The organism is Arthrobacter sp. Bz4 (genome assembly GCF_003075455.1).
Taxonomy (GTDB): Bacteria; Actinomycetota; Actinomycetes; order Actinomycetales; family Micrococcaceae; genus Arthrobacter_D.
This window is the reverse complement of record NZ_QDAE01000003.1, coordinates 1-230,686: the sequence shown is the minus strand read 5'-3', so window position 1 is coordinate 230,686 and position 230,686 is coordinate 1. Positions and strand designations below refer to the sequence as shown.

Annotated in this window: 197 protein-coding genes, 2 tRNA genes, 3 pseudogenes and 2 riboswitches (1 of these 204 cut by a window edge); of the genes and pseudogenes, 133 read left to right on the top strand and 69 right to left on the bottom strand. The window is 63.4% G+C overall.

The window, feature by feature from the left end; all coding sequences use genetic code 11:
* Together hisD and nrdR are read left to right on the top strand one after the other, a co-directional pair.
* Nucleotides 1-1,357, top strand: the 3' portion of a protein-coding gene (gene hisD, locus DDA93_RS04260) for a histidinol dehydrogenase (protein ID WP_116778125.1). The gene continues 5 nt to the left of window position 1, outside the view; only the last 1,357 of its 1,362 coding nucleotides appear in the window; the start codon falls outside the window, past its left edge; it ends in the stop codon at nt 1,355-1,357.
* A gap of 112 nt (nt 1,358-1,469) precedes the next feature.
* The gene (gene nrdR / locus DDA93_RS04255) at nt 1,470-1,967 is read left to right on the top strand and encodes a transcriptional regulator NrdR (protein WP_019481308.1); all 498 of its coding nucleotides are present in this window, start codon (nt 1,470-1,472) and stop codon (nt 1,965-1,967) included.
* 110 nt (nt 1,968-2,077) lie between these two features.
* Here nrdR and ppgK read toward each other — a convergent pair whose 3' ends face one another.
* A complete protein-coding gene (gene ppgK / locus DDA93_RS04250; protein ID WP_019481307.1) occupies nt 2,078-2,917 on the bottom strand; it encodes a polyphosphate--glucose phosphotransferase in 840 nt (279 codons plus the stop codon).
* Nucleotides 2,918-2,977: 60 nt separating this feature from the next.
* The gene (gene map / locus DDA93_RS04245) at nt 2,978-3,856 is read right to left on the bottom strand and encodes a type I methionyl aminopeptidase (protein WP_024477357.1); all 879 of its coding nucleotides are present in this window, start codon (nt 3,854-3,856) and stop codon (nt 2,978-2,980) included.
* 60 nt (nt 3,857-3,916) lie between these two features.
* Here map (DDA93_RS04245) and DDA93_RS04240 point away from each other — a divergent pair, with 60 nt between their 5' ends.
* On the top strand, nt 3,917-4,081 hold the full coding sequence (locus tag DDA93_RS04240) for an SPOR domain-containing protein (RefSeq protein WP_019481305.1): 165 nt from the start codon (nt 3,917-3,919) through the stop codon (nt 4,079-4,081).
* A gap of 3 nt (nt 4,082-4,084) precedes the next feature.
* On the opposite strand, the gene panB is transcribed toward DDA93_RS04240, so the two are convergent.
* On the bottom strand, nt 4,085-4,969 hold the full coding sequence (gene panB, locus DDA93_RS04235; protein ID WP_116778124.1) for a 3-methyl-2-oxobutanoate hydroxymethyltransferase: 885 nt from the start codon (nt 4,967-4,969) through the stop codon (nt 4,085-4,087).
* 132 nt (nt 4,970-5,101) lie between these two features.
* On the opposite strand from panB, the gene glnA (DDA93_RS04230) reads away from it, so the two are divergent.
* From glnA (DDA93_RS04230) to DDA93_RS16970, 4 genes are all read left to right on the top strand, one after another.
* Nucleotides 5,102-6,442, top strand: a complete 1,341-nt coding sequence (gene glnA / locus DDA93_RS04230) for a type I glutamate--ammonia ligase (RefSeq protein ID WP_024477355.1) — start codon at nt 5,102-5,104, stop codon at nt 6,440-6,442.
* A 13-nt stretch (nt 6,443-6,455) separates the two neighbouring features.
* Nucleotides 6,456-9,467 carry a bifunctional [glutamine synthetase] adenylyltransferase/[glutamine synthetase]-adenylyl-L-tyrosine phosphorylase gene (locus DDA93_RS04225; protein ID WP_116778123.1) on the top strand — a complete coding sequence of 1,004 codons (3,012 nt, stop codon included), beginning with the start codon at nt 6,456-6,458 and terminating at the stop codon, nt 9,465-9,467.
* Between the two features lie 118 nt (nt 9,468-9,585).
* Nucleotides 9,586-9,786: an AsnC family protein gene (locus tag DDA93_RS04220; protein WP_237742172.1), complete on the top strand. Its 201-nt coding sequence runs from the start codon at nt 9,586-9,588 to the stop codon at nt 9,784-9,786.
* A 131-nt stretch (nt 9,787-9,917) separates the two neighbouring features.
* Entirely contained in the window at nt 9,918-10,049 is a 132-nt protein-coding gene (locus DDA93_RS16970; protein WP_279325259.1) for a hypothetical protein, read from the top strand.
* A gap of 69 nt (nt 10,050-10,118) precedes the next feature.
* Here the strand turns inward: DDA93_RS16970 and glnA (DDA93_RS04215) are convergent, their stop codons facing one another.
* A complete protein-coding gene (gene glnA / locus DDA93_RS04215) occupies nt 10,119-11,543 on the bottom strand; it encodes a type I glutamate--ammonia ligase (protein WP_019483252.1) in 1,425 nt (474 codons plus the stop codon).
* A gap of 263 nt (nt 11,544-11,806) precedes the next feature.
* Here glnA (DDA93_RS04215) and DDA93_RS04210 point away from each other — a divergent pair, with 263 nt between their 5' ends.
* Both DDA93_RS04210 and map (DDA93_RS04205) read left to right on the top strand, forming a co-directional pair.
* Nucleotides 11,807-12,244 (top strand): RDD family protein, encoded by a 438-nt coding sequence (locus DDA93_RS04210; RefSeq protein ID WP_019483251.1) that lies wholly within the window; start codon nt 11,807-11,809, stop codon nt 12,242-12,244.
* Nucleotides 12,245-12,327: 83 nt separating this feature from the next.
* Nucleotides 12,328-13,098: a type I methionyl aminopeptidase gene (map, locus tag DDA93_RS04205; protein ID WP_024477352.1), complete on the top strand. Its 771-nt coding sequence runs from the start codon at nt 12,328-12,330 to the stop codon at nt 13,096-13,098.
* Nucleotides 13,099-13,177: 79 nt separating this feature from the next.
* On the opposite strand, the gene DDA93_RS04200 is transcribed toward map (DDA93_RS04205), so the two are convergent.
* From DDA93_RS04200 to lipB, 3 genes are all read right to left on the bottom strand, one after another.
* Nucleotides 13,178-13,930 carry a DUF4191 domain-containing protein gene (locus tag DDA93_RS04200; RefSeq protein ID WP_019483249.1) on the bottom strand — a complete coding sequence of 251 codons (753 nt, stop codon included), beginning with the start codon at nt 13,928-13,930 and terminating at the stop codon, nt 13,178-13,180.
* 89 nt (nt 13,931-14,019) lie between these two features.
* A complete protein-coding gene (gene lipA / locus DDA93_RS04195; protein ID WP_019483248.1) occupies nt 14,020-15,024 on the bottom strand; it encodes a lipoyl synthase in 1,005 nt (334 codons plus the stop codon).
* A gap of 3 nt (nt 15,025-15,027) precedes the next feature.
* Nucleotides 15,028-15,744, bottom strand: coding sequence for a lipoyl(octanoyl) transferase LipB (gene lipB / locus DDA93_RS04190; protein WP_019483247.1), 717 nt, complete (start codon nt 15,742-15,744; stop codon nt 15,028-15,030).
* A 107-nt stretch (nt 15,745-15,851) separates the two neighbouring features.
* Here lipB and DDA93_RS04185 point away from each other — a divergent pair, with 107 nt between their 5' ends.
* Nucleotides 15,852-17,528 (top strand): serine/threonine-protein kinase, encoded by a 1,677-nt coding sequence (locus tag DDA93_RS04185; RefSeq protein WP_024477351.1) that lies wholly within the window; start codon nt 15,852-15,854, stop codon nt 17,526-17,528.
* A gap of 45 nt (nt 17,529-17,573) precedes the next feature.
* On the opposite strand, the gene DDA93_RS04180 is transcribed toward DDA93_RS04185, so the two are convergent.
* Nucleotides 17,574-18,467, bottom strand: coding sequence for a TIGR01777 family oxidoreductase (locus DDA93_RS04180; RefSeq protein ID WP_116778122.1), 894 nt, complete (start codon nt 18,465-18,467; stop codon nt 17,574-17,576).
* 118 nt (nt 18,468-18,585) lie between these two features.
* Between DDA93_RS04180 and DDA93_RS04175 the strand changes: the two are divergent.
* Nucleotides 18,586-22,160: pseudogene (locus DDA93_RS04175) on the top strand (S41 family peptidase).
* Between the two features lie 65 nt (nt 22,161-22,225).
* Here DDA93_RS04175 and DDA93_RS04170 read toward each other — a convergent pair.
* The 4 genes and pseudogenes from DDA93_RS04170 to DDA93_RS04155 all read right to left on the bottom strand — a co-directional run bounded on the left by DDA93_RS04170 (nt 22,226) and on the right by DDA93_RS04155 (nt 27,760).
* Nucleotides 22,226-22,657, bottom strand: coding sequence for an OsmC family peroxiredoxin (locus DDA93_RS04170; RefSeq protein WP_019483243.1), 432 nt, complete (start codon nt 22,655-22,657; stop codon nt 22,226-22,228).
* A 47-nt stretch (nt 22,658-22,704) separates the two neighbouring features.
* Nucleotides 22,705-24,525 (bottom strand): 2-oxoglutarate dehydrogenase, E2 component, dihydrolipoamide succinyltransferase, encoded by a 1,821-nt coding sequence (sucB, locus tag DDA93_RS04165; protein WP_024477348.1) that lies wholly within the window; start codon nt 24,523-24,525, stop codon nt 22,705-22,707.
* Between the two features lie 125 nt (nt 24,526-24,650).
* Nucleotides 24,651-26,032 (bottom strand): annotated as a pseudogene (gene lpdA / locus DDA93_RS04160) (dihydrolipoyl dehydrogenase).
* Between the two features lie 189 nt (nt 26,033-26,221).
* Entirely contained in the window at nt 26,222-27,760 is a 1,539-nt protein-coding gene (locus DDA93_RS04155; RefSeq protein ID WP_019483240.1) for a leucyl aminopeptidase, read from the bottom strand.
* Nucleotides 27,761-27,934: 174 nt separating this feature from the next.
* On the opposite strand from DDA93_RS04155, the gene DDA93_RS04150 reads away from it, so the two are divergent.
* The 3 genes from DDA93_RS04150 (at nt 27,935) to DDA93_RS04140 (ending at nt 31,833) form a co-directional block, all read left to right on the top strand.
* Nucleotides 27,935-28,942: a PAC2 family protein gene (locus DDA93_RS04150; RefSeq protein ID WP_019483239.1), complete on the top strand. Its 1,008-nt coding sequence runs from the start codon at nt 27,935-27,937 to the stop codon at nt 28,940-28,942.
* Between the two features lie 107 nt (nt 28,943-29,049).
* The gene (locus DDA93_RS04145) at nt 29,050-30,297 is read left to right on the top strand and encodes a DUF4192 domain-containing protein (protein WP_019483238.1); all 1,248 of its coding nucleotides are present in this window, start codon (nt 29,050-29,052) and stop codon (nt 30,295-30,297) included.
* A 249-nt stretch (nt 30,298-30,546) separates the two neighbouring features.
* On the top strand, nt 30,547-31,833 hold the full coding sequence (locus tag DDA93_RS04140; RefSeq protein ID WP_050994968.1) for an RNA polymerase sigma factor: 1,287 nt from the start codon (nt 30,547-30,549) through the stop codon (nt 31,831-31,833).
* Nucleotides 31,834-31,945: 112 nt separating this feature from the next.
* Here the strand turns inward: DDA93_RS04140 and DDA93_RS04135 are convergent, their stop codons facing one another.
* Nucleotides 31,946-32,170 carry a hypothetical protein gene (locus DDA93_RS04135; protein WP_019483236.1) on the bottom strand — a complete coding sequence of 75 codons (225 nt, stop codon included), beginning with the start codon at nt 32,168-32,170 and terminating at the stop codon, nt 31,946-31,948.
* 258 nt (nt 32,171-32,428) lie between these two features.
* Here DDA93_RS04135 and DDA93_RS04130 point away from each other — a divergent pair, with 258 nt between their 5' ends.
* Nucleotides 32,429-34,537 (top strand): DNA topoisomerase IV subunit B, encoded by a 2,109-nt coding sequence (locus DDA93_RS04130; RefSeq protein ID WP_019483235.1) that lies wholly within the window; start codon nt 32,429-32,431, stop codon nt 34,535-34,537.
* Between the two features lie 65 nt (nt 34,538-34,602).
* Here DDA93_RS04130 and DDA93_RS04125 read toward each other — a convergent pair whose 3' ends face one another.
* Both DDA93_RS04125 and DDA93_RS04120 read right to left on the bottom strand, forming a co-directional pair.
* Nucleotides 34,603-36,072, bottom strand: a complete 1,470-nt coding sequence (locus DDA93_RS04125; protein WP_243400503.1) for a multicopper oxidase family protein — start codon at nt 36,070-36,072, stop codon at nt 34,603-34,605.
* The gene (locus DDA93_RS04120; RefSeq protein ID WP_019483233.1) at nt 36,059-36,328 is read right to left on the bottom strand and encodes an SHOCT domain-containing protein; all 270 of its coding nucleotides are present in this window, start codon (nt 36,326-36,328) and stop codon (nt 36,059-36,061) included. The genes DDA93_RS04125 and DDA93_RS04120 overlap by 14 nt, the downstream gene beginning before the upstream one ends.
* 302 nt (nt 36,329-36,630) lie before the next feature.
* Here DDA93_RS04120 and DDA93_RS04115 point away from each other — a divergent pair, with 302 nt between their 5' ends.
* Nucleotides 36,631-36,954, top strand: a complete 324-nt coding sequence (locus DDA93_RS04115) for a heavy metal-associated domain-containing protein (RefSeq protein ID WP_116778121.1) — start codon at nt 36,631-36,633, stop codon at nt 36,952-36,954.
* Between the two features lie 233 nt (nt 36,955-37,187).
* Here DDA93_RS04115 and DDA93_RS04110 read toward each other — a convergent pair whose 3' ends face one another.
* Nucleotides 37,188-37,481: a metal-sensitive transcriptional regulator gene (locus tag DDA93_RS04110; protein ID WP_237715301.1), complete on the bottom strand. Its 294-nt coding sequence runs from the start codon at nt 37,479-37,481 to the stop codon at nt 37,188-37,190.
* Nucleotides 37,482-37,865: 384 nt separating this feature from the next.
* Nucleotides 37,866-38,114: riboswitch (cyclic di-AMP (ydaO/yuaA leader) on the top strand.
* 3 nt (nt 38,115-38,117) lie between these two features.
* On the opposite strand from DDA93_RS04110, the gene DDA93_RS04105 reads away from it, so the two are divergent.
* Nucleotides 38,118-39,011: a LysM peptidoglycan-binding domain-containing protein gene (locus DDA93_RS04105; RefSeq protein ID WP_019483229.1), complete on the top strand. Its 894-nt coding sequence runs from the start codon at nt 38,118-38,120 to the stop codon at nt 39,009-39,011.
* 344 nt (nt 39,012-39,355) lie between these two features.
* On the opposite strand, the gene DDA93_RS04100 is transcribed toward DDA93_RS04105, so the two are convergent.
* Together DDA93_RS04100 and DDA93_RS04095 are read right to left on the bottom strand one after the other, a co-directional pair.
* Nucleotides 39,356-40,336 (bottom strand): M56 family metallopeptidase, encoded by a 981-nt coding sequence (locus DDA93_RS04100; protein ID WP_019483228.1) that lies wholly within the window; start codon nt 40,334-40,336, stop codon nt 39,356-39,358.
* A 4-nt stretch (nt 40,337-40,340) separates the two neighbouring features.
* Nucleotides 40,341-40,706, bottom strand: a complete 366-nt coding sequence (locus tag DDA93_RS04095) for a BlaI/MecI/CopY family transcriptional regulator (protein WP_019483227.1) — start codon at nt 40,704-40,706, stop codon at nt 40,341-40,343.
* A gap of 133 nt (nt 40,707-40,839) precedes the next feature.
* Between DDA93_RS04095 and DDA93_RS04090 the strand changes: the two genes are divergently transcribed.
* Complete coding sequence (locus DDA93_RS04090; RefSeq protein ID WP_026041144.1) at nt 40,840-41,826, top strand: GNAT family N-acetyltransferase; 987 nt, start codon at nt 40,840-40,842, stop codon at nt 41,824-41,826.
* Nucleotides 41,827-41,904: 78 nt separating this feature from the next.
* Here the strand turns inward: DDA93_RS04090 and DDA93_RS04085 are convergent, their stop codons facing one another.
* Nucleotides 41,905-44,385, bottom strand: a complete 2,481-nt coding sequence (locus DDA93_RS04085) for a DNA topoisomerase (ATP-hydrolyzing) (protein WP_019483225.1) — start codon at nt 44,383-44,385, stop codon at nt 41,905-41,907.
* A gap of 85 nt (nt 44,386-44,470) precedes the next feature.
* On the opposite strand from DDA93_RS04085, the gene DDA93_RS04080 reads away from it, so the two are divergent.
* The 4 genes from DDA93_RS04080 to DDA93_RS04065 all read left to right on the top strand — a co-directional run bounded on the left by DDA93_RS04080 (nt 44,471) and on the right by DDA93_RS04065 (nt 49,865).
* Entirely contained in the window at nt 44,471-47,191 is a 2,721-nt protein-coding gene (locus tag DDA93_RS04080) for a bifunctional GNAT family N-acetyltransferase/acetate--CoA ligase family protein (RefSeq protein ID WP_116778120.1), read from the top strand.
* A gap of 90 nt (nt 47,192-47,281) precedes the next feature.
* On the top strand, nt 47,282-47,956 hold the full coding sequence (locus DDA93_RS04075) for a DUF5998 family protein (RefSeq protein ID WP_019481102.1): 675 nt from the start codon (nt 47,282-47,284) through the stop codon (nt 47,954-47,956).
* 15 nt (nt 47,957-47,971) lie between these two features.
* Complete coding sequence (locus DDA93_RS04070; protein WP_116778146.1) at nt 47,972-49,159, top strand: nucleotide pyrophosphatase/phosphodiesterase family protein; 1,188 nt, start codon at nt 47,972-47,974, stop codon at nt 49,157-49,159.
* On the top strand, nt 49,152-49,865 hold the full coding sequence (locus tag DDA93_RS04065; protein ID WP_019481100.1) for a thymidine kinase: 714 nt from the start codon (nt 49,152-49,154) through the stop codon (nt 49,863-49,865). Before DDA93_RS04070 ends, DDA93_RS04065 begins: the two co-directional genes overlap by 8 nt.
* Before the next feature lie 49 nt (nt 49,866-49,914).
* Here the strand turns inward: DDA93_RS04065 and sepH are convergent, their stop codons facing one another.
* Nucleotides 49,915-51,207, bottom strand: coding sequence for a septation protein SepH (gene sepH, locus DDA93_RS04060; protein ID WP_019481099.1), 1,293 nt, complete (start codon nt 51,205-51,207; stop codon nt 49,915-49,917).
* 60 nt (nt 51,208-51,267) lie between these two features.
* Between sepH and DDA93_RS16435 the strand changes: the two genes are divergently transcribed.
* Nucleotides 51,268-51,408, top strand: a complete 141-nt coding sequence (locus DDA93_RS16435; protein WP_162148071.1) for a hypothetical protein — start codon at nt 51,268-51,270, stop codon at nt 51,406-51,408.
* 37 nt (nt 51,409-51,445) lie between these two features.
* On the top strand, nt 51,446-51,754 hold the full coding sequence (locus tag DDA93_RS04055; protein ID WP_024477340.1) for a DUF4193 domain-containing protein: 309 nt from the start codon (nt 51,446-51,448) through the stop codon (nt 51,752-51,754).
* 23 nt (nt 51,755-51,777) lie between these two features.
* On the opposite strand, the gene DDA93_RS04050 is transcribed toward DDA93_RS04055, so the two are convergent.
* Entirely contained in the window at nt 51,778-52,242 is a 465-nt protein-coding gene (locus DDA93_RS04050) for a DUF3093 domain-containing protein (RefSeq protein ID WP_019481097.1), read from the bottom strand.
* A gap of 128 nt (nt 52,243-52,370) precedes the next feature.
* On the opposite strand from DDA93_RS04050, the gene dut reads away from it, so the two are divergent.
* The 4 genes from dut (at nt 52,371) to DDA93_RS04030 (ending at nt 54,928) form a co-directional block, all read left to right on the top strand.
* Entirely contained in the window at nt 52,371-52,865 is a 495-nt protein-coding gene (gene dut, locus DDA93_RS04045) for a dUTP diphosphatase (RefSeq protein ID WP_024477339.1), read from the top strand.
* A gap of 68 nt (nt 52,866-52,933) precedes the next feature.
* On the top strand, nt 52,934-53,818 hold the full coding sequence (locus DDA93_RS04040) for a DUF3710 domain-containing protein (protein ID WP_116778119.1): 885 nt from the start codon (nt 52,934-52,936) through the stop codon (nt 53,816-53,818).
* The gene (locus DDA93_RS04035) at nt 53,811-54,191 is read left to right on the top strand and encodes an OB-fold nucleic acid binding domain-containing protein (protein ID WP_024477337.1); all 381 of its coding nucleotides are present in this window, start codon (nt 53,811-53,813) and stop codon (nt 54,189-54,191) included. The genes DDA93_RS04040 and DDA93_RS04035 overlap by 8 nt, the downstream gene beginning before the upstream one ends.
* Nucleotides 54,188-54,928, top strand: coding sequence for a DUF3159 domain-containing protein (locus tag DDA93_RS04030; protein ID WP_024477336.1), 741 nt, complete (start codon nt 54,188-54,190; stop codon nt 54,926-54,928). Before DDA93_RS04035 ends, DDA93_RS04030 begins: the two co-directional genes overlap by 4 nt.
* Here the strand turns inward: DDA93_RS04030 and DDA93_RS04025 are convergent.
* Both DDA93_RS04025 and DDA93_RS04020 read right to left on the bottom strand, forming a co-directional pair.
* Entirely contained in the window at nt 54,925-55,641 is a 717-nt protein-coding gene (locus tag DDA93_RS04025; protein ID WP_019483774.1) for a TrkA family potassium uptake protein, read from the bottom strand. The two genes, DDA93_RS04030 and DDA93_RS04025, sit on opposite strands and share 4 nt — an antisense overlap.
* Nucleotides 55,638-56,312, bottom strand: a complete 675-nt coding sequence (locus DDA93_RS04020) for a TrkA family potassium uptake protein (RefSeq protein ID WP_024477335.1) — start codon at nt 56,310-56,312, stop codon at nt 55,638-55,640. The genes DDA93_RS04025 and DDA93_RS04020 overlap by 4 nt, the downstream gene beginning before the upstream one ends.
* Nucleotides 56,313-56,439: 127 nt before the next feature.
* Here DDA93_RS04020 and DDA93_RS04015 point away from each other — a divergent pair, with 127 nt between their 5' ends.
* The 17 genes from DDA93_RS04015 to DDA93_RS16170 all read left to right on the top strand — a co-directional run bounded on the left by DDA93_RS04015 (nt 56,440) and on the right by DDA93_RS16170 (nt 77,083).
* Entirely contained in the window at nt 56,440-58,416 is a 1,977-nt protein-coding gene (locus DDA93_RS04015) for an APC family permease (protein ID WP_019483772.1), read from the top strand.
* Nucleotides 58,413-59,726, top strand: a complete 1,314-nt coding sequence (locus DDA93_RS04010) for a TRAM domain-containing protein (RefSeq protein WP_024477334.1) — start codon at nt 58,413-58,415, stop codon at nt 59,724-59,726. The genes DDA93_RS04015 and DDA93_RS04010 overlap by 4 nt, the downstream gene beginning before the upstream one ends.
* A gap of 56 nt (nt 59,727-59,782) precedes the next feature.
* Nucleotides 59,783-62,593 carry an aconitate hydratase AcnA gene (gene acnA / locus DDA93_RS04005; protein ID WP_116778118.1) on the top strand — a complete coding sequence of 937 codons (2,811 nt, stop codon included), beginning with the start codon at nt 59,783-59,785 and terminating at the stop codon, nt 62,591-62,593.
* 56 nt (nt 62,594-62,649) lie between these two features.
* Complete coding sequence (gene dxs / locus DDA93_RS04000; RefSeq protein WP_024477327.1) at nt 62,650-64,623, top strand: 1-deoxy-D-xylulose-5-phosphate synthase; 1,974 nt, start codon at nt 62,650-62,652, stop codon at nt 64,621-64,623.
* Between the two features lie 393 nt (nt 64,624-65,016).
* Nucleotides 65,017-68,163 (top strand): Rne/Rng family ribonuclease, encoded by a 3,147-nt coding sequence (locus DDA93_RS03995; protein ID WP_116778117.1) that lies wholly within the window; start codon nt 65,017-65,019, stop codon nt 68,161-68,163.
* 217 nt (nt 68,164-68,380) lie between these two features.
* Nucleotides 68,381-68,689, top strand: coding sequence for a 50S ribosomal protein L21 (gene rplU, locus DDA93_RS03990; protein ID WP_019482657.1), 309 nt, complete (start codon nt 68,381-68,383; stop codon nt 68,687-68,689).
* Nucleotides 68,690-68,724: 35 nt separating this feature from the next.
* Nucleotides 68,725-68,985 carry a 50S ribosomal protein L27 gene (rpmA, locus tag DDA93_RS03985; protein ID WP_081743419.1) on the top strand — a complete coding sequence of 87 codons (261 nt, stop codon included), beginning with the start codon at nt 68,725-68,727 and terminating at the stop codon, nt 68,983-68,985.
* A gap of 116 nt (nt 68,986-69,101) precedes the next feature.
* Entirely contained in the window at nt 69,102-70,757 is a 1,656-nt protein-coding gene (gene obgE, locus DDA93_RS03980; RefSeq protein WP_024477331.1) for a GTPase ObgE, read from the top strand.
* A 1-nt stretch (nt 70,758) separates the two neighbouring features.
* Nucleotides 70,759-71,898 (top strand): glutamate 5-kinase, encoded by a 1,140-nt coding sequence (gene proB, locus DDA93_RS03975; RefSeq protein WP_024477332.1) that lies wholly within the window; start codon nt 70,759-70,761, stop codon nt 71,896-71,898.
* Between the two features lie 9 nt (nt 71,899-71,907).
* Complete coding sequence (locus DDA93_RS03970; protein WP_019482653.1) at nt 71,908-73,191, top strand: glutamate-5-semialdehyde dehydrogenase; 1,284 nt, start codon at nt 71,908-71,910, stop codon at nt 73,189-73,191.
* 93 nt (nt 73,192-73,284) lie between these two features.
* Nucleotides 73,285-73,533 (top strand): hypothetical protein, encoded by a 249-nt coding sequence (locus DDA93_RS03965; protein WP_019482652.1) that lies wholly within the window; start codon nt 73,285-73,287, stop codon nt 73,531-73,533.
* Nucleotides 73,534-73,567: 34 nt separating this feature from the next.
* A complete protein-coding gene (gene nadD / locus DDA93_RS03960; protein WP_272942571.1) occupies nt 73,568-74,242 on the top strand; it encodes a nicotinate-nucleotide adenylyltransferase in 675 nt (224 codons plus the stop codon).
* Nucleotides 74,243-74,249: 7 nt separating this feature from the next.
* Nucleotides 74,250-75,356, top strand: a complete 1,107-nt coding sequence (locus tag DDA93_RS03955; protein WP_116778116.1) for a hypothetical protein — start codon at nt 74,250-74,252, stop codon at nt 75,354-75,356.
* A gap of 31 nt (nt 75,357-75,387) precedes the next feature.
* Entirely contained in the window at nt 75,388-75,789 is a 402-nt protein-coding gene (gene rsfS, locus DDA93_RS03950; RefSeq protein WP_019482649.1) for a ribosome silencing factor, read from the top strand.
* On the top strand, nt 75,786-76,466 hold the full coding sequence (locus DDA93_RS03945) for a histidine phosphatase family protein (protein ID WP_024477433.1): 681 nt from the start codon (nt 75,786-75,788) through the stop codon (nt 76,464-76,466). The genes rsfS and DDA93_RS03945 overlap by 4 nt, the downstream gene beginning before the upstream one ends.
* A 108-nt stretch (nt 76,467-76,574) precedes the next feature.
* Nucleotides 76,575-76,650: transfer RNA gene (locus DDA93_RS03940), tRNA-Ala, on the top strand.
* A gap of 190 nt (nt 76,651-76,840) precedes the next feature.
* Nucleotides 76,841-77,083 (top strand): hypothetical protein, encoded by a 243-nt coding sequence (locus DDA93_RS16170; RefSeq protein WP_133185422.1) that lies wholly within the window; start codon nt 76,841-76,843, stop codon nt 77,081-77,083.
* Between the two features lie 45 nt (nt 77,084-77,128).
* Here DDA93_RS16170 and DDA93_RS03935 read toward each other — a convergent pair whose 3' ends face one another.
* Both DDA93_RS03935 and DDA93_RS03930 read right to left on the bottom strand, forming a co-directional pair.
* A complete protein-coding gene (locus DDA93_RS03935) occupies nt 77,129-78,151 on the bottom strand; it encodes a DUF808 domain-containing protein (protein WP_024477432.1) in 1,023 nt (340 codons plus the stop codon).
* A 134-nt stretch (nt 78,152-78,285) separates the two neighbouring features.
* Nucleotides 78,286-79,326, bottom strand: a complete 1,041-nt coding sequence (locus DDA93_RS03930; RefSeq protein ID WP_084442934.1) for a GGDEF domain-containing protein — start codon at nt 79,324-79,326, stop codon at nt 78,286-78,288.
* A gap of 210 nt (nt 79,327-79,536) precedes the next feature.
* Between DDA93_RS03930 and DDA93_RS03920 the strand changes: the two genes are divergently transcribed.
* Both DDA93_RS03920 and DDA93_RS03915 read left to right on the top strand, forming a co-directional pair.
* A complete protein-coding gene (locus DDA93_RS03920; RefSeq protein ID WP_024477430.1) occupies nt 79,537-79,926 on the top strand; it encodes a membrane protein in 390 nt (129 codons plus the stop codon).
* A 63-nt stretch (nt 79,927-79,989) separates the two neighbouring features.
* Nucleotides 79,990-80,379 (top strand): SHOCT domain-containing protein, encoded by a 390-nt coding sequence (locus DDA93_RS03915; protein ID WP_024477429.1) that lies wholly within the window; start codon nt 79,990-79,992, stop codon nt 80,377-80,379.
* 32 nt (nt 80,380-80,411) lie between these two features.
* Here DDA93_RS03915 and DDA93_RS16645 read toward each other — a convergent pair whose 3' ends face one another.
* The gene (locus tag DDA93_RS16645; protein WP_243400502.1) at nt 80,412-82,238 is read right to left on the bottom strand and encodes a S8 family peptidase; all 1,827 of its coding nucleotides are present in this window, start codon (nt 82,236-82,238) and stop codon (nt 80,412-80,414) included.
* 289 nt (nt 82,239-82,527) lie between these two features.
* Between DDA93_RS16645 and DDA93_RS03905 the strand changes: the two genes are divergently transcribed.
* The 5 genes from DDA93_RS03905 (at nt 82,528) to DDA93_RS16635 (ending at nt 86,792) form a co-directional block, all read left to right on the top strand.
* A complete protein-coding gene (locus DDA93_RS03905) occupies nt 82,528-83,874 on the top strand; it encodes a histidine kinase (RefSeq protein WP_019482511.1) in 1,347 nt (448 codons plus the stop codon).
* Between the two features lie 16 nt (nt 83,875-83,890).
* The gene (locus DDA93_RS03900) at nt 83,891-84,580 is read left to right on the top strand and encodes a response regulator transcription factor (protein WP_019482510.1); all 690 of its coding nucleotides are present in this window, start codon (nt 83,891-83,893) and stop codon (nt 84,578-84,580) included.
* 81 nt (nt 84,581-84,661) lie between these two features.
* The gene (locus DDA93_RS03895; RefSeq protein ID WP_019482509.1) at nt 84,662-85,543 is read left to right on the top strand and encodes an ATP-binding cassette domain-containing protein; all 882 of its coding nucleotides are present in this window, start codon (nt 84,662-84,664) and stop codon (nt 85,541-85,543) included.
* Nucleotides 85,540-86,325 (top strand): ABC transporter permease, encoded by a 786-nt coding sequence (locus DDA93_RS16640; protein ID WP_243400501.1) that lies wholly within the window; start codon nt 85,540-85,542, stop codon nt 86,323-86,325. Before DDA93_RS03895 ends, DDA93_RS16640 begins: the two co-directional genes overlap by 4 nt.
* Nucleotides 86,211-86,792: an ABC transporter permease gene (locus DDA93_RS16635; RefSeq protein WP_243400507.1), complete on the top strand. Its 582-nt coding sequence runs from the start codon at nt 86,211-86,213 to the stop codon at nt 86,790-86,792. The genes DDA93_RS16640 and DDA93_RS16635 overlap by 115 nt, the downstream gene beginning before the upstream one ends.
* A 39-nt stretch (nt 86,793-86,831) precedes the next feature.
* Here the strand turns inward: DDA93_RS16635 and DDA93_RS03885 are convergent, their stop codons facing one another.
* The 3 genes from DDA93_RS03885 to DDA93_RS03875 form a co-directional block, all read right to left on the bottom strand.
* Nucleotides 86,832-87,497 carry a hypothetical protein gene (locus DDA93_RS03885; RefSeq protein ID WP_024477427.1) on the bottom strand — a complete coding sequence of 222 codons (666 nt, stop codon included), beginning with the start codon at nt 87,495-87,497 and terminating at the stop codon, nt 86,832-86,834.
* Between the two features lie 203 nt (nt 87,498-87,700).
* The gene (locus DDA93_RS03880; RefSeq protein WP_019482507.1) at nt 87,701-88,060 is read right to left on the bottom strand and encodes a VOC family protein; all 360 of its coding nucleotides are present in this window, start codon (nt 88,058-88,060) and stop codon (nt 87,701-87,703) included.
* A gap of 117 nt (nt 88,061-88,177) precedes the next feature.
* A complete protein-coding gene (locus tag DDA93_RS03875; RefSeq protein ID WP_024477426.1) occupies nt 88,178-89,104 on the bottom strand; it encodes a 5'-3' exonuclease in 927 nt (308 codons plus the stop codon).
* Between the two features lie 150 nt (nt 89,105-89,254).
* Here DDA93_RS03875 and DDA93_RS03870 point away from each other — a divergent pair, with 150 nt between their 5' ends.
* Nucleotides 89,255-90,271 carry an NAD(P)-dependent alcohol dehydrogenase gene (locus DDA93_RS03870; protein ID WP_237715258.1) on the top strand — a complete coding sequence of 339 codons (1,017 nt, stop codon included), beginning with the start codon at nt 89,255-89,257 and terminating at the stop codon, nt 90,269-90,271.
* Nucleotides 90,272-90,280: 9 nt separating this feature from the next.
* Here the strand turns inward: DDA93_RS03870 and DDA93_RS03865 are convergent, their stop codons facing one another.
* The gene (locus tag DDA93_RS03865; RefSeq protein ID WP_019482503.1) at nt 90,281-90,556 is read right to left on the bottom strand and encodes a hypothetical protein; all 276 of its coding nucleotides are present in this window, start codon (nt 90,554-90,556) and stop codon (nt 90,281-90,283) included.
* Between the two features lie 160 nt (nt 90,557-90,716).
* Between DDA93_RS03865 and DDA93_RS03860 the strand changes: the two genes are divergently transcribed.
* Nucleotides 90,717-92,327, top strand: coding sequence for a cellulase family glycosylhydrolase (locus tag DDA93_RS03860; RefSeq protein WP_116778114.1), 1,611 nt, complete (start codon nt 90,717-90,719; stop codon nt 92,325-92,327).
* Here DDA93_RS03860 and DDA93_RS03855 read toward each other — a convergent pair.
* Nucleotides 92,320-93,720: a GGDEF domain-containing protein gene (locus tag DDA93_RS03855; protein WP_019482501.1), complete on the bottom strand. Its 1,401-nt coding sequence runs from the start codon at nt 93,718-93,720 to the stop codon at nt 92,320-92,322. The two genes, DDA93_RS03860 and DDA93_RS03855, sit on opposite strands and share 8 nt — an antisense overlap.
* 284 nt (nt 93,721-94,004) lie before the next feature.
* On the bottom strand, nt 94,005-94,742 hold the full coding sequence (locus DDA93_RS03850; RefSeq protein WP_024477423.1) for a M50 family metallopeptidase: 738 nt from the start codon (nt 94,740-94,742) through the stop codon (nt 94,005-94,007).
* Nucleotides 94,743-94,794: 52 nt separating this feature from the next.
* On the opposite strand from DDA93_RS03850, the gene DDA93_RS03845 reads away from it, so the two are divergent.
* A complete protein-coding gene (locus DDA93_RS03845; RefSeq protein WP_024477422.1) occupies nt 94,795-95,901 on the top strand; it encodes a phosphatase domain-containing protein in 1,107 nt (368 codons plus the stop codon).
* Here the strand turns inward: DDA93_RS03845 and DDA93_RS03840 are convergent.
* Nucleotides 95,867-96,985 carry an FUSC family protein gene (locus tag DDA93_RS03840; protein ID WP_084442932.1) on the bottom strand — a complete coding sequence of 373 codons (1,119 nt, stop codon included), beginning with the start codon at nt 96,983-96,985 and terminating at the stop codon, nt 95,867-95,869. The genes DDA93_RS03845 and DDA93_RS03840 overlap by 35 nt on opposite strands.
* A 289-nt stretch (nt 96,986-97,274) precedes the next feature.
* Between DDA93_RS03840 and DDA93_RS03835 the strand changes: the two genes are divergently transcribed.
* Nucleotides 97,275-98,192, top strand: a complete 918-nt coding sequence (locus tag DDA93_RS03835; protein WP_116778113.1) for a methylenetetrahydrofolate reductase — start codon at nt 97,275-97,277, stop codon at nt 98,190-98,192.
* 28 nt (nt 98,193-98,220) lie between these two features.
* On the top strand, nt 98,221-100,536 hold the full coding sequence (gene metE / locus DDA93_RS03830) for a 5-methyltetrahydropteroyltriglutamate--homocysteine S-methyltransferase (RefSeq protein ID WP_024477420.1): 2,316 nt from the start codon (nt 98,221-98,223) through the stop codon (nt 100,534-100,536).
* On the opposite strand, the gene DDA93_RS03825 is transcribed toward metE, so the two are convergent.
* A complete protein-coding gene (locus DDA93_RS03825) occupies nt 100,533-101,456 on the bottom strand; it encodes a LysR family transcriptional regulator (RefSeq protein WP_024477419.1) in 924 nt (307 codons plus the stop codon). The two genes, metE and DDA93_RS03825, sit on opposite strands and share 4 nt — an antisense overlap.
* Nucleotides 101,457-101,654: 198 nt before the next feature.
* On the opposite strand from DDA93_RS03825, the gene DDA93_RS03820 reads away from it, so the two are divergent.
* The 8 genes from DDA93_RS03820 to nrdF all read left to right on the top strand — a co-directional run bounded on the left by DDA93_RS03820 (nt 101,655) and on the right by nrdF (nt 110,878).
* A complete protein-coding gene (locus DDA93_RS03820; protein ID WP_207771304.1) occupies nt 101,655-103,064 on the top strand; it encodes an FAD-dependent oxidoreductase in 1,410 nt (469 codons plus the stop codon).
* Complete coding sequence (locus DDA93_RS03815; protein WP_116778112.1) at nt 103,061-103,786, top strand: DUF1365 domain-containing protein; 726 nt, start codon at nt 103,061-103,063, stop codon at nt 103,784-103,786. The genes DDA93_RS03820 and DDA93_RS03815 overlap by 4 nt, the downstream gene beginning before the upstream one ends.
* Complete coding sequence (locus DDA93_RS03810; RefSeq protein WP_116778111.1) at nt 103,783-105,060, top strand: cyclopropane-fatty-acyl-phospholipid synthase family protein; 1,278 nt, start codon at nt 103,783-103,785, stop codon at nt 105,058-105,060. Before DDA93_RS03815 ends, DDA93_RS03810 begins: the two co-directional genes overlap by 4 nt.
* Nucleotides 105,061-105,077: 17 nt before the next feature.
* A complete protein-coding gene (locus DDA93_RS03805; protein WP_243400500.1) occupies nt 105,078-106,352 on the top strand; it encodes a cyclopropane-fatty-acyl-phospholipid synthase family protein in 1,275 nt (424 codons plus the stop codon).
* Nucleotides 106,353-106,850: 498 nt separating this feature from the next.
* Entirely contained in the window at nt 106,851-107,105 is a 255-nt protein-coding gene (gene nrdH / locus DDA93_RS03800) for a glutaredoxin-like protein NrdH (protein ID WP_019482491.1), read from the top strand.
* 82 nt (nt 107,106-107,187) lie between these two features.
* Nucleotides 107,188-107,646, top strand: a complete 459-nt coding sequence (gene nrdI, locus DDA93_RS03795) for a class Ib ribonucleoside-diphosphate reductase assembly flavoprotein NrdI (RefSeq protein ID WP_026041031.1) — start codon at nt 107,188-107,190, stop codon at nt 107,644-107,646.
* 68 nt (nt 107,647-107,714) lie between these two features.
* The gene (gene nrdE / locus DDA93_RS03790; protein ID WP_026041030.1) at nt 107,715-109,814 is read left to right on the top strand and encodes a class 1b ribonucleoside-diphosphate reductase subunit alpha; all 2,100 of its coding nucleotides are present in this window, start codon (nt 107,715-107,717) and stop codon (nt 109,812-109,814) included.
* A gap of 89 nt (nt 109,815-109,903) precedes the next feature.
* Nucleotides 109,904-110,878 carry a class 1b ribonucleoside-diphosphate reductase subunit beta gene (nrdF, locus tag DDA93_RS03785; RefSeq protein ID WP_019482488.1) on the top strand — a complete coding sequence of 325 codons (975 nt, stop codon included), beginning with the start codon at nt 109,904-109,906 and terminating at the stop codon, nt 110,876-110,878.
* A gap of 237 nt (nt 110,879-111,115) precedes the next feature.
* Here the strand turns inward: nrdF and DDA93_RS03780 are convergent, their stop codons facing one another.
* Nucleotides 111,116-111,856 carry an NAD(P)-dependent alcohol dehydrogenase gene (locus DDA93_RS03780; protein WP_202802713.1) on the bottom strand — a complete coding sequence of 247 codons (741 nt, stop codon included), beginning with the start codon at nt 111,854-111,856 and terminating at the stop codon, nt 111,116-111,118.
* A 336-nt stretch (nt 111,857-112,192) separates the two neighbouring features.
* Nucleotides 112,193-112,894, bottom strand: a complete 702-nt coding sequence (locus DDA93_RS03775; RefSeq protein WP_019482486.1) for a DUF4386 domain-containing protein — start codon at nt 112,892-112,894, stop codon at nt 112,193-112,195.
* 85 nt (nt 112,895-112,979) lie between these two features.
* On the opposite strand from DDA93_RS03775, the gene DDA93_RS03770 reads away from it, so the two are divergent.
* A complete protein-coding gene (locus DDA93_RS03770; RefSeq protein WP_019482485.1) occupies nt 112,980-113,699 on the top strand; it encodes a TetR/AcrR family transcriptional regulator C-terminal domain-containing protein in 720 nt (239 codons plus the stop codon).
* Nucleotides 113,700-113,948: 249 nt separating this feature from the next.
* Here the strand turns inward: DDA93_RS03770 and DDA93_RS03765 are convergent, their stop codons facing one another.
* The 4 genes from DDA93_RS03765 to DDA93_RS03750 form a co-directional block, all read right to left on the bottom strand.
* On the bottom strand, nt 113,949-115,193 hold the full coding sequence (locus DDA93_RS03765) for a nucleotide disphospho-sugar-binding domain-containing protein (RefSeq protein WP_019482484.1): 1,245 nt from the start codon (nt 115,191-115,193) through the stop codon (nt 113,949-113,951).
* A 149-nt stretch (nt 115,194-115,342) separates the two neighbouring features.
* Entirely contained in the window at nt 115,343-115,849 is a 507-nt protein-coding gene (locus tag DDA93_RS03760; protein WP_019482483.1) for a flavodoxin domain-containing protein, read from the bottom strand.
* A gap of 297 nt (nt 115,850-116,146) precedes the next feature.
* Nucleotides 116,147-116,827, bottom strand: a complete 681-nt coding sequence (locus DDA93_RS03755) for a DNA alkylation repair protein (protein WP_019482482.1) — start codon at nt 116,825-116,827, stop codon at nt 116,147-116,149.
* Between the two features lie 48 nt (nt 116,828-116,875).
* A complete protein-coding gene (locus tag DDA93_RS03750) occupies nt 116,876-118,129 on the bottom strand; it encodes an HNH endonuclease signature motif containing protein (RefSeq protein ID WP_243400506.1) in 1,254 nt (417 codons plus the stop codon).
* A 455-nt stretch (nt 118,130-118,584) separates the two neighbouring features.
* Between DDA93_RS03750 and DDA93_RS03745 the strand changes: the two genes are divergently transcribed.
* Entirely contained in the window at nt 118,585-119,529 is a 945-nt protein-coding gene (locus DDA93_RS03745) for a 1-phosphofructokinase family hexose kinase (protein ID WP_272942570.1), read from the top strand.
* Here DDA93_RS03745 and DDA93_RS03740 read toward each other — a convergent pair.
* A complete protein-coding gene (locus tag DDA93_RS03740; RefSeq protein WP_024477452.1) occupies nt 119,526-119,879 on the bottom strand; it encodes a hypothetical protein in 354 nt (117 codons plus the stop codon). The two genes, DDA93_RS03745 and DDA93_RS03740, sit on opposite strands and share 4 nt — an antisense overlap.
* A 101-nt stretch (nt 119,880-119,980) precedes the next feature.
* Between DDA93_RS03740 and DDA93_RS03735 the strand changes: the two genes are divergently transcribed.
* A complete protein-coding gene (locus tag DDA93_RS03735) occupies nt 119,981-120,334 on the top strand; it encodes a hypothetical protein (RefSeq protein WP_019482478.1) in 354 nt (117 codons plus the stop codon).
* Here the strand turns inward: DDA93_RS03735 and DDA93_RS03730 are convergent.
* The 4 genes from DDA93_RS03730 to DDA93_RS03715 all read right to left on the bottom strand — a co-directional run bounded on the left by DDA93_RS03730 (nt 120,331) and on the right by DDA93_RS03715 (nt 124,238).
* A complete protein-coding gene (locus DDA93_RS03730) occupies nt 120,331-121,485 on the bottom strand; it encodes an ABC transporter permease (RefSeq protein ID WP_116778108.1) in 1,155 nt (384 codons plus the stop codon). The two genes, DDA93_RS03735 and DDA93_RS03730, sit on opposite strands and share 4 nt — an antisense overlap.
* Before the next feature lie 8 nt (nt 121,486-121,493).
* Nucleotides 121,494-122,648, bottom strand: coding sequence for an ABC transporter permease (locus tag DDA93_RS03725; RefSeq protein WP_019482476.1), 1,155 nt, complete (start codon nt 122,646-122,648; stop codon nt 121,494-121,496).
* 19 nt (nt 122,649-122,667) lie between these two features.
* Complete coding sequence (locus DDA93_RS03720; RefSeq protein ID WP_019482475.1) at nt 122,668-123,630, bottom strand: ABC transporter ATP-binding protein; 963 nt, start codon at nt 123,628-123,630, stop codon at nt 122,668-122,670.
* 137 nt (nt 123,631-123,767) lie between these two features.
* A complete protein-coding gene (locus DDA93_RS03715) occupies nt 123,768-124,238 on the bottom strand; it encodes a GyrI-like domain-containing protein (RefSeq protein ID WP_026041028.1) in 471 nt (156 codons plus the stop codon).
* Between the two features lie 119 nt (nt 124,239-124,357).
* On the opposite strand from DDA93_RS03715, the gene ppsA reads away from it, so the two are divergent.
* Entirely contained in the window at nt 124,358-126,799 is a 2,442-nt protein-coding gene (gene ppsA, locus DDA93_RS03710; RefSeq protein WP_116778107.1) for a phosphoenolpyruvate synthase, read from the top strand.
* Nucleotides 126,800-126,841: 42 nt separating this feature from the next.
* On the opposite strand, the gene DDA93_RS03705 is transcribed toward ppsA, so the two are convergent.
* From DDA93_RS03705 to DDA93_RS03695, 3 genes are all read right to left on the bottom strand, one after another.
* On the bottom strand, nt 126,842-127,309 hold the full coding sequence (locus tag DDA93_RS03705; RefSeq protein ID WP_019482473.1) for a pyridoxamine 5'-phosphate oxidase family protein: 468 nt from the start codon (nt 127,307-127,309) through the stop codon (nt 126,842-126,844).
* Between the two features lie 81 nt (nt 127,310-127,390).
* Entirely contained in the window at nt 127,391-128,254 is an 864-nt protein-coding gene (locus tag DDA93_RS03700) for a universal stress protein (protein WP_019482472.1), read from the bottom strand.
* 108 nt (nt 128,255-128,362) lie between these two features.
* Entirely contained in the window at nt 128,363-129,064 is a 702-nt protein-coding gene (locus DDA93_RS03695; RefSeq protein ID WP_019482471.1) for an FCD domain-containing protein, read from the bottom strand.
* A gap of 147 nt (nt 129,065-129,211) precedes the next feature.
* Between DDA93_RS03695 and DDA93_RS03690 the strand changes: the two genes are divergently transcribed.
* The 6 genes from DDA93_RS03690 to DDA93_RS03665 all read left to right on the top strand — a co-directional run bounded on the left by DDA93_RS03690 (nt 129,212) and on the right by DDA93_RS03665 (nt 135,348).
* Nucleotides 129,212-130,588: an SLC13 family permease gene (locus DDA93_RS03690; protein WP_019482470.1), complete on the top strand. Its 1,377-nt coding sequence runs from the start codon at nt 129,212-129,214 to the stop codon at nt 130,586-130,588.
* Between the two features lie 48 nt (nt 130,589-130,636).
* On the top strand, nt 130,637-131,851 hold the full coding sequence (locus DDA93_RS03685) for a CoA transferase (RefSeq protein WP_019482469.1): 1,215 nt from the start codon (nt 130,637-130,639) through the stop codon (nt 131,849-131,851).
* 1 nt (nt 131,852) lies between these two features.
* On the top strand, nt 131,853-133,379 hold the full coding sequence (locus DDA93_RS03680; protein ID WP_116778106.1) for a carboxyl transferase domain-containing protein: 1,527 nt from the start codon (nt 131,853-131,855) through the stop codon (nt 133,377-133,379).
* 86 nt (nt 133,380-133,465) lie between these two features.
* Nucleotides 133,466-133,723 carry a metal-sensitive transcriptional regulator gene (locus DDA93_RS03675; protein ID WP_019482467.1) on the top strand — a complete coding sequence of 86 codons (258 nt, stop codon included), beginning with the start codon at nt 133,466-133,468 and terminating at the stop codon, nt 133,721-133,723.
* Between the two features lie 147 nt (nt 133,724-133,870).
* Nucleotides 133,871-134,506, top strand: coding sequence for an ECF RNA polymerase sigma factor SigK (sigK, locus tag DDA93_RS03670; protein ID WP_116778105.1), 636 nt, complete (start codon nt 133,871-133,873; stop codon nt 134,504-134,506).
* A gap of 20 nt (nt 134,507-134,526) precedes the next feature.
* Entirely contained in the window at nt 134,527-135,348 is an 822-nt protein-coding gene (locus DDA93_RS03665; RefSeq protein ID WP_019482465.1) for a GAF domain-containing protein, read from the top strand.
* Nucleotides 135,349-135,376: 28 nt separating this feature from the next.
* Here DDA93_RS03665 and DDA93_RS03660 read toward each other — a convergent pair whose 3' ends face one another.
* Both DDA93_RS03660 and DDA93_RS03655 read right to left on the bottom strand, forming a co-directional pair.
* Nucleotides 135,377-136,387: a hemolysin family protein gene (locus tag DDA93_RS03660; protein ID WP_116778104.1), complete on the bottom strand. Its 1,011-nt coding sequence runs from the start codon at nt 136,385-136,387 to the stop codon at nt 135,377-135,379.
* The gene (locus tag DDA93_RS03655; protein ID WP_116778103.1) at nt 136,384-137,811 is read right to left on the bottom strand and encodes a hemolysin family protein; all 1,428 of its coding nucleotides are present in this window, start codon (nt 137,809-137,811) and stop codon (nt 136,384-136,386) included. The genes DDA93_RS03660 and DDA93_RS03655 overlap by 4 nt, the downstream gene beginning before the upstream one ends.
* 246 nt (nt 137,812-138,057) lie before the next feature.
* Between DDA93_RS03655 and DDA93_RS03650 the strand changes: the two genes are divergently transcribed.
* From DDA93_RS03650 to DDA93_RS03640, 3 genes are all read left to right on the top strand, one after another.
* Complete coding sequence (locus tag DDA93_RS03650) at nt 138,058-138,696, top strand: DNA alkylation repair protein (protein ID WP_116778102.1); 639 nt, start codon at nt 138,058-138,060, stop codon at nt 138,694-138,696.
* A 101-nt stretch (nt 138,697-138,797) separates the two neighbouring features.
* Nucleotides 138,798-139,574, top strand: a complete 777-nt coding sequence (locus DDA93_RS03645; RefSeq protein WP_024477465.1) for a thioesterase family protein — start codon at nt 138,798-138,800, stop codon at nt 139,572-139,574.
* 74 nt (nt 139,575-139,648) lie between these two features.
* Nucleotides 139,649-140,680: an aldo/keto reductase gene (locus DDA93_RS03640; RefSeq protein ID WP_116778101.1), complete on the top strand. Its 1,032-nt coding sequence runs from the start codon at nt 139,649-139,651 to the stop codon at nt 140,678-140,680.
* Nucleotides 140,681-140,730: 50 nt separating this feature from the next.
* On the opposite strand, the gene DDA93_RS03635 is transcribed toward DDA93_RS03640, so the two are convergent.
* From DDA93_RS03635 to DDA93_RS03625, 3 genes are all read right to left on the bottom strand, one after another.
* Entirely contained in the window at nt 140,731-142,086 is a 1,356-nt protein-coding gene (locus tag DDA93_RS03635; RefSeq protein WP_116778100.1) for a M1 family metallopeptidase, read from the bottom strand.
* Nucleotides 142,083-145,958, bottom strand: a complete 3,876-nt coding sequence (locus DDA93_RS03630) for a Pls/PosA family non-ribosomal peptide synthetase (protein ID WP_116778099.1) — start codon at nt 145,956-145,958, stop codon at nt 142,083-142,085. The genes DDA93_RS03635 and DDA93_RS03630 overlap by 4 nt, the downstream gene beginning before the upstream one ends.
* Before the next feature lie 67 nt (nt 145,959-146,025).
* Nucleotides 146,026-146,409, bottom strand: coding sequence for a DUF2177 family protein (locus DDA93_RS03625; protein WP_019482457.1), 384 nt, complete (start codon nt 146,407-146,409; stop codon nt 146,026-146,028).
* Between DDA93_RS03625 and DDA93_RS03620 the strand changes: the two genes are divergently transcribed.
* Nucleotides 146,408-147,172: a lipoate--protein ligase family protein gene (locus DDA93_RS03620; protein ID WP_116778098.1), complete on the top strand. Its 765-nt coding sequence runs from the start codon at nt 146,408-146,410 to the stop codon at nt 147,170-147,172. The genes DDA93_RS03625 and DDA93_RS03620 overlap by 2 nt on opposite strands.
* Nucleotides 147,173-147,314: 142 nt before the next feature.
* Here DDA93_RS03620 and DDA93_RS03615 read toward each other — a convergent pair whose 3' ends face one another.
* The gene (locus tag DDA93_RS03615; RefSeq protein WP_116778097.1) at nt 147,315-147,944 is read right to left on the bottom strand and encodes an MBL fold metallo-hydrolase; all 630 of its coding nucleotides are present in this window, start codon (nt 147,942-147,944) and stop codon (nt 147,315-147,317) included.
* Complete coding sequence (locus DDA93_RS03610; protein WP_024477471.1) at nt 147,944-149,029, bottom strand: S-(hydroxymethyl)mycothiol dehydrogenase; 1,086 nt, start codon at nt 149,027-149,029, stop codon at nt 147,944-147,946. The genes DDA93_RS03615 and DDA93_RS03610 overlap by 1 nt, the downstream gene beginning before the upstream one ends.
* Before the next feature lie 508 nt (nt 149,030-149,537).
* Here DDA93_RS03610 and DDA93_RS03605 point away from each other — a divergent pair.
* Nucleotides 149,538-151,175 carry an HNH endonuclease signature motif containing protein gene (locus DDA93_RS03605; RefSeq protein ID WP_116778096.1) on the top strand — a complete coding sequence of 546 codons (1,638 nt, stop codon included), beginning with the start codon at nt 149,538-149,540 and terminating at the stop codon, nt 151,173-151,175.
* A gap of 115 nt (nt 151,176-151,290) precedes the next feature.
* Here the strand turns inward: DDA93_RS03605 and DDA93_RS03600 are convergent, their stop codons facing one another.
* Nucleotides 151,291-151,548, bottom strand: a complete 258-nt coding sequence (locus tag DDA93_RS03600) for a mycoredoxin (protein WP_024477474.1) — start codon at nt 151,546-151,548, stop codon at nt 151,291-151,293.
* 158 nt (nt 151,549-151,706) lie between these two features.
* A complete protein-coding gene (locus tag DDA93_RS03595; protein WP_019482451.1) occupies nt 151,707-152,144 on the bottom strand; it encodes a VOC family protein in 438 nt (145 codons plus the stop codon).
* Between the two features lie 127 nt (nt 152,145-152,271).
* Between DDA93_RS03595 and thrS the strand changes: the two genes are divergently transcribed.
* The 4 genes from thrS to pdxS all read left to right on the top strand — a co-directional run bounded on the left by thrS (nt 152,272) and on the right by pdxS (nt 156,508).
* The gene (thrS, locus tag DDA93_RS03590; protein WP_019482450.1) at nt 152,272-154,287 is read left to right on the top strand and encodes a threonine--tRNA ligase; all 2,016 of its coding nucleotides are present in this window, start codon (nt 152,272-152,274) and stop codon (nt 154,285-154,287) included.
* A gap of 5 nt (nt 154,288-154,292) precedes the next feature.
* Nucleotides 154,293-154,916, top strand: a complete 624-nt coding sequence (locus tag DDA93_RS03585) for an HIT domain-containing protein (protein ID WP_019482449.1) — start codon at nt 154,293-154,295, stop codon at nt 154,914-154,916.
* Nucleotides 154,906-155,526: a phosphatidylinositol phosphate synthase gene (gene pgsA / locus DDA93_RS03580; RefSeq protein WP_116778144.1), complete on the top strand. Its 621-nt coding sequence runs from the start codon at nt 154,906-154,908 to the stop codon at nt 155,524-155,526. Before DDA93_RS03585 ends, pgsA begins: the two co-directional genes overlap by 11 nt.
* Before the next feature lie 67 nt (nt 155,527-155,593).
* Entirely contained in the window at nt 155,594-156,508 is a 915-nt protein-coding gene (gene pdxS / locus DDA93_RS03575) for a pyridoxal 5'-phosphate synthase lyase subunit PdxS (protein ID WP_024477477.1), read from the top strand.
* A 64-nt stretch (nt 156,509-156,572) separates the two neighbouring features.
* Here pdxS and DDA93_RS03570 read toward each other — a convergent pair whose 3' ends face one another.
* Together DDA93_RS03570 and DDA93_RS03565 are read right to left on the bottom strand one after the other, a co-directional pair.
* The gene (locus tag DDA93_RS03570; RefSeq protein ID WP_116778095.1) at nt 156,573-157,283 is read right to left on the bottom strand and encodes a GNAT family N-acetyltransferase; all 711 of its coding nucleotides are present in this window, start codon (nt 157,281-157,283) and stop codon (nt 156,573-156,575) included.
* Nucleotides 157,284-157,289: 6 nt separating this feature from the next.
* A pseudogene (locus DDA93_RS03565) lies at nt 157,290-159,297 on the bottom strand (M3 family metallopeptidase).
* 127 nt (nt 159,298-159,424) lie between these two features.
* Here DDA93_RS03565 and DDA93_RS03560 point away from each other — a divergent pair.
* Complete coding sequence (locus DDA93_RS03560; RefSeq protein WP_116778094.1) at nt 159,425-160,708, top strand: CapA family protein; 1,284 nt, start codon at nt 159,425-159,427, stop codon at nt 160,706-160,708.
* A 15-nt stretch (nt 160,709-160,723) separates the two neighbouring features.
* On the opposite strand, the gene DDA93_RS03555 is transcribed toward DDA93_RS03560, so the two are convergent.
* Nucleotides 160,724-161,446, bottom strand: coding sequence for a hypothetical protein (locus DDA93_RS03555; RefSeq protein WP_019482443.1), 723 nt, complete (start codon nt 161,444-161,446; stop codon nt 160,724-160,726).
* Nucleotides 161,446-162,717 (bottom strand): Mur ligase family protein, encoded by a 1,272-nt coding sequence (locus tag DDA93_RS03550; RefSeq protein WP_116778093.1) that lies wholly within the window; start codon nt 162,715-162,717, stop codon nt 161,446-161,448. The genes DDA93_RS03555 and DDA93_RS03550 overlap by 1 nt, the downstream gene beginning before the upstream one ends.
* A gap of 69 nt (nt 162,718-162,786) precedes the next feature.
* Between DDA93_RS03550 and pdxT the strand changes: the two genes are divergently transcribed.
* The 9 genes from pdxT (at nt 162,787) to DDA93_RS03505 (ending at nt 172,858) form a co-directional block, all read left to right on the top strand.
* The gene (pdxT, locus tag DDA93_RS03545) at nt 162,787-163,503 is read left to right on the top strand and encodes a pyridoxal 5'-phosphate synthase glutaminase subunit PdxT (protein ID WP_019482441.1); all 717 of its coding nucleotides are present in this window, start codon (nt 162,787-162,789) and stop codon (nt 163,501-163,503) included.
* Nucleotides 163,487-164,245 carry a YebC/PmpR family DNA-binding transcriptional regulator gene (locus DDA93_RS03540; protein WP_019482440.1) on the top strand — a complete coding sequence of 253 codons (759 nt, stop codon included), beginning with the start codon at nt 163,487-163,489 and terminating at the stop codon, nt 164,243-164,245. Before pdxT ends, DDA93_RS03540 begins: the two co-directional genes overlap by 17 nt.
* A gap of 49 nt (nt 164,246-164,294) precedes the next feature.
* Nucleotides 164,295-164,867: a crossover junction endodeoxyribonuclease RuvC gene (gene ruvC / locus DDA93_RS03535; RefSeq protein WP_019482439.1), complete on the top strand. Its 573-nt coding sequence runs from the start codon at nt 164,295-164,297 to the stop codon at nt 164,865-164,867.
* Between the two features lie 88 nt (nt 164,868-164,955).
* On the top strand, nt 164,956-165,582 hold the full coding sequence (gene ruvA, locus DDA93_RS03530; protein ID WP_024475681.1) for a Holliday junction branch migration protein RuvA: 627 nt from the start codon (nt 164,956-164,958) through the stop codon (nt 165,580-165,582).
* Nucleotides 165,582-166,721 carry a Holliday junction branch migration DNA helicase RuvB gene (gene ruvB, locus DDA93_RS03525; RefSeq protein ID WP_019482437.1) on the top strand — a complete coding sequence of 380 codons (1,140 nt, stop codon included), beginning with the start codon at nt 165,582-165,584 and terminating at the stop codon, nt 166,719-166,721. The genes ruvA and ruvB overlap by 1 nt, the downstream gene beginning before the upstream one ends.
* A gap of 103 nt (nt 166,722-166,824) precedes the next feature.
* The gene (locus DDA93_RS03520) at nt 166,825-167,361 is read left to right on the top strand and encodes a preprotein translocase subunit YajC (RefSeq protein ID WP_243400499.1); all 537 of its coding nucleotides are present in this window, start codon (nt 166,825-166,827) and stop codon (nt 167,359-167,361) included.
* Between the two features lie 89 nt (nt 167,362-167,450).
* Nucleotides 167,451-169,187 (top strand): protein translocase subunit SecD, encoded by a 1,737-nt coding sequence (gene secD, locus DDA93_RS03515; RefSeq protein WP_116778092.1) that lies wholly within the window; start codon nt 167,451-167,453, stop codon nt 169,185-169,187.
* Nucleotides 169,188-170,198, top strand: a complete 1,011-nt coding sequence (gene secF, locus DDA93_RS03510; RefSeq protein ID WP_019482434.1) for a protein translocase subunit SecF — start codon at nt 169,188-169,190, stop codon at nt 170,196-170,198.
* 359 nt (nt 170,199-170,557) lie between these two features.
* Nucleotides 170,558-172,858, top strand: coding sequence for a bifunctional (p)ppGpp synthetase/guanosine-3',5'-bis(diphosphate) 3'-pyrophosphohydrolase (locus tag DDA93_RS03505; RefSeq protein ID WP_279325256.1), 2,301 nt, complete (start codon nt 170,558-170,560; stop codon nt 172,856-172,858).
* A gap of 35 nt (nt 172,859-172,893) precedes the next feature.
* Here DDA93_RS03505 and DDA93_RS03500 read toward each other — a convergent pair whose 3' ends face one another.
* Together DDA93_RS03500 and DDA93_RS03495 are read right to left on the bottom strand one after the other, a co-directional pair.
* Nucleotides 172,894-173,517 carry a hypothetical protein gene (locus DDA93_RS03500; protein ID WP_116778090.1) on the bottom strand — a complete coding sequence of 208 codons (624 nt, stop codon included), beginning with the start codon at nt 173,515-173,517 and terminating at the stop codon, nt 172,894-172,896.
* A gap of 125 nt (nt 173,518-173,642) precedes the next feature.
* Entirely contained in the window at nt 173,643-175,232 is a 1,590-nt protein-coding gene (locus DDA93_RS03495; RefSeq protein ID WP_116778089.1) for a DUF349 domain-containing protein, read from the bottom strand.
* A gap of 321 nt (nt 175,233-175,553) precedes the next feature.
* Here DDA93_RS03495 and hisS point away from each other — a divergent pair, with 321 nt between their 5' ends.
* A complete protein-coding gene (gene hisS / locus DDA93_RS03490) occupies nt 175,554-176,909 on the top strand; it encodes a histidine--tRNA ligase (RefSeq protein WP_116778088.1) in 1,356 nt (451 codons plus the stop codon).
* 21 nt (nt 176,910-176,930) lie between these two features.
* Here hisS and DDA93_RS03485 read toward each other — a convergent pair whose 3' ends face one another.
* Nucleotides 176,931-177,797: an APC family permease gene (locus DDA93_RS03485; RefSeq protein WP_347693139.1), complete on the bottom strand. Its 867-nt coding sequence runs from the start codon at nt 177,795-177,797 to the stop codon at nt 176,931-176,933.
* Nucleotides 177,785-178,195, bottom strand: coding sequence for an amino acid permease (locus DDA93_RS17055; protein WP_347693138.1), 411 nt, complete (start codon nt 178,193-178,195; stop codon nt 177,785-177,787). Before DDA93_RS17055 ends, DDA93_RS03485 begins: the two co-directional genes overlap by 13 nt.
* 116 nt (nt 178,196-178,311) lie before the next feature.
* Here DDA93_RS17055 and aspS point away from each other — a divergent pair, with 116 nt between their 5' ends.
* The 10 genes from aspS (at nt 178,312) to hisF (ending at nt 186,828) form a co-directional block, all read left to right on the top strand.
* On the top strand, nt 178,312-180,078 hold the full coding sequence (gene aspS, locus DDA93_RS03480) for an aspartate--tRNA ligase (RefSeq protein WP_116778087.1): 1,767 nt from the start codon (nt 178,312-178,314) through the stop codon (nt 180,076-180,078).
* A 114-nt stretch (nt 180,079-180,192) separates the two neighbouring features.
* A riboswitch (FMN riboswitch) is annotated at nt 180,193-180,338 on the top strand.
* A gap of 102 nt (nt 180,339-180,440) precedes the next feature.
* Complete coding sequence (gene pnuC, locus DDA93_RS03475) at nt 180,441-181,124, top strand: nicotinamide riboside transporter PnuC (protein ID WP_024475689.1); 684 nt, start codon at nt 180,441-180,443, stop codon at nt 181,122-181,124.
* A 5-nt stretch (nt 181,125-181,129) separates the two neighbouring features.
* Nucleotides 181,130-182,242: a bifunctional diaminohydroxyphosphoribosylaminopyrimidine deaminase/5-amino-6-(5-phosphoribosylamino)uracil reductase RibD gene (ribD, locus tag DDA93_RS03470; RefSeq protein WP_116778086.1), complete on the top strand. Its 1,113-nt coding sequence runs from the start codon at nt 181,130-181,132 to the stop codon at nt 182,240-182,242.
* Nucleotides 182,227-182,937, top strand: a complete 711-nt coding sequence (locus tag DDA93_RS03465; protein WP_019482425.1) for a riboflavin synthase — start codon at nt 182,227-182,229, stop codon at nt 182,935-182,937. Before ribD ends, DDA93_RS03465 begins: the two co-directional genes overlap by 16 nt.
* Entirely contained in the window at nt 182,934-183,602 is a 669-nt protein-coding gene (gene ribB, locus DDA93_RS03460) for a 3,4-dihydroxy-2-butanone-4-phosphate synthase (RefSeq protein WP_116778085.1), read from the top strand. The genes DDA93_RS03465 and ribB overlap by 4 nt, the downstream gene beginning before the upstream one ends.
* Nucleotides 183,599-184,255, top strand: a complete 657-nt coding sequence (locus DDA93_RS03455) for a GTP cyclohydrolase II (protein WP_116778084.1) — start codon at nt 183,599-183,601, stop codon at nt 184,253-184,255. The genes ribB and DDA93_RS03455 overlap by 4 nt, the downstream gene beginning before the upstream one ends.
* A 61-nt stretch (nt 184,256-184,316) precedes the next feature.
* Entirely contained in the window at nt 184,317-184,796 is a 480-nt protein-coding gene (ribH, locus tag DDA93_RS03450; RefSeq protein WP_019482422.1) for a 6,7-dimethyl-8-ribityllumazine synthase, read from the top strand.
* A 63-nt stretch (nt 184,797-184,859) separates the two neighbouring features.
* The gene (locus DDA93_RS03445; RefSeq protein WP_019482421.1) at nt 184,860-185,123 is read left to right on the top strand and encodes a phosphoribosyl-ATP diphosphatase; all 264 of its coding nucleotides are present in this window, start codon (nt 184,860-184,862) and stop codon (nt 185,121-185,123) included.
* 81 nt (nt 185,124-185,204) lie between these two features.
* Nucleotides 185,205-186,047, top strand: a complete 843-nt coding sequence (gene hisG, locus DDA93_RS03440; RefSeq protein WP_116778083.1) for an ATP phosphoribosyltransferase — start codon at nt 185,205-185,207, stop codon at nt 186,045-186,047.
* A 10-nt stretch (nt 186,048-186,057) separates the two neighbouring features.
* The gene (gene hisF / locus DDA93_RS03435) at nt 186,058-186,828 is read left to right on the top strand and encodes an imidazole glycerol phosphate synthase subunit HisF (RefSeq protein WP_019482419.1); all 771 of its coding nucleotides are present in this window, start codon (nt 186,058-186,060) and stop codon (nt 186,826-186,828) included.
* A 26-nt stretch (nt 186,829-186,854) separates the two neighbouring features.
* Here hisF and DDA93_RS03430 read toward each other — a convergent pair whose 3' ends face one another.
* Nucleotides 186,855-187,502: a TIGR03085 family metal-binding protein gene (locus DDA93_RS03430; RefSeq protein ID WP_116778142.1), complete on the bottom strand. Its 648-nt coding sequence runs from the start codon at nt 187,500-187,502 to the stop codon at nt 186,855-186,857.
* A gap of 120 nt (nt 187,503-187,622) precedes the next feature.
* Here DDA93_RS03430 and hisI point away from each other — a divergent pair, with 120 nt between their 5' ends.
* From hisI to pyk, 11 genes are all read left to right on the top strand, one after another.
* The gene (hisI, locus tag DDA93_RS03425) at nt 187,623-188,054 is read left to right on the top strand and encodes a phosphoribosyl-AMP cyclohydrolase (RefSeq protein ID WP_116778082.1); all 432 of its coding nucleotides are present in this window, start codon (nt 187,623-187,625) and stop codon (nt 188,052-188,054) included.
* A gap of 16 nt (nt 188,055-188,070) precedes the next feature.
* Complete coding sequence (locus tag DDA93_RS03420) at nt 188,071-189,642, top strand: anthranilate synthase component I (RefSeq protein ID WP_024475696.1); 1,572 nt, start codon at nt 188,071-188,073, stop codon at nt 189,640-189,642.
* Entirely contained in the window at nt 189,639-190,286 is a 648-nt protein-coding gene (locus DDA93_RS03415) for a Trp biosynthesis-associated membrane protein (RefSeq protein ID WP_116778081.1), read from the top strand. Before DDA93_RS03420 ends, DDA93_RS03415 begins: the two co-directional genes overlap by 4 nt.
* A 75-nt stretch (nt 190,287-190,361) precedes the next feature.
* Complete coding sequence (locus DDA93_RS03410; protein ID WP_019482415.1) at nt 190,362-190,694, top strand: HGxxPAAW family protein; 333 nt, start codon at nt 190,362-190,364, stop codon at nt 190,692-190,694.
* Complete coding sequence (gene trpC, locus DDA93_RS03405; RefSeq protein WP_024475697.1) at nt 190,695-191,519, top strand: indole-3-glycerol phosphate synthase TrpC; 825 nt, start codon at nt 190,695-190,697, stop codon at nt 191,517-191,519.
* A gap of 43 nt (nt 191,520-191,562) precedes the next feature.
* Nucleotides 191,563-192,897, top strand: coding sequence for a tryptophan synthase subunit beta (trpB, locus tag DDA93_RS03400; RefSeq protein ID WP_019482413.1), 1,335 nt, complete (start codon nt 191,563-191,565; stop codon nt 192,895-192,897).
* The gene (trpA, locus tag DDA93_RS03395; RefSeq protein WP_019482412.1) at nt 192,894-193,694 is read left to right on the top strand and encodes a tryptophan synthase subunit alpha; all 801 of its coding nucleotides are present in this window, start codon (nt 192,894-192,896) and stop codon (nt 193,692-193,694) included. Before trpB ends, trpA begins: the two co-directional genes overlap by 4 nt.
* A gap of 3 nt (nt 193,695-193,697) precedes the next feature.
* Nucleotides 193,698-194,756 (top strand): prolipoprotein diacylglyceryl transferase, encoded by a 1,059-nt coding sequence (lgt, locus tag DDA93_RS03390; RefSeq protein ID WP_024475698.1) that lies wholly within the window; start codon nt 193,698-193,700, stop codon nt 194,754-194,756.
* 266 nt (nt 194,757-195,022) lie between these two features.
* Nucleotides 195,023-199,732: a glutamate synthase large subunit gene (gene gltB, locus DDA93_RS03385; protein WP_024475699.1), complete on the top strand. Its 4,710-nt coding sequence runs from the start codon at nt 195,023-195,025 to the stop codon at nt 199,730-199,732.
* Nucleotides 199,725-201,182 (top strand): glutamate synthase subunit beta, encoded by a 1,458-nt coding sequence (locus tag DDA93_RS03380; protein ID WP_019482409.1) that lies wholly within the window; start codon nt 199,725-199,727, stop codon nt 201,180-201,182. The genes gltB and DDA93_RS03380 overlap by 8 nt, the downstream gene beginning before the upstream one ends.
* A gap of 70 nt (nt 201,183-201,252) precedes the next feature.
* Entirely contained in the window at nt 201,253-202,746 is a 1,494-nt protein-coding gene (gene pyk, locus DDA93_RS03375) for a pyruvate kinase (protein WP_024475700.1), read from the top strand.
* Between the two features lie 113 nt (nt 202,747-202,859).
* Here pyk and DDA93_RS03370 read toward each other — a convergent pair whose 3' ends face one another.
* Nucleotides 202,860-203,462: a response regulator gene (locus tag DDA93_RS03370; protein WP_019482407.1), complete on the bottom strand. Its 603-nt coding sequence runs from the start codon at nt 203,460-203,462 to the stop codon at nt 202,860-202,862.
* A gap of 146 nt (nt 203,463-203,608) precedes the next feature.
* Between DDA93_RS03370 and DDA93_RS03365 the strand changes: the two genes are divergently transcribed.
* The 3 genes from DDA93_RS03365 to DDA93_RS03340 all read left to right on the top strand — a co-directional run bounded on the left by DDA93_RS03365 (nt 203,609) and on the right by DDA93_RS03340 (nt 206,781).
* Nucleotides 203,609-203,690, top strand: a tRNA-Leu gene (locus tag DDA93_RS03365).
* Nucleotides 203,691-203,778: 88 nt separating this feature from the next.
* Nucleotides 203,779-204,927: a site-specific integrase gene (locus tag DDA93_RS03360; RefSeq protein WP_116778080.1), complete on the top strand. Its 1,149-nt coding sequence runs from the start codon at nt 203,779-203,781 to the stop codon at nt 204,925-204,927.
* A 1,356-nt stretch (nt 204,928-206,283) separates the two neighbouring features.
* Nucleotides 206,284-206,781, top strand: coding sequence for a hypothetical protein (locus DDA93_RS03340; protein WP_207771303.1), 498 nt, complete (start codon nt 206,284-206,286; stop codon nt 206,779-206,781).
* Here DDA93_RS03340 and DDA93_RS03335 read toward each other — a convergent pair.
* Nucleotides 206,735-207,058 (bottom strand): helix-turn-helix transcriptional regulator, encoded by a 324-nt coding sequence (locus DDA93_RS03335; RefSeq protein WP_116778076.1) that lies wholly within the window; start codon nt 207,056-207,058, stop codon nt 206,735-206,737. The genes DDA93_RS03340 and DDA93_RS03335 overlap by 47 nt on opposite strands.
* A gap of 311 nt (nt 207,059-207,369) precedes the next feature.
* Here DDA93_RS03335 and DDA93_RS03330 point away from each other — a divergent pair, with 311 nt between their 5' ends.
* The 12 genes from DDA93_RS03330 to DDA93_RS03275 all read left to right on the top strand — a co-directional run bounded on the left by DDA93_RS03330 (nt 207,370) and on the right by DDA93_RS03275 (nt 226,759).
* Entirely contained in the window at nt 207,370-208,152 is a 783-nt protein-coding gene (locus tag DDA93_RS03330) for a sigma factor (RefSeq protein ID WP_165802562.1), read from the top strand.
* Nucleotides 208,153-208,420: 268 nt separating this feature from the next.
* Nucleotides 208,421-208,930 (top strand): hypothetical protein, encoded by a 510-nt coding sequence (locus DDA93_RS03325; protein ID WP_165802561.1) that lies wholly within the window; start codon nt 208,421-208,423, stop codon nt 208,928-208,930.
* Nucleotides 208,930-210,072 carry an NlpC/P60 family protein gene (locus tag DDA93_RS03320; protein WP_116778073.1) on the top strand — a complete coding sequence of 381 codons (1,143 nt, stop codon included), beginning with the start codon at nt 208,930-208,932 and terminating at the stop codon, nt 210,070-210,072. The genes DDA93_RS03325 and DDA93_RS03320 overlap by 1 nt, the downstream gene beginning before the upstream one ends.
* Nucleotides 210,073-210,759: 687 nt before the next feature.
* On the top strand, nt 210,760-214,722 hold the full coding sequence (locus DDA93_RS03315) for a helix-turn-helix domain-containing protein (RefSeq protein WP_116778072.1): 3,963 nt from the start codon (nt 210,760-210,762) through the stop codon (nt 214,720-214,722).
* 360 nt (nt 214,723-215,082) lie between these two features.
* Entirely contained in the window at nt 215,083-215,859 is a 777-nt protein-coding gene (locus DDA93_RS03310; protein WP_116778071.1) for a hypothetical protein, read from the top strand.
* Nucleotides 215,849-219,373, top strand: coding sequence for a DEAD/DEAH box helicase (locus DDA93_RS03305; protein ID WP_116778070.1), 3,525 nt, complete (start codon nt 215,849-215,851; stop codon nt 219,371-219,373). Before DDA93_RS03310 ends, DDA93_RS03305 begins: the two co-directional genes overlap by 11 nt.
* Before the next feature lie 352 nt (nt 219,374-219,725).
* The gene (locus DDA93_RS03300; RefSeq protein ID WP_116778069.1) at nt 219,726-220,013 is read left to right on the top strand and encodes a hypothetical protein; all 288 of its coding nucleotides are present in this window, start codon (nt 219,726-219,728) and stop codon (nt 220,011-220,013) included.
* 180 nt (nt 220,014-220,193) lie between these two features.
* A complete protein-coding gene (locus DDA93_RS03295) occupies nt 220,194-221,483 on the top strand; it encodes a type IV secretion system protein (protein WP_165802560.1) in 1,290 nt (429 codons plus the stop codon).
* On the top strand, nt 221,476-223,170 hold the full coding sequence (locus DDA93_RS03290; RefSeq protein ID WP_116778067.1) for an SCO6880 family protein: 1,695 nt from the start codon (nt 221,476-221,478) through the stop codon (nt 223,168-223,170). Before DDA93_RS03295 ends, DDA93_RS03290 begins: the two co-directional genes overlap by 8 nt.
* Nucleotides 223,106-224,443, top strand: coding sequence for an ATP-binding protein (locus DDA93_RS03285; RefSeq protein WP_133185419.1), 1,338 nt, complete (start codon nt 223,106-223,108; stop codon nt 224,441-224,443). The genes DDA93_RS03290 and DDA93_RS03285 overlap by 65 nt, the downstream gene beginning before the upstream one ends.
* A gap of 8 nt (nt 224,444-224,451) precedes the next feature.
* The gene (locus tag DDA93_RS03280) at nt 224,452-226,266 is read left to right on the top strand and encodes a type IV secretory system conjugative DNA transfer family protein (protein ID WP_116778065.1); all 1,815 of its coding nucleotides are present in this window, start codon (nt 224,452-224,454) and stop codon (nt 226,264-226,266) included.
* Nucleotides 226,253-226,759, top strand: a complete 507-nt coding sequence (locus DDA93_RS03275) for a hypothetical protein (protein WP_116778064.1) — start codon at nt 226,253-226,255, stop codon at nt 226,757-226,759. Before DDA93_RS03280 ends, DDA93_RS03275 begins: the two co-directional genes overlap by 14 nt.
* Before the next feature lie 33 nt (nt 226,760-226,792).
* Here the strand turns inward: DDA93_RS03275 and DDA93_RS03270 are convergent, their stop codons facing one another.
* On the bottom strand, nt 226,793-228,436 hold the full coding sequence (locus tag DDA93_RS03270; RefSeq protein ID WP_165802559.1) for a DUF6119 family protein: 1,644 nt from the start codon (nt 228,434-228,436) through the stop codon (nt 226,793-226,795).
* 294 nt (nt 228,437-228,730) lie between these two features.
* Between DDA93_RS03270 and DDA93_RS03265 the strand changes: the two genes are divergently transcribed.
* A complete protein-coding gene (locus DDA93_RS03265) occupies nt 228,731-229,882 on the top strand; it encodes an ArdC-like ssDNA-binding domain-containing protein (protein WP_133185417.1) in 1,152 nt (383 codons plus the stop codon).
* Nucleotides 229,883-229,944: 62 nt separating this feature from the next.
* Nucleotides 229,945-230,457 (top strand): single-stranded DNA-binding protein, encoded by a 513-nt coding sequence (locus DDA93_RS03260; RefSeq protein WP_116778061.1) that lies wholly within the window; start codon nt 229,945-229,947, stop codon nt 230,455-230,457.
* The last annotated feature ends 229 nt before the right edge of the window (nt 230,458-230,686 follow it).

The following is a 230,686-nucleotide window of genomic DNA, read 5'->3' as shown; positions in this document are numbered from 1 at the left end:
TATTTCGCTCGCCCAACAGCCCTCCGCCGACTCTTTCGCTGACTTCCGGACCATCGATCTGCGAGGCAGTGCCCTTACCGGCGTGGCTCTCAGCGCAGTGATGCCACGACCGGAAATGGGAGGCTCCGGCGTTGAGGCCCCGGTCGCAGCGATCCTCGCCGATGTGCGGGAACGCGGCCTGGTCGCGCTGACCGAGCTAGCGCTGAGGTTCGACGGGGTCGAGCAGGCCTCTCCGCGGGTTCCGCGGGAGGCCCTGACCAAGGCCCTGGCCGAACTCGCTCCGGATGTACGGCTGGCCCTGGCCGAGTCGATCGATCGTGCCCGCCGCTTCGCCGCCGCGCAGGTTCCCGACGACGTCGAGGTGGAAATCTCCCCGGGCGCCGTCGTGACGCACAAGTGGATAGCGGTCCGCCGCGTGGGCCTCTATGTTCCGGGCGGATTGGCTGTCTACCCGTCCTCTGTAGTGATGAATGTGGTGCCGGCACAGGCGGCCGGAGTCGAATCGATTGCTCTCGCCTCCCCGCCACAGAAGGAATTCGGAGGGCTCCCGCACCCGGTCATTCTCGCGGCGGCCGAGATGTTGGGCATTACCGAGGTGTACGCCATCGGCGGCGCGCAGGCCATCGCAGCATTTGCCTATGGGGTGGACGGCGGCGAGGGCGACGACGCTATCGACCGGGTGGACGTGGTGACGGGTCCGGGCAACATTTATGTCGCGACCGCCAAGCGGCTGCTCAAGGGGACCGTCGGGATTGATTCCGAGGCTGGCACCACTGAGATCGCCATACTGGCTGACAACACCGCGGATCCGCGGCTGATTGCTGCAGACCTGATCAGCCAGGCCGAACACGACCCCAACGCTGCGTCGGTTCTGATCACCGACTCCGAAGACCTTGCCGCTCGTGTCCGGGGCCACCTGTCGGCGCAGATTGCGACCACAAAACACGCCGACCGGGTGCGCGAGGCTCTCGCAGGTCAGCAGTCGGGCACCATCCTGGTGGACGACGTCGAGCACGGCATCGCTGTCTGCGACGCGTATGCGGCAGAGCACCTGGAGATTCAGACCGCCGACGCCGCACTGGTGGCCAGCCGGATTCGTAACGCCGGTGCCGTGTTTGTGGGGGACTACAGCCCGGTGAGCCTGGGCGACTACTGCGCCGGGTCGAACCACGTCCTGCCCACCGGCGGGACCGCATCCTTCGCTTCAGGCCTGAACGTCACTACCTTCCTGAAGGCGGTGCAGCTGATCAACTACAACCGGTCGGCTCTCGAGGAAGTGAGCCAGCACATCACCAGCCTGGCCACCGCGGAGGACCTACCAGCCCACGGTGATGCCGTCACCGCCCGGTTCCACTGAAACCACTACATGTAGTAATGACACTGTTGTAGTTTTCCCATATCTAGTTCTAGAATGGTGGTGTTCCACACGGTAGCCCGGCTGCCTGTCCCCACTGATCGAAAGGCGCGGCATGTTTTGTCCCTTCTGCCGTAACGCCGATTCACGGGTGGTCGACAGTCGCCTGGCCGACGATGGTTCGGCAATCCGCCGGCGTCGTCAATGTCCGGAGTGCGGACGGCGATTCACCACCGTTGAGACGACAAGCCTCAGCGTGATCAAACGCTCGGGCGTCGGGGAGCCCTTCAGCCGCAGCAAGGTGATCAACGGTGCACGGAAAGCCTGTCAGGGACGTCCGGTGACCGAAGACGACCTCGCGCTGCTCGCGCAGGAAGTCGAAGAATCGATCCGGGCCAGTGGGGCCGCGGAAATCGATGCCCACGAGGTGGGTCTGGCAATCCTGGGTCCGCTGCAGAAGCTGGATCAGGTCGCCTACCTCCGGTTCGCCAGCGTGTACCGGGGATTCGATTCCCTCGAGGACTTCGAGACGGCTATCGCGAAACTGCGCCGCGAAGCGGGCGAAGCGCCAACTGCGCCGACGGGCACCCAAAGGCCGTTGACCGCGCAGTAACACAAGCTCCGGTGGTGGCTGCGGAGGGGAAGCCGACGCCACCACCGGCACCAACCACTCACAGACCATCGCGCGTCGTCGACGGTCGCCCGACGACGACGCCGCGATGGTTACGCGTCGGGGACTGCTGCGGCCAGTTTCGCCAGGCGCTTGAAGTGCAGTGCTGCCTGCAGTGCGGCGCCCACGATGCCCGCCTGGTTCCTCAGCTGGGCCGGGATGATGCGGGTGCGCAGGTTCAGTCCGGGCAGGTACTCCTTGCTGCGCTTGGAAATGCCGCCACCGACAATAAACAGCTCCGGTGAGAAGAGGAACTCGACATGCGAAAAGTACCGTTGCAGGCGGACCGAGTACTCGTCCCAGTCAATGCCGTCACGTTCGCGGGCGACTGCTGAGGCCCGGGTTTCGGCGTCGTACCCGTCAATCTCCAGGTGCCCGAGCTCGGCGTTAGGTACCAGCTTCCCGTCAAAGATGAACGCCGAACCGATCCCGGTCCCCAGGGTAATGACCAGAACAGTGCCGTCCACCCCCTTGCCAGCCCCGTACCGCACCTCGGCGAGACCGGCTGCGTCGGCGTCGTTGATGACGTGCACATCGCGGTCCAGCACTTTGCTGAAGAGGCCGTCGACGTCGGTGTCGACCCAGCTCTGGTCCACGTTGGCTGCGGAACGGGCGATACCGTGCTGGATGATGGCCGGGAAGGTGACACCGACCGGCACCTCTGGGCCGGGTGCGCTGGGCCGGGTCGACAACTCAGCGACAATCTGCGCCACGACTTCGGCGACGGCCTCAGGAGTGGAGGGCTGCGGGGTGGGCACGCGGAAGCGCTCCCCAACGATCTCACCTTCGACCAGATCGACGATGCCACCCTTGATGCCGGTGCCGCCGATATCGATGCCGATCACTGTGTTCGGCAGGGACTTGCCGTGCTTCTTCTCGCTGCTCTTGCCCATGGTTCTCCAGGTGTAGGTGGGGGGTCGCCGGCGCGGCGGAGCGCCGCGGGAACCCGGTGGTTAGGGGACGGTAAGGATCTCGGCGCCGCTGTCGGTCACCAAAAGGGTGTGCTCAAACTGGGCGGTGCGCTGGCGGTCCTTGGTCAGGACCGTCCACTCGTCCGGCCACATGTCCCACTCGATGGTTCCGAGGGTGAGCATGGGTTCAATGGTGAAGGTCATGCCCGGTTCGATAATCCGGTTATAGGCCGGGGCGGCATCGTAGTGGGGAATGATCAGCCCGGTGTGGAAGGCTTCGCCGACGCCGTGGCCGGTGAAGTCGCGCACCACTCCATAGCCGAACCGGCGGGCATAGGACTCGATGGTCCGGCCAATGACATTGATTTCCCGGCCTGGAGCCACCGCCCTGATGGCACGGTTCAGCGATTCCTTGGTGCGCTCGACCAGGAGGCGGGATTCGTCGTCGACGTCGCCCACCAGGAACGTGTAGTTGGTGTCGCCGTGGACGCCGTCAAGGTAGGCGGTGATGTCAATGTTCAGGATGTCGCCGTCGCGCAGCACGGTGGTGTCGGGGATGCCGTGACAGATCACTTCATTGAGGGAGGAGCAAAGCGATTTCGGGAATCCGCGGTAGCCCAGGGTCGAGGGGTAGGCGCCGTGGTCCACGAGAAACTGGTGGCCTACCCGATCCAGCTGGTCGGTGGTCACCCCGGGCTCGATGTGGCGGCCAACCTCGACGATGGCCTGTGCGGCCAGCCGGCTCGCACGGCGGATCTTTTCGATGGTTTCGGGAGTCTTGACCTCGGACCCGGTGAAGGGGGCAGGTCCGCTGCGCCCAACATACTCGGGGCGCGGAATACTCACCGGGACCGGTAGTTGGGGACTGACGGTTCCTGGTTCGAGTGTTCCAACGGGTGCACTGACGGATTGCTGAGGCATACTCTTGATCTTATAGGCGCCACGGCGTCCCGCCGAAAGTCACCATCAAGGAGGACCCTCATGGCCGAGTTCTGGTACAACGTGCAAACCCACGAGATCGAGGAGGACGCGCAGTCAGATTGGCGGAAACTGATTGGGCCCTACCCCACACGTGCGGAGGCCGAGCGTGCCCTGGAAAAAGTAGCCCAGCGAAACCAGGCGTGGGATGCCGAGGACGAGCAGTAGCTCCTAGAAGCTGTGCTCCGGCCCGGGGAACGTCCCGTTCCGGACCTCCTCGCCGTACGTCGTCGCAGCCGCTGCGAGCACTGAGCGGACGTCGGCAAACTGTTTGACGAACTTGGGTTGGCGGCCCGTACGAACCCCGGCCATGTCCTGCCATACCAGGACCTGGCCGGTGGTCGAGTTGCCTGCGCCAATCCCAATGGTCGGTACGCGAACGGCGCGGTCGACGGCGGCAGCCACCTCGGCGGGCACCATCTCCATGAGCACACAGAACGCTCCGGCTTCGGCGAGGGCGACGGCGTCGTCAATCAGTTCCTGTGCAGCGTCCCCACGGCCCTGGACCCGGTACCCGCCCAAGGCATGCTCGCTCTGAGGGGTGAACCCGATATGGGCCATGACGGGGATACCGGCGGTCGTCAGGGCACGGACGGTGTCGGCGTAGTGGCGGCCGCCCTCCATCTTGACGGCATGAACCCCTCCCTCTTTCATCAGGCGGACCGACGATTCGATGGCCTGCGCGGGGGAGATTTCGTAGCTGCCGAAGGGCAGGTCACAGACCACCAACGCCCGGGAGGCACCGTTGATGACGGCACGCGAGAAGATGATCATCTCATCGACGGTGATCGGCAGGGTGGTGGTGTAGCCCAACACGTTGTTGGCGGCAGAGTCGCCGACGAGCAGCACCTCGATGCCGGCGTCGTCGAAGATCTCCGCGGCGTACTGGTCATAGGCAGTGAGCATGGCGAAGCGGCGTCCATCATTTTTCGCCTGCTGCAGGTGATGAGTGCGGATCCGGGCCGGAGTCCGCGGCTGCGACGCGGCCGGTGCGGCCCCGGCGTCGGCATCGCGGGCACCCGTGCCGTAGGGCGCTGGAATCTCTGCTGAAGTCATATGTCGAGCCTACTTCAGAAGCCCGGGTGGCACGCGGGCTTAACAATGCGTGAGTATCAGTAGAGTGAACTGGTGGACCGACACTCATGATGACACCCGGGACACACACCGACAGCATGAAAGAGGGTAGCTATGGACCGGCAGCAGGAATTTGTACTGCGTACCATCGAGGAACGCGATGTGCGGTTTGTGCGGCTGTGGTTCACCGACGTTGTGGGTTCCCTGAAGTCGGTGGCATTGGCTCCGGCCGAGGTGGAGGGCGCATTCGAGGAGGGCCTGGGGTTCGACGGTTCGTCCATTGAAGGGCTGGCCCGCGTCTTCGAGTCCGACATGCTGGCACAGCCTGATCCTTCGACCTTCCAGATCCTGCCGTGGCGTGGAGAGAAAGAACCCACATCGCGGATGTTTTGCGACATTCTCACCCCCGATGGCATGCCGTCCACCGCCGATCCGCGCGGCGTCCTGAAAAGGACGCTCGCGAAAGCCGCCGACATGGGTTTCACCTGCTACACCCACCCCGAGATTGAGTTCTACCTGCTCAAATCCGATGAGCTGGGACCCGATGGACAGCCTGTGCCCGTGGACCAGGCCGGCTACTTCGACCATGTTCCCGGTGGCGTGGCGCAGGACTTCCGGCGCACCGCCGTCGCGATGCTCGAATCGGTGGGCATCTCGGTGGAGTTCAGTCACCACGAGGCCGGTCCCGGCCAGAACGAAATCGATCTGCGCTACGCCGACGCGCTGCAGACCGCCGACAACATCATGACCTTCAGAACCATCATCAAGGAGGTGGCGCTGACCCAGGACAGCTATGCCACCTTCATGCCGAAGCCGTTCTCCGACCACCCCGGCTCCGGGATGCACACCCACTTCTCCCTGTTCGAGGGCGACGCCAACGCGTTCTACGAAGCGGGCGCCGAGTTTCAGCTGTCCAAGACAGCACGCCAGTTCATTGCCGGCATCCTCAAGCATGCACCGGAATTCACTGCCGTCACCAACCAGTTCGTGAACTCCTACAAGCGCCTCTGGGGCGGGGGAGAGGCCCCAAGCTACCTCTCCTGGGGCCACAACAACCGGTCAGCCCTGGTCCGCGTTCCCCTGTACAAGCCCAACAAGGGCCAGTCAGCCCGCATCGAATATCGCGGCATCGATTCGGCCAGCAATCCGTACCTCGCCTACTCGGTGCTGCTCGGTGCGGGTCTGAAGGGTATCGAGGAAGGTTACGAGCTGCCACCGGGTGCCGAGGACGACGTCTGGAGTCTGACCGCCACCGAACGGCGCGCCATGGGCCACGACCCGTTGCCAGCGAGCCTGCATGACGCCATCCGGGTCATGGAGGACTCGGAACTCGTGGCGGGAATCCTGGGCGAGCAGGTCTACGAGAACTTCCTGCGGAACAAGCGGGCCGAATGGCATGATTACCGCATCCAGGTCACGCCATACGAGCTGCGCCGTAACCTCGGGATCCTCTAAACTGGCGCCCGCCATGAGCCTCAACCGCCAACTCATCAGCCGGGGTTTCACCGACCTCGAAAAAAGCTCCCGCTTTCTGGACGCGCCCGAATTGCGGGACATTCCGGAGGCAGCGCTGTTCGGCGGGTTGGCGCGCTCAGCCAACCCCGATCTGGCGCTGCAATCCCTGGTCCGGCTCCTGGCGGTACAACCTGATCTTGCGGCCGTGGTGGCCGACGGCGGTGTGGGCAGCGAACCGCTGTTCAGGTTGCTCGGCGCCTCGGAGGCCCTTGCCGAATTCCTGATGCGGCGACCCGAGCACCTGGACACCGTCAAGGTCAGCCCTAGCCGGAATCCCGGCGGGGTGTCAGCGGAACGGTTGCGGTCTTCGCTGCTCGAGTCGGTCGGCGCCGATCCGTCGTCGGGCACCCCCGTCGCGGCCGGGGGTGGCAAGGAATCGTACGCGCTGCTGCGGGCACGCTACCGCCGTCACCTGGTGGAACTGGCGGTCAGGGACCTGTGCTCGGCGTCGCCGGTGGACTATCTGCCGACCGTCGGCAAGGAGCTGGCCGATCTGGCAGCCGCCGCGGTTGAGGCAGCGCTGGCTGTTGCACGGGCGGAACTGGCTGACAGCTTCTCGGCCGCTGACATAGCATCGGTGCGCCTCGCGGTAATGGGGATGGGCAAGTGTGGTGCGGGAGAGCTGAACTACATTTCCGACGTCGACGTCATCTACGTGATTGAGGCACCAGACCTCGCCGAGGAGCTTGCCGTCCGGATTGGGACGTCGCTGGCCTCCGGAATTTCCCGGGCTATTACGTCAAGCGGGATTGAGCCCGGGCTGTGGGAGGTGGACGCCAACCTGCGGCCCGAGGGGCGCGAAGGCCCACTGGTGAGGACCCTCGATTCCCACCTGTCCTACTACGCCCGGTGGGCCCAGAGTTGGGAGTTCCAGGCACTGCTGAAGGCCCGGACCATCGCTGGCGACGCCGATCTGGGGCGTCGCTACGAGGAGTCAGTCGCGCCGCTGGTCTGGAACTCCTCGGAGCGTGAAGGCTTCGTCGACTCGGTGCAGGCCATGCGCCGCCGGGTCACCGACAACATCCCGTCCCATGAGGCGGAGCGTCAGCTCAAGCTCGGCCCCGGCGGCCTCCGGGACGTCGAATTCACCGTCCAGCTGCTCCAGCTGGTGCATGGCAAGGCCGACGAGTCGATCCGGATCCGTGACACGACCTCGGCCATCGCCGCGCTCAGCGCCGCAGGCTATATCGGTAGGACCTACGCCAGGGCGTTCGACGAGTCGTACCGCTACCTGCGGGTGCTCGAGCACCGGATCCAGCTCGTCAATATGCGCCGCACGCACCTGATGCCCGAGGACGACGCGTCGCGACGGGCCCTCGCCATGTCATCCCAGGGCGCCCAAAGCACCACCCGCCCGGCCGCGGCAGCCCTGATTGAACAGTGGCAGCAGACCAAGCGCCTCGTGCGGGGCCTGCACGAGAACATCTTTTACCGTCCGCTGCTGAACACTGCCGCGAATCTCAGCATCGACGAGGTCAAGCTGACCCCCGAGGCAGCCCGGGCGCGGCTCGCCGCCCTGGGCTACCTGGACCCCAAAGTCGCGATGCGTCACATCGAGGCACTCACCTCGGGTCTGAGCCGGCGGTCGGCGCTGCAACGCAACCTGCTGCCGGTCCTCCTCGGCTGGCTGGCCGATGGGGTGGACCCCGACGCGGGCCTGCTGGCCTTCCGGCGGCTCAGCGAGGGCCTCGGCCAGACCCACTGGTACCTTGGCATGCTCCGTGATTCCAAGGCGGCTGCTGAACGGCTATGCCACATCCTCTCCAGTAGCCGGTTCATCGCCGACCTGCTGGAAGTGTCACCGGAATCCACCAAGTGGCTCGGCAACGACAAGGACCTGATCCCGGTCGGGTTTGAAGCCCAGTGGACAGAAATCCAGTCAAAAATGTCCCGGCACCCCGAACCCCGCGAAGCGATGCGGCTGATCCGGTTGATCCGCCGCCGGGAACTGCTTCGCATCGCCATCGCCGACAGCTCAGGGCTGCTGGATCAGGCCGCGGTAGGGGCCGCCTTGTCCGCGACTGACCGGGCAGCGATCCTCGGCGCGCTGCATGTCGCAGAGGGTGCTGTCTTAGCGAACGAGGAGCCGCTGACCGACGTCGTCGTCGTGGCAATGGGGCGGCAGGGTGGCCGTGAGATCACCTACGGGTCGGACGCCGACGTGATGTACGTGCACCGTGCCCGTCAGGGGGCGAGCGAGGCGGCGGCTCAGGGGCAGGCGGAGCGGATCGTCAGCCAACTGTCGGCGCTGCTGCAGCAGCCCTGCTCTCCGGCAATCCAGGCGGAGCGGGTCCTGGAAATCGACGCCGACCTGCGCCCCGAGGGGAAACAGGGTCCGATGGTGCGGTCGCTCGAGTCCTTCCGCGAGTATTACCGGCGGTGGTCGCTGGTCTGGGAGTCGCAGGCCCTGCTGCGTGCCCTGCCCATCGCAGGAAGCGATGACCTCGCCGCAGCATTCACCGGACTGATCGACCCCATCCGCTACCCGGAGACCATCTCGGGCCAGGGGGTGCGGGAGATTCGCCGGATCAAGGCCCGGATGGAATCGGAGCGGCTGCCGCGGGGAGCCGACCCGTCGCGGCACCTGAAGCTCGGTAGGGGAGGGCTGAGCGACGTCGAGTGGCTGGTGCAGCTGCTGCAACTTCAGCACGCTCACGCGAATGATGCCCTGAAGACCACCTCGACCCTTGCGGCAATGGACGCGATCGAGGCTGCCGAGCTACTGTCCGCTTCCGACGTGCTCACGCTGCGTCAAAGCTGGTGCCTCTCGAGCCGGGTGCGGGCCGCGAACGTGATCTGGAGCGGCAAGGCATCAGACCTGTTGCCGTCGTCGCGCCGTGACCTGGAGGCGGTGGCCCGCTGGTGTGGTTACGGCCCCGGGATGGGTGCGTTACTGGAAGAGGACTACCTGCGGCTCACCCGTCGCAGCCGGGCCATCTTCGAGCGGTCCTTCTACGGCTACTGAGGCACTTTTCTGGTCCGGTTCCGGGTCCTGCCGACGGGAGTTACCCATCCAGCCGACGGAGTTCACTAGAAATTCAAGCCAGTTGTCAACTATGGTTGACATCATGGAGGTGGAACGCATGAAAACGCTCGTCGGATCGCTCGACGACGGCGGACCGGTCAACCGGTTGCAAGCCGTCAGCGAACTGCGTCAGGAAGTTGGCCGGGCCGAGACAGTGGCCGTTCGGCAGGCACGTCAGGCGGGGCTGTCCTGGGAGGCTATCGCCCAGGCACTCGGGGTCACCCGTCAGGCCGTGCACAAGAGGTACGGGAAGCGCTAGACCTTCGTACCCACGACACGGTCCAGGATTCACGGCGGCAGCTTGCGCAGTTCCATCAGCATCAGCCGGTACCTTTTGGTATCAGGAAAGAACCTTCAGGAAGGATGCTCGTGATGATGGACCACAGTGCAATGACGCAATCTGGTGTTCGATCACTGCTCGCCGCAGTCGGAGCAATCGGTATCGAAGCTGCCACGAAGGTCAGCACAGCGGTGCGGGACGCCGTCATGGTGCTCACATCTCTCGATGAAGCGTCCTACTGAATCGCCGCAGCTTTAGCGCAAAAAGAAGACCCGCACGGTGATCCGTGCGGGTCTTCTGCCATCTAGAGACTAGACGCCGTAGTAGAGCTCGAACTCGTAAGGGTTCGGGCGCAGTGACAGCGGGATGATCTCGAATTCGCGCTTGTACTCGATCCAGGTGTCGATGAGGTCCTGGGTGAAGACGCCGCCGGCCTGCAGGAACTCGTTGTCGGCCTCAAGGGCGAGCAGAGCTTCCTCCAGTGAACCCGGAGCCTTCTGGATGTCCTTGGCTTCCTCAGCGGGGAGCTCGTACAGGTCCTTGTCGATCGGATCAGCAGGCTCGATCCGGTTCTTGATGCCGTCAAGGCCAGCCATCAGCTGGGCTGCGAAGGCCAGGTACGGGTTGGACGAGGGGTCCGGCGCACGGAACTCGATGCGCTTTGCCTTCGGGTTGGAGCCCGTGATCGGGATTCGGATACCAGCCGAGCGGTTGCCCTGCGAGTACACCATGTTCACCGGTGCTTCGAAGCCCTTGACCAGGCGACGGTAGGAGTTCACCGTCGGGTTGGTGAATGCCAGTACCGCCGAGGCGTGCTTCAGCAGGCCGCCAATGTACCAGCGGGCCATGTCGGAGAGTCCCGCGTAGCCGCGCTCGTCGTAGAACAATGGCTCGCCGGCGCTCCACAGCGACTGGTGGCAGTGCATGCCCGAACCGTTGTCACCGAAGACAGGCTTCGGCATGAACGTTGCCGATTTGCCCCACGCATCGGAAACGTTCTTGACGATGTACTTGAACTTCTGCAGGTCATCAGCAGCATGCGTCATGGTGGTGAACTTGTAGTTGATCTCAGCCTGGCCCGCGCCACCTACCTCGTGGTGGGACCGCTCAACCTCGAGGCCGGCGTTGTCCAGTTCGACGCAGATCGCGTCGCGGAGGTCAGCCTGCTTGTCGACAGGAGAGACAGGGAAGTAGCCGCCCTTGAACGGGGTCTTGTTGCCAAGGTTCCCGCCCTCTTCCTCGCGGCCGCTGTTCCAGGGAGCCTCAATCGAGTCAACCTTGTAGAAGCTGCCCTGGGGCAGGGACTCGTACTGCACGTTGTCAAAGATGTAGAACTCGGCTTCCGGGGCGAAGAACGCGGTGTCCGCAATGCCGGTTGAGCTCAGATAAGCCTCAGCGCGTTCTGCCACGCCGCGAGGGTCACGGTGGTAAGGATCGCCGGTCCGAGGGTTCACAATCGAGAAGCTCAGCGCGAGCGTCTTCTCCATCCGGAAGGGATCAATGAACGCAGTCGTGGGGTCCGGTATCAGCTGCATGTCCGACTCGGCGATTCCCTGGAAGCCGCGGATCGATGACCCGTCAAACAGCTGCCCGTTCACAAAGAAGTCTGCATCGACTGTCTTCGCAGGAACGTTGAAGTGCTGCTGCACTCCGGGAAGGTCGGTGAATCGGACGTCGACAAACTTCACGTCTTCGTCAGCGATGAACTTGAGGACTTCGTCCGCATTCTTGAACATCGTTTATGCTCCTAACGCATGTGGGGGATAACGACCGGGCGCAGATCAGTGGCATTGAGCGCCGCCGCCGCAATGATTACAACTGTACGAGTTGGCAGTTTCCCACTGGTGTCGCAATTGTTTCCGGCACGTTACTTAATGGCTGGTCTGGACTAAAGGCTCTTTCAGCCTAGCCTGATTTGGCGCTGCGGGTCCGATGAGGCGTCTGGATGACGACGACGGCGACGCGCAGCCCCGCGGTGTGAACGCGTTAAGATTAAGGGGTGGTAGACAGAAACGACATCGGCTCATGGCTCGGCGGAACCCCCTCCGACAGTTCCACCGACTGGCCGGGCAAGGGGATGGGGCGTCCCAAAACCGGTCCCGCATCAATCGCCCGTCCCGGCCGCAGGGTCGGCGCACTGCTCATTGACTGGGCGCTGGCGTCGCTGATCTCCTACGGTTTCTTCGACTACAACAGTTTTGCCACCCTGGGAATTTTCGCCCTCACCCAGGTCCTGCTCGTAGGGTTCTTTGGCTACAGCATCGGGCATCGAATCATGGGCATGCAGGTTCAGACGCTCACGGGACGCCCGGCCGGGTACGGCAAGGCGCTGGTCCGGACCCTCCTGATCTGCCTGGTGATCCCGGCCGTCATCGTGGACCGCGACCAGCGCGGAGTCCACGACCGTGCAGTCCAAACAGTTCTGGTCAGGATCTGACCAGAACTCCTCACCGCATCAGGGGACAGCGCGGCTTCCTAGGCTGACCCGGATAAACACTGACTTCAAACGAAGGACACCGAATGATCGAGATCCTGAACAAGGCCGAACTGAGCCGGGCGAAAGACGCCGGAGCGTTGGTCGCCAACATCCTGCAGACGATGAAGAGCCGGGCGAGAGTCGGCACCAACCTGTTGGACATCGACAACTGGGCGAAGACGATGATTGCCGACGCCGGTGCCGAATCCTGCTATGTGGACTACGCGCCGTCGTTCGGACGCGGGCCGTTTGGTCACTACATCTGCACCGCGGTCAACGACGCTGTGCTTCACGGATTGCCCCACGATTACGCTCTCGCGGACGGGGACCTGCTGACCCTCGACCTCGCCGTATCAAAGAACGGCATTGCCGCTGATTCGGCGATCAGCTTCATCGTCGGCGAGGCTCAGCCCACGGAGAGCGTGGAGATGATCAGGGCCACCGAACGTGCCCTGAAGGCAGGCATAGCCGCAGCGGGTCCCGGTGTGAAGATTGGCGACATTTCCTACGCAATAGGTCGGGTCCTTACCGATGCGGGGTATCCGATCAACACCGAATTTGGTGGACACGGCATCGGTTCGACGATGCACCAGGATCCACATGTACCCAATATGGGTCGGCCAGGACGTGGCTATGTGCTCCGGCCCGGGCTGCTGCTCGCGTTGGAGCCGTGGGTCATGGTGGACACTGCGACCCTCGTCACCGACCCTGATGGATGGACGCTGCGGAGCGCCACCGGCTGCCGGACGGCCCACAGCGAACACACCATCGCCATCACTGACGACGGCGCCGAAATCCTTACGCTACCCAACTAAAAGGGCCGACCTCGCTTCGGTGAGAAACACTCTCCGATAGCGAGGTCGACCCTCAAACCAATCCTGCGTTCGTGCGGACCTAGCGCCCCCGCATGGCCTTGCGGTCCGGACGAGCCTTGAACGGATCAACGCCCTTGGGGATCGGCAGCTTGGTGCCCAGGGCGGTCAGCCGCTTGTTGACCGCCTGAACTTCCTGCTTGGTCAGATTCTTCTTGAGTTTCTGCGCCTTCTTGGCGACCTGGGCCAAGGGCACCTGGCCCTCGCCGCGACCGGCTTCGATGACGTGAACCTTCACGTTGGGGACGATCCGCGCCATCTTGCGCTTCTCAGCATCAGCGAGCGGTTTGACCCGAGCCGTCGGACCTTCGGTAACCAGCACGATGCCAGGCCGGCCGATAGCGCGGAAGACCGCATCCTGCGACCGCGGGTTCATCGCGACGGGCTGATCCTGCAGGATCCAGCCTCGCCGAAGCACACTGAGTGCGGCGCCGGCAGCCCCGGGCTGTCCTTCGATCTGCGAGAACGCGGCACGCTCGGCACGACGGGACAAGATGAACACTGCGGCGAGGAAGCCCAGCGGGATGGCGATGATCAGCATGGTGATCCAGTTTTGGATCAGGAAACCGATGACCAGACCGACGGCGACGATCGACAGGAACGCCAGCAGCATGATCCACACCACGTTGGGATCATTCCGCCGGGTCATCTTGAAGACCTCGGAGATTTGCTTCATCCGCCCGGTCTTCTTCGGTCCCTTTTCGGGCTTCGGCTTCCGGGAAAAGAGGCGTCGCTTAGGGGTGGATGATCCGTCTGATTCAGTGCTGTTGGCCATAATGCTTCAATTCTACGTGATCCAGGTCGCTGATTGGACGCGTCGAAACCACCCCGGCCCAATGCCTTGGGTGGCGGCTCGCTGTCGGGCTAGCCCGTGGGCGCGAGGCTTGACGCCTCCTGCAACGTCGATCCGGAATCCTCTATGTGCGCCAGCGCTGCGGGCAGTTCCAGGCCCTTCTTGCGCATGGCGCGCGCCCAGAGTCGGCCGGCACGGTAGGAGGACCGGACTAACGGTCCGCTCATGACGCCAAGGAAACCGATCTCTTCGGCCTCCTCACGGAGTTCGACAAATTCCTGGGGCTTCACCCAGCGGTCCACGGGGAGGTGGCGTTCGCTGGGCCGCAGGTACTGGTTGATCGTGATCAGGTCGCAGCCGGCGTCGTGCAGGTCCTGCATGGCTCCAGAAATTTCCTGCCGGGTTTCGCCCATGCCAAGGATCAGGTTGGATTTGGTGACCATGCCCAGGTCCCTGCCCTGGGTGATGACGTCCAATGACCGCTCGTAGCGGAACGCGGGCCTGATGCGCTTGAAGATCCGGGGGACCGTCTCGACGTTGTGCGCGAACACCTCGGGTGCAGCATCGCAGATCGCCTGAATGTGCTCAGGTTTGCCCGAGAAATCTGGAATGAGGATCTCGACGCCGGTGCCGGGGTTCATGCTGTGGATCTGGCGAATAGTCTCGGCGTAAAGCCAGACACCCTCGTCCTCAAGATCATCGCGGGCGACGCCGGTCACGGTGGCGTAGCGCAGATTCATTGACTGAACGGACTGGGCCACCTTGAACGGCTCGCTCCGGTCCAGCGGTTGCGGCTTGCCGGTATCGATCTGGCAGAAGTCACAGCGACGGGTACACTCCGAACCGCCGATCAGGAAGGTGGCTTCGCGGTCTTCCCAGCATTCGAAGATGTTGGGACAGCCCGCCTCCTCGCACACGGTGTGGAGGCCTTCCTTCTTCACCAGGTTCTTCATCGCCACAAACTCGGGGCCGATGTTCACCTTCGCTTTGATCCAGTCGGGTTTACGCTCCACCGGGGTCTCGGCGTTTCTCGCCTCAATGCGGAGAAGGCGGCGTCCTTCGGGGGCCAGACTCACGGGTCATGCTCCTTCCGGCCGGATCAGACCGGCTGGGTTGGCTGTGCTTGACGGGCGGAAATCTTCTGCCGCCTCGGCAACCAGTAATAGTTCATTCTTGCGCAGTTCGTCTTCAATCCGCGAAACGATGTCCGCTGGGGTCACCCTGTAGCCGGTTTCAGCGGAGATTGTGGTCACGCCAGCGTCGGAAATTCCGCACGGCACAATCTGGGCGAAGGGTGCGAGGTCGTTGCTGCAGTTCACCGCGAACCCATGCATGGTGACCCGGCGGTTAATGCGAATCCCGATGGCGGCAATCTTGCGGTCCGGACGGGTGTCATCGGCGGCGACCCACACTCCTGACCTGCCGTCGATGCGGATCCCGTTGATCCCGAAATCTTTCAGGACCGCGATGATCACGTCTTCAAGAATGGCCACGTAGCCGGTCACCCTGGTGGGTTCCGGCAAAGCCAGGATGGGATAGCCCACCAGTTGGCCGGGGCCATGCCAGGTGAGTTTCCCGCCTCGATCGACCGGTACCACCGGCGTCCCATCAAACGGTCGCTCCTGGTCCTCGGTGCGCCGCCCTGCCGTATACACAGCACTGTGTTCCAGCAAGAGGACTGTGCTCGGTGCTGTTCCTGCCACCACACCGGCGTGGAGCTTCCGCTGCAAATCCCAGCCAGCCTCATAGTCAACGAATTCCGGATCCAGTCCAACACGCGAATATTGAAGTGTCATGGGGTTAAGGGTAGACCTGCGCGGGGACATCGCTGACATTGATGCATGCCACGGGGCTGCTGTGGATAACTTCTGCGAGGTTTTCCGGGATCCGCTACAACTGGTGCATGGACAGCAGCCGCACCGGCAGGGGTGGCGGGGAGGAACCGATTTCCACCCCGCCGCTGCTTACGGGTTACCAGTGTGAGCGTCTGCTGGGTCGCGGCGGCAGCGCGAACGTCTGGCTGATTCGGAACGACTCCGGAGAGTTCTTCGCGTTGAAGGTTCTTGGCCCGGCCTGCGCTGATCCCCTGCGATCCGATGCTGTGAGTGGCGAGGAGCGGTTCCTTGCCCGGTTCCCGCATGAGCATTTGGTGACCCTCCATGAAGTGATCCACACTGACCAGGGGATGGGCCTCCGGATGGAATACGCCGCCGGAGGGTCGTTGCTGAACCTCGTCTCCGTGAGAGGCCCTCTTCCTCCGGGGGAGGTTGTCACGGTGCTGACCCCGCTGGCGCAGGTGCTGGCGTTCCTGCACGGCCTGGGAGCCGTCCATGGGGACGTAGCGCCCGGCAACATCCTGTTTACGGAAGTGGGCAAACCGCTGTTGGCTGACTTCGGGGTCGGTCGGCTGCTGGGGGAAGCCAGACATCGTGCGGGCGGCACACCAGGCTTCCAGGAGACGCCTCAGGACCCTGACGGGCTGAATACCGAGGCTGACATCTATGCGCTTGCCGCTGTCGGCTGGTTCGCCCTGACTGGGCGGGTTCCGGGGCCGGCGATCCAACGGCCGCCGCTTTCCCTGCTGGTGCCGGAAGCGCCCGAGGACCTCATGGACCTCATCAACTGGGGCCTGGAAGGAGAACCGGGGGAGAGACCCACCGCCAGCGAATTTGCCCGGGCCGTGCAGCGCACGGCGCAGGCCGAGCCGCTTGATCTGGTGGCAGCCGTCCACCCGGATGTGTTGCCGCATCTCAGGACGCGCAGGTCCACTACTGGTTCAGCCAACCCGCCAACGGGACGGCGCCGGTCGGCAGGCAAACACCGGCCCGCAAAACGTCGGCCTGGCGATCACCAGTCGGGCGAACATCAGCCCTCCGATCGCCGGCCAGCAACCCATCGGACCCGCCGTCCGGGCCGGCTAGTCGGACTGGCGGTTACCGCCCTGAGCATGATTGTGCTCTCCGTCTGCGGTGCACTGTTCGCAGGCACGCTGCTGGGAATCGGGGGAGAGGCCCCGGGCGCGCTGGATGGCAGCGGCCCTTCCAGCACTCCGCCTGCCCAGGGTGAGACAGCCGCCACGGCAGAGATCCCACCATCGCAGGAGACAACCCGCTCCACCGCGGCGGCCCCCACCGCGGCCGTTGCGTCCACTACACTCGCCGACGCCGATCCCCTGACGGTCCTGCCTCTCCTGTCCCGGCTCAGGGAACAAGCCTTTGAGACTGCCGACGCCGAACTCCTGAAGCTGGTCAATGTGCCCTCATCGCCAGCCATGGCCGCCGACGAGGAAGCAGTGCTGGAACTGAGGGACCGCGGACACACCCTGTCCGGGCTCACGATTGAACTGACAGACCTCACACCGGTCGAACTGTCATCGGGCGCCGCCGTGGCGACTGACAGTGCCGGTCCTGGCGGCCAGGTTGTTGCGGTCGCCGCCACGGCCACCACCTCTGGCTTCGACGAGGTCACCCCCAGTGGAGATGTGCACCGGACCGAGACCTCGCCAGTGACCCAGCAACTGGTCTTCGTTCTTCAGCGAGGACCCGATCACTGGCGGATTTCCGCCGTCCACGAGCCCTAGAACCCGGGGCGCCGCCCGTTGTTTGTTGGTGTTGTTCCGGCTCGGTTATCGGGACTCGCGAACCCATCGGGCCAGGTCGTCCAATGAACTGTGCCGGAATTTGAATCCCGCATTCTTGAGCACTGTGGGGTCAAGCCGTGCGCTTGGCAGTAACAACTCCTTGGCCAGCTGGCCAAGGACCGCGGTCAGGACCCACTCAGGAACCCTGAAGCGGGTGGGCCGGTTCAACGCAGCACCGAGAGCCTCGGTCAGGTCGGTCAGCGTCGCGGGGGAAGGCGAGGAGATGTTGACCGGTCCGCTGACCTCAGCCTCAAGGAGGAACGCCATCGCTCGAACCTGATCATCAAGGGTCACCCACGGCCACCACTGGTTTCCCGATCCCAACGGCCCGCCCACAAAAAATCGCAGCGGGACCAGCAACTTGGGCAGCGCGCCGCCGCTGGTGGACATCACCACACCGGTTCGCATGAGGACAGTACGTACCGACGAGGGCGCCCGGAGTGCCTCAGCTTCCCACCGCCGACAGATGTCAGAGAGCAGCAAATCACCCGAGGCTGCGCTCTCCGGCAAAACCTCGGACCCCCGGTTGCCGTAGTAGCCAGACGCCGACTGGCTGAGGAATACTGTCGGCGGTGAATCTGCCCGACGCATGCTCTCGACCAGGGTGCGGGTCGCGGTCAGCCGTGAGGAGTACAGCGTTTCCTTGTAACTCCTCGTCCACGGCGCCCCGGCGATGCCCGCGCCCGATAGGTTGACCACTGCATCGGTGGCATCCATGATCGCCGGATCGAGGCCTCCGGCCACAGGATCCCACTGGACTTCGTCAGGCCCCGACGGGGCCCGGCGGACGAGCCGTTTCACCTGATGTTTTCCCGGTTCCAGCTGTTTGATGAAGGCCTTGCCAATGGTTCCGGATGCACCGGAAATCAGAATTCTCATACCCCTATCCCACCACCCCGACGGTCCCAATGGGAACCACAGGCTCCGGCCGTGAGGACGGGCTTCCCCGCGGCCCCTCGACGCCACTGCCAACAAGGTTCGTGGCTATGATCGTCGGATGGGTTCCTCACACTATTTGCGCTTTCCACATGTCCACGGTGACCTGCTCACTTTCGTAGCAGAAAACGATGTCTGGGTCGCACCATTGTCGGGGGGACGCGCCTGGCGGATCTCAGCAATGCAGCTGCCTGCCCGCGGGCCCCGATTCTCTCCCGACGGAGCAACCATCGCCTGGACCGTCACCCAGGCGGGTGCACCCGAGGTTGTCGCCGCCGACACCGAGGGCGGAAACTTCCGCAGACTGACCTATTGGGGCCACCAGAGCACGAAGGTTCGAGGCTTCACGGCCGACGGGGAGGTCATCGCCACCAGCGCGTTCCGACACGAGGACCCGCGCCACGCCTGGGGCTACCGGGTCCCGCTGGACGGCTCCGCCCAAACCGCGTTCCCCTACGGACCACTCGATGCGATAGTGCCCGGCCCGGCTGTCGGCGACGAGCGTCCCCTCGTCATTTCCAGCGTTCTGACCCGCGAGCCCGCCTGGTGGAAGCGATACCGCGGCGGAACAGCCGGCAAACTCTGGATGGATGCGGACGGGTCGGGGGACTTCGCCCGGTTCCTCCCCGAGCTCGACGGCAACCTGGCCGATCCGATGTGGATCAATAACCGGCTGGCTTTCCTGTCTGACCACGAAGGCTACGGCAACCTGTACTCCGTGACACCCCAGGGTGAGGACCTGCAACGCCACACCGACCACGAGGAGTTCTACGTACGGCATGCCACCTCCGATGGCACCCGGATTGTGTTTGAGTCCGCGGGATCGATCTGGCTGCTGCAGTCGCTCGATGCTGAACCGGTCAAACTTGATATCTCACTCGGCTCAGCCACCACCGGACGGCGCCCCCAGCCGCTGAACGTGGTCAGACACCTCGCGGCAGCCACCCCGGTAGCGACGGGGTCTGCCAGCGTCGTCGAGAGCCACGGCACCCTGCACTGGCTGACGCACCGGGATGGACCGTCACGCGTGGTGGAGGCCACCGCGGGTGTTCGCGCGCGGCTGGGGCGGCCCCTCGGCGTCGACCGTGTGGCCTACATCGCCGACCACGATGGTGAAGAAGCGCTGTATATCCGCAACGTCTTTGACGCGGGCCTTTCCGCCGGCACCGACAGTCCTGCGTCAGAATCCACCTCATCGGCCGCCGCCGGTCCCTCAACACACGCAGCGCAGGAGCCGGATCTGCCGGCCCCCGTTCCCGCGGTCAGAACGTCCGACGGCGCAGGCCGCCCCGGCGCTGACGTCCCCTCGGGTTCCGGGCACCAGCCCGGGGCGAAGCCCCAGCCCGGTGATGAAACCCAGTCCGAAGGGGGCGCGCCCGACTCGGACATTGTCACCGCACAGGACATAGCAGCAGCGGCAGGCCTGTCGCGGTGGGCATTCGATGGACCGTTCCGGGCCAGCAACCTGGTCACCAGTCCCGACGGAACCCGCGTGGCTGTGGCCGGCGAGATGGGACAAATCCTGCTCCTCCAGATCTCCACCGGCGAACTCTTCACCCTGGGCTCAACCACCCACGGCGCGGTCGATGACCTGGCGTTTTCCCCTGACTCGCAGTGGCTCACCTGGGCGGAACCGGTAACGGGTGAAGGTGCCAGGACCCGGGTCCGGCTGGCCCGGGCGGAGCCCGGTGCCGAGATCCTCAATGTGACCGATGGCCGGTTCCGGGATCACTCACCCGTGTTTACCCGCGACTGCCGGTACCTGGCCTTCCTTTCAGACCGCAGCTTTGACCCGGTGTATGACACCCACCGTTTTGACCTGAGCTTCCCGGTGTCCACGAAACCCTTCCTGGTGGCCCTCGCCGCTGACACGCCGTCACCGTTTGGGCCGTCGGTGCATTCCACAGAAGCCTTGGGGGCCGCCGGATCCCAGCGGTCCGCGGGCGGCAGGGACGACGACGGCGAACCGGACCTGTGCGTCGTCGTCGATCCTGATCGACTGGCAGAGCGGATCGTTGCGGTACCCGTGCCCCAGGGCGGCTATGAGGGACTTCGCGCGGTGGATGGCGCGTTGCTGTGGACGGCAACCGAGCGCTTCGGTGTGACCGGTGACGGTCGGGCCACCACCACGGCCAAAGATCCGGCGAAACGGTTGGAGCGCTTCGACCTCGCGAAACGCGACGCGGAGCCACTGGCAGCCGAGGTCGACAGTTTCGAAGTTAGCGCCGACGGCGGCAGGGTTGTGCTCATCCACGCCGGGAAGGTGACTGCTGTCCCAACCAAGGGCAAGGTGGAGAAGGACTCACCCGACCACGTCGAGGTGGACCTGGGCCGGATCCGGGTGCTCCTCGACCCGGTCAGCGTGTGGCGTCAGGCATTCGACGAGACCTGGCGGTTGCAGCGTGACTTCTTCTGGGCCGAAGATATGGGCGGCGTGGACTGGCCAGCCATCCGGGACCGGTATCGTCCCCTGGTGGAGCGGCTCGGGTCGCACGACGACCTGGTGGACGTCCTGTGGGAGGTTCACGGGGAGCTGGGGACATCCCACGCCTATGTCACTCCGCTGCTGTTCGGGGACCGGGAACCGGCGCACAGGGTTTCCTCGGCGCCGAGTTGGCCCCATCAGCCCACGGCTGGGTGGTGCAACGCATCTTCGCCGGGGAGTCCTCCGATCCGCAGGCGGTCTCCCCTCTGACTGCGCCAGGGGTGGCAGTCGCCGAGGGAGATATCATCGCAGCGGTGGACGGTGTCCCAGTACCGTTGGCCCACGGCCCGGCCGTGCTCCTTACCGGTGCCGCCGGCCGAACGGTCGAACTCACAGTTCTCCGGCCCTCAAGACAAGACGCAGGGGAGGACACGGAGGAAAGCGCAGGGGATGAAACCCACGCCGCATCAGTCCGGCGCGTTGCAGTAGTTCCGCTTCGCAGTGAGGAACGCCTGCGCTACCAGAATTGGGTCAACGCCAACCGGGCAATCGTCCACCAGGCCTCGGGCGGCAGCTTCGGCTACCTTCACATCCCGGACATGGTGGCGCGCGGCTGGGCGCAATTGCACCGTGATCTTGACCGTGAAACCGCACGCGACGGCCTGGTGGTCGACGTGCGACGCAACCGTGGCGGCCACACCTCGCAACTCGTGGCCGAACTCATTGGCAGGAAGGTCACCGCCTGGTCCTTCCCCCGTGGTGAGCAACCAGGTACCTATCCCGCGCATGCCCCGCGCGGACCCGTGGTCATCCTCACGGATGAGTTCGCGGGATCCGACGGCGACATCATCACCCAGGTAGCCAAACTCAGGGGCATCGGGCCCGTCATCGGCACGCGCACCTGGGGTGGCGTCGTCGGAATCGATGGCCGGTTCGCGCTGGCCGACGGCACCGCCGTCACACAGCCGCGATACGCATTCTGGATGACCGGCGGCGTCGGGTGGGGTGTGGAGAACTACGGAGTGGACCCCGATATCGAGGTCCCGTTCCCGCCGCACGCCTATGCGGCTGGGGAAGATCCTCAGCTGGAGCAGGGTGTCGCAATCCTGCGGGAGATGATCTCCGAGCTACCCACCGATGTACCGCCAGTGCGGACCAACCACCCCCAGCTCAACCCGGGCCCGTTACCGCCACGGCCGACGAAGAGCTAACCCTCCGGGGAAAACAAAAGAGGCGGTCAACCGGATATCCGGTTGGCCGCCTCTTTTGCGTGGAACTAGGACTGCAGGGTTGCCTCAACAGTGATGCTTTTGACCCCGGCCAAGGCCTGGGACACAGGGCAGCCGGTCTTGGCGGACTCGGCGATCCGCTGGAAATCAGCGTCCTCAATGTCCGGGATCGCAGCGTTCAGGATCAGCCGGATGGCGGTGATTCCTTCACCGGGCACAAAATCAACCTCGGCTTTGGTCTCAATCCGGTCGGCCGTCTTGCCTTCCTCGCTGAGCGCCAGGCTGAACGCCATGGAGAAGCATGAGGAGTGGGCGGCAGCAATCAGCTCTTCAGGGCTGGTCTTGCCGCCTGCTTCCTCCGAACGGGCTTTCCAGGTGACGTCGTAGGTGCCAAGTCCCGAACTGTCGAGGCTGACCTGGCCGCTTCCGGCCTGCAGGTTGCCGCTCCAGACGGTGTGGGCGTTACGTACTGTAGCCATAACTGTTCTCCTTCATGGTTGATTACTGACCTCGGGGATGGTGCGTGTTACAGGCCGAGATCCGATTCGAATGCGCCGGCTTCAAGGCGTGCCTTCAATGACTGCAGGAAGCGGCCAGCGTCGGCACCATCGACCAGGCGGTGGTCGTAGGTCAAGCTGAGGTACATCATGGACCGGATGGCGATGGTGTCCTCGCCGTCGGCGGTCACCACCACGGGACGCTTGACGATCGCACCGGTGCCCAGGATTCCCACCTGAGGCTGGTTGATGATCGGGGTGTCGAACAGTGCGCCGACCGACCCGATGTTCGTGATCGTGAAGGTACCGCCCGACAGCTCATCCGGACCGATCTTCCCGCTCTTGGTCCGGGAGCCGACGTCGGCAATCTTCTTCGCCAGGCCAGCCAGGTTGAGGTTACCGGCATCGTTGATGACGGGAACCAGCAGACCCTTTTCCGTGTCCACGGCGATCGCCAGGTGCTCGGCGTCGTGGTACGTGATTTCCTTGGCTTCTTCATCGAAGGATGCGTTCAGCTTTGGGTGCTGCTTGAGCGCCTCGGTGACGGCCTTGGAGATGAACGGGAGGAAGGTCAGCTTCGCGCCGTTCTGGGCCTGGAAACTGTCCTTCGCTGAGGTACGCAGTCGCGCCACCCTGCTCATATCCACTTCGATGACCTGGGTCAGCTGGGCGGACACCTCAAGCGATTCACGCATCCGCCGGGCAATGGTCTGGCGGATGCGTGGCGCCTTCTCGACGGTGCCACGCAGCTTCGAGGCCTCAGGCGACGGCGCTGCCGGTGCTGGAGCTGCTGGTGCAGCGGGAGCTGCAGCTGGCTCGGGTGCTTTCTTGGCTGCCTCAGCGGCTTCCAGCACGTCCTGCTTGCGGATGCGACCGCCCACTCCAGTGCCCTTCACGGACTGCAGATCGACGTTCTGCTGGTTCGCGAGCTTACGCACCAGGGGAGTCACGTAGGCTGCATCGGAACCGCCCGACTTGTCCTCGGAGGATTTGTCCGCCGCGGGCTTCTTCTCGGCGGGCTTCACTTCGGCCGCCTTGGGTGCAGCCGGCTTGGCCTCTTCCTTCGGTGCGGGAGCCTCTTCCTTCGGGGCGTCCTCCGTCTTGGCAGGCTCTGCTACTGGCTCTTCACGCTCTTCCGACGACGCAGCAGCGACCGGCTCAGCGCCAGCTTCTGCCTTGGCCGGAGCAGATCCGCCGGAGCCGATGACGGCGAGCACTGCGCCAACCTCGACGGTCTCGTCCTCACCAACCCGGATTTCCTGCAGCTTCCCTGCGACTGGCGACGGAATTTCGGTATCGACCTTGTCGGTGGAGACTTCAAGCAGGGGCTCGTCCACCTCGACGTCGTCGCCAACTTCCTTGAGCCACCGGGTGACGGTTCCTTCGGTGACGCTTTCGCCGAGGGCGGGAAGGGTCACCTCGGTGCTCTCGCCGCCTGACGAGTCGTCAGCGGAGTCAGCGGAGTCAGCGGAGGACTCGGCAGCGGCGGGCTCGGGGGCTTTCTCCTCGGGCTCGGGCTCGGCGGCTGGTTCTTCAGCTGCGGGCTCTTCGGCCTCTGCGGCAGGCTCCTCGGCCGCGTCCCCCGACGCAGCGGAGTCGTCCGAGCCGCCCGACCCGTCGCCGATGCGCACCAGCGGCGCTCCGACTTCAGCGGTCTCGTCCTCGGCTACAAGGATTTCCTCGATGACCCCGGCAATTGGCGACGGGATCTCAGTGTCGACCTTGTCGGTGGACACCTCGAGTAGGGGTTCGTCAACCTCCACGCGGTCGCCGACCGCCTTGAGCCAGCGTGTAACGGTGCCTTCGGTAACGCTTTCGCCGAGGGCGGGTAAGTTGACGGATTCAGACATAGTGTCCCCGTTTCTCCTGAATAGTTTTTGCCCTGCGGTGCTGGCCCCGTGGAGGGGGCCGGCACCGCAGCGCCAAGGTTGCGAGTAATGCTGGTGGAACGCTTAGTTGCGAGCTTAGTGCACGGTTATCCGTGCAGCGCCTTACCTGCAAGGGCGAGGTGTGCTTCGCCCAGCGCTTCGTTCTGGGTGGGGTGGGCGTGGATCAGCTGCGCCACGTCCTCTGGGTAGCTTCCCAGTTCACGATGAGCTGTGCTTCACCGATCTGTTCGCCCATCCGGGTGCCGATCATGTGCACCCCGACTACTGGCCCGTCCTTCTCGCTGACGAGTTTCACCAGGCCAGCCGACCCCAGGATGGAGGTCTTGCCGTTGCCAGCAAGGTTGTATTCCTGGGTGAGGACCTTGTCCTCGCCGAGCTTTTCTTTGGCGGCCTTCTCGGTGAGACCCACCGACGCGATTTCGGGTTCGCTGTACGTGACCTTGGGGATGTTGACGTCTTCGACGATGACCGGTTTCAGGCCGGCGATCTCCTCGGCGACGAAAATGCCCTGCTGGAACCCACGGTGCGCGAGTTGAAGGCCGGGAACGATGTCGCCAACGGCGTAGATGTTCTCGACGCCGGTGTGCAGACGCTCATCGGTGATCACGAAGCCGCGATCAATGGTGACGCCGGCCTCTTCGTAGCCGAGTCCTTCAGTGACGGGACCACGGCCGACGGCGACCAGCATCAGGTCTGCTTCGAAGGTCTTCCCGTCGGCCAGCGTGACGACGACGCCGTCGTCGTTCTGCTCGACCTTTTCGAAGAAGGTTCCGGTGTTGAAGTTGATGCCGCGCTTCTTGAAGGCCCGTTCGAACGCCTTGACGATGGTGGCGTCCTCATTGGCAACCAGTGACGGGAGGCCCTCGATGATGGTGACGTCGACGCCGAAGGACTTCCACACGGAAGCGAATTCGCAACCGATGACGCCGCCGCCGAGCACGATGGCCTTCTTGGGGAGCGTTTCCATTTTCAGGGCATGATCAGAATTGATGACCTTCCCGCCAATTTCGAGACCCGGGAGGGTGCGGGAGTAGGAACCGGTAGCCAGGATGATGTTCTTGCCGGTGTAGGAAGTGCCATCCACTTCAACCGTGTTGGTGGCGGTGAGCTTGCCTGCGCCCTCGATGACCGTGATGCCCTTGGACTTGATCAATCCCTGCAGGCCCTTGTACTTACCGGCAATGATGCCGTCCTTGTAGGCGTTGACCGCAGGCATGTCGATCGACTCGAATGTCGCCTTGATACCGTATTTCTCGGAGGAGCGCGCCGTATCGGCGACCTCGGCCGAGTGCAGCAGTGCCTTGGTAGGGATACACCCGTTGTGTAGGCAGGTGCCACCGAGTTTGCCCTTCTCGATGAGTCCCACGGTGAATCCCAGCTGGACGGCTCGGAGTGCGGCGGCATAGCCACCGCTGCCTCCGCCCAGAATCAGGATGTCGAATTCTTGCGCAGCTGCCGTATCGGCCACTTGGACGCTCCCTCGCGTAATCTGTGACGGGCTAGTGCGCCCGTCGGTTGATGATTTTGGCGGAATACTTGGTGTGATCAGGACTTACCCTATCCCCAGATCCGGCCAGCATCTACTTGATGAAGGGCGATCTCCGCCCTGATGTGGGCAGTCTCACCCCTGTTGCGGGGATGAAACTGCCCAGCAGGCTTACTTGGCGGTGGTGGCCATGTCTTCGGCGTATGCCAGCAGGGTGCGGACACCGACTCCGGTGGCTTCCTTCGGCGTGTAGCCGTGTGCGGCGCCTTCGTTGAACGCAGGCCCGGCAATGTCCAGGTGCGCCCAGGGGATCTTCCGACCGTTGACTTCGCCGACAAACTCGCGCAGGAAGACCGCCGCGGTCATCATGCCGCCGAATTTCTCGCCAATGTTGGCAATGTCAGCCACCTGGGAGTCGAGGCTCGGGCGGAGCTCCTCAGGCAGGGGCATCGGCCAGAACAGCTCGCCGGACCGGTCCGCCGCACCCTTGACTGCATCAACCACGTCATCGTCGCCCATGACACCCGAGACGCGGCGCCCCAAAGCGATCATCTGGGCGCCGGTGAGGGTGGCAATATCGATGAGGGCATCCGGTGCCTCTTCGCTGGCAGCGGCCAGCGCGTCGGCCATTACCAGCCGGCCTTCGGCATCGGTGTTGAGGACCTCGACGGTGCGGCCACCGTAGGTGGTCATCACATCTGAGGGGCGCTGCGCGCTTCCCGATGGCATGTTCTCGGCGAGGCACAGCCAGCCGGTCACCTTGATGGGCAGGCCCAACTCGGCAATGGCGAGGACAGCGCTCAGCACGACGGCGGCGCCCGCCATGTCGAGCTTCATGGTCTGCATGCCAGCAGCAGGCTTCAGGGACAGTCCGCCCGAGTCGAAGGTGATGCCCTTGCCAACAAAGGCAAGGCTTTTGCTGGCCGAGCTGGGGGAGTACTCAATCTTGACCAACCGGGGCTGGCGGGACGAGCCCTTCCCGACGCCGAGAATTCCGCCATAGCCTTCTTTTTCCAGGCGCTTCTCATCCAGCACCGTGACCTTGATCGGCAGACCCTTGGTCAGATCCTTGGCGGCCTGCGCGAAAGTTTCCGGGTACAGGTGGCTGGGTGGCTGGTTGACCAGCGAGCGGGTGATGTTGACGCCGCGGCCCAGGATGGCTGCACGGTTGAGGGCGGCCTTCAAGGACTTGTCTTGCGCGGCGGGAGTCACGATGGTGACGCTGCTGACCGGTTCCTTGGCGGGCGATCCGTTCTTTGCTGCCTGGGCGGAGCGGTGTTCAGTGTAGGAGTAGGCACCCATTGCTGCGCCCTCGGCCACTGCTGCGGCGTCGGCGACTGTCGGTGCGGGCAGCGCGATGGTCACCGAATCAAGTCCGATGAGCTGACGGATTGCAGCGCCTGCGGCACGGCGCAGTGCCTCGGGGGTGATCGCTCCGTCAGCTGGGAGACGGCCGACGCCGGTCAGCACCAGAATCTCCGCAGCGCTGCCCTCCAGGCCGGGCAGCCTGCGAACCTCGTCAGCGCCGCCGGTAATGCCGAGCATTGGGAGGGAGTCGGCAAGGGCAGCCGCGTCCTTCGCCGAGAGCGGGGAGTCGAGCAGGACTGGTCCGCCGGACTGTTGGCCGACGCCGATTACCAGGGCGTCACCGGCGGTCTTCTTGGAGTCCTTGGTGACAGCTGTCAGCTTGAGTTCGCTGGCGATATTCACTGGGTGTGTTCCTCACTTCCATGTGCTGGACAGATAGGTAGGTGAGCGCGTCATACCGCGCCTTTCCTCCATCGATCGTAGTCTGTAAAGGAACCTGGTGTCGGGCGGAATGAATGTACGTCCCCCTGACGTTGTAACGGGTACTGAAAGCCGAGAACCTTGTTAGGAGGGGAAATGCTTAATCCAGAGACTCTGTTCAACGCAAACGCTGACCTGATCGACGGGCAGCAGCTGCGAGGACTTCCTCTTCTTGCTGGATTCACCGGATTTGTCGACGCGGGCCACGTGGTGTCCCAGGTCATCGAGGAAATGCTCACCACCCTGGATCACGAGCTGGTGGCGGTCTTCGACGCCGACCAGTTGATCGATTACCGCAGCAGGCGGCCTCGCATCACCTTCGCCGAGGATCACCTCGCGGACTATCACCCTCCCCGGCTTGAACTCCACCGGGTCTATGACGGGATGGGCGTTCCGTTCCTGCTGCTCGCCGGATTTGAGCCGGATCTGCAGTGGGAGCGGTTTATTAGTGCGGTCACCGGTCTTGTGGACCGGTTCGAGGTTCCCCTGGTGTCCTGGATCAATTCGATTCCCATGCCGGTACCGCATACCCGTCCCCTCGGAGTGACGGTTCACGGCAACCGTCCGGACCTGATCGAGGGGATGAACACGTGGCGTCCCACAGCAGAGCTACAGGCATCGGTGGGGCATCTGCTGGAGTTGCGTCTGATCGAATCGGGACACGACGTCGTGGGTTACGTCGTACACGTCCCCCACTACCTTGCCGAGGCTGAGTACCCTCCTGCAGCTGTCACGGCCCTGGAATACCTGGGTGCTTCGGCGTCCCTGGTGCTTCCCACCGACCGGTTGCGTGAGGCAGGCCGGGATGTTGAACGGCAGATCGCCCGTCAGGTTGACGGGTCTGCCGAGGTCAGTGGAGTAGTCAGCACGCTGGAGAAGCGCTTCGACGAGCGCGCCGGAAGCGCCGAGCGCCGGTCGCTGCTGGTGAAGGACAATAGCGAGCTCGCTGACGCTGACGAGATTGGTGCGGCGGTCGAGGCATACCTGGCGAGTCCACAGGCCGCAGACGAGTCGGAGCAGCTACTCGAAGAGGACCGCAAAGCCGGGGACCTCGCTGACCCCGCCGGCGGCGACACCGAGGGTGACGACAACCCGTCACGGTGAGCCCGCATCGGCACCGACTAGTCCTCGACAGCGCCGGATCAGGTGCAGTTATTCACATGGCGGTGAGACCGGACCCGTAGCGGGGTGACAACAGCCATGCTCATGCCATGACTTCAACATCCCCACCGCCGGAGCAGCCCTTCAAGGTCACGTCTGCTGCTGACATTCTCAGCTACATCCTCCACACCTTGGGTTTTCAGCCGGAAGAAAGCCTCGTGCTCCTGACCATGTGTGGGAAGCGGGTCGGGGCAACGCTGCGCGTGGACCTTCCGGCGAATAATCTGGATCCGGACGGCTACGCCGCAGGTGTCTGTTCAATCCTCGCCTCGGATACCACCGCTGACGGTTCACTGCTGGCCGTCTATACCAGGGAACCGTTGACCCGCACCGGAGCGCCACCCCGCAGGGACCTGGTGCGAAGCCTCACCCGATGCCTCGACGGCGTGGGGCTGCAATTGCGCGACGGTTGGTTGGTCACCGACACCATGTGGCGGGACTACTTCTGCGCTGACCCGAGTTGCTGTCCACCGTCGGGGCATTCGATCGAGAGCGTCCTGACGAGCCCGTTGAACGCTGAGCTGACTTTCCGCGGCAGCAGCTTTGCTGACTCTCTGGGCGCCGCAGTTGAATCGGACCTTCCCGCGGCGTGGACTGATCCAGCGGACCTGGCAAAGCTCTGTCGAGGCGAGCAGGCGAAACTTGGGCATCGTTGGACAACTCCAAACCAGGCCGCCGCCACCCTCCGGCTATGGGACTGCCTGCTGGCCCGCACCGCATCCACGGTGCCGATCACCGAGGTCGGGGTAGCCGCCCATCTCCTCGCCTCACTGGTTTCCCGTCCCATCCGTGACGCCGTTCTGGTCCTTGCAGCGCTGGGCTGGGAGGCCGCAGCGAACGGTCTGGAAGGCAACACCGTGCGCCCTACCGGCACCGGCCCCGCCCACCTGCCGGCATCGGCGCGGACGCTGCTCGGCCTCGACCCGGACCAGCAGCTGCCCGTCGAGCCAATGGAGTCCGCACAGGCTCACGCGCGGGACTTCTGCGATGTTCTGATCGGGCAATACAGAGGGCAACTGCAGTGGGGGCAGGTTGATGCTGCCCACACCCTGTTCAGTCGGCTGTCAGCTGTTGCGGTGGGCGAACCACGCGCCGCACTGCTCACCATGCTGGGCTGGATCGAGTGGGCCAGGGGTCGGGGGTCCCGGGCGCATGTCTATCTGGGTGAAGCCATGGCGGAAATACCGGGGTATTCACTTGCTGAACTTCTCGAGGAGGTGGTGGCTCGCGGCATGCTCGCCGAATGGTCACGCGACAGGGATCTGGCGTGGCGCAATGGTGCGCCACACGCTGCGTAACCGGTTGCGAAGGAGCCGATTTGGGTGGGTCGCTGATTTATCGAAGCCCATGAATCGTGCGACAATAGGAACCGAGACCCGGTCGGGTTCGTGTATCAAGTAGTGTTTTACTCTGTCAGATCGGCCATTCTTCGCAGGATGGTTGGGAATAGGGCAGAGGGCGGGACGGTTCCACTTCAATGAGGAACGCCCCGTTTAGCCGCTTGAATTCATTCACGGACTTGACAGGGTCATAGTGGTGTTGCCCCCTTGGTAACATCACAGACGCCGTATGAAAGGTTCTCTGTGTCGGCCAAGAAGACAACTGCACCGGATGTAACAGAACCCGGAGCAACGACCACCAAACGCCGGGCCGCCCCCAAGAAGGCGGCACCGAAGACCGCTGCTGCCAAGCCGCTATCAGCGCGGGCAGCCAAAGCCGCTGCCGCCCAGAACGCCGCGGCCGCCGAGGTCGAAGACGATAGCCCCGAGCTTGACGCCGCCGGTAACCCGGTCGAGCCTGCCGAAACCACCGAACGGGCCGCAGCCGAGGCTGAGACCAAGGCCGGATCTGGCTTCGTCTATTCAGACGCCGACGACGACGACGCCCCTGCCCAGCAGGTCATCTCAGCGGGTGCCACCGCTGACCCCGTCAAGGACTACCTGAAGCAGATCGGCAAGGTGGCCCTCCTGAATGCGGAGCAGGAAGTTGATCTTGCTTTGCGCATCGAGGCTGGCCTCTTCGCCGAGGAGAAGCTGGCGGCCGATAAGGATGCGGCCAAGCCGCTCGATCCGAAACTACGCCGCGAACTCGAATGGGTCATCCATGACGGCAAGCGGGCGAAAAACCACCTGCTGGAAGCCAACCTTCGTCTGGTTGTCTCCCTGGCCAAGCGTTACACCGGCCGCGGCATGCTGTTCCTCGACCTCATTCAGGAGGGTAACCTCGGTCTGATCCGTGCCGTCGAGAAATTCGACTACACCAAGGGCTTCAAGTTCTCCACCTACGCCACCTGGTGGATCCGTCAGGCGATCACCCGCGCCATGGCCGACCAGGCGCGGACCATTCGTATTCCGGTTCACATGGTCGAGGTCATCAACAAGCTGGCCCGTGTGCAGCGCCAGATGCTCCAGGATCTCGGCCGCGAACCGACGCCTGAAGAGCTGGCCCTTGAACTGGATATGACTCCCGAGAAGGTTGTCGAGGTCCAGAAGTATGGCCGCGAACCCATTTCGTTGCACACGCCGCTGGGCGAAGACGGTGATTCTGAATTCGGTGACCTCATTGAGGACTCCGAGGCAGTGGTGCCCGCGGATGCGGTCAGCTTCACCCTGTTGCAGGAACAGTTGCACTCGGTTCTTGACACCCTGTCAGAACGCGAAGCAGGGGTCGTGGCGATGCGCTTCGGCCTGACTGATGGTCAGCCGAAGACGTTAGACGAAATCGGGAAGGTCTACGGGGTGACGCGGGAGCGGATCCGCCAGATCGAATCGAAGACCATGTCGAAGCTGCGCCACCCATCGCGGTCCCAGGTGCTGCGCGACTACCTGGACTAGGACTCGCTATGGGGTTGGGAAACCAGCCCCATAGCAAAAAGTACCCCCACACATCAGTGTGGGGGTACTTTCGATTTAACGGGTCCGGATTGCCGGCCCGTCGGTGGTGCTCTTAGTCTTCGCTTACCGGTCCGGGTGCTGCATTCAGACGGTTGGTCTCATCCTGCCACTCGGACGTCAGCGGACGCAGATTCGACTCGACGGAACGTGCGTGGTGGCCACAGAAAAGCAGCTCACCACCGGAGGACTGAAGAACTGCGCGCACATAGGCCTGGGCTCCGCAGCGGTCACAGCGGTCCAGCGCGGACATCTCGCGGGTTGCTACTGCTGTTGTCATGATTGCCTCCTTAGTGGTTCCTGTAGTTCATATAACCACTATTCGTTGCCGTTCTATTGCAGGCTGGGTGGTCTTTCGCTGAGCGCGTAGCATAGACCGACGTCGTCACACCTTTGCCGCTTGATCTGCGGCCCGCCTAAGCCGAACGACCCGGGTGGGGGAATATGCTTAAGCCATGCGTCCGGAGGCCCCCGGCGCGGCGCCCGAAGACCGGTGTCGCCTCTCACCTGTACCCCCTGCCAAGGAGTCTCACCCAACGTGGCGCCACCAAGCACCGAATACAACGCCCGGCACCTATCCGTCCTGGAAGGCCTTGAAGCCGTCCGTAAACGGCCCGGCATGTATATCGGGTCAACTGATTCCCGCGGATTGATGCACTGTCTCTGGGAGATCATCGACAACTCGGTGGATGAGGCACTCGCCGGACACGGCCAAAGCATCAAGGTGATACTCCACCCGGACGGTTCGGTCGAGATTCACGACGACGGGCGGGGCATTCCGGTGGACGCGGAACCCAAGACCGGTCTGAGCGGCGTCGAGGTGGTCTTCACAAAACTGCATGCCGGCGGAAAATTCGGTGGCGGTTCGTACACGGCCTCCGGCGGCCTCCACGGTGTCGGCGCCAGCGTGGTCAACGCCCTGTCAGCCCGGCTGGATGTCCAGGTTGACCGCGGCAGCAAGACCTACCAGATGTCGTTCAGGCGTGGCGAACCTGGCCGTTTCCTGGACGCGAAGTCACCGTCACCGACCGCCAAGTTCGAACCGTTCCTCGAAAGCTCCCGGCTCGAGGTGGTCGGCACCACCAAACGGGGTGTGACAGGTACCCGGATCCGGTACTGGGCTGACCGGCAAATCTTCACCCCGGACGCAAAATTCTCCTACGAGGAACTCCAGGCACGGGCCCGCCAAACCTCCTTCCTGGTCCCAGGGCTGAGGATCACCCTCCGTGACGAGCGGCGCCTCCCTGGCACCGCAGCCGAGGCGGGAGCGTTGGAGGAAGTCTTCCAGCACGACGGCGGAATCTCGGAGTTCACCACCTTCCTCGCAGCGGACAGCGCGGTGACCGATGTGTGGCGCCTGCACGGCTCAGGCCGGTTCAAGGAGTCGGTGCCGGTGCTGGGCGAGAACGGGCATAGCGAGATCGCCGAGGTGGAACGCGATTGCGAGGTGGACATCGCGTTGCGCTGGGGGATCGGCTACGACACCACGGTGAAGAGCTTCGTGAACATCATTGCCACTCCCAAGGGCGGCACCCACCAGAGCGGTTTCGAACAGTCCCTCCTGAAGTCCTTCCGCAAAGTGATCGAGGCCAACTCTCGAAAGCTCAAAGCCGGCAACGACAAGATCGAGAAGGATGACGTCTTCGCCGGACTGACAGCGGTCCTGACCGTGCGCCTGGCAGAGCCCCAATTTGAAGGCCAGACCAAGGAAATCCTGGGCACTTCCGCGGTGCGGGCAATCGTCGCGAAAGTGGTCGAAAAGGAGATTCTGGCCAAGCTCAACTCCACGGCCCGGGGCGACAAGGCCCAGAGCGCGCTCCTGCTGGAAAAAGTTGTTGCCGAGATGAAATCCCGGATCTCCGCGCGGGTACACAAGGAAACCCAGCGGCGAAAAAACGCCCTGGAAACGTCCTCAATGCCATCGAAGCTGGCCGACTGTCGGATTGACGACGTCGAACGGTCCGAACTGTTCATCGTCGAGGGTGACAGTGCGCTGGGCACCGCCAAGCTCGCCCGCTCCTCCGACTATCAGGCGTTGCTACCCATCCGGGGCAAGATCCTGAACGTACAGAAGGCATCGGTGGGGGACATGCTCGCCAACGCCGAGTGTGGGGCGCTGATCCAGGTGGTGGGCGCCGGATCGGGCCGCAGCTTCCAGCTGGACGCAGCGCGGTATGGGAAAGTGATCCTGATGACCGACGCCGACGTTGACGGCGCCCACATCCGCACCCTGCTCCTCACCCTTTTCTTCCGGTACATGCGGCCGCTCGTAGACGCCGGCCGGGTGTATGCGGCGGTCCCGCCGCTGCACCGGGTCGAGGTGGTCAACCACGGGTCAAAAACGAACGACACCATCTACACCTACTCCGAGCAGGAACTCTCCCGGCTGCTGGCAGAGTTGGAAAAGCAGGGCAAGCGTTACAAGGAACCCATCCAGCGGTACAAGGGGCTCGGTGAGATGGACGCCGAGCAGCTGGCGGAAACCACCATGGACCCGAGGCACCGGACTCTTCGGCGGGTGCGGATCCAGGAAGCCGAATCGGCTGAGCGGGTGTTCGATCTGTTGATGGGCAGCGACGTCGCCCCGCGCAAGGATTTCATCGTGGCTGGCGCCGCCTCCCTGGACCGGGAGCGGATTGACGCCTGACCCCTCGTGGGGTCAAGTCCCGCCAAGGGCACAAGGTCAGTCGGATAAGTCTTGCTACGGATTTGTCAGCGGACTTCGATGGTCCCCATCATGCCGAGGTCTTCGTGATCCAGGATGTGGCAGTGGTAGACGGAGCGTCCGCGGAAATCGTTGAAAGCCACCCGAACTTTGACACTTCCGTTGGCGGGCACGTTCACCACGTCCCGCCATATCGTTGTGTTCGCTACCTGGCCGTTTTCTTCAATAATTTGCATCGGCCAGACGTGCAGGTGGAACGGGTGGTCCATGGGGCTCGTGTTGGTCAGCGTCCATTCCTCCACATTCCCGGCCGCTACCGTTGTGTCTGTTCTGTCCCGGTTAAATTCGTTGCCGTTAATGGTGAAACGCATCATGCCCATGCCCCCGCCGGCCATGACGATTTCCCGGCGTGCCGCGATGGGGGCTGACCTCAGGTCTCCCAGTCCCTTTTGCGTGGTCGGGGCTGTCAGGGATGCGACCGGTTCGCCGGACACGTGGAGGGTGGCCAGCGCGAAGCCGTCGGGGCGGTCGGCCGGGTTGTTGCGTGCTCCGGATTCCCGTCCCGTCATTCCCGGCGCCCTTCCCCGGCGCTGGTAGAACGCTCGGAGCACGGAATCACCGGCCGGGATGGAGATGAGAAGATCGGCCCGGTTTCCGGGCAGCAGGAGAAGTCGATCCACGTTCTCGGGTGTTGGTAGGCGCCCGGAGTCAATGCCGAGAAGCTGCAGTTGCCCCTCGTCGACCTGTAGGCGGAGGTAACGGGACACGCACGTGTTGATGATGCGCCACCGTTCCCGTTGCCTGGGGCGGGCACTGAATTGCGGGTTGCTTTGCCCGTTGACCAGGATCAGTTCACCTTCCCGGCCCATCATCCGTTCCATCGCCGGGACTGCGACGATGTTTCCCAGTCCGTCCAGGGTGGTGTCCGAAATGACCAGTACCCGTTCCGTACTCACCTCGATGGGTTCCACATTCTCAACGATGATTGCTCCAAAGAGCCCGGCGAAGATCTGATCGGCGACCATGCCGTGGTGGTGTGGGTGGTACCAGTACACGCCAGGTGGATGATCCTCTGGGAGTTTGTATTCGTAGTCGAAGGTGTTGCCGGGGTCGACTGAGATGAAGACATTGTCCCCATTGTCTTCGGGAGAAACGTGAAGCCCGTGAACGTGCAGGTTGGTGGGCTGGTCCAGGTTGTTGACGAGTCTGATCTTGAGGACATCGCCAGCTTGTACGCGGAGTGTCGGGCCGGGGATACCCCCGTTGTAACCGAGGGCTGCGGCCTGTCGGCCGGCCAGCAATATTTGTCCCGGTGCGGCTTCCAGCCGTACCTGTAGCTGACCGTTGTTGCTTCGTAACTCTGGAGGTTGGATTAGTTCGCTTCCCGTGACGGGTGGCTCCCGCGTTGTTAGCGTCCAGATCAGGCCTGCACCTCCAGTCGCCGTCCCCGCGATGCCGAGTCCCCCCAGTAGCAGCGCTTGGCGGCGGCTGATGGGGGGTTTGCTACGGGCCCTCACCGAGAACTTCGAGCTGTTCGCGGTACTCGTCGGCGGTGAGTTCTCCCTTCGCGAAGCGCTCGTCCAGGATCTGGTGGGCGGTGCTCCGGCCGTGGGGCGGGCCGCCCACCCCTGAGGCATCCCGTGACGCGTATCCGACACGGCCTCCGTTGCCAAGGACCCTGACTGCGAGCAGTACCAACAGCACAATCCCGATGATCAGGAGGACGCCCCAAAGCCACATCCACGCTGATCCCTGCCCATAACCCCACATCATGCCGGATACCTTTCACCTCGAGATGATTTCCAGTCTCCGCCTAGCGTCGGCCCAAAAGTAGAGTCTTAGGTCCCAATCGGTCCCAGGGTGACTTCAGTCGCTGCGGGATCCGGGTACCCGGATCAACCCTTGACATATACCCCTAGGGGGTATACCTTATGAGTACCCAAGTGGGAAGTCCGGCCCTAAATGGGCCGCTTACTCCCAGAAGGTCCCTCAAGCAGCTGTAGCCAACGTGAATGACCCGGATGGCTACACCCGCTGATTCTCGAACAACCATTCCTCACTTTTTGGAGACCCTCATGTGCGGCACTTCTTCCGAACTGACCCTGACCGACACATCATCTTCCGGATGTGCCTGCTGCGCCCCCCAGGACAGCAAAGCCAAAACGGTTCCCCAAGCTGGCAGCATCAGCGCCAGTTTCGGTGTCGCTGGCCTGACCTGTGGGTCGTGCGCGTCCCGGGTTAGCTCTGCAGTCGGCGGGATTGATGACGTCACCGACGTCCAGATTGATTTCGTGTCCGGCGGGACCTCCACGGTCACCGTTTACAGTAACGAGGCGGTTCCCTCAGCAGCAGTACGCTCGGCGGTCGAGCAGGCCGGGTACCAGCTTTTGAGTGCCTGACTTTTTCCCTGGTCCGGCCGGATTTCCCGGGCGCGAGGTGGATCTCACCGATTCTGGGTACGGATGAACACCCTCGGGTGTGCTTCTGCCCGATGAGGCAGATAAAGTCACCGACGCGGGAATCGAAACCGTCTTCGTGGCCGTTCCCGAAGCTCATCCGGCCGGGCTAACCAATTGAAGCCACTCACGCCAACCTGATGAAGCCTGGGAGCGCATATGCGCCGACGGAAGGCTCAGCGCAGTAGTCTGCTGATTGCCTGTGTTGCTTCCTTGACCTTCGCGTCGACGGCTTCGGAGGACCCAGTGGTTTTGGCTTCTTGGGCTGCGGTGACGACGCAGTGTTGCAAGTGGTTTTGCAGCAGGCCCAAACTCACGGCGTGCATGGCACTGTTGACCGCCGCGACCTGGGTGAGAATGTCGATGCAGTACTGATCTTCGTCGACCATCCGTGCTATCCCACGGACCTGTCCTTCAATGCGCTTCAGACGCCGCAAATAGGCCGCCTTGTCCGGGGAATAACCGTGCACCGCACCGGCGGTAACCGGCTGATCCGCGACGGTGGACTCCGGCGCGGGGACTTCCGTGGCAGCTGCCCCAGGGGTGTCATCGGTACTGTTCCGAGGTCCGGCTCCGGCGTTCACGGCGCTATCCTTTCAATGCTCCGACCTGTTCTGGTCGGACCCAGATGAGGCCGTTGGTACGTCCTCGACCATGCGCTCTGCGCGGCCTTTATAAGTATCATCGACGATCCACCCCGCCGTGAACGCTCGATAGATGAAATAGGTTCCCTGGAGGGTCGGCGGCCCGCGGGTGCGGTGATCCTTGAAAATCCCGTTACCTTAACGTGACTTCGATACCACGGTGGGGTATTCTCATTCGAGTGATCCCGGCACCCCGCCGAGATCACATTCCCGCGCAGAATGCCGAGCCCTGCCGCTGCACCGGGACCCGTTCGCACAATCCAGATGGCAGGGACGGGGGAACCACGTTTCCACCGGGCCACCGCACGCGGTGACCCTCGGGGTTAAGTCGATCTGACTATCCAGTGCTAGACCTGCAGCATCGTTCGCGATGGCAGGCGTAGCCCATAGGTAGAGGACGGCCGGGTGACTCCCATCCGAACCCGACAGCTCACCCCGCAGGCATGGGAGAGGCAAACAATCATGTCACGTCAGTCCATTTCGGCACGCCACCGCGCCGCCACCACCCACTCCATCGCCCTCGAGGGTCTGACCCAGTCGGCCAGGACCAAGGCCGTAGCACTGGGCAAGCCAGCCATCATCGCCGTCGCGACCGGCAGCCTCGTCTTCTCCGTCGGAGCGACCGCCCACGCAGGAACCTACACCCAGGGCGCAGCAACCACCGCTCCGGCAGTCTCAGCACCCGCAACAGGAGTCCACACTGTCGCAGCCGGAGACACGCTGGGAGCGATCGCCGCATTGCACGGTATTAACCTCGACACCCTGTTGGCGCAAAACGGCCTATCCTACGCTTCAATCATCTACCCAGGTCAGCAGATCCAGCTCACCGGCGGCGCAGCCGTCAGTGCAGCCGTCAGTGCAGCCGCCGTTCCAGCAGCAACTGCAAGCCAGGCGTTCTACTCAACACCTGCACCAGCACCCGCCGCACCGGCAGTAGTTCCAGCACCGGCCGCACCCGCTGCCGATGCGGCACCAGCAATGATGACACTGGCCTCCGGTGCCATCACCCCGATCGCACCCGCAGCCAAGGCAGCTCCGGCCAGCGGAGTTGGCGCAGCACTGGTCGCCTCGGCCTATGGGCAGCTCGGTTCCATCCAGGACTGCACCATCCTCGTCGAACGCGCTCTGCGCTCCATCGGCCTGAACGTCGGCGACCTTGGACCCCTGCAGTTCGACCAGTACGGAACCCGGGTCTCCAGCCCCGCGCCCGGCGATCTCGTCGTCCGCCCCGGCCACATTGCCATCTACGTCGGCAACGGCAAGGTCATCAGCAGCGGCATGAACGGATCAAACCTCACCATCGAGCACCCACTGTCCGACCTCGGCGGTTCATACTTCGTACGAGTCAACGGCTAATACCCTGACTCACGGAGTTTCTTTGTGAACTGAATTGAAAGTGGCGGGTGTCCTGGACGGAGGGCACCTGCCACTTTCGTATCTCCGGAAAGCAGATAGTGCCACACGATCCGCTCCCATGACTGCTCGTCATGGCACCTGCCACGAGCCAACTCATTAGCTCGCCGAGCTAACACTCCCGGTTTGGGGCGCGGATTATTTCCACAGTTTCCTGTACCAGCCGCGCCGGATGCCGCGACTAAGTGTCCCAACGATCACCGACGGTCACTGAGAGTATCTAGACAATCCCAGTGACCGTGCCCGATCAGTGGGAGCATTGCTCATAAAACCAGCGCCAGGCAGCGCTAACCCAGCACCCAGGGGGCAATCAGCAGTAGCGTCGGCGCCCCCAGTAGCAGTCCCGAGGCACCGAGGGCGGCCGCCTGCTGGGGCAGCGACAAGGGCGGCTGCGGAGTGAGTAGCCGGTGAATCCGGTTAAGGGTGGCACCAGCATCCTGGTCAGGGGTCGCGCCGGGAGCAAGCGCCGTCACCGCAAACGAGTCACCGTGGGCGAAGCCGCCCTGCTGGTCGGGCAGCGACCCGGAGGCGACGATAGCGATCGCCCGGGCCAGGACTGGCTCCCGGACCTGCTTCAGAGCCTCGTCGTCGGCGAGCATCTCGATCAACTCGTTGACGGCCCGCTGCGCCAGTTGTGACGTGGGCAGCCACGGGAGGGCCGCGCGCCAGGCCGCAAACGCCCACAGGAGTAGGTGATGTCGCTGGTGCAGGTGTGCCAGCTCGTGCACAAGTACGGCGTCGAGTTCGGCGGGGGTCAGCAGGTCGAGGAGCCCGTCGGAGAGCACGGTCACTGATCTGGCACCACCCGGAAGGCAATAGGCCACAGGGGTGGGATGGTTGATCACCAGCGTTGCCGGCCGGTTTGCTGCCGGGGAGCTGAGCAGGTTCAGCATGTCCCGGTGTCGCTTACGCTGCCCACGAATCTTGGCGTAGGTCAGCAGCAGGGTAAAGATCAGGTGGGCGCTGAGCAGCCCAGCGGCGCTCAGGGCGAAGACGTGGACCAGGCCGAGCGTGTCGACCGGCTGGTTGGCAAACGCCATGTCGCCGAAGCGGCCAAGGGCTTCCACCAGGTTGTCGCCGAGCGGGTCGAGACCCCAGACCAGCATCGCGCCAATCATTGACAGTCCGCCCGCGAGGGCGATCGCCTGCCACAGAATCATCGCCGTAAACGGTGAACGGGTGGGCCACTTTGCCCGAGACAGGGCTACCGGCGCAGGCCAGGCGAGGACGACGGCGAGCCCGGCCAAAAAATGGGCGGCCCAAAACATCCGTTCAGCTGCCGAGCAGTTTGCGCAGAGCCTGTGCCTCGCTGTCGGAAACGCTTCCGATGAACCGTGCCAGGACTGCTTCCCGGTCTGGGGCGGTGACGAGGACTTCGTGCATCAACTCGGCGGTGTGTTCCTCCCGGCTGGTGATCGCACGGTAGCGGTGCGGGCGGGTTTCCCGCTCCCGTTCCACGAGCCCCTTCTTCTCCAGCCGTGAGAGGACAGTCAGGACTGTCGTGACGGCGAGCTCCTTGCCCACGGCTTCCTTCGTCGCCAACGCCAGCATGTCGCGCAGTGCGTTCGCGGTCAGTGCCCCGGGGGTGCCCCACAGCAAATCCATCACTGTGCGTTCGAGTTCTCCGAGGGTGGCCATGCAAGTCCTTCGCTAAAATTGTGGATGAGTACTTCAAATCTACTCTCTTTTTCGCCAAGGTTCTACATGCGGTAGAACAAGATGTCGGTTGCTCAGCCGATGGTTGACCGTCCCGGTGATTTAGGCTTTTGCCATGACAAAGCCAGAATCGGACTTCTTTCCCTCCGGCACGCCGCTGCATTGGCGTGCCATCACGCCTAAGGATCTGGGTAGTTGGCATGAGCTGCTGCACCGGATGGCCAAGGAAGACCAGCCGGACTGGGTGGAGGAGCGGGCCGACCTGGAGCAGATACTGGGCTCATCGAAAACCGACCCGGCAAAGGACACCATCCTGGGTCTCGACGATGCGGGTGTGCCCCGCGCCGTTGGGGTAATCCAGCGGAATCCCGGGTCCACTGTGGTTCACAGTATGGGTGGGGTGGACCCCGCCAGGCGCCGGCAGGGGATCGGTACCGCACTCTACTCCTGGCAGGCGGGGCGCGCGCGTCGCCGGTTGGACGACGACGGCGCCGGGGCAGGAGTGCTGCGTACCTACGCGGAGGAACGGGTGCCATCCCAGCTGGCGCTGATGGAAGCTACCGGCAACGCCGTCGTCAGGTATTTCACGGAGATGACCCGTCCGCTGCAGACGGAGATCCCCGAAGTCGATATTGCAGCCGGACTGCAGATTGTCACGTTCTCGGACGATCTGTCCGAGGCGGTACGGCTCGCCCACAACGAGGCGTTCCAGGACCACTGGGGGAGTGAACCACGCGACGAGGAGTCCTGGCGGTTCACCGTGACGCACCCCGAGTTTAAACCCGAATGGAGCCTCGCGGTGGTGGACGAGGCGTCCGGCGAAGTGGCTGCCTACCAGCTGGCCAGTTACGATCCCGCGTCCGGGGAACTGCTGGGCCACACCGAGGGCTACACCGACCTGCTGGGAGTGCGGCGGAAATGGCGGGGCCTGCGGCTCGCCCCGGCCCTGCTGGTCGAGGCGATGCGCCGCTTCAAAGCTGACGGCATCGAGCACGCTGGCCTGGGCGTCGATACCGAGAACCCGTCGGGTGCCCTTGGCCTGTACGAACGTCTGGGTTACGAAGCCACCCACCGGGTCAGGGTGTACGAACTGCGCATCTAAACCATGGACGCGGTTGGCCCCGGCCAACCCTAGCCGGGGCCAACCCTAGCCGGGGCCAACCCTAGACCGGGGCCAACCCTAGACGAGGCTGGGTCCGATCGAGTCGACTGACTGGCTCAGGGTGACACCAGAACCGTCACGGCGCCCGTGTTCGGTGGGGAGGGCCCTGGATACACCGGAAGCTGACGCGGCTTTTGCCGGACCGTGTCCGGCCCAGGCGAGCAGCAGGATGTCCTCATCCTTGAGGAACCGGTGGGCCCGGACCCCCGCTGTAGCCCTACCCTTGGTCGGATACTCCGCGAAATCGGTCACCTTGACCGATCCAGCCGAGGTGCCCGGCAGCGCTCCGCTCGCGGCGGCAATCGTCACGACGACGGCGGCCGAATCCTCGGCACCCACAGCGCCGAAGTGGATGACCGAGTCACCGGATCCCAGTTTGATGCCTGCCATACCACCGGCGGTGCGGCCCTGCGGACGGACGGTCGATGCGGGGAAACGCAGCAGCTGCGCCTGGGCCGTGATGAAGACCAGCAGGTCCTGGTCACTGGCCGCGGCCAGGCCCACCACCTTGTCTTTGGGCTTGAGGGAAATGATCTCCCATTCGTCGCGGTTCAGAGGATACTCGGGGGCAACCCGTTTCACCACGCCCTGCGCACTGCCCAGGGCGATTACCGCGTCGAGCGGTGCCAACCCCACCAGGGATTCCCCGGGCAGCAGGGTCATGAACTCCTGCGCCGGTACGCCGCCCGCCAGATTGGGAATCCCGGCGGTTGGTGCGAGAGCAGGCATATCCATCACCTGAAGGCGCAGCATTCGCCCGGCCGAGGTGACCGCTCCAACCTCCGCCCTCGCCGTTGAACGAATCACCGAACTGAACACGTCGTGCTTGACCCGTTGCCCGCCCTCACCGAACGGTTCCTGGTCGGCGGTGCGTGCCAGCTGTCCCGACGTCGACAGGATCACCCAGCAGGGATCGTCAGCAATTTCCAGGGGTAACGGCGTCGTTTTCCCGCCGGGCGATATTGCCGCGGGCATCACCGTGCCCTTCAGTGGTGCACTGGACTCGGACTCCAGCAACACCGTGCGACGGGAGGTGGCGAACTTCGCCGCCACCTCTGCAAGTTCCTCCGACAGGAGGGCCCGCAGCTTCACTTCCGAGCCGAGTAGTTCCTCCAGCAGGGCAATCTCCCGGCGCAGTTCGTCCTGCTCCTTCTCCAACTCGATGCGTGAGTACTTGGTCAGCTGACGCAGCCGAAGCTCAAGAATGTAGTTCGCCTGCAGCTCGGTCAGATCATAGATCGACATCAGCCGTTCCCGGGCCTGGGCCGACTCATCCGAAGAGCGAATGATCTGGATGACCTCGTCAATATCGACGATCGCGATCAGCAGACCCTCGACCAGGTGAAGCCTGTCCTTCTTGCGTCCCAGCCGGTAGGCGGTGCGGCGGCGGACCACCGACAGTCGGTGCTTGATGTAGACCTGCAGCAACTCCACCAGGCCGAGTGTCCGGGGCTGACCGTCAACAAGGGTCACATTGTTGATGCCGAACGAGTCCTCCATCGGCGTGTACCGGTACAGCTGGGCCAGCACGGCGTTGGGGTTGAAGCCGTTCTTCAGCTCGATCACCAGGCGCAGCCCGTGACGCCGGTCGGTCAGGTCCACAATGTCGGAGATGCCCTGGAGCTTCTTCGATGTGACGGCGTCTTTGATCTTCTCGATGATCTTTTCGGGGCCCACCGTGTAGGGCAGCTCAGTCACCACGAGGCCGGTGCGCCGGGCGGAAAGCTGCTCGATTCCCACGGTGGCCCTGGTTTTGAAGGACCCCCGGCCGGTCGCATAGGCGTCCCGCACACCCTCAAGCCCCACGATTTTACCGCCACTGGGAAGGTCCGGTCCGGGGATGAAACGCATCAGGTCATCGAGCCCGGCGTCAGGGTTGGCGATCAGGTGCCGGGCTGCCGCGATTACCTCGCCCAGGTTGTGGGGGGCCATGTTCGTCGCCATACCGACGGCGATGCCGGTCGCCCCATTAACCAGCAGGTTGGGGAAGGCGGCGGGGAGCACCTCCGGCTGCATGAGCTGGTTGTCGTAGTTCGGGACGAAGTCCACCACGTCTTCGTCGAGGTGGTCGGTCATGGTGAGGGCCGCCGCGGCGAGGCGGGCCTCAGTGTAGCGGGGGGCGGCCGGGCCGTCATCGAGTGACCCGAAGTTGCCGTGCCCATCGATCAGGGGCAGGCGCAGCGAAAAGTCCTGTGCCATGCGGACCATTGCGTCGTAAATCGCGGCGTCGCCGTGCGGGTGGAGCTTACCCATCACTTCGCCCACGACCCGGGCGGACTTCACATGGCCACGGTCCGGGCGCAGCCCCATATCGGTCATCATGTACAGGATGCGCCGCTGCACGGGTTTCAGCCCGTCCCTGGCATCGGGTAGGGCCCTGGAGTAAATCACCGAGTACGCATACTCAAGGAAAGAGCCTTCCATTTCGGAAGTGACGTCAATGTCGATGATGTTCTCGGTGTAATCCACCGGGGCTGCTGTGCTTTGGCGCCTGGCCATGATCGGATGGTCCTCGGGTTGTGAAAAAGGGTAGGTGCTGCCAAGGGTAATGACGTGAACGCCGAACGCCCACTAGGGTGAGTCTATGGCGGCTGACGGACATTACCCGGAATATTGGGAGGCCGACGTCGTGTTGCGGGACGGCGCCACTGCACATTTGCGGCCGATTTCGCCCGATGATGCGCCAGCAATGCAGCACTTCCACATGCAACAGTCCGAGAACTCGATCTACCTGAGGTTCTTCACCTACAAGTCCTCGCTGAGCAACAAAGAGCTCAAACGATTCACTGAGGTGGACCACCGGGACCGCGTGGCGTTCGTCGTCACCCGCGGTACGGACATTCTGGGTATTGGGCGGTACGACCGGCTCGATGACCCCACCGAAGCCGAGGTCGCCTTCAACGTCTCTGATGCCCACCAGGGCAGGGGGTTGGGGTCGATCCTGCTCGAACACCTCGCCGCGGCTGCCCGGGAGAACGGCATCAGCCGGTTCTCCGCAGAGGTCCTGCCGGAAAACCGCAAGATGATCACCGTCTTCGCTGAGGCCGGCTACGAGGTGCAACGGCGCTTCGACGACGGCGTGGTGATGCTGGAGTTCAACATCGACCCCACCGAGAAGTCACGCGCCGTGATGGAGTCCCGGGAACACCGCGCCGAGGCACGCAGTGTCGCCGGACTGCTCTCGCCGTCGTCGGTCGCTGTAATCGGTGCCAGCCGCGAGTGGGGGACCGTCGGGTATTCCTTCCTGGAACACATCATCGATGGCGGCTACACCGGTGACGTGTATGCGGTGAATCCCGAGGCTTTCGAACTGGCGGGCATGATTTCGTTCGCCTCCATCGGCGAAGTCCCGGGGCCGGTCGAACTAGCCGTGATCGCCGTCCCCTATGACCAGGTGGCGTCGGTCGTGGATCAGTGCGGCGTGGCCGGGGTGAAGGGCCTCCTCGTGGCGACCGCCGGGTTCGCCGACGACGGCGCCGAAGGGCTGGCCCGGCAGCGGGCCCTGGTGCATCGTGCGAGGGCCTACGGCATGCGGGTGGTCGGCCCGGCATCTCTGGGCCTGGTCAACACGCACCCGGAGGTCAGGCTCAATGCCTCGATGGCCCCCGCGCTGCCGGCCGCCGGTGCACTGGGTTTGTTCAGCCAGTCAGCGGCGATCGGAGTGCTGTTGTATGCGGCGGCAGGACGCCGCGGACTGGGCCTGAGCTCCTTCGTGTCTGCCGGCAACCGGGCCGATATCTCGGGCAATGACGCAATGCAGTACTGGGAGGATGACCCGTCCACCCGCGCTGTGGGGCTCTACCTGGAGTCGGTGGGCAACCCACGCAAGTTTTCCCGGATTGCCCGCCGGCTGGCGAAGACCAAACCGGTCATCGTCGCGAAGTCCGATGTGATGGGCCTGCAACTACCGCCCGGCCACGCCGTCCGCACCACCCAAGCGCCCTCGGGGGCGCTCGACGCAATGCTGAGGCAATCGGGGGTCATCCGGGTGGAAACGACTGCCCAGTTGGTGGACATTGCCCAGATTCTCGTCAGCCAACCCCTCCCGGCCGGTCCAGCGCTCGCCGTTTTCAGCAATTCGCTGGCTCTCGGCAAGGTGGTCGCCGACGCCGCCGCTGCCCAGTCCCTCGACGTGCGGCGGCTGGTGACGGACATTGATCTGGACACCGGGCAGTCCATTGCGCTGCCAGTCCTGCGCGCGGCAGTTCTCGACGCGCTGTCCGACGACGAAGTGCACTCGGCCGTTGTCGCCCTGCTCCCGGCGCCCGGGCTGACAGTCGAGGCCATTGCCGACTGCCTGCGGGACTGCGCCGAGACAGCCAACAAGCCTCTTGTCGCCTCCTTTGCGGGCATCCTGGACCCGGCTGTGCAATCAGATGGGTTATTGGCTTCACCCCGAAACCCGCTGGCGGCAGCCGACGGGGACGCCGCGGTGCCAAGCCAGCGTGGGGTGCCCTGCTACGCGGGACCGGGGGCCGCCGTCGCCGCCCTCGGCGCAGTGGTGACCTATGCCCGATGGCGCTCCCGGGACAGCGGCGGCTTCCACGAACCGGCTGACATCGACTCCGATGCCGCGTCTGCGGTGTTGCAGCAGGCGCTGCTCCGGGTCGACGGCGATGGCCTGACCCGGCTGGACGGCGCCGAGTCGGCCACCCTGCTCGGCCACTACGGCATCTCCCTGCTACCCGCCGTCCGCTTCGCGACAGCCGATGAGGCTGTCGAAGCCGCTGACCGGCTCGGGTGGCCGGTGGTCATCAAAACCGTCGACGAACATCTACGGCACCGCCTCGACCTTGGGGGCGTCCGGTTGAACATCGAGGACGCAGAATCCCTCCGCCAGAACATTTCGCAGATGGAGAAGGTCCTAGCACCCTTCGGAGTCAGCGGAATGGAGGTGCAGTCCATGGCGCCCTCCGGACAGGCCTGTACGCTCCGCGCAATTGAAGATCCCCTGCTGGGGCCGGTGCTGTCCTTCGGACTGGCAGGCGACGCCGTCGACCTTCTCGATGACTGGGCGCACAGCATCCCGCCGCTATCCGCCGTCGACGTTTCCGATCTGGTCCGCGGCCCGCGCGCATCCCGCAAACTGTTTGGCTACCAGGGCCTGCCGGCGACCGACATCGCCGCGATCGAAAACCTGATCAGCCGGGTGGCTGTCCTCAAGGACCACCACCCGGAGATCGCTTTGCTTGAGTTCAACCCGGTGCTGGTCTCGGCCACCGGACTGGTCATCCTCAGCACCGACATTATGGTCGGCAACCCGCAGCGTCGCACCGACAGTGCACGACGGGCCATGCGGGACTAACGACGACGCCGGCCGCCGTCCTGGGTGAACGGCGCGCCCTACCGGTCGCCGGGTTAGGTGGCGGGTGCCCGGGTGGGGGAAACTGGAGGTATGACATCGCTTTCCGCTGAACGCCGCAGCCTCGACGCCTCCCTGGAACGGGCAGGATTTTATCCGCGCCTGGTGGCAGACACGGTGCACGACGCCCTTGACGGTCGGGAACCGCTCTCCCATGTGGTGCACCTCGAAACCCACTTCGAACGCAACGAGGTTCACCGCCATATCACCGTGCTGGTTCTCACCGAGGACATGCTGGTGATCACCCACGTCGACGACCAGCAGCTGGACGAGGACGGGCAGCAGATGATGGCCCAGGTTTCCACCGAGTCCGTCCCGGTCAGCCAGATCCGCTCAGTGGTCCTCAGCTACCTCTACGCCCAGCCCCAGGACTACAAGCCTTCCGACCAGGCTCGGGAGCTGACCCTCGCCATTGCCTGGTCCGGCGGGCAGCGCCTGGACATGGGTCCGGCCGGGTGCAGCGACCCCCAGTGCGACGCCGACCACGGGTACACCGGCACCATTTCCCAGGAAGACATCGTGCTGCGCGTCAGCGCTGAGGCCGACGGTATGCAGGCGGTCCAGAACGCGAAATCATTCGCCAGGGCCCTGCGGAAGGTAAACACAGCCAACCCGGTGATGCCGGGTGCCGGCAGCACCGTCAGCCCGACGCCGCGCAGGCAGCCCGGCCTCGGCGCCCGCTTCAGCCGAACCCACCACCAGGGCTAGCCGCTGGTGGAATCTCTGACCGAACACCGGGAGCCTCTTCCGGCGGCGCCGCCCTATGGGCGCAGCACCGTCGCCGAGGTCTTCACCAGCGCGGCGGCGGCCCTGGGACTGGACTCAGCGTCCGGCCCCTTCCTCAACGCCCTGGGCTTGCCCACGGCCTCACGAGTGTGTGTGGTGGTGGTCGACGGGCTCGGCTCCTCATTGCTGAAGAAACGCGGCGGTCACGCACCGTTCCTGCGCCGTCATCTGGACGGCGCACGAACCCTCAACTCGGCTTTCCCCTCAACAACAGCCGCATCCCTCGGGAGCCTGGGCACCGGCCTGCCGCCGGGCAAGCACGGGCTGGTTGGCTACGATGTACTGGACCCGGAGCAGGGGAAAGTCGTCAACATGTTGGGCGGGTGGGACCCGGGAGTCGATCCGCTGCAGTGGCAACCGTATCCCTCAGTCTTTGAACAGGCGGCCGGGCAGCTCCCGGTGGTCAGCGTGTCCCTCCCCAAATTCGCCGACTCTGCAATGACCAGGGCGGCGTTGCGGGGCGGCAGTTATGTGGCGGCGGGAACACTCCAGGCCCGGGTGCGCGGCGCCCATGAGCAACTCTCTGCCTCCGACCGGGCGCTGGTCTACCTGTATCTCAACGAGATGGATAAGGCCGGCCACCGCTACGGCTGCGGCTCGGCCGAATGGGGCAACCAGTTGGAGGATGTTGACTCAGCGATCAGGACCCTCGCGGCACGCGTACCGTCCGATACGCTGTTGCTGCTCACCGCCGATCACGGGATGGTCGACGTCGACGTCGACCACCGCCACGATTTCTCCACCCAACCGCAACTCATCGACGGGGTGGCCCACACCGCTGGCGAGCCGCGGATGCTCCACTTGTACTTTGAACCGGACCTGTCCCCCCGAGGGCAGGAACGACTCCTGGCGGCGTGGCGGGACGCCTACGGCCGGCTCGCATGGATCTTCACCCGCGACCAGGCCGTTGACGCGGGCCTGTTTGGCGAGGTCGATCAGCGAGTGCTGCCCCGCATCGGAGACCTCATGATCGCGGCGCGGGAGCCCATCGCGTTATACGATCGCCGTCGGACCTCCGCGTCGGCCATGGAAGTGGTCGGCCAGCATGGCTCGCTCACCCGGGCCGAGCGGGAAGTCCCACTCCTGACCCTGAACCGCCCGGGAGGGAAGGGCACCCGTGGCTGAGCTGATCTTTTTCTCCGGCACCATGGACTGCGGGAAGTCCACCCTGGCGCTGCAGATGGACCACAACCACCGCGCCCGCGGCCGGGCCGGTCTGCTCTTCAGCTCCCATGACCGGGCGGGGGAGGCAATGATTTCCAGCCGGCTCGGGTTACAGACCCCAGCGGTGGAAGTCACCGACACCACCGACTTCTGGGCCGAAATTGTCAGGCGCCGGACGTCAGCTGAACGGGTGGACTACCTCATCTGCGACGAGGCCCAGTTTTATCTGGGCGAGCAGATCGATCAGCTGGCCCGTATCGTCGACGAGATGGACGTGGACGTGTTCGCGTTCGGTATCACCTCCGATTTCCGCACCAGGCTCTTTCCCGGTTCGCAGCGGCTCATCGAACTCGCCGACCGGATCCAGGTCCTTCAGGTGGAGGCGCTTTGCTGGTGCGGGCGCCGGGCAACCCATAACGCGAGGACCGTCGACGGCGTCATGGTAGTTGAGGGCGACCAGATGGTGGTCGGCGACGTTGAGCTGGCCTCGGAGCCGCGGGATCCGCTCCAGCCGGAACTACCGCTCACCGGCGGCTCGGTTGCCGAGTCCCCGCACGCACCAGTGACAGGCTATGAAACACTCTGCCGGCGCCATCACACGCGGAGGGTCACCCTGAGGACCGCTACGGCGATGAAAAGCAACGAGATGTTGCTGCCGTTCGCCTAAGAGCAAGCGGCAACCAGGAAATCCCCGGCGACCTACTCGTTCACTGCGACTAGTCGCTTTTGGTGCCGAAGACGATTTCGTCCCAGCTGGGGACGCTGGAACGCTTCGGCCGGATCTTGCGATCCGATGCTTCCTCAACCGGTTTCGCTGATCGATCGGACGCTGATCGATCGGATGCTGATCGATCGGACGCTGAGGCGTGCTCGGGAGCGGGACCGCGATCCTCGCGTGGTTCGGTGGCTTCCGGCCCGGGCTGTGCTGGCCGATTCGGGCGGGCAAAAATGCTGATTTCCCGGGTTTCGGTGCTGACCGATTCGAAGAGTCTTGGTGTGCCGTCGCTGTAGGTCGCTTTGCCCTCAATGCCGGACTCGACGTCGTCGGCAACTGACGGGGCCAGACTCAGGCCAGCGAACTTGCGTGGCTCGACGTCGTCGTCATCAGTTGAGGCGGGGGTTTCCGTCCCATCGTCCTCCGTGGGGCGGGGATGGGCTGCCGGAATCGCCCCCTTGGCCAGCAGATGAGCCAGGGCGTCATCGCCGTCCTCGTCCACGCCGAGACGCTGGCCACGGCGGGACCGGAGGACGTCGAGCAGGTTGTCTGAGGCTTCTTCCTCTTCGGGTGCAGCCTCAGGGGTTTTCTGCGCTTCAAAGTCGAAGACATGATCAGCAACGGCGCTGAGCCGCCGTGTGGGCAGGGGGCCGTCGAGCGGTTCCAGTTCGCTGAGCAACTGGGCCCACCGGTTGGTGTTCAGGACGGTTTTCCGGCTGGGGTTGAACGTCCACTGAGCGGGAGGTTCCTCCCCGACGGTGACCCTGGTGTCTGGTGCCAGATCAAAACGTGCCACCACGTTCCAGAGTCCATCCTGGCGTCGCCAGGCGTCCCACTCAACAGCGTTGGCATCGACCCCATACGCCTGCAACCGGTATGCGACCATGTCGCCGAGTTGGGCGGGGTTTTCCCCGAAGGCTGACCGGTAGCCGTCGTTCGAAGGCACGGCAGAGGAAACCTCCACCCGCTGGGCCAGAATGGCCATATAATCGCGTTCGGCTCGCACTGGCCCTTCATATCGGAGCACCTGCGCAAGGTCCTGGCCGGACTCGTCGACGATATCCTGGGCAGTGGCACCGCTGCGGATGCGGGACTGGATATCGCGGGGTGAGAGCGGAACAATTGGTTTGCCTGCGGGGGGAGGTGGAGTGCTGATCTTGTGCTGTTCCATTGGGCGGGTGACCGCCATGCGCAGCGCTTCGTTGATCGGCAGGCTGAAGTTGGAGCCGTCCTCACCGTTCAAGTGCAGGTGTCCGCCGTCCTCGTGAACACCCACCAGCCGTAGTTCCTGCATGAAAATCCTCCGAGCCGACAATGCTTCCTTACCCTGAAACTCTGCCACCTGAAGGCCGACATGCCTACTACACCCGTGGTGTGGCGCGGAAGTTTCGACGCCGATTGGGATCAGAGTGGGTTGTTCAGCGACAATCTTTGGCGTACGGGCACAAAATACCGGCTGTCAGCGTTGGACTCGACGTTGGACAGTCCCGACTAACCAATCTCACAGCACACCGGAGAGTGAACCCCCAATTATGGCGACCGATTACGACACGCCGCGTACCACCCCCGAAGACGCCGGGGACGCCGGGGACGCCTCAATTGAAGAGTTGAAGGCCCACCGCGCTGGCCACCAGTCACCTGTGGTTGACGAAGACGAGATCGAGGCAGCGGATTCCTTCGAACTCCCGGGAGCTGACCTTTCCAGCGAAGAGATCCAGGTGCTGATTCTTCCCGCGCAGGCCGACGAATTCACCTGTGCGTCATGCTTCCTCGTCCGGCACCGTTCCCAGATCGCCAAACACGTAGACGGGCTTGCCTACTGCAGCGACTGCGAAGGCTGATCGGCCCGGCGAGGGAGGAAGCCTCAGCCGGCGAGGGCTGCCACCAGGCGGTCCGGTCGCCGGGTGGACGTCAGCCAGTAGGGAGTGGGGTCATCCGGGTCGGTGATCTCCACCCGGACAACCGGTGAGATCCAGCCGCGAATACACAGGTAGGCAATCCCATTGAGCTGCGGCCCTCGCTGCGCGGTGGCGTCTTCACCGGTGTAGGCGGCAGCGCCGCCCAGGAAGCGGCGCTCGATCGTGGCCCGCCCCACCGTCAAATGTGTTGTGGTCACCACGATCCGGGGGGTTGACAGGACCAACAGGGTGCCGAGGACCACTGCAACCACAGTCGCAGCAATAAACCCGGTGGTGAGATTGATCGGAGCAAACGTGACCACTGACGCACCTGCCGCTCCCGCCGCGACCAGCCAGATCCAGAGGGCGGGCCACAGCCGCTCCTCATAGAGGACAGTGCTGACTGATGATCCTGGCGCGGGTGTTGACATACCCCTACCTTCCCAGATTTTCCTGGGTAGTTCATCCTCGCCCGTTGGCCTGCCGGTACCCGGTGATCGTTCAGGTTTTCGCGCTAGAGTGAAGGCCTAACCCCGATCACTTTCAAGGCAGCTGGAGTATGAACGTGCTGGACCCACAGCGGAGACTTCCCGTGCAAATCAAACTGCTCGACGCCGGGATGGCCCCACCCGAATATGCGCAGCCGGGTGACGCCGGCGCTGATCTACGGAGCCGCATCGACTTCCGGTTGGCGCCGGGTGAGCGTTTGCTGGTGCCTACCGGTCTGGCCATCGCGCTACCGGACGGGTACGTTGGGCTGGTCCATCCCCGGTCAGGTTTGGCCACGAAGCACGGGGTGACGGTGGTGAACGCACCTGGCACCATTGACGCTGGTTACCGGGGCGAGATTGCTGTCACCCTGCTGAACACTGACAAAACCGAATCGCTGGCGTTTCAACGAGGGGACCGGATTGCCCAACTCCTCATCCAGCAGGTCGAGCACGCCGAATTTACCGTGGTTGAAGAACTCCCCGGATCAGTGCGCGGCAGCGGGGGCTTCGGCTCCACCGGAGGCTACAGCGTTGATGCTGCTGCCGCTCCGACTCACGCATAACCTCAAGGATATCCAGACCAGGAACCCCCTCCCGGAGGATCCACACACCCAAGGAAAGGAACCCAATCATGGTTTTTGGGCGCCTGAAGAAGAAGCAACAGAATCTCCCGGCTGAAGACACGACACCCGCTGACGCGCCGGTCGAGTTAACCGAAACTGCCGAGGCCGCTGAGCCAACGGGCCCCGCAGCCACCACGGACACGGCCGAGCCGACGGACGCCGAGCCAACGGGCCCCGCAGCCACCACGGACACGGCCGAGCCGACGGACACTGAGCCTGTCGGGACGCCTGCGGCAGCCGACGCGGAGCCGGCTGCCGGCGTAGTCGTCTCGCGGAGCAACGGCCCGTTTGACGTGTCGGAGAAGGACTCCGACGCCGGATATATTGACCTGGGAGCGCTGCGTATCGGCGCAGCCGAGGGTCTCCAGCTTCGGCTCGAGGTGGAAGAGAAGACCAAACGGGTAATCGCTGTCACCCTGGACCTCAACGGTTCCAACCTGCAGTTGCAGGTGTTCGCCGCACCACGCACCGACGGCCTCTGGGACGAGATTCGGTCCCAGATCGGCGTCTCGGTCGGCGCGCAGGGCGGAACGGTCCAGGACCGGGTCGGTTCCTTCGGCACCGAGTTGGTGGCCAAACTTCCGGCTCAAACCCCCGATGGCCAGCCTGGGTACCGGGTTGCCCGGTTCATTGGAGTGGACGGCCCCCGATGGTTCCTGCGCGGAGTGATTGGTGGACCGGCGGCGATCAACCGCGAGGCTGCCGCACCGATGGAAGAACTTTTCCGCAACGTTGTAGTGGTCCGGGGAGATCACCCGTTGCCGCCACGTGAGTTGCTGCAGCTTCGTCTTCCCAAGGAGACTGCCACCGCATCACCGGCTGCCGCTGCGGCGCCGAAGCCCGATCTCACCGATCCGCTGAAGCGCGGACCCGAGATCACTCACATTGGCTGACCGCCCGGGCTTCGATGGGATCGGCGGGACCCCGCATTCGGCCACGGTGGCGGGGCTTCCCAGCCGGGGGCGTGCCCGGGCACGGGGTTTCATTTCCCGGATCACCATTCTTCCGCGGGGCGCGGCGCCCCAGTTCGCTGCGGTGGTCTCCGACGACACGCCGCCGGGGGCGGCCGGATTCGAGCGTCGGGTACACGCCTCACGACGTCGGTCCGCCCAGGTGCGGCTGGTCTGGATCGGGCAACGCCGGGTTCCGGGCATTGAAGCCGGAACCCAGATTGCCTTCGAAGGAATGGTCAGCCCGGTGGACGGGATGCCCACGATCTACAACCCACGCTATGAAATCATCGGCCGTCCGGAGGCACAGCAGTGAGTACCACCCAACCCCCCAGCACCCCGTCTGGGGATAACCCGGCCCCGCGTCAGGGTCCTACCGCCGCCGAGTTGGCCGGTCAGTACGCCGCACGATCCGGGGTGCAGCGCAGCGACGACGGGCAGATCGACGTGCTGCAGTCGATTGGCGGCGTCCGTGGGCTGGCTGAGAGCATCCTGCCGGGCCTGATCTTCACCGTCATGTTCACGATCAACCAGGACCTGCAGGTCTCCCTGATCGCGGCCATCGGCGTAGCAGCCATCTTCTCGATCATTCGGTTGGTTTCACGGACACCCCTGACGCAGGCGCTGTCCGGTCTGATCGGCGTGGCGATCTGCGCCTTCGTTGCCGGCCGCACCGGGAATGCCGAGGACTTCTTCGTTCCCGGTTTCTTCACCAATGGTGGCTACATCATCGCAATGGTCATCTCCATAGCGGTCCGCTGGCCGATTGCCGGCCTCCTGTTCGGCTTCATCCGCGGCGAAGGCGTCGAATGGCGGAAAGACCCCAAACGGGTCAGGGCCTACACCATCGCCACCTGGATTATCGTGACCGTCCTCGGCCTCCGGCTCGCCGTGCAGATGCCCCTCTACTTCGCGGAGAATTTCGTGGCGCTCGGAACTACCCGGCTGATCATGGGGCTTCCGCTCTACGCACTGGGGTTATGGCTCGCCTGGCTCGTATCCCGCCCGACGGCCCAACCGCAGGAGTCCAGCGAACCCCGCGAACGCAGCTAAGGCAGGCCGGGGGCGTCGATCTGCCCGCCGTCGTCGGGATCCCCGGATTCCCCAGGAACCGCCAACAGGACACTCCGGAGCGCATCCTCCGCGGCGATCGCGGCAATCAGGAACAGCTCATCTCCGGGTTCGACGACGTCGTCCGGGCTCGGTGTAATCGATGCATCGTCGCGCAAAATTGCCACCACCGTGCAGTCCTCGGGCAGGATCAGCGAGCCCAGCGTCCGACCCACGATCGGGGATTCCTGGGGGACAGTAAACTCGACGATCGAGGTGACACCGCTCTGCAGGGTCAGTAGCCGGACCAGGTCGCCGATTTCGACTGCTTCCTCAACCAGCGCAGTCATCAGACGGGGAGTATTGACCGCGACGTCTACGCCCCAGGAGTCGTCGAACATCCAGTCGTTTTTCGGGTTATTGACCCGGCCCACCGTCCGGCCCACCCCGAACTCGCTTTTCGCGAGCAACGACACCACCAGGTTCACCTTGTCGTCGCCAGTGGCAGAAACCACCACGTCGGCTTCATCCAGTCGGGCATCCTTCAGGGTGGTCAACTCGCAGGCATCGCCGATCAGCCATTTGGCGCCCTTGAGCCCGCTGCGGCCAATCACCTCGGGTTTCTCGTCAATCAACAAGATCTCGTGGTTGTTGGAGAGCAGCTCCTTTGCGATCGAAGATCCCACGCTTCCCGCGCCCGCAATGACAACCCTCACTCGGACTCCTCCACTGGTTTCTTGGCGAGAATGCGCCCTATTTCGTCGGTAGCGGCGGTCTGCATCATTGCATGCACAATGTCACCTTCCTGGTAGCTGGTCTCCGAGGTGGGCAGCATGCCCTCCCCAAACCGGGTGAGGTAGGCGACTCGGATCCCCGAGGCCGCTTCGATATCGGCGAGGGATCGGCCTAGCCAGCCATCGTGCAACGAGAGCTCGCCCAGGATCAGGCGGCCCGAGGTTTCCCTGAAGTCACCGTTGATGCTTTGTTCCGGCAGGATTCGGCGGAGCACCTGATCGGCGCTCCAGCGTACGGCCGCCACCGTGGGGATTCCCAGCCGCTGGTAGATTTCCGCGCGTCCTGGATCATAGATTCGAGCCACCACGTGGGGCACATGGAATGTCTCGCGTGCCACCCGGGTGGCGAGGATATTGGAGTTGTCACCGCTGGACACGGCGGCGAAGGCGTAGGCGTTCTCGATGTCGGCGTTCTTCAGCGTCTCCCGGTCAAAACCAACACCGGTAACCTTGCGGCCGCCAAAGGAGCCCCTGAGCCTCCGGAACGCGCGGTCATCCTGGTCGATGATTGCGACGGTATGTCCCGACTCATCCAACGTGTGAGCGAGGCTGACGCCCACTCGGCCACACCCCATGATTACAAAATGCGCCACCCGTACTACCTGCCGTTCCAACCGATTGCCAGCCTGCTTGTCGGCGCCGCCCCCCTGATGGGGCACTGCGTCCGCTGCACCCAGCCTAATGGAGTTGCGCGGGCGGAAACGCGCTAGTCTGTGGGCTGTGCTGACTTTCTTTGAAGCCGCCAAGCGGGTCGTGGTGGGCAAGCCGTTCCGCAACGACCGGCTACGGCATCAGACCCTGCCCAAGCGGATCGCGATGCCGGTGTTCTCCGCCAACGCCCTCTCCTCGGTGGCATACGCACCCGATGAGATCCTGCTGACCCTTGCCCTGGCGGGGCTGGCCGCCGTGTCGGTTTCCCCATGGGTGGGTCTTGCGGTGCTCGTGGTGCTGCTGGTGGTGATCGCTTCCTACCGGCAGGCCGTCCACGCCTATCCCACTGGCGGCGGCGACTATGGGATTGCCCGTCGCAACCTGGGCAACTCTGCTGGCCTCACCGTCGCTTCGGCGCTGATGGTCGACTACGTCCTGACGGTCGCCGTATCGGTGTCGGCCGCCGCCCACTATGTCATAGCCCTGGCTCCCGGGTTGGCCGGGGGACAGACGGTCATGGCGGTGGCAGGCGTCGTCGTCCTGGTCTTGTTGAACCTGCGCGGCGTCACGCGTAACGCGCTGGCCCTGGCCATCCCGACCTACGTTTTCCTTGCTGCGATTCTGGGCATGTGCGCCGTCGGTATCATCCAACGGCTCAACGGGACTTTGGGCGAGGCCCCCAGCGCCCGGTTCGAAATCATCCCCGACCCAGCCCTCGACGCCGGTCTCGTGGGTCTGGCTGGGGCGCTCCTGATCCTGCGGGCCTTCTCCGCTGGCGCGGCCGCGCTGACCGGGGTGGAAGTGCCCAGCGCCAACGTGCCAAGCTTCCAATCCCCGCGCAGCCGCAATGCCGCCTCCACCCTGTTGATGCTGGGGGTGGCGGCAGGGGCGATGACTGCGGGCGTCATTTACCTCGCGAACGCGGTGAAGGTCCATGTGGTGCAGAACCCGCAGGAACAGTTGCTGCTGGACGGCAATCCGGTGCCAGAGGATTACATTCAGAACCCGGTGGTGAGCCAGCTCGCCCGCACCATTTTCAGTGAAGCAGCTGTGCCGTTCGTTCTGGTCGTCGGCGCCACTGCCCTGATCCTCGTGCTGGCAGGACACGCCGCTTTTAACGGCTTTCCGGTGCTGGCCTCGATCCTGGCCAAGGACGGGTACCTGCCACGCCAGCTCAGGACCCGCGGCGACAGGCTGACCTTCAGCAACGGCATCCTCGCGCTGGGCGCCGGAGCGATCCTGCTGATCCTGGTGTTCAGTGCCGATGTGACCCAGTTGGTTCAGCTCTACATTGTCGGCGTGTTTGTCTCCTTCACCGCGAGTCAGGCCGCACTGATCAAGCACTGGACCCGTGAGCTGCGGAGCACCGCCGACAAAAAACGCCGCTGGCGGATGAAAAAGTCGCGGGCCATCAATACCGTCGGCTTCGTGCTGACCGCAGCCGTGCTGGTGGTGGTGCTGGTGACCAAGTTCGAGTACGGGGCGTGGGTGGCGGTGCTGGCGATGGTGGTGCTGTTCGCCGTCATGCACGGCATCAAACGGCACTACGACCAGGTGGCCCGCGAACTGGCGCTCGACGACAACACCTTTTCCCGGGCGTTGCCTTCACGGGTGCACGCGGTAATTCTGGTGTCCCTCGTTCGTAAACCAGTGCTGCGGGCCCTGGCCTTCGCCCGCGCGTCCCGTCCGTCCAAGCTGGATGCCATCGTGGTCGACGTTGACCCGGAGGAAACCGAACGGACGCTGCAGGACTGGGAACGATACGAGATTCCCGTGCCGATCACCGTCCTGGCGTCGCCCTACCGTGACACGATCACGCCCATCATGGAGTACATCCGAAGCATCCGCAGCGACTCGCCGAGAGACCTGATCGTGGTCTACATCCCGGAGTACGTGGTGGGACGCTGGTGGGAGCGGCTGGTCCACAACCAGACAGCACTCCGAATCAAAACCCGGCTGCACTTCGAGCCGGGGGTTATGGTGGCAAGTGTCCCTTGGCAGCTCGCGTCTTCTGACGCCGCACGAAAGTTTCAGGATCTTCAGTGACAGATGACCCGGCAGGCACCCTAGAACTCACTATCGGCCCGGTAGCCCATGGCGGCCACTGCGTCGCCCGACATGAGGGCAGGGTCATTTTCGTTCGGCACGCCCTGCCGGGGGAGACGGTGCGTGCCCGGTTAACCGAGCACGACGACGGCGCCAGCTTCTGGCGTGCGGACGTGGTCGAGGTGGTCCAGGCCTCCCCGGATCGGGTCAACCACCCGTGGCCGCTCGCTGACGCCCTGTTGTCAGCCCAGCGCGGAGCTTCCCCGGTGGGCGGCGCCGAGTTCGGGCATATCGCTCTCGCCGCCCAACGAAAGTTGAAGGCAACGGTTTTCAGCGAGCAGCTTCACCGCCTCGCCGGAGTGGACCGGGAAATTGAGGTGGAGCCGGTCCCCGGCGAATCCCCTGACGGCCTGCGGTGGCGCACCAGGGCCAGCTTCGCGGTCGCACCGGACGGGCATCTGGCCATGCACGCCCACCGTTCCAATGAACTGATCCCCGTCGCCGAGATGCCGCTGGCCATCGATGCCATCAACGAACTACAGCTGTGGACCGTCAACTTCAGCGGAATCCAGCGGGTCGAGGTCGCTGTGGGCTCCGCCGGAGACCCGCCACTGGTGCTCCTGGTGCCGGCCGCCGGCGCCCGGCGGAAACAGACCGCCGCCGTCGTCCACCAGATCGACGGACCATCGGTGGCCCTCTGGGACCCGGAAAAGGGCACCGTCGAGCGGGTGAAAGGCAAGACCTGGCTGGCTGAAACTGTCGGATCCCAGACCTACCGGATCACCGGGGACGGTTTCTGGCAGATTCACCGGGGCGCGCCCGGACTGTTGATGGACGCCGTCCTCGGCGGGCTGGCCATCCAGCCAGGGGAACGCGCCGCCGACCTTTACTCCGGGGCAGGGCTTTTCACGGCCCCCATCGCCGACGCGGTCGGGGAAACCGGCAGCGTCCTCGCCGTCGAGGGATCCCCGGGCGCGTCCCGCGACGCTAAACGGAATCTCCATGGCCGGGGTCAGGTGGACATTGTGCAGGGCAAGGTTGACCGGGTACTCCGTGACCGCAAACCCTCGCTTGACGTAGTGGTCCTCGATCCGCCCCGCGCCGGTGCAGGGCAGGCGGCCATCACCGAGGTAATTGCGGCGGGCCCCCGCGCTGTCGGGTACGTTTCCTGCGACCCGGCGTCGTTTGCGCGCGACGTCGGCTACTTTCAGCAGGCAGGCTGGGAACTGGACACCCTCCGGGTGTTTGATCTGTACCCCCACACCCACCACATGGAGTCCTTCGCGGTACTCCGCCCCAGCCAGGGATAGCGGACCGCAAACGGACTAGGATGATGTTCCCGGGTGCAGGCGAGAGGAGCCCAGCAATGAGCAGCATGGACAGCTTTGGTGCCAAGGGAACGCTTGATGTTGCTGGCGCCCAGTACGAGATCTACCGACTGAGCGCGGTAGCAGGCGCCGACAGTCTTCCGTTCAGTCTCAAGGTGCTCCTGGAGAACCTGCTCCGCACCGAGGACGGAGTGAACATCACCGCCGGGCAGGTGCGTGCCCTGGCCAACTGGGACGCCGACGACCAGCCGCACACCGAGATCCAGTTCACCCCGGCCCGCGTGATCATGCAGGACTTCACCGGTGTGCCCTGCATCGTGGATCTCGCGACCATGCGCGAGGCAGTTGTCGAACTCGGTGGAGACCCCAAGCGGGTCAACCCGCTGGCGCCGGCCGAACTGGTCATTGACCACTCGGTGCAGATCGACGTTTTCGGGAACGCCAACGCACTCGAGCGCAACATGGACATCGAGTACCAGCGCAATGGCGAGCGGTACCAGTTCCTGCGCTGGGGTCAGACCGCGTTCGACGACTTCCTGGTGGTCCCGCCCGGCATGGGCATTGTCCACCAGGTCAACCTCGAGTACCTGGCCCGCACGGTGATGACCCGTGAGGTCACCACCGACGGCACCACCGCCCTGCAGGCCTACCCCGATACCTGCGTCGGCACCGACTCGCACACCACCATGGTCAACGGGCTCGGCGTGCTCGGCTGGGGGGTCGGCGGCATCGAAGCCGAGGCTGCCATGCTGGGCCAGCCCGTCTCCATGCTGATCCCCCGGGTGGTGGGCTTCAAGCTCACCGGTGAGATCCCCGCCGGTGCCACCGCGACCGACGTCGTGCTCACCATCACCGAGAAGCTGCGTCAGCACGGCGTCGTTGGCAAGTTCGTTGAGTTCTACGGCGAAGGTGTCAGCGCTGTGCCCCTGGCCAACCGCGCCACCATCGGCAACATGAGCCCGGAGTTCGGCTCCACCGCTGCCATGTTCCCGATCGACGAGGTCACCATGGACTACCTGCGGCTGACCGGCCGCTCGGAGGAGAACCTGGCACTGGTTGAGGCCTACGCCAGGGAACAGGGCCTCTGGCACGACCCATCGCGGGTCACCCGGTTCTCCGAATACCTGGAACTCGACCTCTCAACCGTGGTGCCCTCACTCGCCGGCCCGAAGCGCCCCCAGGACCGGATCGACCTGACGCGCGCCAAAGACCAGTTCCGGAAGGACATCCACCATTACGTCAACTCGGTGGACGACGCAGCGCTCGACGAGGCGCTCGAGGAATCCTTCCCCGCCTCGGACGTCCCCGCGATGACCTCCACGGTGAGGCATGCAGGGCGCTCACGCGTAATGGGCCGGCCATCAAACGCAGTCCAGGTCACCATGCCGGATGGCCGGGCGTTCGAGCTGGACCACGGCGCCGTCACTATAGCGTCGATCACCTCCTGCACCAACACGTCCAACCCATCCGTGATGCTGGCCGCTGCGCTGCTGGCACGCAACGCGGTGGACCGCGGACTCACCGCGAAACCCTGGGTGAAGACCTCGCTTGCTCCCGGCTCCAGAGTGGTCACCGACTACTACGACAAATCAGGGTTGACCCCCTACCTCGAAAAGCTGGGATTCTACGTGGTGGGATACGGCTGTGCCACGTGCATTGGAAACTCGGGTCCCCTTGACGAAGAGATTGCTGCGGCGATTCAGGCCAATGGCCTGGCGGTAACAGCGGTGCTCTCGGGGAACCGCAACTTTGAGGGCCGGATCAATCCTGACGTGGTGATGAATTACCTCGCTTCACCGCCGCTGGTGATTGCCTACGCCCTCGCCGGCACCATGGACTTCGACTTCGAGTCCGACCCCCTGGGACAGGACCGGGAGGGCACCAACATCTTCCTGCGGGACATCTGGCCCGCCCCGGCGGAAATCCAGCAAACCATTGACTCCTCAATCGACCGGGAAATGTTCGACAGAGGCTACGAGGGAGTGTTCGACGGCGACCACCGGTGGAAAGCACTCGACACCCCCCACGGAAGCACTTTCGCCTGGAATGCAGACTCCACCTACGTCCGGAAGCCCCCGTACTTCGAGGGGATGCAGGCGACGCCGGACCCGGTCGCCGACGTTACGGGCGCACGAGTGCTCGCCGCGCTCGGTGATTCGGTGACCACCGACCACATCAGCCCGGCCGGATCCTTCAGGGCGGATAGCCCCGCCGGACGCTACCTGCTCGAACACGGGGTGAACCGGAAGGACTTCAATTCCTATGGGTCCCGCCGAGGCAACCACGAGGTGATGATTCGCGGCACCTTCGCCAACATCAGGCTGCGCAACACCCTGTTGCAGGGGGTCCAGGGGGGATTCACGCGGGACTTCACCCAGACCGGCGGCCCCCAGACCTACATCTACGACGCAGCCGTGAACTATCAGGCAGCCAATATCCCCCTGGTGGTTCTGGCCGGAAAAGAATACGGTTCCGGCTCATCCCGTGACTGGGCGGCGAAAGGCACCGCACTGTTGGGCGTCCGTGCGGTAATTGCCGAGAGCTTCGAGCGGATCCACCGGTCCAACCTGATCGGCATGGGGGTGCTCCCGCTGCAATTCCCGGCGGGGCAGAGTGCAGCAACCCTGGGCCTTACCGGCACCGAGACCTTCGCCGTCGCAGGGGTGACGGCGCTCAACGAGGGCAGGACCCCGGAAACGGTCCGAGTCAGTGCCGTGCCGGAGGAGGATGGCGACACGATCACGTTCGACGCGGTGCTGCGTATCGACACTCCGGGGGAAGCCGACTACTACCGCAACGGTGGAATCCTTCACTATGTGTTGCGACAGCTCACAGCCAACCCGCGTTAGAGTTAATGACCCGCAGGCGTAGGTCCAGCGGGAATGACAAATACAAGGAGGCACCGATGGGACTCTTGGAAACCATCCGCCACCCTCAGGATCTCAGCCGGCTCACCAGCGACCAGTTGGAGCGACTGGCAGGTGAAATTCGTGACTTCCTCATCACGAACGTCTCCCGGACGGGAGGGCACCTCGGCCCTAACCTGGGGGTCGTTGAATTGACCCTTGGCATGCACCGGGTCTTTGATTCCCCGCGTGACTCGATGATCTTCGACACCGGTCACCAGTCCTATGTGCATAAACTGCTCACCGGGCGCCAGGATTTCAGCACGCTGCGCCAACAGGGCGGACTCTCCGGATACCCCTCGCGGGCCGAATCCGAGCACGACGTCGTCGAAAGCTCCCACGCCTCATCCTCCCTGTCCTGGGCTGACGGAATTTCCCGCGCCCGGGTCCTCGCTGGCGAGGGCGACCGCTACACGGTGGTCATGGTCGGTGACGGCGCCCTGACCGGCGGTATGGCTTGGGAAGCCATCAACAACATCGCCGCCGACAAGCGGCGCCGCGTAGTGATCGTCGTCAACGACAACGGCAGGTCCTACGCACCGACCATCGGGGGAGTGGCCGACTATCTGGCGTCCCTGCGTCCCACCCTGGACACGGTCCGTACCCACCGCGTCTATGAGGGCACTCTCGACTGGTCCAAGCGTCGCCTCCAGAACGGCGGGCCGCTCGGCCGGTTCACCTACAAGAGCCTGCACGCCACCAAGAAGGGCATCAAGGACTGGTGGGCGCCCCAGGGGTTGTTTGAAGACCTCGGAATGAAATACATCGGGCCCATCGACGGCCACGATATGTCAGCCGTCGAGCATGCGCTCCATCAGGCACGCAACTACGAGGGTCCGGTGATCGTGCACGCGATCACCGAAAAAGGGTATGGCTACGCGCCGGCCCGGGCCCACGAAGCTGACCAGTTCCATGCGGTAGGCGTCATTGACCCAGAGACCGGCCAGCCCGTCGGGGCAGCTGGACCACAGTCCTGGACCAGTGTGTTCGCCGACGAAATCGCGGCCCTGGCCGACGAGCGCACGGACATTGTCGGTATCACCGGCGCCATGCTCATTCCCGTTGGGCTCCACAAGTTCGCTGAGAAGTACCCCGAACGCGTGTTCGACGTCGGGATCGCCGAGCAGCACGCCCTCACCAGCGCCGCGGGCATGGCTTTTGGTGGGTTGCATCCGGTCGTGGCGCTGTACGCGACGTTCCTGGGGCGCGGATTCGATCAATTGCTCATGGATGTTGCCCTGCACAAAGCCGGGGTGACAGTAGTTTTGGACCGCTCGGGCGTCACCGGCCCCGACGGCGCCAGCCATCACGGGATGTGGGATATGGCGATGCTGCAGATCATCCCCGGATTGCACCTGGCCGCTCCACGGGATGCCACCAGGCTGCGTGAGGAACTCAGGGAGGCCGTCGCTATTGGTGACGCGCCGAGCGTGGTGCGCTACTCGAAGGGCGCTGTGGGCGCCGAGGTGCACGCGATTGAACGGCTCGACGACGGCGTCGAGGTGCTGTCCCGCCGCCCAGCGGGGTCCAACAACAACGATGTCCTGATTGTCAGCGTCGGCGCGATGAGCGAACTGGCCCTCGACGTGTCCAACCGGTTGGGTGCCCAGGGGATCAGCTCGACCGTGATTGATCCACGCTGGGTGCTCCCGGTGCGCCAATCAGTGATCAGGATGGCCGCCGAACACCGGATCGTCATTGTGATTGAGGATGGCGTGCGGGCTGGCGGGGTTGGGTCACGGATCCGGCAGGAAATGCGCGCCGTCGGTGTGGATACTGCGTTGAACGAGGTGGGGTTGCCCGTCGAGTTCCTCGACCACGGTACACGCAGCGAAGTGCTGGAACGGGTTGGGCTGACCGCGCGCAAGGTGGCCCAGGATGTCGTCGAGCAGGTACTGGGTACCAGGGTGCCGGTCGCCCGTCCCCTCCAGGGACAGGACGCACCAGTCACCGGGCAGCTGCCCAAGCTCTGATCGAGTCAGCCCAGAAAGTCGGATACCAAAAGCCGGGCGCCTGAAATAGTCTGTGAGACAATGAACGTGGCTGGCAGGGGAACCACATTCCCCGGCCGGTCCAGTGACAGGCTTCCGGCTTCGCCGGCGACGCTTCTGAGCGCATCGTGAAAACATCCGTACGGATGGGATGCCGAGAATCCGCTGTGCAGGCCAACCGTTGGGAAAGCAGCGGATAAGGAAAAGCGCCACTGGTCTTCGAGTGATGCCGCACCCCACGGATGGTGCGACCTCGAAGCTCACTTAGACGACTTCCGGTAGACGCGAGGCGCCAAGGTCCGCGAACAACCGACATACTGCCCCCGGGGGCGTCGGAATGTGGCCGACGCCGCAGGGGCTGGAGCAAAACACCATATGGATACTCAGCAGAACCCGACAGAGCAGAATCCCACAGAGCAGAATCCCACCGGCCAGGATTCGACCGGCCAGGTCCAGGATGCTGCGCAGGAGCACCCCGATGTTCCAGTGAAGAAGGCCACGAGGACCCGACGCAAAAAAGCGGATCCAGTAGCCGACGACGCCGCCTCGGCTACCGCAGAACCGGCAGAACCGGCCGAACCGGCCGCTGCGCCGAAGCGTCGTGCCACTCGGAGCCGTAAGGCCGCCACCAGCGATATCGTGCTCCCCGATGCGCCCACCACGCCCCCCACCGGGGCCGATTCCGGATCTGACGCAGAAGCTGCTGCAGCGGAGCCAGCGAAGGCACCCGCCCGGCGCCGGACCACCCGCAAGGCAGGTAGCCCCAGCGGGGCGCCAACCGCCGTCGAGCCCGCGGCCACCGCGCCAGAGAAGGCCGCCGCCGTCGAGACGGTTGATGCCGCTGCTGTACCACCAGCCGACGCCGTGCTGACGCCGGTGAAAAAGACCACCCGGCGCCGTTCGACTGCCGCGCAGCAGAAAGCTCCCGCGGCCGAAGAGGCAGCAGCGACTGCGCCTGCCGAGCAGGAGGGTGATGCCGGCCGGACCCCGCCGGTTCAGCAGGAAACTCCCGCCGCGCAGGCCGAGGAGACCACCCCCGTCCAGGAACCCATCTCCGTGTCAACGGCGTCCGATCCTTTCAGCATCCCCGCGTCGCTGTTCCATGCACCAGACCTGAGTGTTGCAGTAGCTGCGGCAAGGAAGGCTGAGGTTCCCGCCGCTGCTGACGCGGATGAAGACGAGGACGGCGATAGCGAATCCGGTGGGCGCCGGCGTCGTCGGAACCGCCGCAGCCGTGGCAAGGGCCGCGGCGACCAGGATGCCACCACGGACGAGAACGGCTCAAACCTCGACGCCGGCCCGGACGGGGACGCCGAAGACGGCGTGACCTCCCGCCGCCGTCGCAGGCGCCGTCGTGGAGACCAGGATCTCGAACTGACCGGTGGCCAGGATGACGATCCGCCCAACACCGTGACCCGGGTGCGCGCGCCGCGGCAGGCCCAGGAAACGGCCCCATCCAACAAGGTCACCAGCGTCAAGGGTTCCACCCGGCTCGAGGCCAAGAAGCAGCGTCGTCGTGAATCCCGCGACACGGGCCGCCGCCGCCAGGTCATCACCGAAGCCGAATTCCTCGCCCGCCGAGAGTCGGTGGACCGTCAGATGATCGTCCGCCAGCGCGATGACAGGATCCAGATTGCTGTGCTGGAGGACGGATTGCTCGCCGAGCATTTCGTGTCCAAAACCCAGCAGGATTCCCTGATCGGCAACGTGTACCTGGGCAAGGTCCAGAACGTGCTGCCCAGCATGGAAGCAGCATTCGTTGACATTGGCCGCGGCCGCAACGCCGTCCTGTATGCGGGTGAAGTCAACTGGGACGCGTCACGTCTCGACGGGCAGCCGCGCCGTATCGAACTGGCGTTGAAGTCCGGTGACACCGTCCTGGTGCAGGTCACCAAGGACCCGGTCGGCCACAAGGGCGCACGCCTGACCAGCCAGATTTCCCTCCCCGGCCGCTACCTGGTGTACGTGCCGGGCGGTTCAATGACCGGAATTTCCCGCAAGCTCCCCGATGTGGAACGCAACCGGCTCAAGCGCATCCTGAAGGACCGCCTCCCCGAGAACGCCGGTGTCATTGTGCGCACGGCCGCGGAGGGGGCCAGCGAGGAAGAGCTGACCCACGACATCAACCGGCTGCGGTCACAGTGGGAAACGATCGAGGCAAAGTCGGGCTCCACCAAGTCGCTCGCCCCCGAACTGCTGTATGGCGAGCCGGATTTGACCATCAAGGTGGTCCGGGATGTCTTCAACGAGGACTTCTCCAAACTGATCGTGTCCGGCGAGGAAGCCTGGGACACCATTGAGGCCTACGTGATGTATGTGGCCCCCGACCTGGTGGGACGCCTCGAGAAGTGGACCGGCAACGAGGACATTTTCCTCGCGAGCCGGATCGATGAACAGATCCACAAGGCACTCGACCGGAAGGTCTACCTGCCCTCTGGCGGGTCACTGGTGATCGACCGCACCGAAGCCATGACCGTGGTGGACGTCAACACCGGCAAGTTCACCGGCAGCGGTGGCAACCTGGAAGAAACAGTCACCAAGAACAACCTGGAGGCCGCAGAGGAAGTTGTCCGTCAACTGCGTCTCCGCGATATCGGCGGCATCATCGTCATCGACTTCATCGACATGGTCCTGGAAGCCAACCGTGACCTGGTGTTGCGTCGGATGGTGGAATGCCTGGGCCGCGACCGCACCAAGCATCAGGTTGCGGAGGTCACCTCCCTGGGGCTGGTCCAGATGACGCGGAAGCGGATGGGCACCGGACTGCTGGAAGTCTTCGGCGAGAACTGTGAGCACTGTGCCGGGCGCGGGGTCGTCACCCATGACGAGCCGGTGGAGCACAAGCGGCACGCCGTCGCCCCCGAGAACCACCAGCAGCACCTGCGGCAGGAGAAGGTGTCCCGCAGCGAACGCAAGCGTAACCGGAGCCGGTCCAACTCGCCCGCCGACGAGGACCAGCAGACACCCGAGGCGCCGCAGGACGACGCCGAGCGTCAGGCCCGGGCTGAAGCGGCCCGGGTGGCCCTCGCCAGTATCGCCGCAGCCACCCACGCAGCACACGAGGCCGAGGGTCATCCAGCGACCAACGATGCCGCCGAGGTGGTACTGACCATCAACGGTGAGACGGTGAGCCTGCCCCGCGCCGAGGCCAGCGACGCCGAAGTGCAGGAAGCCCGCCGGCTCACGCTCGATAGCCTCACCCAGGCCTTCGACCGCAAGCCCGCGTCAGCCGACTCCGGAAGCGATCCAGTTGCCGGGTCCGCTGCGGAACCGGCCGTCAGCCCCGAGCCGGCTCCCCAAAGTCCACGGCGCAACCGCCGGAGGGCTGCCAGCAGCCCCCAGGGGACCGCTGCGACGTCGGCTATCGAGCGGCAGCAACCGGGCCAGGAGGAGTCAGCGGGGCAGCCGGCGGCGCAGTTCGTCGCCAGCGTCCCGGCGGCACCTCGCCGGGACGCAACGGCGACGCCTGCCAAGGATGAGCCGATGATCCTCGGTGTAGGGGTTCCAGCGTCCGAGTTGTAGCCGCAAGCCGGGCACGCGACGCGCCCACACACCGGGGGATTTGCAGGAAACCGCCAAACTGGCGTAATCTTGATCTTCGGTGCGTTCGCCTTCTAACCGGTTATCCGGGGCGTCGATGCACAGCGTCAGCGGTAGGACCAAAGTAGTTCGGTTTGCCGGTGTAAGTACGCACACAGTAGTTTTCCAAGCATAGTTGTCGAGAGAAGTGAGTTCCCAAGTGGTGTACGCGATTGTCCGCGCAGGCGGCCGCCAAGAAAAGGTTTCCGTGGGAGACCTCGTAACCCTTGACCGCGTCACCGGTAAGGCCGGCAGCAGCTTTCAGCTGCCCGCCCTCCTTCTGGTCGACGGCGACAAGGTAACCTCAGCAGCAGACGACCTGGCAAAGGTCGCCGTGACTGCCGAGATCATTGAGAATCTTCGTGGACCGAAGATTGTCATCCAGAAGTTCAAGAACAAGACCGGCTACAAGAAGCGCCAGGGTCACCGTTCAGAGCTGACCCGCGTCAAGATCACAGGCATCAAGTAACCTCTTCGTTCTTTATCAAAAGGTAGGCAAAGCAGATGGCACATAAGAAGGGTGCGAGTTCCACTCGCAACGGTCGCGATTCAAACGCCCAGTACCTTGGCGTCAAGCGGTTCGGTGGACAGGTTGTCAAGGCCGGCGAAATCATCGTCCGCCAGCGTGGCACCCACTTCCACCCCGGCGCTGGCGTTGGCCGCGGCGGAGACGACACGCTGTTCGCGCTGGAGGCTGGCTCGGTTGAGTTCGGCAGCCGTCGTGGACGCCGCGTTGTCAACATCGTCGGCGCAGTCGCAGAGTAGTACCTGCGCACTAAGCATAAGGCAGTGAGGTGGGGTGAGCCGATCCGGCTCGCCCCACTTTCTTTTTAAGCCGGGATAGACTCGGCATCAATTCACAATTTACTAAGGAGTTCAACGTGGCAAGCTTCGTTGACCGAGTGGTTCTGCATGTGTCGGGCGGTACCGGCGGTCACGGCTGCGTTTCCGTCAAGCGGGAAAAGTTCAAGCCATTGGGTGGCCCCGACGGCGGTAACGGTGGCGACGGCGGCAGCGTGATTCTCCGCGTCGACTCACAGACCACCACCCTTCTGGACTACCACCACGCACCACACCGGCACGCCACCAACGGCGGCAACGGCATGGGCGACTGGCGTGGCGGTAAGCAGGGCGAAACCCTGATCCTGCCGATGCCAGACGGCACAGTCATCAAGACCAAGGATGGCGAAGTACTCGCCGACCTGGTCGGCGAAGGCGCCGAGTTCATCGCTGCCTCCGGTGGCCAGGGTGGGCTCGGGAACTCCTCGCTCTCCTCCCAGAAGCGCAAGGCGCCAGGCTTCGCCCTGCTCGGCATCCCCGGCGACGCCCGGGACATCGTGCTGGAGCTGAAATCCATTGCTGATATCGCTTTGGTGGGGTTCCCCTCCGCTGGCAAGTCAAGCCTCGTCGCAGCGATGTCCGCGGCTCGCCCCAAGATTGCCGACTACCCATTCACCACGCTGGTGCCGAACCTCGGAGTCGTCGAATCGGGCGACGTCCGGTACACCATCGCCGACGTGCCCGGTCTCATCGAAGGGGCCAGCGAAGGCAAGGGCCTGGGCCACAACTTCCTGCGCCACGTCGAACGTTGCGCCGCCCTGGTCCATGTCCTCGACTGCGCCACCCTGGAATCGGACCGCAACCCCCTGAACGACCTCGACATTATCGAGCGCGAGCTGGAGAAATACGCGGTGGACATGAGCTTCGCCGGCCCGGATGGGGACGTCGTGCCCCTGAACCAGCGCCCCAAACTGATTGCCCTGAACAAGGTCGATGTGCCGGACGGAAAGGACATGGCCTCCTTCGTCAGGCCCGAGCTGGAGGCCCGCGGCTACCGCGTGTTTGAGGTGTCCGCGTCCAGCCACGAAGGCCTGCGGCAACTCGGGTTCGCGATGGGCGAGATTGTGTCCGCAGCCCGCGCCGAGCTGAAGGCCACCCCACCCAAAATTGTGCCCCCAGTACTGCGCCCCCGTGCCGTCAACTCGCGCGGCTTCATCATCCGCAACGAGGAGAAGAACCTGCTGCCGTTGTTCCGGATTCTCGGCGAGAAGCCGGAGCGTTGGGTCAAGCAGACCGACTTCAACAACGACGAAGCGGTTGGCTACCTGGCCGACCGGCTCGCGAAGCTCGGCGTGGAAGAGCAGCTCTTCAAGAGCGGCGCCAAGCCCGGCGACACGGTGGTCATCGGTGAGGATGACGGCGTCGTCTTCGACTGGGAGCCGACCATGATGGGCGGGGCCGAGCTACTGGCGTCGCCACGCGGCACCGACATCCGTCTCGCGGAGTTCGTCCGGCCTACCCGCGACGAGAAGCGCGAGGACTACCAGGACCGCAAGGACGCCCGCGCGGCGGCACGGCTCGACCTTGAGACTGAGCGTAAAGCCGGGATCTGGACGGAATCGGTCAACTACAAGACCCGAACCTCCCCGGGTACCACTATCGAGACATCCCAGGCTGTCCCGGACAAGGCCGGAGACGACGACGCACCGGGGATTAACCCTGCGCCAGCCTCAGATAGCGAAGAAGCCGGACGCTAAGGTGACGACGAGTATAAAACGGCCCCTGAAAACCCGGTCCGGTCTGGCGAAGGCCAAGCGGATCGTCGTGAAGGTGGGGTCGTCGTCTCTGACTTCCATCACCGGCGGCCTGTCGGAGGAGGCCCTCGTGTCGCTCTCCAACGTGCTGGCCGCCCGGAGGAACGAGGGCACCGAAGTCATCCTGGTCTCCAGTGGTGCCATCGCTGCGGGTCTGGCGCCCCTCGGGTTGAACCGCCGCCCCAACCAGTTGTCTTCCCAGCAGGCTGCGGCCAGTGTGGGGCAGGGCCTGCTGATGGCGCGATACACCGCGGCGTTCGGGGCTCACGGCGTGACAGTCAGTCAGGTGCTGCTGACCGCTGAGGATCTGATCCGACGCGGCCACTACGCCAACGCCCACCGGGCGATGGAGCGGCTACTGAACTTCGGCGTCGTCCCGATCGTGAACGAGAACGACACCGTTGCAAGTCACGAAATCCGGTTCGGTGACAATGACCGGCTGGCCGCCCTGGTGGCTCACCTGGTGAAAGCCGACGCTCTGGTGCTGCTGTCCGACGTCGACTCCCTCTACGACGGTCCGCCGAAAGATGGTGCGCAACGGATTCCCGAGGTGCGCGGACCCGTTGACCTTGAGGGCGTCGAAATCGGCCGCACCGGCAAGGCCGGCGTCGGAACCGGCGGCATGGTCACCAAGGTTGAAGCGGCAACGATTGCGGCGAGCTCGGGTATTCCTGCCCTCGTCACCTCGGCCGAGAATGCCGCCGCCGCGTTGGCAGGGGACGACGTCGGTACCTGGTTCAGCACCAACGGCCGCCGGAAGCCCATCAGGCTGTTGTGGCTCGCCCACCTGGCGGACATTCGGGGCACACTCACCCTCGATGATGGTGCGGCGAAAGCCGTCGGGGAGCGCCGTCGTTCGCTGCTACCGGCGGGAATTGTGTCAGTTGGCGGGGACTTCGAAGCCGGTGATCCGGTGGCGATGACGGACACCAGCGGTGCGGTGGTGGCCCACGGGCTGGTCAACTACAGCTCGTTCGAACTTCCGAGGATGCTGGGCCGGACCACCCGGGAGCTGTCCAAGGAACTCGGGCGGGAGTATGAGCGGTCGGTCGTCCACGTCAACGATCTGGTGGTCCTTCGTTAGACTGGGGCAATGACTTCAGTGACCGAACAGCAGACAGATGTGACAGCCGCAGTGCACGCGATCGCTGATCGCGCGCGCGAAGCAGCCCGTCAGGTGGCGGCCGCAAACAGGGCCACCAAGGACAGGGCCCTGCTCGCGGTGGGTGCTGCCCTCGTCGCCAACAGTTCAGCGGTCCTTGCAGCCAACGCGTTGGATGTTGAAGCGGGACAGGCCAACGGCACCTCCACGGCGCTCCTGGACCGGCTCAGCCTCACCGGGGAGCGGATCGAGGGGCTTGCGACGGCGTTGCAGAACCTGGCTGGTCTCCCAGACCCCGTGGGGTCGGTGGAGCGGGGCCAGACCCTCCCCAATGGGGTGCGGATGCGCCAGATTCACGTGCCGCTCGGCGTCGTCGCCGCCATCTACGAGGCCCGACCCAACGTGACCGTCGACATTGCCGGGCTTGCTCTCAAGAGTGGTAACGCGGTTATCCTGCGCGGCGGAAGCGCCGCGGCACACACCAACGCAGCGCTGCTCGGCATCATCCGTGACGCACTGGTCAGCTCGGGACTGCCCGCCGATGCCGTGCAAAGTGTTGATGACTACGGACGCGAAGGCGCCAATGTGCTGATGAAGGCACGCGGTCGGGTGGATGTTCTGATTCCGCGGGGCGGCCGCGAGCTGATCCAGACGGTCGTCACCAACTCTGCTGTGCCGGTGATCGAGACTGGCGAGGGCAACGTCCACATTTACGTCGACCGGAGTGCCGACCCCGCGATGGCCGTGGACATCCTGTTGAACGCCAAAACCCAGCGACCCAGTGTCTGCAATACCGTGGAGACCCTCCTCGTACACCGCGATGCGGGCGCAACCACGGACGTCCTGAAGGCCTTGGCCTCTGCCGGGGTGCGGCTACATGCAGACCAGCGCACCCTGGACAGCCTGCCCGACGGCGTCACCGCCGACCTCGCCACAGACGACGACTGGGCCCGCGAATACATGGACCTTGATCTTGCGGTCGCGACAGTGGACTCGATGGAGGAGGCCATGGCACACATTCGCCAGTGGACTTCAGGACACACCGAGGCCATCATCACGAATGACCTGGGCAACTCAGAGCGGTTCATCGCCGGCATCGACTCGGCCGCAGTGATCGTCAATGCGTCAACCCGTTTCACCGACGGCGCCGAACTGGGTTTGGGTGCCGAGGTGGGCATCTCCACCCAGAAAATGCATGCGCGTGGTCCGATGGGGCTGCGGGAACTGACGACCACCAAGTGGATCCTGCAGGGTGATGGTCAGGTCCGGTCCTAGGACCACGTCGCGAAGCGCGTAACATGGTAGGGAACCTATCCACCGGTTGGTGCTGACCGGTACGCCATTACTTTGATTTCTAGGGGAGAATTTATGCTTTCTCAGCTTCTCAACGCCACACTCGTCGCCAGCGAGACTGGCGGGGGCCACGGGGGACACGTCGAACTGCCGATGGACCCGGTGTTGTACGGCGTCATCATCATGGGCGCGCTGGTTGCCTTGATGTTTGTCACTCTCGCCTTCTCGAGCCTCGGCAACCGCCACGAGGCAGTTGAAGAGCACGCCGATCCCCACAAGCAGCACCCCAACAAGCACGACCACGGCGAAGCCTCACACCGCTAGTAGCGGGGCGGGGAAGGTAGCTAAGTCGCGCCAAGTGAATCCAGCTGACAGAGCACACCCGGACGGAAGTCCGTGGCGCCTAGGCGTCATGGGCGGAACCTTCGACCCTATTCACCACGGACACCTGGTGGCTGCGAGTGAAGTCGCAGCCGTCTTCAACCTCGACGAGGTGGTGTTTGTACCGACCGGGCAGCCGTGGCAGAAGGCCGAACGTGAGGTCAGCGCCGCCGAGCACCGGTACCTGATGACCGTGGTCGCGACAGCTTCCAATCCCAGCTTCACGGTGAGCAGGGTGGATATCGACCGCCCCGGTCCCACCTACACGATCGACACCCTCCGGGATCTGAAGGCCGAACGGCCGGAGGCGGAGCTGTTCTTCATCACCGGGGCCGACGCGATGGCGCAGATTCTGTCCTGGAAGAACGCTGATGAACTGTGGTCGTTGGCCCATTTCGTCGGTGTCACCCGGCCCGGCCACGAACTCGATGGCAAGGGCAGGGATGTGAGTCTACTGGAGGTGCCCGCGATGGCCATTTCCTCCACCGATTGTCGACGGCGAGTCGCCGCCGGCGATCCAGTCTGGTACCTGGTGCCGGACGGCGTGGTGCAGTACATCGCCAAGCACGGACTGTACCGCGACGCCTCAAGGCCTGTTGAACCACTTGAACCACACGTTTCACACGACGACATAAGATCTACTACTGGGTGAGAAAGCAATGAGTAACGGCAACGAATCCGCACAGAGCCGGAAGTCACTTCGGCATACCCGCGGGACTAACGCCGACGGGCAGACAGCCGAACTGGAAACTGGTTCGCAGTCGTCCACCGAACCGCAAGCCACCGGACAGCGCCCCCCTGACCGGGCTACTCCTGAACTGCCCCACTCCGAACCGGTCATTTCTGAGCGGCGCAGTCGTCGCGCCGCTGACGCTCCCGTCGATGCGACGCCAACCCACCCGGGTGAGCGGGTTTCGCAGACCCGCGCACGTGACCGGGAAGCGCTGAGGGCCTATCGCGCCCTGGCGGAGCAGCGCCCCCAGGCTGAGGCTGCGCCCGAGCCGTCACGGCGCCAGCGCCGCGTCCAGCAGCTTGGCACCTCCACCCCGGGCGCGCAAACACTGCCGCCAGCGGCTGCCGAGCCAGCGCCCGAGGTGGACCGCCCGGCGGCCGGTCTGGGGCCGGTGCGCGAGGGCGGCAGGCGGGACCGTCGTCGTCGGATGGATGGACCGGCCGACCAGCCCGAGGGTACTGCTGCCAAGCCGACCGGGCAGACAGCCAAGCCAGTGGATAAGCCGAACGCTGTGCCAGTTCACCAGATGAGTGTTCAGCAGGCGCTGACCGCGCGGGAAACCATCGTGCAGCAGGCCCAGGAGCAGGTTGCGCAGATGGTGGCTGCCCGCGACGATGATCCGTTCACTGTCGACCTGGAAATCCTTGCGCAGCAGAAAGCCCTTGCCGAACGTGCCGCCGTACTCAACAGCCGCGCCCAGAAGATGCAGCAACTCGCGCAGGCGAACGAGCAGCGGAAGCCGAGCGCCAACGACCCCACCACGGCGCACAACCTCTCGATCGTGTCGCCCAAGGAATTCATCCGGGTTCCCGGGGTGCCCCGTGAGGTTTCCGCAGCGGGGCCAACGGCCCCCGCCTCGGACGCGGTCGTTCCCATTGGGGCGCGCACCGCTCACGGGCTTGAACCACTCGATGCCATGACGGCGGGGCTGGCGCGCGTCAAGCGCCTGCAGCTATTGCAATATTCCATTGTCAGTCTGGGCGCTTTGGCGCTGGTCACCGGAATCATGATGATTTCAGGTGTCTTCAATTGAACAAGACGGCTGACCACACCCAAGGAGATAAGTGAGCGCTAACGAAACGTCCATCGCGATTGCCCGGGCTGCTGCACATGCAGCGTCGGAGAAAATCGGTCAGGACATTGTTGCTATTGATGTCAGCGAACGGCTGGCAATTACCGACGTCTTTCTGGTTGCCTCGGCATCCAGCGAACGGCAGGTCAACTCGATCGTCGATGGTATCGAGGAAGAGCTGTCCAAGCAGGGGCTGAAGCCTGTTCGCCGTGAAGGGCGCAGCGAGGGCCGATGGGTACTGCTGGATTACCTCGACGTCGTCATCCACGTCCAGCATGAGGAGGACCGTGTCTTCTACGCACTCGAGCGCCTGTGGGGAGACTGCCCGGTCATCGATCTGCAGCTCGACACCACGCCGCCGGCTTCGGCTGACGCCGCTTCCGCTGCCGAGTGAGGTTCGCCGCCACTGAATCGGCTGGCGCTCGGAGGATCATTTTTTGGCGGCACGGGCGGACTGATTGGAATGCAAGGGGCCTGTTTCAAGGTCAGGAGGACATTCCGCTCGACGAGTTGGGCAAGCAGCAGGCCCGTGAGGCTGCCGCCGAGCTGGCTCATCTGGCGCCCACGCGTCTGGTGTCCTCAGACCTGGGTCGGGCCGCCGATACCGCGGCTGAGCTGGCCTCCCTCACCGGGCTGTCAGTTGAACTGGACCCGCGGGTTCGCGAAACCTTCGCCGGTCAGTGGCAGGGGTTGGCGTTTGCCGAGATCGCGTCGCGGTTTCCTGCCGACCAGACGGCTTGGCGATCCGGTGAACCTGCGGTGCGTGCCGGTGGCGGAGAGAGCCGGGTCGACGTCGGGCGGCGGATGGCCGCAGGTACGCTCGACGCCGTCTCCAGCCTCACCGCCGGGCAGACGCTGGTGGTTGCGAGCCACGGGGGTTCGATCCGGGCCGGTCTCGCCGCGCTAATGGGTCTGCCTCCCGAATTGTGGTCTTCGCTCTCGGGCGTTTCGAACTGCCACTGGTCGATGCTGGAGGAACTCGATCAGGGTCCCACGGGCATCAGCCGGTGGCAGTTGACCGAGCACAATGTGGGCCTGTCCTCGATGCCTTCCACCCCATTGGAAGGCTAATAGCGGGCTGAAAGTGGCGTGGATGCCGCCGATTTTGCAGGGGGCGGATTGTTGACTAAACTAAACAAGTTGCTTCGGCCAGTTCGGCGGGGGTGACACCAAGGAATTGGGGCTATGGCGCAGCTGGTAGCGCACCTGCATGGCATGCAGGGGGTCAGGGGTTCGAATCCCCTTAGCTCCACCAATGATCCGCTAGAACAACTGGAAGCACCAGTTGTTCCAGCGGATTTTTTTTGCCCGCAAGTATCTGTTCAGTCCGGGTCAGCTGTCTGATTAGTCCGCATGAGCCCAGGGAAGCGCCTGTTGCGGAAGATGCTAACGGTTTGGTTGCGCAGCCTGCGATACTCGTAGACACAAGCGACCCTAGGAGAGCCATGAAGGATCCACCGGCACCGGGCAGGGGTGAATACCGTCGGCGGCTTTGGGGAGCGCTGGGCGGAGCCAGCCTGGGTTTTGTCTTGGCATACGTCGGCTACACGCTGATCACACCGGTGCTGGAAGCCAGCCCCGGATTAATCCGTGAGTTGCAGGGCCTGTCGTGGAATCTCGTTCCTGGTCTTACTGTGCTCGGGGGCATCGTCGGGTGGCTGCTAGCTGGTCCCCGGCGAGGGCGCTGAATGAAGGCCTCCGGCACCCTCGTGCCGGCAGGGCCGTCGTCGTCGCTAGGAGGCAGGCTCGGAGTCGCGTTTGGCTGGCCGATGTCCGGCGATTGCGGCGCGGAGGTCTCCCTCTTCGTGTCCGCCCTCTTTTTTGCCGAACGGCAATACCTTGAGCAGTGGGTGCAGCACTGCCATCACAATTAGACCCCAGGCGAGTCCCAGGACGGTTGAGCATAGGGTGTTCACGAGCCAGGCCAGGAAACCGCCGACCACTGCGATCCCGACGAACGGGGCCTCAAGGGCATGGACCAGGTCGTACGGTAGGTGCCAGCCAAGGTCATACACACCCTGCAGCATGATGTGCCCGCCGACCCACAGCATGGCGATTGTGCCGATGAAGGTGATGGCGGCGAGGACGGCGGGCATCCCCTTCACGAGCGCCTCGCCGAATCGCTTGGAGCTAGCGGAGTCTTTGGTGGTCAGATGCAGGCCGATGTCGTCCATCTTGACGATCAGAGCAACGGCTCCGTAGACGATCACAGTGATCGCAATTGCCACGACGACGAGGATAATCGCCCTGGCCCATATCGACTCGTCAGCCACCTCGTTCATCGAGATGACCATAATCTCGCAGGACAGGATGAAATCGGTGGTGATGGCACCCTTGGTGACTTTAGCCTCCGCCTCGGGTCCCCGGTCCACCGCCGGCGCCTTCTCCGCATCGTGATGCCCGCGGAGCTTGTGCCAGACCTTCTCGGCACCCTCAAAGCACAGATAGGTGCCGCCCAGCATGAGGATGAATGGGATGATCCACGGGATGAAGGCACTGATGAGCAGCAATGCCGGCAGAATGATCAGCAGCTTGTTACGGAGCGAGCCCCAGAAGATTCGCTTGATCATCGGCAGTTCGCGGGACGGGTCCGCCCCGGACATGTACTGCGGGGTGACGGCGGCGTCGTCGATCACCACGCCTGCCGCTTTGGCGCCAGCCTTGGCGGCGCCAGCAGCAACATCATCCACCGAGGCAGCCGCTATGCGGGCGAGGGCTGCGACATCGTCCAGCAGGGCGACGAGACCGCCGCTCACAGTTCAAGTCCAAACTGTTTGAGAGCGGAGAACCGGGTGCGTGGGCCTCGGTTGAGGCGAGTGATCAGCATGCTTCAAGTATATGGTCCGGATGGAGATTCGGCAGGGATGGTGGCGCTCACCCGGCTCCTGGTTCAGGCGACAGCCCACGCAACCCTGTTGCGCCCAAGGTTCTTCGCCTGATACAGCGCGGTATCGGCCCGGCCGAGGAGCAGCGACGCGCTGTCCTGATCCTCGGACAGGGCCGCCCCCACCGAGCGGGTCACCTGCAGATCAAGCGCTGCTGCCCGGAGACGTTCAAGGATGTCGTCTGCCTCGCTCGCGGAACAACCGGGTAATAGAACGACAAACTCGTCGCCGCCGATCCTCCCCAGGGTGTCACCGGACCTCAGTACCCTCTGCCAGGCGCCCGCAAGTTCCTCCAATAGCCGGTCGCCTGCCGCGTGACCCTGACGATCGTTCACGCTCTTGAAATGATCGACGTCGATCAGTCCCGCGACCAGCCTCTTGCCAGTTGGATCGTCCCCGCTCAGAGCCGCTTGAAGGATCCGGTCCAGGCCTCGACGGTTCATAACAAGGGTCAGCGGGTCAATCTCGCTGTGTTCACGGGCCTGGGATAGCCACATGATGACACCACCGGTGGTGGTAACGACGGTGAAAAGTGCGATCGGTTCAAAGGCGGTCAACTGGTGGGTGGATTGCTCCTGGGGGAGCACTGCGACGCTGAGGTAGGCGACGGCGGCGAATCCGATCTCCACGGCGGCCACCAGCGGATTCAGGAACAGCAGCGCAAAGATGATCACCCAGAGGTAAAAAAAGCTGAATGACACTGTCACCGAAGTACTGCCGCCGGTAGCGGTCAGCGCGGTGATGACCGCTGTGCCAGCAGCCAACAGCCACGGCAGAAGCGCCAGCGGAGTCCGGTGCCGCAGCTTGTAGACGGGTAGACCGATCACGATGAGGAACACTCCCAGTCCGATCAGAAGGCGATCATTCAACGTGCTCGGGTGGGGGAAAACCAGGACGAGGAGCATCGCCACGCCACCCACCAGATAGAACAGGGCCATGGCGGAGACAGCCACCTCCCTCGGGTAGGGGAAGGGCCGTGTTCGGCGCAACCAGTTCAGGAGGCTCGCGAAAGCAGCAGGAGAGTTGGTGCGTGGGGGTGTGTACATGGCTGAGACCTTGCTGTTCAGTAGCCCATCTGCTGGCGAACCGCTCAGAGCAGCAAGGGCGCTTATGGCCAACCTACAGCAGAAGAAAACGTTGGTTCATCCAATGCGGGTGATGTGGTTACCTCTGCGCAGGGGCACAGTGCTGAGGTACAAGCATCGGGACCCCACCGCAGGTCCTGAAAACCCGCGCACGTCGCTGAAGGAGTAAAAGTGGAAATCCTTTCAACAATCTGGGACTTCTTTTGGCTACTGATCTGGATCTATGCCGTAATCGCCTTCCTGACCCTGTTGTTCTCGGTTGTGGCAGATCTGTTCCGCGACGAGACCCTGTCCGGTTGGCTCAAAGCGGTATGGCTTGTTTTCCTGGTGTTTGTCCCGTTCATTTCGATCCTCGTCTACCTGATCACACGGGGAGACGGGATGGCGGACCGGGGCCAGCGACTGGTCACCGAACGCAGGGAGGCGCAAGCCGAGTACATCCGGTCGGCCGCCGGTTCCAGCATCAGCGACGAGATTTCCAAGGCCCACGCTCTCCTCGATGCGGGAACCATCAGCGCCGAGGAATACGAGCTCATCAAACAGCGGACGCTAGCCCGGTAACGCACTCGCGGTGCCAGTCAACATGCGACGCTCAACGGGCGTCACCTTCTCTAGGGAGTAGTTATGGATTTCTGGAACAGTTTTTGGAGCATCTTCTGGTTCCTTTTCTGGATCTACGCGGTGCTGGCTTTTGTCACAATTCTGTTCTCAGTCATCGCTGATCTTTTCCGGGACAAGACCCTCAAAGGATGGCATAAGGCAGCCTGGCTGGTCGGCCTCATTTTCTTGCCTTTCCTGTCGATCCTCGTGTATCTCATCGCCCGCGGCGACGGCATGACGGCTCGGAACGAACAGCAGGCAGTCGCCCGGCATGACGCCCAGTCCGCGTATATCCGGTCGGTGTCCGGTGTCAGTCTCAGTGACGAAATCAATAAGGCGAGGGCACTCCTCGATGCGGGGACCATCACCGATGAGGAGTACACCCTGATCAAGCAGAAGGCGCTGAGCGCCTAGTCGTGGAACCGGTCCTGTCAGGGTCAGTCACTTCAGTAGTCCTCGGAGAACCGGTACATGAACGCGGCCATCGCGTCACGGTTCACTGGGGTGAGGGCACGGTAGGTTTTCGTGCCATTGGGTCCAGCCCAGCCGGTGCTGATGCCGGTGGATGCCAGCCAGGCCATCTCCAGATAGAACTTCTGGCTGGTATCCACATCGGCAAACGGTGATCTTGTTGGGGGAGTGAACGCCGGGCTGCCCGCCATGCGGTACATGAACGCGGCCATCGCGTCACGGTTCACTGCTGTCAGAGGCCGGTATGCTCGGGCCCCGTCAAATTCGGTCCACCCAGTGCTTATTCCGCTGGCCGCCATCCACGACATTTCCCGCTGGAACTTCATGCCCACCGGAACGTCACTGAATGGCTGCGGATTAACGGCCGGTGCTACCGCTTTCACTGCCGCCGCGGCATCAACCAGCCCTGTTCCGCAACCTCCGGTGTAGCAAACTCCAGGGAATGGGCGGGAGGTCGCCTTGAGCTGTGCCTCGACCTGCGCCGGGGTAAGCGACGGATCAACCGACAGCATCAGCGCCGCGGCGCCCGCCACATGGGGCGTCGCCATCGAGGTCCCCTGTAGATAGCCGTAGCTCTCGGTCTCCGGGCCGGCGGCTCCGCTGTTCAGGGTGGACAGGATTGCGCTGGAGCGGCCGGTCGACGCATCGCCGCCGGGAGCGCTTACATCGACTTCGGGCCCGTGGTTCGAGTAGTTGGCCTTGTTTCCCTCACGACCGGTGGCCCCGACCACAACTACGTTGTTGCAGTTCGCTGGCGTCGTGTATTTTGCGAAGGTGTTTTCATTGCCCGCGGCGGTTATCACGACGGCGTTCTGGCTGTTTGCGTAGTTGATGGCGGTCTGGAAGGTTGTCCCGCAAGTGCCGGCGCCGCCGAGGCTGAGATTGATGACCTTCGCCGGGGTGGGGTTCAGGGGGAGGCCTGGCACGCTGCCGCCGGCGGCCCAGAGGGTGGCGGCAGCAACATCGCTGGTGTACCCACCGCAGGCTCCAAGAGCGCGGATTGGCTGAATCTGTGAGTCGTAGGCGACGCCGGCAATGCCCTGGGAGTTGTTCGCTACGGCGCCAATCGTTCCGGCTACGTGGGTTCCGTGCCAGGACGACGGATCGGAATTGCACTGGTCGCCTTCATCGGTCGGGTCTGAATCACGGCCGTCATTATCACCGGCGATCTGTGGGCTGGTGATGAAGTCGTAGCCGGGAATGATGTTCCCAGCCAAATCGCTATGTTCCGTAATCCCGGTGTCAATGACAGCCACCGTCACCCCCGCACCAGTTGACCGCTCCCAGGCCGAATCGACGCGCATCCCCGCCTCCGCCTCGAACAGGTTCCACTGGGAGTCGTACAGGTCATCGTCCGGGGCGATCGCCGTCGGCTGCATGAAAACATCGACCTCGGCGTATTCGACATCCCCGCGCGATTCCAGAGCGGCGACGACGCCGTCCGATTGTTCGGCAGTCAGGTCCTCTGTCGCTTCCACCACCGTTGCACCATCGACGGTGACGCCTACCTCGGTGACCGGTATCCCGAGACTGTTGACGGTGTTCTGGTAGGTCCTACCCCGTTCGCTGGTGCCGTCGCCGTTGCCGTCGAACTTCACAATGAAGCGGTCAGCAGGATGGTCTGCGGGATTGGTGTCCGTAGTCAGCGCCTCGGCAACCCCAGCGGTTTTGTCGGACTGTTGCCCAGCGAAGGCGGGCAGCGCCGTGATCGACCCGGCCAGCAGGGCTGCAGCAGCAGCGGAAGCGATTGATCGAGTCAGCCAGGAACTTTTCGGATGCCGGGGACTGGGGCCAAACGTCATAACAAGTTCCTTGAGAGCGAGGTCAAGGGACCACCATGACATCCCCCACCGGAATCATACAACCGGTCAGCGTTCCACTTCCCAGCCCCACCCCAACCCGGATCGAGTCAACACAAATAGCCACATTCCGGCACCAAACCTGCCATATGTGTTGACTCGATCCAAAGCGAGGAGGGGGGAGGTCATCCGATCGGACTAGGCCGTGCGGGGGAGTCGGGGCGCACCACCCGCTGACTAAACTGGCACTCATGATGGATCCCGCGCGCCCTGCTCCCGGAAGGCCGGACCGGTGAACCTCCTCGCCCGGCTGAAATCCCAGACGGTCGGGGACCACGACAACAACTGGGAACGCCCCGGTCCCACAAAGGATGAGCTCCGCAGGGACGTCATCGGCGTCGTCATCTTCGCGCTGGTCAGCGCGTTCGCCCTGGAACTGACCCGCGGCTTTGGGATGGTGGAGGAGGACAACCACCCGGTATGGGTCCAGCACGGAGTGCTGGCACTGATGATCGTTCCCCTGGTGCTCCGGCGCAAATACCCGGTCCTGGTGATGCTGGCGATGTCAGCCCTCTTCATCGGGCTGAGCCTGCTGTCACCCCTGGTGTCGCTTCAGCTCTCGTACCAGGTGGCGTATTTCGCCTCCCTGTATTCGGCTATTGCGTGGGCCAAGGACCGTCGGATGTTGTGGCTGGGCATCGCGGTGGTGGTGGCGGCGATGGCCCTGTGGCTCATCCTCGCCCTGACGGTGGCCAACACCTTCGACGGTGTCCTGGCGCAGAGTGAAGACAACCCTGATTTCGTTGGCGGGATCCTCGATCCGTTGGCATCGGTGGCGCTTTACAACTTTCTGGTGAACTTCGCTTACTTTGGCGGCGCCATCCTGGCCGGAATGACCTCGTGGCGCAACGCCTTGCAGCGAACCCAGCTCGCCGAACAGGCCGCGGAGATCACCCGTCAGGCCGACGAGCTGGCGAGGCGTGCGGTGGTGGAGGAACGGCTGCGAATCGCGCGTGAACTGCACGACGTCGTCGCGCACCACGTCTCGGTGATCGGCGTTCAGGCGGGTGCGGCACGCCGGGTTATCGAGAAGCGGCCGGAGGTCGCCGTCGAATCACTGCGCACCATCGAGCAAGCGAGCCGGCAAGCAGTGACGGATATGCGGAACCTCCTTGGCGTGCTCCGATCCGAGAGCACCGATCTCGGCGACACCGACGACGGCGGGCGGCGCCCCGAACCCGGCCTGGACGATCTGGAAGCACTGGCCCGCCAGCATCGGGAGCTTGGGCTGACCGTCAAGTTTGGCATGGTGGAAGACATCCCCGGCGCACTGGCCAGAGTTTCGGCACCACTGGCCCTTTCGCTATTCCGGACGGCCCAGGAATCGCTCACCAACGTGCGGCGCCATTCGACCGCCGGTTCCGCGGTGATGACGCTGCGGACCGGACTCGTCGGCGACCAGCGGTGGGTCGAGCTCGAAACAGTGGACAATGGGATGCCGCGTCCCAAATCCGAGCCAGGGTCCGGGTTTGGTCTGCAGGGCATCCGAGAACGGGTGGCACTGCACCGGGGCACTGCCGAAATTGGACCACGCTCCGAAGGCGGCTGGCGTGTCCGTGCCAGGTTCCTCGTTCACTAACCCAGAAAGACATTCCATGGATTCGATCCGCGTTCTGCTTGCCGATGACCAGGCCCTGGTTCGGGCAGGCTTCGCCACCATGCTCTCCATCGAGGAGGACATTGAGGTGGTCGGTCAGGTCACCAACGGTCAGGAGGCGGTTGATTTCGCCCACCGGCACGAGGTCGATGTGATCCTGATGGACGTGCAGATGCCACTCATGGATGGCATCCAGGCTACCGAGCTGATCACCCGGGCCGGCCGCGGGAAAGTCATCATCCTGACTACCTTCGAACGCGATGACTATCTCTTTGACGCTATCCGCAGTGGTGCCAGCGGGTTTCTCCTGAAGAACGCCGATCCTGACGATTTGATCGCCGCGGTGCAGGCGGTTGCCGGCGGGTACGCACTGCTCGCACCCGAGGTGACCGTTCGTGTGATCGAACGCTTCGCCAGGTCCCTCGAGGTTGCGGGGGAGACCACCCCCGGTGCCCAGCCCAGCGCTGAACTCCGCAAACGGCTTGACTCGCTGACCCAGCGGGAGAAGGAAATTCTCTCCAGCCTGGCGACCGGTCTCAGCAATGCCGAACTGGCCGGTAGGTTCTTTCTGGCGGAGGCCACCGTCAAGTCGCATGTGTCATCGTTGCTGGCGAAGGTGCAGGTTCGGGACCGGGTGCAGGCCGTGGTCTTCGCCTACGAAAGTGGTCTCATCCGTCCGGGGGAGTAGCAGGTTCAGCCTTTTGACTCATCCCCCGGGCGGGGGCGTTGCCTAGGGTTGATTCCAGGGAAATCTACAGGAGGACACCACATGCTGCAGGTCCAGAACCTCACGCGACGATTCGGTGAGAATACCGCTGTCGACGACGTCAGCTTCACCATCCCGTCCGGTCAGATGACCGGATTTGTTGGCGCCAACGGTGCCGGTAAAACCACCACTATGCGGATGATCATGGGGGTGCTCACATCGCATGGTGGGCAGGTGCTGATGGACGGCCGACCCATTACAGCCGACGACCGGTCAACCTTTGGTTACATGCCCGAAGAGCGGGGACTGTACCCGAAGCAGCCCATTCTCGATCAGCTGGTCTACCTCGGCCAACTGCATCGGATGACGGCCTCCGACGCGCGGGCACAAGCGCAGGACCTGCTGGATCGGTTTCAGCTCGGCGGCCGCGGCAAGGACAAACTCGAATCGTTGTCCCTCGGGAACCAGCAGCGCGTCCAGATTGCCGCGTCGCTGCTTCACCGGCCCACGGTTCTGATCCTCGATGAGCCGTTTTCCGGGCTGGACCCGGTAGCAGTCGACTCGATGGTCGAACTGTTGCGCGACCGGACAGCCGACGGAGTGCCGGTGCTGTTCTCCAGCCACCAGTTGGACCTGGTGGACCGGTTGTGCGACAACCTGGTGGTCCTGCGGCAAGGGCGCCTCGTAGCGTCCGGCTCCGGCGACGACCTCCGGGCAAAAGCACCCCGGCGCCACCGGATGACGGTCACCCCCGATGCCGGCTGGGTGCGTGAGGAAGCCGAGGTGCGGGTCATCGACGTCGCAGGACAGGACGCGGTGGTGGAATTCGACGACGACGACGCCGCGCAGCGCGTGCTCGCCTCAGCGATGACCCGCGGCAGTGTGCACGAATTCAGCCGGATCAGGCCCAGCCTGAGCGAAATCTACCGGGAGGTCTCCCAATGAGCACCGAAACGCCAGTCAAAGAGCGCGACGGCGGCGCGCCGTCGCCAGCATCGGGGCCCAGACCGCAGCCACCAGGAACCCAACCGCCCTGGCTGATCGTGACGCTGCGTGAGGTCATGATCAAGGCGAAGGATCGCAGCTATGCGATCAGCACGGTCGTCACGCTGGTGCTGATCGTCGCTGGCGTTGTGTTCAACGCCTTCATGATGAACCGCGGCGACGACTTCACGGTTGCCGTGCAGTCCGATTCAGCGGCCGCTGCCGTCGTCGAGCTCGCCGATCAGGCGGGCCAGGCCGACGACGGGAACGTCACCTTCACCGCCGTCGTCGCAGCGTCCGCGGATGCTGCCGTGGAACTGGTACGTGCCGAGGAAGCTGACGCTGCGTTGCTGCGGGAAACCGACGGTAGCTGGCAGCTCACGGGAAAGACCGAGGTCGATTCGGGGATCAGCCAGCAGATTGACGAGTCGCTCAACGAGTATGTGTTGGGCCAGAACGCCGCTGCGGCAGGAACCACGGCGGAGCAGCTGCTATCGGGGGCCGACCTGGAACAATCCCTACTGGAAGGCAGCGAAGAAAACCAGTTGCTCGCTACGATCGCCGGATTCGTCTTCAGCTTCCTGTTCTATATGGCATCAATCATCTTCGCATGGCCATTGCCAACTCGGTGGTCGAGGAAAAACAGAACCGGGTGGTGGAAATCCTGGCTACCGCAATCCCGATCCGCCAACTGCTCTACGGCAAGGTGTTGGGCAACACCATCCTGGCCATGGTCCAGCTAGCCCTCTACGGCGGTGCTGCCCTGCTGGCCCTGAACCTGACTGACACAGCCGATCTGGTGGGAAGTATCATTCCGGCTTCGGGCTGGTTCCTGGTGTTCTTCCTCTTCGGATTTCTGATCCTCGCCGCGATCTGGGCTGTTCTCGGGTCGCTGGCGAGCAGGCCGGAGGATCTGAACAATAATTCGACGCCGGTGATGGCCCTGATCTTTGCGGCTCTCTTTGTCGGATTGTTCGCCTCCGGCCAACTCCTGGTGGTGGCTTCCTACCTCCCCGTGGTGTCATCGGTGGCGATGCCGATCCGGGTACTGAACTCGCCGGTGGCTCTCTGGGAGCCACTCCTATCACTGGTGATCGCCTTGGCGGCAGCCGTTGCCTTGCTGCACGTCGGCGAGAAGATCTACCGACGTGCAGTCATGCAGGGTGGTGGGGCGCTGAGCTTACGGAAAGCAATCAAGCTGGAGCAGTAGCATCCCGAGGGGAGCCGGCGGTGTCTCCACCTGGGCGGTTTACGGCGCCCAGGTGGAGACAACCTCAATGAGGGCAAACCGCTTGGCTGCCTCCGACTCCTCGAAACCAAGACCCGTAGGAATGGCCATGAGGCCGTAATCGCCGGGCGCGAGATCTGGTGCCAGGCTGATCTGGAAGGTGTAATTGCCGTTGGCGTCGGCATACACAAGGGGGTATCCGATCAGCGACGAATCGGTTTGGGCGGGTCCGAAGTTCATCTGGATTTCCGCACCGGGTGCATAGCCGGAGCCGACGACGTTCCAGGTGGTTCCGACATGGCGGACCACCCGTAGCCCATCCCAGGTGGAGACCAGTTCGAGGTCATCGTAAGAACCCGACAACCCGGGAATCGGAGGTTCGGACGTTTCGGTGATTGGCGCTTCTGTCGGCGCTGTGACATTGGTAGCGTCCTCGGTCGGTTCGGGCGCCGGTGCTGTTGACGGTTCGGCGCCCGGTACGGGACCAGCCGATTCGGGAGCGTCAGGAGTTTCCGCAGGCGACGACGAACCCTCAGCGGTCGGCGTGGGGGTGGCCGACGACGTGGTGGCGGGGGAGGCGCTCGACTCTGAACTGGTCACCTCCGCCGAGGGCTCAGTGTTGGAAACGCAGCCGGCAAGGAGCAGGGCTGCGATGGGGAGGGCAAGAAGGGGCGAGAACTTCTTCACGGGCTGTGCTTTCGTAAGGATTGGTCGGTAGATAGCTTGGACACTACCGATGCGGCGCGCCAACCGACAGCACGACTTGGTTACGTGAGCCAACCGTTATACAACGTCCTGGTGCCTCGTGGTGTGCTCCTACCCGTTGCGGATCAGTTGCTCAGGAATGTTCAGCTCGATATCAGCCAGGGATCCTATCTGCATGGCGCTGTCTACGCGACACACAGGCAGAAGGGGTGGCTCGCCGGATCAAGGAAGACCCGGAAGGTTTCACCGGGCTGGACTGCGGCCTTGGTGCCGCCGAGGCCGAGGACCACAGCCTCGCCTTCGTCCAGGTTTTCAACCATCAGGTCGAAGTGCATCTGCTGTGGGCTGCCCTGGTCCGGCCAGGCAGGAGGTCGGTAATCTGCCACCTGCTGAAATGAGATGCAGTTACTCCCGTCGTCGGGGCGGATATCCGCCCAACCGTCGTCGGCATCCACTTTCCACCCGAGCAGTGCCCCGTAGAAGGTTGCGAGGGACGCCGCATCGGGGCAGTCAATGACGACACTGGGATAGCGAGCGATGGCCATGCCGGAAGCTTACTGCCGCACCTGGCCAAATTGAAGAGGCAAGCCCGGTGGGTGAACGGATTCACAATGTTCAAGAACGTGGTGCTTACCGCCTCGCCGGCCTAGCAGCGGAGCCGGTCAGCTGTTCCCCAACGACTTCAGGGCACGCCCCGAGGAGCCGCCCAAATTCCAGTCAGTGGTCAACTGCTCGATCCGGTCCAGATGACCTGCATCGAGGGGCTGGATTCTCGCATTCAATTCCCCGAGGTCGAGGTCGCGGACTACGTTGACCACTGTGGGGGCCACCGACAGGTAATCGGCTGCCTTGACAATTTTGGCCCGCATGGAGGCGGACATGGAGGAACCAGGGTCGTTGGCAGCTGCAACAATTCCGTCCAGGTCTACGAACTCCTGCAGCAGGCTGGCGGCAGTCTTATCGCCAATTCCCGGCACCCCGGGCAGGCCATCGGAAGTATCCCCCCGCAATGCAGCGAAATCCGCGTACTGACCCGGCAGCACCTTATATTTGCTGACAACCGTGGCGTCAGTCAGGACTTCCAGTTTGCTCATGCCACGGGCGGTGTAGATCACCCGAACGTCGTGGCTATCGTCGACCAACTGAAAGAGGTCCCGGTCACCGGTGACGATGTCCACGGGGAACTCGGCCTGGGCTGCCAGACTGCCGATGACGTCGTCGGCCTCGTGCTCGGCAGCTCCAACCAGCGTAATTCCGAAGGCGGCCAGGGCGTCACGAATCATTGGCACCTGGGCCACCAGCCCTTCCGGTACTTCCTCGATGTCGACGCCGACGGCCACCGCGGTGACCATCCGGTGGGCCTTGTAGCTCGGGATGAGATCGACCCGCCAGGCGGGGCGCCAATCGTCGTCCCAGCAAGCGACCAGGTGGGTCGGCTCATAGTCAGCGACAAGCCGAGCGATCATATCCAGCAGGCCGCGCACGGCGTTGACCGGAGTTCCGTCGGGAGCCCTCAGGGAATCGGGCAATCCGTAAAACGCGCGGAAGTAGAGGGACGCGGTGTCAAGGAGCATCAGTCGGTTAGCCACACCGTGATCCTCTCACGAGAGGGCTCAAAGACAAGGTCAAGAATGCCGGCGAAAATTTCCTCCATGGTCCCCACGTCCTCAGTACTATGTGCGGAGGACCAAGATGGTACTTCATCGGAAAAGCGCGAAAACTGCTGAATGGAGCCAGCTATGGTGACCAGAAAAAGGCAAACCAGCGTTAACCTGCCGCAGGGCGCGATGATGCGCGCGATGGTGCAGCGGGGGTACGGGGCTGCCTCTGTGCTGACCCTCGAACAAATTCCGCGCCCTGCACCGGCACCTCACCAGGTGCTTGTCCAGGTGCGTTCCGCCGGTCTCGACAGGGGAGCGTGGCACATCATGACCGGCAAGCCTTACCTGCTCCGCCTCGTCTTCGGACTGCGCACACCCCGTCAGCCAGTTTCCGGTCAGGAGTTGGCGGGCACCGTCGTCGACGTCGGTACAGGCGTCCGGGGGTTTCGGATCGGGGACGAAGTGTTCGGGATCGGCGCGGGTGCGTTCGCCGAATACGCTGTGGCCCGGGAGGACAAGCTCGCGCATAAGCCGCCAGGCGTGTCCTCCGAGAGTGCCTCGATAGTTCCCGTGTCAGCTGTGACAGCGCTGCAGGCCCTGCGGGAGATGGGCCGGGTCAAAGCCGGACAGTCAGTTCTGGTAATCGGCGCCTCAGGTGGGGTGGGCAGCTATGCCGTCCAGTTGGCGAAGCATTTCGGGGCCAAGACCACCGGGGTGTGTAGCACTCAGAAGCTGGATTTTGTCAGGTCCCTGGGGGCAGACCAGGTCGTCGACTACACCACTGAAGACTACTCACATGCGGGACGGAATTACGATTTGATCCTGGACATAGGAGGCAACTCCTCACTGCACCGCCTTCGAGGGGCGCTGAGATCCAAAGGAACAGCTGTCATTATCGGAGGTGAAGGCGCTGGCGACTGGATTGGTATCGGGCGCCAGCTACGGGCAGTCCTGATGTCTCCCTTTATCAGCCAAAACCTCAGGATGTTTGTCGCCAAGGAGCGCTCCGCTGATCTGGAGTTGCTGGGAGGCCTGGTCGAGGCAGGCGTCATCACTCCGCAGCTTGGCGGTACCTATCCGCTGGACCAGACTCCGCAGGCTATGCGTCGGTTGGAAGAGGGGGCGGTGAGTGGGAAGCTCGCAGTCCGTGTGTAACGTTGCGAATTACTGTTCTTCAGCGGGGGGATTATTCCGCCCGCCCGATGAGTAACGGCGCATCATCCGCCGTGCCGGGCCCGCCCAGGAAAGTAAAAGAATAATGGTGAAGAAGTTATTCATCATTCCGCCCAGCAAGTTCACTGGCATCACCTGGGTGAGAAGCAGGACAATCATCCCCGCACCCAAGACCATTTTCGCGATGTGCAGGGCTCGGCTATTCACCGGCACCGGCCACGGGTGGAGGTCGACGGTCGACGAGTCGTTCCGCTTACTTTTGGACATCTGTGCCCCGCCCCTTTCGTCAGCATCAAGAATACCCTGTGACCCACGGCAACGTCTCCGCAGGGTGCCCGAACCTGCGGGCAGGCGGAAGCGTTTCTAGCGTATTCTCAGAGAGATTATTGCCGGAATAGCTGGTCTCATTTAGAAGGAACTGAATTTTATGGCTGAACATTCCGGCCCTCGGGCGGGATTCCGTGGGCGTTTCCTGGCGGCTACGGCAACGATGGCGGCAGTGATGCTTGCGTTGGCAGGCTGCGGGGGTGTCCCGCCTGCTTCGGCTCCCGAAGCTTTGAACGTTGTTCACGCGGCAAATGTGTCCACTAAGGGCGCGGGGTGGCTGCACACTGACGGCGGAACAATTCGCGACGCGGCAAACAAGCCCTATGTCATCAGGGCGGCCAATTGGTTTGGCCTGGAGACGCCCGACTGCGTCCCCCACGGACTGTGGACCATCAATCTCAATGACGGGCTCCGGCAGATAAAGTCGATGGGCTTCAACACCATTCGACTGCCGTACTCCAACCAGTGCATCACCACCGGCAAAGTCAGCTCTGACACCAACTTCTACGCCAACCCGGAGTTGGCGAAAAAGACCCCACAGCAGGTGATGGACCTTTTCATCGCCAAGTCCAAGGCTTTGGGACTAAACGTCATTCTTGACCGACACCGCCCGTCCTCGGCCGCTCAGTCAGAGCTTTGGTACACCCCCCAGTACAGCGAGGCGCAGTGGATCGCCGACTGGAAGAAGCTCGCCACCCGGTACAAAAACGAACCCACAGTGATCGGCTTCGACCTTCACAACGAGCCCCACGGCGTAGCACGTTGGGGCGGCTCGAACCCCGCACATGACTGGCACGCTGCCGCGACCCGCGCTGGCAAGGCAGTTCAAACAGTGAACTCCAAGCTCCTGATCATCGTTGAAGGCGTCGAGGCCCAGGGCAACGGCTCCTGGACCTGGTGGGGCGGCGGCCTCGCAGATGTGGCCAAGAAACCCGTAAAGCTGACGGTACCCAACCAGGTGGTCTATTCACCGCACGATTACCCGGCATCGGTATATCCGCAAAAATGGTTCTCGGCATCCAATTACCCCGCGAATCTGCCGGGAATTTGGGACGCCAACTGGGGCTATATTTCCAAGAACGGGATAGCGCCTGTCCTGGTCGGAGAATTCGGTTCAAAATTGGAAACCACCTCTGACAAGCAGTGGATGGGTAAGCTCGTGAGCTATTTGGCAGCGAACGGAACAAGCTTCGCCTACTGGTCGTTCAATCCCAACAGTTCCGACACTGGCGGACTACTAAAGTCGGATTGGCGTACCCCGGAAACCGCCAAACTTGCCGCGCTGAAGCCCATCCTTCGGCCCGTGGCGGTGCCCACACCTACCCAGTCGGCCGCGCCTGCGCCAACGTCGAAGCCGGCCCCTGCCCCTACACCCAGCAAGACGGCTACCCCGGTTCCGGGAACAGGATCGAGCGCGGTTGCCGCCAAGTGGTCGTTGCAGAGTTCGTGGAACGGGGGATATGTCGCCCAGATATCGGTCAGTGCTTCCAGAGCCGTGAACTCGTGGTCGGTGACGTTCACCGACCCCAACGTCATCAGTGTTGCCAACTCCTGGGGGATGAAGTGCACGTCGGTGACCAGGAAATCGGTGACCTGTGTCGGCTCGGACTGGACCAAAACCCTGCGAAAGGGTCAGACGGCAACGGTCGGTCTGCAAGTGAACGCACCCAAGCCGCCGGTCAAGCCGGTAGTCACGGTCAGCGCTAAGTAGCTGCCACGGGGACGTTGTCCCCGTCGGACTCCGGGCTGTTCCCGGGGTCCCCGTGGTCCTTCATCGCTGACCTCCGTAGCGCAAGCCAGAAAAGGTTGGCCTCCGCCGACCGCTCAACCTGAATGATTGAGTCAGCCAGCAGGGTGTCGGCCCAGTGCTGCACCAGGTCATGGTGGAAGACAAACTCCTCGAGAGCGTTTCGTTCGGGTAACGGCAACTTCGCTGTCTGCGGACCATGCGGCAACTGGTCGATTGCGGCAATGATCGATTCCAGGGTACGGCGGACCGTCTCCGGGCCGCGGGATTGCTCGGGAATCCGCCCAAGGTCTTTGGCTGAAGCAATTTCGGCGCGGAGCGACTGGGTGTATGCCACCCAGCCGCGGGCCTGGTCAGGGTGGACAGTCATCGTGCCGAGCGTTCCCGGCACGAGGGACCTGTCAAAGATGACGTAGCCACCCCGCCCATTGTGCTTCGCCGAATACATCGCCTGGTCCGCCTCCTGCAGGAGCGCTTCGCCCTCCGTGCCCGTTGAGCTGACAGCAAGGCCAACGCTGACGCTCATTTCCAGCTCGACGCCGGGCAGGCTGAAGGGTGGACTGACGGCGGCGAGGATGCGCCCGGCCATACCCGGGGCCTCCTCCCTGGTAGTGCCAGGGAGGAGCAGGGTGAATTCGTCGCCACCGTTGCGCGCTGCAGTGTCGCCGGCCCTGATGCAGGACCCCAATCGCTGCGCGAGCTCGACCAGGAGAGCATCTCCGGTGGCATGCCCATAGGAATCGTTGACTGGTTTGAAACCGTCTATGTCGACTGCGATCACCATGACCGACGCCCCGGTCCGCTGGCTCAGGCTGAGAGCCTGGTTGAGTCGATCGTGAAGGAGAGTTCGGTTGGCAAGGCCCGTCAGGGGGTCATGGAGGGCCTGGTCGGCGAGGCGATCCAGGAGAGTATTCTCTTCGCGTCTGGCGCGCTCATGGATGGTCCAGTGCACAATGCTGGTGACGCACATGGCCAGAAATAACGCGCTGTGAATCAGGGACCATGCCACCGGGCTGTCGGTGGCAGCCTGGTGGTTGTAAACCGCGGTAGGGGAATGCAGACCCATGAAGGCGTGATAACCGAGAACCAGAAGAGATGCTGTCGCCAGCGGGGCCCAATCCTCGTAGAGGGCGACCACCGGGACCAGAATGAAAAACAGAAAATGGGCTTCGATGGTGCCACTGATATGCACCACGAGGGCGGCGATCAGCATTAGGGAGGCGGAGCTCAGCGACGCACTGAACCTCCGACCGATGGGAGCCTTCCACGCCACCAGGGCCACAGCCACCGGCGGAACCCCGAGCGATAAAGCCATCCACGGGGAGGTCCCCAGACCGAGGGCGAATACGGTGACCATCCCGGATGCCACCAGCGCGAAAAGGACGATTAACCGGTGTCGGGAGTTCCATGCGGGATCAGGGAGTCGCGAACCACGCGGAAATGCAGCGAGAACAGACTTCCCCCACCGAAATATCACCGAGATGCTCCCGAATCTGTTGAGGAGCGCACCACGCGCCCGCGCCACGATCAGTGTGGCATCCCTACGGTAGCCCCAATTCGGTCATCTTACGTATATCCCACCCGATACAGCGGAAAAATTGCGGAGAAGCAGCCAGCCGGGCCGCGAACAAGCTGATGATGCTAGGCGATTCCTGGACCCATCTCCCCCGAGAGTGAAATCCATGCAGCGACGAGCGATCCGGCAATGACAGCCGCGAACAACAGCAGCCAAACCGGCGATGGGACGCCGGTGCTGCGATAGAGCAGGTAAGCATCGGAGGACTGGAGCTCCCGACGCCGTCGCAGATGGACCGCGAGCACCTTGCCAAGATCACGGACCGAACCAACCAGCAAGGCCAGACCAAGGGCAACCACCACGTGCCCGGTCAGTTCCTCAGGCACTGCCAGGACCAGCACCATCGAAAGACTGACTGTCACCAGAAGAATCAGTACACCGCCAGCATTGCGGATGAACGCCAGGGCCGCCAGGAGGATCAATGCGCCGGTCGACAGGGCCGCCGGACCCCAGCCGTTCACCCCGGCCCAGGTCAGGGCCGCCCCGAGTGCAGCCGGCGTCGGATACCCCCAGAAGCCGGACCAGGCGGACCGCCACCCCGGCCGGCCGATCGTCGTCGTCGTGCCCGCATGGTCCATGGTGAGGGTGATTCCTTTGAGGACACGACCCGTCATGAGGGCGGCGAACGCATGGCCGAGTTCATGCACGATGGTGGTGAACAAGCCGAAATACCGCCAGGTTGCCCGGGGGAGTGAGAGAAGCGCGGCAGCGATCACCATGATGAGCAGCTCAACACCGGTGATCTCCGGAGGCGCGGCCCGGGCGAATCCGCCCAGGAGTTGGTACCACCACGTCTCGATCATTGCACCACCCTACTGAACGAAAATGGGTACGCCGGCGTGAAAGACTAGTGGCATGTCATCGAGCACCCCATCAAGTCAGCCCGACCCGCAGCGCGACGGCGTCAAGGAACGTACCCACCTCGGATTACGGATCGACGACGCCTGGCACTCGGTCCAGACCAATGTCGCCATCAAGCGTGGGCATGTGGAGACCATCATTCCCTACACCGGCTATGGCTCAGCAACCTGGATTCGGGTGCTCGCCCGTGTGGTACTTGCCGATCCAGTGGAGATGGCGCCCATCAAGGGCGGCGAAGTGCTGAAGACCATCAAGGAGGGCATCCGTGGCTGGCGCAACTTCACCAGCGCGCCGGTGCGCTACGCGAAGGTCACAGTTGAGATTGACGGGGAAATCCATGAGGTGACCGCCGACCGTGGCGGCATCGTCGATGCGCGCATAGATGCGCAGCTTGCCCCCGGGTGGCACACCATCAAGTTGCGGTCCGCCGATGACATCCTGGTTGAGTCGCCGGTGCGGATTATCGAGTCCGGCACCACCTTCGGGGTGGTGTCTGACATTGATGACACGGTGATGGTCACAGCCCTGCCCAGGCCCTTCCTGGCGGCCTGGAACACGTTCGTTCTGGACGAGCACGCCAGGGCGGCGACGCCCGGCATGGCAGTCCTGCTCGAACGGATCACCCAGGAGACTCCCGGTGCTCCCGTGCTCTACCTGTCCACCGGAGCATGGAATGTTGCTCCCGCGCTGACCCGGTTCCTCTCCCGGAACCTCTACCCGGCGGGTCCGAAACTGCTCACCGATTGGGGTCCGACCCGGGACCGGTGGTTCCGCAGCGGACCCGAGCATAAACGCAGCTCTCTGAAACGGCTCGCAGGCGAATTCCCCGACATCAAGTGGCTCCTCATCGGTGACAACGGGCAGCATGATGAAGAAATTTACGCCGACTTCGCGGACCACTACCCGCAGAATGTGCGCGCGGTCGCCATCCGCCAGCTCACCATGGGTGAGGCGGTCCTGGCCGGTGGCCGATCGAACGCGAAACCGTCATCGCGGACGCCGAATATTCCGTGGGTGTATGCACCGGATGGCGCTGGAATGTCGGCGCAGCTCGCTGATCTTGGCATCATTGATCATTCGTTTCAGGAGCCGGCAGAGTAATTCCCTCCTGGTCCTGGGGGCCAGCGTCAGCGTGGATGGTCAGCAGGATGCGCCTTAGGGACATGCCCATCGAAGCCGTGGCTTCGATGCGATCATCCGGCGAGACGTGTTTGACGTGCCCCATCAGGTCTTCCACCGCCGCTTCTGCATCGGTCATCGAATCGGCTGTGGTGTCCCACTCTTCAACAGCGGCGGCGGTCAGGTTCAGTGCGTGGGCGAGCGGCGGTCCCAGGGGCTTGGGCAGCGGGGTGGTCTCCGGTGATCGCCAGATGACGTCGGCGAGCAACTCGGTCATGTCCTCCACATAAAAAGTGATTCGCTCCATCGACTGCAGGGAGTGGAAATCTGCAGCGAGGTCTCTCTTGTGACGGTACTGACGGATGTTCCCGTGGCGGCTCGAATCAGCCAGTTGAACCGCTGTACGCACCTCCTGGCTGAACGTGGTGAGTTTGGTCTGCCGGTCGGCCCATTCCTCGTGCTCGGGGGGCCATTGTTCCCGCAACGCCTCACCCATGTCCTTGAGCTGCAGGGACAGCGCCGACCTGAGGCTGTCGAGTCCAGTGATCACACCAGTGAGATGCAGGGGCGGGACAATGACGATGTTCACGATTAGCCCAACGGTCACGCCCACCAGCATCTGCACCAGATACCCGAACGAGTACCCATCGGGATCGTCGCCGCCCAGTAGGAGCACAAACAGGGCGGCGATGGGAATCCAGTCCCGGCCCGCACCGATGCGCGGCAGACCACCGGCCAGCACCCCAAAACCAACCACCAGCGCGATGGAGAACACTGAGCGGTCGCCCAGGAAAATGATAGGGAACGCCAGGGCAAACCCGATGGCCAGCCCGATAAGGATCTGGAATCCCTGTTTGGCTGAACCCGAGATGGTTGGGTACATGCAGGCCACGGCGCCGAGCGGCGCGTAGTACGGATACTCCGCAGCGACTCCCGGAACCTGCAGAGCGATCAGCCAGGCGATGGACGCGGCAAGCGCAGCTTTGACGGCCAGCAGTAGCCGCTTGTGTCGGACCAGCCCACCCATTTGGGTTAACAGGCGTGCACCGGATGGTTTTTTCAGCATGCTTGCTATTCTCCCAGCAATGCCGAATACATCCAATGACGCAGTATTACGCGGCCGATACTTGATGCCGCCGGGTCGACGGCGTAGCGTAGCCCCCAAGTTACTTCAGTAACGGGTCAGCGACTCTCCGATGGAGAGTGTGGGTGCCCCCATGTGGGCCTGACATTTGTTCGCAGAAGTTCAAGTGGTGCGCGGCCGCGCCACGCCTGAACTCAGCTCTGCGTCCCTCCTGGTTATTCACTCAACTGATGCCTACCGTTTCAGCAGTGACCTATCGACAAGGACACAAATGTCTTTCGCGCATTCGCCCCCGCAGAGCTACCCCGCTCTGTCCTACGAACTTTTCCCGCCCCGGTCCGCCAGCGCCGAAGAGGCTCTTTGGCGGACGATCAGAGCCCTTGAGGATACCCGCCCCGACTTCGTGTCCGTCACCTACGGGGCGTCCGGCTCCAACCGTGACACGGCCATCGGTCTGCTCATGCGGCTGCTTGATGAGACCACCCTGAAGCCCCTGGCGCACCTGACCTGCGTGGGTAATTCACGCGACTACCTCATGGAGCTGATCGATGAACTGATCTCCCGTGGGGTGCGCGGCATCCTCGCATTGCGGGGTGACCGGCCCCAGGACATGTCACTGTCAGCAGGCGAGCTGCACTATGCCAGCGAGCTGGTGGAGCTGATCCGGCGGGTGGAGCGTCAGCTGACAGCCCACCTGTGTGCGGGGAAGGTCGCCGTCGGGGTCGCCGCCTACTCCACCAAACACCCTGAATCGCCCAGTCTCGAACATGACATCGAGGTGCTGCTGGCCAAACAGTCCGCTGGCGCCGACTTCGCGATCACCCAGGTGTATTTCGCTCCCGATCACTACCGTCGGCTCCTGCGTACCGCCCGCAGAGCCGGGGTGGAGATTCCCATCATTCCCGGTGTCATCCCCTTCACCAGCGTGCAGCGGCTGGAGCGTCTCAGCGAGCTCGCGGGAATCGAGGTTGACGTCACGCTCAGGGACCGGCTGATGAACGCCGACGACGACGCCGCGCGGCGCCGCATCGGCGTTCAGGCCACCGTGGACCTCGCCCATGCGGCGCTCGACGACGGCGCCCCGGGCCTCCACATCTACACCTTCAACGAACATGGCGCGGCACTTGACGTCCTGGACCGGCTCGAGCTCAGCCGCCCCCCAGCACCAGGTCTCAGCCGATCCGCCTGATCCCTCCCACTCCCGAAGGACCCAACTCATGAGCAAAGCATTCCCCGCAGCCACCATCGTCGGCTACCCCCGTATTGGTCCCCGCCGCGAACTCAAAAAGGCAGTCGAAGCCTACTGGGCGGGAACGAGTACGGCCCCCCAGTTGGAGGACACCACGCGGCACCTCCGGCTGAACGGTTACAGGCACCTCTCCGGCCTCGGCCTGGGGGAATCCACGTCGGCGATCCCGGCGTCATTCTCCCTCTACGACCAGGTGCTCGACACGGCCGCGACCTTCGGCGCCGTTCCCGACCGGTTCCAGGACCTCTACGACGACGGCGGCCAGCTCGGCCTGGACGCCTACTTCACCCTGGCGCGTGGCGACGCCGGCCGGCAGCCTCTGGAAATGACCAAGTGGTTCGACACCAACTACCACTACCTGGTTCCCGAAATCGGGCCAGACACCCGCTTCACGCTCGCCAACAACTGGATACTCCGCAACGTCGCGGAGGCGGCCGAACAGGGTCTGACCGTCCGCCCGACCATAATCGGTCCGGTCACGTTCCTGCTGCTGAGCAAGGCAGCCGACGAAGCGCCGGCAGGGTTCGACCCGCTCAGTCGTCTAGATGACCTACTGCCGCTGTACATTCAGTTGCTCGAACAGCTGGCCGAAGCGGGCGCGCAGTGGGTGCAACTGGAAGAGCCTGCCCTGGTGGCAGACCAGGCGGTTCCCGCCTCCGAGGTGGCTGGCGCCGTCGAACGGGCCTACCGTTTCCTCACCGCTGCGAAGGTACGACCCGCGGTGCTCGTCACCACCCAGTACGGCTCGCTGGGCGGTCTACTGCCCATCCTCGGGGGTGCTGGGATCGACGCGCTCCACCTCGACCTGGTCAAAGGCGAGCTGCCCGCTGCAGCCGACCTTGCCGCCCTGGGGGATACCACCCTGGTCGCCGGAGTGGTGGACGGCCACAACATCTGGAAGGCCGATCTGGCGCGAGCGGCCACAACACTGTCCACCCTCACTGCGACGGTAACCCGAGTGAGCGTCGCCACGTCGACGTCGCTGCAGCATGTGCCGCACAGTGTCGAGGACGAACCGCAGCTGAATCGCGAGCTGCGGACGTGGCTGGCCTTCGCTGATCAGAAGGTGGAGGAGGTCGTCACCCTGTCCCGGCTGGTCGATAACTCACCGGCGGGATCCATTGACGCGGCAATAACTGAAGCGTCGGCTGTGCGTGCCTCTCGCGCTGCTGCCGAAGGCGTGATCCGCAGCGAGGTGAGGGACCGCCTCGGGTCGCTCACGCCGTCGGACTTCACCCGCGTCGCCTATCAGGAGCGGACGGCCGCGCAGGAAACAGCCCTGCAACTGCCGGTGCTACCGACCACCACGATCGGATCGTTTCCGCAGACAGCCGAGGTGCGCTCGGCCCGGGCCCGGTTCCTCCGGGGCGACCTCACCGCCGAGCAGTACACCACCCTGATGAAGGAAGAAATTTCCCGGGTGGTCACGTTGCAGGAGGACCTGGGGTTCGACGTCCTCGTCCACGGCGAACCGGAGCGGAACGACATGGTGCAGTACTTCGCCGAAAACCTGGACGGGTTCGATGTCACAGTGAACGGGTGGGTGCAGTCCTACGGTTCACGGTGCACCCGGCCGTCCATCCTCTGGGGCGATGTGAGCCGTCCGGAGGCCATCACCGTGCGATGGGCGGAGTACGCCCAGTCACTCACTGAGAAGCCGGTGAAAGGGATGCTCACCGGACCGGTCACCATCCTGGCGTGGTCGTTTGTGCGGGATGACCAGCCGCTGCGGGAGACCGCCAACCAGGTGGCACTCGCCCTCAGGGACGAGGTAAGCGACCTGGAGCGCGCCGGTATCCGTGTCATCCAGGTCGATGAACCAGCGCTGCGGGAGCTGCTGCCACTGAGGAAGGCGCTGCAGCCGGACTACCTTGCCTGGTCGGTGGCGTCGTTCCGGCTGGCGACGGCGGGGGCAACACCGGCTACGCAGATCCACACCCACCTCTGCTATTCGGAGTTCGGCGCCATCATCGACGCAATCGATGGGCTGGATGCCGATGTCACCTCCATCGAGGCCGCCCGCTCACGGATGGAAGTGGTCCACGACCTGCAGGAGCAGCAGTTCGCCCGGGGAGTGGGCCCGGGTGTCTACGACATTCATTCGCCCCGGATCCCCGACGAGGAGGAGGTGGTAGCACTCGTCGAGAAGGCGGTTCGGCAGCTGCCAGCCCGCCAGATCTGGGTGAACCCGGACTGTGGGCTGAAAACCCGGGGATACGCCGAGACCATTGAGTCGCTGCGGAATCTGGTCAACGCTGCGGCCCGGGTGCGGGCCCAGCTCTAGCGGCGGATCGGCTCGATGCTCTGTGCCTTGAGGATGCCTGCCAGCTGGTCCATGAAAAGCCTCACCCTGGTGGTCTGCTTGTCACCGATCTGCAGCGCGAAAATGCTCCGCGCGAGACGAATCTCCGGGACATCAAGAGCCACCACACCGGCCGGGCCGTGCGTCATCGCTAGTTCAGGAACCAGCGCGGCGCCGAGCCCGGCCGCTGCCAGCTCGAGGCTGGCATTGAAATCGTCGCAATACGCCACCACCCGGGGGTGCAGGTTGCAGCTGGCAAAGAGCCGCTCAATCACCGTGGCATCAGCGGTTCCCGGGTGGTGCATGATCCAGGGCATGTCGGACAGCTGGTCGGCGCTCACCGCCGCCCCCGGCTGAATGCCCCAGGCCGCGGGTAGCACGACCCGGAAATTGTCGTCCCCGATCCACTGCCGGCTGACCGATGACGGCCATGCCAGCCCACCCTGGCCCACCTGGAACACCAACGCCAAATCGAGCTCGCCGCCGGCCCGCAAACCCTGGATGGTCTGGCCGGGTTCGGCCACGTACACCTTCAGACTGATCCCCAGGCGTCGCCACTCAGGGGTTCCCAGTAGCCGCGGCAGGGCATAGGTCGCCAGGCTCGGAAAGATCCCCAACCGAAGCTCCTGGGTGGACTCCGCCTCGGCACGCGCGGTGGACGCCAGCAGGGCGTCAATATCGGTGAGAACCTTCGCGGCGTGACGTGCCATGACCACCGCCGCCTCGGTGGGTATCGCGCTCCGCGCCGACCGTTCGAACAGGGTGGCACCGGTGTCCCGCTCCAGGGCTGACATTTGCTGCGACACGGCCGACGCCGTATACCCCAACCGGGACGCAGCAGCAGTAAAGGATCCGAGGCGAATGACCTCCAGAAGAGTGCGCAAATGCACTGGGTTAACCACGGCAATCCTTTCGTCAGCTGACGCTTTATCCCTGCCGTCTGGCCTGATCCATTGCACCAATCCGGAAATCGTCCGTCTCCGAACACTTACCAAACTATATTTACAACAGGCGTTTTCCTTCTAGGAGGCCTGTAGTGGCGAGTTGACCGGCCCAACCGGCCGGCGGCGAAGTCCCACGACCCACGCGGAGGAGCGCAGATGACCGACTATCAGCATGACCCTGACCCCCTCGGGGCCGACCGTAGCGGGTTCCGCGCACGGCGCAGGATCGCCGTCGTCGGCAGTGGTGTCGCCGGGCTGACCGCGGCCTACGTGCTGAGCCGTCACCATTCGGTCACGCTGTACGAGGCCGACCACCGTGCGGGCGGGCACGCCCACACCCACCAGATGCCGATGTCCGATGGCACCACCTCGGGGGTGGACACCGGGTTTATCGTCCACAACGACAGGACCTATCCCACCTTGCTGCGACTCTTCGGGGAGCTGGGGGTTCCCACGCAGGACTCAGACATGACCATGTCGGTGCGGTGTGATGGCTGCGGCCTCGAATACGCCGGAGCGAAGGGCCGCCGCGGGGTGTTCGCCCAGCAGGGAGTGCTCCGCCGCGGGAAATACCTCAAAATGCTGCTCGAAGTACTGCGCTTCCAGCGCGACGCCCGCACCCTGCTGAAGGACACCGGCGGGTATGAGGGACACACCGACAGCCCAACCGTCGACGACGGCATGACCCTCGGGGAGTTTCTCGCCAAGGGACAGTTCAGCGAGTACTTCACGTCCCACTTCATGACCCCGGTCGTCTCGGCCGTGTGGTCCTGCGACCCGGCGACGGCGCTCGCCTACCCCGCGCGGTACCTGTTCTCCTTCATGTCCCACCACGGGATGCTCACCATCAAAGGATCACCCCAGTGGCGCACGGTCACTGGCGGGTCGGGGGAATACGTGACCCGGGTGCTGGAACACATCGAGGACGTGCGGCTCGGTTCGCCGGTGACCGATGTGAGCAAGGTGGGGGACGGCGTCGTCGTCACGGTGCTAGGCGATGCTGCGCACCAGGCCACCGAAACCTACGATGCCGTGGTCATTGCCACCCACCCGCATCAGGCGCTCGCCATGTTGGGGGACCCCGATCCGCTGGCGGCCGAAGTGCTTGGCGACATGCCCTACTCCACCAATCACACCCTGTTCCACACCGATGAATCGGTGCTGCCGCGCACCGACGCCGCGCGGTCGTCGTGGAACTATCGGTTGCCGTCCTGCGACGCCAGCCCCGACCGTGTGCTGGTGACGTACGACCTCACCCGGCTGCAGCGGCTCGAAGGCCGGACCGACCACCGGTTCCTGGTCAGCCTAGGTGAGGGTGACGAGATAGCCCCGGCCTCAGTGCTGCGTTCCATGACCTACGAACACCCCCAGTACACGCCGTCGTCGTTGGCCGCCCAGCGCCGGTTGACCGAGCTCAGCGACGACCGCATCGCCTTCGCCGGGGCCTACCACGGCTGGGGGTTCCATGAGGATGGCGCCCTGTCCGGGCTGCGCGCGGCAGAACGCCTGGGGGGATCCTGGGACGCCGAGCGACTCGACGCGGCGCTGGAGGACGCTCCGTCATGACCGCCGCCCTGTACCCGACGACGATCCGACACATCCGCCGGACGCCGTTACAGAACGAGTTCACGTACCGCAGCTACAGCTGGTTCGTGGATCTGGCTGATCTGCCGGTGCTCCCGCGCGTGCTCAGGCCATTCGCAGTATTCTCGGCAGCCGACCATCTGGGGGACCCGGAGCAGTCCATCCGGTCCAACGTGGCGACCTACCTGGCGACCCAGGGTATCGACGACGACGGCGGCCGGGTGACCATGCTGGCCAGCGGACGGGTGCTCGGTCACGTTTTCAACCCGTTGAGCCTGTTCTGGTGCCATCGCACCGACGGGTCGCTGGCCGCGGTCATCGCCGAGGTGCACAACACCTATGGGGAGCGTCACTGCTACCTGCTGAACCCCGATGAGTCCGGCCGGGCAACAACCGGGAAAGCGTTCTATGTGTCGCCGTTTAACGACGTTTCAGGAAATTATGAAATGCGGGTTCCGGAGCCGGCGGAACGTCTCAAGGTTGCAATCACCCTGCACAGGGACGGCCAGGCCCCTTTCATCGCCACAATGGCAGGGCACCGGTTGCCGGCCACCACCCGAAATGTTGTTCGGATGATCACGGCCATCCCTGTTGCACCCCTGCGCGCAGCTGCGCAGATCCGGTGGCAGGGAGTTAAACTCTGGATGCGTCGTTTGCCGGTGCGCACCCGACCACACCATGAATCACAGGAGGCAGTTCGATGAGTACCCTTGTTCGTTCCGAGGCTAACGCTGACCCGGAGTATTGGCCCGGTATCGCCAACGTTCCATCGGGTCCGAGGAACAAGGTTGCTGCAGCCCTCGCCGAGAAAATCTTCGCTGCCGCAGTGAACCGCCTGCAACTGAGGGTGGTGTACGACGACGGTACGGTGCTCGGCGCTCCAGGCGGCGGTCCACGTCCCGAGATGCGCATCCACCGGCCCGCCGACTTTTTTGCCCGCCTGGGCGACAACGGTCTGATCGGTCTGGGTGAGGCCTACATGGCGCAGGACTGGACGGCGTCGGATCTCACCGAGGTGATGCAGGTGTTCGCCGCGCAGGCGGCGCACCTGGTCCCGGTGCCGCTGCAGAAGCTCCGCGGACTGTACCTGCCGAAGCCGCCCCGCAAGGAGCGCAACACCAAGGTCAACACCCGGTCAAACATTTCCCGGCACTATGACCTGTCCAATGACCTGTTCAAGTTGTTCCTGGACGACACCATGTCCTATTCCAGTGCACTGTTTGACGCCAACGGTCCGCAGCTGCTGGACGCCCGGTGGGATGACCTTCCTGAAGCCCAGCAACGCAAGGTCGACCGCCTGCTGGACCAGGCCGACGTCAGGGAAGGCACCCGCGTGTTGGAAATCGGCACCGGCTGGGGTGAGCTGGCCATCCGTGCGGCACGCCGCGGCGCCACCGTAGTCTCGGTAACCCTGTCGAGTGAGCAGAAGGAACTGGCCGAACGTCGCATTGCCGACGCCGGCCTCTCCGATCAGGTGACCGTGGAGCTGAAGGATTACCGCGCCGTCGAAGGCCAGTTCGATGCGATCGTGTCGGTAGAAATGATCGAGGCTGTGGGCTACGAGTACTGGGGCGTGTACTTCCAGACCATTGACCGGCTGCTGGCCCCGGACGGCCGGGTGGCTATTCAGGCGATCACCATGCCGCACGAGCGGATGATGGTGACCCGCCGGTCCTACACCTGGATCCACAAGTACATCTTCCCCGGAGGCTTCATCCCATCGGTGCGGGCGATCGAGGACATCACCGACCGCTACACCAGCCTTCGGGTACGGGAGCGGCTCTCCATGGGCGACCACTACGCGCAGACCCTTCGGCTGTGGGAAGAGCGGTTCCTTGCCCACACCGATGACGTCTCGGAGCTGGGCTTTGACCAGGTCTTCCAGCGGATGTGGCAGTTCTACCTGTGCTATTCGAGGGCCGGTTTTCAGTCCGGTTACCTCGATGTGCAACAGCTCATCTTCGACCGCCGGCCATAACCATCAGGAGCATTCCCTTGACTCAGCCAGACGCCACATTGCAGGCCGCCAGCATCGATAAGGACATTGCCGGAAAGCTCGCGCGGATCCTCGAACCCATTGTCGGCGGCGAGTTGCCCGTCCATTTGCGGGCCTGGGACGGCAGTACTGCCGGGCCGGAGGACCAGCCAGAGGTGCAGATCAACAGCGCCAATGCGCTGCGGCGGTTGCTCTGGAGCCCGGGGGAGTTGGGTGCGGCCCAGGCCTATGTGACCGGAGAGATCGATGTGCCAGGCTCCCTCGAAGCAGCGCTGACCCATCTGTGGAAGGTGGTGGCGTCGCGTGATCTGTCGATGCCGAAGCTCACTCCCGCGCTGGTGTTGCAGTTGACCAAGCTGGCCCGCGAGCTGGGGGTCTTCGGACCGCCGCTCCCGGCACCGGCGTCGCAGGCGAAGATCAAGGGCCGTCTGCATAGCCTGCTCCGTGATCGCGAGGCAATCAGCCACCATTACGACCTGTCGAATGCCTTCTACGAACTGATCCTTGATGATCACATGGCCTACTCCTGCGGCTATTGGCGCTCCGATGATCAGGATTACACGCTGGAGGACGCCCAACGGGACAAGCTGGACCAGGTTTGCCGCAAGATCGGACTGGATACCATGCCCGGGCAGCGTTTCCTCGATGTCGGCTGCGGATGGGGTTCGCTGAGTCTCTTCGCCGCCGAGCACTTCGGTGCCAAAGTCACCGGTGTGACCATTTCCAGGGAACAGAAGGCTTTTATCGATCAGCGCATCAAGGAACGTGGCCTGCAGGACCGGGTAGAGATCCGGTTGCAGGACTACCGCGATGTTCGCGACGGACCCTACGACGCGGTGGCATCGTTGGAGATGGGCGAGCATGTCGGTGAAGAAAACTACGGCACCTACACCTCCACCCTGTTCCGCAACGTGCGGCCCGGCGGCAAGGTACTGATCCAGCAGATGTCGCGTCACGGCAAACACCCGGGTGGTGGACCGTTCATCGAATCCTTCATTGCTCCCGATATGCATATGCGGGCTGTCGGCGACACGGTCAACCTGATCGAGAACGCCGGATTCGAGATCCTCGGGGTCGAGGCCATGCGGGAACACTATGTCAGGACCATTGACGCCTGGCATGACCGGTTTGACGCCAACTGGGATCAGGCCGTTGAGATGATGGGCGAGGAAGTGGCCCGGGTCTGGCGGGTCTATCTCGTGGGCGCGATGATGACCTTCCGTGATGGGCGGATGGGAGTGGATCAGATCCTGTCCCAGAAGCCTCTCGGCTAGGTTTTCTGTTCGGCTGCCGACACTGTTGCGCGGCTGTCAACTTCACGCGGCTGGAAACTCTACGTGGCTGGAACCCTTGCGCAACTATCCCCTTTGCGCAGCTAGACCCTTTGCACAGCAGTGGCGGGTGCGGCGTCGTAGTACCTGGGCAACCGCGACACGCCGACAACTCACGACACAGAAGTATTTTGCCTGTGTGCAAGTACTCCACAGGGGTGTGGACGACGCTCTGGGATTGGCCGGTTTCCGCACATTTCCCAGGGGTTCACTTGTGGATTGTCTGTGGACGAACCAGCCGATGAATGACATACTTGTAATACATCATCTTGGGGTCGCATCCATCGGTTTGCACTAGATGTAGTATTTATATATCGAACCGCTGGCAAGGTAGGCATAGGCGGAGCAGCCCGGAACACCATCGGGAAGCCCACTTTTGAAGCCCTCCAATTCCTGAATATGCGTCGATAACAAGCTAAGAATTACAAGGGGAGAGGGACTATGACCGTCACGGTTTACACCAAGCCAGCATGCGTACAGTGCAACGCCACGTACCGGGCATTGGATAAGAAGGGCATCACCTACCAGAGCGTGGATATCTCACAGGATCCAGCCGCTTTGGAGCGTGTCCGCGCATTGGGCTACATGCAGGCTCCAGTAGTCATCACTGAGCAGGATCACTGGTCGGGTTTCCGGCCAGACAAGATCAACGAACTGGCAGAACTCGGCCAGGCATCGGTCAGCTCGGTCGCCTGATCTGACAGGAAACGGATCTTCCGTGGAACGGGTGGCCAGCGCGCCGTCGTCGGGAAGCATTCACCTCATGACCCTCGCAGCAATGGACACTACACCCGCCGCAGCGGCTCCCAGCGAGCCGGGCGGGGTGACCAATGCCCGACTGATTTATTTCTCGTCGTCTTCGGACAACACCCACCGTTTCGTCCAGAAGTTGGACGCGGCAATGGGCACGGTCTCAGCACGAATGCCGCTACTGACGCGAGATCCGACTCTTAGGGCACTGCAGCCGTATGTACTGGTCCTTCCCACCTATGGGGGAATTTCCGGGCGGGGCGCAGTGCCCAAGCAGGTGATCAAGTTCCTCAACGACGAGGGAAATCGATCCTTGATCCGAGGCGTTATCGGCGCCGGAAACACGAACTTCGGGGAGACCTACTGCCTGGCGGCGGACATCATCGCAGCCAAATGTGGAGTACCTGTTCTATACAGATTTGAATTGATGGGAACGTCTGAGGACGTTGACCGCGTAGCCCAAGGATTGGAAGCGTTTTGGATATGACTGTTGCAGAGACAGAGACAAAGGGAGCAGGCGGCACCGCCGCACCTGCGCTAGAGCGGTTCCACGGCATGGGCTATCACGAGCTCAATGCAATGCTGAACCTCTACGGCCCCAACGGAGAGATCCAGTTTGAGGCCGATCGCGAGGCCGCACACCAGTATTTCCTGCAGCACGTCAACAACAACACCGTGTTCTTCCACGATCTTGAGGAAAAGCTCGACTACCTCGTGAAGAACGAGTACTACGAGCGGGAAACCCTTGACCAGTACTCAATGAACTTCATCCGCGACCTCTACAAGCGCGCGTACAGCAAGAAGTTCCGCTTCGAGACCTTCCTCGGCGCCTTCAAGTTCTATACCTCGTACACGCTCAAGACGTTCGACGGCAAGCGATTCCTGGAGCGCTACGAAGACCGCGTCTGCATGGTGGCACTCCACCTGGCCCGCGGCGACCAGCAGTTGGCGCTGCAGATGGTTGACGAGATCATCGAGGGCCGTTTCCAGCCGGCCACCCCCACCTTCCTGAACGCTGGCAAGCGCCAGCGCGGTGAGCTGGTCTCCTGCTTCCTGCTCCGCATCGAAGACAACATGGAGTCGATCGGCCGGTCCATCAACTCGGCACTGCAGCTGTCCAAGCGTGGCGGCGGTGTGGCGTTCGCGCTGACCAACATCCGCGAGGTTGGTGCACCAATCAAGCAGATCGAAAACCAGTCATCGGGCGTCATCCCAGTGATGAAGCTTCTTGAGGACAGCTTCTCCTATGCCAACCAACTGGGTGCCCGCCAGGGTGCCGGGGCCGTGTACCTGCACGCCCACCACCCTGACATCTACCGCTTCCTCGACACCAAGCGTGAGAACGCTGACGAGAAGATCCGGATCAAGACCCTGTCGCTCGGCGTCGTGATCCCTGACATCACCTTCGAGCTGGCCAAGAAGGATGAGGACATGTACCTGTTCTCGCCCTACGACGTCGAAAAGGTGTACGGCATGCCGTTCTCCGACGTTTCGGTCACCGAGAAGTACTACGAAATGGTGGACGACGCCCGGATCAAGAAGACCAAGATCAAGGCTCGCGACTTCTTCCAGACGCTCGCGGAGATCCAGTTCGAGTCCGGCTACCCCTACATCATGTTCGAGGACACGGTGAACCGGGCCAACCCGATCGACGGCAAGATCATCATGTCCAACCTGTGCTCCGAGATCCTTCAGGTCTCACAGCCCACCACGTACCACGATGACCTGTCCTACGACGAGACCGGCAAGGACATCTCTTGCAACCTGGGTTCGCTGAACATTGCGAAGACCATGGATTCGCCGGACTTCGGTCTGACCATCGAAACGGCCATCCGGTCGCTGTCGGCTGTGTCTGACATGTCCAATATCGTCTCGGTTCCGTCGATTGCCCGCGGCAATGACCAGAGCCACGCGATTGGCCTCGGCCAGATGAACCTGCACGGTTATCTGGCACGCGAGCGGGTGCACTACGGATCCGAAGAGGGCCTGGACTTCACCAATATTTACTTCTACTCGGTGGTCTACCACGCGGTGCGGGCATCGAACCTGCTGGCCATCCAGACCGGCACCACATTCGGTGGCTTTGAGAAGTCCAAGTACGCCAGCGGCGAGTTCTTCGACAAGTACACTAACCAGGCCTGGGTTCCGCAGACAGAGAAGGTTGCCGAGCTGTTCAAGAACATCCACATTCCTACCCAGGAGGACTGGAGTGCTCTGAAGGCTTCGGTCATGGAGCACGGCATCTACAACCAGAACCTGCAGGCCGTTCCACCCACCGGTTCGATCAGCTACATCAACAACTCCACCTCGTCGATCCACCCGGTGGCGTCGAAGATCGAGATCCGCAAGGAAGGCAAGCTGGGCCGCGTGTACTACCCGGCGCCATACCTGACGAACGACAACCTCGAGTACTACGAGGATGCGTATGAGTTGGGTTTCGAAAAGGTCATTGACACCTACGCCGCTGCCACGCAGCACGTGGATCAGGGCCTGTCGTTGACGTTGTTCTTCAAGGACACCGCCACCACGCGGGACATCAACAAGGCCCAGATTTACGCCTGGAAGAAGGGCATCAAGACCATTTACTACATCCGTCTCCGCCAGCTTGCGCTGGAAGGGACCGAGGTAGAGGGCTGCGTCAGCTGCATGTTGTAGGCAGCCGCTGCTGACTACCAGTACGACGGCGGGTGCCCGCCCGCGTCGTACGCTTTAACTAAGAACTAACCCACCATTTAGGGGATGACATGACCGAGAAGGTCAAGCTGCTCAGCCACGTTGAGGCAATCAACTGGAACCGCATCCAGGACGACAAGGACGTGGATGTCTGGAACCGTCTGGTCAACAACTTTTGGCTGCCCGAGAAGGTGCCGTTGTCCAACGATGTTCAGTCGTGGGCGACGCTGACTCCTGACGAGCAGCAGCTCACCATGCGGGTGTTCACCGGTTTGACCCTGCTGGATACGATCCAGGGCACGGTTGGCGCTGTCAGCCTGATTCCCGATGCGATCACTCCTCATGAGGAGGCCGTGTACACGAACATCGCGTTCATGGAGTCGGTGCACGCCAAGAGCTATTCGTCGATCTTCTCGACGCTGGCTTCCACCAAGGAAATCGACGAGGCGTTCCGTTGGTCGACTGAGAATGAGAATTTGCAGCGCAAGGCTGAGATTGTCATGAACTACTACCGTGGTGACGATCCCCTGAAGCGTAAGGTGGCGTCGACGCTGCTCGAGAGCTTCCTCTTCTACTCAGGTTTCTACCTGCCGATGTACTGGTCGTCACGGGCGAAGCTGACCAACACGGCTGACCTGATCCGTCTGATCATCCGCGATGAAGCCGTTCACGGCTACTACATCGGCTACAAGTTCCAGAAGGGTCTTGAGAAAGAGTCGGCTGAGCGGAAGCAGGAGATCAAGGACTACACGTTTGAGCTGTTGTTCGAGCTGTACGAGAACGAGGTCCAGTACACCCACGATCTGTACGACTCCGTCGGGCTGGCGGAGGACGTCAAGAAGTTCCTGCACTACAACGCCAACAAGGCGCTGATGAACCTCGGCTACGAGGCGATGTTCCCGGCGTCGGTCACTGACGTGAACCCTGCGATCCTGTCTGCGCTGTCGCCGAATGCCGACGAGAACCACGACTTCTTCTCGGGTTCGGGTTCGTCCTACGTCATCGGCAAGGCAGTCAACACCGAGGACGATGACTGGGACTTCTAGGAGTTTATTTTCGAAGTCCCTGCTGAAAGTCTGGTCAGAGGCCCGGATCTGCGAAAACTCGCGGGTTCGGGCCTTTTTCCTGCCCTCTTCGAGAAGACAGAAGAGGCCAGCGTGTTATCACCAGCAAGATGGTTACCGGGACTCAGATGATGCGTTCGATAAACGACGGGGACGCGATGTTCCGGGTCAGGGTTTCCGGGTGTCAGGGAAAGAACAGTGCCGCTGCCGCGGAGGCCGCTATTCACCGGGGTCATGCAGGGTGAGGACGACGCTGCCTTTCTTGCGCCCTGATTGCACACGGGCATGCGCGGAGGCGGCTTCCTTCAGGTTGTAGGTTCGGTCGATAACCGGGACATAGTGTCCCGATGCCGCCAGATGGCTGATGAACTTCACATCCAGAGCCATCGCTTTGGCTCTTCGAAGCCCGGTGAACGCGATTTTTGCCCGGGTTTTGCCGAAGATGCGAGTCACCAGCATCCACATCAAAATCGGTAAGGAGGGCACGGTCGTCAGGTAGATGCCGCCGGGCTTCAGAAGCTTCCGGCTGCGGATGTATGAGCTCTTGCCTACCGCATCAAAGACAACGTCATAGACCTGGCCCAGCTCTGTGAAGTCCTGTGCGGTGTAATCGATCACTGTGTCGGCACCTAGGGATTTCACCAGGTCAAGGTTTGCCGTGCTGCAGACCCCGGTGACAACTGCCCCGAAATGCTTGGCGAGCTGAACGGCCGCCGTACCCACCGCGCCGGAGGCGCCGTTGATCAATATCGACTGACCGGACTTCAGGCTGGCGGCGTCTCTTAGAAAGGGCAAGGCGGTGAGTGCACCATCCAGGACTGCCACGGCGTCCGTCGGTACCAGGCCGGCAGGCTTCAACGCGATGATCCCGTTTTCGGGGACCGTGACGTACTCGGCATGGGCACCGAAGGTCGGTCCCGCTGATCCTGTGACCTGATCACCAACACGAAACTTGGTCACAGCGCTTCCTATTGACTGAATTTCACCGGCAAAGCCAGTTCCCAGGACCGGAAAGCGCGGCCGTGCTAAACCGAAGTAGAGCCTAGCAAGGGGGTCCTTGCCGTTGCGTGCGGTAGATTCCGCCTGTGAGACGACGGTTGCATAGTTGCGGATCAATACCTCCCCTTTTCTGGGGACCGGTGTATCAATCTCTTCAACGTGGACGACTTCTGGCGTGCCGTAGGAGCGGCTTGTGATTGCCTGCATGCGGTTCTCCTGAGTTAGGGGTGTGGCTAGGACCTGGGGAAGTTTCCGGTGCCGGGATTGTCCATGGTCTTCTCCTTGGCAGTCGACGGTTCAGTTGGCGGGCAGCCGGCGGCCAGCGATGAGTAGCCAGAAGATAATCGCTACCTCGCCCACGAACATGAACTGGGCGAATACGGCAGAGAAGTCGGGGATAACGGCCACACCGACAGCATCGGCCAGGTATCCGATGCCTGCGATGGCGAGCAGAATGCCGAAGACCTTTGGCACGAAACCCGATCGGAAGGCCAGATAGCCGACCAGCAGAAGGGAAATGCCGAACAGGCCCTGGCTGATGACCCAGATGGTGTTGAACGACTCCAGCACCGGGAGGGCGGCTTCGGGATCGCCGAGGAGCGAGAACCCGATCACGAGTTGACTGAGCGCAACCACCAACAAGACCGCGTACACCGATCTCATCCAGGCGGCCGCCGCCGAGACCCGACGGCTCACCGGCCGGAACAGTGTGTAGAACGCCCCCGCCACGATGATGTCGAGCAGGGCCACGATGAAAAAGCCGACGACACCCGCGAAGAACAGGAGCGGGGCGCCGGAGACGTTCTGTGCGGTCTGTTCGGCATCACCGCGAGCGATCAGGGGAACAATCGCGCCGAAGTTGGCGAAACCAGCCAGCACCGCCATGATCGCGAGTCCGAGTCCGGCCACAAAGGCCGCAGTTCGTGGCGACCAGGTGGTGAAGTTCATCGGGCGTTGCGCGACGTCGGTCTTGCTCGAGTCGAGCGAGGTGCGGTTCATTTTGATATCCTTACGTTGTAAGCTGATGGTGTAAGTAAAGTACGCCTACATGGTAAGGTTGTCAATAGACCAGAACGGAGAAATTATGGCGAGACTCTCGACCAAGACCGAGGCGGCATCACGCGGCCGCCTGAACCGCGAGCTGGTGCTGGGCGCAGCAATTGCGCTTGCCGATGACTCGGGCATCGAATCACTGACGATGCGCAGGCTCGGGGAAGAACTCGGGGTGGAAGCGATGTCGCTTTACAACCACGTCGCGAACAAAGAAGACCTGCTCAATGCTATGGTCGACGCCGTGTTCAACGAGATCGAACTGCCCTTGCACAGCGACGATTGGAAGACGGCGATCCGCAAGCGATCGGTCTCATTCCGCGACACGCTCTCACGCCACCCATGGGCCACCGGTTTGAAGGACTCAGGGACCAATCCCGGGCCAGCCACGCTGCGGCATCACGACCGGGTGATCGGCACGTTGCGGAACGCGGGATTTTCCATTGCCATGGCAGCTCACGCGTTCTCGGCATTGGACAGCTACATCTACGGCTTCGCGATGCAGGAGAAGAACCTGCCGTTTCACACTCAGGAAGAGACGGCTGCCATGGCGCACGCCATGCTCGCCCAACTTCCCGTCAACGATTACCCGTACCTCGCCGAGCTGACGGCGGAGCATGTGCTTCAACCGGGCTACTCCTATGGCGACGAGTTTCCGCTCGGCCTCGACCTTCTCCTCGACGGACTCGAGGGATGGCTCGAACGACATCCGGGGGATCGTCACCCTCAAGGCATGCTGACCGAAAGCGCTTGACGAAGACTGAGGCTACGCATGGTCCCTTTGGTCCGTCGGGTTAGCCTTCGGGATCGATCAAGAGATGGCGAAGACGTCCGCTACGCTGGTGCCTGGATATGGTGCCTGGGCTCGCTCCCTTAGATCGCAGTGCCACACCTGATGCCAATCCTTCCAGCACCAGGAAGCACAAGTTGTGTGGGGCAGGATGCAGAACCAATCCGATAGTTTCCGTCGGGACTGATGACGGATGGGAGGGCAGGTGAAGACTCAAGGAGCTTCGAAGTCCCGGGGATTGGGAGAGGCCAGAACGCGTGCGATCGCGGACGCCGCGGCGATCGCACCGTTTTCACACGCGTAGGCCAGTTTGGTGCGGGTCGCGGCATCGCGCATACCCGAATCTTCGATGGCAGTTCGAACCGACCGCGCGAAGGTAGGAGTGCCGACCTGGCGGGGTCGTAAAGCTGTCGCGTTGCCACGGCGTTCACATACGGCAACATTCCACCTCTGCTCCGGCTGCAATCCCATCCCCACGAAGGGGACTCCCGTGGCGCATGCCGTCTGCACAGTCCCTTGACCACCATGAAGGACTGCCGCATCCACCAGCCCCCCTAGCCGGTGAGCCGGCAGCAGACCGGTCACTGTCACATTGGCGGGTACCTCCTTGCGGTCGCCATCAGTAAGGTAATGGGCCACAGGTGCGACGACGTTGATGGGTAGTTTACCCAAGGATCGAAGGGTACCCAGAGCCAGACGTCTGCTTGCTGAAGACCCGAGCGCAAGGTAGACCAGCGGCCGGGGAGAGGACGCAAGATCGTGAACGACGTCGGGCAACTCCCCTGGCAGGTGCGCGAAGATTGGCCCTACCCTCTCATAGTTGGATGGCAACGAATAGCCCTCCAGTTCCCATGGCATAACGGTGAGCAGGTTGTAGTCTGCCTCGAACATCGACGCCATGCTGCGAAGCGGGCGCTTTGAGTTTTCCCGGGCCGCGATTTTGAAGGCGCGTGGGACCAGGGGAGCAGTGTTGTAAAGAGCCCTGAAGGCAGGCATTACCACCGGCTCTACCCACCCTGGGATAGCGAAGAGGCCGTGTTTGGTCTGCTCAACATGAGGACGTGTCAGTGCAAACGGTACCGGGTAGAAGAGTGGAATCCCTTCGGCGCGTGCAGAGATCAGAGAGGTGACGTTGGTGCCGTGCACCACGGCTACAGCTGCGGTCTCACGAATCAGGCGGCGTTCCGCCGCCACCCGGCGGCGCACCAAATCAACGGTGAACGGGTTGCGCACCCCTCGGCCTTGATCCAGCGCCAGCGCCCGAGCTTTTTCTAGCTCATTCCACACCGGTTGCAATTGATGGAAGGTAAACCCAGCGTCGATGATGAAATGAGAGAAGTCCGGTTCGTACCCCAGGAAGACGCACTCATGACGATCGCGAAGTGCTTTTGCAACCTCGATCATGCGGGTTGTTTCAGCCAGATTGAACGTGACCGGTGCGAAAAGGAGAACTGACACGGTGACCTCCTCAGTGGTTGCAGACCGAACTCGGCCCCCGAAACCCGCAGACCGTCCGGTTGATGGAGCCTACTAACCTCAGGGGTCCAGCCGGACGGAGGGGGCTTCGAAGATTGTTCATCCGGTCTACAGGAGGTACTCCGTGTGCCTTATGGAGCGCCAAGCCGCGCAAGCAGATCGCCTGCCCACTCCGTTGCGCGTTCGATCTCACCGTCCAGGAGGGGCCCTTCGTAGCCATGGACGCGGAAGGTTTGCTGCTTGACTTGTGTGTCGAATCCAAGTGAGCGCAACTCGTGTCTCGCCGCCTTTGCCGCGGAACCGGGGAGTCTCGGTTTGTCGACCCGGGTATCGAACGCGAAGGCGGGGATCTCAGTGCTGGGCCGTTCGACTTGGTTGAGCCAATCCCGGATGCCACGGGCCGGCTCATGCGGGGCCGAGTGGGACTTGACGGCGTCAGCTCGGGTGGATGCGCGTGTCATAGAGAAAGCGTGCGTCGGGCCACCAACCACCAACAAGTCGTATCCATCAACTAACGTTGGTGCTGCATCCGAGTCACGCACCTCAACGTCGGCATTGACGGCAAGTCTGGCGCCGATGGCTCGCGCTACCTTCTCGGTATTGCCCCACAGAGACTCGTAGACCACAAGTGCGCGCATCGTTACTCCTAATATAGAGACCACGATTAAGGCCGTATTCACAGCCTATCCGGGATACCTCCCCACGTCTGCCCCGCCTGTTTCATGGTGTTCACGCCTGAGAGCGTTTATGCACCGACTGAAGCGTGGTCATCGAGTTTGCTGGGTGTCCTCGACCGGTCTCCTAGGTGTACTGAGACACCTACGCGACGCTGGGTCGCCGTGAATGCAATGCTCCCACCATGTGTGCGCGGCGTGCCGGGAGGTGGGCCTTCTTTGAGGAACCCATCGCGCAGTTCCAGGAGACGATCCGCATGCTTACCCAGTTTCCTGGGTCCCCTGCCGGCTCACCATCTCGTTGATCCAGCTCGGCGCGAACGGTGAGGTGCAGTTTGGGGGAGTCGGGTAGTCCTTGAGGACCTCAAGGCGCTCACCGATATCAAGCGCTCGAGCACGATGCTCGACGTGTTCAATCCCAATCATCGCCAGACAGTGGTTCATCGCCCACTGAAGCCGATCCGGGGCGTCCTTCATCTCTGCTTCAATAACATCGAGCAGGGCCTGAAGGTCCAGGCCATCGGGACTCTTGATCACTCGTTCCGAAGTCAGTGCCCAACCGGCAGCCGCCACGACGGGATTCAGGTCGGCAAACCAAACGATCCGTAAATCTTCGGCGAACGGGCTCTTCTTCACCACATAGTTGACGAGCCAGTCATGCACTTTGGGTGCACGAGCTTCCCTGAGCATCGAGTCCAGCTCGTCACGTTCGAAAGCCTTCGGGCGGCAGATCAGAAGCGCGACCAACCTTGCAGCTGTATCACCGGTTGCCCAGAGGCTCACTGCAAGGTCGTGTTGAGTCTTCAAACGCTTGGCTACGGCGCGCAGCTTCCCCAGATTTACTCCGTGATCGTCCCCGTGCCTCGCATTCACCACTCTGATTCCGGGATCCTCGAGGGAGGCCAGCTCGGCAAGTACCTCGTCTGTTGTCGTCTCCGTCATCACGGGTTCCTCTTCCTCATGACCCATTGCATCGTGTGACTGCCAAGACTACTGGGAAGACAAAGACCCCGCAGGGTCAGATCCGGTACCGGGCGCGGGGAGGGGTGGGGCGGTGGATGTGTACCTGTGTCCGGTCGGAGTGGTGATTCGGAGGGTGTGTCTGGGTCCTGGGCGTGGGTGGGCTCCCCAGCCGGGTTGTTCTTTGGTGTGGTTGCAGGCTTCGCAGAGTCCGGCGCCGTTGGTGATCGACGTCCGGCCGCTTTGGTGCCAGGGAATGATGTGGTCGTAGTGTCGGATTGGCGCGTCGCAGTACGGGGTGCGGCAGGTGTGGTCCCTTGCGGTGATGAACCGGCGTTGCGCCGGGGTGAAGAGCCGCGCTTTGGAGTCCAGGGCGACCAGATCACCGCTTGTTGGTGTGGTGTAAAGGCGCCGGACCCAGACGTCGAAGGCATGCCGCTCAGCGTCAGCAGGGTCACTGCCAGCGGGGTTGATGTCGGGGTGGATGTCAGTGGGGTGGATGAGGTCCCGGGCCCAGGACGAGGGGACGATGCCGTAGCCGGGGATTCTGGCCGGTTCGCTGTCACCTTGGAGGAGGGCGCGGTCGGTGATGATCACTTGCAGTTCGACGCGGGAGACACCCCCGGGTACCCCGGTGGTGCGTTCGACGAGGGTGTCGGCCATGAGTTGGCCTCGGGATCGGGTGTCCCCGGTCGCCCTGGCGGTATCGGCGTGCCGGGATAGTGCCGTGTAGGCGGTGACGGCTTCCTTCACTGGGAGCAGGGCGGTGAGGTAGGCCATGGTGTCCGGTGCTGGGCGGATGCTGACGAATCGTTCGTTGGCTGCGTGGGCTGCGCGGTTGACCACGGAGCGGGGGTCCCGACGGTAGGCGGCAGCCTTGGCCGCGGCGATGATGGTTTTGTCCCCGCACCCGGTGAAGGTCCCGGTGTCGGGGCTGAGTTCTTCATCGACGGCGGTCCGGTCGGAGCTGGAGAGGCATGCTGTTTCTTTCACTAACAGGGTGGCTCGCCATTCGTTGAGCTGGCCGGTGTGCAGGGCAGCCAGAGTGTGGGGCATCTCGGTGACCAGGGCCTGGGCGAGGCCCAGGAGCCGGTTGCCGCGGGAGGGGGATTCCCGCCGGGCCAACGCGACCTGCGCGCCGATACTTTTGCCCTGCTCCGCGGTTGGCACCCCGGTCTGGGCCTGGTGGTGGCGTTCAGAGCGGTCGAAGGCAACCGCGATCCGGGCCTGTACTCCGGCGATGGCGGATTTGAGGTCCTCCAGGCCGCGGAGCTGGTCGATCATCCCGGCCGGGTTCGTGGCTGGCCTCAGTGCCGTGAGGGCGTCGAGTAAGGCACGCGTGCCAGCATCCGGGCCAGCGCTGCCATCAGCGGTACTGTCATCAGCGGTATTGCCATCAGCGGTATTGCCCAGGCTTGACGGGCCGCGCGGAGCCGTTCCCGGGAAGGGAAGTTCCTTCTCAGTCACTGATGGAGCCCTGCTGCCGTCCATACCTCCATTGTCCCAAACCGCTCCGACACTGCGGAGAATTATGGGGCCTATGTGGACAACTCTCTCAAACAAATATTCGAACCAAAAACCGGCAAAATGGCACCTCGTGACGTAGCACTGACCAGGGAGTAAGTTGGGCGTAAACCCACCGCAGGGGGTAGTACTCAATGAATGGCAAAGCGGCCAGCTCCGACTCTGGAGACTCTCAACGGGCGCCCACGCCGCGGCATCCCAAACCGATTCTTAGTTTGACGGTGAACCCTGCGTTGGACGTTTACACGTCCACTGACCAGGTCATCGGTGGTCATAAACTTCGGTGCTCCGCGAGCCGACTGGAACCGGGCGGCGGAGGAATGAACGCGGCAAGGGTTATCCAGCGACTCGGCGGACAGGTGCTCGCCGTATGCACGGCCGGCGGTCCAACCGGGGAGGCGTATCGTCGCCTCATCGAAGCCGAGCGGATCCCGGTCCTCGTTGCACCCATCGAAGGAAGTACCCGCGAAAGTTTCACCGTCGACGAGACGGGGACGGGCGCCCAATTCCGGTTTGTGCTCGAAGGCCCAGAGCTCAGCAAATCCGAGTGGCGAGCCTGTCTCGCGCTCGTTTCGGAGGCGATTCTGCCGGAAGGGTATGTCATAGCCAGCGGAAGCCTCCCTCCCGGGGTGCCGGACGATTTTTATGCCCGGGTGGCGCGCCTGGCCAGGAAGGTCGGCGCCCGCTGTGTCGTGGATGCCTCGGGTGCAGCACTGTCCGAGGCGCTGGCAGAAGGGGTGTTTCTGGTCAAGCCCAGCCGGCGGGAGCTGGCGACTCATCTCGGCCGGGCGCTTGACACTGAGCAGGCTCAGATTGAGGCGGCGTCGGGCCTGGTCGCCGACCGGGCAGCGGAATATGTCGCACTGACCCTAGGCCATGCCGGGGCAGTGCTTGCATCCGAGGCCGGCACCATCCGGCTACCGGCCCCGTCAGTGCAGGTCGTCAGCACGGTGGGAGCAGGCGACAGTTTTCTCGGGGCATTTGTTCTCCGACTTGCGCAGGGCTCACCCGTTGATAGCGCCTTCCTGACAGCCCTAGCTGCCGGAAGCGCTGCAGCGATGACACCCGGCACAGAACTCTGTCATCGAAACGACATAGCGCGTCTCGAAGCGGAACTGATGGCCCAGCGCGTCCCCTCGCCCGGCACTGACTCGGGCTAGCTCCAGAAGACTGCTACCGCGACGTTGATCAGTGCAAGACCGCCGACGCCGTGCGCCAGTCCCTTAGCGACGTCGTGTCCGGACTTGGCCTTACGGCGGCCGATGAACGCGGCGACAACCACGCCGATGGTCAGGACCAGCTTGACGGCTATTTTGGCGTGGTTCGGGCCGTCGCCGTCGCCCATCTCAGCGAGACCCACCAGCAGCAGGCCCGTGACCAGTTGGGTGAGGGCGCCGATCCACTGCCACTGCGTGACGGTGGGGTGCTTGAATGTGGCCAACCAGCCGCCCACGATGGCGGCCGTACCGAGAATGTGGAGAAAGACGAGCAGAAGGCGAAGGAAGTCCATGGTCCAAGCATAGGGCAGCTGTGCGGACAGGCCCTTGGACTCTGCCACTTGGCCGCAGATGGGTGCACTCTGGAGGCCAACGAGGGCGAAAGGAGCCACCCATGGCTGAACACCAGCGGGCCTTACGGGCGGTCAAGTCCTTCCATACCGCCGCCTGGTTCTCCATCGAAGCATGCATGGTTTACCTGCTTTACTCCGGGTTACGGGGAAGGACAGACCAGCGGGCGGGAGTCGCTGCAGCCGTTGTCGGCAGCGAGCTTGTTGTTTTTGCCGGCAACGGGTTTCATTGTCCGCTCACCCCACTGGCCCAACGCCTCGGCGATTCCACCGGTTCGGTGACCGATATCTACCTACCCAGGTGGTTCGCCCACAACCTGCCCGCAATCCATGTGCCGCTGATCTTTTTTGCTGTCTGGACCCACGCCCGGAATATTGCACGCGCGCGTCTGGTCTAGAGCGCCCTGCTGAGGCTGCGCCGTAGCAGGATGGAGCCGAGGGTCAGCAAAGCCACAGCCATCCCTGCGAGCACCGCAAGCTGCGGAAGAATGTCAGTCAACGTGCCTTCATGTCGTTGGATCTCAGCGAACGCGTCGTAAGCCCACCGGTGCGGGGTCACCCGGGACACTGTCTGAAGGGTGTCGGAGAAGAACTCCGGGGGCACCATCGAGCCGCCCAGACCGGCCAACACGAGACCGAGGCCCACGCCCACTCCCGAGGCGGCGCTGTCGTTATCCATGACCGAGCCGATCACCATCGCTGCAGCAGCGGAGACCGCACAGAAGAACGCCAAAACGAGTCCTGCCAACCACGGATCGCCCCACTGCACGCCAAACAGCACAGCAGTGCCAACCATGATGTACGCCCCCTGGACAACGGCAATGCCGAACCGTCCCAGTGCCTGCCCCGCCACAGCCTGCCAGCTTGTCACCGGGGCGGCCATCACGCGGGAGATCACCCCGAGACGCCGCGCGTTGATGAGGGTCGCAGCCCCGGTGAGGGAGCTCAGGAAGACGAAAAGCAGAAGTTGCTGGGTGGCGCCCAGATCGAACCGTCCCAAGCCCAAAAATTCCTGCGATACGTCGTCGGTGTCCACGATTTCCAGTCCGGGGGGTACCACAGAAGTTTCCGCCCGCTCCAGGGCGGTGGTCGCCTCGGCCGCGCTGACGCCCGCTTCCTGGAGGAGCGATCGCTGTAGCTGTGCTGTGCTGACCGTCTGGACTGACGTCCGCACCTCCTGCAGTACGGCCTGTGCCGAGGCCTGCGACGCTGATATCACCTCGAGGTCGGCCTCCTGACCCGCGGAGTAGTCCGCGGCGTCGTCATCGCTGATGAAAATGCCGACGTCGATTCGGGCACGGCCCAGCTGCTGTTTCACCGTTTCCTCACCGGCAAACGACACCTGGAGGCCATCTTCTTCCAGCTGAACCTTCAAAGCACTTTCCAGGGCAGTACCGGACCCGCCCGACAGCGCCACCTGGGACCGTCCGCTATTGGCCCCGAATTGGGAGCCGAGCAACAGAATGAGGAGCAAAGGAAAAATGAAGACAAAAAAGATGTTCGACCTGTCCCGGAGGAAACGTTGAAACTCTACCAGGGCAATTCCCATGATGTGTTTCACAAGCGGGCACCCCGGTCCGGCAGCAGGCGCGATATCACGGTGGCAAGGACTGCAAATCCCAGCATGATCGCCAGGGGGACAGCGACGTCCGCCACCCCACCGCCTCCGGAGGTGATGCCGAGTCCGCGAATGAACGCTGAAATAGGGTTAAAGTCCATCAGTGTCGCGACAATCCCTGAGGTCTGCAAAGGAAAAAAGGCTCCGCCTGCGACTCCCAGCACCATGGCCAGGATCGATTGGGCGACATTCGCCTGTTCGGCGCTTCGCACGAGTTTCGCGACGACAAAGGTCAGGCTCGTTGCCGCCGCCGCAACCGCCAGGATCAGGAGCCCCACCACAGCCGGGGACCCAAACGAGACGTCAAACAACAGGCTACCGACCGTCAGCAGGATGGACGAGGCAACCACCCCCAGAATGAACCCGACCAGGGCCTTCGCCCAGATGATGGTACCGGGAGCGACGGGAGCTGACCGTAGCCTGGTCAGGGTGCCACCTTCCCGCTCCGCCAGCAGTCCCAGAACACCAAACCCGACGGTGAACAACAGGAACAAACCGGTCTGACCAGCCACTAGTGAGCCGCTGAGTGACAGTTGCTCGGCGGATGCCTGGCCTTCCGAAAGGGTCAAGGCGGCCGGGCCAGCGGCTGTCCGTTGCGCCAGGCCGGTTAGCTCGTCCTCCGGAAGCCCGGCCATACCGCCTGCCGTGGCAGTCACGGTGCCCGCAGCGAACTGCTGAAGCACCCCGTCCACCACCGAGATCAGCACATTGGTTTCGATGCTTGCAACATCACCTTCGATGACCTGGACGGTAGAGGCCTCCCCGGAAGTTACCGCAGTCGTGAACCCTTCCGGCAGGATGAGCCCCAGCTCAGCCCCGGTATCCCTTGTTTCGCCGCTGACCTCGTCGGCAGCCACCCTGGTGACGGTGACGTCCATCATGGGGAGGGTATCGAGGGCCTCGAGGAGCGCTTCCCCGAGCTGGCCGCTGTTTTCAGAACTTGCGACGACGACGGCGGGCTGCAAGTCGACGCTGTCCGTTCCGCCACCTCCAAAGGAGAGGTTCAGAACCCCCATCAAGGCCAACGGAACGAGGAGGGAGAAGATGAACACCGACCGGTCCCGGATCCGCAGCCTGAGGTCATTGGAGACCATGGTCCTGAGCCCGCGCACATCAATCCCGCAGGGCTTTGCCGGTGAGGTGCAGGAAGACCGATTCCAGATCGGGCCTGACGATCTCCACCGAAGTCAGCGCCATTCCCGCACCGCCGGCCTCGGCCACAATGGGTGCCAAAAGACCTGGCCCGTTGTGGACGGTCAACAGCAGGTTTGAGGGACCACTATCGACCTGTTGTACGCCCGGGAGCTGCCGCAGCGCCGTGGCTGCGTTACTGGTGCTGCCGGTGCCGCGCAGATCGATGCGGTCCACCCCGCCGGTCAGTTCGACCAACTGATTCCGGGTGCCCTCCGCCTGAATCCGGCCCTGATCGATGATCGCGATCCGGTCGCAGAGCCGTTCGGCTTCCTCCATATAGTGGGTGGTGTACAGGACAGCCATTCCCTCCGAGGCAAGAGTCTCAACGGATTCCAGGATGGAATTGCGCGACTGTGGGTCTACCCCCACGGTTGGCTCATCCAAAATCAGCAGGGTGGGTCGGTGGAGCAGGCCGATGCCAATGTTCAACCTGCGTTTCATCCCGCCGGAGAATTTCTTGGTCTGCTCTCGCGCACGGTCGCCGAGGCCAATAAGGTTCAGGACCAGGTCCGTCCGCTGCCTCAGTTCCTTCCCCCCAAGCCCTTGCAACCGGCCAAAGAACATCAGATTCTCTTTGGCCGTCAGATCCGGGTAAATGGCAAGTTCCTGAGGGACGAGCCCAATGTGCCCTTTTACCCGGGTGCTGGTCGGCGTCATGACCGCACCCATGAGTTCGACCGATCCGGAGTCGGCAGGGATCAGTCCCGCCACCATTGAAATGATTGTCGTTTTACCTGCGCCGTTGGGGCCCAAGAGCCCATACGTTTCGCCGGCTTCAATGTGGAAGGAGACGTCGTTGACAACGGTGTGGTTGTCATAGCGCTTCACCAGGGAGTTCACTCCCAGGATTGGAGCGCTCTGAAGCTGGCTGGCGGCCGTCATGACGGTTCCACGGGATCGTTGGCCGATGTCAGCCGGCGGGTCAGATGGGCTGCACTGCCCAAAATTACTGAGCCGTGCCAGGTCGCGTAGGCAACAAGAACGTTCATGAGGTGAGCCTCGGGTGGGGAGGGAACCACTTAGGCCACTGGCCAGACAACTTTGGTGATCCACTTTGACGGGTCGGGCTCCGCCTCCGGATCAGTTAAATAGGACTCCCAGGCGATATCCGCGGGGGTGAGGCCCGCCGACTCAATTGCGGCCTGAAGGAGCTCGTAGGTTTGGCCAAGGGTGTCGAACGGACCAACATGGATGGCCTCAAAGGCATCGGTCTCGGGTAACACCGACTGCGACACTCCGTCGGCTTCTGCGAAGTGTCCTGCGATCGGGAACCCAGCCTCCACGTCGATGGTCTCGCTCGGCATCCCATGGTAAAGAGCGAAGGGTGGACCGGCAGGGTTGGTGCCCTGCGTCTGGGTCGCGGCCATTACCCGATGGAATGCACGACCGAAGAAGTCAGTGAGCGAGTCCATCGGAACACGCTCGCGAACCACTGCAACAGGTTGTTCCAGGGTATGAACTTTTGTGGGTTGGGGTGCATTGTCACTCATTCCAATAGGGTGTCGGCCGGGAGTTAGCGGTGACAGGGCCTTACGACCCTATTCAGGCAGGGTTGCTGGCGGGACTTTAGACTCTGCTTCTGCCGGGTCTGGCTCGCCAAGATGGAGCCATGACTTCAACAGCGAGTGCAGACGTGTACGTGGTGTGGCTGCAAGACGTGGGAATAGCTGACGTGCCTTCGGTCGGAGGTAAGAACGCGTCACTCGGCGAGCTCACGCGTTCCCTCCTCGGGTCGGGTGTGCGGGTCCCCGACGGTTTCGCCACTACTGCGTCGGCCTACCGGGCCTTCATCGCCGTCAACGGCATTGAACCCGGCATTCGTGACACGGTCAACCGGTATCATGCTGGCGAGTCGACGTTGCGGGAAGCAGGAGAGACCATTCGGGCATTGATACTGGAAGGCGAATTTCCTGCAGACATCGCCGCCGAGATCACTGGGCACTATCGGGCGCTGTCTTCCCGGACCGGCAGGCCGTCAGCCTCGGTGGCAGTGCGTAGCAGTGCGACGGCAGAGGACCTCCCCGACGCAAGCTTCGCAGGTCAGCAGGAGACGTTTTTGAACATTTCGGGAGAACGCGAACTCCTTGAAGCCTGCAGACGGTGTTTCGCCTCGTTGTTCACCGATCGGGCGATCAGCTACCGGGAGATGAAGGGATTCGACCATGTGAGCGTCGCCCTGTCGATCGGCGTGCAGCTGATGGTGCGTTCGGATCTTGGTGCGTCGGGGGTGATGTTTTCCATCGACACGGAGTCAGGTTTTCCGCGCAGCGTGGTGATCAGCGCAGCCTGGGGCCTGGGAGAGACTGTCGTTCAGGGAAGTATCAACCCGGATAAATACCAGGTCTTCAAGCCGTTGCTTGCCACACCCCACTTTGTTCCGATCATCGAGAAGACGGTGGGCTCCAAGGAACGAAAAATGGTGTACAGCCGCGGTGGGCACGCACGCACGCGGACGATAGAAACGACCGATCTGGAGCGGGAGTCAATTGTACTTTCCGACCACGAGATCCTGACGCTGGCCCGCTGGGCTGTCTCGGTGGAAGAGCATTACGAGCGGCCGATGGATATGGAGTGGGCCAAGGACGGATCAACCGGGGAGCTCTTCATGGTCCAGGCCCGCCCGGAGACCGTTCAGGCGCAACGCAGCGAAACCACGTTCAACGTGTATCACCTGCGGGAGTCGGGGCGGCGTCTCCTCTCAGGCGCGGCCATTGGCGAGGCAATCGCACACGGCGACGCCTGTGTTGTGCTTGATGCGCAGGACATCGACAAGTTTCGGGACGGCGCCATTCTGGTCACCAGGATGACCGATCCGGATTGGGTACCGGTGATGAAACGGGCGGCGGGGATCGTGACCGATCATGGCGGTCCCACCAGCCATGCGGCGATTGTCAGCCGGGAATTGGGCGTACCAGCCGTGGTGGGTACCGGGAACGGAACCTCGCTGCTTGAGGATGGATCGGCGATTACCATCTCGTGTGCTGGCGGTGAGGATGGGGGAGTGTACGAGGGAACGCTCGCCTTTGAGGTGGAGGAAGTTGACCTCGGCGCCCTGCCGGAGACCAACACCGCGGTCATGGTCAATATCGCCAGCCCCGCCGCTGCCTTCCAATGGTGGCGGCTCCCGGCGGCAGGCGTTGGCCTGGCACGGATGGAATTCATTATCAACAACCTCATTCGTATCCATCCGATGGCACTTGTTCACCCGGAATTGGTGACTGATCCCGACGAGATGGCGCAGATCAGACAGCTCACCCGCGGTCATGACACTTTGCTTGAATACTTCGTTGACGTTCTCTCACGGGGCATCGCAAAAATCGCAGCACCTTATTACCCGGGCCCGGTCATCGTCAGGCTCAGCGACTTCAAAAGCAACGAGTACGCCCATCTGATTGGTGGAAGCTATTTTGAGACCGCAGAAGAGAATCCGATGCTGGGGTTCCGCGGGTCCTCGCGCTACTATGACGAGCGTTACCGGGAAGGATTTGCGCTTGAATGCCGCGCAATCAAGCGGGTCCGCGAGCAGCTTGGCTTTGCGAACGTCCTGGTGATGGTGCCGTTCTGCCGCACGCTCCGCGAAGCAGAGCTGGTCATCGAGGTAATGGCGGAGAACGGTCTGGTCCGGGGGGACGAAGGACTGCAGATCTACATGATGTGCGAAATACCGTCAAACGTTATTCTTGCCTCGGAGTTCGCCCGGCACTTTGACGGGTTTTCGATCGGTTCCAATGATCTGACACAACTGGTCCTTGGCGTCGACCGCGATTCGGAGCATTTGGCACAACTGTTTGACGAACGAGACGAGGCCGTCAAGTGGATGATCTCGCGTGCCATCGACAAAGCTCACGCGGCGGGAATAAAGATCGGCATTTGTGGACAGGGACCAAGCGACCACGAGGATTTCGCGGCGTTCCTGGTCGAGCAGGGGATCGACTCAATCTCGCTGAACCCCGATACTTTTCTCCGCACAGTCCAGGTCATCGCCGAGGCAGAGAAGTCACGAGTAGCTTCGAAACGCCAGACAGGTCAGAACCGCCAGACAGGGCAGTAGGGCAGCGCGGGCTTATGGGCGCTTATTCCAGCCTAGGGGCGCTTATTCCAGCCCAGCACGCATAGCGTCATCCAACCGACCGCCCCAGGCGAGCGGCGCAGCGATTCGGAACCGTCGCCCGCTGATGCTTTCGGGAACGATTCGAACAAAATGATCCTTCTTGCCGGCCTCCCAGGGAACGAGCAGACGGCCCACAGAGTTGAGCACCTCCGGAGTGCGGTCCAGCCTGTACGCGGGACCTTTAACAACGACACTCCAGGCGATAACCCCCTCCTTGTCTACTCCGTCCGCCTCCAGTGCAACCCGCTGGCCCAAAGCGGCGGCCAACTTGGAACCGTGGCCTGTCCGAAAGATGAAATCCCCGCCGTCGATTCTGTAGTTGATGGGGAAAATCTCGGGCTGCTCGTTGGCCCAGACTGCTAGCCGGCCGATCGAACCTCGTCGGAAGAGTTCCCAGCATTCTTCAGGGGAAAGGGTAGTGGTCCTGGGTATTTCAGCGCCGGTAGTCATGACCCCGAGCCTAGATCGATCTGCGGCCAACTCCTAGGGCCCAAAGACCCTTCAACGAGTGAGTTGGCCGCTGCCAGCCGCCTAGTCGTCATGCTTAACTTTATGAATCGGGGTAATCACCGTGGGACAGGGCAGATGACCAAGCACCCCGTGGGCAGTCGAGCCCAGCAGTAGCCGCCTGAAGCCTCCCCGACCGCGACTCCCGATCACAAGTAGGTGGGCGCCGGCTGCTGTCTGAACCAGGGCCGCCGCGGGTTTGGCGTCGGTCACCATCACCTTTCGCACGAGAAGCCCCGGGTAGTCCTCCCGGACGCCCGAAACGGTTTCAGACAACACGACCTGTTCCTCCTCTTCGAGGGCTTTGTCGAGGCTGGGCGAAAGGAGGCCCTTGTCGAGGAGATGGTTCGGCGTGTTCAGGGAATACACCACAATTAATTCCTGGCCATTCCGGTCGGCTTCGGCTGCGGCAAAGGCGACCGCCTGGGTGGATTCCTCCGAACCGTCGACGCCAACAACAACTCCCTTCCCGTTTCCCGCATGATCCCCAATGACTGCGACTGGGCAGGTGGCGGTTGCCGCGATCTGCAGAGCCCTATCCGTGAGCGTGCCACCCAGGTGGGCGCTGCCGGAGCCAACCACCAGCATTGACGCGTTGGCCGAGAATTCGCCGAGCGCCCCAGCGACACTGCCCTCCAGCAGCTTGGTGGTGATGTCGACGCCGGTGCTCCCGCGGACACGTTGTGCCGCGGTTTCCAGCAGCTTCTGCCCGTTGTCCATCAGGCTCTCCGTCCAGGGAATCGCCTCGGTGACCCAGCGGTCGTCAACGACGTGCAGAATAATCAGCGGCACTCCATAACGATCGGCGCGAGCGGCTGCCCAGGTCACCGCCGCCTGACCACGAGCATTATCAGTGGTTGCAACGGCTATCGGTTTTGACGATTCCATGGTGGCCTCCCAGCGCGATGGTTAGGAGACCTACTGTCCTGCACCGCACCACAACCCGATAGGGCCCAAAGTCACGAGTACCGTGATCCGAAGGGGCAGCTGGGAGCACTACTTCAGCAAAGCCACATCAGAGACCAGATCGATGTGTGACTGCATCGCCGCCGCGGCCGCCGTCGGGTTCCCGGAACGGATCGCCTCGGCGATGATCCGATGCGACTTCAGTGACTGTTCGGGCCGCCCCGGCTGACTCAGTGACTCAATCCGGGTCTCCAATACCATCTCCGCGATGAACGCCATCAGTTGGGCCAGCACGGGGGAGTGGGCGGCGGAGGTGACCGCCTGATGGAACGACTCATCACCCTGGGTGCCCCGACCGCCCGCCGTCACCTCGGTGGCCATTGCTTCAAGGGCAGCGTCAATAGCCGCCAGGTCTGCTGCGGTCCGCCGGGAAGCGGCAAGGGCGGCCAGTTTCACCTCGAGGGTGCTGCGTGCTTCGGTGATCTCGGGCAGCCTGGTCTGATGCTCACGTAGCTTCCTGATCACCGTTGCCAAGCTCGGCCGATACACCAGCACCGCCCCCGTGCCGTGCTGCACATCGATTACGCCCAGCACTTCGAGGGCCACCAGCGCCTGAGCCAGTGTCGCCCGCGAAACTCCTAGTTGTTCGGCAAGGATTCGCTCAGCGGGCAGGAGATCACCGGGCCCCAGTTGGGCGTCCTCGATGTAGACGAGGATCTGCTCGACCAGCTGCTCATAGAGTCGTGGCCGGGGTGCGCGGCCAAGCTGCCGTGGGTCGGGCAGTGCGTTCATCAGCGGTCCTCAACGTCAGTGGGGAGATGTCATGCCAGTTTAGGGGGCGAGCAGGTCACAATTGACAAATGGATCAGTGTCTAACAGTCTAGTCCAGTGCGCCGGTAACGTGCGTCACATCACACTTTCACTGGCGAAAGAAGACCTATGTCCGTCCCACTCCTCTCAATCATCATCCTGGCAGCGATGTTCCTCATCGCTACCTTGCTGCCCGTCAATATGGGTGCCCTCGCCTTTGTTGGCGCTTTCCTGCTGGGTGCAGTCTTCCTCGGCATGGAAACCGATGACATCATTGCCAACTTCCCCGGCGGCCTGTTCCTCACCCTGGTTGGCGTCACCTATCTCTTTGCGATCGCCCAAAACAACGGCACGATCGACCTCCTGGTCAGCGGAGCGGTCAAACTTGTCCGCAGCCGGGTGGCCCTGATCCCGTGGATCATGTTCGTCATCACGGGCGTCATCACCGCCGTCGGCGCGCTCGGCCCCGCAGCCGTAGCAATCATGGCACCCGTCGCGCTCGGTTTCGCGGCCAAGCACAAGATCAGCCCGCTGCTGATGGGCATGATGGTGGTGCACGGCGCACAGGCCGGCGGCTTCTCGCCCATCGCCGTCTACGGCGTCATCGTCAACGGCATTGTCGCCGACACCGGCTTCGACTACAGCCCCATGGCACTCTTCCTCTCCAGCCTCATCTTCAACTTCCTCATCGCCGTCGTCCTGTTCCTGGTTCTCGGTGGCCGGAAACTGTTCTCCGCCCGGGTCGAGCAGTTCGTCGAAAACGCAGCCGATGCCCGGATGCACGCCAGCGTGGGCGCTCGCGCCTCGGGTGCCGACGTCGACTTCCGCGGTACCGGGTCGGGCACCGACTCGCTCAAGGGCAAAGCCAAGCCAGCCAGCGACGGCGCCGTCGGCACCGAGAACAAGCAGACTCTCGCGCAGTTCGCCACCATCGCCGGTCTGATCGTCCTCGCCGTCGTGGCGCTGGGCTTCAAGGTCGACGTCGGCTTCGTTGCCATCACCATCGCCGTCGCCCTCGCCTTGATCTCTCCACGGTCCCAAAAGGGTGCGGTCGAAAAAATCAGCTGGTCAACGGTGCTCCTGATCTGCGGCATGCTCACCTTTGTGGGTGTCCTGCAGGAAGCCGGAACCATCGAATACGTGTCCGACGGTGTCGCCAGCCTCGGCATGCCGTTGCTCGCTGCCCTGCTGATCTGCTACATCGGTGCAGTCGTCTCCGCGTTCGCCTCCTCCACGGCGATCCTCGCCGCGCTGATTCCGCTAGCCATCCCGTTCCTGGAATCCGGTGAAATCGGAGCGATCGGCGTCATCGCCGCCCTGTCCATCGCCTCCACCGTGGTTGACGTTTCCCCGTTCTCCACCAACGGTGCGTTGGTACTTGCCAACGCCCCCGAGGGCACTGACAGGGACCGCTTCTACAAGCAGATCCTCGCCTACGGCGGCATCATCGTCGTCGTCGGACCGCTGGTCGCCTGGCTGGTCCTCGTGGTGCCGGGCTGGCTCTAGGCCCTGAACGCCGGAACCGGACACCCCACTGAAAGGAAAAAGATCACCATGACCGACGTTATTACCAGCCCCGCAGAGCGGTCCGGCCCACTCGCCGGCACCCTCGTGGTGGACCTTAGCCGCGCCCTGGCCGGACCCCACGCTGCAATGATGCTGGCCGACCTTGGTGCCCGCGTGATCAAAGTGGAGAACCCCGGTTCCGGCGATGACACCCGCGGCTGGGGCCCACCCTTCGTGGGGCCCGAGGACAACCCGCAGGCCACATATTTCCTGTCCTGTAACCGGAACAAGGAATCGATCGCCCTGGATCTGAAGAGCGACGACGGGAAGAAGGTCCTGACCGCCCTGCTGGAACGGGCCGACGTCGTCGTCGAAAACTTCCGGCCGGGTGTCCTGGACCGCCTGGGATTCTCGACCGAAGCAATGCACCAGCTCAACCCCCGCCTGGTCGTCCTCTCCATCACCGGGTTCGGGCACGACGGACCAGAATCCAGCCGGAGCGGGTACGACCAAATCCTGCAGGGCGAGGCAGGCCTGATGTCACTCACCGGGCCCAGCCCGGATGACCCGCAACGCGTCGGTGTGCCGATCGCTGACCTCCTCTCCGGGATGTACGGGGCGTACGGCGCCCTGGCGGCACTGCTGGAAAGGGAAAAAACCGGCAAGGGCCAGGTGGTTCGGACCTCGCTGCTTGCCGCGCTGGTCGGTGTCCACGCGTTCCAGGGCACCAGGACCACTGTCGCCGGCGAGGTGCCGAAGGCGCAGGGCAACCACCACCCGTCCATCGCACCCTACGGCCTCTTCAACTGCGACGCCGGGAAGGTCCAGATCAGCGTCGGCAGCGAGAAGCTGTGGCAAAAGTTCGCCACAACCTTCGGGCTCGACGCCGACCGCGCCGAGTTCGCCAGCAACGGTGATCGTGTGCGTAACCGCGACCTGCTGATCGGCGAGATCGAACAGGCTTTCGCCGCGTACGAGTCGGAGCCCCTGCTGGCAAAGCTCAACGAAGCCGGCATTCCGGCGGGCAAGGTCCGGTCCCTCGATGAGGTGTACGAGTGGGAGCAGGTGAAGTCGCAGGGCCTGCTGATCGACGTCGAGCACCAGTTGCTGGGCAAGGTCAGCCTCCCCGGCCCCCCGTTGCGGTTCTTCGATGGCTCCGAGCAGGAGACCACCAACTCAAGCCACACCGCGCCTCCGCTGCTGGACCAGGATGGTGCCGACATCCGGCGCTGGCTGGACGACGCGCTGGCGAAGGACTCCTAGCATGACGACGACCCAGCCGGTGCGCCATCTCACGGCAGCGGAACTGATTGACGTGGTTCTTGATCCGGGTACCTTCACCGCCTGGGATAAACCTGTGCCCGGCCCGCACCCGGACGCGGGGTACGAGCGGGAGCTGCAGGCCGCCCGGGAGAAGAGCGGCGTGGACGAGTCGGTCATCACCGGCGAGGGCCTGATCCGCGGCCGCCGCGTGGCAGTGATCGTCTCCGAGTTCCGGTTCCTTGCCGGTTCCATCGGGCTGGCGGCCGCCAATCGGATTGTCGAGGCAGTCGAACGGGCCACCCGGGAGGAACTTCCGTTGCTCGCCGGGCCCGCATCCGGCGGCACCAGGATGCAGGAGGGCACCCTCGCGTTCCTGTCGATGGTGAAGATTTCGGCTGCCGTGCGCACCCACCGGCGGGCGCGGTTGCCGTACCTGGTGTATCTGCGGCACCCGACCACCGGCGGCGTCATGGCGTCCTGGGGCTCCCTCGGCCACGTGACCGTCGCTGAACCTGGCGCGTTGCTCGGCTTCCTTGGCCCGCGGGTCTACGAGGCGCTGTATGGCACCCCGTTCCCCGAGAACGTGCAGATCTCCGAGAACCTGTACGACAAGGGGCTCATTGATGCGGTCGTCCCTCCGGAGCTGCTCCCCGAAATCGTTGACCGCGCGCTGAACGTTCTGACGCAGCAAGCAACAGCACCGGTGCCACCTCCGGCGACCCTCGACGTCGTACCCTCCCCGGTGGACGCCTGGACCTCCATCGAGATTTCCCGCAACCGGCGTCGCCCCGATCTGCGAAGACTGCTCAGCTGGGCCGCCCAGGATGTACTGCCGCTCAACGGCACTGGCCAGGGCGAAAAGGACCCCGGTCTCCAGTTGGCGCTTGCCCGTTTCGGCCACCAATCGTGCGTGGTGTTGGGCCATAACAGGTCCCGGGTGGCACCGGAAAGCTCAATGGGTCCTGCGTCGCTGCGCGAGGCGCGACGAGGCATGAAACTGGCCGAAGAACTTGGCCTGCCCTTGCTGACCGTGATTGATACCGCTGGCGCCGCACTGTCCAGAGAGGCGGAGGAGGGTGGTCTTGCGGGCGAAATCGCCCGATCGCTTTACGACCTCATCGGCTTGCAGTCACCAACGGTTTCGGTGCTGCTCGGACAGGGCGCCGGCGGGGGAGCGCTGGCGCTCCTCCCTGCGGACCGCACCATCGCCGCCCACCACGCCTGGCTGTCACCGCTGCCACCCGAGGGGGCCAGCGCGATCATGCACCGGAGCACCGAGTTCGCGCCGGCGCTGTCCGAAGCGCAAGGGGTCAATGCAGCGTCGTTGCATGCCAACGGGCTGGTCGACCACCTGGTGGACGAGCGCGATGACGCCGCCGAGGAAGCCAAGGCGTTTTGCCTCCGGATGGGAGCAGCTATCGAGTACGAGCTGTCGTCTCTGGCAGGGGAATCCATTGACACCCTCCTGACCCGGCGGACCGCCAAGTATCGCGATCTGGGGCCCCGATTGACTGCTCCGACGGGTTAGCAGGGACGCCTGGGTACGCTTCTCAAGTGCGGTGGGAAACACCCGGTGGGGTACGCTGAATCGACACCCACAATCTGGAGACGACCATGCAACTCGACACCTCAGAGCTGACCCCAGTCATCAACCGCCTCAAGCGCGCGCAGGGCCAATTGGCTGCTGTGACCCGCATGCTTGAGGAGGGTAAAGACTGCAAGGACGTCATCACCCAGTTGGCTGCCGTGTCGAAGGCTTTGGACCGTGCAGGGTTCGCGATCATTGCCACCGGGCTGGAGCAATGTCTTACCAGCGACGACGCCACCATGGACAAAAAAGATCTCGAAAAGTTGTTCCTGTCCCTCGCCTAACCGGCCCTGAACGTCACACGGCGCCCCGGGGGCCGTCCGCTATTGCGGGCGGGCGGTTTGGATGGCATAGTTCGGTCCGTGCGGGGCGCCGCAGAGCTCTCGCGCTGCCCGGTCTCGACCCCCACACTGACTCAACGGTGAGGTTTCATGTCCCACAGCAATAGGCTCGGTCCGGTCGATCCTCGCGTTAAGGATTCCGTCCAGCAGGATGCCGTCCAGAGTCCCTCCCTGGTAGACCTTCTCGGCCGCACCGCTGATGGAGATCAGGAGGCTTTCGCTGCCCTGTACAGGCAGACCTGCAAACGGGTCTACGGGCTGGTGCTGCGGGTGATCCAAAATGCAGCAATTGCGGCGGAAGTGGTGCAGGAGGTGTATCTGATGCTGTGGGCGTCGTCGGGCCAGTTCGACGCCGATCGAGGCTCTCCCCAAAGCTGGATTTTGACCCTCGCTCACCGGCGCGCCGTCGACCGGGTGCGTAGCGAGCAAAGTTCTGCCGGACGTGACGCGGCGTACAGCCTGCGGTCAGCGGCAGTCCGACCGGACAGCGTTGAAGAAACGGTGCACCACACCCTGATGTCAGAGAGCGTCAGAAAGTGTCTTGGATCCCTCACCGACCGGCAGGCAGAGGCCATCAGCCTGGCCTACTACGGCGGAATGACCTATGTCGAAGTCGCTGAGACGCTACAGATCAAGCTTCCCACCGCCAAATCGCGGATTCAGGCAGGGCTGACCCGCCTGCGGGACGCCATGGAAGCCGACGGCTACGACGCCCTCTCCCGGTGAGCAGGAAGAAAGACAACCTTATGGACCCATACCTTCAACAGTGGTTCACGCGCCTGGCCGTCATGACGTCCGGGCTTGACCTCAACTCGGTCTGGGACAACTACACAGAAATCGGTGGCACCTGCGACATCGTCGAGTTCAAGGCGTACATTCACGGCCTGATGCAGCTCGAGCAATTCCAGCGGGACATGGTCTCCCACGCAATTAACGAGATGCTCGATGACAAGGATTCACCAGTGCGCCGTGCGGCGTACACAACCGACGACGTTTCCCTCGCCACAGGTGTCCCCACCGAAAGCAGCTTCGAAAGCCTGACCGATCCAGCGCTGCGACGCCTGACGACGACGGCGGCTGCCCTGTTCCCAGTCAACCAGGCCGAATCGCTGCGGCTACAGTCGTTGCATCGGACCGGGCTGATGGGGTCGGCTCCCGAGGAGCGATTCGACCGGATCACCCGACGGGCACAAGAGCAGTTTGGTGTCAGCTCTGCCTCGATTGCCCTGATCGGCCAGCACCGCCAGTTCATCAAATCGGTGACGGGTCCCATCGGTGAGAATGTCCCGCGCCGGATTTCCTTCTGTGACCAGACCATTCGCAGCGAACGGGTGATGGTGGTGCGTGATGCGCTGGCGGACAGCAAATTCCGGAACAATCCACTGGTGCAACTGAAACCGCACATCAGGTTTTATGCAGGATATGCGCTGCGTGGCCCCGGTGGTTGGCCGGTCGGCACGCTGTGCATCATCGATGACCGTCCGCGAGACTTCTCGGCGGCCGATGAGCTGGCCTTAAAGCAGTTGGCCGCCGAAGCCCAGAACCAGATGGAGATGAATCGGTCCTAGGACTCCAGCGGCCAACAGCCTGTCCGGGCTACTTCGCGGGAGTCATCGACATGGGCAGAACCCGCCGCATGACATCAGACAGCGTAATGACGCCGATGAACTTGCCATCGTCCATCACGGCGGCAAGCTGAACACTCGCGCTCCGGATCTGAGCCAACGCCTCATAGACCGGAACATCGGCCTCCAGCAGGAAGGCTGCACCGGCCAGCTCACGGACCTGGCGATCCGCTGGCTCGAGGAGCGTGTCCCGAACGTGGATCACCCCGGGAGGAGTACCGGCGTCGCCCTGCACCAGGATGCGGAGGTGCTTCGACCGCGCCGCCGCTTCCTGGACATCGGCCATCGTGGCAGTGTCCGGCACCACCGTGGGTGCGCCGCCGGGAGCGATGAGTGAGCGAACCGTGAGGCTTTCCAGTTCCAGCGCACCCGACAGTTGCGTCTGGTAGGACGCCTCGAGTGCCCCAGTTGCAGCGGAATGCTCGACCAGGTGACGAATCGACCCGGCGTCCAACCCGCCGGCCGCAGCCCGGTTCACAGGTGTGACACCGCTGGCAGCGACGAGGCGGTTCGCGATGGCATTGACCCAGACCAGCAGAGGCCGGACGAGCCAAATGAAGCCGCGTGACGGCAGTCCGATGAGCTTGGCAGACCGCTCGGGGTGGGCAATGGCCCACGACTTGGGCGCCATTTCTCCTACGACGAGGTGAAGGAAGGTCACAAACAGGAGGGACAGCCCAAACGCTGTACCGCCGGCTATTGCCTCCGGGATGCCCCAGGATGCGAGTACCGGACCCAGCCAGGCATCAACAGCCGGTTTGGTGATCGCGCCGAGAGCAAACGTGCAGGCGGTAATGCCCAGCTGGGCACCCGCAAGCATGATGGTGAGTTCGTTGATACCCCGCAGCGCGGCACGCGCTGAACGGTTGTTGGCCGCCTCGGCCTCAAGCCGATAGCGGCGTGCACCCAACAGGGCGAATTCGATCACGACGAAGAATGCACTAAGGACGATGAGTAGCACCGTTACCAGGGTTACGATCATCGGGTTTCCTCACTGGTTTCATCAGCTGCGTCGGTGCGGCGCTCAGCGCGCTCACCGGCGTCGGCGTTCTCTGGGGTGAGCTCGATCAGCCGCACCAGCAACTCGCTCGGTACATGCCGGGTTACTTCGAGGACTTCGACGTCGAGCACACGGCGGACGGGCTCATCCTCGACCAGGTCGCGGGGATCGTCGGGGAGAACCACAGTGACTGTTTCGCCGACGGCCGGCAGTTCGCCGCGAACGGCGATCAGCACACCCGAGATCGTCTCGTAGTCGCCTTCGGGCAGTTCGTGCCCGATAGCGCGCTCCACCTCATCGACGTGCACGTCACCACTCATCCGCCAGATGAAGTCCTCTTCGGACTCGATCGTGGGTGGTGCTTCGTCGTCGTGCTCGTCGGTGAGTTCACCGACGAGTTCCTCTGCGAGATCCTCGACGGTGATGACGCCGGTGAAGCCGCCATACTCATCGATCACGCAGGCAAGCTCGTTGCGGGAGTTCATCAGCTGCTCCAGCGCATTGGGCAGGGACATCAGGGTCGGCAGCACCAGCGGCGGGTGCATGACCGCCGTCACCAGGGTGTCGTCGCTGATGCTTGCCGGCAGAATATCCGCGAGTTGGACGACGCCGAGGGGTTCCTCGGTTTCGGACACCACGGGATAGCGGGTGTGGGCATCGGCCATCAGGGTGCGCACATAGCCCACCGTTGCCTCGGGCCCGACGGTGCCAACCTGTGACCGCGGAATCATCGCGTGCTCAATATCCCGGTCGGGGAAGTCGAGGATACGGTCGATCAGCATCGACAGTTCTTCGGGCAGGTCACCACTCTGGCGGGAATCGGCCACAATGCGGTCCAGATCCTTCGCAGTTGCGGTGGTATCGACGTCGTGGACTGGTTCAACCCGGACGAGCCGCAGCAGGGCGTTGGCCGAGTGGTCGAAGATCGTGATCAGCCAGCCGAACGCGGCAAGGTAGATCGTGGTTGAGCGAGCCAGTCCGCGGGCCAGCGGCTCAGCATTGGCGATGGCCAGGTTTTTCGGATACAGCTCACCGAAGATCATCTGGACAACTGCCGCAACAACGAGGGCCAGTACCGTGCCGATTGAGATACCCAGGGCGGCCGGCACTCCGGCCCCGCCGAGCAGGACACCCAGTGACTCACCGACCAGCGGTTCTGCCACGTAACCAATCAGCAGACCGGTGACGGTGATGCCCAGTTGGGCGCCCGACAGCATGAAGGACGTTCGCTTGGTGACCTTCAGGGCCCGTTGGGCGGAGACGTCGCCGGCTTCGGCCAGGACCGCAAGCTTGGTCCGGTCGACCGACATGTAGGCAAATTCCTGGGCCACGAAATAGCCGTTGGCGGCAATGATGGCGAGGATGATGATGATGCCCAGTAAGAGGGTGAGCAGGGTGATCGTCATTTAGTTGATCCCCCGCAGTCGGCCGGCGTGAACCCACGGCCGAGACTTGATTCAGGATTCAGATTGAAAGAACAACAATGACTGGGGTCATCAGAGGACCCCGGTTGCGTACGCAGTTAGACCAGCACCTTTAGCAGTCTTGGAAATATTGACATGACCCACTATACCGAGAGTCCTGCGACGATCAGTAGCCTGCCACACGGCGACCGCGTTCGGCCTTCCGCCGGAGCAGGGAAGAATAGGACTGTGAGTGAGGCGGGGCAGTTCATCGACACCGCGCTGCAGCGCGAGGCGTCGTGGGAGCGGGCCGACGATCGGGGTAGCGGGGGCCTGCGGATTTATGGGGCGTCGGTAGGCGCGGTCCGGGGCGCCGTCCGGGATGCCCTCCGCCGCTACCGCGGGATGGAGCACGACGCCGTGCTGGCGCTCAGTTCGGAGCTGTGGGCGGTAGCGGTGTTTGAACGCCGGTTGGCGGCCATCGTGGTGCTGCAGTCGAGACTGGCACTCCTTCAGGTGACAGACCTGACCCGGGTGGAGGGATTTCTGCGGCAGGGGGGCAGGCCGGAGTTGGTCGATCCGCTGGCCATCGACGTGGTGGGTCCGTTGACCGACCGGCTGAACCAACGGGACGGGGACCGTGCAGCAGTGATATTGGACCGGTGGGCGACCGACGTCGACCCCCGGCTCGGCCGGGCGGCGCTCCTCTCGTCGCTCCGCCCCTTGCGTACCGGCGGTGGCGACTGGGACGGCCTGGTGCGGCGGGTCAAAGCCGCGAGAGCAGCAAACCGTGAGGGGGCCGGGCGCGACGTCGTCGGCGAGGCAATCGAGCTGATCGCCAGGGAACTGGCCACAGCCCGCCCGGAACTGGCCGTGCCACCGGTGTAGCGCGCCCACCGCAACAGCCGCGGAACGCGTCATAGACTGGTGCTGCGGCGGCCCCGGGTTGGGGCCAGCCACCCACCGCAGTCCAGCAAAGGTGCTCCTTCATGCCAGCTTCCTACTATCGCCCGCTGGGCGAAGGCAGTTTCGAATCCACCATCCACGCGCAGGGTGCCTGGAACCCCGAAGAACAACACATGGCGCCAGCGGCCGGGTTGCTGGCTCACTGCCTCGAGCAGTGCAGTCCTCGACCTGACCTGCGGATGGCGCGACTCAGCTTCGACATCCTTGGCATGATCCCCGGGGGCACGTTCGATGTGCTGGTCAAGGTCATCAGACCGGGCAAGACCATCGAACTGCTGGAAGCGGAGATGGTCTCCGGCGGACGGACGGTGATCCGTGCCAAAGCCTGGCGCCTGGCGAAGGCCGACAGTGCGGCGGTTGCGGCAATCGAGGACGCACCTATGCCCGGCCCTGACCAGGCGGGCCCCTTTGCGGACATGACCGCCTGGCCCGGGGGATTTATCGAGTCCCTGGAGTTTCGGGTCGTCGAGGGTCATCGCCCGGGCCGGGGCCGGGTCTGGTTGCGTACCCCACATCAGATGGTTGAAGGCACTCCGACAGCTGATCTGGTGCGGCTGATCGGCCTGATTGATACAGCGAACGGGGTGTCGGCACGGGTTCCTCCCGGACCGGGCAGCTGGATGTTCCCCAACCTTGACCTGCAGGTCCACCTGTACCGCGAACCGGCGGGGGAGTGGCTGGGCCTGGAGACGAGCGTCAGTTTCGGTGCTGACGGGATTGGGCTGACCTCCGCGGTGTTGCATGACACCACGGGTCCCTTCGGCCGGGCTGAGCAGATCCTCACCATCCGGAAGCTGTAACGACGCCCTGTCAACGGCCGCACTGCAACTAGGGTTGATACGAGTTATACCTGTCGATTCAAAGGAGCAGCACGATGGAATACCGCAAGCTTGGCAACAGCGGCACTGCAGTGTCGGCGTACGCCCTGGGCACGATGACCTTCGGCGCGGAGGCCGACGAAGCGACTTCCCACCAGGTCCTCAGCGCCTACGCGGCGGCTGGCGGCAACTTCATCGACACCGCCGACGTGTACACAGCTGGCGCGTCCGAGAGGATCATCGGTTCCTGGCTGGCCAAGAACCCCACGGAGCGCGACCAGATGGTCCTCGCGTCAAAGGGACGTTTCCCGATGGGAGATGGCGTCAACGATATTGGCCTGTCCCGCCGTCACCTGCGCCGGGCGCTGGACGACTCACTGGCCCGGCTGGGCGTCGACCACATTGACCTGTACCAGGTGCATTCGTGGGATCCACTCACCCCGCTGGAGGAGACCCTGGGTTTCCTCGAGGATTCGATCCGCAACGGCAAGATCGGCTACTACGGATTCTCCAACTATTCCGGCTGGCAAATGACCAAGGCCGTCTGGCTGGCCAAGGCCCACGGCTGGAACGCACCGGTCACCCTGCAGCCCCAGTACAGTCTGTTGGTCCGCGAGATCGAGTCGGAAATTGTTCCGGCAGCGCTCGACGCCGATATCGGCCTCCTGCCCTGGTCGCCGCTGGGCGGTGGCTGGCTTACCGGAAAGTACCAGCGGGATACCTCTCCCACCGGCGAGACGCGGCTGGGCGAGAACCCCGAGCGCGGCATGGAAGCCTGGAAGGAACGCAACGCCAAGGAGCGCACCTGGCGCATTATTGACAGCGTCGTAGAGATTGCAGCTGAGCGGGAGGTCACGGCATCGCAGGTGGCCCTCGCCTGGGTGGCCCAGCAGCCAGCTGTCACCTCGGTCATCCTGGGGGCACGGAACACCGATCAGCTCACCGACAACCTGGGCGCCGACTCGGTGACCCTGAGCGCCGCCGAGGTCGACAGGCTTTCAACGGTCAGCGCACCGGAGGTCTCCGACTACCCCTACGGTGTGCCGGGCCAGGAGCAGCGCAGCCGCAAGATTGACGGCGGGCGCTAACCACCCGACGAAGCCCGCCCTGCCGGGATGGTCAACCGGCAGGGCGGGCTTCAGGGCAGGTTTGGCAGCTCCGGCTGGTACAGCCACGGCTGGAGGAGGGCTGCCGCGTCGAAGCCGGGGACCGTGGAGCAGCTCTCATCGGCCAGCTCGATGAGGTCGGCAGTACTGACGTGCTGGTGCCTGAACCGGGCGGTCCAGTCGCGAAGCATTCCGAAAAAGAGCTCGTCGCCGGCGGCGGTCCTCAAGGCGTGGAGCGCCAGGGCGCCGCGTTTGTAAACCCGGTCGTCGAACATGTCCGAGCCGCCGGGATCACCAATGATCAGATCCTCCGGTTCTGTGGCGAGCGCACGCCACGCCTCGGTGGCCCGCTGCGAAGTGGAAAGGGACCCCGACCTTTCTGACCACAGCCATTCGGCGTAGCAGGCGAAGCCCTCGTGCAGCCAGATATCCTGCCAGGCACTCACCGTCAGGGAGTTACCGAACCACTGGTGGGACAGTTCGTGGGCGATGAGCCGCTGAGATTCCCACTCGGTGGTGAGATGGTTACTGCCCAGAATCGACAACGACTGCGCTTCCAACGGAATCTCCAGTACATCGTCAGCTACCACCACGGTGTACGCATCAAACGGATAAGGGCCGAAGAGTTCGGTGAAGGCGCTGATCATCTCGTGCTGACGCGAGAGTGCGCGGCGTGCCGCGTCCCGCAGGCCCACGGGTGCGGCAGTGAACTGCGGCACGGGGGTGGTGCTGGACCGCTCCAACTGGTAGCGGCCAATCTGGACTGTGGCCAGATACGTGGCCATCGGCTCTGGCTGGTCATACACCCAGGTGCCGCGACTCGCTTTTGGCGTATGGGATACCAGCCGGCCATTGCAGATGGCGCGGTAGTTCGCGTCGGTGGTGACAGCCATCCGGTAGGTGGCTTTGTGGCTGGGATGGTCATTGCACGGGAACCAGGACGGGCTGCCGGTGGGCTGCCCGGCAACGAGGACGCCGTCAGTGAGCTCCTCCCAGCCCACCTCGCCCCAGGTGCTTCTGGTGGGTTTGGGGTTTCCGCCGTACTTGATGTCGAGGGTGAATTCCTGACCCCCGCCGATGGGTTCACCCGGGGTGACGATCAGCCGGGATCCTCGCGTGCTGAAGCGCTGGACCTGGCCGCCGCTCAGGGTCACCTTGGTGACTTTCAAACCCGCCAGGTCCAGCTCAATCCGCTCCAATGACTGGGACGAGGGACCGGCGGCGCGGCCGGTGATGACGGCGCGGGCGGTCAGTCGGTTGCTCGCCAGCCGGTAGTCAAGGTCAAGGTCGTAGTGCAGGGCGGCCCAGTCGGCGGACCCGTGCCCGGGGGTGTAGGGGTCGAGCGTGTCACCTACGCGCGCGACGACGCTTTTGATGGCTTCCCTCATGGGGCTACCGCCGGGCTTTTCCACGGGCTGACCGGGTTGCCGATCCAGTAGCTTCCCGCTGGCACTGTCTCGCCGCGCATTACCAGCGACGCCGGTCCAACCGTCGATCCGCTAGCCAGGCAGGCGGCAGGAAGTATCACTCCGTGGGGTCCCATGGTTGCGCCATCCTTCAAGGTTACGGTGTCCATGGACATCACCCGGTCATGGAAGAGATGGGTCTGGATGACGCACCCGCGATTGACTGTGCTGCTGTCACCAAGGGTTACCAGGTCGGCTTCCGGCAGCCAATAGCTTTCGCACCACACGCCGTGGCCGATCCTGGCTCCCAGGGCCCTTAACCACCAGACGAGTGCGGGAGTGCCGCTGGCCGCCCGGGCAAACCAGGGGGCGGTAACCGTTTCGATGAAGGCGTCGACAACCTCGTTCCGCCAGATGAACGAACTCCAGAGGGGGTGTTCACCCGCACTGATTCGGCCGACCAGCAACCATTTGACGGCGACCGCGCTGACGGCCGCCACCGTCCCGGCCGTCATCATGACCAGCCCGCCGAGGAGTGCAGCAACCAGGTAGCCCCACTGCCCGGCAATGGCGTCGAGCCCCACGAGCACCAGCACGGCGATCACCACGGTCAGCAGCGTTGCGGCGAGCCGGCACACCTCCCATGCTCCCCTTGCCACCTTCAACCGTCGTGGTGGGTCGAAGGTTCGGGTCTGATCGGCTTCCATCTGGGTGCGGCGCAACCGGACCGGCGGGCTTCCCAACCAGGACGTACCGGCTTTGGCCTTGGCGGGGGTGGCGGACAGCACCGCCACCAGCGAATTTTTGGGTACCCGGCGGCCCGCGGCGGTCATCCCCGAATTGCCGAGGAACGCTCGCTTACCGATTTTCGCCGGCGCCACCTTCATCCAGCCCCCACCGAGTTCGTAGGATGCGACCATCGTGTCATCGGCGAGGAAAGCGCCGTCGCCAATGGTGGTCATTTTCGGAACCAACAGCACAGTCGAAATCTCGACGTTCTTGCCGACCGTAGCGCCAAGAAGTCGCAGCCACACCGGCGTGAACAGGCTCGCGTACACGGGGAAGAGCAGATCGCGGGCCAGGTCAAGGACTCGTTCGGTGGCCCAGACCTGCCAGCCCACACGGCTCCGGACCCGATGATACCCCTCCCGCAGCCCGATCCCGAGCAGTCTGACGGCTGCCAGGATCAGGATCATCGTTGCCACAAACCAGAGCAGGCCAGCGATGGGCACCGACCAGGCGAGTTGTGGCAGGGCGTCGGACAGTCCTGCGGTGCCGCGCAGGGCGGCGAGGATCGGCAGGGCAGCAATGGCGGCGGCCAGATAGGGAATGCCCGAGAGGATGCCCGAGGCGGCGGCGAATGCCGGGAAGCTGAGGGTGACCGACGGCGACGACGCCGGAGCATCGGGCCAGATGGGCTTGGCTTTGCCGATCCGGGTGGCAGGGGACCCAGCGTACTGCTGGCCGGGACGTACCTTGCCCAGGACCGCCGAACCCGGGGCAACCTGTGAGTCGGCGCCCACCCGGGTGCCGGGCATCAGCGTGCTCCTGGTGCCGATGAGGGCTCGCTCCCCGACGCTGATCCTGCCGATGTGGACCAGGTCGCCATCAATCCACCAGCCCGAAAGGTCCACCTCAGGTTCGACGGAGCTGCCGCTGCCCAGATGAAGCATTCCGGTGACCGGGGGGACCGAGTGGAGGTCGACGTCGCGCCCAATCTTTGCCCCCAGCGCCCGGGCGTAGTAGGTGACCCACGGTGCGCTGGCAAGACTGACTGCGGCTGCCATGTCCGCGATTTGTTCGGCAAGCCAGAGTTTCAGGTGCACCCTGCCGCTGCGGGGGTAGCTTCCCGGCTGGACCCCGCGTAGCAGGATCCTCGCGGCGATAACCGAAATCCCCATCCGCCCCAGCGGGCTGACGAACACGATCCAGCTGGCAAGGATCCACCCCCAGGACAGCGTGGTTGTCGCTGCGATCCCGGAGATCACGAGAACCTGATTGATGATCATCAGGTAGGTCAGCCAGCGCATCCCCACCAGCATGAAGAGGGGAATGCCCATCAGCGTCTGGAAGATCTGGGCTTTGCGGGTGGTGCGGGCGACGTTCCGCTCAATCCTGATCGTGCCGCCGACCGGTTCCGATCCTTTCACCATGTCAATCAACGCGCCCACCCGCGGGTGGGCGTAAATGTCGGCAACCGTGACCGTCGGATACTGCTGCCGCAGGGCGGACACCAGCTGCGCCGCAGACAGGCTGCCGCCACCGTGGGCGAAGAAGTCCGCATCCAATCCCGACGCCGGGACGCCGAGTACTGCCGTCCACTGGTCCACCACCCACTGGGCTTCGTCGTCGAGGGCCGGGGCGTCGTCGTCGTTGTGCTGGGCGAGGGGCCAGGGGAGCGCCGACCGGTCCACCTTTCCGCTGGTTTTGGTCGGCAGGGAATCGGTTTCGCTCAGCATCGGAATCAGCGCCGCGGGCAGCGAACCAGCAAGCTCGGAGCGCAGCTCCGGCAGGTCCAGCGGTGCTCCGGCGGCGACGAGATAGCCCACCAGTATCTGGTTGCCGGCGGCGGTGGTCTGCACTGCGGCTGCGGCACCTGCGACGCCGGGCAAGGACTGCAGGGCGGCGTCGACTTCGCCGAGTTCGATCCGTCGGCCGCCGAGCTTCACCTGTTCATCGGCGCGTCCCATAAATTCGAGCCCCACCGGGTCAAACCTGACCAGGTCCCCGCTGCGATAGGCGCGGTCCCAACCCAGCGACGGCATGGGAGCGTATTTTTCCTTGTCCTTCTGCGGATCGAGGTAGCGGGCCAGCCCAACCCCGCCGATAATCAGCTCACCGACCTCGCCGGCGGCCACCGGAATACCTGAACTGTCGACGACGGCGAGATCCCAGCCGTCCAGGGGGAGCCCAATGCGCACCGGTCCTGGACCGCCGAGCAGAGCGGCACAGGCGACGACGGTCGCCTCCGTGGGGCCGTAGGTGTTCCACAGCTCCCGGTCCTCGGTCGCCAGCCTTGCTGCGAGCTCGGGTGGGCAGGCCTCTCCGCCGAAGATCAGCAGTCTGACGGCTTCGAGAGATTCGACCGGCCACAGGGCGGCAAGGGTAGGAACCGTCGAAACCATGGTGATGCCGTGGGTGATCAGCCACGGACCGAGATCCATGCCCGAACGCACCAGGGCACGCGGGGCCGGCACCAGGCAGGCGCCGTTGCGCCAGGCCAGCCACATCTCCTCGCAGGAGGCGTCGAAGGCGACGGAGAGTCCGGCGAGGACCCGGTCGGTGGGGCCCGCCGGCTCGGCCTGCAGGAACAAACGGGCCTCGGCGTCGACAAACGCCGCCGCCGAGCGGTGCGACACTGCAACACCCTTGGGTGTTCCGGTGGAGCCGGAGGTGAAAATGATCCAGGCGTCGTCGTCGGGGGTCGGCATCCTCGGTGCAGGGAAAGGAGCTTTCCGCCCCTTTTGAACCACCGGTTTGCGCCCCGCGCGCAGGATGCCTGCGACCTTCGCTTCGGAGAACACAAGTTTGGCGCGTTCGTCGGGGTCGTCGGCGTCCACCGGGACGTAGGCTGCCCCGATCATGAGGATCGCGAGGATGGCGATGTAGAGCTCGGCGGTTCCGGACGGAATACGAACGCCGATCCGGTCGCCAGCACCCAGCCCGGCCAGGTGAAGCTTTTTCCCCATCGCCCTGACACTCGAGAGCAACTCGGCGTAACTGAGGCTGGTGGTGCCGTCGTCGAGCGCTGAGGCGTCGGGAAACGTGTCAGCAGTGGCGGTGAGGATATCAATCAGGGTGCGCGGCTGCGGGGCCGCTGACCGGCGGGAAAGTTGGGGGGTATGCGGCGTCACCAGATAAGTGTCCCATCCGGAATCGGGACTCGTGGCGGCTACACGCCGTCGTCGGTCACAAACCGAATCACACGAAAACCAGGTACGTCACGACGGTGATCAGGCCGGTCAGTGCGGCACCCCAGGCGAGGTCCACGGCGATCAGGACCGCTGGCCACCGTTTCAGTGTCGAGGCATTGGTGAGGTCATAGGTCGCATAGGCGAAAAAGCCCAGCGCCCCACCGTAGCCCAACGCTGCCAACCATGACTCGGCGGCCAATGCGGGCTGAACAGCGAAGAGCACGATGCCCGCTACATAGATTAGGTAGAACGCTGCCGCATAGAGAAAATTGGGTTTGTCGGCAAGCTGGTCGCCGAGATGCCGACGATAAAATTTGCTCATCGATTTGAGCCACACGGCGTCCAGCAGCAGGAATGTCGCTGCGGCAACCAGAAACTGCAGGAAGATCATGGACAGGAGCCTAACCCAGATGACCGGTGCCGACCTGTTCGTGGTGCGCCGTACCGCCTCGGCCGGCGCCGCCGCTGACCTGGCGGAGGGCATCACCTTGCTGCGCGCTGTGGCGGCGGGGGATCGTCCCGCTACGCTGCGACTCTATCGGCCGGAGCCCACCGTGGCGTTCGGGCAACGCGACACCCGGTTGCCGGGTTTCCCTGCCGCCGAAGAGGCTGCACGGGCACTGGGGTTTGAGCCGCTCGTGCGCCGGGCGGGAGGCAGGGCCGCGGCCTATCATCGTGGCTGCCTGGTGATCGATCATGTCGAGCCGCAGACTGACGCCGTCGCCGGGTCGCGGAACCGCTTCTCCGGATTCGGTGAACTACTCGCGTCAGCGCTGCGCTCGGTGGGAGTGACCGCGGCGGTGGGGGAAATTCCCGGCGAGTACTGTCCCGGCGAATACAGTGTGCACGGTATTGGCGATGACGGTCGGCGCGTGAAGCTGGTGGGGACAGCCCAGCGGGTGGTCGCCGGGGCCTGGCTCTTTTCCTCGGTAATTGTGGTGGAAGACTCGGCCCCGATCCGGGAAGTGTTGACCTCGTCGTACGCGGCGATGGGACTGGACTGGGACCCGGCCACGGCCGGCGCCGCGAATGACCTGGTGAGTGGCCTGACCGTCGGCGACGTCGAAGACGCCGTCCTCGCCGCCTATCGCCGCGCGGGATATGGGTTTGAGCCGTCGGAGACTTCCACAGCGGTCCAGCCCAGCGTATCCTGACAGCCAGAACGACCGTTGCGAGCTGATCGCACCGGTTTCCACCGGCTCTCGGGTGGGGGTCTTAACCAGCGACCGCCCCGCGGCCAGCTGGCCACGGGGCGGTCGTCGTCGTACTGGTTGTGCTCTAGGCGGCACGCAGGATCTAGTGGCCGCGCGCAATCCATTCATCAAGTGATGGCGCCTCGGCGCCCACCGTCGTTGAATCGCCGTGCCCGGGGCGAACCACCGTGTCAGCCGGGAGGCTGAGCAGGCGGTCACGGATGGATTCGATGATGGTGGGGAAGTCGCTGAAGGATCGGCCAGTCGCGCCGGGACCGCCCTGGAACAGGGTGTCGCCGGTAAAGACGGTGCCGGCCTCTCCGAGGTAGAAGCTCACGGACCCGGGGGAATGCCCGGGGGTGTGCAGCGCCTTCAGGGTGACGCCAGCGACCGTGAATTCATCGCCGTCGTTGATGTCCTGGTCCGGCGCCGGGTCAGGATAGACCTGGTCCCACAGCATCCGGTCGGCCGGATGCAGGTGGATGGGCGCCCGGACAGCGTCGTAGACGTCGCCGACGGCGCGGATGTGATCATCATGGCCGTGGGTGAGCAGGATGGCTCGGACCTGTCGCCCATTGATCTGTTCCACCACCGCTGCAGCGTTGTGCGCAGGGTCGATGACGATGCATTCGGTGTCATCGCCGATGATCCAGACATTGTTGTCAACGTCCCAGGTTCCGCCATCGAGGGAGAAGGTTCCGCTGGTCAGCAGGTGTTCAATGCGTGCAGCCATCAGAGTTCCACCACCGAGCGCAGCACCGAGCCGTCGTGCATCTTGTCGAACGCGGCTTCAACCTGGTCGAGCTTGATCCGTTCGGTGACGAAGGCATCGAGGTCCAGGTTGCCCTGCTGGTAGTGGCTGACCAGCATTGGGAAGTCCCTGGAGGGGAGGCAGTCGCCGTACCAGGACGACTTGAGCGAGCCGCCGCGACCGAAGACATCGAGCAGCGGCAGTTCCAGCATCATGTCAGGGGTGGGGACGCCCACCAGCACCACTGTGCCGGCGAGATCGCGTGCGTAGAACGCCTGTTTGTAGGTTTCGGGGCGGCCGACGGCGTCGATCACCACGTTGGCGCCGTTGCCGCCGGTGAGGGCCTGAATGGCCTCGACAGCGTCCTGGTTCTTGGAGTTGACCGTGTGGGTTGCTCCCAGTTTCCTGGTTGCTTCAAGCTTTCGGTCATCGATGTCTACGGCGATAATCGTCGTCGCACCCGCGAGCTTGGCGCCAGCGATGGCTGCACTGCCCACGCCGCCGCAACCGATGACGGCTACCGAGTCGCCCCGGCGCACGTTGCCGGTGTTGATGGCGGCGCCGATGCCTGCCATGACGCCGCAGCCCAGGAGGCCGACGGCGGCCGCATCCGCTTCGGGATCCACCTTGGTGCACTGGCCGGCAGCGACGAGAGTCTTCTCGGCGAAAGCGCCAATACCCAGGGCAGGGGAGAGCTCGGTGCCGTCTTCAAGCGTCATTTTCTGGGTGGCGTTGTGGGTGTTGAAGCAGTACTGCGCTTCACCGCGACGGCAGGCACGACATTCGCCGCAGACCGCACGCCAGTTCAGGATGACGCGGTCGCCGGGTGCTACCTGGGTAACGTCGGGTCCGACGGCGCTGACCACACCGGTGGCTTCGTGGCCGAGGAGGAAGGGGTAATCGTCACTGATCCCACCCTGCTTGTAGTGCAGATCGGTATGGCAAACGCCGCAGGTGAGGATATCGACCAGTGCTTCACCAGGTCCCGGATCTGGGACGAGGATGGTCTCGATGCTGGCTGGTGCGTTCTTTTCCCTGACAACTACGGCTTGGACTCTATGAGCCATTTCAACACGGTCCTTTCGGTTGGGTACCGGGCGGTATCCCAAGCATAGGCACGGAGTCGGACAGTGGCTCAATCACGTGATCTTTCCCCCACTTTGGGCAAGTTCAGCGAGTTTTAGGGTGGACGTGACCCGGATAGGTTGCTCGGGCGGCGTGACCGGGCCTGTGCTGGAGCCAAAGATCAGCTACGAAGAAGATCAGGTAGTGATCAGAAGGGATGTTGAGGCATTGCCTGAGGCGGGATATGACTGTCCCGGCAACGACATGGTCGCGACGACCGTTGAATTGGCAGAACCGGTTGGCGCTCGGAAATTAGTCGATGGAGGTTGTCTGGCCGGGGAGGCTGCGACCACGCCATTCTGCGAGAACGACGGCGTACGCACCCCGTGGCGTTCGCCTGCCGGGTCCTGAAGAGACCGTTCACGCTGTTCGCTGTGAGCTTAATCCGGGTTGGTCCTGCCGGCCTGCCTGACGCCGAAGAATGTCAGTGGCAGATGATGTGATGGAGGTATGAAGCAGCAGGAGAATACCGGCGGGAACCGCAGCATCGCTGAGGTTTTTACGGCCAGCCTGGGTGCGGCTAGCCCGGGTTCTGTTGACTCGGTTTCGTTGGCTGGGATGGATCCGTCGTGGAGCACCGGCGAGGTGGCCGGTGTGTTGCGGCGACTCGGGAAGGCCAGCCGGGCCCACCGGTATGCGGCCAACACGGCGGCCACCAAGGTGGAACTGGCCGGCCCCGAATCGCTGGTCTCCATGTTGCTGCCCTGGGAAGCCAACCGCGTCCCCGCGAAGAAACCCGCCGGAAAAGCCGCTGACGGACCGGCTGACGGACCATCTGACGAAGCGTCGGATCCGGTGGCGGGGATCTCGGACCTGTTACTGGCCGCGGATCGGTTGCTGTCCTGGGCCACAGCCCGGCAGGCCGAACTGATCGCTGATCTGCACCGCGAAGTGCAAAGCCTCGCTGCGTCCCGGGCCTCGTCCCGGCAGGGCATCGGCACAGGGCTTGGGTTCACCCTCACCGTCGAGGAACTAGCGCCGTTACTGAACATTTCCGGGCGGGCCGCCCACCGGTTACTGGATCACAGCCTGACCCTGGCCCTGGACCTCCCGAAAACCCTCCAGTCCCTGGGCGCGGGTGTGATCGCTATCCGGCAAGCCCAGATCATCGCCGACGAAGCCCTGTTCCTACCGGCCGAGGTGCTGGCCGGGTTCGAGGATCAAGTCCTCCAACGCGGAGCGCACCTGACCCCACCCCGGTTGAAAAGCCTCTGCCACCGGATCCGGGAAAAGCTCCACCCCGATTCCATCACCACCCGCAAGGCCGCGGCCGTTGAGGACCGGCACGTGGAACTCACCCCCGCCCACGACGGCATGGCCTGGTTCTCGGCCTATCTTCCCGCCGAACAGGCCTGCGGCATCGAACACCGGCTCACCTTCATGGCCCGTGCCCTGCAACACCCGCAAGAAGACCGCACCCTCACCCAACTCAAAGCCGACCTCCTCGGAGACCTCCTCACCCACCACTGCGAACCCGGCGCGGCAGCAACCAGTCCAACCAACCGCGCCCACCCCGTTGAACACGACGGCAGCACCACCGGAGACGGCGGTACTGGAGACGGCAGTGCGGGAGACAGCGGTGCGGGTGGGATGGATTTGGCGGCGGTTCTGGGGGTGCACCCGGTGGTGTTCGTGACCGTACCCGTGATGACCCTGCTCGGTGGTAACACACCAGCCGACCTCGCCGGGTACGGGCCGATCGACCCGGACACCGCCCGGAAACTTGCCGCCCACGCCAAGGGATTCACCCGGATCCTCACCCACCCCGAAACCGGCACCGTCCTGAGCGTCGGCCGGGAACGGTATACGGTCCCGGAAAGTCTCCGACGGACCATACTCGTCAGGGATAAAACGTGCCGACACCCCGGCTGCAACCGGCCAGCCCCGGCCTGCGATCTCGACCACACGATCCCCTGGCACCAGGGCGGCACCACCAGCTACGACAACCTCGCAGCGCTCTGCCGCAAACACCACAAACTCAAAACCGACGGCTACTGGCACTACCACCAGCCTGACCCCGGCATCCTCACCGCCACCTCACTGACCGGCAAAACCTACACCACGCTCCCCGATCCACCACCCTTCTAAAAAGAGCGGCCAGGTGCCGCAGAGAGACAGGCGCGGTCGCTAAGAAAGGCCGAGGGAGCAGGACGGCGTCCTGGGAGGAATGGAGACACGCAGGGGTGGTGGCAATGCGAACGGGCTACGCGCCGATACGAGCCACAACGTCCGATACCGAGGGGTTGGTGGCAGCAGATCCATCGGGGAAAAGCACCGTCGGGACTGTCTGGTTGCCCCCGTTGAGGGATTCCACCAGTGCTGCGGTGCCTTCTACCTCTTCGATATTGATCTCGGTGTAGCCGATTCCCTTGGCATCGAGCTGCTTCTTCAGTCGACGGCAGTAGCCGCACCAGCTGGTTGAGAACATGGTGATCGTGCCGGCATCGGGAGTGTAGTCCACGGTGCTCCTTCGTAAGTTGTCGAAACCTTCAGACGGAAAACTGAAGTTGTTGGGTGCAGGGTCGATTTTGCCCTGCACAGTGTGCAACACGCACGGAATCATTTAGATTCCGCAGGACGAACAGTGTTCTCAGAACACTGATTTCAGGTCGCTGCAGGTCAGACGATTTCGCGGAGTGACACGGTGCCGTCGTCGGCGATTGATAGCCCCGGATTGTGGCAGACCTCCCAGTGGAAGCCATCAGGATCCGCGAAATACCCTGAGTAACCGCCCCAGCTCATCGCGGTTCCTTCGGCAATCAGTTCTGCTCCTGCGGCAACAGCGGCATTGAGGACGGTATCCACCTCTTCGGGGGAATCCACGTTGTGACCCAGGGTGAGCGGAGGCGCAACTGGACCGTGCCCAATATTCCCGGCTTCGGCGGCCAGATGGTCACCCCTGAAGAGAGACAGCACCAGACCATTGCCCACCTGGAAGAACGCAACCTCATCAGGAACGTAAACCAGAGGGTCCCAACCCAGGGCCTTTGCGTAGAAGTTGTAAGCCGTTTCAAGGTTGCGGACGCCCAGCGTGATGACTGAGACCTGAGGTTTCATGAGTTGATCCTACTGACACTTTCGCGGTTCAGCACCGGCGCGCGCTTGCAAGGTTGTTGGTCGCGTCCAGCACAGCGGATACCATCAGAGAGTTAACCCGCCGTCCCACCTTTGCTAGGAGACCACTGTGTCAGCGCCCTCCCATATCACCCTCATCGTCGACGGCGAAGAGCACCAGGTGACCACGGGCACTTCCGGCGTTGACCTGTTCGCCGAACGCCGCGACGTCGTCGTCGTCCGGGTGAATGGGGAACTGGTGGATCTCGATCAGCCAATCCCCGCCGACGCCCAGGTGGAGCCCATCACGATCGGTTCGCCCGAGGGTCTGGAAGTGCTGCGCCACTCGGCCGCACACGTTATGGCACAGGCCGTTCAGCAGCTGCGCCCAGGCGCCAAACTGGGTATCGGCCCGTACATCACCGACGGGTTCTATTTCGACTTCGACGTTGAGGCTCCCTTTACTCCCGACGATCTGAAGCAGCTTGAGAAGATGATGCTGAAAATCGTGAACAGCAACCAGCTGTTTGTTCGCAGGGTCGCAACCGAGGCTGAAGCCCGCGAAGCGATGGCCGACGAGCCGTACAAGCTGGAACTGATCGGCCTCAAGGGCGGTTCGGGCGATATCACCGACGACGACGGCGCGTCAGTCGAGGTCGGTGCCGGCGAACTGACCATTTACGACAACATCGATCGCAAAAGCGGCGACGTCGTCTGGAAGGACCTCTGCCGCGGTCCGCACCTGCCGAACACCAAACTCATTTCGAACGCGTACGCCCTGACCCGGTCCGCCGCAGCCTACTGGCGTGGAAGCGAAAAGAACCAGCAGCTGCAACGCATCTACGGCACCGCCTGGCCCACCAAAGACGAGCTGAAGGCCTACCAGGAACGTATCGCCGAAGCCGAGCGCCGCGACCACCGCAAACTCGGCACCGAGCTGGACCTGTTCTCGTTCCCAGATGAGCTCGGTTCCGGCCTGCCGGTGTTCCACCCCAAGGGCGGAATCATCCGCAAGGCGATGGAAGATTACTCGCGTCAGCGTCACGTCGACGCGGGCTACGAGTTCGTCTACACCCCGCATATCACCAAGGGACACCTCTACGAGGTGTCGGGCCACCTGGACTGGTATCGCGACGGTATGTTCCCGGCAATGCACGTCGACGAGGAACTCAATGAGGACGGCACGGTGCGCAAGCCGGGCCAGGACTACTACCTCAAGCCGATGAACTGCCCCATGCACAACCTGATCTTCAAGTCCCGCGGTCGGTCCTACCGCGAACTGCCGCTGCGGATGTTCGAGTTCGGCTCCGTCTACCGGTATGAAAAATCGGGTGTGGTGCACGGCCTGACCCGCGTCCGTGGCATGACCCAGGACGACGCCCACATCTACTGCACCCGCGAACAGATGAAGGACGAGCTCACCGAGACGCTCAACTTTGTTCTCGGACTGCTCAAGGACTACGGGCTGGATGATTTTTACCTGGAACTTTCCACCAAGAACCCTGAAAAGTCGGTAGGTTCCGACGATATCTGGGAGGAAGCTACCCGGACCCTCGCCGAGGTGGGCGAAGCCTCGGGTCTGGAACTGCGGCCTGATCCCGGCGGAGCGGCGTTCTACGGTCCCAAGATTTCTGTCCAGGCCCGGGACGCCATCGGTCGCACCTGGCAGATGTCCACCATCCAGCTGGACTTCAACCTGCCGGAGCGGTTCGAGCTCGAATACCAGGCCGCGGATGGCACCCGCCAGCGACCAGTGATGATCCACCGTGCACTGTTCGGCTCCATCGAACGGTTCATGGGTGTCCTTACCGAGCACTACGCCGGCGCGTTCCCGGCCTGGCTTGCCCCGGTCCAGGTACTCGCGATCCCGGTCGCTGAAGCCTTCAACGAGTACCTGTTCGACGTCGTTGACAAGCTCAAAGCCGAAGGCATCCGCGCACAAGTGGACATTGGCACTGATCGGTTCCCCAAGAAGATCCGCACCGCGAGCAAGGAAAAGGTTCCGTTTGTGCTGATCGCCGGCGGTGACGACCAGGACGCCGGGGCCGTATCCTTCAGGTTCAGGGACGGCAGCCAGGACAACCAGGTGCCGGTCGACGAGGCAGTCCGACGCATTGTCGAAGCTGTCCGGAATCGGGACAAGTAAAACGTATGGAGAGTGCTACGGGGGCTGACGGGCAAAACGCCGACGGGCGTTATCCCGGCGATGACGGTGTGACCGACGATTTCGAGATTGGTGGCGTACCTGACGCTTTTCAGCGCCTCTGGACTCCGCATCGGTTGGCCTACATCAAGGGCGGGCAGTCACAGTTCAAAGACAAGGACGACTGCCCGTTCTGCGTCGCTCCGTCCCGCACCGACGAGGAGTCACTCATCGTGCACCGGGGCACCTATGCCTACGTGATCCTGAACCTGTTCCCCTACAACCCGGGCCACCTCCTGGTCTGCCCCTACCGCCATGTCCCGGACTACACCGACGTCGACAGCAACGAAACCGTCGAGATCGCCGAACTTACCCAGACGGCCATGCGGGTGCTGCGCGACGTAGCCAAACCCACCGGATTCAATCTCGGGATGAATCAGGGGGTGACCGGCGGTGCAGGCATCGCAGCCCACCTGCACCAGCACGTGGTCCCACGGTGGGGTGGGGACGGCAACTTCCTGCCAATCATCGCGCAAACCAAGGCCATCACCCAGACGCTGGACGAAGTCAGAACGCAGATGGCCGCAGGTTGGCCGCGGGCCGAGAACGCTGGTGGCACCGGTGCTGAATAAATATGCACGCAGGTTCTTCACCACCCTGTTCAGTCCACTCGCCAGGCTCCTGCTCAAATGGGGAGTCTCGCCCGACACGGTGACCATCGTTGGCACGCTCGGCGTGGTGATCGGCGCTCTCGTCTTCTACCCGATGGGTGAACTGTTCTGGGGCACCGTCTTCATCACTCTCTTCGTCTTCTCGGACCTGGTCGATGGCATCATGGCCCGCATCAAAGGCACCGGGGGGACCTGGGGGAACTTCCTCGACTCAACCCTTGACCGGATTGCCGACGGCGCCCTGTTCGTCGGGGTCGCCATCTGGTTCTTTGGAGACGGCAACAACACCCCCATCGCCATTGCAGCCTTGGCCTGTCTGGTCCTCGGCATGCTGGTCTCCTATGCCCGGGCGAAGGCCGAATCTCTGGGCTTCACGGCCAACGTGGGGATCGCCGAGCGAGCTGAACGGCTGGTGTCGGTCCTGGTAGTAACCGGCCTGACCGGTCTCGGGCTGCCGCATGGTTTCCTGCTCACCGTCCTGATCCTGCTGGCTCTCGCAAGCGTTGCAACGGTGATCCAGCGCGTGGTGGCTGTGCACAAACAGGCGATGGCAGCCAACGAGACCCGCTAACGGCAGATCCGGCCCATCCGCGGGCGTATTATTAATTGTTATCTTTTACCTAACTTAGGGGCGAATTGTGTCCACCGTTGAAGAAAATTCGACAACCGCGCCCGTGACCGGCAGTAGCCGGGTCAAGCGCGGCATGGCAGAAATGCTCAAGGGCGGCGTCATCATGGACGTGGTCACCGCAGAGCAGGCGCGCATCGCCGAAGATGCGGGCGCCGTCGCCGTCATGGCGCTCGAGCGGGTACCCGCCGACATCCGTGCGCAGGGTGGCGTGTCCCGAATGAGCGATCCGGACATGATCGACAGCATCATTGCGGCTGTCTCCATTCCGGTGATGGCAAAGGCGAGAATCGGCCACTTTGTTGAGGCGCAGGTGCTGCAGTCCCTTGGCGTCGATTACATTGACGAGTCCGAGGTCCTGACCCCGGCTGACTACGCCAACCACATCGACAAATGGAAGTTCACCGCGCCCTTCGTCTGCGGTGCCACCAACCTCGGCGAGGCGCTGCGCCGCCTCAATGAAGGTGCCGCAATGATCAGGTCCAAGGGCGAGGCCGGCACCGGCGACGTCTCCAACGCCACGATGCACATGCGGAAAATCCGGTCGGAGATTTCCCGCCTGTCCTCGATGGCCGAGGACGAATTGTATGTCGCCGCCAAGGAACTTCAGGCTCCGTTTGATCTGGTCAAGGAAGTTGCCCGGACCGGTAAGCTCCCCGTTGTGCTCTTCACCGCGGGTGGCATCGCCACACCGTCCGATGCAGCAATGATGATGCAGCTTGGCGCTGACGGCGTGTTCGTCGGCTCGGGTATCTTCAAGTCAGGTAATCCGGCGGAACGCGCCGCGGCCATCGTGAAGGCCACCACCTTCCACGACGATCCCGAGATGATCGCCAAGGTCTCCCGTGGCCTCGGCGAAGCAATGGTCGGCATCAACGTGGACGAAATCCCTGAGCCTCACCGCCTCGCTGAGCGCGGCTGGTAAACACCCAGGTTCCAGAGAACAATAGAGCGGATCACCAGATTCTGGTGGTCCGCTCTTTTGGTTGCTACAGCTGCAGCCAGTAGGTCTGGCCTCTGCCGATCAGTTCAAAACCCCGCTGTGAGTACAGTTCATAACCCTGTGGGGTCGCGTTCAGCGCGAGATGCTCGGCGCCTGAGGCGGCAGCAGCTTTGGCGAGCCTGCTCAGCAGCGCGGTGCCCAGACCGTGCCGCTGATACTCCTGAAGCACCTCCATGTTGAAGATGCCGCCCAATCCTCGGAGCCCGGGAACCCCCGATGGGTAAAACGAATACCCGGCCCCGGCAACCGTGCCATCCACCCGCGCCACGGCGTGCCACGCCTGCCGGGGCTGGGACCGCACCACCCTGAGTTCTTGCGCCAGTGGCCCCCCATATTCGGGGACCTCGGTGGAAAGGACCGCGGCGTCGTCGTCGTACCCGGCTGGCTCCTCAACTGGCGCAGCCATCCACCAGGGCTGCCAGCCTGGGCTGAATCCCAGCCCGGTCAGTGGCGCGCCCTTGACACCGCCGCCCAGCCAGGCGCCCACCGTGTGGGCCCCCAGGCGGACACCCTCGGCCAACGCGGGCCGAATCCCTGCCGGAGAGATTTCCTGCGGAAAGAGCAGGATCAGTTCGCGGCGCGCTGGCAGCCACACCCAGTCGGACCCGTGGGTCGTGAAGGTGCGTCCCCCCGTCGCCGAGGACAACGCGGCAAACCAGGAACGTTGCAGGCGCTGGCACGCCGCGATGGTGACCATGGTGACTTAGACCAGCCCTCGGCGAGTCAGCAGCGGCTCAAGCAGGGCGTCGCGGCCGCGGAAGTTGCGGAACGCCTGCAACGGGTCGATGCTGTTGCCACGGGAGAGCAGCTCGGTCCGGAAATGGTCACCGTTTTCGCGGGTCATGCCGCCTGAGGATTTGAACCATTCAACCGTGTCAGCGTCCAGCACTTCGCTCCAGATGTAGGCGTAATAGGCAGCCGAATACCCACCCGCGAAGATGTGCTTGAAATAGCCGGTGCGGTACCGAGGCGGGACCGGGGAAAAGTCGAGTCCTGCTGAGGTGAGCGCTTCCCGCTCAAAGGCGACCGGATCAGCAACCGTGGTCCCCGCCGGAATCGCGTGCCACGCCAGGTCGAGCAACGCCGCGCCCAGGTATTCCGTGGTCGCGAAGCCTTCGCCCCAGGTCTGCGCGGCGAGCAGCTTATCAACGGTCTCCGCCGGCAGCGCTTCACCGGTCTGGTAATGCTTGGCGTAATTGGCGACCACCTCGGGCCACAGAATCCACATTTCGTTAACCTGCGACGGATACTCGACGAAGTCCCGCGGCACACTGGTCCCCGAGAACGTGGGGTAGGTGACCGAGGAGAACAATCCGTGCAGTGCGTGCCCGAACTCGTGGAACGTGGTCACCACCTGATCGAAAGTCAGCAGGGTCGGCTCGCCGGCGGGCGGCTTGGGAACGTTGAGGTTGTTGATGACTACGGCATGGGTGCCGTTCAGTGCCGACTGCTCCACGAAGGAGTTCATCCAGGCCCCGCCATTCTTGGTGTCCCGGGTGTAATAGTCGCCGAGGAACAGGCCCAGCCCTTCGCCGTCGGCGTCCTTGACTTCCCAGACCCGTACCTCTGGGTGGTAACCCTCCAGATCGTCCCGCTCGGTGAAGGTCAGTCCGTACAATCGGTTGGCGGCGAAGAATATCCCGTCCTGCAGGACTCGCTCCAACTCGAAGTACTGACGCAGCGAAGCGAGGTCCACGTCAAACTTGGCGGCACGTACCTTCTCGGAGTAATACGCCCAGTCCCACGCCTCGATCGGGTGACCGGCGGCGGCCTCCAGCTCCACCACCTCTTCCCGTGCGTTACGAACCGCCGCCGGGGCCAGTTGCCCCAGCATCCGGTGAATGGCGTCGAGCGACGGGGCTGTCTGGTCGTCCGTGGCAGCCGCGGCGTGGCTGTCGAAGCCCAACAGCGCGGCCCGTTCGGCGCGCAGCTCTGCCATCCGTGCGGCGATGGTTAGTGTGCCGTATTCGTTGTCTGCGAAGCCCCGGTTCACTGACGCCTCATGCAGGCGCTGACGCGTCGCGCGGTTGGTGAGAGTCTCGAGCGCAGGCTGGGCCGTTGGCAGAATCAGGGTCAGCAGGTACTTTCCCGGGTGGCCGGCCGATTCGGCTGCTGCGGCAGCTGAGCCAATGTCATCCGCTGAGAGGCCGTCCAGTTCTTCAGCCGTGTCAATCAGCAGTGCTGAGCGGTTGGTGTCCTTCAACAGCCGCTGCTGGAAGTCGGTGCTGAGTTGGGACAGTTCGGTGTTCAACGCCCGGAGCCTGTCCTGCGCTTCGTCGTCGAGTTGGGCGCCTGCGCTGATAAACCGTTTCACGTATTCCTGGACCAGGCGTGCCGCCTCGGCATCCAGCCCATCAGTGGACACTGCGCTGACCCGTTCAAACAGTCCGCGATTCAGGAAGATGTTGTCTTGATGAGCGGCATAACGTGGCGCCACCTCGGTTTCGAGCTCCTGAATCGCGGGAGTCGAGTGGGAGGATGAGCTGTTGTAGAACACCAGTGCCACCCGGCGCAGGGTTTCCCAGCCGCTCAAGGGCCACGATGGTGTTCTCGAAGTCCGCTGGTTCCTGCGCGGAGACGATCGCATCGATTTCGGCGAGATGCTCGGCGAAACCCGTCTCAAAGGCCGGCAGGTAGTGGTCATCCTGGATCAACCCAAACGGTGGAAGCTGATACGGCAGGGTACTGGGTGCGAAGAAGGGGTTGCTCATAACAACTAACCCTTACACATGGGTGGTCAGCTCTGCAGCACCCCGGCCCCCGAAACCACCCGAGGCGACCCTGCGCCGGGTTGGGTCGCGGCGCCTATCATGGGGATAGTCGTCAAAGGAGTCGCAAATGAGAGCTGTGCCACGCAGGATCGCCGCACTGGCGCTTGGTGTCGGGCTCCTCAGTGGCTGCTCCGGAGTGGATGGCGGTACCCCGGATGGGCAGGCCCCGGATGGGCAGGGCGGTACAGCGGGCCAGGGTCCGACGACGACGGCTGCCGCTCCGACGTCCGGCAGCCCCGCAACGTCTTCGCCGGTCGCCGAACCAACCCCCGAGAGCACTCCCGGGAAGGGTCCGCCCTGCGACGCGGACCGGTGCTTCAGCGTGGCGGCCACTGGCGACCTGCTGCTCCACCCTGGCCTTTGGGACCAGGCGGCGGCTGATGCCGTCGGCGGCAAGGCCTCCGGGGGCGCAGCGGTACCGTTTGATTTTGAGCCGCTGCTGTCCGGGCAGCGCGAATACCTCGATTACGCCGACCTTGGAATCTGTCATCTGGAAACCCCGGTGGCGGTCCCCGAGGGGCCGTTCAGCGGCTACCCGCAGTTCAACGTGCCACCCCAGATCCTTGAGGCTGCGAAGGCGGTCGGCTACGACGCCTGCACTACGGCTAGCAACCACACCATCGACGCCGGCACTGAGGGTCTGAACCGCACGCTCGACGTGCTGGACGGAGTTGGGCTTGAACACACCGGGTCCTACGCCGATGAGGCGGCCGCCGGGGAGGTCCTGATCCTCGAAACTCCCGCGGCACGGGTGGCTGTCATTCAGGCGACCTACGGTCTCAACGGGCTGATCCCTGAACAGCCCTGGCAGGTGGACCTGATCGACGCCGACGTGATGACCGCCAAGGCCCGGCAGGCCAGGGCGGAGGGGGCCGACGTCGTCATCGCCGCCATCCACGCCGGCGACGAGTATGCGACGCTGCCCAACGCGCAACAGGTGGAGGTAGCCCACGCCCTGGCCGATAGCGGTGAGGTCGACTTCATCTACGGCCACCACACACACTCGGTGCTGCCGATCGAAAAATACAACGACACCTGGATTGTTTACGGGCTCGGCAACGGTGTCAGTGAATTGTCTCCCTTTCACGCCGTCAATAATGAGGGGCTGATGATCAGGGCCCAATTCGCCGAAACCGACGGCGACTGGAGCGTTAGCGACCTGGCCTGGCTGCCGTCGATCATTGTCAGCGACCCGTATCGCTGGTGCGCGCTGGGGCCGAACCAGGCGCCCGGCACCTGCACCTCCCCGGAACGGGAAGCGGAGGTCAGCGACCGAATCGGCGCGGTTGTCGACACCTTCGGTGCGGTGGCCGACGGCGCCCACCCCTGGGACCTCGCCAACGACAGATGATCCCGGCGGGCGACTCTAGCGGGGTCGCGCCCCTGCATGCCGGCGGGCCAAATCGGCGAGACTGTCGTCCAGATCAGCCGGCTCGAATGACCCGAACTTCCGTTCGGCAGCCTTCCGCAGCAGGAAGTCGGCGATCGCCGGATTCTTTGGGAGCAAGGATCCGTGCAGATAGCTCGCAACAACGTTCAGGTGGCGTGCACCCTCGTGCCCGTCCTGCGAATTGTTGCCAGCACCCTTGGTGACAGTTCCCAGCGGCCTGACGCCAGCACCCAGGTGGGTTTGGCCACTGTGGTTCTCATACCCGTGGATCTCGCCGAACTCCTCGCTGTCCGCCACCACATTGCCGATCAGGCGTTCGTTGGTCCCATGAGTTTCGAGGTCAAGGATTCCGATGCCCGGGATGATCGTCCCGTCGTGGGTCTTGAAGAACTTTCCAAACAGTTGATACAGCCCGCAGATCACCAGCATGGGCAGACCATCCTCGGCGAGCTCCCTGAGCCTCGGCGCGATGGCCTGCAGGTCCTGCTGGATGACCAGTTGTCCACTGTCCTGTCCACCGCCGCCGATGATCAGGTCGACGTCGTCGGGGAACTCGTCGCCGGCGCTGTGCTCGAGGATGTTCGCGGTATACCCGTGCCAGGTCAGCCGCTGCTTCAGGACCAGGACGTTGCCCCAGTCGCCATAGATGTTCATTTCCTTCGGGTAGAGCTGAAGGATGTTAAGGGTGCCTTTGGTCATCAGGAAACCACCTCGACTGTCGTGATCTTGGAGAGGTCGCGCCGGACCGCGAGCATGGCCGTGTAGGTGCAGAAAATCCGTTTCGGCTGGTCAGAGGTTGAGCTGATGAACGCCCGGAGCGCAGCCGTTGTGTCGGGCTCCACAGCCCGCACCTCGACGTCGTCGTACTTCAACCGCAAAGCCATGTCATACGCACGGACGCCGCTGACCATTTCCACCCCAGCCAGACCAAGCGAATCAAAGTCGACGTCCCACAACCAGGACATGTCCCGACCGTCGGCGTAATTGTCGTTGATCGCGATCATGGTGGCGTAGCCGGTGGCATCGAACGATTTCAGCCCCAGCCGGAACCCGCTGGGATTCTTCACCAGCACCAGTTCCAACGGCTTGCCGTCCACCACGAGCGATTCGCCGCGCCCGAAGGCCGGCTCAACGGTGGCCAGGGAGGCGAACAGGGCCGCCCGGTTGATGGCGTCACCCAGGACGGTCCGCGCGGTGGCCAGGGCGGCTGCGGCATTGAAGATGTTGTAGACGCCACGAAGCCGCAGGTCCACGCTGGTCAGTTCGCCGTCGACCAGGAAGGACGCCGAGTTACCGTCGACGTGTTCCAGGATGACGTCAGCGGGAAGGCTTGAGGGGGGAGCGACGCCAATGTCGCCGCGCAGCTCGTCGTCGTTGGGGAAGGTGTTGCGCAACGAGGAATCGAGACCGAAGTAGGCGATCTTTGCGTTCGGCACGGTGGAGGCGATTCCGGCCACCCGGGGATCCTCACGGTTCAAGACGACTGTGCCAGTGGTCTTCGCGGCGATCTGTTCCAACAACCGTGTGGTCTGGTCAATCTCACCAAAACGGTCGAGCTGGTCGCGGAGCACGTTCAACAGAAGGCAATGAGTAGGAGGTACCAGTTTCACGAAGTGGACTGCATGCGCCTCATCCAGTTCCAGCACGGCGATGTCCGCCTTGAGCCTGCCCCGCCAGTTCACGTCGCCCAACAGCGCGGCGGCAACCCCGCGGGTAAAATTGCTGCCGGTCCGGTTGGTGAACACCGTCAGGCCCTGGCCCTGCAGGAGTTCCACCACCATCTTTGTGGTGGTCGTCTTCCCATTGGTTCCGCTGATCACCACCACCCCATGGGGCAGACCGGTCAAGGCGCGACCCATGAACCCCGGATCGATTTTCTCGACCACGAGGCCCGGCAGCGCCGAGCCTCCGCCACGCAACCGCGAGATGCGGCGCACGGCCTTACCGACCAGCACACTAAAGGGAAACATGGAACCTAACTTATCGCAGTCAGGGCGGCGGTTTATCCTCTGACGTGCACCCCAACCTAGAATGGTCAGATGACCACATTCCCCGCACCGGACACATCCGGCGTGCATATCGGCGTGTTGGCCGTCCAGGGTGACGTGCGGGAACATATCCGCACCGTCGAGTCCCTCGGCGGACGGGCGAGCGCTATTCGCCGGCCCGGCGAGCTGGCCGGACTTGACGGCCTCATCATTCCTGGCGGCGAATCGACTGCCATCGACAAGCTGACCCGCGCCTTCGACCTGGCAGAGCCACTTCGTGAGCTCATCAGTGCGGGGCTGCCCGTCTACGGGTCCTGCGCGGGGATGATCATGCTCGCCGATGCCATCGCCGACCCGGCGACCGACCTGCAGGGCCGCCCGCAGCAAACCCTCGGCGGGCTGGACATCGTGGTGCGCCGCAACGCTTTTGGGCGGCAACGGGACTCCTTCGAAACGGAGCTCGAGTTCTCGGGGTTGGCTCCGGAGCGCTCCGGGAAGGTCCAGCCGGTCCACGCGGTATTCATCAGGGCGCCCTGGGTCGAGCGGGTGGGTCCCTCGGTCGAGGTCCTCGCGCAGGTACCAGCGCAGCCAGCCGGTCTCACGGGGCAGCATCCCGATTCGAACCGGGTCGCTAGGATTGTTGCGGTGCGGTCGGGGAACCTACTCGCCACGAGCTTTCATCCCGAGGTAACCGGGGAGCGGCGGATTCACGAATTGTTTATGCAGATGATCGTAAGGAGAACGGTAGATCATGTCGGGGCACTCTAAATGGGCAACAACCAAACACAAGAAGGCCGCGATTGATGCGAAGCGCGCCAAATCCTTTGCCAAACTGATCAAGAATATTGAGGTCGCCGCCCGTGCGGGCGGTGCCGATATGGCCGGCAACCCTGGTCTTGAACTGGCGGTGCAGAAGGCGAAGAAGACGTCCGTGCCGATCGACAACATCAACCGTGCCGTCAAACGCGGCGCCGGTCTGCTGGGCGACGCCGTCGAATACCAGACCATCATGTATGAGGCCCGCGGGCCGCAGGGCTCGGCCCTGCTTATCGAATGTTTGACCGACAACAAGAACCGCGCCGCTTCGGAGGTCCGGTTAGGGGTCACCCGCAACGGCGGCTCAATGGCCGACCCGGGGTCGGTGTCCTACCTCTTCACCCGCAAGGGCGTGGTTACACTGCCAAGCGGCGAACTCACCGAGGATGATCTTCTCCTCGCCGTGCTGGACGCCGGCGCCGAAGAGGTCAAGGAAACAGCCGGCCGCTTTGAGGTCATCTCAGAACCGCAGGATCTCCGCGCCGTGGTGGCGGGTCTTGAGGAAGCCGGGATCGACTACGACACCGACGAGGCCGAGTTCGTACCCTCAATGCAGGTGGAGCTCGACGCCGACGGCGCCCGCAAGTTCATCCGCCTGGTTGACGCACTCGAGGACCTCGACGACGTCCAGAACGTCTACTCAAACGCCGACCTCTCCGACGAGGTGCTCGCCGAGCTGGACGGCGACGACTAAACCCAGTGGCAAACCTTCCCGCCCAGTCGCATCATCGCCGGGCTGCCGCATGACCCTGCGCGTGATGGGAGTGGACCCGGGGCTGACCCGCTGCGGGCTGGCAGTTGTCGACATTGAACCCAACCGCCGGTCAACGCTCGTCGCCGTCGGAGTGGTCGGCACCCCCGCCGACCAGTTACTGGACCGTCGGCTGCTCGTGATTTCCGACGCCGTCGACGATTGGCTGGATACCCACGCACCCGACGTGCTCGCCGTCGAACGTGTGTTCAGCCAGCTGAACGTGAGTACCGTCATGGGCACCGCCCAGGCCTCCGGCGTCGTCATGGTCGCGGCCGCCCGGCGTGGCATCCCGGTGGCGCTTCATACCCCCACCGAGGTGAAGGCGGCCGTCACCGGTAACGGGCAGTCAGACAAGGTAGCGGTCACCAAGATGGTCACCAAAATCCTTCGGCTCGATACGGCGCCCAAACCAGCCGATGCCGCTGACGCTCTGGCCCTGGCCATCACCCACGCCTGGCGGCAAGGTGTTGCCGCCAACCGGGCGTCGGCCGGCGGCGGCAACGCCACGGCCGCGCAGCGGATCTGGGCTGAAGCCGAGGCGAAAGCCCGACGGCGCAGGTAGCCCGACGGTGTGGCGCATCCGGAAAAGCCGGCCGGAACCAGTACGCTGTTCGTAGATATGTTCGGATAGAAATTTTGGAGTAGCGCGCATGATCAGTTCCCTCCGCGGCACCGTCAGCCACGTTGGCCTCAACTCGGCCGTGCTGGACGTCAATGGGTTTGGCATGCAGATCCTGGCCACCCCGCAGACCCTCGCCACCCTGCGCACCGGACAGGAAGCGCAAGTCTTCACCGCGATGATTGTCCGTGAGGACTCCATGACACTGTTCGGGTTCGAGGAGGCAGACCAGCGTGAGGTGTTCGAGACGCTGCTCGGCGTCAGCGGAGTTGGGCCACGGTTGGCACTGGCCGTGCTGGCCGTCCACGCACCGGAAGCCATCCGGGTTGCTGCCTCTTCGGGTGACGACAAGGCCTTCAGTAAAGTCCCGGGAATCGGCCCGAAGGGCGCCCGCCGGATTGTCCTGGAACTGGCAGACAAACTCGTTCCGCTCGGCACCGCCGGGGCCCCGCCGAAGAACGCCTGGCAGGGACAGGTCCTGACGGCAATGATGGGGCTCGGCTGGTCGGAGAAGGACGCAACCACCGCGATAGACGCGGCGACGGCCGAAGCACCAGAGGTGGCCGCGTCCGGCAACGTGGGTGACATCCTGAAACTCACCCTGCGCAGACTCGGCCAGGACGGCGCCCGGGCCTCGGCGCGGAGCCGGGTCAGCTGATGGCCCGCGACGACGCGGCGGGGGAGGAGGCCCCGGTTGTTTCACCCACCGGGGATCCAGAGGACCGGGCGGTGGAAGCAGCGCTGCGCCCCAAAAATCTCGATGACTTTGTCGGGCAGCAACGGGTCCGCCGGCAGCTCTCCCTGGTCCTGGAAGCCTCGCGGCTGCGCGGCCGAACTGCCGACCACGTCCTGCTCTCCGGTCCGCCGGGCCTTGGCAAGACCACCCTGGCCATGATCATCGCCGCCGAGATGAACGCGCCCCTGCGCATCAGCTCCGGTCCGGCTATCCAGCACGCCGGCGACCTCGCGGCCATTCTCTCCTCGCTGACCGACGGCGAGGTACTCTTCCTCGACGAAATTCACCGCATGTCCCGGCCGGCCGAGGAAATGCTGTACATGGCGATGGAAGATTTCCGGGTCGACATCATCGTCGGCAAAGGGCCGGGCGCAACAGCCATCCCGTTGGACCTGCCGCCATTCACCCTGGTCGGCGCCACCACCCGGGCCGGGCTACTTCCAGGGCCCCTGCGGGACCGCTTCGGGTTCACCGGCCACCTCGAGTTCTACTCCACCGAAGAACTGGAACTGGTATTGCGTCGCTCGGCGATGCTGATGGACATGAAGGTCAACTCGGCCGCGTTCTCGGAGGTGGCAGGCCGGTCCCGCGGTACGCCCAGGATTGCCAACCGGCTCCTCCGCCGGGTGCGTGACTGGGCGTTGGTGCACGGCGTCGACCTGATCGACGCCAGGTGCGCCGGGGCGGCGCTGGACATGTATGAAGTGGACGCCAAAGGCCTCGACCGGCTCGACCGCGCCGTGCTCACCGCCCTGATCACCAAGTTCAACGGCGGTCCGGTGGGACTTTCGACCCTCGCGATCGCCGTCGGCGAGGAACCCGAGACAGTCGAAACCGTCGCCGAACCATACCTGGTGCGGGAGGGGATGCTGGGGCGGACCCCCCGGGGACGAATCGCCACGCGAGCGGCCTGGGACCACCTGGGACTCGTCATGCCGGCGAATGTTGCGGCTGCCATGCCGGAGGACCTCTTCACCGTCCTCTCCGAGGAAAACGGCCCGGAAGGCAACCGTGCCGAAGACAACAGTGGGGTAACGGAATGGGCCAACACCGAGGGATAGGGGCGCCGAAAGGACGCGGACAATCCCGTTTCCCTTTACACTGATATGACGTGCGGCACGTCAGGTGCGTGCGGATCCCAAGATATAGAAACGGAACTACTCTGTGTTCTCAACCTTATTAGCCCAGACTGCCGCCCCAGAGCAAGGCTTCGATATTTTCAGCCTGCTTTTGCCGCTGGCACTCGGAGCATTGATCTTCATGATGTTCCGGAGGCAGAAGAAGACCCAGAAGACCATCAAGGAGCAGCGCACCCAGATGGTTCCCGGCACCGAAGTGATGACCAACTTCGGCCTGTTCGGTACAGTGATTTCTCTCGACGAAGAGAACAACAAGGCAGTGCTCGAGCTTGGTCCCGGTGCCAGGGCCACGGTACACATGCAGACCCTCACCAAGGTGGTGCAGCCTGAGCCGGCCGCCGATGACGAAGAAACGCCGGCCGTCCCCGACGACGCATCCTCGCTGACCAGCCCCGTCGCCGACAACTCGGCCACCGACACCCGGACCACTGCTGTTGACGGCCAGGATCAGCCGACCCATGACACGGTGCTCCCCGAATCCGGACCAGAGCGTCTTGACGCCCGCTCAGACGAGGACATCCGTCTGGACTACGACAACAAGCGGGACAACAAGGACATCTAGCGCCGCGGGTGGGGCAACACCCTCGAGTGTGATGCCCCACCACCCCTAGAACCACCGACGCGCGCTCTCTCGATAAAAGGAAATTCCACATGCCTCGTACCGGCCCAGGCACGGCAGCCAAACGGACACTCGTTTGGCTCGGCGTTATGTTTGCATTACTAGCAGTTCTCCTGGGCAGCGGGTCCATCTGGGGCACCGCGAGCTGGAGCCCCAAGCTGGCACTCGACCTTGAGGGTGGAACCCAGATGATCCTGGCGCCCCAGGTGCAGGGCGGCAGCGATGAGATTACCGAAGAGCAGCTCGACCAGGCTGTGGAAATCATCAGGCAGCGGGTCGACGGCAGTGGCGTGGCAGAGGCCGAGATCAACACCCAGTCCGGCCGCAACGTGATTGTGTCACTCCCCGGTATTCCCGACGCCGAAACCCGCGAACTGATTCAGGCGTCGGCACAGATGGAATTCCGACCAGTACTCTTTGGCGGTCCGGGCCAGGCGCCCGCCGCGGAAACGCCCACCCCCGAAGAAGAACTGCCCGCTCCTACCGACGAACCCACCAATGCCAGCGATCCCAACTGGATCACGGCAGAACTGTTCTCCGAGTTCGAGGCCCTCGACTGCACATCGCCCGAAGCACTCGAACCCGCCGAAGAAGCAGCGCCCGCCGATGAGCCAATGGTCGCTTGCGAGCCGGGCACCCAGGGCAAATACATTCTCGGGCCGGTGGAAGTGCCGGGCACCGACATCGACTCCGCCGACTTCGGCATGCAGCGCGGCGCGCAGGGTCAGTCACTGAACACCTGGGCGGTCAACATCCAGTTCAACTCCGAGGGCAGCGAGACCTTCCGGGAAGTCACCGAACGCCTCTTCGCCTTCGGTCAGGGCGATCCACGGAACCAGTTCGCCATCGTGCTCGATGGGACGATCATTTCGGCTCCGACCACCCAGGCCGTCATCCCCGATGGGCGGCCCTCGATCAGCGGTAGCTTCACGGAGGAGTCGGCCGGGGCGTTGGCCGAACAACTGAAGTACGGCGCACTGCCGATCAGCTTCGAGATCCAGAGCGAGCAGCAGATCTCGGCCACTCTCGGAGCCGACCAGCTCCGGCTCGGCATGATTGCAGGCATCATCGGCTTGATTTTGGTCGCCGTTTACTCGATCTTCCAGTACCGGATGCTGGGACTGGTGACGATTGCGTCCCTTGTGGTGGCAGGTTTCCTCACCTACCTCGCCATCTGCATCCTGGGCTGGACCGAAAACTACCGGCTCTCCCTCGCAGGTGTGGCCGGCCTGATTGTCGCAATTGGGCAGACAGCCGACTCCTTCATCGTTTACTTCGAACGAATCCGCGATGAGCTCCGAGATGGCAGGGGGCTCGTCTCAGCCGTAGAGAACGGCTGGCGCCGGGCCAAGAGCACCGTCCTCGCGTCCAAGGCCGTCAGCCTGCTGGCCGCCGTCGTGCTGTACTTCGTCGCTGTCGGCAACGTTCGTGGGTTCGCGTTCACCCTCGGATTGACAGCTGTAGCCGACCTGATCGTCGTCTTCCTGTTCACTCATCCGGTGATGCGCCTGCTGGCAAGGACCAAGTTCTTCGGCGAGGGACACCGGTTCTCCGGTGTCGATCCGAAGAAGCTTGGCATTATGCCGCTCTATCGTGGTGCCGGTCGTATCCGGATGCCGTCGGCAACACCGCAGACGGCAGCCCCCCGCACCAAGAACAAGGCAGTCCCAGGTGAAATCGCCCGACGCACCACCATCGCCGAACGTCGGCTGGCCGAACAAAAAGCCCTGGCCGCGCGAAGCAATGGCACAGACCAGGAGGAAAACTAAATGCGGGGCAATAGTTTCGCCAAATTTGGCAACGACCTCTACTCGGGCAAGCTGTCCTACCCGTTCGTCGGCAAGCGCAAGCTGTGGTTCACCATTGCAGCGTTGGCCGTCCTCGTGTCGATCATCATCCCCATCGTCAAGGGTGGCTTCAACCTCGGTATCGATTTCCGGGGTGGCTCCGAGTTCACGGTGTCGAGTGTTGAGAACACTGACATCGCCCTCGGTGAGCAGGCTGTTACGGGAGTGGTACCAAATGCGGTACCGAGCGTCACGAACATCGCGCCGCAGACGATGCGTATCCAGACTGAGCGGCTCTCCGATGATGAGACCCTCAGCGTCCGGGACGCTCTGATCAGCGCGTATGAGGTTACCGAAGAAGAAGTCACTACCAACTTCGTCGGGCCCACCTGGGGCGAGGACGTCAGCCGGCAGGCCTTGATTGGCTTGGTGGTGTTCATCCTGCTGGCCGCAGTGCTGATGGCCCTGTATTTCCGGACCTGGAAAATGTCGGTGGCCGCACTCAGCGGATTGTTCGTGGTCATGACGGTGACAGCCGGTCTGTACTCGCTGAGCAACTTCGAGGTGACACCCTCGGCGATGATCGGTTTCCTCACGGTGCTGAGCTATGCGTTGTATGACACGGTGGTGGTTTTCGACAAGATCAAGGAGAACACCGCCGACCTCGATGTTTCTACCAAGCGAACCTTTGGCGAGCAGGTAAACCTTGCGGTCAACCAGACGCTGGTGCGCTCCATCAACACCTCGGTTGTCGCCGTGTTGCCGGTCGCATCGATTCTTTTCATCGGTGCGATGCTCCTCGGTGCGGGTACCCTCCGGGATCTGTCTCTCGCCTTGTTCATCGGCATTATCATCGGGACCATCGGCACTCTCTTCGTCGCCGCACCCGTTTACGCGTGGCTGCGGATGCGCGAGCCGGGCATGAAGCGGCAGGAGAAGCGCGTGCTGCATCGCCGGTCGGTCGAAGCAGCAGAAGCCGTCCCTGCGCCCTGACTGTCGCAGGAGCAATCGACGACCTGACGGCCGTGTCCTGGTCCCCTGAGGGGGCCGGGACACGGTTTTTTTGTTCCCAGTTTGGCGGCAGCCGGGGATCGGTGCAGCAGGGTTTGGTCCGTCGGACTAAACTTAAATATGCGTGCCGGAGAAGAGGCATGGTGTAATTCTTTTTCAGCCGTCTGACGGCTGAGGAATCGGGGTAGTACGTGGCAGATGCCAGTGGTCCAGCAGAGCGGCCAGACACGGAACACCGTGAGGAGCGCCCTGGCACCTTTTCGCGCCCTTCGACCGCCCAGCTTGACCAAGTTCCGGCGCCCCCTGCGACCATACCGCCCGTCCGCAGCCGCGACGTCGCAGTGACCTCATCGGGATCAGCCCCTTCGGCGGCCAGCGCCGACCATAGCGCGCTGCCGGATCGGAAAATCCGGACCCGGTCACGGCTGGCCCGCCTGACGGGCAGAGCCTCCAACGGGTATTCACCGGTGCTTGAGCCCCTGCTGAGGACGGTCCGGGCCAACAACCCCAAGGAAGACCTCGACCTGATCCAGCGGGCGTACCTGGTGGCCGAGCGCAGCCACGAGGGCCAGAAGCGAAAAAGCGGCGATCCGTACATCACCCACCCGGTGGCGGTGGCAACGATCCTTGCCGAACTGGGCATGACCGGCACCACGCTGGCTGCCGCCCTGCTGCATGACACCGTCGAGGACACCGCATGCACCCTCGACGACATCAAGCGTGACTTCGGCGCCGAAGTGGCAATGCTGGTGGACGGGGTCACCAAGTTGGACAAGGTGTCCTTCGGCGACGCTGCCCAGTCCGAGACCGTTCGCAAAATGGTGGTCGCCATGGCCAAGGACATTCGTGTCCTGGTGATCAAGCTCGCGGACCGGCTCCATAATGCCCGGACCTGGCGCTTTGTCTCTCCCGAGTCGTCGGCCAGAAAAGCCCGCGAGACACTCGAAATCTTCGCTCCGCTCGCGCACCGGCTCGGCATGAACACCATCAAGTGGGAGCTCGAGGACCTGTCCTTTGCGGCGCTGCACCCGAAGGTGTACGAAGAGATCGTCCGGATGGTGGGGGATCGTACGCCTGAACGGGAAAAGCACCTGGCAGTGGTGCGCACCCAGATCGGCGAAGACCTTCGGTCGGTGAAGATCAAGGCGACAATCACCGGACGCCCGAAGCATTACTACTCCATCTACCAAAAGATGATCGTCCGCGGCAAGGACTTCGATGACATCCATGACCTGATGGGGATCCGGGTGCTGGTGGACAGTGTGAGGGACTGCTACGCAACGTTGGGCCAGCTGCATGCCCGCTGGAACCCGCTGCCCGGCCGGTTCAAAGACTACATAGCGATGCCCAAATTCAATATGTACCAGTCGCTCCACACCACGGTGATCGGACCCGGCGGACGTCCGGTGGAGATTCAGATCCGGACCCACGACATGCACCGCAGAGCCGAATACGGCGTTGCAGCGCACTGGAAATACAAGGGCGCTGGCGGCAAAACCGGAGAAGGACCCGACAACAGCGACATGGGGTGGCTGCGAAGTCTGGTCGACTGGCAGCAGGAGACAGCCGACCCGGACGAGTTCCTTGACTCGCTGCGCTTCGAAATCAACGCCCGCGAAGTGTTCGTGTTCACTCCCAAGGGCGAGGTTATGGCGTTGCCTGCCGGGTCCACTCCGGTGGACTTCGCCTATGCAGTGCACACCGAGGTGGGGCACCGGACGATCGGAGCCCGGGTCAACGGGAAGCTGATCCCGCTGAACAGCGAGCTGAACCACGGCGACTGGGTGGAGATCTTCACCTCCAAGGCCGAGGGTGCCGGCCCGAGCCAGGACTGGCAGGGGTTCGTGAAGAGCCCGCGGGCTCGCAACAAGATCCGCCAATGGTTCACCAAGGAACGCCGCGAAGAGGCGATTGAAAAGGGTAAGGAACTGCTCACCCGCGCAATGCGCAAGCAGAACCTGCCACTTCAGCGCATGATGACCCATGACGCACTGATAGCGGTGGCCCAGGAGTTGAGGCACGCGGACATCGCTGCTCTTTATGCGGCGGTCGGTGACGGCCATTCCTCCGCCCAGAACGTGATCGAACGCCTGGTCGCCCTGATGGGTGGGAACGAGGGTGCCGAAGATAGCCTCGCCGAGACGGCGGTCGCCACCACTCCGCGCCGCCCCAAGTTCTCCGATTCCGGCGTGACGGTGCGCGGCGTTGGCGACGTCTGGGTCAAAATTGCGCGCTGTTGTACTCCAGTTCCGCCGGATCCCATCATCGGGTTCGTTACCCGCGGTTCGGGGGTGTCAGTCCACCGGAACGACTGCCGCAACGTCGAGGAACTGAGGGATCAGCCCGATCGGATTGTGGACGTCGACTGGGCTCCCACCCAGTCCAGCGTGTTCCTGGTCGAGATCCAGGTTGAAGCGCTCGATCGCAAGAGCCTCCTCTCCGACGTCACCCGGGTCCTCTCCGAGAACCACGTCAACATTCTCGCGGCAAGCGTGAATACCTCGACGGACCGGGTGGCACTGTCGCGGTTTGCTTTTGAGATGGGGGATCCCAAGTACCTGACCCACATCCTCAACGCGGTCCGCCGGATAGACGGCGTGTTTGACGTCTACCGCACCACCGGGGCGCAACGGAGGCTCTAGCTCGCCGTCGACCGCCGGTGCCGAATGGGGTGGGTCTAGCCCGAGTGCATGGCGCTCTGGAGGCGGGCCAGAGCGCGGTTCTTGCCAGGAACGCGTCGGGTTGCTTCCAACGCCCTGACCACCAGGACCAGGTCACACCGTAGATCGGGGTGAGCTGCCAGTCGGACGAGGGTTGGCACTGCCCAGTCGTCATGTCCATGCACTGCAACATCGAGTGCGGTCCGCAAAGGTGCTGTGACGCCCACCCCGCCGACCGCCCGGACATCGCAGGGTCCCAAAGCGACCTGATGCATCAGGGCTTCACTGAACGGTGGCAGGGCGGTGGTGCGGCGTCGGTGATCTGTCACGAGGTTCACTGTTTCGGGTAGTGGCGCGCAGCCATAGACCCAGGCCGCGCTTTGGCGGGCAAGCGCAACCTTGGCCCGCAACGACGCCGGGACGCACAGGATCGCAGACTGGGCGCGGGAGGCGGGGTCAAGATGGTGGTCCGCGCGGGCATAGGAGTTCCCGCAGACACGGCGCAGCAGTCCGTCGATGCGCATGGCCTGCAACTCGACGCTGCTGAAGATGTCATGGGCTCGGAAGAGCACTCCGCCGGTTGAGGTGATCGGCTCTGCTGGGGTTTCTCCGGTAGCGGCTCCCAGCCGAAGGTGGGACATGGCCCAAGCATTCCGAGTTTGGCCCCAAAGCGAAAGCCCCGGCGTCGAGTTGTGGATAACCGGACTGGTGACGTACCAGACTACTCATCCACAACCCCACACCGGGGCTGAGTGTTCGGGTGCCGCTAGGAGAAGTCCTGCGCCGACTTCTGCAGCATATCCATCCATTGTTGGCGTGCGGACAGGGCTTCCTTGGCGGTAGCGATCCGCTTCGCGTCGCCAGCCTTCTCGGCAGCGTTCAGATCTTCCTGCAGCGCAGCGATAGTGGCTTCCAGCTGACTCAGAGCACTGTTGGTGCGGGCCTGGGTCTCAGGGTTGGTCCGCTCCCAATGGGCGTCGTCGGCAGCCTTCACCGCGTCCTCAACTTCGCGAATACCGGCTTCGATCCGACCCATGTCCGCGCGTGGCACCTTGCCGGCTTCCTCCCAGCGGTCACGAATCGACTGCAGCGACTTCTTCGCGGCCGCGAGGTTCCTGATGGGCAGCAACTGGCGTGCCTCGACCAGCAGGGCTTCCTTGACCACAAGGTTTGCCCCGTATTCTTCGTCGATTGCCTCGTTGGTTGCTTTCCTGGCGGTGAAGAACTTGTCCTGGGCGGCCCGAAAACGAGCCCACAGGGCGTCGTCGTCCTTGCGGCTGGCCCGTTTGGAGGCCTTCCACTCATCCATCAGCCGGCGGTATTCGCCAGCGGTGTGGCCCCAGTCGGTTGAGGTGGAAAGCGCCTCGGCCTGCTGGATGAGGGACTCCTTGGCCTGCTTGGCCGAGGCGTTGTCGGTATCCAGCTGGGAGAAGTACGCGCGACGATGCCGGTCGAAGATGGTGCGCGCCGCGCGGAACCTCTTCCACAGGCCGTCTTCGGTGCCGCGGCCAAGCCGGATGCCGTTCTTCTGCGCCGCTTTCCAGGTCTCGAACAGCTCGTTCATCCGGGTGCTGCTGGCTTTCCACTGCACCGTGGATGGGTCGCGGCCAGCGATTTCTTCGGCTTCCGCGACGATCGCTTCGCGGGCTGCGAGCTCGGCCGACTTCAGCGCATCCTGTTCGGCCTTTTCGGCGGCAACAAGCTCCGCGATCTGGCCGTTCAGGGCGTCCAGCCGCGTTTCAAGGGCAAGCACGTCGCCGACGATCTTCTTCTCTGCGACCTGCTCCCGCAGATGACCGGCGGTCTTCTGCATGTCGGCGGATGGTGCCTTCGCCTGGACGCGCTGTTCCAGGAGCACAATCTGGCTGGCGACGTCGTCGTACTTGCGCACGAAATATGCCAGCGCCTCATCCTTGGAGGCATCCGGGTACTGCCCGACGGCGTGCTCCTCGCCGTTGACGATGAGGAAGACGTGACCGTCGTCCTCGACCCGGGCGAACTTGGCTGCTTCGCTTAGCGGGGTGCTGTGCGCCGGGGGAGCGGCGACTGCTGCGCCTGGTTTCGCGCCAGGTTTGCCACCAGGTTTCGCGCCGGGTCGCGGAGCCATCGCTGCGGGGCTGGGAGCGGCGCCGGGGGAAGACATTGGGCGGGCAGCTGCAGGCGTGGCTGACTCAGCCTCGGGTGCCTCAGCTTCAGTTTCGGGAGCCGCAGCCTCGGGTGCGGGTGCCTCGGGTTCAGGCGCGGCTGATTCAGCCTGCTCGGGCTCAACCGCCTGCTCAAGACCAGTTGTTGTTTCCTCGTCGCCTGACGTTTCGTCGGTACGGGGTGTTTCGTCGGATTGCTGACTTTGTGTCACCGCTAGAAGTCTTTCACTCGTTGGTTTGCCTGCTACCTCGCGGCAAATGGTTCAGGGCTATCGAGTCTATCGCCACGGCGTCCCCGCACCGCGCAGCCTCAGAGGCTACTTTACGCATAAGGGTTCGCCAGCGGAATCTCGGTGCACCCACCCACGGGGACTGTGCGGCGACCTCTGTTTCGGTGCGGTACCCGGACGGCGGGGGTCAGCCTAGACATCGGAGGCGGAAATGGGGCCCACCGATGTCCGGGTTCCCCGCCAAAGCCGGGTAAAATCGGAGACCGTCAACCCGATGTCACATCCTGCAAGGAGCTCAGCCGTATGGCACGCAAGGCCTCACTGTCCGGTTTTCCCGAATGGCTGCCGGAGGAACGCCTGGTGGAGTTGCATGTACTGGACACGTTGCGGAAAACCTTCGAGCTGCATGGCTTCTCCAACATCGAAACCCGGGCGGTCGAGACGGTGTCCCACCTGCTCCGCAAAGGGGACATCGACAAAGAGGTCTACGCTGTGTCGCGCCTTCAGGCCGACGACGACGGCGGCCGGGCGACCAGCTCCGACGACGGCCTTGCCCTCCACTACGACCTGACTGTTCCCTTCGCCCGCTACGTGGTCGAAAACTCCGGCCACCTGGCGTTCCCCTTCCGGCGCTACCAGATCCAGAAGTGCTGGCGCGGTGAACGCCCGCAGGACGGCCGGTTCCGCGAGTTCACCCAGGCCGACATCGACGTCGTGGGCGACGGCGTGCTCCCGTTCCGGTACGACGTCGAACTGGCCCTCGTGGTGGTCGATGCCCTCTCGGCCCTGCCCATTCCCGAGTTCACCGTGCGCGTCAATAACCGGAAACTCGCCGAGGGTTTCTATCGGGGCATCGGCCTCGAGGACACCGCCGGGGTGCTGCGCAGCATCGACAAACTGGAAAAGATTGGGGCAGAGAAGGTTACCGCCCTGCTGCAGACCGAACTTGGTGCCACCGCCGACCAGGCAGCCCTCGCCCTCCGGCTCGCCTCGATCCGGACCGCTGACGTGTCATTCGTCGACCAGGTCCGCACCCTCGGGGTCACCGACCCCCTGCTGGAAGAGGGGCTCGGGGAGCTGGAGCAGGTGATCGCCGAAGCGTCCAAGCGCGCGCCCGGCCGGGTGGTTGCCGACCTCAGCATTGCCCGCGGCCTGGATTACTACACCGGAACGGTCTACGAAACCGTGCTGAACGGGCACGAGTCACTGGGATCGATCTGCTCCGGCGGCCGGTATGACAGCCTGGCAGCCAAAGGCAACCGGACGTTCCCCGGAGTCGGCCTGTCGATCGGCGTAACCCGGCTGGTGTCGCGGATCCTCAGCCAGGGCTTCACCGCCGTGTCGCGGCAGGTGCCCACCGCAGTCCTGATCTCGCTGACCGACGACAGCTCCTGGTCGGCGGCCCAGGACATCGCCGCGGCCCTGCGAGCCCGCGGCATTTCCGCTGAGGTGGCTGCCACTGCCGAGAAGTTCGGCAAGCAGATCAAGTTCGCCGACCGTCGTGGGATCCCCTTCGTCTGGTTCACCGCTGAGGACGGCACCCACGAGGTCAAGGACATCCGCACCGGCGCCCAGGAACCTGCCGATCCCGGCACCTGGACGCCCCCGGCAGTTGATCTCGTGCCGTCGGTGCTCCGCGCCGAGCCAGCCGACGCCTGACCCGGGCACCGCACCACAAGGTCAGGAGCGTCGTCGTCGTACTCCCGCGACGACGACGCGGCCCAGCACGCCAGCGGCCAGGACCGCCACCATGGTGAGCACCGACGTCGTGGGCAGGGTGAGGGCCAGCAGCACGCAGCCGATAAAACCCACCACGTTCAGCCCCCGCGGCGAATGCCACGGCCGGTGGGTGAGGGTAAACGCCGACAGGTTGGCGATCGCGTAGTAGATCAACACCCCAAAGCTGGAGAATCCGACCACTGTCAGGACGTCAGTGGTCAGGAGCAGGCCGATGACGACGACGGCGGTTGCCAGATCGGCGGCGTAGGGAACACCGAAGCGCTGCCAGATCCCGGTCAGGGCCCGGGGCAGATCTCCTTCACGGGCCATGGCCAGCGTGGTCCTGCCCACCCCGGCGATGAGGGCCAGCAGGGCTCCGAGGCTGGCGAGTGCTGCCGCGATGGTGACAGCAGTTGCCGGGATTGCTGAGGTCGAGGCAGTGAACACCTCACGCAACGGTGCGGCGGAGGCGGCAAGCGCCGTCGGGCCCAGTGCTGCCAGCAGACCCCACGCAAGCAGCAGATACAGCCCCAGGGTGAAGCCAAGGGATCCGAAGATCGCTGCCGGGATGTTGCGTTGCGGCTCGCGCACTTCCTCGCCCATGGTGGCGACCCGGGCGTACCCGGCAAACGCGAAGAACAGCAGTCCTGCGGCCTGCAGCACTCCAAGCCAGCTGGTGGGCAGCTGGACAGCGTCTGACGGTGCGGGGGCGGCGAAGGCGGCGACCACCACGAAAGCGAGTACCGGGACCACCAGGGACACGATGATCCGGGTCATCAGGGCGGTACGACTGACACCCAACAGGTTCACGACGGTCAGGGCGACCACCGCCGCGACGGCTGCGGCGGTCTCAAACCCGGGGCGGCGTACAACCCAAAAGTCAGCGCCATCGCTGCGCAGGAGGCGATCTTGCCGGTAACGAAACTCCAGCCGGCGATGAACCCGGGCCAGGGGCCGAGCTGGCGTCGGCCGTAGATATACGTGCCGCCGCTGTGCGGGTGCACTGCCGCCAGTTGCGCGGACGCCGCCGCGTTGCAGTAGGCCACGAAACCGGCGATGGCCACGGCGAGGGGCAGCCAGCTTCCCGCTGAGGCCGCAGCTGGCGCGAAGACCACAAACACGCCGGCGCCGATCATGGAGCCGATCCCCACGGTCGTGGCGTCAAAGCCGCCCAGCTGCCGTCGAAGGCCTGGCGGATTGGTCCCTGGTGGATGAGCCATTGCCATGTGTGATCCCTGCCGTGGCGGGTGGGTCCCGGTATCACCGGTAAACTCGGACGAGACGATCTTTTCATACGCGGGTAGCCCTTTTCTGCCCCGCACCTCCACCCGGAAGGAATGCTGTGCTGCGCACACATGACCTCGGTTCGCTACGGACTGAGCACATTGGACACACCGTCACCCTGGCAGGCTGGGTTGCCCGCCGCCGAGATCACGGCGGGGTCGCATTCCTTGACCTGCGCGACGCCTCGGGTTTCGCCCAGGTGGTGGTCCGGGAAGAGGAAGTGTTCCACGGACTGCGCAACGAATACGTCCTGCAGATCACGGGCACCGTCGAGAAGCGCCCCGAGGGTAACGAGAACCCGGCCCTGGCCACTGGCGGCATCGAAGTCATCGCCGAGACCGTGACCATCCTCAACACCTCCGACCCGCTGCCCTTCCAGATCGACGAGCACGTGGAGGTTGGCGAGGAAGCACGCCTGAAGCACCGCTACCTCGACCTCCGCCGGCCAGCGCCCAACGCCAACCTCCGGCTGCGTTCCGAGGCCAACCGGGTGGCACGCGAGCTGCTGCACCAGGATGGTTACGTCGAAATTGAGACACCCACCCTGACCAGGTCCACCCCTGAGGGTGCCCGCGACTTCGTGGTGCCAGCCCGTCTGTCGCCCGGCTCCTGGTACGCCCTGCCGCAGTCTCCGCAGCTGTTCAAGCAGCTCCTGCAGGTGGGCGGCTTTGAGAAGTACTACCAGATTGCCCGCTGTTACCGCGACGAGGACTTCCGCGCGGACCGTCAGCCGGAGTTCACCCAGCTCGACATCGAAGCCAGCTTCGTGGAGCAGGATGACGTCATTGCCCTAGGCGAGAGCCTGGTCAAGGCGCTCTGGCAGCTGATCGACGTCGAAATCCCCACGCCGATCCAGCGGATGACCTACGCCGATGCGATGGCCCGGTTCGGCTCAGACAAGCCCGATCTGCGCTTCGGCCTGGAACTGACCGAGCTCACCGAGTTCTTCAAGGACACCGATTTCGGCGTGTTCAAGGCGCCCTACGTCGGCGCCGTCGTCATGCCCGGCGGGGCGTCCCAGCCGCGCCGCCAGCTCGACGCCTGGCAGGAATGGGCCAAACAGCGCGGCGCCAAGGGCCTCGCCTATGTTCTGGTCGACGACGACGGCAGCCTCCGCGGGCCCGTCGCCAAGAACCTCACCGAGGCCGAGCGTGACGGCCTGCCCGCCGCGGTCGGCGCCAACCCCGGCGACTGCATTTTCTTCGCCGCCGGCGAGAAGACTCCCTCCCGCGCGCTGCTCGGCGCAGCACGCGTTGAAATCGGCCACCGCACCGGTCTCATCGACCCGTTGGCCTGGGCCTTCGTCTGGGTGGTTGACGCACCGATGTTCGAACCGGCGTCGGCGGCTGTCGCAGCCGGCGACGTGGCGGTCGGCGGGGGAGCCTGGACGGCGGTGCACCACGCGTTCACCTCACCGAAGCCTGAATACCTGGACACCTTCGACAAGGATCCAGAGACCGCACTGGCGTACGCCTACGACATTGTCTGCAACGGCAACGAAATCGGCGGCGGCTCGATCCGTATCCACCAGCGGGATGTGCAGGAACGTGTGTTCTCGGTGATGGGCATCAGCCAGGAGGACGCGCAGGAAAAGTTCGGTTTCCTCCTCGAAGGATTCAAGTTCGGTGCGCCCCCTCACGGCGGCATCGCGTTCGGCTGGGACCGCGTCGTCGCGCTGATGGCGGGCACCGAGTCGATCCGCGACGTCATCGCGTTCCCGAAGTCCGGCGGCGGCTTCGACCCGCTGACGGCTGCTCCCGCTCCGATCACCGCGCAGCAGCGTAAGGAAGCCGGAGTGGACTTCAAGCCGGAGAAAAAGAACTAGGGCGCAGCTCCTCCGCCCCCGCTTGGGTTGAATGGCGGGGGATCTGGCGGGTTCTGCTGCTTTGTGACGGGAATGGACACACGCCCAATCCGGTTATGAAATACTGATACACACAAACGTGCTCCGGGGTCGGTGTAATTCCGAACCGGCGGTGATAGTCCGCGACCCGTCCGCTGCCAGTGCTACCGCGCTGGCGTGGCCGGTTGAACTGGTGAAATTCCGGTACCGACAGTTAAAGTCTGGATGGGAGAAGCGCGTACAGCTTTGGCTGTGCTGGTTTGGTGGTGCCTTCGTGCGCCGCCGACAGCACCGGCCGTTCCTGTCGTTACCCCGGAGCGCACCGCTCGAGACAAGGGGTCGACATGGATTTTCTGAGGTGGCTGTTCGACGCTCAGATCCCCGTCGCCGGAAGCTCGCTGCTGCTCCGCGAGGTGATCGGCAACGTCTTCGGGCTCCTCAGCGCGCTCGGCGGGATGCGCCGGAAACTCTGGGCCTGGCCCGTCGGTATCATCGGCAACGTCCTGCTCCTTACCGTCTTCCTAGGTTCCTTTTTCGGCGGAGCCGACGCCGCCAACCTCCTCGGCCAGGCTGGCCGCCAGATCATGTTCATCGCCGTCGCCGTCTACGGCTGGCGCCAGTGGAGTGCCAGCAGCCAGGCCGACGGCCACGCCGTCACTCCACGCTGGGCGCCCCGCCGCGCGCGGATCGGCCTGGTGGTCGCCATGATCGTCGGCACGGTAGCGCTGACACCCCTCTTCCGGATGCTCGGCTCCTACGAACCTGTGTGGGCGGACGCCTGGACGTTTGTCGGCTCGCTGCTGGCAACCGTCGGCATGGCCAAGGGCTGGGTCGAGTTCTGGCTCATCTGGGTGGCGGTCGACGTCGTCGGGGTGCCACTGCTCTTCAGCGCCGGCTACTACGCGTCAGCCTTCATGTACCTGTTCTATGGGGTGTTCACCCTGATCGGGTTCTTCGTCTGGATGCGCGCCCGTGAGCGCAGCAAGCCCCGCATCGATGTCCTGCTCCCCGATCCGACGGTCCGGTAAACGCCGTGGACACGACCTCCCTGACCCCTGTCTTCTCCGCCGCTGAATGCGACGCGATGCGATCCGCCATCGGACTGGCCGGGTGCGGTGTGCGTGGCGCCAACCCACTGGTGGGAGCAGTGGTACTCGACGAGCGCGGCACGGTGATCGGCTCCGGCTACCACCGGGGGGCGGGCACTCCGCACGCCGAAGTCGATGCCCTCACCAACGCCCTGACGCAGCGGGCGGACCTGACCGGGTGCACGCTGATCTGCACCCTTGAACCCTGCAACCATGCCGGACGTACGGGCCCCTGCACCGAAGCCATCGCGACGGCAGGGATCACCCGCGTGGTCTACGCCGCCGACGACGTCCACGGCCCTGCCGCTGGTGGCGCTGGCTGGCTCACCGCCCACGGCGTCGAGGCGGTTGGCGGGTTGCTGGCCGATGAGTCGCACCAGCTGAACCACCGGTGGCGGGAAGCCACCAGCTCCCGCCGCCCCTTCATCACCCTCAAAATCGCCCAGACCCTCGACGGTAAGGTTGCCGCGGTAGACGGCACCAGCCAGTGGATCACCGGCACCGAGTCCCGCAGCGACGGCCACTCCATCAGGCAGCGCGCCGATGCGGTCCTGGTGGGCACTGGTACCGTACTGGCCGACAATCCTCGACTCTCTGCCCGCAACCCCGACGGGACCGACGCGGAAAGGCAGCCCCTCCGGGTCGCCATGGGACGTCGCCCCATCCCTGCGGGTGCGGCAATCCGCAGGGGGCGCTTCGTCCACCTCACCACCCGCGACCCGGGGGAGGCAGCGCGTCAGCTGTACGACGACGGCGTTGGCCACCTGATGATCGAGGGCGGACCCACCATAGCCACCGCGTTTCTGACCGCTGGCCTGGTCGATGAACTCATCGTCTACCAGGCGCCGATGTTCCTGGGTGCCGGCACGCCAGCGGTCCAGGCCCTGGGGATCTCTTCACTGGGGGACGCCAGCAGCTGGATGCTCGACCCGCATGGGGGCGCGGCGATCACCCAGTGCGGAAACGACGTCCGCTTCCACCTCAGCCCGGCACCCGCCGACCCAGCAGCTTCTCATCAGACCAGCAGCAAAGGACCCAGTACATGTTCACAGGAATAGTCGCCGAAAAGGGCAGCGTTGTCTCACTTGACGTCTCGGCGGACCAGACCAGCGCCATCCTGGTCTTCGACGCGCCAACCACCGGCGAGGACCTGGGCCTGGGCGGTTCAATCGCCGTCAACGGGGTTTGCCTGACCGCAACCAGTGTTGAGGGCGGCCGGATCGCCGTCGATGTGATGGGGGAGACCCTGCTGCGAACCACCACCGGGTCGCTGGCCGCCGGCAGCACCGTGAACCTTGAGCGTTGCGTCCCCGCGAGTGGGAGGCTGGATGGCCATGTGGTGCAGGGCCACGTCGATGGGATCGGTACCCTGCTTGAGCGAGAAAACCAGGGCGCCTGGCACCGTCTGCGCTTCGGGCTACCAACCCGACTGGCCCGCTACGCGGCCGAAAAGGGGTCTATCACCGTCGACGGCGTCTCACTTACGGTCAGCGCCGTGTCCGCCGTGTCCGCTCCCGACCCCTGGTTTGAGGTCGGGCTGATTCCCACCACCCTGCAGGAAACCAGTCTGGGACTGAAACAGGTCGGGGATTCAGTGAACCTGGAAATGGATGTGATGGCCAAATACGCTGAGCGGCTCATGAGCTTCATGGTGCCCGCCTGGCAGACGCCGAACACCCAGACCATCCCGATCCAGAAACCGGCAATTCTGAAACCGTCGGTCCCTCCGGCGGTCGCGGGGCCGCAGCCATGATCGCCCACCACACGGCGCTCCAGGGCCAAGCCGTCCGCCTGGACTCGGTACCAGCGGCGGTGGCGGCGATGGCAGCCGGTCGGGCCGTCGTCGTCGTCGACGATGAGCGGCGCGAAAACGAAGGCGACATCATCTTCGCCGCCCAGTTCGCCACCCCCGCGCTGGTGGGCTGGACCGTCAGGTACACCTCGGGCGTGCTGTGCGTTCCGATTTCCGGCGCCGCCGCGGACCGGCTGCTGCTGCCGCCCATGACAGCCGTCAACGAGGACGCCAAGGGCACCGCCTACACCGTGTCCTGTGACGCGGCGGTGGGCATTTCCACCGGGATCAGCGCCGCCGACCGGGCGGTCACCGCACGCCTCCTCGCCGATCCGACGACGACGGCGGCCGACCTCACCCGGCCCGGCCACATGTTCCCGTTGCGCGGTGCCCCGGGCGGCGTCGGTGAACGTCCAGGCCACACCGAGGCGGGGCTGGAGTTGTGCGCCCTCGCCGGCCTGGAACCCGCGGCGGTCATCGCTGAGGTGGTCCACGACGAGGGTCACATGATGCGGCTACCCGCCCTCAGGGACTTCGCCGACAGCCACGGTGTGCCCCTGATCTCCATCAAAGACCTGCTGAACCACCTCAGTGACCCCACCAGAGACGAGAAGGGCCTCCGATGAACACCACCAGCGTCACCGGCGGGCCGGAGGTTGCCCTTCCCACGGCCTTCGGTCAGTTCACCACCCAGGCCTGGACCGACGGGGTGACCGGGGTTGAACACCTGAGCCTGTCCTCCGCCGGGGCCAACCCACCCGGGGCAAGCAGCGACTCCGCCCCCGAAGGGGAGGCACCCCTGGTGCGGATGCACTCGGAGTGCCTGACCGGGGACGTCTTCTCCTCGTATCGCTGCGATTGCGGCGAACAGCTTGAGCAGGCCCTCCAACTGATCGCCGAGCAGGGCGGCACGGTGCTGTATCTGCGCGGCCAGGAGGGCAGGGGAATTGGCCTGGCCAACAAAATGCGCGCCTACGCCCTGCAGGACACCGGGGCGGACACTGTCGAAGCCAACGAACAGCTCGGGCTGCCGGTCGACTCGCGGGACTACCAGGCCGCCGCGGCAATCCTGGGCCAGCTTGGTCTGCGCTCCATCCGGCTGCTCAGCAACAACCCCGAAAAGCGGGACAAACTCGTCCTGCACGGCATCGACGTCACCGCGATGGTTCCCTCGGAGGTGCCCGCGCGCGCCGAGAACCAGCGGTACCTGCAGACCAAACGGGACCGGCTGAACCACCAGCTGACCCTGCTGGAAGACCACGGGATCCAGCAGAGCTGACCGACCCCGATCACCAGACCCACCAGCCCCACCAGCCTCAACCCACCGAAAAGAGACCCTCATGAGCGGCCACGGCGCACCAACCATCGACCTCAGCCACCTGTCCGGACAGGGGCAGCTTCGCCTCGTCGTCGTCGCCGCCAGCTGGCACACGGAGATTATGGACGGATTGCTTGCCGGCGCGCTCCGGGCCGCCACGGATGCCGGAATCCAGCCCACCGTGGTCCGCGTCCCGGGCAGCTTCGAGTTGCCCGTTGCCGCCGCCCGGTTGGCACCGCACTTTGACGCGGTGGTGGCGCTGGGCGTCGTCATCCGCGGCGGCACCCCGCACTTCGACTATGTCTGCCAGGCCGCCACCTCAGGTCTCACCGATGTCAGCGTCCGGACCGGAAAGCCCGTTGGGTTCGGCGTCCTGACCTGCGACACCGAGGAGCAGGGGCTGGACCGGGCGGGGCTGCCCGGGTCCAGCGAGGACAAGGGCTACGAATCGGTCGCTGCCGCGCTGACCACCGCAGCAGTGCTCGATCCCTGGCAGGGGTAGAGCTTTGTCACACGGACCTTGCCGAATGAGGCTCAACGCCGCCAACCCAGTAACGTTGGCGTTGTGAAAAGCTTCGAAACACTCTTTGCTGAACTTAGCGCCAAGGCCGTAGCACGTCCGGACGGGTCGCGCACCATCGCCGAACTCGATTCCGGTGTTCATGGCATCGGCAAGAAGGTGGTTGAGGAAGCCGCCGAGGTGTGGATGGCCGCCGAATACGAGTCGGATGAGGCAGCCGCCGAGGAAATCTCCCAGCTGCTCTACCACCTACAGGTCCTGATGATCGCCAAGGGTCTGACCCTGGACGACGTGTACAAGCATCTATAGCCACCGTCCCACCACAGCTGTGAGTGCCCAGCTGTGAGTAACCAGCAGAACCTCCTCGAAAACTTCAGCGAAAGAACCCCTATGCTTCGTGTAGCAGTCCCCAACAAGGGCGCCCTGTCCGAATCCGCTTCCGCCATGCTCGCGGAGGCTGGTTACCGCCAGCGCCGCGACACCCGTGAACTGGTCCTTGAAGACCCGGACAACGGCGTCGAATTTTTCTTCCTCCGTCCCCGCGACATCGCGGTTTACGTGGGTTCCGGGACGCTCGACGTCGGGATCACCGGCCGCGATCTGTTCCTTGATGCCGACGTCGACGCCGAAGAGCGTCTGACGCTCGGCTTCGGTGCCTCGACCTTCCGGTTCGCCGGCCCGGTGGGCGACTTCACCGACGTCGGGCAGCTCGACGGCAAGCGGCTCGCCACCAGCTATGACGGACTGCTGCGCCGTTATCTCGCCGACCATGGCGTCAACGCCACGGTGGTACGGCTCGACGGCGCCGTCGAATCCTCGGTGCGCCTCGGTGTCGCCGACGCCATCGCCGACGTCGTCGAAACCGGCAACACGCTCAAGGCCGCTGGGATGGAAATCTTCGGCGACCCGATCCTGCGTAGCGAAGCCGTACTGATTGGGCGCAGCGGGGACACCCCGGCTGGGCTGGACGTGCTGATCCGGCGGCTGCAGTGTGTCCTGGTGGCACGGCAGTACGTGCTGATGGATTACGACATCCGCAAGGACCTGGTCGACGCAGCGGCAGCCCTCACACCCGGCCTTGAGTCGCCGACCGTGTCGCCGCTTCGCGACTCGGACTGGGTAGCCGTCCGGTCAATGGTGCTGCGCAACCAGACCAACCGCATCATGGACGAGCTGTACGAGCTCGGCGCCCGCGCCATCCTCGTTAGCACCATCCACGCCTGCAGGGTCTAGGGAGGCAGCCATGGGTGTAGCCATTCGCGTCATTCCGTGCCTCGACGTCGACGCCGGTCGCGTTGTCAAGGGCATCAACTTCGCCGATCTGCGTGACGCCGGTGACCCGGTGGAGCTCGCTCACCGGTACGACCGCGCCGGCGCCGACGAACTGACCTTCCTGGACGTTACCGCGTCCTCGGGCAACCGGGACACCACGTTCGACGTCGTCGCCCGCACCGCGGAGGAAGTCTTCATCCCGCTGACAGTCGGCGGGGGAGTCCGCGGGATTGCGGACGTCGACAAGCTGCTGCGGTTCGGGGCCGACAAGGCATCGATCAACACGGCAGCTGTCAGCCGGCCGGACGTTATCGACGAAATCTCCAGCCACTTCGGGTCGCAGGTTCTGGTGCTCTCGCTCGACGCGCGGCGCGTGCCTGGTGGCGGGACGCCGTCGGGCTTCGAAGTGACCACGCATGGGGGCCGTCAGGGCACCGGGATCGACGCCGTGCAGTGGGCCAGGGAAGCAGCCGACCGTGGGGTGGGCGAGATTCTGCTCAACTCGATCGACGCCGACGGCACCAAAGCCGGGTTCGACCTGGAGATGATCCGCGCGGTGCGTGCCGCCGTCAAGGTTCCGCTGATCGCCTCCGGTGGGGCCGGCTTGCCTGAGCACTTCCCGCCAGCAGTGCAGGCCGGGGCCGATGCGGTGCTCGCGGCGTCGGTGTTCCACTTCGGGCCCCTGGACGCCATTGCCCAGGTGAAGAAAGCCATCAGCGACGCGGGCTTCCCGGTCCGCTAGAGGGAGGGTTTCGCCAGAGGGAGGGTTCAGAGCCCTACTTCGGCGCTATCGAGCAGCGCGACGGCGTCGGGCTGTCCCTCGAACGTCACGAGGGCGTGGCGGGTTCGACCATGGGCGTGCATGAGCAGCTCCCCGGGATCGCCCTTGATGGCGACCGATACCGGTGCGCGCTTGGCCACATGGCGTAAACCATCGGACCGAACCAGCACGATACCCAGATCCACGCCCCGGTACAGGATGGCAGCACGTTTGATGAGTTCGTCCCAGAGGGCGTCTGAGTAATCCTCATCGAGGGCACGGGGCGCCCACCGGCTCCGCGCGCGGCGGACATCCTCGGTATGCACAAAGTATTCGATCAGGTTGGCGCTGGCATCAAGCGACTTTGAGCGCTTCATGGGCGAGTAAAAAGGGTGCCCGGCACGGAAATCCGCGACCAGCTTCTGATACCCGGCAGCCGACTCGGCTTTGGCGGACATCTTTCGCACTGATTTCTCGGATACGGCGGCCAGGGGCTTGATGACCATGGCAAGGCCGACAGCAGGTCGGTGTTCCCGCAGATATAAGTGGGCTGCCAACTCTTTGGTCTGCCAGCCAGCACACAACGTGGGCGAATGGGGCCCTGCTGCGAGAAGCGTTTCGGCCAAAACTTCGCGGGAAGGTTCTACATATTGCATCACTGCTGAAACTAGCACGATCCGCTGCTTTTTGGCACGAAGCACCGCCGGATTAGACGTTCCAATGGGCATCCAGCCACCGTCTCCTGGCCGCCAACCGGCGCGATAGAATTGACGACGATGCCAACACACACCAACACCACGCCAACGCCTGATTCTTCCAAGGGGAAGACCCTCGATCCGGGGATCGCCGCGGCCCTCAAGCGCGACCCCGCCGGGCTGGTCGCCGCAGTGATCCAACAGTATGATTCGGGCGAAGTGCTGATGCTCGGCTGGATGGACGACGAAGCGGTCCATCGCACCCTCACCACGGGGCGGGTCACCTTCTTTTCCCGGTCCCGCAACACCTACTGGCGCAAGGGCGACACCTCCGGGCACATCCAGTGGGTCCAGTCCGCGGCCATAGACTGCGACGGCGACGCCCTCCTCATCAGGGTCGACCAGGTCGGCGCCGCCTGCCACACCGGCACCCGGACCTGTTTCGATGGCCGGGACCTCGACGTCGTCGTCGGCTCGGGCAGTTCCCCCCAAAACTTTCCCACCGCCAGCTGAAAGAGCACACACATTCATGCAGGAACTTGGAGTCATCAGCCCCAGCCTTGCCGAGTTCCGCGAGCTCGCCAAAGAGCGTCGGGTAGTACCCGTGCATCTGAAGGTGCTGGCGGACGCCCACACCCCGATTGCCATCTACCGCAAGCTTGCCAACGGCGAGCCCGGGACGTTCCTGATGGAATCGGCAGCTGTTGGGGGCGTGTGGTCGAGGTACTCCTTCATCGGCGCCCACTCCCGGGCGACGCTGACCAGTCTTGACGGGGAGGCACACTGGCTGGGGGAGCCGCCCGCGGGTGTTCCCACCTCAGGTAGCCCGGTTGAAGCCCTCCGCCAGACCATCGAGGCATTGCGTACCCGGCGGTTCGACAACCTGCCGCCGTTCACCTCGGGGCTGGTGGGGTTTATCGGCTGGGAATCGGTCCGGCACTGGGAGCGGCTGACCAGCCCTCCCGAGGACGACCTTTTCCTCCCCGAGCTAGCCATGTGCCTGGTGACCGACATGGCGGTGCACGACAACTCGGAGGGCGCCCTCACCCTGGTAGCCAATGCAATCAACTTCGACGGAACCAGCGACCGGGTGGACGAGGCATGGCACGACGCCGTCCGGCGGATCCGTGCAATGCTCACCAAGCTGGGTGAAGCTGCCGAACAGCCGGTTTCGGTATTGCAGGACGGGTCGGTGGACACCGCCGAGCTGTTGTCCCGGGTCGACGAGCGATGGGACAAGCCCAAGTATCTCGCCGCAATCGAGCGGGGCAAGCGGGCCATTGTCGACGGCGACGTCTTCCAGGTGGTCATTTCACGCCGCTTCGAACTTGACTGCCAGGCATCACCCCTCGATGTCTACCGGGTGCTGCGCAACACCAATCCCAGCCCCTACATGTATCTGTTCAGCCTGGCTGACGCCGATGGCAGGGAATACTCGATTGTCGGATCCTCCCCGGAGGCACTGGTCACAGTCACCGGCAACGATGTCATCACCCACCCCATCGCGGGATCCCGTCCGCGCGGCCAGACCCTCGAGGAGGACCGCGCCCTGGCCGATGAACTCTTGGCGGACGAAAAGGAACGCGCCGAACACCTGATGCTGGTGGACTTGGCACGCAACGACATCTCCAAGGTCTGTGTCCCCGGGTCAGTGGACGTCACCCAGTTCATGGAGGTGGAACGGTTCAGTCACATCATGCACCTGGTGTCGACCGTCGTCGGATCACTGGCACCCAGCAAAACCGCCTACGACGTCCTCGCCGCCACCTTCCCCGCCGGAACGCTCTCGGGTGCGCCCAAACCCCGGGCGCTGCGTCTGATCGACGAGGTTGAGCCCCACCGCCGGGGCATCTACGGAGGGGTGGTGGGCTACCTCGACTTCGCTGGCGACATGGACCTGGCGATCGCCATCCGGTCCGCACTGCTCCGTGAGGGCCGCGCCTATGTGCAAGCCGGCGGCGGAATCGTTGCCGACTCGGTTCTCGAGGACGAGGCGCAGGAGACGGTCAACAAGGCGGCAGCCCCGCTGCGGGCCGCCCTGATCGCCTCAAGCCTCAGGACTGTCTCCGCAACTGACCTTCAGGAGGTGCCCCCCGCATGAGCACCAGTTCAGGAACACCCCACACCACCGGCCCGAACCATGGCAGCACGCCGGCAGCCCCGCGGGGCTGGCAGCGCAAGGGCACCGTAATTCTTGCCACGGTGCTCTTTTCGCTTATCGCCTTCGCCAGCACCACCCAGACCTGGCTGACGGTGATCCTGCCGCAGGACGCCGTCCAGACCCCTGACCTGCAGATCCCCGGCAGCGACGCGGCCACCGCAGTCACCGCATTCGCGCTTGTCGCCCTGGCCGCAGCGCTGGCCGTTTCCATCGCCGGCCGCGTCGCCCGGATTCTGGTGGTGGCGATCCTGTTTATCGCCGGTGTCGGCATTGTCTGGAACAGCCTGCTCGTGGTGGCGGATCCCACCGGTGCGGCGGCCCCCGCCATTGGGGAAGCAATCGGCGTCAGCACCGACAGCGACGCCGGACTCGTGCTGACCCTTTTCCCGTGGTTGGCGGCATTCGCCGGGCTGGGCCTGATCGGCGCCGCCGTCTGGATGCTCCTCGCCGGCCGCAGCTGGAACCGCTCCATGCGGTACGAGAAAGTAGCCGACGCTGATTCGCCAGCCCGGAAGACGACCGCCCACTCGGACGAGATCGACAGCTGGGACCAGCTGACCAAGGGAAAAGATCCCACCAGCTAAACGGGTGAGGGCAGACCGCGGTCGCCCTGAACTAATGGCAGAATGGACAGTAGACCAGTTTCAAGGAGAGTCACCATGGCCAAAGACGCCACAGCTAACGCATCCACCCGGACCGCTTCGACAGAGCACCCGGAGAACTCCAAGCAGAGCCACGCCTCGATGCATGACGAGACCATCGGGCATGGCAATAGCCCCGCCGCATGGACCTGCGTCCTGATCATGTTGGCAGGCGCCGCCGTCTCGTCGTTCGCCTATGTTTTCGCCAGCACTGAAGGAAACTTCGACGCCGGCACGGTCCTGTTTTGGATTGGCATTGCAGTCATGGTGATCGGTCTCGCTGCCGGTTTCGTCATGAAGCGTGCAGGCTACGGCGTCGGCGGTTCGAAGCTGAAGGGCAAAGACGACTAGGTGAGCGTTCTCGACGACATCATTGCGGGCGTCCGTGAGGACCTCGCGCCGCGGGTTGCGGCGCGTCCGCTAGAGCACCTGCGCGACGACGCCGCGGCCGCCCCGGCACCCCGGGACGCCTACGCGGCCCTGAGCGGTGACGGCTCGGGGATCACCCTGATCGCGGAGGTGAAACGGCGCAGCCCCTCGAAGGGTGCGCTGGCGGACATTGCGGACCCGGCAGGACTGGCGGTCCGCTACGAAACCGGCGGGGCCGCCGTCGTCAGCGTCCTCACCGAACAACGCCGTTTTGGGGGGTCCCTCGCGGATCTCGACTCGGTGCGCGCCGCCGTCGACCTCCCCCTGTTGCGCAAGGACTTCACCGTTGACGAGTACCAAATCTGGGAGGCTCGTGCCCACGGAGCCGACCTGATCCTGCTGATCGTCGCGGCCCTCACTGACGAGGAACTTGCACGCTTCCTCGCGCTCACCCACGAGCTGGGGATGAACGCGCTGGTCGAAACCCATACGGACGTCGAGGTTGAACGGGCCGTTGCGGTGGGGGCCAAGATCATCGGGATCAACGTGCGCAACCTCAAGACGCTTGACATTGACCGGTCAGTCTTCGGGCCACTGGCCGGAGGAATCCCGGCGGGCACACTGATCGTCGCCGAGTCTGGCGTGCGGGACGTGGCCGACGTCGACCGGTTCGCCTCGGATGGGGCAGACGCCATCTTGGTTGGCGAGGCGCTGGTTCGCCACGACAACCCCGAAGACACCATCGCCGCGTTCCTCGACGCCGGCCGCAGCGCCCGACTGGCCGACCAGGACCAGCCGACCGCCTAACCACCGGTACGCAGCACACCACCACAACAGGACAGGCAAGCTCATGACCGATTCGCCACAGGCAGCCAACGCATCCACCGGGGTCACCACCGATACCGCCGACGCGTTCCTCGATCCGACGGCAAGCCTCCGCCACGCCCCAGGACCGTACTTCGGTGAGTACGGCGGCCGATGGATGCCCGAGTCCCTGATCGCTGCCCTGGATGAGCTGACCGACACCTTTGACAAGGCGAAGGCCGATCCCGAGTTCACCGCCCAGGTGGCCGAACTGAATCGCACCTATGCCGGCCGGCCGTCGCTGCTCACCGAGGCCAAGCGCTTCGCCGAGTATGCCGGGGGAGTCCGGATCTTCCTCAAGCGTGAAGACCTCAACCACACCGGATCCCACAAGATCAACAACGTGCTGGGTCAGGCTCTCCTCGCCAAGCGGATGGGTAAAACCCGGGTCATCGCCGAAACAGGTGCCGGTCAGCACGGCGTGGCCAGCGCCACCGCGGCGGCTTTGATGGGTCTCGAGTGCGTCGTCTACATGGGTGCCGAAGACTGCCGCCGTCAGGCGCTGAACGTTGCCCGGATGGAGCTGCTTGGCGCCACGGTGATCCCTGTGACCAGCGGGTCCCAGACGCTCAAGGACGCTATTAACGAGGCGTTGCGCGACTGGGTGGCCAACGTCGACACCACCCATTACCTCCTCGGCACCGCTGCCGGAGCGCACCCGTTCCCATCAATGGTGAGGTTCTTCCACGAAGTCATCGGTGAAGAAGCCCGAGAGCAGATGCTGGCGGAAACCGGCAAGCTGCCCGACGCCGTCTGCGCCTGCATCGGGGGCGGGTCCAACGCCATCGGCATGTTCCACGGGTTCCTGGACGACCCAGGGGTGGCCCTGTACGGCTTCGAGGCCGGCGGTGAGGGCGTCGAAACCGGCCGGCACGCCGCGACCATCACCCTCGGACGCCCGGGAGTGCTGCACGGCGCCCGCTCCTACCTGATGCAGGACGACGACGGCCAGACCATCGAGTCCCACTCCATCTCAGCCGGACTCGATTACCCTGGGGTGGGCCCCGAGCACGCGTACCTCGCCGACATTGGCCGGGTCAGCTACGAACCGATCACCGACGCCGAGGCCATGGACGCTTTCCGCGTGCTGTGCCGCAGCGAAGGAATCATCCCAGCCATCGAGACGGCCCACGCTCTGGCGGGTGCCATCAAGGTGGGCCAGCGGCTTGCCGCGGAGGGCGGGGATCCGTCCGAGAAGATTGTGCTGATCAACCTTTCAGGCCGGGGTGACAAGGACGTGGCTACCGCTGCCGAATACTTCGACCTGCTACCAGATGACAGCGCCGAAGCCGAAATCGGGAAAGACGGAGAACAGTTGTGACCACCCAGACCACGAGCAAAGCCGCCGCAGCGATCGACCGGGCACGCGACGCCGGACGCGCGGCCCTGATCGGCTACCTGCCTGCGGGCTTCCCCGACGTCCAGACCACCATTGATGCGGCGCTGGCAATGGCCAACAACGGCGTGGACCTGATCGAGATCGGCATCCCCTACTCCGACCCCGTCATGGACGGCCAGGTCATCCAGGACGCGACAGTGCAGGCCCTCAAGAACGGGTTCACCGTCGAGCGGATCTTCGACATTGTCGAGGGCATCACCTCCCAGACTGACGCGGCCGTGCTGGTCATGACCTACTGGAACCCAGTGATGCAGCTGGGTGTCCGCGAATTTGCCCGGCGCCTGCACGAAGCCGGTGGGGCGGGACTGATCACCCCCGACCTCATCCCTGATGAGGCCGGAGCGTGGATTGCAGCCTCCGACGAGTTCGGCCTGGACCGGATCTTCCTCGTGGCACCCTCAACCAGTCCCGAACGCATGGAGCGCACGGTCAAGGCGAGCCGCGGGTTCGTCTACGCCGTGTCGATCATGGGCATCACCGGCGCACGGACCGCAGTCAGCTCGGCGGCGCGCGCCGTCGTCGACGCCGCCCACGGCGCGGGTGCCGAACGCGCCTGCGTGGGCCTGGGAGTATCAACGGCCGCACAGGTCAAGGAAATCGCCGCCTATGCGGACGGGGTGATCGTGGGCACCGCCCTCGTTGCTGCCCTGCGCGACGGTGGCGTCGAGGCACTCTCGGAATTGACCAAGGATCTCAGTAGCGGAACGGGAAAGAGCTAACCCATGGGTATCGTGAGCACCATCGGGGCGCTTCCCCTCAGTATTCCGAGCCCGCCAGCCGAGTGGGCATCCTTCAGCCTTGGGCCGCTGACGCTCTACACCTACGCCCTATGCATCCTGGCCGGTATTGTTCTGGCACTGATGCTGACCGTTTCCCGCTGGAAGCGGTATGGCGGGAACCCTGACGTCATCTGGGACGTGGCCATCTGGGCCATCCCCTTCGGCATCCTTGGTGGACGGCTTTATCACGTGTTCTCCTCACCGGACGCCTACTTCGGACCGGATGGTGACCTCTCCCGCATCCCACGGATCTGGGAGGGCGGGCTGGGCATCTGGGGCGCCATCGCCCTGGGCGCCGTCGGTGCCTGGATCGGATGCCGCAGGTCGGGGGTCCGGCTCAGTGCGTTCGCGGACGCCGCCGCACCGGGAATCCTGCTGGCGCAGGCGGTCGGACGGTTGGGGAACTGGTTCAACCAGGAGCTCTTCGGCGCGCCCACCACGCTGCCCTGGGGCCTGGAAATCGACCCCGAGAACGCCAACTTCCCGGACGGCATGGCAGCCGACACGCTGTTCCACCCCACCTTCCTGTACGAAATGCTGTGGAATCTCGCCGGCGTCGCCCTCCTGCTGCTTCTTGACAAGCGCTTCGGCCTTCGCGGTGGCATGATGTTCTGGGCCTACGCCGCCTACTACACCGCCGGTCGGGTCTGGATCGAGGCCCTCAGGATTGACGACGCCGAGCTGGTCACCTTCTTCGGTGTCACCCAGCGCCTCAATGTGTGGACCAGCATCCTGGTCCTGATCGGCGCGATCGCTGTCCTGATCTATCTTGGGGTCAAGCGTAAAAGCACCGGCACCCAGTCGCTGTACCTTCCCGGGCGGGAACCAGCGGTCACCGACGAAACAGACGCCGACGGTGGGATCCACTCCCACCATGCGGACACAGAGGAAACGAATTCCACTACCCGTGGTAATCTCGTCGAAACAAACGGCAGCAAGGAAAACCTTCCCGAGACGGAAGTCACTCCTGACACGCCAAGGGAGAACGATTCCCGCCCCTAGCGTCCAGGGCCACCGCCCACCATGGACACCGCCACAGAGACGTGGCCCCGGCGCGCCGCAGACCACCCCTCGGGCGGAGTGCCGGTTATGGTCGGGCACACCAGTGCCCGTTTGTTCTGCAATCGTTGTCCCAGAAACCTCCGGAAAACGTCAGCCAAGCCATAGAATCTTGAATAAGTTCGTGTAGTGCGCAGCTCACGAAGCTGCAGACCTGGGGCCAAGGCCGTCCCCTCCCGACGCTCCATTCTGGGGGAAGGACTCTACCTATGAATGCTCCCATTTCCGGCAACTCCGCAGCCGGCAACTCCACAGCTGAGAACTCGGCGGCAAATGTATCGGCCGAGCACCAGCAGCACCCGTCAATTGTCGACGAGGTTGCCCCGGAGGCAACCGGCCCCGACGTCACCAGCCCTGGCGTCGAATCTCCCTTCGAGAGGTTCGCCAACATCCCCGAGGCCAAGGGTCTGTATAACCCGGAGAACGAGAAGGACGCCTGCGGCCTTGCCGTGATCGCTACCCTCCGCGGCGAACCCGGCCACGACATCGTCGACCATGCGTTGACCGCGCTCCGCAACCTGGAACACCGGGGTGCGGTAGGCGCCGACGAGGGAACGGGCGACGGCGCAGGCCTCCTCACCCAGGTGCCCGACGAGTTCTTCAGGGCCGTCGTCGACTTCGACCTCCCACCCGCCGGGCAGTACGCCGTCGGGACCGCTTTCCTCCCCGCCGCAGGCCGTGAGGAAGAAACCGCCCGTGCCGGGCTGGAAGCGATTGCCGAGTCCGAGGGACTCACCGTCCTCGGCTGGCGGGACGTGCCGATCCAGGCCGATCTGGTCGGCGCCATGGCCCGCGCCTGCATGCCCCATTTTGTGCAGCTCTTCCTGTCACCAGCCGGTGACACTGCAGACGCCGTCGATATTGATGCCCTGGCGTTCCGGGTCCGTAAGCGCGCCCAGAACAAGCTCGGCGTCTACTTCCCCTCGCTGTCCTCGAAGACCATGGTCTACAAGGGCATGCTGACCACCGCGCAGTTGGAACCGTTCTACCCCGACCTGTCCGACCCGCGGTTCAAGACCAAGCTGGGCATTGTCCACTCCCGGTTCTCCACCAACACCTTCCCGTCCTGGCCGCTGGCCCAGCCGTTCAGGACCATCGCCCACAACGGCGAGATCAACACGGTCAAGGGCAACCGGAACTGGATGCGCGCCCGCCAGTCGCAGCTCTCCCACAGCCTGCTCGGCGATGATCCGGAAGAGCTGTTCCCCATCTGCACGCCCGGGGCGTCGGATTCGGCGTCGTTCGATGAGGTCGCCGAACTGCTGATGCTCTCCGGCCGGCCCATCACCCACGCCATCATGATGATGATCCCGGAGGCGTGGGAAAACCACTCCACCATGGATCCGGCCCGCCGTGCGTTCTACCAGTACCACTCGATGCTGATGGAGCCGTGGGACGGCCCAGCCGCAGTGTCCTTCACAGACGGCACTCTCGTCGGCGCGGTCCTGGACCGCAACGGACTACGCCCCGCCCGCTACTGGGTGATGGAGGACGGGTTGGTGGTGCTCGCCTCAGAGGTGGGTGTCATCGACATCGAACCGTCCAAGGTGGTGCACAAGGGCAGGGTGTCCCCGGGCAAGATGTTCCTCGTTGACACCGAGGAAGGCCGCGTCATCGAGGACCAGGAGATCAAGGCCGAAATCGCCTCCGCCAACCCCTGGGGTGAATGGGTCAAAGACAACCTGCTGCACCTGAAGGACCTCCCCGAACGGGAGCACGTCCTGCACACCAAGGCGTCCATCAACCGGCGCCAGCGCACCTTCGGCTATACGCAGGAAGAACTACGCATCCTGATCGGCCCGATGGCGAAGGCCGGCGCGGAACCGCTGGGCGCGATGGGATCCGACACCCCGGTGGCAGTGCTGTCCAAGCGCCCCCGGCTGCTCTTCGACTACTTTGTGCAGTCCTTCGCTCAGGTCACGAACCCGCCGCTGGACTCCATCCGTGAGGAACTGGTGACCTCACTGCGGGCCTCCATCGGCCCGAACGGCAACCTGCTCTCCACCAAACAGGTGCACTCCCGCCAGGTGGGGCTCAGCTTCCCGGTCATCAACAACGACGAGCTGGCGAAGATCGCCAATCTCTCCAACGACGACGGCGAACGCATCGCCATGAAGGTGCGCGGCCTGTACCGGCCCGACGGCGGGGAAGCCTCCCTGCGGGCGCGGCTCACCGAGATCTGTGAGCAGGTCTCCAGCGCCATCAACCGGGGCATCCAGTACGTGGTGCTCTCGGACCGTGACTCGAACGCGCAGTGGGCGCCGATCCCGTCGCTGCTGCTCACCAGCGCTGTCCACCATCACCTCCTGAAGAGCGCAAACCGGACCAAGACCTCCCTCGTGGTCGAAGCCGGCGATGTGCGCGAAGTACATCACGTAGCAGCGCTGATCGGCTACGGGTCTTCAGCGATCAACCCTTACCTGGCGATGGAGAGCTGTGAGGAGCTGGTTCGCAACGGTGACGTCACCGGTGTCACCGCCGAGCAGGCCGTCGCGAACCTGATCAAGGGGCTCGGCAAGGGCGTCCTGAAGATCATGTCCAAGATGGGCATCTCCACCGTGGGTTCCTACTGCGGCGCGCAGACGTTCGAAGCGCTGGGCCTCGGTCAGGAACTGGTCGACGAATACTTCCACGGCACCCAGACGCAACTCGGCGGCGTCGGCCTGGACGTGCTGGCGGCCGAAACGGCTGCCCGGCATGCCAGCGCGTACCCCGAGGATGGCATCGACGATCCGCACCAGAGCCTGGACAATGGCGGCGAATACCAGTGGCGCCGCGACGGCCCACCGCATCTGTTCAATCCCGAAACAGTGTTCCGGCTGCAGCATGCCACCCGGGAGCGGCGCTACGACATCTTCAAGGCGTACACCCGCGGCGTCGATGACCAGTCCAAGGAACTGATGACCCTGCGTGGGCTCCTCCAGTTCAAGGAGGGGGTGCGCGAACCGATCTCCATCGACGAGGTGGAACCGGTCTCCTGCATCGTCAAACGATTCTCCACCGGTGCCATGAGCTACGGGTCCATCTCCCAGGAAGCCCACGAGACGCTGGCCATCGCCATGAACCGGTTGGGCGGCAAGTCCAACACCGGTGAAGGCGGCGAAGATGTTGACCGGTTGCTCGATCCGGAGCGTCGTTCTGCCATCAAGCAGGTTGCCTCGGGCCGGTTCGGTGTCACCAGCCTCTACCTGACCAACGCCCAGGACATCCAGATCAAAATGGCGCAGGGTGCCAAGCCCGGCGAGGGCGGTCAGCTGATGAGCCAGAAGGTCTACCCCTGGGTAGCCCGGACCCGGCACTCAACCCCGGGGGTGGCGTTGATTTCGCCACCGCCGCACCACGACATCTACTCGATCGAGGATCTTGCCCAGCTGATCTACGACCTCAAGCGGTCCAATCCATCGGCCCGGGTGCACGTCAAGCTGGTCTCCGAAGTGGGGATCGGCACCGTCGCGGCGGGCGTGACCAAGGCCAAGGCCGACGTCGTCCTCATCTCCGGGCACGACGGCGGCACCGGTGCCAGCCCACTGAACTCCCTCAAGCACGCCGGGGTTCCGTGGGAGTTGGGCCTCGCGGAAACGCAGCAGACCCTGATGCTCAACGGGCTCCGCGACCGCGTGGTGGTCCAGGTGGACGGTCAGCTGAAGACCGGGCGCGACGTCGTCATCGCAGCCCTGTTGGGGGGCGAGGAGTTCGGTTTCGCCACCGCCCCGCTGGTTGTCTCCGGCTGCATCATGATGCGCGTCTGCCACCTGGACACGTGTCCTGTGGGCGTAGCCACCCAGAACCCCGAACTGCGGTCCCGGTTCACCGGCAAGCCGGAGTTTGTGGTCAACTTCTTCGAGTTCCTCGCCGAGGAGGTCAGGGAAATCCTCGCCAGCCTGGGCTACAGGAGCATTGAAGAGGCGATCGGCCACAGCGAATCACTCGATGCCCGCAAGGCCATCAACCATTGGAAAGCCGATGGGCTGGATCTGGATCCGATCCTGCGCGGCAACGAGTTCGGCGACGACGCTCCGATGCGCAATATGACCACCCAGAACCACGAGCTGGATCAGCACTTCGACCGGAAGCTCATCGAGATGAGCGCGGACGCACTGGAGAACCGTGCGCCGGTGAAGATCTCGGTTGACGTGGTCAACACCGACCGGTCGGTGGGCACCATGCTGGGACACGAGGTGACCCGACGGTTCGGTATCGAGACGCTGGCCACCGACACCATCGACGTGACGCTCACCGGGCAGGCCGGCCAATCGCTGGGAGCATTCCTGCCAGCGGGGATCACGCTGCGGTTGTTCGGCGACTCGAATGACTACGTGGGTAAGGGCCTCTCCGGCGGCCGGGTGATTGTTCGGCCCGACCGCTCCAACGTGTTCGCAGCCGACCGCAACGTGATCGCCGGCAACGTGATCGGCTACGGGGCAACCAGCGGCGAAATCTTCCTCAGAGGGCAGGTAGGGGAGCGCTTCCTGGTGCGCAACTCGGGTGCCACGGCGGTTGTCGAAGGAATCGGCGACCACGGGTGCGAGTACATGACCGGCGGGCAGACCCTGATCCTCGGTCGGACCGGCCGCAACTTCGGGGCGGGGATGTCCGGTGGTACCGCCTACGTGCTGGACCTGAACCGGCGGCGCATGAACATCCAGAGCCTTGAGAACGGCGAACTTCAACTCGTTGATCTCGACGCCGAGGATATCGAAATAGTGCGTCAGCTGATGATCAAGCATGTGGAAGAGACCGAATCGAACCTCGCAACGCACCTGCTGGAGAATTTCGATGACACGATCGCCCGACTGACCAAGGTGCTGCCGCGTGACTACGCAGCGGTCCTTGACGCGCGGGCGGCGGCCATCGAAGATGGGCTCGATCCCGACGGTGAAGAAGCTTGGACCCGAATCTTGGAGGTAACCGGTGGGTGATCCACGCGGATTCATGAAGGTACGCGAACGCCAGACCCAACCCCGCAGGCCTGTGCCAGTGCGGATTATGGACTGGAAAGAGGTTTATGAGGCGCAGGAAAAGGGTGTCCTCAAAGCCCAGGCCGGACGGTGCATGGACTGCGGTATCCCGTTCTGCCACCAGGGCTGCCCGCTGGGCAACCTGATCCCGGAATGGAATGACCTCACGTACCGTGACAAAGGCAGGGAAGCGATTGAGCGGCTGCACGCCACCAACAACTTCCCCGAGTTCACCGGCCGGCTGTGTCCGGCCCCGTGTGAGGCGTCCTGCGTGCTCGGAATCAACCAGCCGCCTGTGACGATCAAGCAGGTGGAGGTGTCAATCATCGATGAGGCCTTCGCCGAGGGCTGGGTCGAGGCACACCCACCGGAGCGGCTCACCGACCGGACCATCGCCGTCGTCGGCTCAGGCCCGGCCGGCCTTGCCGTGGCGCAGCAGCTGACCCGGACCGGTCACACGGTCGCGGTCTACGAGCGTGACGACAAGATCGGTGGGCTCCTGCGCTACGGGATCCCCGACTTCAAAATGGAAAAGCACCATCTGGAACGGCGCCTTGAGCAGATGCGCGCCGAGGGCACCCGGTTCAGGACCGGTGTCGAGGTGGGCCGGGACATCAGTTGGGACCAGCTGCGGCGCCGCTACGACGCCGTCGTGGTGGCCACCGGTGCCACCATCCCGCGTGACCTGCCCATCCCTGGCCGGGAACTTGAGGGCGTCCACTTCGCGATGGACTACCTGGTGCAGGCCAATCGGGTGAGCGCCGGCGGCGTCGTCGAACAGCAGATCGACGCCGAAGGCAAGCACGTGGTCATCCTCGGTGGCGGTGACACCGGTGCGGATTGCCTGGGTACCGCGCACCGTCAGCGCGCAGCATCGGTGACGACGCTGGCAATCGGTCAACAGCCTCCGGCGGACCGCGCCGCGCACCAGCCGTGGCCAACGTTCCCGACCCTGTTCGAGGTTGCCAGCGCGCATGAAGAAGGTGGCGAGCGGACCTACCTCGCGTCCACCGTCGAATTTGTCGGCGAGAACGGCAAGCTGACGGCTATTCGCGTTGCCGAGACGGAGTTCGTGGAGGGACGCCGGGTGCCGAAGGCTGGCACCGAACGAAACATCCCGGCGGACCTGGTGTTCCTGTCACTCGGATTCACCGGACCCGAACCGGCCGGTATCACCGAGCAGGTGCAGGCCGAGTTCGACGAACACGGCAATATTGGCCGGGACGGTTACTACATGACCAACACTCCCGGGATCTTCGCGGCAGGCGATGCCGGCCGCGGACAGTCATTGATCGTCTGGGCCATCGCGGAGGGGCGCGCTTGCGCCGCGGCAGTGGATCAGTGGCTGATGGGGAAGACCAAACTGCCGGCACCGGTGGCTCCCACCGACCGAGCCATGGCAGTGCTCTGAGTGCACGAAGTCGCGAGCAGGCCGCCGCGCACCCAACATCATCTACTACAAGACGACTAGGCTAGGTTTCATGAGACGCGCAAAAATTGTTGCAACATTCGGCCCCGCAATCGCGAGCTATGAGAACACGGTGGCGGTGTTGAAAGCCGGTGTTGACGTTGCCCGGATGAACATGAGCCACGGCGATCACACGGTGCATAACCAGACCTACGAGTATGTGCGGCAGGCTTCGGAAGAGCTGGGCCGTCCGGTGGCGATCTTCGCCGACCTCCAGGGGCCGAAGATCCGCCTTGGTCGATTTGTTGATGGCCCGCATGTACTCGCTCCCGGCGACACCTTCACCATCACCACCGAGGACGTCGAGGGCACGCAGGACATTTGCTCCACTACCCACCTCGGCCTGCCCAACGACGTCAATGTGGGCGACACCCTGCTCATCGACGACGGCAAGGTTGCCATGCGCGCAACTCAGGTCGACGGCACGAAGGTTGTTGCTGTCGTCACCGTCGGCGGCGCTGTATCAAACAACAAGGGCATCAACCTTCCCGGTGTCGCGGTGAGTGTGCCTGCGATGAGCGACAAGGATGAGGCCGACCTGCGGTGGGCCATCCAGCGTGGCGTCGACATGGTGGCACTGTCATTCGTGCGGAACGCGTCCGACGTCGTCCGCGTTCACGAAATTATGGACGAAGAGGGACGCCGGGTTCCGGTCATTGCGAAGATCGAAAAGCCCCAGGCGGTGGACGCTATCGAGGAGATCATCGACGCGTTTGACGCCATCATGGTGGCGCGCGGCGATTTGGGCGTGGAGCTGCCCCTCGAAGAGGTACCGATTGTGCAGAAGCGGGCCATCGAGCTCGCCCGTCGTTGGGCCAAACCGGTAATCGTGGCGACCCAGGTGCTCGAGTCAATGATTGACAACCCGCGGCCCACGCGCGCTGAGGCGTCTGACTGTGCCAACGCAGTACTCGACGGAGCCGACGCCGTCATGCTCTCGGGCGAAACCAGTGTGGGCAAGTACCCCATGGAGACCGTCCAGACGATGGCGAACATCATCGAGTCGACCGAGAAGCACGGTCTGGACCGGGTACCTCCACTGGGTAGCAAGCCCAAAACCCGTGGCGGTGCGATTACCCGTGCGGCGGTGGAGATCGCCGACCAGCTGGACGCGAAGTACATCTGTACCTTTACCCAATCGGGTGACTCGGCACGTCGCTTGTCGCGCCTGCGGCCTACCAAGCCGGTATTCGCTTTCACCCCGGTTCAGTCAACGCTGAACTCGATGGCGATGATCTGGGGTATCCAGCCGATGCTCGTGGAGTTCGTTGAGCACACCGACCAGATGACCGCCCAGGTGGATCGGGTGCTGTTGGAGCAGGGTCTCGTGGAGCCGGATGACCTGGTGGTCATTGCTGCCGGGTCGCCTCCGGGGCAGGCAGGCTCGACCAACTCCATCAAGGTGCATAAGGTCGGCGACATTGCGGACGCCGGACAGCTCCCTAACGGTTACACTCCGAACAAGGAGAAGGTCGGTCCGTGGCCGGTCAAGAACAAGCTCAAATAGGCTTGTAGGTAAGTCAGCAGGCACAAACCGGCTGCCGCGGCACAGATACGTGCTGCGGCAGCCGGTTTTTTGTGTCTACGCAGCTTTGTGCTGCCGGGGGCGCTGCTAGGTGTTTAGTTGACCTGGTTGATGATGGTTTCGGCGACCTCGCGCATACTGAGGCGACGGTCCATCGAGGTCTTCTGGATCCAGCGGAAAGCCTCGGGCTCGGTGAGGCCCATCTTGGTGGTGAGTAGGCTCTTGGCGCGCTCCACGAGCTTGCGGGTGGCAAACTGTTCCTGCAGGTCCGAGACCTCATTTTCCAGTGCCTTGATCTCTTCGTGGCGGGAGAGGGCAATCTCGATGGCCGGGATCAGATCGGCTGGCGTGAACGGCTTGACCACGTAGGCCATGGCACCGGCGTCGCGTGCCCGCTCAACCAATTCCTTTTGGCTGAAGGCGGTCAGGAGAACGACGGGCGCGATGCGCGCCTTGACGATCTGTTCGGCTGCAGTGATGCCATCCATGACAGGCATCTTCACGTCCATCAGCACCAGATCGGGCTTGTGCTCCTTGGCCAGTTGGACGGCCTTTTCGCCGTTGTCAGCTTCGGCGACGACGTCGTATCCTTCGCCACGGAGGATCTCCACGATGTCCAGACGGATGAGAGTTTCATCTTCGGCAACAATCACGCGCCGCGCAACACCCGAGACGGTCGACTCGTTGGATTCAGACACAGGAGGCTCCTTGTTCAATCAATCAGATTTGCCCGGCAGGGCAGTGCCTTGCCGGTTCACTAAAACAGCCTATCGGCATGTAGAGTAGTTTCGCGCACTGACGAAGACTTGAGTAGGTCATTTCATATCAGTCAGGGCGCATGTTGGCCCGAATGGCGGAATTGGCAGACGCGCTGCACTCAAAATGCAGTATCGAAAGATGTGTGGGTTCAAGTCCCACTTCGGGCACAGTGTTTCCCCTTGTCAGAGGGGTATTGGGTGGGCAGGTGTGCACAAAATCTCGTAATCTGTGCACACGAAGCCTAAAATTAGGTGCATGGCGAGCATCTGGGCGCGTAGAAAATCGGACGGATCCCAATCGTTCACGGTTCGCTGGCGGAACCCTCAGACCCGAAAACAAGAGGCGATCAGCTTCGCTACTTCGACGGAAGCCGAGACTCTTAAGCGCCTGCTGGATGCGAACGACCAGTCTTTCGCTATCGCTCAGCACGCAATGGTAAAGAACCAGACGAAGGCGCCTTCTGTATCGGCTGTCATTCAGGAACATATTGACCTGCTCGTTAGGCCGTCCGTTGGCACGGTACATACCTACCAAACGATGTTGGACCTACATATTGCGAATGTCATTGGACATATACCAGTCGACAAGCTGGATTATCGGCATCTCACCTACTGGATTAAAGCGATGCAGAAGAAGGGCCGATCTCCCAAGACGATCAGGAACAATCACGGGCTGATTTTTGCAGCTATGGAAACAGCGATTATGTTGGGATATCGGACTGATAATCCTTGCCGGGGAGTCCAACTGCCGACGGGTGAGAAGGCAGAGGATGAAGCACGGTTTCTGACTCACTCCGAGTTTGGACTGATCCTTGAGTGCATGGGGGAGAGGTACAAAGCCTTCACCGAATTCCTTGTGATGACTGGAACTCGTTTTGGTGAAGCCACCGCAGCGTCAGTGGCTGACGTTGATCTCATGTCAAAGCCCGCCACCATAAGAATCAATAAGGCGTGGAAGCGCGGCGCCGGGTCGCAGTATTACATCGGTGCGACAAAGACCGGAGCCGGAAAGAGGACCGTTTCGTTGAATCCTCAACTCGTCGATGTACTAATACCGTTGGTAGCGAGCCGTCAGGGAAGCGAACTTCTCTTCTCGACCCCAAAGGGCGAGCGAATTATGCATGGACTGTTTTGGCGCCATTATTGGCTGCCCGCAGTGAAAGCAGCTCAATCACAGGGGCTGAAGAAGACGCCTCGCGTCCACGATCTACGCCATACACACGCGTCATGGCTAATACAGGATGGTGTATCACTCTTTATTGTTTCGAGACGACTAGGCCATGCCTCTACCCGGACGACAGAGCAGGTATACGGTCATTTAATGCCTCAGGCGCTGCAGGATTCTGCCGATGCTGTGGAGCGGTCCGCCGTTATATGGCGCGAATGGCGAGTCGGCTCTGCTTGAATTATGAGGTCTTTTGACGGGCCCTCGTCCCGATGACTCGGATAGGTTGGCGGGGCTGCCCTGCGGAACGGACTTCGCGCAGCTCAGCTATCTGCCTCAAGTGTGATGATGTGAAGACCACCTTCCCCTTCCCCCAGACGGTGTGGGGGAACTCGCCCTTCACCACACCGGCCCGGAGCCACGCTTCTGAACACTTTAGGACTGCGGCCGCCTCCGCTGGTTCAAAGAATTTTAGCTTCATGTTCCTCGCCGAACCCTCTCCTGGTTTCTGAACGGTAAATGGCGCCTCGCTGGCGATAGTTCTAATTCATTGGCGGCAACGTTGTGTGCGGCATGACAGGAGCGGGAAGATATGTAACGGGCTCTTCGCAGTGGGGAAGCGGAGCCGGGGTGGCGCGTCGTTCCAGTGATTGGGGCGGATCTGCCAGCCTTCTATGGCTCCAGTCTTGCCGACAACCAAGACTCAAAGTCTCGGCGGCTGATGCGCAGATGCTTACCGATCCGATGAGCTCTCGGTCCGATGTGTTTCACCCTCCATTGGTAGAACGTCTGTTCAGGGATCTGGAGTTGAGCGCAGATCTCTTTTGGAGTGAGCCACTGTTGCTGGTCCGCACCCGGCCCTTCACTGCGTTCCGGCGTGGTGGTCATTGGAGATTCTCCTGCGTGTCGGTATTGCTGCCGGTACGTGCTGCCGGCGGTGTTCCTAGTCCATGGGCGCCAGCAGACTCGGCGGCATGACTTCGCGGCAATGATTGGGCCGCCTTGCGTCGATGCAAGCGTCTCTACTTCGTGGGGAGTGCCAATCAACGCTTGACCTCGATAGTGAAGGTGGCGGCGATGGCTTCGATTTCTCGCATTATTTGATCCGGGCTTGCAGTGAATCTGGCTCCTGCCGTGGGTTCCACCAGACCAGCGCAACGTAGCAGTGCTATCTGCCGATGGATGGCCGATGGAGACACTCCGAGTGAGGATCCGATTGCGCTGCAGGTTGAGGGGCCGTTTCTCAGCAGGAAGCGGATAATTCGGCTTCGCGTTCGGTTCATCAAGATGCTCGTCATAGAGGCCACAACCCGAGGAGTGATAAGGAGTGCTTGTGTAGACGGGTCTACACAAGCAGGGTACTCCCGGCTAAGGTCATGTTGGAAGAGGCTTACTTCGGAAATAACGTGGAACCACCACTAATCCGGAACCTGCTACTGCGTCAGTCGGCGTACCTTGTCCTGATGTCCTATTTGGATCATCGGATCGAGCAGTTGATTGCCGTGCGGGATGACTCGGGCAATACTGGGGCGAAGGGGATTCGTAGCGCCTGACCGGACTGCCGTCCCCGATCTGATGAAAGGGTGGGCAGCGAGGATGGACGAGACGGGGCCAAGTGATGCGTTGTCTTCCCAGGCCCAGCTGGCTCGTCGTCTGAACCTGTTGCTCGACGTCGTGGTTGCTGAACGTGGGAAGCCCGTGACGTTCCGAGAGGTTCAGGCCGAACTCGAGGGTAGAGGCATCAAGTTGTCCCGCGCGCGCTGGTTTTATATGAAAGAGGGGACTGGGCGTCTGGTCAGCGACCCGGTGCTGTTGGCGGGGTTATGCAACATCTTCAACGTCGACCCGTCATACCTGACCGGCGATGATGCCGAATTGCCCGAACGGATCGATTCGCAACTCGAGTTTGTGAAGTCCCTACGTGCGGCAAGGGTAAAGTCCTTCGCGGCGCGGACGCTCGGCGACGTGTCGCCGGAAACGCTAAGGGTCATCTCTGAATACCTCAACAGGGACATCGATCGCCATCCTGGAGCCGAAGAGGCTGCAACTAATCCTCCAACAAATACTGCAGATGAGCCGCCAGTAACTTCTTGATCCGTTCAGGGTTGGCGGAATAGCGCGGCGAGCGTCCGTGCCGTCGGCCAGGATCAAGGTCCACCGCGATGGCGCCAGTCTCCTCAAGGGCAAGCAGGTGCTTGGCCACGCTCGGCTCACCGGCGCTCACTGCCGCCACGATGTCACCACGGGTCGCCGGGCCGTGCGCGGAAAGGTAGCGGAGGATCTCGTTGCGTGACCTGTTGCCAAAGGTCGCGACGGCGGCTTCGACGTCGTTCGACCAGGCTTCGTCGTGCGGCTGCGTGATCCTGGGCATGGAACCATTCTTACCGAACGAACCCGAAAAAGTAAGACTCGCAGTCTTGACAATACTTTAAGTACCCTTGACAATAGTTTTTATAGTTTTAGTGTAGTCGTGGTTGACGCTGATTGTCCTAGCCACACCTGAGGCGCCGGCTATGACGACGCCGGCCTTATTGGAGTCGTTTAGTCAAAGCGGTGAAGACCATGCGCGTCGAATCCAGCGCAAACCAAGCCCAACAAGATCAAGCAAGTGCAGGAACCGTCGATGTCTCATTCCGTCGGGCGCCGGAGCAGGCCGCGGTTTCAGTCCCGGTGGATCAAATTATGATCGCCGTCGACGGTGTACAGCGATACGTGGTTTCGCATCTCGCGCGTATCGGCAGGTCCTGCGACGTGGACGACGTCATGCAGGACATCCGGGTTGCGGTGTGGGATGGGGTGACAAGGGGTCATTACCGTCAGCTCCCCGGCATTCCCTTCGGCGCCTGGGTTCAGGGGGTGTGTGCGAACGTGTGCGCCGCGCATGTCCGTCGAGAGCTGCGCCATCAGACGCTGCCGCTGCTTACGGATCCCGGGACTGACGGGCCGGCGTCGTTCGATGCACTCGCGGTGTTGGGCATGGACCGGAACGGAGGTCATAGTGCCGAGAAGGTCATTGACCAGCAGTGGGCACGAATGATCATTGAACTGACCGGGGCCAGCGTGCCAGCGGGAGTCTGGAATCTTGCCGTCGAGAGCCTCACCGGGCCCCGGCAGTACGGTCCGCCGTCGCCGCAGGACCGCCGTCGCTGGCGGGCGGTGACCGTAGTGCGCCAGACGGCGAAAACCGTTCAAAATGCATTGAACGTTGAGCAGGCGGCCATCCGCAACATCGGAGACGTGTCTCGGCACGCAGCAGACTGTCTGCCCACACCGGTGCTCCGCAGAACTGCCGAGACTATCGTTCGCCCGGGCCTCCGAGGACCCGAACGAAAGAGGGCTCTGGAGGCGTTGGCCAACCAGCTGGGCGTCACCGAGCGATATGTGGCTGTTCAGATCGGCTTCGCGCGCCGACTGTATCAAACGGCATGGAGAATCCTCCAAGCCGGGAGGCGGACTTCCTGCTGAGTCATGTGGTGGACCCGGACTTCCGCTATGAACAGGCGAGAAGGAGGCCCAGATGTCCTTACTGCGGAGAAACTCGCAGCCTGGCTCGAACAGCCGGCGTTTCTGGTGGATCGCTGCAATTGTGCTCCTGAGCGTGTTTACGGCGCTCATCGCTTTCATGCGGCCGGCGGCCACGCCCGCATCGGCTCCAGTTCCACCGTCGTCGACGATGCCCATCACGCAGAGGCCGGCGACTGCTTCCCCCGGGACGCCAGCACAAACTCCAACGGTGGTTCCTGACGTTGTGAACCCCGAGGCAGACGGCGCACCTCGTACTGCTGACTTCCGCGAGTTCGCCGCCGCGGCAGCGACGGCGATCTACACCTGGGACACGCGAACATCGTCATACTCGGAGGTCTACTCACGCCTCCGTGACTGGTGGAATGTGCTGCCGGACGGATCCAATCCACTGGCAGTGCTGGTCCAGGAGTTCGAAGCGACCGGGATCAACGCAGGAAGCTATACGACTCTGGCTGATCAGCAGGCATACCGTTCGGCCGCTGTCGAATCCCTGCGCTGCGATAGCGAACTGGCCAAGGTTCGGGAGCGGCCGACGCCATGGGAGGGCTTGCATGTGTGCACGGTCTCGCTGAGTGTTCTGGATCAATCGGCCTCGACCACCAACGCCTACACGGCACCCGTTAGCGTCATGGTGAATTGCCCGCCCGCTGTGACAGCTCCGCCGGATCACTGCGTCATGGTCGGCTTCTACGCCGCACCGAGCAGAATCGTCTATTGATGCCCGCCGCAGTGCTTTTAGCTGGGTTGGTTAAGCGGCGGGCCCTTCTGCGGGTGTTCCTGGCCGCGGCCTCAATCCTGATCCTCGCGGGCGCCTTCGCGTTTAGTGCGGCCGTGGCGGTGCTCGGCGCGAGCGCGGCTGATACCTCGGCTGACACCTCCGATGTCTGCTCGGAAAGTGGCGGGGCCAGCGAGCCAGCCGCCAGCGAGCGAGCCGCCAGCGGATCCCGCGCTTTGCGTATCCGCCCAAGCGCCCAGGCTGAGGTCAGTGTGACCGACAGGCAAGTGGCGGTCGCGGGGGACTACGTCTCCATTGGCCAGCAACTCGGGGTACCCCGAGAGGGTCAGATCATCGCAATCATGATGGCCCTGCAGGAATCCAGCCTCCGGGTCCTTGCCAATGTGAACGTACCCGCCTCGCTCAAGTACCCGCATGACGGCCTCGGCAGCGATCACGATTCCCTCGGCACCGCCCAGCAACGTCCCGCGGCCGGCTGGGGGACCGTTGAACAGCTGATGGATCCCAAGTACAACGTGCGAGCCTTTTACGGAGGGCCGGCTGGCCCCAACCGAGGAAGCCCGCCGGGGTTGTTGGATATTCGTGGCTGGCAATCTATGGACAAAGGCCAAGCTGCGCAAGCCGTTCAGGTATCGGCGTTTCCAGAGTTATACGCGCGCTGGGAGGCTGAAGCGACGGCAATTGTTGAGGCGCTCGAGGGCGGAACCGCCGCCTCCGCGTGTACCAGCCCGACTAAGGCGGCGGCAGCGACAAGCGAGCCAGCGAATCTGAGCCAGCTACGCAAGGACATTCTCCGTTTCACCCGACAGGGTGTCGGCGGAACGTATGTGTGGGGTGGGACGGCCTTCAAAGCGTGGGACTGCTCTGGCTACGTGCAATGGATCTACCGGCAGGCTGGAGTCGACCTTCCACGAGTCGAGCAATGGAGAGTCGGTACGCGGACTGAGGCTCCCCAGCCAGGGGACCTCGTAGTGCAGAATGCACAAGGGCCAAACAACTGGGGGCACGTTGGCATTTATGCGGGAGACGGCATGGTGTACAGCGCGCTAAATCCCGCGGTGGGCACGTTGCTGCACCCAATAGCTTGGAATACGGATACGGCGTATTTTGATCTATTGCCGTGACCTGTCGTTACGCCGAACTTAGAAACCCTAGATTGGATCTCGCGGGCGGGATAGGAACGGCATAATTCTCATAAGGGTTCTGCGGAGATGTCCGTGACCGGGTGACCGGGTGACCGCATGCAGCGCTTGCAACGGATGGGGTGCGCGACGGAGCCGCCGGTTGCGCTTGCAGTCTCCGAGAAGGTTGATAGGACGCAAAACGAGAGATAGCTCGCTGTCATGGCCACAATCCGAAAAGCGCGCGGAAGCAACGGGTACGTCATTGGCTGTTCCGACGTGTCTCGTAGCCAACAGAGGATACGCCGATTCCATCAAACGGTTTTGAGACATAGTTACGAGAATCGACGCCGCGGACGAAGCCACACCATCCCGCAGAACCGAAAGTGTTGCCGAAGTACCGGTCTCCGGGTCGACATTACACTTCATTTCCCGACAGATCAGACTCACTGCTTTGGCGACGTTCAAAAACACACTACGGACGCCCAGTACAGCCCTCAACTGTCTAACCAACACCTTTGGCAAGGCGCTCGGGGACGTGTCCCAACAGGCCGAATTTAGATCCCACGATCTTCACTGACTCCGGAGCTCGAGTACACGCCTATTGAACCGCTCGACCGTTCAGGGCGCTGAAGAGGACGAGGGAACTAATCGAAGTCCACAAAGTCCACAATACGTTAGTGTATTGGTATGGATTATGAATTGGGGCCTAAGCCGTTTCTGAACGTGCGTGAGACCGCCAGGTTGCTCGATGTGCATGAGAACACCGTCAGGAACTGGGTGAGAGGGGGCACGCTAGCTTCAGCGCGCCTACCCGGCTCGTCCCAGCATCGTTTCGCCCGCGAAGAAGTGGAACGCCTACTCAAGAAGCGCGGCGAAAGCACATCATCGGTAGCTCCCGCCCTTCGGGCCGATGGACCTGAGCTGATCGGTGCTAATGAGCTTGACAATTGGGCACAGCGTGACGATGCCAAGGGTGCCTTCCCAGAGCTGATCCGTCGCCTTCTGACAGTGACGCCCGGCATCACCAATCTCGATGTGCGTGCCCACGAAGGTGGGGCGGCGCCCTGGTGGGATGGCTCGGCCACGTCCACGGGAAGCACATATCTCCCGTCCGGTGAGCTGCGCTTCGAGTTCGGAACCGAGGCAAACTCAAAGGGCAAGGCGCAGAGCGACTACGACAATCGCGTGGCGTCACTCCCTACTAACGCTGGGTCGGTTTTCGTGTTCGCGACCCCCCGCAACTGGGGAAGAGCGAAGGTATGGGCATCTGAGCGTTCGGCCGAAACTAAGTTCGCCGACGTTAAGGCCATCGATGCGCACGTCCTGGAAGGTTGGCTTCAGGCCTCTCCTTCCGTGCACTATTGGATCTCCGAGCGCCTCGGATACCGGCCTCGCGATGCGCAGACAATTGAACGTTGGTGGAACTCGTTCCAGCGGCGCACCACGATTACACTTCCGCCCGCCTTCTTCGCCGCCGGGCGTTCAGGAGCGCGCGATGAGCTGCGTACCGCCCTGACGGGCGCAGCGCAGACCGATGCGATCGTGACCCTGATTGCTCAGTGGCAGGACGACGCCTTAGCCTTCGTTTTCTCCGCATTGGAGGCGCATGAGGAGCTTCTCTACCGCACCATCGTGGTTACCGACAGAGGAGCGTGGCAACGACTGGTCGAGTCACCTGTGCCTCTCATCCTCTTGCCGCAGTTCGAGGGCGAGCCCGACCTCTCGGTGGCTGTAAACGGCGGACACCGTGTCGTTCTGCTCGCCGAGCCGGAGGACATCGTTCGCGGTGGAAAGAGGATTGAGCTTCAAAAGATAGACCGAGTTGCCGCCCGGGAGGCTTTGAAGGCTACGGTCTCCGACTCGAACAAGGCGGAAAGAATGATAGCCCTCGCGCGTCGCAGCGTTGCTGCGCTCATCCGTTCAATCGCACTCGAGCCGCGATTCCGTAAGCCAGACTGGGTCGCCAAGCCTGACCATGCTGCCATCCTCGCACCGCTTGTGCTGGCCGGGTCATGGTCAAACCATGAGGGTGACCTCACCGCTCTGGAGAAGTTGACGGGGCGACCACGGGAAGACATAGAACGCCTCCTTAAAAGCCTCACCAGCCGCAGCGATGCCCCTTTTGTTCGCTCGGGCGGCACATGGAGGCTTACATCTCCGGCAGAGGCGGCACTGCTGCTTCTGCCTACTCTCACCGATAGCGCCCTGACTCATTGGGCTGAAGTGGCATCAGAAGTGCTACTCGAACCCGACCCCTACCTGGGGATGGACACAGTCGCTCGATTGACTGCGAGTGCGCAAGGCACGACCGAGCCCTACTCCGAAACGCTGAAGAAGGGATTCGCGAACGGTTTGGCACTCGCGGCTGCGAGCGATGTTGAATTGCCAGTGGACCTTCACATGCAGGATCACGTCAATAACATCGTCCGCGCATTGCTTACTGCCGCAAATGCCGACGAATCCGGCGCAACCTGGTCGCAGCTCGCGAGCTCTCTCCCAGCCTTGGCGGAAGCTTCTCCTGAAGTTTTTCTGGACGCAGTCGAGCAAGACCTCGAGCAATCGCCCCCTATCCTTCGCACGATGTTCAAAGATCAGGGGCAGGACGTGATGTTCGGTCCGTCGTCACCTCACCCGAGTCTCTTGTGGGCGATCGAAACGCTTTGTTGGTCGCCTAACTATTTTGGGCGCGCAGCGATTCTGCTCGGTCAGCTGTCCTCGCTCGACCCCGGCGGTCGGCTCAGCAACCGTCCGATCGAGAGCCTTCAGAACGTCACTGCAGGATGGCTCACTCAAAGCGGGGCCACCATCGACGACAAGCTTGCGGTCATCGAGCGGCTGCTCAAGCGCGAACCCGACGTTGGATGGAAGCTTATCTTGGGACTGTGGCCCGACAATCACTCGACCACATTCCCCCCACACTCAGCCACGTATAGAGACTGGACTCCAGTCAAGCAATCAGTCACCTACGCAGACTGGGGTCGCTTCGTCGACACCCTAGTTGCCACCGCGATGAGTGCTGTCGGCACAAGCGCGGAACGGTGGCTGGAACTACTTCCGAAGATCCATAAGATTCCCACCGACGAGCGGCGGGTTGTTATCGAGAAGCTTCGTGAAGCCGTCAACGCCCACAGTTGGACGGACGATGAACAGTATGCGATGTGGCAGGCGTTGACCGCCAAGGCAGACAAACACGAAGAGTATGCCGACGCAGAGTGGGCCATCCCAGCCGACGATGTGGCGCTGCTTCGCTCTGTTGCCGATGACCTAACACCTGCGCAGGACTCCCGCCGATTCTCAAATCTTTTTGACTGGCGAGTTCACATTCCCAACCGCAAGTGGGGAGAAAAAGGGTACGAAGTCGAACTTACTCGTTTGCAACACCAGGCCCTCGACGAGGTTCTCGCGATTGGTGTGGGCGCGTTGGCCGCTCTAACAGTAGAGGTAAAGACTCCGCACGTTATTGGTCGTCTGCTTTCGACAAGGAATGACGCCCCGGAGCAGGCGATCCTCGGTTGGCTTAGTTCTGAGGAACAGAACTTGCGGCATGCCGCTTTGACCTTCGCTAGCGACAAAGTTGATATTGAGGGATTTACCTGGATCAGCGCGGCGCTTGCCAGCCCTGCGCTTAGGGAAGCGTCATCACAGGAGGCACTGATGGCGGCCGTGCCGTTTGCGAAGCAATACTGGGCCAAGATTGCCACCCTTGGAAAGGATCTCGAAGCCGCGTATTGGGAGCGAGCTCAGCATAATTACGCGGCCGTTGATGAGCGAGCAGAAGCCGTTGGTCTGCTCGTGGAGCACGACCGCCCGTGGGAGGCCGTTGGGCTCCTTAGTGCCATGCTTCATGAAAATCAGGAGCCGGGCTTGAGCCTCGTCAAGTTGGTTCTGAGCGCTCTCCGTAGTGGGGTCGGCCCCATCCACGACACGACCATGAGTAGCTACTACATCGGCAGTGTTTTGGAATACATGGAGCAGCACTTTTTCGACGACGAGGACCTTCCGGGTTATGAGTTCATGTTCTTTGAACTGTTGCATGATCACCAACCCTCTGGGGCGCTCTACCGCGCGCTGGGAACGGATCCAAGCGACTTCGTAAAGATGATCAAATCCCTCTACCGTGGCGATGACGAACCCAAGCGGTCGCACACAGCCCAGGAGAAAGCGTTCGCTCACCTGTCCTTCAGCGTTCTTCACAACTGGCATACCCTCCCGGGCCTCGCCGAAGACGGTACCATCGACGGCCCTCACCTGACTGATTGGGTGCGAGGCGCCCGTCTCGCCTTCTCCGACAGCAAGCGGACTGCAATCGGCGATGAACAGATCGGCCAAGTCCTCGCGTCAAGTCCCGTCGGCACTGACGGCGTGTGGCCCGCGGAACCAGTCCGAGAGATCATCGAGAACATCGGCAACGCACGACTCGACACTGGACTGCACATCGGCAAGACCAACAAACGCGGGGTTACCAGTCGCGGAGTCTTTGATGGGGGTGATCAGGAGCGTGAACTGGAGAAGAAGTACCGGGAGATGGCGACTAAGATTTCCGCTCAATGGCCGCGCACCGCACGTGTGCTGCGCGGTATCGCAGACAGTTACCAGCACGAAGCTCGCCGCAATGACTCTGAAGCCGAGAGAATGAGTGACGACGGCTAAAACAGGCATGGAGCAATCAACTTGCGGTCTTCTCGAGCAGCGCTACTTGGTTTCCAGCAATTGATCCGTGTCCCTGATGCTCGGATCCGAAGCGTCTAGCGCATGCTTTCACAATAACGTTCTGTCTCCGCCAGATGCGGTCAGGTGCAACCAAGCCTGAAATTTCCTCGTAATCCGGTAATCGGCATCCGAACTACGTCGCTGACACGCATCAGGTATGAGACTCGCTGCCGGTTTTGGACGAGGAGACCTATAGGTTGAGGGGACCAATATGGGCGCTCGCGCCGAGACGGGTCTGATATCAGTGAAAAGGATGTTGAGTGCGGGCTTCGATCCTGCGCCGTTTGGGGGATACGCGTCGTGACGATGTTTGATAGTTGGTGCTCGAGCAGCGCGCTGTCTTCGATTGCCGGCCACGCAGTTGCCAAAGTAGTTGGAAACATCGACTCTCTCGATGACGCAGCAGGAGTTGATCTCCTTGCTGCCAAGCTTCGCGTCGCGTACGCCGACACGACGGCTCTTTCGTTGATAGCTGACCGGTATGGAAAGCCTGGGGTGGCGGCTTTTCTCCGCGACCGGTTGCCAACAAAGAGAAGCGCCCGATCCGGCGATATGGGTGAGATTCTGGCGACGGCATATCTCGCTGATGAGCTTGGTTATGTTGTCGGACCTAGTCGGCTCATTGACCGTGACCACCAAGAGTGGGCAATGAGGGGCGACGACGTGCTCGGCGCAAGGATTAGTGGCGGATCAGAATTGCATTTAGTCAAAGGCGAAGCCAAGAGTCGCGTCACCGTCGATGGGGCAACAGTCAGGGAAGCCAGAGAGGGGCTCTCTCGAAACGACGAAATGCCGTCCCCACACTCCCTGTCACAGTTTGCTTACCGGCTTCTCAAGACATCTGACAGCGGGGTTGGCGAGGCTGTGCTCCACATGCAGTTGGCCACGGGGGTGAGATCGGATCACATAAGTCATTTGATGTTTCTGTTGACGGGTAGCGACCCAAGCACTCACGTCAGCGCGGATCTCCAGGCGTACGCTGGCACGATCCCCCAGCTGACCATCACCTTCCGCGTCCAGCATCACCAGAAGTTCATTAACGACTCCTACGACGAGGCAGTTGCCAATGTCCCGTGACGCACAAGCTCTACTAAATGACCTCAGCGCCGCCACAGACGCGGGCTTTCGTAGTCGCCTCCTGGCCCGCGGGCAGGCCCAATCGATGATTCGCCGGGGCGGCGTGCTTCCGCACGGATCGCCGGAATTCAGCCCCTTTCTCGACGCCGACCTCCTCAACTACGGATACGCGCTACTCGGCGACGGACTGGACCTACTTGAGCATTTAGAAGCAGACGGCAACGACGAAACGACCTCCCAAGGCGGTGCCGCCCGGCTTGCGTTCGTTCAGAGCTCATACGCCTTAGAAGCGGCTACTCGCAACGCCGCGGATGCTCCCGACAAGATGTTTCATCGACTCCTCGCGGGAGCCGCCAGCCATCTGGGTGGCTACGCCGCCCGTGCCTTCTCGCTCGTGGAAGGGAGCCGAGAATCTGGCCAGATGACGCCAATGGAGCTCACCCTAGCTGACCTGATAATGCGAAATCTCGATGCTATCGAGGAACGCACACGGCTACTGCGGTCTTCTGCAAAAGTCTCGGACGGGTCCCTGCTAACTTCCCTCTCCGATGACGATCCACATGAGGATGATGCACTCGGACCCATCGCCCTACTGCTCAGCGAGAACTACCTTTCGTCCGTGTCCTCAGGTCTCTTTGCAATTGAGGTCGGTGACCGCGGACTACTAGCTAACGCGATGGAGAATCTTGTCCTAGGAGAGCGTGCCTCAATGGACATGAGTGCTCCCGGACCTTGGTGGGTCTACAGGCTCACCCGTCGAATGCTCGGTGACTTGTTCGATACCAGCATCGGTTCAAACATCCCGGTCGACCTGCCAATCGGCGGTGAGGGTGAAGTCACCCGTTGGCGTTACCTGCGCCGAACTTTCATCGAAAATCTCCTTTCACGAGGGCGATCCGAGATCGACCTGTGGCCGTCACAGCTCCATGTTGTGGAGAGAGTTTTTGCCGACGCGCGCGACCTAGTCGTTGCCCTTCCAACCAGCGCTGGTAAAACTCGCATTGCTGAACTCGCCATACTGGCGTGCTTGGCACAGCGACGGCGAGTAGTGTACGTCACCCCGCTTCGGGCTCTCTCTGCCCAAACCGAGCAGGTCTTGACCAGAACGTTCAGCCCTCTCGGAATACGAGTGTCGTCCCTGTACGGTAGCGCCGGAATCAGCGATGTAGACGACGACACGTTGCGCTCGAGCGACATCGTCATCGCCACCCCGGAAAAGCTTGACTTTGCGCTTCGGTCCGATCCTTCTGTGTTAGACGACGTGGGGCTGGTTGTTCTCGACGAGGGGCACATGATCGGCGCGTCCGAGCGTGAGGTGCGTTATGAGGCCCAAATTCAAAGGCTCTTACGCCGTCCCGATGCTTCAGCCCGTCGAATCGTCTGTCTGTCCGCGGTGTTTCCTTCCGGCAAAGATTTGGAGGACTTCGTTGCGTGGATCACAGACGACGACCCCCAGGGCCTGCATCAAGAGACTTGGCGTCCAACCCTGCAGCGGTTCGGTCTCGTCGAATGGATAGGTGACCACGCACGACTGGCAATGACCCTCGGGTCTGAGCAGCCATTTATCCCCCGCTACCTCGAGGCAACCCGGCCGACGGGAAGGCGCAGAAATCAGTTTCCCGCGGACCAGCGAGAGTTGGTGATCGCTACAGCCTGGCGCCTGGTCGAGGAGGGCCAAACCGTTCTCGTGTTTTGTCCGCAGCGCAACTCGGTTGAGCCGTATGCGCGCAAAATCATCGGGTTACACCGGCAGGGCCTCATCTCAACCGTTTTACCTGATCGCGTCGATCTGAGCGGGGCGCTCGTGGTGGGTGCCGAGTGGTTCGGTGCCGATCATCCGATTCTAGAATGCCTCAAGCTCGGCGTGGCCATCCATCATGGAGCTCTCCCGGGACCGTTCCGCAGGGAAGTGGAGAAGCTCCTTCACGATGGCAAGTTGAAGATCACAATTGCCTCGCCGACCCTTGCCCAAGGACTCAACTTGTCGGCGTCAGCGGTGCTGTTTCACGGTCTCAAACGAGGCCGTGAACTACTGAAGGGATCCGATTTTTCCAACGTGATCGGTCGTGCCGGGCGCGCGTTCGTCGACACCGAAGGGCTGGTGCTTTACCCGATTTTCGAGCCACGGTCGTACCAGCGTGAGCAGTTACGACGGGCATGGCTGCAGCTCACACAAGGCGAGGGAAGCAAGGCGCTCGACTCAGGACTCATCCAAGTCGGCCTTTCATTGCTCGCGCGCATGCACCTTTCCCGCGGGGCCGGACCTATCGAGCCCTTCCTGAACTACCTGAGTGGTGGGCCGGATTGGAACCTCCCAGTCCTGCAGCAGGAGTCGGCTGCAGACCAGGCGACCGCCGCGGCCAAGTGGAAATCCGACCTCTCTTTACTGGATATAGGCATTCTCAGCATTATTGGAGACGGGGCTTACGACGCCGACTCGGACTCTGCGATTCAGGTACTTTCTGATGCTCTCGTTGACTCGCTATGGGAGCGCCAGTTAAACCGCCGAGCAAACGACATCGCCACGGCTGTTCGCCGATTGGTGACGGGTAGGGTCCGACATCTATGGCGCTCATCCACAGCTTCTCAGCGCCGCGGCTGGTATCTTGCTGGTCTGGGAGCCGACGCCGGGACAGGTTTGTCGGCGATCTCAGGGCATGTGATTGATCTAATGAACCAAGTCGAAGTGGACCTCGTCAATAATGATCACGTCGACGCTTCCGATCGGGTCGTCGAGATCGCTGATGCAATCTTTAGCCTGGACACATTTTCCCCTGAAACCTCGGTCGATGACAGGAGCAATGTGCTTCGTCATTGGGTTCAAGGACGGAGCTTGGCGGACCTTCCCGGGGATCGTGTTGCAATCGCCCAATTCGTCGAATCAGGGCTGGCCTATCGATTGGTATGGGGTATGGAGGCTGCCCGGGTCTTTGAGACAGCCCAAGGCAATGCCCTTGCCGAGATGTTGAATGGAGCAGCCGCGACCGCTATTGAGACCGGAACTTTTAACCGGTCGGCATCGGTTCTCATCCGCTCCGGATTCGACCATCGCCTAGCCGCTTTGAACGCAGTCGTCAGCACTGGTGGCGACTTCAACTCAGCAACAGACATGCGCCAATGGATTGACGATCTCGACCCCGGGTACGCATCGGATGAAATGTGGCCAAGCCGTGAATCTCGGTCCGCTTGGGAGGAGTTTGCGTCACACGTCCGCCGCCCACGCCTCCGCCGGTGGACGCGAAGCAATAAAGACATTGAAGATGTTCGGTGGCATGGAGATGGGCCCGCCCAGCATACATGGCTTCGAGTCACCGTCCGTGACGCAAACACTGTCCAAATCTGGACGCCAGGCTTTGACCTCCTCGGCGAAGCCAGTGTTCAGATAAACCCCGATCGACTCGGGATTCTTCGCGCGCGACGTGTGCCTGACTCTCGGGGTATTCGTTTGTTGTATCGTGGCCCCCGAGACCTCTTCCCTTCCACAGGCTCAGAGAATTCGGCTCGGCCCCAGTAGACGAACAAGAGAGCTACTCGCTGGAATATCCCGCGACATGGCCTTGATTGAAGGCCCGAGCGACTGGGTGGTTCGAGTGATCAGCAGGTCCGCGGTATGCATCGGCATGGCCGCGCAAGCGGAGGGTAGGAGGTGTCTTGCCGTCTCGTCGTGACACCACAGAACTCGATAACCGTAACCCCAGGTGCTGACATCGAGGTTTTTCACCATGTTGCATCCAACGCGGGCTGACCCAGCAGCTGAGAATGCGTGCCGGGCATCAACAGCAGTCATGTTGTCCCGCCCCACAGCGTCTATGAAGTCGTGAGCCCAAACCCCTCATTCCAATCGAACACGACAGACGGAGCGCCCGATGTTGCTGGCAGCTGTGGATCCTGGAATTACCCCTAACGCCGACTTTCCCTTTCTCGAATCGCTGAAACAGATTGGTGGCGGCATCCTCGTCGGTGCCTTCATAGTGATTGCCATTGTCGCGATCATCGGCGCCGCGATGCTGTTGGCAGGCAAGTTGAGCCAATCTTCGCGCCTTGCCTCCGGTGGGGGCATGATCCTGCTTTGGACTGGCCCGGTGGCCGCAATACTTGGTGCCATTAATGGTTACATCCTTTGGTCGCAGTCGGCGTTCAATCTCGGATTCTAGGTACGAGTCATCATGCCGGTTGAATGTGATCTCAACGGATGGTGGCCACCGGGGTGCGGCCTTGTTTCCCAAGCGAACGACGGCATCCAGGGTTCAATCACATCCCTTTTCGCGAATATTCTTCAGAACATCGCCTCCTGGATCTGGTCCTTCATTACAGGCGCGTTCAGCCTCTCAGACGTGGATGATTCACAATGGATCGCCGTCGAAGAGCTCACGAGTTGGTGGGTCGTCGTCATGATGACGCCCCTTGTCGTTGCCATAATCCTCCAGCTGCTGTCAGGTTTGATCAGCCAACAACCCCGTCGTCTCGTGCGTGCACTGGTAGGCGGGGCTGCCGCTGTCCCCATGGTGGCGGGTGCGGTGTTTTTGGTCCGTCAGCTCACCAAAGTCAGTGATTCGGCATCGTCGGCGCTTCTTCGCTCCCTCGGGACAGATCCGTACGTGCTGTTCATGAGGCTCTTTGGCTTCGAAAAGGCTCCGGCCGGCACCGGCAGAGACTGGAATGTCATTTCCTTGGCTCCTGGGTCCGGCGGCGGTGCGGCCGGGGCGATTGTCGTTACCGCCATGGCAGTCATCATTGTTTGGGTTCTGGCATTCATCCTGATGTGCTCGATGATCTTTCGATCCTTTGCGCTCATCGTGCTCGCCGCAGTCGCCCCAGTCGCTCTCATGCTCATGCCCTGGGAAAAGACGCAAACGTGGGCACGGCGGTGGTGCGAGATCGTCGTCGCGTTGCTTCTCGCCAAACCGTTGGCCGCGACCGTACTGGCCGTGGCCATCAAACTCTTTGCTGAGTCGAAGTCATTCGCCGGACTGGCAGCCGGCGTAGTCGGAATGGCCTTGGCCTGCGGTGCTCCGCTGATGGCGTTACGCCTGGTTAGTTTCGCCGGTGGTGAGCTTGCAGCAGCCGCGCAAACTGCGGGAGGCGGTCACGTACTTTCTCGAAGCTCTGGCTTTGCCGCCCGGCAAATCAGCCGACAGACCGGCGGCCGCTTCACGCTCGCGGGTTTGGCATCGCATTCAACCGCGACCCGTCCAATCCAGTCGAGCCGACCGGAGTTTCCCACTCGCGTGCTGCCACCCCGTGCACCGGTGCCCCCAACGCAGACCGGGGCGACTTCGCCTGGGACTGCCGAGGGCGCTGTCTCACCGTTGATGATCGACGCCGGTGCCATGGCTACCGAGCGACCCTCACCCCGGGCTCATGGAGGCCACCGCGGGCCGAATTCGTATCCGGACACACCGGTAGCGGGCCCGGATACGCGTGAAATCGGCGAGCAGCCCCCGCAGCCGCGGAAGTCGGCTGATCAGGCGATCTCTCAAACGGCACCGCAGCAAACGGCTCCGAAGCTAACCTCACAGCCGCCCGCCTCCCGGCCGGGGGCTCCGATGGCAACGCCGGGCCGCCCGCCCATCCGACAGCAAGCAGTTGTCCAGCACCAGAATGACGGTGATTCCCATGTCTGAAAATTCACGAGCTCTCGAGGCCGTCAAATTCCCCCGGTACGAGCGTCGCGGCATTTTTATGGGCTTGAAGTGGTATCAGTTGCTGCTGCTGGCGGCCGGCGTCCTGGTCGCCAGCACGGCGTCGGCCCTTCGCGGACCTGTTGGCTTCTTCGCATCCGGACCAATGTGGCTGTCACTCATCCTGCTCGGGTTGCTCCAGTATTCACGGATTCCCTACCCGGTATGGGCAGGTCATGCAGCCCTGTTCCTCTCCCGATTGGCCACCCGGCAGACCCGTTTCCTCGTCAGGCCGGAGCGCCCGGCCTTAGCGGGGCACCTGGCGCTGCCGGGCGGATTGGGGAACCTGGAATTGCGTCGCGCCTCAACCGGTGAGTCATTCATCGTGGATGCCCGGGCCAAGGAAGCGATCGCCGTGCTGCGCTGCAGCGCTAAATCATTCGCGCTTCTGGACTCTGACGACAAGGCATGGGCGGTTCAAGCCTGGTCCCGAGTACAGGCAGGCATGTCCCAGCGCAGCAGCGTCGCAAGAATCGCCGTCCAGGACTACACCGTCCCCTATCTTTCGTCGGCCCTGCGTAACTTCTACGAACGCACCGTCCCACAGCCCTCAAGCACCCCAAGAGAACTGACCTGGGGTCAGCGCGCTTACGAGGACCTGATCGCTGCGGCCGGATCGGCCATGAGCCACGACCTCTTGCTCGCCCTCGTCGTGGACACAGGCAAAGCGCGACGCCGAATCAAGGAGTCCGGCGGGGGACTGGTCGGCGTCGAACAGGTGTTGCGGCTTGAGGTTGAAGCCATGACCACCGCGCTGGGCACGCACAATGTCAGGGTAGAGGAATGGCTCCCAGAGACGGGCGTCCTCGACGTCGTCCGCGGCGCCTTTGATCCGGCCGCCCCGACAACCCTGGTCCGGCAGCCCGCTGTCAGCACGACGCCGCCGGGGCCGGGGCCGCAGAACGATACAGAACCAAGGGCGCCCGGCGTCGCTTCCGGTCCGATGGCGGTTGATGAGCATTGGACCTATGTGCGGACTGACTCTGGTTTTCATCAAACGTTCTGGATTGCAGAATGGCCGCGGCAGAAGGTGTTTCCAGGCTTCCTGCACCCCTTGATCTACGTCGGCGAGTTCCGCCATACGGTGACCGAGGTGATCCGGGCCGTACCCACGACCGAGGCGCTGCGGGATATTCGTTCCGCCCAGGAAGCCCACGAGACTCGGCGGCGGATCAACACCCGCTTCGATAGGCCGCTCACCCGCGAGCAACGGGCAGAGGAAGAGGAGGTGACCCAGCGCGAGGAAGAGATCGTCGCCGGTCACGGAGACGTGCGGCCGGCCGCTTACGTGACAATCACAGCTGGCACCCTTCAAGAATTGGCCCGCCATAGGCAAGAGCTCGAGTCGGCGGCGGCGGGAGCCTTCGTCGAATTGCGGCTACTGGCTGGTCAGCAATGGGCGGCCTTCGTCGCCGGCGCCTCCCGTTCGGGCGGGGACTGCGATGAATGGGGCACGGCAATCCGTTCAATATGTACCGGCAGGCGGGAACCGCCAGGAGCGGAAGGAACGACGGAAGCAGGAAGCGCGCGACCACAGCCTAACGTGGGAGTCCGCGCTTCGCAGTTTGGGGAAGACGGTCGGTGCCGGGCTCGACGGAAGAGAGTACGGCAGCGACTGGGGGAGCCGTGAAGCCAACGCTCTGCGTGGGCCGCATCGTCTGCGCCCGGCTCCGCACCGGGCGTCCACCATGACCTTCGCCGCCGCATACCCGTTTATCACTGAGTCGGGCCTGGGCCACGAGGGAACGTACATTGGCACGGACGTCTTTGGCTCAGGAGCGTTCTCCTATGATCCGTGGATTCTCTATGACAAGGGCGTGATCAGCGGCCCTTCAATCGTCGTTATCGGTACCGTGGGGACAGGAAAGTCCATGTGTGGGAAATCCTTGGTGGCCCGGTCGATCACCCTGGGTCGGAAGGCCGCAGTCGCCTCTGACCCCAAGGGTGAGTGGGTCGCGGTCGCGAAGGCCGTCGGCGGGAAGGTTATTTCCGTTGGGCCCGGCCGCGTGGCCCGAGTCAATCCGCTCGACGCCGGTCCGCGGTCCAGCGCACTGAGCGAGGCTCAGTGGCAAGCAGTGGTCCGTCAACGGCGCCGCTATCTTTTGGTGGCTCTGGTGTCGCTCATGCGGCAGGGGATGCCGCTTCATCCGGTCGAGCACACCGCCCTGGACATGGCGCTCATGGAAACCGTGGCCCAGAACTCGAACCCCACGCTGCCGATGGTCCTGGATCATCTATTGAAACCGTCGAGGGAAACCATCGGGTTGGTCGGCAAAGACGGAGGACAGTCCGTCAGCCACTCCCTGCGGCGCACCGTTTCCGGTGATCTAGAGGGCATGTTTGATGCCCCCTCGACCGTCTCCTTCGACGCTGATGCGCCCATGATGGTGATGGATACGTCCGCATTGATAGGTGCCTCGGAACAGGCGCTGTCCCTCGCCGCCGCGTGTGGTGCGACCTGGCTGGAAGCGGCGGTCACCAATCCTGACGGCGGCAAACGGGTGGTGGTCTACGACGAAGGATGGCGCATGTTGGCCGACCCTTACATGCTGGCCAAGATGAGCGAGCAATGGCGGCTGGCACGCACCTACGGCATCGCGAATCTGCTGATCATGCACAAAGTCGCCGACCTCAACGAAATCGGTGACAGCACAAGCGGACACCGCCAGAAAGCACTCGGCCTACTCACCGAAGCAGACACCAGGATCATCTACCGGCAAAAGCACGATGCCATGCGCCTGACTAAAGAGGCACTGGGCCTGTCAGAGGCTGAATGCGAACACGTGGAGAACCTCCCCAAGGGGGTCGGGCTCTGGAAGGTGGGAAACCGTTCCTTTATCGTGGCGAACAGGGTCACCACCGATGAGTTGGAAGTATTCGGCACTGACGACCGGATGATCTGAGCGCCGTCATGATCCGGCGAGCCGGGGACGACAATCCACTGGTTACGGCCGGGCTGATCGCCACGACCGGCTATGTTTGCCTGAGCTTCCTCGTCCAGGGCGCGGCATATCTCGTGATGCTCTGGCACTGCGGCAGCGTTCCGCCGGCGCAGTTCAACCCGGCAGCTGCCGCCGGACTCCTCATTGGCAGGATCGACTGGATCGTCCCACAACCACAGGGATGCGACGTCGGGACCGGAAGTGTCTGGTGGGTGGTCGGTCCGGTGTTGCTTCTGGCCGCAGTGGTCGCCGTCGGCTGCTACACGATTTGGAGGGGATGGAGGCAATCAGGTGCGTGGCTGCGGCAGGACATCTTGAAACGGGAGGGGATCGCCCAGCGCTCCGAAATCATCAATGACTTCGGAGCCAGAGCTGTCCGGAGACGGGGCAAGTTCACCCGTCCCGGCTTGGACAAGCCCCGAATTCAGGACGTGGCGTGGACCTTGGGTCGTTCCCGTGGAGTCACTGTCCATGTTTCCACCGAGGAATCGATGGTCATTCAGGGCGCCCCGCGGTCCGGTAAGGGCCTCTATGTAGTCATCAATGCGATCCTCGACGCGCCGGGCGCGGTAGTCACTACCTCCACCCGAGCAGACAACCTGGTGGTCACTATGGGGGCGCGTGCCAGTGACGACAGACCGGTGACTGTGTTTGACCCGCAAGGAATGTCCGGGCTCCCCTCAACGCTTCGCTGGTCTCCGGTGCGAGGCTGCGAGGACCCGGACATCGCCACCCGCCGTGCCCTCGTCATCACCGCCGACACGGAGATGAAGGGCGAGAACGCCGCTTGGCAAAAGCGCTCGCTGATCATCCTGCAATGCCTCCTTCATGCTGCCGCGCTTTCGGGCGAAGGCATCAGAGCGTTTCGCCGTTGGTCCTCAAGCCCTGTCCTGGCGCGTGAGGGCTTGGAGGTACTCAGCAGGCCAGAAGCTGCTTTGGGGTGGCAGGCCGATCTGATGGGGATCTTGGAGGATGATCCACGGAACACATCCAACTCCTGGATCGGTGTCTCGGCCGCCGTGGCGCCCCTGTCATCGCCGAAGGTGCTCGCCGCTCTGGACCCCCAAGATGAGTCCCAGGAGTTCGACCCCAAGGAATTTATTCGCGATCGAGGCACGCTGTATCTGATCGGCACACGCGCCGGAGCTGCCGCAGCAGGGCCCTACCTATCAGCGCTAATCGACGACATCGACAATGCCGCCCGCGAGATGGCCTTTATCGCCGCTGGGGGCCGGCTGGATCCGCCGCTGTCACTCATCCTGGACGAGATTGCGAACCTAGCACCGTGGCCGGGCTTGCCCATCACCCTCTCTGACGGCGGCGGCATCGGCATTTCCACTCTCGTGGTTTTGCAGTCGCTGTCCCAAGCCCGGACGGGATGGTCCATCGATGAGGCCGCAACCATATGGGACTCGGCCATCATCAAGGTCATCTTCGGCGGCGGCTCTGACGAGCGCGACCTCCGCTCGCTCGCCGGCCTGCTGGGGGAGAGGAGCCTGACCCTAAACACCCGTTCCTGGTCCGCGCAGGGCCGCCAGGACGGCGAACAGATCAGGGAGAGCCCGGTCCTGGCATTGCATGAGATCCGGCGCTTGCCCACCGGCACAGCACTCATGCTCGGACGGCGAACCCGCCCCATCCTGCTGGACCTGCGTGAATGGCACAAGCGTAAGGACGCGGCCGAACTTGGCCGGTCGAAGCTAAAGCTCGAGCAAGCCCTGGCTGACGGGCACCGCCTGCGGCAACAAACACCCGTGGAGGTGAGCGATTGTGAGCGAGGATGACACCGAACGCTTTGAGATCCCTTCAGCAGGAGGAGAGGACGAAGACCTGACGGCCGAGCTTTTCAGACCTGCGTTCCGGCCGCCCGAGAAGGTGAACGGCGTGACTTACCGGTGGCGGGAACTGACGGCGGTGCAGGCCGGGATTGTGTGGACCGATTTGGCAGTGTGGGTCCGATGGTTAGTCGCCACGTACCAGCTGACGACGTCGGTGGTTCCGGATTGCTGGTGGCGCCACACCGAGATTGTTGCCGAACTCTATGCCCTGCACCGGGCGGAACTGGTCTCCTATGTTAGCGATGATCCCGGGTTCGGACCGCTCGCCTTTCACGAGCGGCTGCCCCACGCCGTCGAGCGTCTGCGCAACCATACCCGGACGGCCGGTTGTGTTGGCCTGCAATCGCACAAGGAGCCCGCATTGAGGATGCTGCGGTTGGATGCGCTGGGCTTCGTTGAGTGGCAGGCGGCTTCCCACCAGGTTGGTGACGACTTCTGAAGTCCTACCGTGTGGACAAGAACTCACGTTTGACTATTGGACTCGGATCCGAGCGAGCGTGGGGCGGACCTTCATCCGGCGAAGTCGCTTGGCGAAGTCGCGGAGGTTTACCTTGCTGAACGTCGGCAGGTCTAGCGGCAGGTCATAGCTATCCTTGATCGCGATCGCGTAAGTAACGATCTCGGGTGCGCTATTGGCCGTCGCCTCAAAAATTTGGTCGCGAAGGGCGACTTGGCGGATGAAGTCAGACTTCATGACCGAGTCTCCGTTTAGGAGTTCCGCCGATACTGCCCCTTGGGAGAAGAGGTGGCTGAGGGTCTGGCTGCCGTTGTAGCGCTTCACATGAATCAGATGGCCCTTGAAGTGGAGGAGGTCGCATGCTTCTACCCTCGTGCCGTCATCCGTCTTTACGGGCACCGTGTCCATTAGTAGAAGGTCAGATCTTCCGTTTGCCGCCCGTGCATTGTAAGCGCCTTCGTGTTCTTTCGCGATTGTGTCTGGGAGGTTGATGTCGCCACTGACATCTGCGATTTGTTTCAGGTCTGCGTTCAGTTTGCCGGTGTACGCCTCTTGGAGACGAAACCAGCGGCCGAGAGTAAGTACGTACCGGATGGACGCGTTCCCGGCTTCGAAGATCAACCAATTTCGCAGGGGCAAGAGCTGGCTTCGCTCGTCGCCGTCGGCGCCTCGAGCAATCAAGCGGACACCTCTGAGGAAGCTAATTCCGCGGCGAACTCCCACCTCGGCCAATGCCAAACGCAGGGCACTTAGGGTGAACTCGCTCATCGCCGCCGACTTGTTACCAAAGCTGACGATGATGTCTTCAACCTCGTCGATTCGCAAGTCGTCTGGGGGCGCAAATTCCAGAACATGCGTGCCGAATGAGCTGGCGACTCCATCGTTCAGATCCTGGTTAAGCACCTCGTTTGCCAAGCGGATGTCGAGATCCTTACTGATCTTCTCACTGGTACGAAGCGGCTCCAGTGAATCCACAAACTGAAATTCTTCACGTGCCGCGGAGTCGGTAACGGTTGCTACCATTTGTTTGAGTGTGGTTTGGACGGCGTGCAGATCAGTTCCTGCTTTGAACGCAATGGAATCGCCTGCCACAACAGCCCCGCTCAGGTCATCCACACCCTGAGCCTCGAGCCGGCCCGACAGTTTTCGAACGAATTCACCTTCCAACTCGATTCCCATGTCCTTAAGATCCGTACCAACTGGAACCTGAACGGATTGGGTACGAGCTGAGGCGTCAATGCGTCGACTTCGAAGTTCGGTGACGTCATCAGGCTGGAATCGCCGAGCGGCGAGGCGGAGCCCAAAGTTGCCTTCAACCGCTTCCCATTCCAGAGCGCCAGATCCGTAACCGAAGCAGATCGCGAACCACCTTGTGCCGACCGGTAGGAATATGACCAGTCGGTTCGATTTATTGGTGATTTGGGCGACGCCAGGGAATAGAGCATCCAACTCCTCGGCCCACTTAGGGGTTCGCTCCGACGGTGTGCCGAGGTAGGCGATGGACCCCGCTGGTGCGCCGGCTGAACCGTCGATCTTTTGCAGGGCAGACTTGCCGGATGATCGATACTTGGAGCGCAAAGCAGTCTCCACGTCCTTGAGCCCGTCGCGCAGCAAATAGCAATTGAACCGCAGCTTGGCAGTTTGTTTCTCCGTGGACACAATTCCCCCATTATGTAGTGGAAAGAGTCAGGGCATAAACCCAAATTCTTCTCGCCGCCATAAGCCTAGCCGCCGATCTGTGGACAGACTGAACGTATGGTGTCCCGTGGCTTTCGTGTCACGGGTGGTCCGGTCTTGCGGTTAGACGTGCTCGGCTTCTTCCTCGACTGGCCGGCCGCTTTTCACTAGGTCGCGACGACTTCTGAAGTCATGTTGTTCCCACCTTCCTAGACATGAATAGGTATCCGCAGGGTGGTCTCGGCGGAAACTCTAGAAGTATGGAGGGCAGCTGTCGTGGCCACTGAAGCTGAAGACGAATCCATCAGTGTGTCGCCAGCCGCCGCGTTCAGTGCTGGCGACGGCGGCAAGGCGCGCATAACAACGGGAGCACGCATCGCTGCTCTGACAGATGGTCTCCACAAGATCCTGGAGAAGGCTGTTGAATCTCCATCGCATTGGCAGACGCTGCTGGATGCGCCAGCCAAGTTATGGCGATACTCGGGCGGCAACGTTGCCCTGCTCATGATGCAGATGGCCCAGCGCGGTACCGAAGAACCCACGCTGGCTGGCTACAAGGAATGGGCTCGCCTCGGCTGGACCGTGTCGCGGGGTGAGCATGCACTCTGGGTGATCGCTCCCCACACTGCCCGCGTCCAGCAGTCGGCACTTCCTGACGGGACCCGACAGCGCATCCCCGTGGGCGAGAAGTTGCCGCCCGGCACTGGCGACGGAGAAAAGAAGATCGCCATCACCGGATGGCGCGGGCAGGCGGTCTTTGACGTCTCACAGACGCAGGGGACACCGCTGTTAGTGCCTCGCGGGGGTGCCGTCGCTGGCGTGGAAGCAGATGAGTTGTGGCGAGCCCTTGCGACTGTCGCTGGCAGACACGGATTCAGCGTGGATGTGACGAGCGCCCAGTATGGGCAGACAAGCGGCTTTACGGACTTCGCCGGACACCGGGTCCAGATTGGCGCTTGGCTGAGCATGGAGGAGCGCACGGCGGTTCTAGCCCACGAGCTTGGGCATGTGCTCCTCCACGGACTGGGCGACGAGATCGGCAGGCGCTACGGCAGAAGCGCGGACCAGCAAGGGCCGGCCGAAGTTGAGGCTGAATCCGTCGCCTACACAATACTTAGGGCCCACGGGATCGACCGCGGCCCGGAATCCGCCGCCTACCTAGCCGGATGGGCCGACGCCGTCATTGAAGCGGAGAAGCGGCAGCCCACGATGTCGGCACCAAACTACGGGGTCCCGTGCGGACATTGCCAGGTCAGTGTTTGGCCGCGTCACCGCCGACAGCAAGGGAATCACGATATTGCCCATCCGCCGGGATTCGGCGGCAAGATCTCCGCTGCCTCGAAGCCTAGTGTGAAGCCCGCGGCGTCCTACATGGGTGGGGAAGGGCCCGTCCGATCTGTGGACAGGACAGTAATGGCAGGGCCGTAACGACGCCAGTACCAAATTTGTCCGATGGGAGAGTCCCATCGGCATCAGAAAGGACAAGTTCAATGAGCACCAAGATCCCGGTTACCATCGCAGGCAATCTCGTCGCCGATCCCGAACTGAGCATTGGCGAAAGCGGCGTGGCCCACGCTAAGCTTCGTGTCGCCGTCAACCAGAGAATTCAGGGGGCAGACGGAGCCTGGCACGACGGAGAACCTGTCTTTCACAATGTCGCCGCTTTCCGCGGGTTAGCAGAAAACGCGGCGACCTCGCTGAAGAAGGGAGACGCGGTTACTGTTGCGGGGGAGCTGGAATTCCGCTCGTACGAGAAGGACGGTGAGCGCCGCGAAGCCCGCCGAATTATCGCCGACACCATAGGACCTGACCTGCGCTTCGGCACCACGGTCTATCAGCGCTCATCTCACATGGCAGATAGTGGGCCGTCTGCCCAGGTTCAGGTGGTTCCTAATGCGCCTATAGGAGCAGAGTCTGCTCCGCCGGCATACAACTTGACCTCCAAAAGTCCAGTGGTGGTGCGCCCTTTCGGGAAAGCGGCGGGGACTGAGATGAGTTTCTGAACGGGGTTCGTCATTGACGCGTCTGACGGTCAGGTGCGAAATTCTTGCTACGGCTGCGTTACTGCGTGCCCCCGGCGGTGGGGACCAGAAAGCCCCGATTTCCCTTTTTACAAAAAGATCGGGGCCTTTTTCCAAGGCCAGCGACGCTGGGATTGGAGCCAACTAGTTTCCTCATCAGAGTCCCTCTATCTGACAGGCACTCACCACCGCCCCCTCGGCGATTCACTTT

Excerpts from the sequence above, each read along its gene's own strand:
- sepH (WP_019481099.1), bottom strand. The coding sequence starts at position 51,207 with ATGCAGGAACTACGGCTGGTGGGTGTTCACGAGGACGGCGGACACCTG.
- DDA93_RS03810 (WP_116778111.1), top strand. The coding sequence starts at position 103,783 with ATGAGTACCCTTGTTCGTTCCGAGGCTAACGCTGACCCGGAGTATTGG.
- DDA93_RS03740 (WP_024477452.1), bottom strand. The coding sequence starts at position 119,879 with ATGGACTTCCTTCGCCTTCTGCTCGTCTTTCTCCACATTCTCGGTACG.
- DDA93_RS03880 (WP_019482507.1), bottom strand. The coding sequence starts at position 88,060 with ATGGCCATCGCTCGCTATCCCAGTGTCGTCATTGACTGCCCCGATGCG.
- DDA93_RS03965 (WP_019482652.1), top strand. The coding sequence starts at position 73,285 with ATGCTTTCTCAGCTTCTCAACGCCACACTCGTCGCCAGCGAGACTGGC.
- DDA93_RS04100 (WP_019483228.1), bottom strand. The coding sequence starts at position 40,336 with ATGTTTTGGGCCGCCCATTTTTTGGCCGGGCTCGCCGTCGTCCTCGCC.
- DDA93_RS04085 (WP_019483225.1), bottom strand. The coding sequence starts at position 44,385 with ATGGCCAGGCGCCAAAGCACAGCAGCCCCGGTGGATTACACCGAGAAC.
- DDA93_RS03725 (WP_019482476.1), bottom strand. The coding sequence starts at position 122,648 with ATGGTCTCCAATGACCTCAGGCTGCGGATCCGGGACCGGTCGGTGTTC.
- DDA93_RS03570 (WP_116778095.1), bottom strand. The coding sequence starts at position 157,283 with ATGGTCACCATCGCGGCGTGCCAGCGCCTGCAACGTTCCTGGTTTGCC.
- DDA93_RS03770 (WP_019482485.1), top strand. The coding sequence starts at position 112,980 with ATGGCGAGACTCTCGACCAAGACCGAGGCGGCATCACGCGGCCGCCTG.
- DDA93_RS03845 (WP_024477422.1), top strand. The coding sequence starts at position 94,795 with ATGTCATCGAGCACCCCATCAAGTCAGCCCGACCCGCAGCGCGACGGC.
- map (WP_024477352.1), top strand. The coding sequence starts at position 12,328 with ATGATCGAGATCCTGAACAAGGCCGAACTGAGCCGGGCGAAAGACGCC.
- DDA93_RS04050 (WP_019481097.1), bottom strand. The coding sequence starts at position 52,242 with ATGTCAACACCCGCGCCAGGATCATCAGTCAGCACTGTCCTCTATGAG.
- DDA93_RS16645 (WP_243400502.1), bottom strand. The coding sequence starts at position 82,238 with ATGACGTTTGGCCCCAGTCCCCGGCATCCGAAAAGTTCCTGGCTGACT.
- DDA93_RS03625 (WP_019482457.1), bottom strand. The coding sequence starts at position 146,409 with ATGATCTTCCTGCAGTTTCTGGTTGCCGCAGCGACATTCCTGCTGCTG.
- ribH (WP_019482422.1), top strand. The coding sequence starts at position 184,317 with ATGAGCGGCCACGGCGCACCAACCATCGACCTCAGCCACCTGTCCGGA.
- DDA93_RS03720 (WP_019482475.1), bottom strand. The coding sequence starts at position 123,630 with ATGACGGCCGCCAGCCAGCTTCAGAGCGCTCCAATCCTGGGAGTGAAC.
- trpB (WP_019482413.1), top strand. The coding sequence starts at position 191,563 with ATGACCGATTCGCCACAGGCAGCCAACGCATCCACCGGGGTCACCACC.
- DDA93_RS03430 (WP_116778142.1), bottom strand. The coding sequence starts at position 187,502 with ATGCAATATGTAGAACCTTCCCGCGAAGTTTTGGCCGAAACGCTTCTC.
- secD (WP_116778092.1), top strand. The coding sequence starts at position 167,451 with ATGCCTCGTACCGGCCCAGGCACGGCAGCCAAACGGACACTCGTTTGG.
- DDA93_RS03680 (WP_116778106.1), top strand. The coding sequence starts at position 131,853 with ATGACGACGACCCAGCCGGTGCGCCATCTCACGGCAGCGGAACTGATT.
- DDA93_RS03995 (WP_116778117.1), top strand. The coding sequence starts at position 65,017 with ATGGATACTCAGCAGAACCCGACAGAGCAGAATCCCACAGAGCAGAAT.
- DDA93_RS03280 (WP_116778065.1), top strand. The coding sequence starts at position 224,452 with ATGATCCGGCGAGCCGGGGACGACAATCCACTGGTTACGGCCGGGCTG.
- DDA93_RS03900 (WP_019482510.1), top strand. The coding sequence starts at position 83,891 with ATGGATTCGATCCGCGTTCTGCTTGCCGATGACCAGGCCCTGGTTCGG.
- DDA93_RS03360 (WP_116778080.1), top strand. The coding sequence starts at position 203,779 with ATGGCGAGCATCTGGGCGCGTAGAAAATCGGACGGATCCCAATCGTTC.
- DDA93_RS03760 (WP_019482483.1), bottom strand. The coding sequence starts at position 115,849 with ATGCGCGCACTTGTGGTCTACGAGTCTCTGTGGGGCAATACCGAGAAG.
- DDA93_RS04120 (WP_019483233.1), bottom strand. The coding sequence starts at position 36,328 with ATGATGTGGGGTTATGGGCAGGGATCAGCGTGGATGTGGCTTTGGGGC.
- dxs (WP_024477327.1), top strand. The coding sequence starts at position 62,650 with ATGGGACTCTTGGAAACCATCCGCCACCCTCAGGATCTCAGCCGGCTC.
- hisI (WP_116778082.1), top strand. The coding sequence starts at position 187,623 with ATGCCAACACACACCAACACCACGCCAACGCCTGATTCTTCCAAGGGG.
- DDA93_RS03335 (WP_116778076.1), bottom strand. The coding sequence starts at position 207,058 with ATGCCCAGGATCACGCAGCCGCACGACGAAGCCTGGTCGAACGACGTC.
- DDA93_RS03685 (WP_019482469.1), top strand. The coding sequence starts at position 130,637 with ATGACCGACGTTATTACCAGCCCCGCAGAGCGGTCCGGCCCACTCGCC.
- DDA93_RS03260 (WP_116778061.1), top strand. The coding sequence starts at position 229,945 with ATGAGCACCAAGATCCCGGTTACCATCGCAGGCAATCTCGTCGCCGAT.
- DDA93_RS03595 (WP_019482451.1), bottom strand. The coding sequence starts at position 152,144 with ATGAAACCTCAGGTCTCAGTCATCACGCTGGGCGTCCGCAACCTTGAA.
- DDA93_RS03870 (WP_237715258.1), top strand. The coding sequence starts at position 89,255 with ATGGTGACCAGAAAAAGGCAAACCAGCGTTAACCTGCCGCAGGGCGCG.
- dut (WP_024477339.1), top strand. The coding sequence starts at position 52,371 with ATGAACGTGCTGGACCCACAGCGGAGACTTCCCGTGCAAATCAAACTG.
- DDA93_RS03610 (WP_024477471.1), bottom strand. The coding sequence starts at position 149,029 with ATGGCTCATAGAGTCCAAGCCGTAGTTGTCAGGGAAAAGAACGCACCA.
- ppsA (WP_116778107.1), top strand. The coding sequence starts at position 124,358 with ATGACTTCAACAGCGAGTGCAGACGTGTACGTGGTGTGGCTGCAAGAC.
- DDA93_RS03620 (WP_116778098.1), top strand. The coding sequence starts at position 146,408 with ATGGACAGGAGCCTAACCCAGATGACCGGTGCCGACCTGTTCGTGGTG.
- lgt (WP_024475698.1), top strand. The coding sequence starts at position 193,698 with ATGGGTATCGTGAGCACCATCGGGGCGCTTCCCCTCAGTATTCCGAGC.
- DDA93_RS03315 (WP_116778072.1), top strand. The coding sequence starts at position 210,760 with ATGGATTATGAATTGGGGCCTAAGCCGTTTCTGAACGTGCGTGAGACC.
- DDA93_RS03730 (WP_116778108.1), bottom strand. The coding sequence starts at position 121,485 with ATGGGAATTGCCCTGGTAGAGTTTCAACGTTTCCTCCGGGACAGGTCG.
- DDA93_RS03665 (WP_019482465.1), top strand. The coding sequence starts at position 134,527 with ATGGACCCATACCTTCAACAGTGGTTCACGCGCCTGGCCGTCATGACG.
- DDA93_RS03615 (WP_116778097.1), bottom strand. The coding sequence starts at position 147,944 with ATGGCTGCACGCATTGAACACCTGCTGACCAGCGGAACCTTCTCCCTC.
- nrdH (WP_019482491.1), top strand. The coding sequence starts at position 106,851 with ATGACCGTCACGGTTTACACCAAGCCAGCATGCGTACAGTGCAACGCC.
- map (WP_024477357.1), bottom strand. The coding sequence starts at position 3,856 with ATGCCTCAGCAATCCGTCAGTGCACCCGTTGGAACACTCGAACCAGGA.
- DDA93_RS03820 (WP_207771304.1), top strand. The coding sequence starts at position 101,655 with ATGACCGACTATCAGCATGACCCTGACCCCCTCGGGGCCGACCGTAGC.
- DDA93_RS03700 (WP_019482472.1), bottom strand. The coding sequence starts at position 128,254 with ATGGAATCGTCAAAACCGATAGCCGTTGCAACCACTGATAATGCTCGT.
- DDA93_RS03690 (WP_019482470.1), top strand. The coding sequence starts at position 129,212 with ATGTCCGTCCCACTCCTCTCAATCATCATCCTGGCAGCGATGTTCCTC.
- DDA93_RS04240 (WP_019481305.1), top strand. The coding sequence starts at position 3,917 with ATGGCCGAGTTCTGGTACAACGTGCAAACCCACGAGATCGAGGAGGAC.
- DDA93_RS16640 (WP_243400501.1), top strand. The coding sequence starts at position 85,540 with ATGAGCACCGAAACGCCAGTCAAAGAGCGCGACGGCGGCGCGCCGTCG.
- DDA93_RS03550 (WP_116778093.1), bottom strand. The coding sequence starts at position 162,717 with ATGTTTCCCTTTAGTGTGCTGGTCGGTAAGGCCGTGCGCCGCATCTCG.
- DDA93_RS03320 (WP_116778073.1), top strand. The coding sequence starts at position 208,930 with ATGCCCGCCGCAGTGCTTTTAGCTGGGTTGGTTAAGCGGCGGGCCCTT.
- nrdE (WP_026041030.1), top strand. The coding sequence starts at position 107,715 with ATGGGCTATCACGAGCTCAATGCAATGCTGAACCTCTACGGCCCCAAC.
- DDA93_RS03895 (WP_019482509.1), top strand. The coding sequence starts at position 84,662 with ATGCTGCAGGTCCAGAACCTCACGCGACGATTCGGTGAGAATACCGCT.
- DDA93_RS03465 (WP_019482425.1), top strand. The coding sequence starts at position 182,227 with ATGTTCACAGGAATAGTCGCCGAAAAGGGCAGCGTTGTCTCACTTGAC.
- DDA93_RS03735 (WP_019482478.1), top strand. The coding sequence starts at position 119,981 with ATGGCTGAACACCAGCGGGCCTTACGGGCGGTCAAGTCCTTCCATACC.
- DDA93_RS03815 (WP_116778112.1), top strand. The coding sequence starts at position 103,061 with ATGACCGCCGCCCTGTACCCGACGACGATCCGACACATCCGCCGGACG.
- DDA93_RS03585 (WP_019482449.1), top strand. The coding sequence starts at position 154,293 with ATGGAGAGTGCTACGGGGGCTGACGGGCAAAACGCCGACGGGCGTTAT.
- DDA93_RS03420 (WP_024475696.1), top strand. The coding sequence starts at position 188,071 with ATGCAGGAACTTGGAGTCATCAGCCCCAGCCTTGCCGAGTTCCGCGAG.
- sucB (WP_024477348.1), bottom strand. The coding sequence starts at position 24,525 with ATGTCTGAATCCGTCAACTTACCCGCCCTCGGCGAAAGCGTTACCGAA.
- metE (WP_024477420.1), top strand. The coding sequence starts at position 98,221 with ATGAGCAAAGCATTCCCCGCAGCCACCATCGTCGGCTACCCCCGTATT.
- DDA93_RS04200 (WP_019483249.1), bottom strand. The coding sequence starts at position 13,930 with ATGGCCAACAGCACTGAATCAGACGGATCATCCACCCCTAAGCGACGC.
- ruvA (WP_024475681.1), top strand. The coding sequence starts at position 164,956 with ATGATCAGTTCCCTCCGCGGCACCGTCAGCCACGTTGGCCTCAACTCG.
- hisS (WP_116778088.1), top strand. The coding sequence starts at position 175,554 with ATGGCACGCAAGGCCTCACTGTCCGGTTTTCCCGAATGGCTGCCGGAG.
- DDA93_RS04055 (WP_024477340.1), top strand. The coding sequence starts at position 51,446 with ATGGCGACCGATTACGACACGCCGCGTACCACCCCCGAAGACGCCGGG.
- pnuC (WP_024475689.1), top strand. The coding sequence starts at position 180,441 with ATGGATTTTCTGAGGTGGCTGTTCGACGCTCAGATCCCCGTCGCCGGA.
- DDA93_RS04040 (WP_116778119.1), top strand. The coding sequence starts at position 52,934 with ATGGTTTTTGGGCGCCTGAAGAAGAAGCAACAGAATCTCCCGGCTGAA.
- DDA93_RS04180 (WP_116778122.1), bottom strand. The coding sequence starts at position 18,467 with ATGAGAATTCTGATTTCCGGTGCATCCGGAACCATTGGCAAGGCCTTC.
- DDA93_RS03560 (WP_116778094.1), top strand. The coding sequence starts at position 159,425 with ATGAGAGCTGTGCCACGCAGGATCGCCGCACTGGCGCTTGGTGTCGGG.
- pdxT (WP_019482441.1), top strand. The coding sequence starts at position 162,787 with ATGACCACATTCCCCGCACCGGACACATCCGGCGTGCATATCGGCGTG.
- DDA93_RS04150 (WP_019483239.1), top strand. The coding sequence starts at position 27,935 with ATGCTTAATCCAGAGACTCTGTTCAACGCAAACGCTGACCTGATCGAC.
- gltB (WP_024475699.1), top strand. The coding sequence starts at position 195,023 with ATGAATGCTCCCATTTCCGGCAACTCCGCAGCCGGCAACTCCACAGCT.
- DDA93_RS03695 (WP_019482471.1), bottom strand. The coding sequence starts at position 129,064 with ATGAACGCACTGCCCGACCCACGGCAGCTTGGCCGCGCACCCCGGCCA.
- DDA93_RS03410 (WP_019482415.1), top strand. The coding sequence starts at position 190,362 with ATGGCCAAAGACGCCACAGCTAACGCATCCACCCGGACCGCTTCGACA.
- DDA93_RS03915 (WP_024477429.1), top strand. The coding sequence starts at position 79,990 with ATGGATTTCTGGAACAGTTTTTGGAGCATCTTCTGGTTCCTTTTCTGG.
- DDA93_RS03970 (WP_019482653.1), top strand. The coding sequence starts at position 71,908 with ATGACTTCAGTGACCGAACAGCAGACAGATGTGACAGCCGCAGTGCAC.
- DDA93_RS04170 (WP_019483243.1), bottom strand. The coding sequence starts at position 22,657 with ATGGCTACAGTACGTAACGCCCACACCGTCTGGAGCGGCAACCTGCAG.
- DDA93_RS03860 (WP_116778114.1), top strand. The coding sequence starts at position 90,717 with ATGGCTGAACATTCCGGCCCTCGGGCGGGATTCCGTGGGCGTTTCCTG.
- DDA93_RS16970 (WP_279325259.1), top strand. The coding sequence starts at position 9,918 with ATGACGCAATCTGGTGTTCGATCACTGCTCGCCGCAGTCGGAGCAATC.
- DDA93_RS03655 (WP_116778103.1), bottom strand. The coding sequence starts at position 137,811 with ATGACGATCACCCTGCTCACCCTCTTACTGGGCATCATCATCATCCTC.
- glnA (WP_019483252.1), bottom strand. The coding sequence starts at position 11,543 with ATGTTCAAGAATGCGGACGAAGTCCTCAAGTTCATCGCTGACGAAGAC.
- DDA93_RS17055 (WP_347693138.1), bottom strand. The coding sequence starts at position 178,195 with ATGGCAATGGCTCATCCACCAGGGACCAATCCGCCAGGCCTTCGACGG.
- DDA93_RS03500 (WP_116778090.1), bottom strand. The coding sequence starts at position 173,517 with ATGTCCCACCTTCGGCTGGGAGCCGCTACCGGAGAAACCCCAGCAGAG.
- DDA93_RS03640 (WP_116778101.1), top strand. The coding sequence starts at position 139,649 with ATGGAATACCGCAAGCTTGGCAACAGCGGCACTGCAGTGTCGGCGTAC.
- DDA93_RS03930 (WP_084442934.1), bottom strand. The coding sequence starts at position 79,326 with ATGTACACACCCCCACGCACCAACTCTCCTGCTGCTTTCGCGAGCCTC.
- DDA93_RS04135 (WP_019483236.1), bottom strand. The coding sequence starts at position 32,170 with ATGACAACAGCAGTAGCAACCCGCGAGATGTCCGCGCTGGACCGCTGT.
- hisF (WP_019482419.1), top strand. The coding sequence starts at position 186,058 with ATGGGTGTAGCCATTCGCGTCATTCCGTGCCTCGACGTCGACGCCGGT.
- DDA93_RS03705 (WP_019482473.1), bottom strand. The coding sequence starts at position 127,309 with ATGACTACCGGCGCTGAAATACCCAGGACCACTACCCTTTCCCCTGAA.
- DDA93_RS04090 (WP_026041144.1), top strand. The coding sequence starts at position 40,840 with ATGACAAAGCCAGAATCGGACTTCTTTCCCTCCGGCACGCCGCTGCAT.
- DDA93_RS03635 (WP_116778100.1), bottom strand. The coding sequence starts at position 142,086 with ATGAGGGAAGCCATCAAAAGCGTCGTCGCGCGCGTAGGTGACACGCTC.
- DDA93_RS03755 (WP_019482482.1), bottom strand. The coding sequence starts at position 116,827 with ATGACGGAGACGACAACAGACGAGGTACTTGCCGAGCTGGCCTCCCTC.
- DDA93_RS03645 (WP_024477465.1), top strand. The coding sequence starts at position 138,798 with ATGCCAGCTTCCTACTATCGCCCGCTGGGCGAAGGCAGTTTCGAATCC.
- DDA93_RS03715 (WP_026041028.1), bottom strand. The coding sequence starts at position 124,238 with ATGAGTGACAATGCACCCCAACCCACAAAAGTTCATACCCTGGAACAA.
- glnA (WP_024477355.1), top strand. The coding sequence starts at position 5,102 with ATGGACCGGCAGCAGGAATTTGTACTGCGTACCATCGAGGAACGCGAT.
- DDA93_RS03850 (WP_024477423.1), bottom strand. The coding sequence starts at position 94,742 with ATGATCGAGACGTGGTGGTACCAACTCCTGGGCGGATTCGCCCGGGCC.
- DDA93_RS03660 (WP_116778104.1), bottom strand. The coding sequence starts at position 136,387 with ATGATCGTAACCCTGGTAACGGTGCTACTCATCGTCCTTAGTGCATTC.
- nrdI (WP_026041031.1), top strand. The coding sequence starts at position 107,188 with ATGGACACTACACCCGCCGCAGCGGCTCCCAGCGAGCCGGGCGGGGTG.
- DDA93_RS03340 (WP_207771303.1), top strand. The coding sequence starts at position 206,284 with ATGGACGAGACGGGGCCAAGTGATGCGTTGTCTTCCCAGGCCCAGCTG.
- DDA93_RS04220 (WP_237742172.1), top strand. The coding sequence starts at position 9,586 with ATGAAAACGCTCGTCGGATCGCTCGACGACGGCGGACCGGTCAACCGG.
- DDA93_RS03840 (WP_084442932.1), bottom strand. The coding sequence starts at position 96,985 with ATGCTGAAAAAACCATCCGGTGCACGCCTGTTAACCCAAATGGGTGGG.
- DDA93_RS03775 (WP_019482486.1), bottom strand. The coding sequence starts at position 112,894 with ATGAACCGCACCTCGCTCGACTCGAGCAAGACCGACGTCGCGCAACGC.
- DDA93_RS03605 (WP_116778096.1), top strand. The coding sequence starts at position 149,538 with ATGAAGCAGCAGGAGAATACCGGCGGGAACCGCAGCATCGCTGAGGTT.
- DDA93_RS16435 (WP_162148071.1), top strand. The coding sequence starts at position 51,268 with ATGCCTACTACACCCGTGGTGTGGCGCGGAAGTTTCGACGCCGATTGG.
- DDA93_RS04225 (WP_116778123.1), top strand. The coding sequence starts at position 6,456 with ATGAGCCTCAACCGCCAACTCATCAGCCGGGGTTTCACCGACCTCGAA.
- DDA93_RS03750 (WP_243400506.1), bottom strand. The coding sequence starts at position 118,129 with ATGATCGACCAGCTCCGCGGCCTGGAGGACCTCAAATCCGCCATCGCC.
- DDA93_RS16170 (WP_133185422.1), top strand. The coding sequence starts at position 76,841 with ATGAAGGATCCACCGGCACCGGGCAGGGGTGAATACCGTCGGCGGCTT.
- hisG (WP_116778083.1), top strand. The coding sequence starts at position 185,205 with ATGCTTCGTGTAGCAGTCCCCAACAAGGGCGCCCTGTCCGAATCCGCT.
- DDA93_RS03415 (WP_116778081.1), top strand. The coding sequence starts at position 189,639 with ATGAGCACCAGTTCAGGAACACCCCACACCACCGGCCCGAACCATGGC.
- DDA93_RS03540 (WP_019482440.1), top strand. The coding sequence starts at position 163,487 with ATGTCGGGGCACTCTAAATGGGCAACAACCAAACACAAGAAGGCCGCG.
- DDA93_RS03300 (WP_116778069.1), top strand. The coding sequence starts at position 219,726 with ATGTTGCTGGCAGCTGTGGATCCTGGAATTACCCCTAACGCCGACTTT.
- lipB (WP_019483247.1), bottom strand. The coding sequence starts at position 15,744 with ATGACACTTCAATATTCGCGTGTTGGACTGGATCCGGAATTCGTTGAC.
- DDA93_RS03835 (WP_116778113.1), top strand. The coding sequence starts at position 97,275 with ATGTCTTTCGCGCATTCGCCCCCGCAGAGCTACCCCGCTCTGTCCTAC.
- ribB (WP_116778085.1), top strand. The coding sequence starts at position 182,934 with ATGATCGCCCACCACACGGCGCTCCAGGGCCAAGCCGTCCGCCTGGAC.
- DDA93_RS03675 (WP_019482467.1), top strand. The coding sequence starts at position 133,466 with ATGCAACTCGACACCTCAGAGCTGACCCCAGTCATCAACCGCCTCAAG.
- DDA93_RS03865 (WP_019482503.1), bottom strand. The coding sequence starts at position 90,556 with ATGTCCAAAAGTAAGCGGAACGACTCGTCGACCGTCGACCTCCACCCG.
- ppgK (WP_019481307.1), bottom strand. The coding sequence starts at position 2,917 with ATGGGCAAGAGCAGCGAGAAGAAGCACGGCAAGTCCCTGCCGAACACA.
- DDA93_RS03455 (WP_116778084.1), top strand. The coding sequence starts at position 183,599 with ATGAACACCACCAGCGTCACCGGCGGGCCGGAGGTTGCCCTTCCCACG.
- DDA93_RS03855 (WP_019482501.1), bottom strand. The coding sequence starts at position 93,720 with ATGGTCACCGTATTCGCCCTCGGTCTGGGGACCTCCCCGTGGATGGCT.
- nrdR (WP_019481308.1), top strand. The coding sequence starts at position 1,470 with ATGTTTTGTCCCTTCTGCCGTAACGCCGATTCACGGGTGGTCGACAGT.
- DDA93_RS03330 (WP_165802562.1), top strand. The coding sequence starts at position 207,370 with ATGATCGCCGTCGACGGTGTACAGCGATACGTGGTTTCGCATCTCGCG.
- DDA93_RS04075 (WP_019481102.1), top strand. The coding sequence starts at position 47,282 with ATGACATCGCTTTCCGCTGAACGCCGCAGCCTCGACGCCTCCCTGGAA.
- pyk (WP_024475700.1), top strand. The coding sequence starts at position 201,253 with ATGAGACGCGCAAAAATTGTTGCAACATTCGGCCCCGCAATCGCGAGC.
- acnA (WP_116778118.1), top strand. The coding sequence starts at position 59,783 with ATGAGCAGCATGGACAGCTTTGGTGCCAAGGGAACGCTTGATGTTGCT.
- nrdF (WP_019482488.1), top strand. The coding sequence starts at position 109,904 with ATGACCGAGAAGGTCAAGCTGCTCAGCCACGTTGAGGCAATCAACTGG.
- rpmA (WP_081743419.1), top strand. The coding sequence starts at position 68,725 with ATGGCACATAAGAAGGGTGCGAGTTCCACTCGCAACGGTCGCGATTCA.
- ruvB (WP_019482437.1), top strand. The coding sequence starts at position 165,582 with ATGGCCCGCGACGACGCGGCGGGGGAGGAGGCCCCGGTTGTTTCACCC.
- DDA93_RS04115 (WP_116778121.1), top strand. The coding sequence starts at position 36,631 with ATGTGCGGCACTTCTTCCGAACTGACCCTGACCGACACATCATCTTCC.
- DDA93_RS04185 (WP_024477351.1), top strand. The coding sequence starts at position 15,852 with ATGGACAGCAGCCGCACCGGCAGGGGTGGCGGGGAGGAACCGATTTCC.
- DDA93_RS03955 (WP_116778116.1), top strand. The coding sequence starts at position 74,250 with ATGAGTAACGGCAACGAATCCGCACAGAGCCGGAAGTCACTTCGGCAT.
- DDA93_RS03305 (WP_116778070.1), top strand. The coding sequence starts at position 215,849 with ATGTCCCGTGACGCACAAGCTCTACTAAATGACCTCAGCGCCGCCACA.
- sigK (WP_116778105.1), top strand. The coding sequence starts at position 133,871 with ATGTCCCACAGCAATAGGCTCGGTCCGGTCGATCCTCGCGTTAAGGAT.
- DDA93_RS04080 (WP_116778120.1), top strand. The coding sequence starts at position 44,471 with ATGGCGGCTGACGGACATTACCCGGAATATTGGGAGGCCGACGTCGTG.
- DDA93_RS04145 (WP_019483238.1), top strand. The coding sequence starts at position 29,050 with ATGACTTCAACATCCCCACCGCCGGAGCAGCCCTTCAAGGTCACGTCT.
- DDA93_RS03290 (WP_116778067.1), top strand. The coding sequence starts at position 221,476 with ATGTCTGAAAATTCACGAGCTCTCGAGGCCGTCAAATTCCCCCGGTAC.
- DDA93_RS03555 (WP_019482443.1), bottom strand. The coding sequence starts at position 161,446 with ATGACCAAAGGCACCCTTAACATCCTTCAGCTCTACCCGAAGGAAATG.
- ruvC (WP_019482439.1), top strand. The coding sequence starts at position 164,295 with ATGACCCTGCGCGTGATGGGAGTGGACCCGGGGCTGACCCGCTGCGGG.
- DDA93_RS04105 (WP_019483229.1), top strand. The coding sequence starts at position 38,118 with ATGTCACGTCAGTCCATTTCGGCACGCCACCGCGCCGCCACCACCCAC.
- panB (WP_116778124.1), bottom strand. The coding sequence starts at position 4,969 with ATGACTTCAGCAGAGATTCCAGCGCCCTACGGCACGGGTGCCCGCGAT.
- secF (WP_019482434.1), top strand. The coding sequence starts at position 169,188 with ATGCGGGGCAATAGTTTCGCCAAATTTGGCAACGACCTCTACTCGGGC.
- DDA93_RS04095 (WP_019483227.1), bottom strand. The coding sequence starts at position 40,706 with ATGGCCACCCTCGGAGAACTCGAACGCACAGTGATGGATTTGCTGTGG.